The following is a 225,241-nucleotide window of genomic DNA, read 5'->3' as shown; positions in this document are numbered from 1 at the left end:
GATACTTTCGCTTGTTCCGGCAGATCCCGAAGGGCCCGCCGGCGCGTCGCGCATCAAGCGCCCACACTTATCGGCTGTTAATTTTTAAAGATCGAGTACGCATTCACCACCGAACCCGCACCGCCAGTCGTCAACATCACAACCGCCCGGCACCGCTTCGTTCTGCGTCGCTGCATCAGCAGCAGAGAAACGAGATTATGGAGAACGACTGACACGTCGTCAACCCCCTTTTGTGAATTTTCTTTTGACCAGGCGCTGATCGACGCTAGAACACGCTATCCCTATATATAGGGGGAGCGGTGCATTCGTGATCCCGTCGTGTGAGGACAACCGAACTCCTCTATAGTGAGGAGCTTGAAAACAGCGAATGTGCACGCACCTAGATGCATCGGCCCAGCAACCGCTCCAAGCCCGACCGGCGGCCAAAGGACGAACCTGCGACAAACGCGCATGATGAAAAGATGTGCACACGATGAGCGCAAAGTCCTAAGCTCGGATATAATGCGAGCCGCGCGAATTTCGCACATTTCTATCGGCCCGCTTCGAGCGGGCTCATCTTTTTTGCTCCCCAGAGCACAGCCAAACAACCGCGTTGAGTCACTCAGGTGATGTTGAGCCATGCTCGAAACGCCTGACGGTCGCGTCTTGCGTCTCATAGCGAAGCCTCTAGAGGAGAATACGTGAACCCTTTTGATCGCGAAGATTCGCAACACGAAACCGCCGCCTACACCGCCAAAGCGCCCTCGGGCCGCACGGCCAAGGGCAAGGGCGCCGGTAAAGCGATCCCCGTGGCGGCCGAGTTGCCGCCGCAGCAAGCCGAAGAACGTCAGCGCCAGATGCGCGCACTGATCCAGTTGGGCAAGGAGCAAGGCTACCTGACCCACGCGCAGATCAACGACCACCTGCCCGACAACTTCGCGCAGACGGCCGCCATCGACAGCATTGTCAGCGCGTTCAACGACATGGGCGTGCAGGTCTACGAACAGGCGCCGGACGCGGAAACGCTGCTGCTCAACTCGAACGCCCCGGCCGTCGTGTCGGACGATCAGGCGGACGAGGAGACCGAAGTCGCCCTGTCCACCGTCGATTCCGAATTCGGCCGCACGACCGACCCGGTGCGTATGTACATGCGCGAGATGGGCGCGACCGAACTGCTGACGCGCGCCGGCGAAATCGCGATTGCGAAGCGCATCGAAGACGGCCTGCACGAAATGGTGCAGGCAATCGCCGCTTGCCCGCTCGCGATCTCGGCCATCCTGGCGAGCGCCCAGCAGGTTGCCGACGGCGAACTGCGCATCGACGAACTGGTCGACGGTCTGAATGAGGACACCCTCGCCGCCGAAGAAGATAGCACCAGCGCGGACGCATCCGCCGACGTCGACACGGACACGGATAGCGACGACGATGAAGACAGTGACGACGACGTCGGCCCCGCCGACTCCTCGGCAGCGGACGAAGCGCGCCTGAAGCAACTCACGAGCGACTGCCTCGAAATCTTCGCGCAAGTCGGCATGCTGTCCGACCAGATGAACGCATCGCACACGCGCGGCGACGTCACCTCGAAGGCGTACCAGCGCGCACGCGAAGAGATCCAGCAGCACCTCGCGAAGATCCGCTTCACGGCACGCACCATCGACCGCCTGTGCGGCGACGTGCAGCAACAGGTCGCACAAGTTCGCGCGATCGAGCGCAACATTCTGCAAATCGTCGTTTCGAAGAGCGGCATGCCGCGCGAGAAGTTCATCGAGTCGTTCGCCGGCCATGAAGCCGACCTCGGCTGGACGGAACGTGCGGCGCGCGGCGCGTCGTCGTACGGCGCGGCGCTGGAGCGCCATTTGCCGGCAATTCAGTCCGAACAGCAAAAGCTGATCGAAATCGAAGCAACGGTTTCGCTGCCGCTGAAGCATCTGAAAGAGATCAACCGCCAGATGGTCGCGGCCGAATCGAAGATGCGCAAGGCGAAGAGCGAGATGATCGAGGCGAATCTGCGTCTCGTGATTTCGATCGCGAAGAAGTACGTGAACCGCGGCATGCTGTTCCTCGATCTGATCCAGGAAGGCAACATCGGCCTGATGAAGGCGGTGGACAAGTTCGAATACCGTCGCGGCTGGAAGTTCTCCACGTACGCAACGTGGTGGGTTCGCCAGGCTGTGACGCGTTCGCTCGCCGACCAGGCTCGCACGATCCGCGTGCCGGTGCACATGATCGAAACGATCAACAAGCTGAACCGCATTTCGCGCGAAATCCTGCAGCAGACCGGTCAGGAAGCGCATCCGTCGGTGCTCGCGGAACGCATGGAACTCTCTGAAGAGAAGGTGCGCGGGATTCTGAAGATCGCCAAGCAGCCGGTGTCGATGGAAACGCCGGTCGGCGACGACGGCGACGCCACGCTCGGCGACATGATCGAAGATTCGGCAGCGTCCTCGCCGGCCGACGCCGCGATGCAAGCCGACTTGCGCGCCGCCATCGACGACGCGCTCGACTCGCTGTCGCCGCGCGAAGCGAAGGTGCTGCGTATGCGCTACGGCATCAACACGAAGTCGGACCACACGCTCGAAGAAGTCGGCAAGCAGTTCGACGTCACGCGTGAGCGGATTCGTCAGATCGAGAGCAAGGCCATGCGCAAGCTGATGCACCCGAGCCGCGCCGACCGCCTGAAGTCGTTCCTCGACCGCTAAGCCACCGCTAAATCAACCGGTAAGCCGTCAATAGCGCTTGCCGTGCGTCACGCACGGCAAGCGCTTTCTTTTTCCCGCGCGCTTTCACGCAAGCAGCGAAATGATCCCGCCGATCGTGATTCCGGCTGCCAGCCAACGTCCGGCCGTATAGAACGCGTTGTGCGCTTCCTGAGGCTGATCCGGACGCTCGAGTCCGAGCGTGCCGTACGCAAACGATTTGACCGCTGAGACGCCGGATGCCGGCGTGTCCTCACTTGCGGAATCGCTGACTGCGTCACCCTGACCCGTATTGTTATCCTGAGCCGCCGTTGCCGCGCCTTCCGCGGAGATATGGACGGCGTCGTCCTGCGTGGGCGTATCCACGGTCGATGTCTGTACGACAGCGTCGTCTGCTGCGGACGGCCCTTTGGTCGTCGTGCGATCCGGCCCCGGCAGTGTCGACGACAACGCACTGTCGATTTGCATAGCAACCTCCGCTGATTTTATTTCTGCTGCGTCGGCCGGCGTCCCACGCACAGCCGGTTAAAACTCCTATCGACCTCGATTCGCGGAAACTTGAGCACCGGTAAGAAAGGCTAAGGGCTACCTGCTCGATCGCCGCGCCACGCGTTGCCGATCGGGTGGTCGAACTCGCGCGGAGCCGCCGAAAAAACCAGCTCCAGTCCGCGCCCCTTTTTCCGGTAACGCCGCCCACAACTATCGATTGCCCACATGCCCCGTCGTACAGCCACGCGCGCGCAAAAACCCATCACCCGGCCAGCAGCAGCAACCACCCGCTAAGCGCTCCCGCGCCAACCACTCCCCGGCTAACAGGCATAGTCGTTGCGTGCTCCCCACGTACACTTTTTACGAGGAGCACATCATGACTACGCTCGATCCCCAAGTGCCGGCATCCGCCGATACGCAAGGGGCAACTATCGTTGGAGTCGGCGACGGTGACGGTCCCGGACCGGACGTCATGGCGGCAGCCACGCTCGACGGCAACAAGGTGATGTCGTCGGACGGCGAACATGTCGGCAAGATCTCCGACATCATGCTCGACGTGCGCGGCGGCCGGATCGCTTACGCGGTGTTGTCCACCGGCGGCTTTCTGGGTATCGGCGACACGCTTCACGCGATTCCGTGGAGCGCGCTCACGCTCGACACGGACGACAAATGCTTCGTGATCGATGCGAGCGCCGATCGGATCAAGAACGCACCGGGTTTCGATAAGGATCACTGGCCTTCCATGGCGGACATGCAATGGGGCACGGCCGTGCACGACTACTACAACCGTCAGCCGTATTGGTCGGTCATGCGCGATGGAGTGGAAGAGCGTCGATTGGACACCGACCTCTGATCGCCACACGGGTAGAGTCGATCTGCGCAAGCCGGCTTTTCAAAGGCAGGATAGCGCGCGAACTTGTCCACGGCATTTGTCCACAGAAACTGTTCAGAAGCCTGTGGACAACCTGCGCATGACTCACCCAACTCATTGAACGCGTTGGCTTTCACCGCCGCGCTCCGAATGAGTCGCGGGCCTAACGGCTTGCTGCAGACCGACGAGTGTTTCCTGCTTTACGGCAATACAAACGTTTTCACGAGCGTCAATTCACCGGCCTTGCGCATGGGCACGCGGATCGTTTCGCTCTTTTCGTTCGGCGTATTCTCATTCGTGATGATGGTCACTTGCGCGACGGTCATATCGGCGCCGCTGTTGCCGCTGCCGTAGTAATTCACATAGACCAGATACGTACCCTTCAACGGCGCCGCGGACGAATAAATCTCCGGCCCGTATCCCGTCGTCACGTCGACGTCGAGCGCGCCGCCGTTCGGCGCGACGCGCTCGCCGTACCAGGTGTGCGCGCCGTCGGGCGAGACGACGTGCAAATCCAGATCGGTGCCGTCGGTGTCCCACGCAAGCAGCACGCGCAGCTTCGGCTGGGTCTTGCCGCTGTAGGCGTCGTAGAACTGCACGCGCTTGCGACTGCCGTCCGGCGCGCGCAGTTCGACACTGTTGCTGCCAGCGGGAAACGCATAGGGACGCGAAAATTTGCCGTCCTCTTCCACGCGCTGCGGCAGCGGCGTGCCATCGACCACCAGCGTCCCCACCGAGGTGCCCTTCTTCTTCGGCGTGCTGCGGATCTGCCCTTCGATCAGCGCGGACCTGGACTGCCCTTCCGGTGTTGACACCGCCACCGCGGGGTAATGCACGTCCTGCGTATAGCGTTCGCTGTCGCCGCTCGTGTTGCGCCAGCCGTTCAACGGCGCGGCGAAATCGATATCGCTCGCGTGCGCCGCCGACGCTGCCAGCAAGCAGGCCAAACCCGCCGAACAGGCCATTGCGAGCCCGGCGCGGCTCGCCTTCATCCAACCCGTCGTCTCGACCTTCATCGTCACTGCTCCCATCCCGCTGTCAGAGTCGCTCGCTCTTCACGAGCATCAGGTCGCCGATCTTGCGCAGCGGCACGACCATCGTTTCACGCCGTTCGTTCGGCGTGTTTTCGTTGAACACCAGCGTCAACGTCGCCGTAATCACGTCGCGGTCGTGCGCGGCGGCGTCGAAGTTATAGCCGGTCGAATCGAAATTGCCCCAGTAATTCAGAAAGAACAGCCACGTGCCACGCTCGGGCGCCGCCGACGAAAAAATGCCCGGCCCCGCGCCGTCCACCGAATCGACATCGAAGCCGCTGCCGTCTTCGAGTGTCGGGTTGGCGAAGAAGGCATGCAGGCCGCCCGGCGTGATCACATGCAGATCGACCTGCGCGTGCGGATCGTCCCACGTGACCAGCGCACGCAGTTTCGCTTGCGGCTTGCTGCGGTCGGCTTCGTAGAATTGCATGCGCTGATGCTGTTTGCCATCGGCGGAAATCAGCTCGATGCTGTTCGAGCCCGCGCCGAACGCCCACGGCCGCGCAAACGCGCCTTCCTCGTCGGTATAAAGCGGCGTGGGGTTGCCGTTGACGACGAGCGTCGGCGGCTTACGCGCGTGTTTGTCGATGTGCTTCAGGCGCCCTTCGATCAGCGTGCGATAGCGCTGCGCGCCGCGATCGACCGGCGGTCGGGGGTAGGCCGCGACGAAATGCTCGCCCTCGTTGGTCAGTCCGCTGTGACGCCAGCCGCCGAACGCGCCGCTCAGGTCGGCAATCGCGCCGTCCGCGTCAGCGGCTTCGGCGTTCGGCGCACTCGTGCAGAGCGCAAGCGCAGCCACGGCCGCGGCCAACGTCACGACGGCGCGACCACGGAAATCACGCCGTGCAAACGGCCAACGCAACAAGGATATCGGCGAGCGCGAGACGGTATTCATTGGATCGGATTGTCGGTGCGAATCAGCGTGCGCGCGGTGCGTTCGACAAACGTCTCGTCGAGCCCACGCGGATGATGCTGAAACGCGAGGTGAATATATTCATGCGCCAACGCGATACGGTCCTCTTCAGTCTGCAGCCGATACACGTACACGCGATTGCGCTGCGCATCCGCATACGGCCGACCTTCGCGCACGGCGCACACCGCGGGCAGATCGGGCGTTTCGTAGCCCGCCGCGCCGTCCATGCGCCGCGCCCATATCGGCGCGTTGCGCTGCAGCCATGCCTGCGCGCCGGCCACTTCCACGCAATCGCCCGACAGCGGACTCTGAAACGAAGTCAGCGTCGCTTGCGGCCAGGTGCGCGCGAGAATGGCGTCGAACGTCAGGCCGGCCTGCGCCGACGCCTTCGCCGCCAGCCAGTTCATCTGTTCCGGCGCGGCCTTGTCGTGGTGGTACTGAACGGGCACGCCGGTCAGCACGAGCGCGTCGGTGAAATCAGCGGCACGGCGCGCGGCGGCTGTCGGCGCGCGCGGCAGAACGCGCTGCGTCTTGCTGCTGTCGTCGATACGGAAACAGCCGTGGTCGTGGCTGCCCTGCTGCACGACGTAAGTGCGCGCCGCGACCGCCAGCGCCTTCGCCGCTTCCACCTGGCTCGTGTCGCCTTCACGCTCGACCACGCGCGCCACATAGTCGTTCATGCCGAAGCGGCCGACCACTTGCGGCACACCGGCCGCATCGCGATCGAGCCGCAACTCGCCGCGGCTCGTCACCCGCGCCCAATTGCCGTTGACGAAGCCGACGCGGAAATCGCCGCGCAACGGACCCTCGGGCGCGGCGGCCGGTCCCTTGTCGCCGAGCACTTCGCGAATCGGATAGCGGCTGAAGAAATCGACCAGCACGCAAGCGCCGTCGTCCGGCACGGTGACTTGCGTAAGCAGCGGCGCAATGCGCGGCGGGGCGGCCGCCAGCACGCGCGCGCTGCCGCCCGGACCGCCGAGCCACACCGGCGTGCCATCCGCGAGCCAGCCGGCGGCGCCGCCGATCGAAGCGCCCGGACGCGCCGGATCCGGCATCGTCCAGGTCTTGGCGCGCAATACGCTGCCGTAAAGCGACACCGTGCCTTCACCGCGTCCGCTGGTCAGCACCGACACCAGCGTGCTCGCGGCCGCTTCGCGCGGCCGGGCGGGCATCGCCTGCAAAGCGGCGAGCAGTTCGGCCACCGGCACGCGCCGCGTGGGCGTCATGGCGCGCAGATCGCGCAGCCAGGCCGGCGCGTGAGCGGCTGTCCAGTACTTGCGCCAGTCGGCGGAATCGAGCTGCAGGCGCGCGGGCTCGAAAAAAAGTCCGCACGACTGCACCAGCGCATGCTCACGGTCGATATGACCGCCCGTCATGCAGCAATACACTTCTTCGGGATCGCCGCCGTGGCAGGCGTAATCCGGCGTGGCGATATTGCGGTCCACCACGTAGCCGTAGACGAATAGCTTCCAGACGCTGCCGAGCGGCGTCTTTAGCGTCGCGGGCAAGACACCCGCGGCCTGCGGCGAGAAGCCGAGCGCGGCGCCGTTGCCGTCGGCTTGCCAAAGCCTGCTCTGGCCGTCGCGCAACCACGCGAAGCGCAGCATCTGCGATGAAGATCGCGCTGACATTCCAGCGGAGGTTGCGGTGCTCATCCCGGTAGCGGCATCCGTTGCGTTCGCCAATGCGACTGAAGACGAAGCCACGGCATCCGCCGACACGCCCTGTCCAGCGCAACCGAGTCCCACGCCCACGGCGAGCGCGATCCGCAGCCTGGCTGCCAGACGATCGCGTAGAGGCCGAAGCGCGTGCAACATGGCGGTCTTGTCTCGCTTATTGAATGCGCAACGTCGTCACGCGATCGCTCTTGCCGCCTTCGAACGCCTTCGCGTCCGGCTGATACATGCGGAAGTAGCGCGCGGGCGGCAACGCGAACGTGCCCGGCAATGCGAAGCGCACCAGTTGCCGCAGTGTGACCGGTCGGTCGAGCAAGGGCACGGGCTGGTGATACGCCAGCTCGCCCATCTCGTACGACGCCACGCGCTGGAACGGCTGCGGACCGCTGGCGCCGTCCTTCGCGCCCGGCAGGCCGTCGATCGACACGCCCCAGCTCGTCGCCTCGACATCGCCGCCCGGCGGCAGCGGCACGTCGAGCAGGCCGTAGTGGTAGGCGTTCCCCGAGCGCGGCGTGAGCGTGACTTCGTCGACATAGAGCGCATTGCTATCGATCGCGTCGCCCTGCTTCACCACACGCGCGGTAAATGCGGAGCGGCCCAACTGACTCTCGCCGGCGGCGTCCTTTTTCTTCGGATCGACCGCGACTTCGACCGGTTCGAGCTTGTAGAAACGCCGCTCGACGGTGATGTTCAAGCGGCTGTCCTCGCTCGTGTGGCTGCGGAACGAGACAAGCGCGTTGACGTCGGTGCGCGCGGCGCCGGCGTCGAGCGTGGTCGGCTGCGCCGCGCCGGTCCACTTGTAAAGCGGCGTGCCGGTCGGCGTCGTGGCGCGGGTCCAGCCCGTGCCTTGCAGCGACGGCAACGACGCGGTGGTCGGGTCCGCGCCGAGCGACTTGCGCAGCCACAGCAGCGTCAAGGCGCGATCGAGCGTCGGATAGTCGGCGCTGCTTTTTGCCAGCAATGTCGGGGCATCGGCGCTCGCTCCGCCGTCGCCCGTCATTGCGATGAGGCTTTGCACCAACGGCGCGGGATCGTTCACGAGCGTGAGGCGCGCGGCGCTTGCCGCGGCGTCGAAGCCATCCGGCAACTGCGCGCTCGTGCTGCGCGCCATGCTCGCGATCAGCAGCGTCGCCATCTGCTTGCCGCGCGGTGAATCGGCCTGCGCGAACACGATGCTGTCCGACGCGCCGTACGTGCCGCTACGCGCGGGCACTTTAGCGGTGGCGGCCGCATCGCTCGTCAGATCCGCGGCCACGCCCGACACCGGCGTTGCGACCGGCAGGCCCATCTGCTGCATCAGCCACAAAGCCAGCGCGCGATGCAACAGCGGTTCTTTCGCGCCGGCGTCGCGATAGACGTCCATGGCGTGCTGCCAGTTGTCCGCGGGCAGGCTGATGCCGAGGCTGCGGCTCGCGAGCCAGTCCGCGTAATACGCGTAGGCCGTAATAAGCGCGCTGCCGCCGGTCGTATCGCCCCACCAGCCGAACGTGCCGCCGACGCCCGCGAGCATGGCCAACCGCTGCCGCTGATTACGCAATAGCGCTTCGAGTCCTTGCGTCGAGCTCGCATTGTCGCCATGGCCGATCGCATCGTGCGCGAGCGCCAGCGGAATCAGACGGCTCGACGTTTGCTCGGCGCAACCGTACGGGTAGTTGATCAGATCGTCGGCGACGCGCATGAACTGGCTCTGCGCGCTGCCGATGAAACGCACACTGACGTCCTGCGCATCTTGCGGCAGATTGAGCGGCTTGTTCGAGCCGTCGAGCGCCACCGTGTTCTGATGCAGATCGAGCCAGCCGCTCGCATCGAGATGAATCGCCGTCTGCAGACGATCGACGTCTTTACCCGCGCTGCGCAGCGACGCGTTGATCACGCCGTCCTTCAGCGCGCCGCTCGGCAAACGCAGATAGTTCGCGCCGCGCTTGAGCGTGACCTTCTGATTGAGCGACAACCCGCCGCCGTCCACCACCCACTGCGCGTCCATTTCCGCGTCGGTCTGATTGAAGGCGATCATGTCGATGGCAGGCTGATCGTTCACGCGGAAGTGCGACGGGCCGCTCCACTTCAGATACAGCGCCTTGTCCGAGCGCACGTAAGCAGTGCGCTGACCGACCATGCCATCCGGCGCCGCCGCGCGCACCGTAATGCGCCAGCGCGCCAGCGAATCCGGCATCTTGAACGTCATGGTGGCATGGCCGCTCGCGTCGGTCTTGAGGTTGCCTTCCCACGCGGCCGTGTCCTGATCGTCGCGACGCGGCCGTTCGAGCACCTTCACGCCGCGCTCGTTGTAGTTGGCGCGCTGCGGTCCGCCGGGCGCGCCCTTCAGCGGCGAGCGCGCGAGGTCGTAGGTGATGAACGACAGGCTCGACGAAGTCCGCACGTTATTGCGGCGCGGGTGATAGAAGAAGTCGACGATATTCGGCGCGATTTCCGGCTGCAGCACGTAGACCATTTCATCGACCACGCTCACCGTCAGGTTCGCCGCTTCCGGCTTGCCGTTCAACGTGCTGTCGAAATTCAGCGTGACCGTGTCGCCCGGCCCGTACACCGGCTTGTCGCTCTTCACGTTCAGTTCGATCTGCGGCTGCGCGACCACGATGCCCGCGTTCTGGAACACGTATTCGCCGGCGTGCACGTACAGCACCGAGAACGTCATGTTCGGCGCGAAGTCAGCGCCGACCTTGATGCGCGCTTTCCATTGCGACGGCGCCACGCGTTGCAACTGCAACCAGTCGCCGCCCGCCGTAAGCAACGCGCGACGTTCGACGTTATCCCGTTCGAGTGTGAGCAGCGCGTCGTCGACCGGCATCGGGAACGTGATCAACGCTTCAGCGGTATCGCCGATCTTGTACTTGTCGCGATCGAACACGATCTCGACGCTGCCCGGAATCGCCTTGAGGCCGTCGCCCGCGACCCAGTGGCTGGTGGCGGCGAGCAGGTTGCCCAAGTCGTCCTTGACCGACAACATGTACGAACCCGGCTCATCGAACTGCACCGGGAACGACAGCTTGCCGCCCGCGCTCGCGCCCTTCAGCGCGCCTTCGCCATGCGTTTGCGATTCGAGGCGCGTCCATTCGTATTTCGATGGCGCATGCGAAGCCGGATCGATCGCGCCGAGCGCCTGTAAATCGAAGCTGACCGCTTCCTTCGGTTGCGAGAACGACTTGGCCGTGGTCAACCGATACGGCGTCGCGCCGCGCGCGATCAGCACTTCGCGCGTCACGCGCACCTTGTACGCCGCGCCGTCCTGCGCGAACAGCGTCAACGCGTAGCGGCTCGGTTCCTTCGCGGCAGGCAGCGTGAGGCTCGCGTTGCCGTCGCTATCCGTCTTCAGTTCCTGCTGTTCGAGCTTGACCGGAAACAGCCCCGCATAACGCAATTCACCGTCGACGATCGTCACTTTCTGCGCGCGCAACGTGACCGAAATCTTGCTGTCACGCACCGGCTTGCCGTCCGGATAGCGCAACTGGATCTTGCCCTTCAGCGCCTCGCCGGTCGCGTAGTCGGCTTTATCCATCGACAGGTTCACGTCGAAGTGCGGCTTCACATATTCGGCGACGCGAAACGCGCTGCCATACACGTCGCCGTTGTAATCGAAGCGCAGCGTGTAGCCGCCGGCGGTGGCATCGGCGGGCAAGGTAAACGCAGTATCCGCACCGGTGTCGGAGGCGAAATGCACTTTGCTGGTCGCGACCGGCGCGCCGTTCGGATCGAGCACGTCGAGCTTGATATCGGCCTCGGCCGGCGCCGACGATTGCGTCGCGTTCTGGAACGTGCGGCCGATAAACTTCACATGCACCGGATCGCCCGGCCGGTACATCGGCCGGTCGGTCACTGCGTAGATCTTCGTGTTGTAGATCTCGCTGTCGTAATAGAAATTCTCGGAGACGAACACGCCGCCCTGCGGATCGGCGCCGAGCACATAGCTGTGCTCGGGGCTCACGTGTTGCAGCACCAGCGCGCCGTCGCCGCCAGTCGTGCCGCTTTGCAGAACGCCCACGCCGTCGGTCCAGTTCACTTCCGTATTCGCCACCGGCTTGCCGTTATCGCGCCGCGTGGTCCATACCAGCATGCCGCTCGACGCCGCCTTCACGACCGCCACCGTGTCCGACACGAACAGCAGCGTATGCGCGCGATAGTTGCCGATCACCGCCTCGACGATATACAGCCCCGGCGGCAGCTTGCCGACCGGAATCATCACGTTGCCTGAGCTGGCTTCGATAAAGTTACTGCTGCTGCCCGCGAGATTCACGCCCTTGGGCGGCTCGATCACTTTCGCGTCCCAGATCGGATAGCGAAAACGCGCGACCATGTCGTAGCCTTTGAGCGGCGCGAATTGCGAGTTCGGCTCGAACTGCGTCGGCTTGCCGGTCTGCTCGCCGAGCTTGAACTGCGGCGCGGCTTCAGTCGCCTTGCTGCGAGTCGCGAAGGACAACACGCGCTGCCACGCGCGGCGCGCTTCGGTGAACCAGCGGTCCCACAGATACGCGAGCGTATTCGCGAGCCCTTCGCCCTGATAATTCGGTGCGACATTCAGCCGATGCAGATTCTTTTGCGCCTTCAGAAAGTCCAGCGGCCTGGGCACGCGATACACGACGATGTCCGCGCCGCCATAAGCCTGCAACGCGTCCTTGAAATCGCGGCCCGGCGCTTCGAGCCGCACCTGCGCCAGTTGATCGCTGCCGAAGCTCGCGTCCGAAAGCAGGAAGAACGGTTGACCGTCCACTTTCTGCGAGCTGAAGTTGCTAGTGGGCGCCGTCTGCAGCGTCGGATTGCCGGCGATGTTGGCATCGGCGGCGACAGCGGCGCTCGCCGCGTCGTCGTCCGCATAGGCGGCTGGTGCGACGGCGAGCGTCATCACCGCGAACAAGACTGGCAGCAGCGCCGCGAACGTGCATGCTGCGCGACGGTGCGCCCTGCCCAACCAACCGCTCGATCGTGTGACGGAAATCATTCGGGTCATGGTGTCAGAAAGTCCAAACGAAACACGCCGACGAAATTCGGATTGCCGTCGAGCGGCTGCCAGCGGGAATCTTTCCATTGCATCAGGTCGGAAACGGCGACGGCGCGCAGACCGGTATCGGTCGGCGTGACGGTGCCTGTGTGATAAGCGATGTAGCGATCCAGCCAGATCATCAGATGCTGGTCGTCGCCCTGGTCGAAGAACAGGAGATCACCGGGCAGCGCCTGGTTCACGTCCTTCGAAACAAAACGGCTGTTGCGTTGAATCAGCGCGATCGCCGATGCGTACGCGCCGGTGGAACCGTCGAGTTCGGTCCAGCGGTTGGCGATCGTGCGCTGCGACGCCGACAATTGCAGTTCGGGCGGCATGCTGCTCGTATCCGCGAGACCGGTCATGCCGTTGGCGCGCAGCCATCGGGTGTCGTGCGGACGGAGCGTCTCGCCGACCGCGAAGCGCACGAGGCCCGCGCAATCGCGTTGGGTCCAGCGCGGCGTCGGTCCGCGCCGCATCTGCTGATCGACGATGCGCGCGAACCACGCGCGAAATGCCGCGGATTGCTGTGGTGAGAGTGCGTCGGGGTCGGCGGATGCGGTGGTGCTGGTGAGCGCGTGCGCGTAGGGCGCGAATGTCGCGATGGCGAACGCGGCAGCCGTGCTCGCGAGCCACGCTCGGCGCGATGTGAGGGCGGCATGCGCAGGCTGCGCAATGGCCACGCGCCGCGCCACGCGCTCAGGCGCGTGCGCCGCCACTACCGCGTCGGATACGCGAAGGCGGCGCACTCAGTCGCCCTCGGTGCCGGGCTGATCCGCAGACGTATCCGCCGCGCTCGTATTCGAACCCGCATCTGCTTTCGCGCGGTCGAACCACCACTCCACCGGCACCCAGCCCGTCGAGCCCGGCAGATTCTGCGGCAGCGTCAACGAAACTGGCGGGTAGTGAGCGAGCGCGTGCAGCTTCGGCATGAGATGCGTGCGCGACGCATTGCGGAACACCGCTTCCTGATCCGCCGGCAAGGCCGCGCCGGCCTCGCGTTCGATCAGCGCGGCTGCCGACGACGGCGCGAGCGTCAGAATCGTGCGTGGCAGACGTTGCGGCGCGAGCGTATCGGCGAGCGCCGGGTAGCGCTTGTCGAGCACCGCGAGCGTGTCGTCGACGAGGCGGCCGTCCGGCGAGAAAATCAGATAGCCGTGTGCGAGTGCGAGCGTGACCGGGAAATAACGTTCCGCGGACAACTGCGACGCGAACGACGCCTTGCTGCTCACCGCCGTGCCCGACCGCGCGCTCACCGGACGCTGCCACACGGTGACGTCCGCGCCCTGATCGCGCGTGGTGACCGGCAAGCGGCGATAGCCCGAGTCGGCGCCGTCGGCTTTGGCGGCCTTCGCTTCATAAGCGCCGATCACATCGCCGAAAGTCTTGCCGAGCGCAGTCTTCAATGCGGCGATGCCGGCCGCGTCCTGCTGCTTCACGCGCGCGACGAACACCGGCGCGACCAGCGTGGACTTTGCATACCAGCACACCGCTGCGGGGCCGGTGAGCTGATCGCCGATCGCAGCTGCGTTGTCCGCGCCGCCGCCGGCCACTTTGCCCAACAGACCCGAGGCCTCTTTCCAGTCCGCCGGCAAGCTCGTGCAGGCCGCCGCATTGGCCGGCAACGCGCGCCACAGGTCGGCGCCGTTCCACTGCTGCGGCAACTTGCCCGGATCGATCAGCGCCGAGGTCTGCCAGTTCGCCGCGGCGTTGCCGTTGCCGTTCGGGGAGAAGTCGAAACGCAGCGCGTCGATACCGGAGAAGAACGCCTGATAACCGAACGACAGGTAATTCGCCGACACCACCAGCCGATGGCCCTTCGGCGCGTCGCCGGACACATCGAGCCGATACGCATGCGCGGCATCGTCGCGGCCTGACGACAGCATCTCGGACACGGCGTCGGCCCGCTCGGTCAGCAAGCCGCCCTTGCCGTCGAGCAGTACGCCGGGCGTGGACAGCACCACCAGCCGATCGTCTTTAGTGGCGAACAGCAGCGTGCGGCCGACCGCCAGCTTCAATGCGTAGACCGGCACGTCGCCGGAAAGCTTGGCCACCTGGCTCAGTTGCGCGTCGCTCGTGGCGACGTTGCCCACGCCTTGCAGCAGCTTGGCGAGGCCGTTGCGATGCATCGACATCGCCCAGTAGCCGAGGCGGCCGTCGGGCGAGCGCCACAGCAGCACGTGCGCCGGTTCGTCGAAGACGCGGCGGATCAATTCGTCGCGCCAGTCGAGTTGATGTTCGAACGCGAGACGCCGCAGCGCGCCTTCGGCCGACAGGCGCGTATTGCTCGATTCGTAATAGTCGACGAAGTCTTGCGTCAGCACGTCGTGCAGCAGCGGCACGCGCAGGATGTCGCGCGGCAAACGCGACAGCGCTTCGCTGTCGATTACCGCGTCAGGGTGATGAATATCGAGGACGACTTCGCTGTTCTCGGCGACTTTGCGATGACCAAAAGGACGCCACACCGCCTGAATGATCACGCCGGCCACGACCAGAAGACCGGCTACCAGGATTGCAATCTTTTTGCGCGACATCTTCATCTGATTTCTTCTGGTTCGATGCGACGGTATTAACGCGGATGCCCGGTGGATTATGCCAGCGGGATCAATCTCCGAAGGCAGCGATGATAACCGATATTTTTAACCGAAAACCAACGACGCTTCCTATTTAACAGTGGGACTTTGCTTGAGGAGTTTGACAAAAATCGGACACATGCCTGATTAAGGGAATAGGAAACGCTTCCATTGGATGCGGCGATTCGATTCGTTTAAATGGCGCGAGCCAGTGCCGCGCCTATAGGCCGGAACACGCGGGGCGTGGCCTCGACGCTTGGGTACGACGCCCGTCGGCTTGCATGGCATTACTCGTCCGGAGCTATTATGCTAAATCCGCTTGATTTAGCGTGCGCGTAAAAAAACCCGGCTGCACGCAATGTGCGCCGGGTTATTTCAGGCATCGCGATTACTGCTTTGACGCGAGCACCACCTTAGCCGCCGTCAAAAATGCTCAAGCGTCTGCTTCATTCTCCGCACGCCCGTTTCGATATCCGACACACCGGGCGCGGCAAACGACAAACGTAGTGCCGACGAATCGATATTATCTTTATAGAACGCGACACCCGGCACAAACATCACATTGCGCTCGATACAGGCGCGCAGATAATCGGACGCATTCTGACCGGCCTTCAATCGCGCCCATACGAACATGCCGCCAGCAGGACGATGAAATGCGAGCTGCTCCGCCAGTTGCGCGTCGAGCGCATCGCAGAGCGTGCGGCATTTCACAGCGTAGGCGTCGACGATCCGCGGCAAATGCTGCTCCAGCGCACCGCTCGCGAGATACTCCGCGGCGATCGCCTGGGTCCACGGCGAGCTGCACAGATCGACGGTCTGCTTGGCGACCACGCAGCGTCGCAGAATCTCCGCGTGCGCGAGCATCCAGCCCACGCGCAAGCCCGGCGCGACGATCTTCGAGAGACTCGAGAAATGCACGACCCAATCGCGCGACCCCGGCACCTGTTCGCTCAGGGCGAGCAGCGAAGGCAACGCCGCGCCAGTGAAGCGCAGATCGCCGTAGGGATCGTCTTCGACGATCAGAAAGCGGTGACGCGCCGCCAGCTTCAGCAACGCCGTGCGGCGTTCGAGCGACAAGGTCGCTCCAGTGGGATTCGCGAACGTGGGCACCGTGTACAACAGCTTCGGCGGCCGGCGCAGCGTGCCCGAGTCGAGCAGCGCGGCGAGCGCACCGATATCGAGGCCGTTCTGATCACGTCGGCCTCTTGCAGCTTGAGCGCCTGCAAGGTCGCGGGATAAGCGGGCTGCTCGACCAGCACCACATCGCCGGGCGCGACCATCACGCGCAGCAGCAGATCGAAGCCTTGCTGCGAGCCGGTCGTCACCAGCACGTCCTGCGGCGTGCAAGACACGCCGCGGCGCGCCGTCAGGTGCGCGAGTTGTTCTTTGAGGACAGGCAGGCCGTCGGTCGGGCCGTATTGCAGGCAGAGCGTGGTGTGTTGCGAAGCGCGCGACGCAGCGGCATCGAGCCCGTCACGATCGAACAGGTCGCTCGCCGGATAGCCGCCGGCAAACGAGATCATGCCGGGTTGCGCCAGATACTTGAACAGTTCGCGGATCGGCGAACCGGTCGGCGCTTCGAATGCGGGATTGAACGTGAACATGGTGACGGGCCGCTTCTCAGGAAGAAAGATCGTCGCCGATTGTGACCATTGCCGAGGCGGGCGGCAAACGCTATCTACGCACTACGTATTGCGTTTTCCGCATCACCCCGATGCACGCGGCTACACCACGTTCTTCTCCACGATGGGCCGGTTTTCCAGCACACGCGTGAAGCTCAGCGAGCCCAGATCGAGCGTCGTATAGCGGCCGTGCAGAATCAGTTCGCTGATGCCGCGCCCCGTGGCCGGACCTTGCTGCAAACCGTGACCGCTAAAACCGTTGGCGAAAATGCAGTTATCGACATCGGGGTGATAGCCGATGATCGCGTTCTGATCGAGCACGTTGTATTCGTAGTAGCCGGACCAGCAATTCTGCACGCGCAGCGCTTCGAATTGCGGCACGCGATGCGCGAGCGTCGGCCAGATCACGTCGTCGAAGAGTGCGTGATCGACTTCGTCGAGCGGCAGATCGTCGGGGTCGTTATCCGCCGACGGCGACGTGCCGCAGATAAACGATTTTCCTTCGGGACGGAAGTATACGCCGCTCGGATCGATCAGCAACGGACACCGTTCGAGCTGCCCCGGCGAGCTAACGTTGAAAATACTGCGGCGCCGCGCGTAGACCGGAATGTCGATGCCGACCATCTGCGCGACTTTGCGCGACCATGCGCCGGCTGCATTGACCATTACGTCGCAAGCGTAGGTCTCGCCGCTCGCGGTCTGCACTTGCGTGACGCGTTTGCCGTCGCGGTGAATGGCGGTGACATCGGCGGCGATGTAGCGCGCGCCGAGCGACTGCGCCTTCTTGCGTAGCGCCTGCACGAGTCCATAGCCGTCGAACCAGCCCTCGCCGCTTTCACCGTATGCGCCGGCCACGAGGTCTTCTGTGTTGAGCCAGGGAAAGCGCGCTTGCAATGCGTGCTGGTCGAGCAGGCTGATGTCGGCGCCAAGACTCGTTTGCAGCGCGTGATTCTCGCGCAGCGTGGTCTCGCCGGCCGGTGTTGCGAGAAACAGATAACCGCCTTCGTGCAGATCGATCGACGGCTTCGCGCCATCGACCTCGAGCCGTTCGCCGATCGAGCGCAAAAACTCGATGCCGTATAGCGACATCTGAATGGAAAGCGGTGTGGAGAATTGCTGACGGATCGACGCCGCCGATAACGCCGACGACGAGCGCGCATAAGTCGGATCGCGTTCGATCACAGTCACGCCGACTGTCGGATCGGACAGTCGCAAGAAATACGCAATCGAGCTGCCGATCACCCCACCGCCGACGATCACGACTTTGGAACTCACGTCTTACTCCACGAGTAGCGTGGCCGCTCGCAAACGCCGGCGGCGCAAACGGATTGCTGAAGAGGTTCTGTCAATTAGCAACGGCGCAGGAATGCGCCGTTGCTTTGCACCGGTCAAGCGAGCGGTATCAGCCGATATTGAAGTCGATACCCTGCGCGAGCGGCAACGCCGACGAGTAGTTGACCGTATTGGTGGCGCGGCGCATATAGGCCTTCCACGCATCCGAACCCGACTCGCGGCCGCCGCCGGTTTCCTTCTCGCCACCGAACGCGCCGCCGATTTCCGCGCCGCTCGGTCCGATGTTGACGTTCGCGATGCCGCAGTCGCTGCCCGAGTCGGACAGGAAGCGTTCCGCTTCGCGAAGATCGGTAGTGAATACGCACGACGACAGGCCGTGCACCGCCGCGTTGTTCGCCTCGACTGCGTCGGCGAAATCGCTGTAGCGCAACACGTAGAGAATCGGCGCGAAGGTCTCCTTCAATACCACCGACGTTTGCGACGGCATTTCAACGATAGCCGGACGCACGTAATAGCCGTTTTCATAGCCCTTCACGTCGACGCGCTCGCCGCCGAACACCTTGCCACCTTCGGCCGTGGCCTGCTGCAGTGCTTCCTGCATGCGGCCATACGATTGCTTGTCGATCAGCGGACCCATCAGCGTGCCCTTTTGGAGCGGATTGCCGATCGGCACCTTGCTGTACAACTGCTTCAAACGCTCGATGGTTTTGTCATACACGCTCTCGTGCACGAACAAACGGCGCAACGACGTGCAACGCTGACCCGCCGTGCCCACCGCCGAAAACAGAATGCCGCGCATGGCGAGTTCGTGATCTGCCGTTTGCGTGACGATGCCCGCATTGTTGCCGCCGAGTTCGAGCAGCGAGCGGCCGAAGCGCTTCGCCACTTCCACGCCGACCGTGCGGCCCATTTCCGTGCTGCCCGTCGCGCTGACAATCGACGCGCGCGGATCGGCCACGAGCTTCGCGCCCACGTCGCGGCCGCCGTTGATCAAGGCGGTGAGGCCGGCCGGCGCATCGCCGAACTCTTGCCGCGCTTCGCTGAGAATCTGATTGACGGCGAGCGCGGTGAGCGGCGTCTTTTCCGACGGCTTCCAGATCACCGCATTGCCGCAGACCAGCGCGAGTGCCGCATTCCACGACCACACCGCAGCCGGAAAATTGAACGCCGAGATCACGACGCAGGTGCCCATGGGATGCCACGTCTCCGCCATGCGATGCCCCGGACGCTCCGAGGCGATCGTCAGGCCGTACAGCTGGCGCGACAGACCGACCGCGAAATCGCAGATGTCGATCATTTCCTGCACTTCGCCCAAGCCTTCCTGAAGAATCTTGCCGGTCTCGAGCGTGATGATGCTGCCGAGCGCCTGCTTCTTTTCACGCAGACGGTTGCCGAGCAGACGCACCAGTTCGCCGCGCCGCGGCGCCGGCACGTTACGCCAGGCGGTGTACGCCTCTTTCGCCTGGGCAAGGGCCGTGTCGACTTCCGTCACCGTGTTGCTGGCCACACGGCCGATGAGTTCGCCGGTGATAGGCGAATGAACCGCGATGTCGCCGGCTTGCGCCGCGTGGGCGATGCCGAGGTCGGCGAGGATGGTGGAAGCGTCCATGAAAATCCCTTTAATTTCCGATGCGAAACAAGAGTAAGTTCGGAAACTATACACGCGGGCTTTTATGGCGGCAAGGGTATTTGCCCGGAGCGGGCCGGGGCAAAGGCCGCAAAGTCTTGCTGTGTCTATGCAAGTCGGTCCGCCGAATCAATTGTTTCGCGTTTTAGCGGACCGAGGCATCAACTCACGCCCGCACATTGGCCCTGGCCCATTAGTTTCTTATTGGAAATACATGGCGCCACCAGAAAGGGCACCCGGAACGACATCTGGCCCGGCAGCTTGATCGTTACGGATCCATGGCGCGCGACTGAACGCCGGCAACTATCGGCCTTAAACGCCCGCCATCAGCCGGTCGACCAGCACACGCGCGAACGGCGGCAGGTCCTTGAGGCTGCGCACGCAGATCTTGAGCTTGCGCTCGGCCCAAGGATCGTTCAGTCCGACCGTGGCGATCTGCATCGTCTTCCTGTGCCGCAGCGCGACCGATTCCGGCACGATGCCGATGCCCACGCCCGCTTCGATCATCCGGCAAGCGGCTTCGAAGTTGCCGACCTGGATGCGCAGTTTCAGCCGCGCGCCGAGCGCATCGGCGGCACTCGTGATGAACGCGTGGATCGCGCTAGAGGTCGGCAAGCTCACGAAATTGGCCGTGAGCACTTGCGCAAAGTCCACCGACGCCAGACGCGCCATTGGATGATCGCGCGACGTGACCAGCACGAGCCGGTCGTCGCGATACGGCAGCATTTCCAGATGCTCCGCGTGCACGTTGCCCGCGACGATGCCGATATCCGTCGCGCTATCCGCCACACCCTTGACGATTTCACCGCTCAACACTTCGCGCAGGTCGATGTTGACGTCAGGATGATCGCGCAAGAAATGGCTCAGCACGGCCGGCATGAACTCGCTGATTGCCGTGGTATTGGCCCAGATGCGTACGTGTCCCTTGATGCCTTCGCCGTACTCCTGCATGTCGCCGGCCAGATGCTCGACCCGTTCGAGCACGAGCCGCGCGTGATGCACGAAGGCTTCGCCCGCGGGCGTAAGCGTCACGCCCTGGCTGGTGCGATAAAGCAGCTTGAAACCCAGTTGTTCCTCGAGATTCTTGACCCGGTTGCTCGCCGCCGGCGCCGACAGATGCGAACGCTCCGCGGCGCGCGCCAGATTTTGCGTGTCGGCGATATTGATGAGCAGACGCAAGTCCACGAAATCGAAATGCATGATGACGGCCTGGTTGAAGCGCTGCTGGGCGCTCGCAAGACAAAGGCCAATCTTAACCGGGCGTGAAGAAAGTGCCGGACGGTCTCCGCTGAGCCGCCGGTTTCGCCCGCAACTTCGCACATCGCTTTCCTTCATATAGCCAGGCACGGCACTTGCTTAATGTTGCGGCTCGACAGGGCAAGAACATATGGCAGTTCAGGCCGCCTCCCTGTCACGGCTGGCGCCACGGACACCCCCGGCCCGGTCCAACCGAACATTTCAGGCATAAGCATCATGAGTCGCGTATTACTGGTCGACGACCAACCCGAGGCATTGTCCGCGCTACGCGCCGTGCTGGTCGGCCGTGGTTACACGGTCGCCACGGCGGCGGACGGCGCCGAAGCTTTTGAACGACTGCAACGCACGCGCGTCAGCGCGGTGGTGTGCGACTGGCGCATGCCCAACATGGACGGCGCCGAACTGATCGAATCGATGCAGGCCCGCAGTGAACTGGCTTCCGTACCCGTGATTCTGACGAGCGGCAGCGGCGAAGCGCCCGCCTTCCCCGTCAAAGGCTTTCTGAGGAAACCATTCGCGCTGGACAAGCTGCTCTCGTTGCTGGCCGAATGCGAAAGCGATGCGGCGATGCCCGCGGCCTGCTGAGCACTTCGCGGCCCGCTGGCGAGCGCCGTCGATGCACTCGCTCGCGCGCGTCGCGCACAAAAGCGGGGCACGCGGTGAGTTCGCGAGCGCAGCGGTGCGGCGTCGAGGTACGGTTACTTTGAAACGCGCTCGCGTCTGAAAGATCGAATCGACGGACCGCCTCATGCGCTCGATCGGTTACACCGACTTTTCGAACCACTCTCCGCTCGGCGTGAGCTCAGCATCGGGCGAGATGTCTTCTGGCGTCTGCTGACTCGTTTCGATCCGCAGCGCAAGGATCGCCACGCTCAGCAACAGCAGAACGCCGCCGACCATCGTCAGCACGCCGGTCACACCGAAGTGCGTGTACAACAACAGCGCCACATAAGGCGTCGACATGGAAGCGGCGCGTCCGCATGTACCGGCGACGCCCGTCCCCCGCAACCGATGCGCGGTCGGAAACAGTTCCGGGATATAGCCGAACAATCCGAGCGTGCATACCGTATAGATCGCCGTCACCAGTGCGAACCCCACGATGGAAATCGCCGCCGGCGCCCGCATCTGCACGTACACGAACCCGAGCGCGATTGTCACGAGCGAGAACAGCACGATGCCGTTACGCCGGCCGATCCGGTCCGTGACCAGATACCCGACCACCGCGCCGGCCGGTGCGCCGAACGACATCAGCAGCACGAATCCCAACGATTGCACGATCGTCAGCCCTTCCTTGACGAAGAACGTCGGCAACCACGCGACAAATCCATACAGCGACATGTTGATCGCCATGCAGGTAAGCGCCGCCACCAGCGTGCGGCCGATCATGCCGCGCGCGAACAGCGCAGAGAACGGCGCGGCCGGCACCTCGTGGCTCATCACGCGGGACACCGGCGGCAACTTGCCGACCCGCGCTTCGACCTGCCGCTCGATCGCCGACACCGTTGCCTCGGCTTCGTCGAGCCGTCCGACCGTTTCCAGCCAGCGCGGCGATTCCGGCATGCGATGCCGCAGAAACCACACGACGAGCGCACCGATCCCGGCAATCGCAAACATATAGCGCCAGCCGAGATGCGGAATCACCCAATAGCCGATCGCCGTCGCGCCAAGGAGGCCGGAATTGATGATCAACGCGAGCAGCGAAGTCCAGCGTCCGCGCGTGGCCGGCGGCACGAATTCGCACAACGTTCCGGCCGCCACCACCAGTTCTGCCCCAAGCCCCACGCCCATGATGAAACGCAGCAGGATCAGCCAGTAGATATTCGGCGCGAAGCACGCGGCGATCGACGCGAGACCGAAGATCGCGAGATTCGCCTGATACGAATAACGCCGGCCGAAGCGGTCGCCGAGATAACCGGACAGACCCGCGCCGATCATCATGCCCATGAAGGTCGCGGAGATGAAAAACGAGCCGAGCCGCAAATCGGTGAAGCCGCTTTTGACCATCGCGGCTAACGCGCCGTTAGCGAGATAGATATCGAATGCGTCGAGGAAGGCGCCTGCGCCGATCAGGCCGAGAATGTTCCAGTGAAAACGGCTGATGGGCAGGCGATCGAGCCGCGCGCCGGAATTGACGGTTGCCAAATTGTGTCTCCTGATGGGTCCGCGCGCGGTTGGACCGCGCGCGCAAAACAGTGATGCATGGCTGTCTTTTTATGACGACGGCTCTTTGCATGGTGTTGAGTCACGCGGCGCGGATGCGTCCCCCCGCGTGACGTCAAGATTGCGTCACGCCGCGTCTTCAGGGAATTGGCATTATTGGAAGCCGATGTTTTGTCGCGGTTAATGGACGGCTCGCGGCTTCGCGTCGGCGATGCGCTTGCCGCACCCTACGCGCCCGCGAGGATCCTCCGCGCCTTCAGGATCACCGGCATATCGACCATCTTGCCGTCCACCGCTACCGCCGCGCCCTGGCTCGTTTCCACTGCGGCGAGTACGCGTTGCGCCCATGCCTTGTCCGCGTCGCTCCATGCGTACGCGCGATGCACCGCATCGATCTGCTTCGGATGAATGCACAGCTTTCCGCCGAAACCGAAGCGCCGGCCGCGCCGCGCATCGGCTTCGATGGCCTCGGTATCGGTGATGGTGGTCGATACGCCATCCACCGGCGCGCCGATGCCGGCAAGCCGCGAGGCCAGCACGATCTGCGAGCGGAACAGATGCAGTTCCTCGCCGTCGCCGTCGATACCCAGATCGATCTGAAAATCCAGCGTGCCGAACGCAATGCGTTGCACGCGCGGCGCGGCGCACAACACCGCGAGGCTCGCAAACCCACGCGCCGTTTCAACAATCGGCAACACGCTCAATGTGGCATGCGCCGTCGCCAGCACGGCTTCAATCTGGTCGCGCATCTCTGCTTTCGGCAACACGATCCCGGCGATACCCGGCTGTCCGGACAGCGCGCCGACATCCTCGTTGAACCAAGGCGTGTCCGAGCCGTTGATGCGGACCCATGCGCGCCGTGATGCTTCGCCCGATACAGCGGCTAACACCGCCGCGCGCGCCGCCGGTTTTTCATCGGGCTGCACGGCATCTTCGAGATCGAGAATCACCGCGTCCGCGCCGGCCGCATGCGCTTTCTCGAAGCGCTCAGGGCGGTTGCCCGGCACGAACAGATAAGAGCGCGGCAGTGCGCCGCTCATGCGGCCACCGTCGCGTCGGACTCGGCTTCAAAGACGGATCCGACCTGCGTTCGTTTCGCGATTTGCCACGCATCGCCGAGCAATCGCGCGGCCTCGCCTTCGGAGGCCGCGCCCGAAAATGCCGCCAGCCGATGCAGCTTGGTGGCGATTTCATCGCGCGACAGCGTATTGCCCGGGTCGCCTTTCGGTTCGTCGACGCGGCCTTTGAAGGTGCGGCCGTCGGTGGTCGTGACCGTTACCTTGCCGATCCAGCGCGCGGGATAAGCGGCGTCGACTTCGGCGTCGAAAGCCATCTCGACCTTGTCGCGGAAGGCGGCGATCGCATCCGCGCCGAAAGCCTGCTCGAATTCGGTCACGCCCGCATAGCCGTGATGCGCGACGAGCCCCAGCACCGTTCCCATGTTGAACTTTGCCTGATGAACGGTGCGCGGCGTGACGACCGCGCCGAGCACGTCGAGCGCGCCTTGATGGACGTGCGTCACGACCTTCGCGATATCGCGCGGCGCGAGACGGTGTTCCTGTACGACGGCGAGCAACGCGTCGGCGGCGGGATGCGTGTGACGGCAGGCCGCGTGATACTTGAACGACGTCTCCGCCGTCGCCCAGCGGCTGCCCAGGCGGTCGACGAGACGCGCCGGGTCAGCATCGCTCGACATGCCCGCCGCCATGCCTTGCGCGCCTTCGAGAATGTGCGTCGCGCCCTTGAAGCCGTCCGCGGCAAGTTGCGCGGCCATCAGTCCGTTGGCCGCCGCCATGGCCGTATGCAGTTGTTTCGAGTCGGCGGCATCGCGCAGAAACTCCCACAGGCCGCTTGCCTGCGTACCCGCCGAGCCGAACGCGTCGAGCATTTGCGCCGGCGACAAACCGAGCAATCGTCCCGCTGTCGCCGCCGCCGCGACCGTTCCCGCCGTACCCGTGGTGTGAAACACCTTGTAGTGCGAGCGCCCAAGAAACTCGCCGATGCGGATGCCGACTTCATAGCCAGCGACCGCTGCCACGATCAAGTCGCGCCCCGACTTGCGATGCGCTTGCGCCAGCGCGAGCGCCACCGGAAACACGACCGTCGCGGGATGAAACACCGAGCCGTTGTGCACGTCGTCCTGTTCGGCGAAGTGCGACGCCGCGCCGTTGATCATCGCCGCGAAATACGGCGTCGTGCGGCTGCGGTCGATCAACACTTCGCATGCGCCGTCGTTCGACGCGCCGCCGGCCTGGCGGGCGAAGCGGGCGATCGTCTCGACCGGCCGCGCGCCTTTGCCCGCCAGCGCCGAGCCGAGCCAGTCGACGTAAAGGTTGACGGCGCGCTCCACCACGGCGTGTGGAATGCTGTCGAAGTCGAGTTGAGCGGCAAAGGTGGCAAGCGTCAAACTGGGATGGTCGTTCATGATGAGGTCGCTTTGTGTTCGTTCGGGTTGCCGGGCGCGGAGTCGCTTACACGCCGGCACAGGACATATTCAGATCGTGCCGGCGGCTCGCAGCGCGTCGATCCGCGCGCTGTCGTAGCCGAGTTCGCGCAGAATCGCGTCGGTATGCTCGCCGAGCGCGGGAACCGGATCCATACGCGGCTCGATATCCGTCGGCAAACCCGGCGGCAACAAGGCGGGCACCACACCCGCCGGTGTACCGACTTCATGCCAGCGCTCGCGCGCCTTCAATTGAGGATGCGCCCATACGTCGCCGAGCGAGTTCATTTGCGCATTGGCAATACCGGCGCTATCCAGCCGTTCGATCACTTGCGCCGCGCTCAGCGTCGCAAAGGCCGCAACGATCACCTCGCGCAACGCGTCACGCGCCGACGTGCGTTTCGAGTTGGAGTTGAAGCGCTCGTCGGTGGCGAGATCGGGTTGCATCAATACGCGTTCGCAGAAGAGCTTCCATTCGCGCTCGTTCTGCAGACCGAGCATCACCGTCTTGCCGTCGCCGGCCGGGAACGGGCCGTACGGATAGATCGTGGCGTGCGCCGCACCGGAGAGCGCGGGCGGCGCTTGACCGTCGATCGCGTAATAGAGCGGATAACCCATCCACTCGACCATGCTCTCCAGCATCGACACGTCGATGCGGCAACCTCGCCCCGTGCGGCCACGCAATAGCAGCGCGCTGAGAATGTTCGAGTACGCGTACATGCCCGCCGCGATATCCGCAATCGAGCAACCGGCCTTGGCCGGCTCGCCCAGCGAACCGGTGATCGACAGAAAACCGGATTCGCTCTGGATCAGCAGGTCGTAAGCTTTCTTGTCGCGATACGGTCCGTCGGAACCGTAGCCGGAAATATCGCAGACGATCAGCTTCGGACACTTCTTGCTCAGCGTGTCGTAACCGAGACCGAGCCGGTCCGCTGCGCCGGGGGCGAGGTTCTGCACCAGCACGTCCGCGTCGGCGACGAGGGCATCGAGAATCTCCGTCGCGGCAGGCTGCTTCAGATCGAGCGCAAGACTTTCCTTGGAACGATTGGTCCAGACGAAATGCGACGACAGTCCATGCACGCGTTCGTCGTAGCCGCGCGCAAAGTCGCCGACGCCGGGCCGCTCGATCTTGATCACCCGCGCGCCGAGATCCGCGAGTTGACGCGTGCAGAACGGCGCGGCGATCGCGTGTTCGAGCGTGACGACTTTGATACCGTCGAGTGGTCTCATGTTGTTGGCGCCCGAACGTCAGAACGAACGCGGCAGCCCGAGAATATGCTCGGCCACGTACGAAAGAATCAGATTGGTGGAAATCGGCGCGACCTGGTAAAGCCGAGTCTCACGGAATTTGCGCTCGACGTCGTACTCGCAGGCAAAGCCGAAGCCGCCGTGGAATTGCAGACATGCGTTGGCGGCTTCCCACGACGCATCGGCCGCGAGCAGCTTCGCCATGTTTGCCTGGGCGCCGCACGGTTGATGCGCATCGAAACGGCGTGCTGCCTCGAAGCGCATCAGGCTGGCTGCCTCGACATTGATGAACGATCGCGCGATCGGAAACTGCACGCCCTGGTTCTGGCCGATTGGACGGCCGAAAACAATGCGCTCTTTCGCGTACTCGGTGACCTTGTCGACGAACCAGTAGCCGTCGCCGATACATTCGGCGGCGATCAGCGTGCGCTCGGCATTCAGACCGTCGAGGATGTACTTGAAGCCCTGCCCTTCTTCACCGATCAGATTCTCGGCGGGGATTTCGAGGTTGTCGAAGAACAGTTCGTTGGTCTCGTGATTGACCATGTTCAGAATCGGCTGCACGGTCATGCCGTGACCGATCGCTTCGCGCAGATCGACGATAAAGATCGACATGCCCTCAGATTTCTTCTTCACGTCCGCAAGCGGCGTGGTGCGCGCGAGCAGGATCATCAGATCCGAATGCTGCACGCGCGAGATCCACACCTTCTGTCCGTTGATCACATAGCGGTCGCCGCGCCGCTCGGCGGTGGTTTTGATCTTCGTGGTGTCCGTGCCGGTGGACGGCTCAGTCACGCCCATGGATTGCAGACGCAAGTCGCCGCACGCGATCTTCGGCAGATACTTGTGCTTCTGCTCTTCGGAACCGTGGCGCAACAGCGTGCCCATGTTGTACATCTGGCCGTGGCAGGCGCCCGAGTTACCGCCGGCGCGATTGATTTCTTCCATGATGACCGATGCTTCGGTCAGCCCGAGCCCCGAGCCGCCGAAGTCCTGCGGAATCAGCGCGGCCAGCCAGCCGGCTTTGGTGAGCGCGTCGACGAAGGCTTCCGGGTAGCCGCGTGCTTCGTCGATCTTGCGAAAGTACTCGCCGGAAAATTGCTGGCACAGATCGCGAACGGCTTCGCGAATGTCCTGAAAGGAATCCTGCTGCGTGGTTTGCATAAACGAATCTCTTGGGGTTCAGGCGAAGCTCAGGCGATAGCGGCCGTGGCGCGCATAGTCAGATAGCCTTCGTGGTCTTTGGCCCACAACTCGATGATCTTGCCGTCGGCGGAAGGCTTACCGCACACCGTGAAAGCCCGGCCAGCGAAGGTCGGACGCACCGCTTTGAAAGCGAAACTTTGCAGCGTGGCCTGCGGTTGTTCGCGGCGCACAAGGTCGACCAGCAGGGTTGCAATCAACGGACCGTGGACGATCAGGCCTGGATAGCCTTCGACTTCCGTGACGTACGGATAGTCGTAGTGAATGCGGTGACCGTTGAAGGTCAGCGCCGAGTAGCGGAACAGCATGACGGCGTCGGCGTCGATCGCGCGGCGCCAGGTTTCGCCTTCCGGGGCGAGTTGCGGCTGCGGTGGACGCGCGCCTTCCTGCGGCGTGTCGCGATAGACGATGTCGTGTTCTTCTTCGAGCTTCAGTTCGCCGCCGGCTTCGATAGTGTGCTGCACCGTGACGAACACGAGACGGCCGGAGCGGCCGGTCTTGTCTTCGATATTGGCGATGGTCGAAGTGCGCGTGGCGTGGTCGCCCACCTTGAGGGGCGCGTGAAAAGTCAGGCGGCCGCCGGCCCACATGCGGCGCGGCAGCGGCACGGGCGGCAGAAAACCGCCGCGCTTCGGATGGCCGTCCGGGCCGACTTCGGACATCGACGCAACCGGTAGAAAGTACAGCCAGTGCCACAGCGGCGGCACGCTGTCGCTGCTTTCTTCGCGATCGAGCGTGGCGGCCATCGCCTTCAATGGAAAAGCGGTGATGTCGTCTTTGAGCACCTCCTGCTTGTCGAGCCAGTCGTCGAGTTTCTGTGGGGAAGCAGACATGGGCACCGTCTCCGTATACGCGTATTGGGCTTAATAGAGTCTTACTATGAACGAGCCAGCATATGCTGCGAAGTTTGCATTTTCGAAGCGAGTGTTTGGATTTGCTTAAGGCTCGCTGAATCGCCGCGTGGCGGAGCACTGCGGCCGAATCCGTCTGCACATCATGCGCTCGTTGCCGAGACACCGGCTGCGAACAGCGCGGAATTGGAAAGCAAGAGTCGGGGTGTGCGGCATCACGCCCGTGCTTACACTCAATCATGATTACGATCGCGTGATGGAGAAATTATGGACACGGTTGCGAAGGTTAGTGAGTCGCGCACGCTGGATTTGGCGTTGGACCTGACAGCTGGCGCGGGACAGAAGCCGGAGGTGAAAGCCACTGAAACGGAGACGCGCGGCTCGCCTGCGCAGCGTATCGGTGCGGTCGACTGGTTCGATGTCGAAGCAGAATTGAACGCGTACGGCTGCGCGATGCTGCGCAATCTGCTCAGCTCAGAGGAATGCGATTCGCTGACCGCGCTCTATCCGCACGATGCGTTGTTTCGTAGCCGCGTCGTCATGGCGCGCCACGGTTTCGGCCGCGGCGAATACAAGTACTTTGCTTATCCGCTGCCGACGTTGATCGCCGATTTGCGCCGCAAGCTTTATCCGCGTCTCGCACCGGTGGCGAATCGCTGGAATCAGGCGATGGGGATCGACGTCCGGTATCCGGCCGCGCACGCGGCATTTATCGAGCGTTGCCACGCCGCCGGTCAGACGCGCCCCACGCCGCTGATGCTTCAATATGCGACCGACGACTACAACTGTCTGCATCAGGACCTCTATGGCGAACACGTATTCCCGCTGCAGGTCGCGATTCTGCTGTCCGAGCCCGGCGTGGACTTCACCGGCGGCGAATTCGTCATGACGGAGCAGCGGCCGCGCATGCAGTCGCGTACGGAAGTGGTGCCGCTCCGCAAGGGCGATGCGGTGGTGTTCGCGGTCCATCACCGACCGGTTCAGGGGACGCGCGGTGCGTATCGGGTGAATCTGCGGCATGGCGTGAGCCGCTTGCGCTCGGGCCAACGACACACGCTCGGGGTGATTTTCCACGACGCGGCGTGAGGCAGGCCGGGGTTTGGCTTGCCTTGGTTCGACGTGCTCTCCTGTGCCACTGCGCTACTGCGCTGCGGCAAAATTCGACACACGCAATTTTGACCCGGTATCATTCGGGAAAACCCGAACCCGCTGGATGCGCTGCACCACCCTTTGCAGCGCATTCGGCGTGTCCGTTCGAGTGTTATCGCCCGTCGACGGACGGGGTTGTCAGCCGGTGATCCCGGCATGGCAGCCCAGTTCGGCGATACGAAGGTGGCGGGCCCGCGCGCCCGCCCTGCCGCAATCGGCCAAAAGCCGGTGGCGGCCAATCAGCCTGGATATCATCGATCATGATTGCCGCCACGTTATCGCGTGTCGCCGACCGTCTGCTAGCCGCGGACGCGGGACTCGTGCGCCTCCATACCGCGCTGCGCGTCGCGCTCGCCTGCCTGCTCGCCGGCGTGGCCACTATCGCGTGGACCGTTTCCCAAGATCAGCCCATTACGCTTGCCGCGCCCGGCATCCTCTTTGCGATGGTCGCGCCGTTGTTCGTGCGCGATGCGCAGCGAACTGCCTGGTTCGGCACGCTCTTCTATCTCTATCTCTGCGCTTGCGTGTGCTTCGCTACGGCGAGCGTGTTGAGCCACTATCCGCTAGCCGGCGATGCCGGCTTCCTGGTGGTGATGTTCATCGGCATGTTGTGCCAGGCGTGCGGGCCGCGTGCATTGGGCTGCGCGATGCTGGGCGTGGTGTGTTTTTACCTCGGCCTCTATCTGCATCCTACGACGGCGTATCTCGTGCAGTCGCTTCTGCTGTCCGCGTTCGGCCCGTTGATGGTCGCGCTGGTAGGCCGCGTAATTGTGTCGATGCGAGCCGCGGCGAGCTTTCGCCTCGCCGTTCATACGGTGACGCTGCGCGCGTCGCGTGTGCTTCACGCTCCGGTTGCCGCGCATCTCTCCGCGTTGAATGAAGCTGCGCTGTCGCTCGAAGAACAGTTGGCGCTGCTGAATCCGCCGGATGCGGAGACGATCCGTGAACGGATCGTCGAAGTAGAAGTCGCGGCTGGGCAATATGCGTTTGCATCGGGATCCGTTGATGATGGCGTCAAGGCGAGTGCCGGTGTCTTACGCCACGCGATTGCGCGCCTCAAGGAGATTGCGCAAGGCGGCGACGCGCGACGCGTTTCGTCTGCGCGGGCGAGCGCTTCAATTACGCTGACCGCGGCGCAGCGCTTCGCCGACTTGCGCAGCAAGCTCTGCTGGCTCCCCGCCGCGCGCGCCACTACCGCTGCATTGCTCGCGATGCTGATCGGCCATTCGCTTTCGCCGGAACGTTGGTTTTGGGCGGTCATTACGACGTTCGTCGTGTTTCTTGGCACACGGTCGCGCGCGGATACGGTGTATCGCGGTGCGCAGCGTCTCGTGGGGACGCTCGCTGGCGCGCTCGTCAGCGTGTTGCTGGTCGCACCGCTGCATGATTCGCCGGTGTGGCTGGTGATCGCGATGGTCCTGTGCGTATTCGGCTGGGCTTACTACATCTTGAGCGCGTATGCGCCGGGCGTGTTTTTCATCACCGTACTCGTCGGCCTGGTCTACGGCGAACTGGGGTTTGCGATGGGGCCGCTGGTCGAACTGCGGATCGAAGAAGTGCTGGTGGGTTGCCTCGTGTCATTCGCCGTCGCGATGCTAATGATGCCGCTCGCAGCGACGCGGCATGTCGAGGCGAGGCTTGCGGCGGTGCTGGGCGCGCTACGCGACGTCGTGCGGCTCTCTGGGGCAGGCGCGCAGGCGGGTGACGCGGTTGCCGCGATGCGTAAGCTCGATCGCGGCTGGCATGATCTGCGGATCGCGCTGCGGCCGCTGCAGACGCAGCGCGTGGTGGTGTGGAATCCGGATGTCGAGCTGGCGACGGGTTCGTTGTTGTGTTGCCTGCATTGGGCGCGGGTGTTGAGTGGATTTACGCGGAGCGGCGTATTGCAGGAAGCAGTAGCGCTCAATGCGGCGGAGGTAAGCGCGGCGCATGTCGAGTCGATCGTGGAGCGGCTCGATACTTTGATTGCGCGTTATGGCGGCGGCGCGACGGACGCTGCGCGTGGCGGGTCAGATGACCGTAGACCGATGATGCCTGCCTTTGCTTTCGACTTGAACCGGGCATCGGCACTTACACAACTGGATGGCGCCGTTGCGCAGTTGTTCGATCGGTTGACGCAGCCGGTTTCGGATGGGCGGCGCGTTTTCAATTGGGCGTTGAGGGGGAAGAGTGTGTAGAGGGCTTGGGAATGGCGGTAGGTGGAAACTTGTCCACAGAAATTGTTCGCAAGCCTGTGGATAACCACCCCACAACCGCCCCAACTCCTTGACGCATAACCCATCTTGACCACTGCGCGCAAACTGCGGAGAGCGAAGCACGGCGAGCAAACCGCCGAGCGCAACCACCGAAGCGACGCACTCGTCATGCAAATCAAGCCGACTTCACCACCGACCGCCCCGCCACCCGCATCGACGCAATCCGCTCGACCAGCGCGCCAAACAGCAGCCCGATCGTCGCCCACATAATCGCCTGCATTCCGAGCGCCGCGACGCGGAATTTCCACAGCAGCACCGCCGGGAAAGCCTCCGGCACTTCGTTAATCGCGGGCATCGACAACTGCACCGCAGCGATGATCACGATGAACACCGCCGCGCCCACGATCGAGCCGTTCCACGCGCCAAGTTTCATCGCCGCACGGCGCCGCACCTTGAGCGAGAACACCATCGCCGCCAGCGAGATCGCAATCATCAGGAAGAACAACCCCGTGCGCGTCCCGATCGTCTCAGGGTCGCCGACCGAGGGCGGGTTCGCCGGATACTTCAGGTTCGGCACGATCGCGAGCGCAATGAACGCGCCAAGCGCAAGCCATGCGGACAACGCGCGCGGGCTCAACGCGCCCACTCGCCCATAAGCGTAAGCGAAGACCAGCGAGAACAAGCCGCCGAATGCCGCGCCGTAAGTCAGCACGCCAGTCAACAAGCCGATACCCCGCTGCGTATCGCGGCTCACCATCTCAGGCTCGGGCGCCTCGCCTTTCGCGGCGTTGGCCTTTTCTTCGAATGAAATCGCCTGATTGACCTGCGGCTCGCCCACCACCCGGGCGAAGCCGAACGTGAGGAGTCCCGCGGCGATGCCTGCAAGCATCCCGCGTACCAACAACTTACCAACCATGGTCGACTCCGTTAGTGGCAGGGAAAGCCGAGCAGATGGCGGCCGTCGTGCACGAACTCATGCACGTACATGCCTGGCACCAGCGAGGTGGCGCCCTGTTCCGCACCCACGAAGTAAAGCGCGAGCAACAACAGCAACCCGCCGAACACGACCCAAGGCAACAACTCGCGCAGCGGAATCGGCGTGGGTTGGGCAACGGGCTGATTGGCGGGATCGAAAACAGCTTCGGTCATGATGGACATCTCCTGGGGTAACGCGCCCCGATAGTCATTGCAGAGGATTGGTGCGAAGCTCAGGTCTGGCTTTCGGCTTGTGCTGCCGATTACAGTGGCGCGACCGCGCCGGGCTCTCACCGGCTTCCGCGCTTCGCAGTCCCGCTATTCTACGCGCTAAACTTCGGCACCCGGCAACGCAAAACATACGGTTCATGCCGCCGGCGTTGGGCTTCGGGACGTGGCTTGATAGGACATGAACGGAATGGACACAAGGCTGTTACTGGTCAGCCACGCATCGACCGCGGCCCAGCGCGCAGGCCGTTTTCCCGCCGACGATTCACTCGACGCCCGCGGCCTCGCCGAAGCCCAAACCCACGCCGCACGCTTGCGCCTGGCGATCGCGGATGACGCGCCGGCTTTCGTCAGCCCGGCCGCCTGCGCGCGCGAAACGGCGACGGCGCTGGGCCTCGCGGCATCGGTCGACGCCGGCCTGGCGGATCTGAACTACGGCACATGGCAAGGACGGCGGCTCGCCGACCTCGCAGCCGAAGCGCCGCAAGACGTCGCCGCATGGACGCGCGATCCGGACGCCGCGCCTCACGGCGGCGAGTCGTTCAGTCAACTCGTGAAACGGGTAGGAGAATGGCTCGAAGCGTTGTTAGACGGGGAGACGGATCGTGCATCGTCCCATCTTCGCGACGTGATCGCCGTCACCCACGCGCCGGTGCTGCGGGCAGCGATCGTGTATGCGCTCGGAGCATCGCCCGCGGTTTTTCCGCGCATTGAAATCGCACCGCTTTCGATCATTGAGTTGCGGCACTCGTCGCGCGGCTGGACATGGTGGCCGGCGACATACTAGCCGCTCTCGCCGGGCGGCTTATTTACCCGACACCACCAGACGCAGCTTGTTCGACCCGGTCGGCGTCAGTGTGATATCGGTCCGCTTACCCTTCGCGCCCAGATAAAAGTGCTGAAGTCCCGGCGAATTCTGATCGTGCGTCGCGTCCGGCAGACACGATGCGACGTCCGCCGCGACAGCTTGCAGCGCGTCGGCAATCGAGCCGGCGTCGTGATGCGGCGTCCACGTGCATTGATAGGCACCGTGACTCGCCGAACATTGCGCGTCGTCGCCGTAGGGTTGCGCGACGCCCTTGCCGTCGTCCGACGTCAATGAGGCGAGCCCGCCAGGGGCCGCCGCGACGATCCGCTTCAGGGATGTGCAAGGGCTAGGCGCATCGTCGGCATACGCGCTGCCGGTCAGCAAAGCGCCCAGCGACGCAGCGGCGAGCGCGGTGGCAAGCAATCGGGTTCTGTTCATGTCGGCGCGGTCCTTGAAGTCACTCGCAGGTACCAGCGCCGTAGCACGCTTCATGCCCATGATCGCCGACTACTCAAGACCGCGCTTCAGTCGCCGTCGTTACAGTCCAGTACCGAACAAAGCCGCCAGCCCCTGCGCCGACCCAAAAATCCCCTTGGCATCGTGCCCGACACCATCGATCACATACGTCCGATGCCTCGCCAATCCTTCGGGATGCCGCAACGCCATATAACGCGCATAAGCCAGGCCGCGCCCGACCCGGTGTTCACCTTGCGCCAGCGCGGCGCACGAGCGGTCGAGCGCTGGGTGCTGTGGATCGCAATCCGCGCCGCCGAGCAGCACGGTCACGTCACGCTGCGCGTAACGCGCTTCGAGCGTGGCCGCTGAAGCCGCGTCGCGAGAGTAAGCGGGCAAATCCTCGAGCCCATACTTCCAGCGATTGAACGACGGACACCTCGCCCGATCAAACGCCGCAAACTCGCCGGACACAGCGGACGCAACCGACCCAACCGGCCGCATTGCATCGAAGTACACATACGACGAAGGATTCGCGACCACATAGCGCAGCGCGATACCGCGCGCCGCGAGCGACGCCTCGTCTCGCGCTACTACCGCGTAGCGCTGCACGACCTGCGCGCCGCCCGAGTGTCCCGCGATCACCACCTCGGCGAGCGACGCGAACTGCTCGCGCGACGCCAGCGTGTCCACAATCGCGTCGAGTACATCGAACGAACTGATCGGCGCGGGACCTTCGGCGTTCTCACCGGCCATCCAGCTCGTCCAGTCCCAATGCAAAGTGGACGGCGGCAGCTCATGCGCGTCGACATCCGCAGTCGCGAGAAACTGCGGCACGATCAGCAGCGTATCGGCCGCGCTGCCGCCGGCGAGCGAGCACGAACGCTGCGCGAGTTCGAAATACGTGTCGCCGTTGCGCAAGCGGCCATGAATCAGAATCACGGCGCGTTGGACATCGCGCGTCGGCGCGAGCCAGTCGCCGTTGGAAAACACCGGCACGGTGCCGCTGCCGGCTCGCGTCGTGACGCTCAGATGCCGGCTCGCAACGACCGCGACCGGATGTTCATTCGGCGCGCGTTCGTCGTCTGTGATGAAAGACTGGGTCATGCAATAGGCTCGTGGTCGATCAATGAGTGGCGGGTCTCGCCGCCGCGCCGCCCGACATGCGTCCGGCGCGCGTGAAGTACACCATCGCGAGTGACACGAAGCCGGCAAAAATCAGGTAAAACGCGGGCGTGAGGCTGCTGCCGGTCACGCGCGTCAAGCCGGTGATGGTGAGCGGCGCCATGCCGCCGAACAGCGTCACCGCAATGTTGTACGACAGCGCCACGCCCGCCGAACGGCTGCGCACCGGGAACAAGGTCGCGAGCATGCCGGGATGCGCGCCGGACATTGCGGCGAGGAACAGCGTCGCGATCATCTGCGCGATGAACAGGTGCCCCGGCGTCGGATTCGTCACGACGAAGTGATAAAGCGGATACACGCAGACCATCCACGCGATCACGATGGGATAGAACAACCGGTATGCGCCATAACGATCGGCGAGCTTGCCAGACAGCGGAAACAGAAACAGATTCAGCACACCGGACACGAACGCGCCGAGCAACGCGGTGGACAGCGGCAAATGCAATTGCCGTTCGACATACACCGAGAGATAGGAATGCCAAACATAATTAGTCGCCGCCCCGACGATAATCACACCCATCGCGCAGATCGCCGCGTCGCCGTTGTCGCGGAAGAACTGGCGGATCGTGACGCGCGGGGGTTTCTCCTTGTGTTCGAGCAGCCGCTCGAACTCCGGTGACTCGGCCACGCGATGCCGGATATAGAAGCCGAACGGCCCCGCCAGCGCGCCGAACAGAAACGGCAAACGCCAGCCCCACGCCACCAGTTGCTCATGCGCGAGCTGCGTGGTCAGCAGATAGCCGACGCCGGACGACAGCAGCAACGCGAACGCCTGCGCCGACATGTTGAAGCTGCCGTAAAACATCTTCTTGTGCGGCGGCGCGTACTCGACCAGCATCGCGGAAGCCGTCGCGAACTGTCCGCCCACGGATAGCCCTTGCAATAAGCGAGCAAGCACCACCAACAGCGGCGCAGCGATGCCGATGCTCGCATAGCCCGGCGTGAGACCCATCAGCAACGTGCTGGCCGCCATCGAAATGATCAGCAGCGAGAGCGCCTTGCGTCGCCCCGCGCGGTCCGCGTAAATGCCGAGCAGGATGCCGCCGATCGGCCGCACGATAAAACCGACGGCAAATGTCGCAAGCGTCAGCATGATCGACACGAAGCCGCCGCCGCCGGGAAAGAACACTTGCGCGATGATCTTCGCGAAGTAGCCGTAGATCAGAAAGTCGAACCACTCGAGTCCATTGCCGAGCACGGAGGCGAAGATCGCGCGCCGCACCATCGACGGACTCAAGCTGTTCGCTGCATCGGCTCCAGCCGCGACACCGTCGCGCTGATTGAAGGTCGCTTCGCTCATTGCCCGCATCCCGGAGTGTCGAACATTGCTGACAGCGCGCATACCGACGTCAGCATGCGCGCACCGTCGTGCCCCACGCCCGGCACGATATGAAAGTGCTGCTTCAGGCCGTCCGGATGACGCGACTGGATATACCGGTAGTACGCTTCGGCGCGCGCCGCGCGTTGCGGCCCTTGCGCTTCGGCGGCACAGGTTCTGTCGAGCGCGCTCTGCTGCGGATCGTCATCAGCGCCGCCGACGAGGTAGTCGACCCGGCGCGACGCATAGATCGCTTCGAGTTGCGCGGGCGTGCGGTCGTCGAGATACGGCGGCCGGTTGTCCATGCCGTATTTCCATTGATTGAAGTCGGGACATTGCGCGGCATCGAACGGCGCGGCAATGCCCTGCGCGTTAGGCCGTTGCGCATCGAAATACGCATACGTGGACGGGCTCGCGACTACGTAACGCACGTCGATGCCTTCGCCGGTCAACGCGGCGATATTACGCGCCGCGACGGCGTAGCGCTGCACGATCTGGCCGCCGCCCGAATGCCCGGCGAACACCACATGCCGCAGATTGGGGAATAGCTTGCGATCGGCGAGACGCGCGACGATCGCATCGAGCACCTCGTACGAACTGATCGGCAGCGGCGCGCGCGCCGCTTCGCCGCCCATCCAGGCGTCGCCGGTCCAGCGCAGCAAGTCGGCAGGCTCGTCGTGTACGCGCGTGTCGAGCGTGGCGAGGAACTGCGGCGCGATCAGCAGCGTGGCGTCGGGGTCCGCGTGTGCGGTGTCGCGAGCATTCTGAGAGGTGCGAAAGTACACGTCCGCATTGCGCAGCTTGCCGTGAATCACGATAACCGCGCGTGTCACCTGCGGCTGCGCAACGTTCCAATCCTTCGACAGATACAGCGGGAATTGCGCTTGCCCTTGCGGCGTGTCGAGCATGAAGCGCGTGTCGGAGATCGTCGCCACCGGCTTCAGATGCGGCTCGTAAGCATGGACCGCGAACGCGGATTGCGCGAACGTCATCAGCACTGCCGCGCCTGCCGACATACACAACGCCGCAATACGTCGTGAAAGATTCAAAGTCATGCAGCTTCCTCCTGATCACCGTGCACAGTCTTGAACGCGGCGCATGATCAAATCCGTCGTAGGGAAACCGAATACTCGGAACCGGAGGCGAATACCGAGCGTCGCACCGGCTGAGTCGGACGGAATGCGATGGACGAGATCGTAGGAGCGGCCATGGTAAATGTAAAATACCTGTTTCATGCACCATTCATATTTAATATGTATGGCATCGAACCGGCCTTCATGCGCTGGTGAGGAGACGAAACACCATGGAGCTGCGGCATCTGCGTTATTTTCTGGCGGTCGCCGAAGAAGGCCAGTTCACGCGCGCGGCAGAAAGGCTAGCCATGCAACAGCCGCCGCTCTCGCAGCAGATTCGAACGCTGGAAGAAGAGATCGGTTTCGAACTCTTTGTGCGCGTGCCGCGCGGCGTCACCTTGACGCCGGCCGGTCAGGCCTTCGCGGAAGACGCGCAACGCCTGCTGCAAAATCTGCAGCAGTCTGTCGAAAAGGCGAGCCGGATTGCGCGTGGAGAACTCGGCACGATTTCGATCGGACTGACCAGTTCCGCCTCGTTCCATCCATTCACGACCGAGGCGATCCGCGCGTTTCGCGCGGTCTGCCCCGAAGTCGCCGTGGACCTCGCCGAGCTCAACGCGGCGGAGATCATCGAGCGTCTGGCTGCGGGCCAGATTCAGGCGGCGTTTCTACGCAAGCCGGTCGACGCCCGCGAGGGCGTGGCGTTCGAGTTGCTGCTCGACGAACCGATGGTCGTGGTGTTGCCGGTGGGTCATCCGTTGCTCAAGGGCAGGAAGCGGCCGCAAGTGTCGCTGAAAGCGTTGGCGCACGAAGACTTCATTCTGGTCCGTCGTCCGGGCGCGCCCGGCATGTATGCCGACATCCTCGCCGCTTGCCGGCAAGCGGGCTTCGTCCCGCGTATTGCCCGCGAAGTGCCGCGCATGGTGTCGGGCATCAACCTCGTGGCGGCGGGTCTGGGCGTGACCTTGGTGCCCGCTTCCATGCAGCGTTACGATCAGGTGGGCACCGTGTACTGCACGCTCGCGAACCCTTCGAAACTCAGCGCGCCGCTGCACCTTGCCTATCCCGCCGCACTGCACAACAGCGCGGCCACGCGCTTCATTCAACTGGTGAAGGAGCGCGCCGGCGCATGAATCCGTCAACCGGCACGGATTTTGCATTCTCGCCGTACCGGCTGAATAACCAACAGCCATCCATCGACGTCAAATACGCTACGCCATGTCAAACAGACAAGCCGCCGACAAGCCGGCCCGCCTTTCCTCAGGAATCGATGGAATCGACGACATCCTGGGAGGCGGTCTCACGCCCCATCGCATGTACCTTGTGGAAGGTGCGCCCGGTACAGGTAAAACTACCTTGGCCTTGCAATTCTTACTCAAGGGAGTCGAAGAGGGACAGAAAGGTTTGTACATCACGCTGTCCGAGACCCGTGCCGAACTGATCGCTGTAGCTCAAAGCCACGGCTGGGATATCGGCGGCTTCAACATTCTCGAGCTGGTTTCGGACGAAGGTCTCGACCCGCAGTACGAGCAGACCGTGCTGCACCCGGCCGAGGTCGAACTCGGCGAAACGGTGCGCAACGTCATCCAGCAGGTCGAGGAACTCAAACCCTCGCGCATCGTGCTGGACAGCCTCTCCGAATTGCGTCTGCTGTCGCAGAACCCGCTGCGTTACCGGCGGCAGATTCTCGCGCTCAAGCGCTATTTCGCCACCCGAGAATGCACGGTGCTGCTGCTCGACGACAATTCTTCCGAGCCCGGTGACGTTCAACTGCACAGCATCGCGCACGGCGTGGTCAGTCTGGACAATCTGGTGCGCGACTATGGCGGCAACCGGCGGCGCACGCGCATCGCCAAAATGCGCGGCATCAAATTCCGCGAGGGCTACCACGACCTGACGCTCGACACCGGTGGCATCCGCGTGTATCCGCGCCTAGTCGCGGCGGAACACCACGCGCAGTTCGAGACCGAGGCGGTCAGCACCGGCACGCAGGGGCTCGACGCGTTGCTCGGCGGCGGTCTGATCCCCGGCACCAATGCGCTGATGATCGGCCCTTCGGGCGTCGGCAAGACCACCACGGTGGTGTCGTGCCTGATCGCCGCGCTCGAGCGCGGCGAGCGCTGCGTCTACTACGTGTTCGACGAGACGCTCGTCACGTTGACGATCCGCTGCGCGACGCTCGGCATGCATCTGGCGCCGCACGTCGAAAGCGGTCTGCTGACGCTGCGGCAGATCGATCCGGCGGAGATCTCGCCCGGTGAATTCGCCAGCGACGTCCGCCGCTCTGTCGAGCGGGACGGTGCGCGCTTTGTCGCGATAGACAGTCTGAACGCCTATCTGCAGGCAATGCCCGGCGAGCGCTATCTGCTGCTGCAAATGCACGAACTGCTCGGTTATCTGAATCAGCAGGGCGTGATCACGATGCTCGTGCTGGGGCAGCACGGCATCATCGGCGAGGTACAGACCGATATCGACATCAGCTACCTGAGCGACGTGGTGGTGCTGTTCCGCTACTTCGAACACCACGGCGAAGTGCTCACCGCCGTGACGGCTGTAAAGAGCCGCGCCAATGCTCACGAGCGCTCGATCCGCCAGTTCCGGCTCGGCAGCAATGGCGTGGAAGTCGGCGAGGCGTTGCGCGACTTCGAAGGTGTGCTCTCCGGACTGCCGGCTTATCGCGGCAACACTGCACTGCTCGGTGCGACGAACCGCGTCCTTGACACGTCCGGGCAATAGGCCATGGAGCAACGCGTCCTTATTCTTGCGCCGTTTGGCCGCGACGCCGATGTGATTGCCGAAGTGCTGCACAAAGATCAACGCCTCTGCGTGGCATGCCGCGATGCCGACGCGCTCACCGCGGAACTCGACGCCGGTGCGGGCGCCGCGTTGATCGCGGAAGAAGCGCTCACGGGCAACCATGCGGCCCGTTTGTTCGAGTGGCTGGAGCAGCAGCCCGCGTGGTCGGATTTCCCGTTTATTCTGCTCGCCGCCTCACGCGTCGGACATCGCTCGGAACGTGGCCTCGAAGTGCTCGAACGGCTCGGCAACGTTGTCGTGCTCGAACGTCCGCTGAATTCGGAGACGCTGCGGCGCGCGGTGGCGTCGTCGTTGCGGGCACGCGCGCGGCAGTATGAATCGCGCCGCCATCTGGCCGAGCGGATCGAAGCGCAAGAAGCACTGGTGCAGTTGAACGACTCGCTGGAAAGCCGTATCGCCGAACGCACTCAGGAACTCGCCTCCGCCAACAATCGGCTGATGATGGAAATACACGAGCGCGCCAAAGTGCAGGCGGTGCTCGTGCAGTCGCAGAAAATGGAGGCGCTCGGGCAACTCACCGGCGGCATCGCGCACGACTTCAATAATCTGCTGAACGTCATCATGGTGAACGCAGAGCTGATCGCGCGAGTAACCAGCGATGAGCGCCTTCGCAGCATGGCCGCCACCGTCAAACGCGCGACCGAGCGCGGCGCGAAACTGACGGGACAGTTGCTGACTTTCTCGCGCAATAGCAACCTCGATCTGAAAGCCGTGGACGTGGTGGCGCTGCTGCAAGGCATGCGCGACATCATTACGGTGTCGCTCGGATCGAGCATCCGTTATACCAACGAGTTCGAAGGCCAAGAGATGTGGACTCAGGCCGACGCCAATCAGCTCGAACTGGCCATTCTCAATCTCGCCATCAACGCGCGCGACGCCATGCCGGGCGGCGGCCAGCTCGGCATTCGCGTGAAGCAGCGGGAGGCGCCCGATCAGACACTCGCTGAAGGCCGCTACGTAGTGATCGAAGTCGCCGATACCGGCTCGGGTGTGCCGCCCGATGTGGTGTCGCGCGTGTTCGATCCGTTCTTCACCACCAAGCCGATCGGCAAGGGAACCGGACTCGGCTTGAGCCAGGTCTACGGCATTGCGAGGCAGGCCGGCGGCACCGCGCGTCTGTTCAGCGAGGAAGGCGTGGGCACCACCGTTGAGCTCTGGCTGCCGTTGCGCGAGCGCGTGGCGCCGCAGGCCGAAGCGGCGTCGAATGCGGAAGCGAACGTGATCGGCGAAAAACGCGTGCTGGTGGTCGAAGACGACAGCGAGGTGCGCGCCATGCTGGTCGAGTCGCTGAGAATGCTCGGCTACACGGTGACCGAAGCCGCCGACGGACGCGCGGGCCTGAACCGTTTGCAGGACGACAAACCGGACCTGCTGATGGTGGACTTCGCGATGCCCGGCATGAACGGAATCGACGTGATCGCCGAGGCGCGCAAGATGCGCGAGGATTTGCCGGTGATCCTGGCAACGGGCTATGCGGACGTGGACATTTCCGGGCTGGCGGTGAAGCGCTGCACGATTTTGCGCAAGCCTTTCCAGCTGGACGATCTGGCGCGGACGGTCAGGCTCGGGCTCGCGGCCTGAGTCACGCCGACGTAACAAACCTGCGCGCGTGCCGATGCGCGCAGTCGCACCGTATCGTCATAAAAAATTCCAGAATCAATAGTTTGCTAACGAATTTTTTGGAAATACAATACCGGCCATGTCGAATCTCGATGCCTTACGCCGGACAGTCAGCAGCACGCTGGTCGTCGCCGCCCGAAAATGGCGGCGCACGAGCCACGGCGTGCTCGCGGCCTTCAATGTCTCCGAGGCGTGCGCTACGCCACTCCTGACCGCCAGCCGGCTCGGCGCGGCCGTGCGCCAGGTCACGCTCGCCGATCACATCGGTATTGAAGGGCCTTCGCTCGTGCGGCTGCTCGATCAACTGTGCGCCGCGGGCCTGATGCGTCGCGACGAAGACCCCGAAGACCGGCGCGCGAAAACCGTGGTGCTCACCGAAGAAGGCCGCGCCGTCACCGCGAAAATGGAAGAAGAACTGGTCACGCTGCGGGCGCAAGCGTTAAAAGGCGTCTCGCGCAGCGACCTGGAAGCCACTTTGCGCGTGCTGGCCGCGTTCACGGCCGACGCCGGCGAGCGCGCCGATCAGAACAGCGATAACAGCGGCGAGCCGGCGTAACGGTTGATGGTCTACCCTTCCCTTCGCGACTGGCTGTTCTCCGTCAAGACATTTGCCGCGGCGATGATCGCGCTTTACATCGGCCTCGCGCTCGAACTGCCACGGCCTTATTGGGCGATGGCGACCGTCTACATCGTGTCGAATCCGTTTGTCGGCGCCACGCGTTCGAAGGCGCTCTATCGTGCGCTCGGCACCATGCTCGGCGCTTCGGCAGCGGTGCTGCTGGTGCCGCCCTTCGTCGAATCGCCGTATCTGTTCAGCGTGATCGTCGCGCTATGGACCGGCACGATGCTGTATCTGGCGGTGTCCGACCGCACCGCGCGCAGCTACGTGTTCCTGCTGGCCGGCTATACGATGCCGATTATCGCGCTGCCTTCGGTGACCAATCCGGGCGGCGTGTTCGACCTCGCGGTCAGCCGCACCGAGGAGATCACGCTGGGCATCGTCTGCGCGAGCATTGTCGGCAGCGCGCTGTTTCCGAGCCGGCTTGCACCGACGATCATCAATCAGACCGACGCATGGTTTCGCGACGCCGCGTTCTACGCAACCGAAACGCTCTCTGGACGAATTGCCGGTTCGGCCATTTCGGGTGCGCGGCAACGCATCGCGGCCACCATCAATGGCCTTGAATTGCTGCTCAGCCAGTTGGCCTACGATCACACGCGGCCCGACATATTGGCGCGCGCACATGAACTGCGCGGGCGCATGCAGTTGCTGCTGCCGATCATGTCGTCGCTCGCCGATCCGCTGATCGCGCTTTATAACAGCGGCAGGCAGACGTGGCCCGACGGGCTGGAAAGCCTGCTCGCCGATGTCATCAAATGGTTCAACGAGCCGATGCCCATCGTGAGCGAGGGCGATCACCCGGACCCGACGGCCGATGCATTGCGTGCGCGCATCGCGGCGATGCAGCCACCGCCGTCCACGCTCGCGGGCTGGGATGGCGCGCTGCTCTCGAACGCGTTGTGGCGTATGAAACAGGTGATCGATGTCTGGCAGGACTGCCGCTCGCTGCGCATCATCATCACACGGGAAGAAGGCTCGTGGCGTCCACGCTTCCGTCATTGGCGGCTAGGCGGTACAGAGCGCTTCTACGATCGCGGCATCATGCTGTTCTCCACGGGCACGGCCGCGGCGGCCGTGGTTCTCGCGTGCAGTTTGTGGATCGGCTCGGGGTGGAACGACGGAGCGAGCGCTGTCACGCTCGCGGCCGTGGCATGCTGCTTCTTCGCGGCGCTCGACGAGCCCGCGCCGTTCATCTTCCGCTTCTTCGTGGCGACCGCCATCAGCGTGGTGGCGGCGGGCGTCTATCTGTTCGTCGTGCTGCCGCATGTGCATGACTTTCCCTTGCTGGTGATCATGTTCGCCGCGCCGTTCATCTTCGTCGGCACACTGATTCCGCGCCCGCAGTTCAACCTGGCCACGGTGCTGGTCGCCGTGAACACGGCCACTTTCATCAGCATTCAGGACGCCTACGACGCCAATTTTCTGGTGTTCCTGAACAGCAATCTCGCGGGCCTCGCCGGCTTGCTTTATGCGTATCTGTGGACGCGGGCGACGCGCCCGTTCGGCGCCGAACTCACGGCGTCCCGCCTGTTGCGTTCGAGCTGGGCCGACGTGGCGCTCACGGCATCGACACGGCCGATCGAAGATCCGCGCAATCTCGCTGCGCGCATGCTCGACCGCCTGATGCAGTTGATCCCGCGACTCGCCGCGACCGACGACCATCGTCATCCGTCGATCGAAAGCTTTCGTGATCTGCGCATTGGCCTCAACGCGCTCGATCTGCGCCGCCTGACCCCCAATCTGGGCGGCGACGCGCCGGCCGCGATCGATCACGTGCTCGACGACGTGCGTCAGTACTATGAAAGCTGCGTCGACCGCCGCAAGCGCGAGCCGGTGCCGGAGAGCCTGATGTCGTCGATCGACGCCGCCGTGGCGAGTGTCACCGCACAGGGCCTCGCCAACGCCGGGGCACCGAGCCCAAGCGCGCAGACCTCGGCGCGCCGGTTGCGCGAAGCGCTGCACGCGCTAGTCGGCTTGCGTCTTTCGCTGTTTCCGGCCACGCTGACGACACCCACGCCGCCCGAACCGGAGGCCGCCGCCTGATGCACTCATGCCGTTGGCCATTTCCTTTCCTCTTGCCCACCTCCCGCGATGATCGGTGAAATCGATATTTTCGGCGTGTTCGTGCCGGCCGTGCTCGTGCTGATGTTGGTCGCGTATCTGATCAACCTGGTCATTCGCACGGTGCTCGCGCGCGTCGGCTTTTACCGCTTCGTCTGGCATCGCTCCATCTTCGATCTTGGCATCTATGTGCTGGTGCTGGGCCTTATCGTTGTCGTTTCGCACAGACTAATAACGTGAAAAAAACCTGGTTCTCCGTCGGTCAAATTCTGCTGACCCTGATCGTCGTCGTCGCCGCGGCCCTCGTGCTGTGGAAACTGATTGGCTATTACATGTTCGCGCCGTGGACTCGCGACGGACACGTGCGCGCCGACGTGATCCAGGTCGCACCGGACATCTCGGGACTGATTTCGTCGGTCGAGGTGGTGGACAACCAGCAGGTCAAGCAAGGCCAGGTGCTGTTCGTGATCGATCAAGCCCGCTACACGCTTGCGCTGCGCCAGGCGCAGGCGACCGCGCAACAACGCCGCGCCACGCTCGACCAGGCGCGCCGCGAGGACGCGCGCAACCGCAAGCTCGGCAACCTGGTCGCGGCGGAAGTGGCGGAAGAAAGCCGCTCGCGCGTCGAGGCTGGCGAAGCCGCGCTCGCCGACGCGAACGTGGCGATCGACACCGCGAAACTGAATCTGCAACGCGCCACGATCATGAGCCCGGTGGACGGTTATCTGAACGACCGCGCGCCGCGCGTCGGCGAATATGTCGCGGCGGGGCGCGCGGTGGTCTCGGTGGTCGATATGCATTCGTTCCGTGTTGACGGGTATTTTGAGGAAACCAAGCTGGGTGGCATCGACATCGGCCAGCCGGTCGATATCACGGTGATGGGCGAACCGGCGGTGTTGCGCGGACATGTGCAGAGTATCGTCGCCGCGATCGAGGATCGGGACCGCACGCAAGGTTCGAATCTGCTGCCGAACGTGAATCCGGCCTTCAGTTGGGTGCGTCTCGCGCAACGGATTCCAGTGCGTGTGGCGCTCGATGAAGTGCCCGCGGATTTCCGCATGATCGCGGGACGGACGGCGACTGTGTCGGTGCGCGATCTGTCGCCTGTCGGGAAGAAGCATCCGGATGCGGGGGCGTCGGGGGCGGTGGCGGCTTCTTCGTCCGCGTCGGCTACGTCTGCTACGTCTACTACGTCTGCTGTTTCGACTGGCTCGACTGGCTCGGCCGGTTCGGCTGCACAGCCGGCGTCGGCCGCGGTCTCGTCATCGGGCGCCTCGCAATGAAGCTGTCGCGCGCCCTGCCCTTATTGCCGTTGCTGCCGTTGCTGCCATTGGCGGTTGCGCTCAATGGATGCATGAACGTCGGTCCCAACTACGCGTTGCCGCAACAGGCGTTGATCAACGCACCGCTCGCCAACGCGCCGATCGAAGGCGCGGACACCTCGCTGACCACGCGCCAGAACGTGCCACCCGTGTGGTGGAAGCTATACGACGATCCGGTGCTGAATCGACTCGTCGACGAAGCGCTGCAATCGAATACCGACTTGCGCGTCGCGGCGGCCAATCTCGCGCGCTCGCGTGAAGCGTTGGGCGTAGCGCAGGCGCAGGGCGGTTTTTCCGGCAAGAGTTCGGTGGCGATCGAACGCGCGCAGGAATCCGCCGAGCAATACCTGCTCACCGAAAAGCTGCCGGTCGTCAACGAAGGCGACATCGGCATCAGCATCTCGTATGAAATCGATCTGTTCGGCAAGCTGCGGCGCGGCGTGGAAGCGGCGCAAGCGGACACCGAGTCGGTACAAGCCGCGGCCGATCTCGCGCGAATCACCGTGGTGGCGGACGTGGTGCGCTCTTACGTGGAGCAATGTTCGGCCGCTGAGGAACTCAGGATCGCGCAGCAATCGCTGGCGCTGCAGAAACAGCGCGTGGACGTCTCGCGCCGCCTGCGCGACGCAGGCCGCGGCAATCAACCCGACGTGACGCGTGGGCAGACCCAGGTCGATACGTTGTCGGCGGATATTCCGCGTTATACGGCGCGCCGCAAGATCGCGCAGTACCGGCTCGCGGCGTTGCTCGCGCGCGCGCCTTCGGATCTGCCGCCGGCCGTGCTCGCTTGTGACAGGCTGCCGCAACTTCGCCAGCCGATTCCGGTCGGCGACGGCGCTGCGCTGCTTAAACGCCGACCGGATGTGCGCGAGGCCGAGCGTCAATTGGCGGCATCCACGGCGCGGATCGGCGTCGCCACCGGGGCGCTGTATCCGACGGTGAGCATCGGAGCGTCGGCGGGGTTGACCGGCGTTCTGGAAGACCTCGGCACGTCACCCACGGCGCGTTGGGGCTTCGGTCCGCTAATCAGTTGGCAGTTCCCCACGAACGGCGCGCGTGGGCGCGTGCGTGAAGCGCAGGCATCGAGCCAGGTGGCGTTGGCAAAGTTCGATGGTGTGGTGTTGACCGCGTTGCGCGAGACCGAGACAAGTCTCGCGACCTACTCGTCGGATTACGCCCGCGCCGATGCGCTGCGTGCCGCGGTCAAGTCGGCGACCGAGTCGGCGGATGAAACGCATCGGCTGTATCGCGCGGGACGTGAGTCGTTTATTTCGGATCTGGATGCGACGCGCACGCTGACGTCCACGAAGTCTCAGGCCGCGGCTGCGGACGGCCAGGTGGCGATCGATCAGGTGAATCTGTTCCTCGCGCTCGGCGGCGGTTGGGAAGTTGATCCGCAGAACGCTTCCGTTGGTTCCACGCCTGCGGTTGTGGTGCCGGTCAAGGCGACGCCAACGGCTGCAACAAAAGCGAAAGCGCCTTAAGCGGCTTTTTTGATTCTGATTTTGACTGTCCAATGCGGACCGCTCAGCATGCGGCCGCTTTAGACAATCCGCTTTTTGCCGAACGATCTATCGAAGTAACACAACCCCACGCTCACACGTGCGCACGTTCTGCACTTCCGCCTTCAACTCGCGCGCGATCTGCGCGACAGCGTCTTCAGCACGCGCTTTGCCGCACATGAAAATATCGAGCGCGGCGAAGCGATGCTCGGGCCATGTATGAATCGTGACGTGCGACTCCGCGAGCAACACGACACCCGTCACGCCGTGCTCGCCGCCAAAGTGATGAAAGTGCGCGGAGAGTACGTGGGCGCCGGCAGCTTTAGCCGCGTTCACCAGAATTACCTCGAGTGCCGCGGCGTCGCGCAGCGCGTCCACCGCGATACCGCCCAGATCCGCCAACACATGCGTGCCACAGGCATCACGCGGAGCGGGAGCGGGCGCGGACATGGACGTCACCGCGCTCACTTGTGCGACCCGTACGACGAGTAGCCGCTGCGCGCGGACGTCCCGCCATAACCGCCGCCACCACCGTTGCCGGTCATCGACGTGCAACTGAACATGACGATCACAACGAGCGCATAAAGCACATATAAGAATTGCCGCACACTCACCTCGACTCTTCGTGGAACGCGCGCCAGATCCACTCCGGCGCCCACAAAGCCACCATGCCGACGATCACCAGCACCGTCGAGCCGTCGAATTCAAATAACGTGTTGAAGTTGATGAAGACCATTGCAATGGTAGCGATCCACGGCCACGGACCGAAGCCAGCAGTCGCCGATCCTTCTCGCGCCGGCTTCGAGCCGCTGCTGCCGGATCGGGGCGCGCGCCGGCTCGCCGTTTCCGCCGCCAGAGCCGGTACACCGAATCGTTCGGCAACCTTGCTATTGCTCAGCGGCTTGGCGCGCGACCAGACGATTTCGTCGGCCGTCACTTCGCGCGTCATCTTGAAGTCACGCCACGCGAAATCGGTGATCGACGTTTTATCGCCCACTTGTACTCGCCAATTGAATGCGCCGGCGACGTAAGCGACGACCGCGTCGTAACGCTCGCGTTCGCGATAGGTCTTGCCGCCTTCGAGCACCTGACCGTCTTTGCTGATCATCGGCCAGTTGTTCAGCACGTCCACGCGTTCCCAACGGCCTTCGCTATGCACGAGCCACAGGAATCCGCGTTCCAGGTTGTGCAGCAGATATTCTTCCCAGTTCGATTCGCCGTCCGGCGTGCGACAACGCATGAGGCCGAGCGCCATATATTTAACGCCGTCGAAGGTCGCGCTCGCACCGAGTTGCAGCGCGGTTTCGATCGCTTCGACTTCGCGCTTCTTTGAGAACAGCGTCGCCTGCTCGGTGCTGCAGTCGACGCCCGCGTGACACGAGCCGCAAATCACATAGTTCGCCACGCCGACCGGACAATCGAGCGACGCGCCACAACTCGGGCACGTGAATGCGCCCAGTTCGCCGCGATAACGGCCGGCCGATTCGCGAATCTCCGTTTCGTCACGCAGGCCCTGACAGGCGAGCGTGTCCAGTTCCACCGAGGCGCCCGCATAGACCACCGGCTTGCCCGACTGCTGATCGGCGTCGGAGTAATCCAGCGTGATGAATTTGTCTTCGTAGCGGAAGTCTGCAACGCGCGCCTGCCAGCCGTCGCCCACCCGAAACGGCAATTCGCCCTCGCCGCCGACGCATTGGGCCGTGCGGATATCCGACGCGAGATAACGCTTGCCGGCGAAGTCGAGGCCGACGCCGGGGTGCAGTGAATCGAACTGCGGCAAGTCTTCGCCGCTGCCGTTGAGCTGATGTTGGATAGTGACCGCATATTGACCGGAGGCATCGGAAAGCCAGCCGAACGAGCCGTCGTCGAAAGCGGCGTACCACTCGGTCCAGTAGCCCGCGTCGTAACGCAATTGAATGCGGCCGAGCAGCGTGAACGCGCGCGACTCATGACGGCCAGTCGCGCCGAGTTGCAGCGGCGAATAGTCCTCGAATACCGAGGCCATCTCGCCGATCCGCTCGACCGCCTCGCCGCGCTTGAGCAGGGTGCTACGGCACGATCCGCACACGGCCATGACGGCCGCGGCGGAGCGGAATTCGAGCGGCGCGCCGCATTGAGGACACGAAGTACTGAACATCGAGTGCGTTTTTATTGGGTCAGCTTCGCGAGAATTTCGGCTTTCGCCTTCGCATAGTCGTCTTCGGTGACGAGGCCCTTGTCCAGCAGGGTCTTGAGTTGCTGCAGACGCTCGACGTAATCGTTCGAGGCCGAGGCTTGCGCAGGTTGCGTTTGAGCAGACTGATTCAGCGCACCCGTCATGGATTGCGCGATCGCGGCGCCCGCTGCGATACCCGCGCCCACACCGGCTACGCCGCCCGGATTCTGCGCGGCGAGCGGGATCGATTGCGCGGCCTGGTACTGCGCGAACTTGTTCAGATCGCCGCTTACACCCACGCTGATCCGCGCGTCCAGCGCCTTTTGCAGCGCCTCCGGCAACGACACGCTTTGCACGGTGAACGAATCGAGCGCCACGCCGTAACGCGCGAACACCGGCGCGAGCGCCTGGCCGATACGCTGCGAGAGCGCTTCCTGATTCGCCGCCATATCCACGAACGCGACATCCGCTGAACCGAACGCCACGCTCATGGCCGTGACAACGAGATTGCGCAACTGCTGCTCGAGGTCGTCTACGGTATAGACCGCGCGCGTGCCGCTGATCTCGCGATGCAGCGACGGCACGTCCACCACGCGGTACGAATATATGCCGAACGCCCGCACCTGCACGAGGCCGAATTCGCGATCGCGGATCGTAACCGGTTGCGGCGTGCCCCAGCGCCGCCCAAGTTGCAGACGCGTGCTGAAGAAGTACACATCCGACTTGAAGGGCGACTGGAACAGCTTGTCCCAATTGCGCAGACTGGTCAGCACCGGCAGCGTGCGCGTGGTCAACGTGTAGAGGCCGGGGCCGAACACATCGGCAATGCGCCCTTCGTTGATAAACAGCGCCATTTGCGATTCGCGCACCGTCAACTGCGCGCCGTACTGGATTTCCTGGTCTTCCATTGGATAACGCCAGGCCAATACGCCGTCGCCATCTTCCGTCCATTGCAGGACGTCGACAAATTGCTTGCGAATAAACGAACCGAGACTCATCGTGTACTCCTCGCGCGAGGCGCCCGCTTGTCAGGCATTAATGTGGAAATGGGTTAAACGTCAAATCAGGTCAAACAGGCTGCGTTGATAATGCCGACCACCAGTGAAGCTGTGCCCATCAATCCACCCATTGCCGTATTACGCGTTTCAATGGCTTGATTCATGCCGGGCAACAGACGTGTGAGCAATGCGTAAGTGGCAACCTGCACGATCATCGCGCCGACGGCCCAGACCAGCACCAACATCAGCGTGGAATTATGCGCAATGCTCGAGGCAAGCGTCAGGCAAAAGCCGATCAGTGCGCCGGCAAAGGAAAGGAGCGCGGCAACGTTGCCGTCGCGGATCAGGGCCAGTTCGTCGAACGGCGTGACCTTAAGGTAAACTGCCGCGAATCCGAGGATCAGCACAAACGCCGACAGTAAATGAATCCCATAAGAAAAGGCATCACCCATTTATTCCCCCGGATTGTGTATGCCGAGCATGCCGTCGCGCATGCCGATTCTGCCGGCCATGATTATGCGAGAAGCGCGGTTCGAAGGCTCGGCGAAATCGCCGCCAGTATATCCACATCGGAGCGGAGTGCCCAGCGCGATGAATAAGCATAATCGCATGCTGATTCTCTCCGTACTGGTTCTCGCTTCATGCGGATTGGGTTATGAACTGATCAGCAGTACGTTGTCGAGCTATTTGCTCGGCGACTCGGTATTGCAATTCTCGTCGGTGATCGGCTGCTATCTGTTTGCGATGGGCGTCGGCTCGTGGCTCGCCAAATTCATCGACGACGACGACGTGCTCGACCGCTTCGTCGATATCGAACTGCTGGTCGGATTGCTCGGCGGGTTGTCGGCGGCCATGCTGTTCGGCGTGTTCGCGTGGCTGTCCACGCCGTTTCGCGCGGCGCTCTATGCGGTGGTGCTGGTGCTCGGCGCGTTGATCGGCATGGAGATTCCGCTAGTGATGCGCGCCTTTCAGCAGCGCCGCCAGGCGTTTCGCCATACGGTCAGCGATGTCTTGAGTTTCGACTATCTCGGCTCGCTTGCCGTCTCACTGTTGTTTCCGCTCGTGCTTGCACCGCGCCTTGGTCTGCTGCGCACTGGCTTTCTGTTCGGCATTCTGAATGCGCTGGTCGCGTTGTGGACCACGCACACGTTTCGCGCGGAAATCAGCAACGTGCCGGCCAAGCTGGCGCGCGCCGCGCTGGTGATCAGTCTGCTCGGCGCCGGGTTCGCGCTGTCCGAGCGTCTTACGCATTGGGCCGAGCACGGCCTGTATGGCGACGAGACGATCTTTTCCGAAACCACGTCTTATCAGCGCATCGTGCTCACGCAGTGGCACGACGATATGCGTCTGTACCTGAACGGCAATCTGCAATTCTCTTCGCGCGATGAGCATCGTTATCACGAAGCGCTGATTCATCCCACTCTCGAAGCGTTGCCGTGGGCCAAACACGTGCTGGTGCTCGGCGGCGGCGATGGCCTCGCGGTGCGTGAAATCCTCAAGCATCGCAACATCGAAACCGTCACGCTGGTCGATCTCGATCCGGCGATGACGCAACTCTTTTCAAATTCCGCGCCGCTCGTCAAACTCAATCGGGGCTCGCTGAAAGACCCGCGCGTGCACGTGATCAACGACGACGCCGTGCGCTGGCTCGAATCCAACGTCGACGTGTTCGACGCCATCGTGGTGGACTTTCCCGATCCGACCAACTTCGGTTTGGGGCGTCTGTACTCGGTGCCGGTGTATCGCATGCTGGCGCGGCATCTGTCGGAGAACGGCTATGCGGTGATTCAATCGACCTCGCCGTATTTCGCACCGCACGCGTACTGGACGATCGTCGATACGCTGCGCGAAGCGGGCTTCAATACGTGGCCGTATCACTGCTACGTGCCCTCGTTCGGCGACTGGGGTTTCGTGATCGCCGGCAAGCGCCGCGACTATACGATCCCGACGCACTACTCAGAGCCCATGCGCTGGCTCGACGCGCAAACGGCCGTCGAGATGTTTCATTTCCCCGCCGACATGCCCGCGTTGCCGATGGCGCCGAACCAGTTGAACGACCAGCCGCTCGTCCGCCTTTTCGACGAGGACTGGAAACACGTGCTGCGCTGATGGACCGCCGCACATTTCTGCTGGCCGGCGCGGCGGCCACGCTCGCCGGGTGCGGCCGCACCGGCTGGATCGAGACGACGCCGACAGTCGACAGCCCTGGCATGCGCGAAGGCCACGCATTGCGCGACCATCGCAGCTTGCCGCCGCCGTCGGGCACGGTCGAAACCGATATCGCGATTCTCGGCGCGGGCGCGGCGGGTTTGTCGTGTGCGTGGCAACTCGCGCGCGCGGGGCATAAGGATTTCGTCGTACTTGCCGGGCCAGAATTCGGCGGTAATGCGGCCGGCGGTCAGTATGGCGATCTCGGTTATCCGAAGGGTGCGCACTATTTACCCTTGCCGTCGATGGAATCGACGCACTTGCGCGACATGCTCGCCGACCTCGGCGTGATCGAAGCCGATCCATTCACCGCGCGGCCCGTATTCGATGAACGCGTGCTGGTGCATGCACCGGACGAACGCTTGCTGATCGACAGCCGATGGCAGGACGGACTCGTGCCAACGCTCGGCGTGAGTCACGCGGAACTCGCGCAGCAACAGCGCTTTTTTTCTTACACCGACGCGTTGCGCACGGCCGTCGGCAATGACGGGCGCAAGGTGTTCTGCATCCCGCTGACGCAGTCGTCGCAGGATCCGAAATGGCGTGCGCTGGACAAGCGCTCGTTCAAACAGTGGCTCGTGGATGAAGGTTACGACGCGCCCTCGTTGCACTGGTATCTGAACTACGCCTGCCGCGACGATTTCGGCGCGGGTTATGAACGCGTCTCCGCGTGGGCCGGCTTGCATTACTTCTCGTCGCGCGGCGGTCATGCGCGCAACGCCGAAGACGGCGCGGTACTGACCTGGCCCGACGGGCTGCATAGCATGGTGACCAAATTGAGTGCGTCGATCACGCGCCGCGTCGGCAATGAACACACGTGGTCGTTACCGGGCTTTGCCGCGCATGTCGATGAAAAAGCCGGCGGCGTCGAAGTGCTGTGCGTACGCATTGACAACCAGAACGTGCCCACTACGTTCGTTCTGAAAGCGCGTCGCGTGGTCAGCGCGATGCCGCTCTTCGTCGCGCAACACGTGATACCGAATCTGGCCGCTTACGGTTTCGAAGCGCCGCGCGATCTGCCCCCGCGCGCGCCGTGGCTCGTCTCCAATTTCCTGATGGACGGCATGCCGGACGAAGCGCAGGGCGTGCCGCTCGCGTGGGACAACGTCGTGTATCGCGGCGAAGGTCTCGGCTACGTGGTCTCCACGCATCAACTGATCCGTCTGTCGCCGCCGCAGCGTTCGGTGTTTTCGGCCTATCAGGCGCTCGACCTCAAGACGCCCGACGACACACGCCGCTGGCTGGCCGCCGCGCATCCCGACGACCTGCGCACGCAGGCGGCGATCGATCTGCTGCCCGCGTATGGCCGCGAGCTTTGGCGTCATGCGGCCGCACTGGAAATCACCGTGCGCGGTCACGCCATGGCCACGCCGGATGTCGGCTTCCTGAGCCGTCCGGGGTTGCTCGCCTTGCGCGACGTGGACGGCCCGATCCTGTTCGCGCACGCCGATTTGTCGGGCATGTCGCTGTTCGAAGAGGCGTCTTATTGGGGTGTGCTGGCGGCGAACCGCGTCCTGAGATGATCCATGAAGAGCTTACGAATTATTTTTTATTAGCTTTCTTTTGCCTTTCAATTCAGGTTAAATACACGTCACCAACCACTCACTACGGGGACCTGTATGTCGCAATTCATGAAAAGCGCAGCCACGCTCGGCGGCTGCATCGGCATTTTTACGGCGGTCGTCGCCGTGGTGGAATTGCTGGCAGGTTGAGCGTGCGCAGCGGACTCTTTCGTTAGGGGTGAACGCGGAACTCGTCGGCGGCGTCACGCAGGCCGACGCTTTGCCGCTGCCTGGTGAATCGCCGCCCTTACCCGTGGGTACGTGCCGCAACGGCACACGATGTGCGACATTGCCGTGTCGATGTCCGCGTCGGTCGGTTTGGGATTGTGCTTGAGCAGCGCGCAGGCCGCCATCAATTGGGCGCTCTGGCAATAGCCGCACTGCACCACGTCGAGATCGATCCACGCGGCCTTCAACGCTTGTGCTTCCGGACCCTGCAAACCCTCAATGGTCGTGATCTTCTGCGCGTGCAGGCTCGACATGAGCGTCTGACAGGCGAAGTTCGGTTCGCCGTCCACATGGATCGTACACGCGCCGCAAATACCCACGCCACAGCCGAACTTGGTGCCCGTCATGCCGAGTTCGCAACGCAGCACCCACAGAAGCGGCATGTCCGGTTCGCTCTGTACCGCCACCGCCCGGCCGTTGATGTTCAGCGATCCCATGACTGTCTCCCTGTGTTCTTGAATTCGGCCTGCTTCACGCCAGTTTCAACGGCAGCGAGCGCAAGCGCTGGCCCGTCAGCTTGAACACCGCATTAGCCACCGCCGGCGCCACCGGCGGCACGCCCGCTTCACCCACGCCTTGCGGATGCATCTGGCTCGGCACGATGTCCGTGTCGATCACCGGGCAATCGTCCATTCGCACCACCGGGAAATCCAGAAAGTTTTTTTGCTGTACCTGTCCGTCGACGAGTGTGATCTCGTCCTGCAACGCGGTGGATAAACCGAAGACAACCGCGCTCTCCATCTGCTGCCGAATCAGATTCGGATTCACCGGCATGCCGCAATCGATCACGCAGATCACCCGATGCACCCGAATCTTCTTACCCGGCCCGATCGACACCTCCGCGACCTGCGCGACCACACTGCCGAACGCCTCGTGCAACGCGACGCCACGCGCGCGCGGCGCGCCGTCGGCGGCACGCGCTAGCGGATGCTCCCAGTCCGACAGAGCCGCCACGCGCTTTAACACCGCCAGATGCCGCGGATGCTGCTCGAGCAGCGCGGCGCGAAACGCAAGCGGGTCTTTGCCGGTCGCTACCGCAAGTTCGTCGGTAAAGCCCTCGGTGAAGAACGCCTGATGCGAGTGACCCACCGAACGCCAGAACCCGACCGGCACCGGCAATTCGACGATCTTGTGCGCGACGCGCGCAGCGGGCCATTCATAGGGCTGATCGAAGGCGCCTTCGCAGGTGGTCTTGTCGATGGGAAGACGCGGCGCGCCGTAGTAACGCGCGAGCGCTTCCGGCACGATCGCCTGACTTGCCGACGTGGCCTGCCATGCCACCAGTTTGCCGTCGTTGTCGAAACCGGCCTTCAGCCGCGACAGGCACGCCGGACGATAGAAGTCGTGGGTGAAATCCTGCGCTCGCGACCAGAGCGTTTGCACCGGACGGCCCCCGCCCTCGCGCGCGATCGCCGCGGCCTGAGCGATGAAATCCAGCTCCAGACGACGGCCGAACGCGCCGCCGAGCAGAAGCGTTTGCACGTCGACTTTATCCTCGTCGAGTTCCAGTACTTTCGCCACATGGTGCCGCGCGAGGCCGGGCATTTGCGTGGAGACCCAGACCGTGGCTGTACCGTCCGCGACCTGCACGGTGCAGTTGAGCGGTTCGACCGCGCCGTGCGCGAGATACGGCGCACGATATTCCGCGCTGACGGTGCGCGCCGCGCGGGTCATGGCAGCATCGACGTCGCCGAGGCGGTAATAGGCGTGGCCGTCGCTGTCGTCGAGTGCTTGCGCGAGGCGGCGGTCCACGTCCGCGTTCGACAGCTTCGCTGCCGGGCCATCGTGCCAGGTCGCGTCGATGGCGGCGACTGCGTTCATCGCGCGGAACGGGTTGTCGGCGATCACGGCGACGCCGCCGGTCCCGCCGCTGTACGGCGCGACAGCGAACGCCTTGAGGAAGCCCGGCATTTTGCGGGCGGCCGTCGCGTCGAACTTCGCCACCGTGCCGCCGAGCGTTGGACACATTACGACACTCGCGTAGAGCAGGCGGTCCGGCAGCACGTCGATGCCGAAGCGCGCCGTACCGTTGATCTTCGACGCCGCTTCGATACGGCGCAGCGGTTTGCCGATCAGCTTGAAGTCGGCGGGATCTTTTAGCGTCACCTTGCGCGGCAGCGGCTGCTGCGCGGCCATCGACGACAATTCGCCGAAGCTCGCTTTATGCCCTGACGGGTGCAGCACCTGGCCGCCTTCAGCGCGGCACTCGCCGGGCGGCACTTTCCATTGCGCGGCCGCCGCGCCGATCAGCATGGCGCGGGCCGACGCGCCGGCTTCGCGCATGGGCGTCCATAGATCGTTGATGCTCGATGAACCACCTGTCATCATCGTGCCGGCTTCGCGCACCAGCTTGCGGGTCATCCAGACGGTGGCGCGCTTGACGGTACTGTCGTTGTCGGGGCGAAACGGCAAGTCGTCGATGATGCTTTGCACGCTGTTGTAGATCCTGTCGATGGGCGAGTCTTCGACGCGCACCCGCGACCAGTCGGCGTCCAGTTCTTCGGCAAGCAGCATGGCGAGACCGGTATGGATGCCCTGCCCCATTTCCGCCTTGCACATCATGATCGTCACGCTGTTCTCGGCGGCAATCTTGACCCAGCCGTTGAGCGCCACTTGCGTGCCTTGCGCCGGCAGCGGCATGGACGTGGTCAAACGCTGTCCTGGCGGCAGCACCGACCAGCCGACCAGCAACGCGCCGACAGCGCCGGCGCCGCCGAGCAGAAAGGTTCTGCGTTTCAACATGGCATGGTTCGATCAGCTTGCACGATGGCTGGAAAGCTGTGAGAGCGCGGGTCGGCGCCTGGCGTTGTTCCTCGGAATAGTAATAAGACGGGCCACGGATGTGGGACTTAAATGCGTGGGTTCAAGTCAGGGCGGCTTGGGGCGGGGGATGGGGAGGATGGTGGGGATGGGGGGTTGTCGTGGGGTGTTTCATTAAATGGGGGTGAGCAGGACGAAGTGGATTAGCCAGCGCGTCCTATTTGCGACGTTATCGGATTTCTGATCTGACTCAAATGTAGGCTGCGCGGAGCACGCAATGCTGTGAGTTCAGCGCAAAAATAGCAACTTCATCACATTCTGCCGACTACCCTCTCATACAAATTTTTGTATAATCGTAAATGATCGATGCGAAGTCACTCAAGTTCTGCGGTAACTCACTGGACGACTTGCGCGAGTTCCCGCTTTCCGCGCGACGCGACGCCGGCCATCAACTCGATCAGGTCCAGCGCGGTCGTGATCCCGACGACTGGAAACCCATGAATACGATAGGCCCGGGCGCACGGGAAATTCGGATTCGCGACGCAAACGGTGCATTCCGGATCATTTACGTCGCAAAATTTGAAGACGCGATCTACGTGCTGCATTGCTTCCAGAAAAAGACGCAAAAGATCAGCAAAACAGATCTGGATCTCGCCGCCAAGCGCTACCGCGAAATGAAAGAGGTTAAGGCATGAGCAATCGAACATTTTCCAGCGTCTGGGACGCTATCGAAGACACGCCCGAGCAGGCGGAGAACATGAAGCTTCGCTCGGTGTTGATGATGGCGATCAAAGACCATATCGCCCGCACCGGCATGAGCCAGGCGGAAGCGGCCAAGTGCTTCTGCGTCACGCAACCTCGCGTGTCCGACCTCATACGCGGCAAAATCAACCTGTTCGCGCTCGACGCGTTGGTCAACATGGCGGTCGCGGCGGACATGCGTATCGAGATGCGCGTGCTGGACGGCCCAGTGAAACGCAACTCCATGGATAAAACCCCGGCCCGCAAGAGGCCTGTTGCAACAGCAAAGAAACCGGCAGCAGTGAAGAAGCCAAGGACGAAGGGGTCCACACGGCGTAGCAAACCGGGCGCAGCCGTCGCCGCGCAGGTGCGCTGATAGGTAGCTCGCAATTCGCCTCAGCGAAAAGTGATGCGTTGCCGCCCTTCCGCGCCTTCCACCTCACCGCCGGTTCGACCCCGACACGACATCGATCCAAACGGCCAGCACGAGAATGCTGCCCTTCACAATCATCTGCCAATAAGCGTCGACGTCGAGCATCGACATGCCGTTGTCCAGGCTTGCCATCACCAGCGCGCCGATCAGCGCGCCGTAGACCGTGCCGGAACCGCCGCGCATCGACGTCCCGCCGATAAAGCACGCGGCAATCGCATCGAGTTCACCCATCGATCCCGCCGACGGCGAGCCCGCCGCCAACCGCGCCGTGTTCACGATGCCGCCGAACGCGCACATCAGCCCCATCAGCGCGAAGATCGCCAGTTTCACGCGATTGGTGTTGACGCCTGAGAGCCGCGTCGCTTCGAGGTTCGAACCGACCGCGTAGATACGTCGCCCGAACACGGTCTGCGTGGCAATCCACGTAAAGATACCCAGCAACGCGAGCAGCAACAGCACCGGCACCGGAATACCGCCATACCGATCGAGCGTGGCAACGAAACCGGCGAGTATCACACCCGCGCCGACCACCTTGACCACGTCCTGCCAGACCGGCACCACGCGCAACTGATAACGCTCGCGATTGCGGCGCTGCCGTATCGTCAGAAAGGCGAGCAGCAGAAACAGCACCACCGCGAGCGTGTCACCCGCGAGCCGCGGCAAATATCCTTGGCCGACGAACACGAAACCGTCCGACACCGGCGCGATCGTCGATCCACCGGTCACGCCGAGCAGAATGCCGCGATACGCGAGCATGCCGCCGAGCCCGACAATGAACGAAGGCACACGCCGATAGGTGGACCACCATCCGTTGAACATGCCGACCAGCACGCCGAGCAGCATCACCACGGGCAACGTGACGCCGATCGGCCAGTGCCGGTTAACGTCGAGTATCGCCGCCACGCCGCCGAGCAAACCGAGCAGCGATCCGACCGACAGATCGATCTCGCCGGCAATGATCACGAACACCATGCCGCACGCGAGCATGCCGGTAATCGACATCTGCCGCAGCAGGTTCGACAGATTGCGCGGCGTGACGAACGCGCCGTGCGTGAGCATCGAAAAGAAAATCCAGATCGCGGCCACGGCAATCAGCAGCGCGAGAATCTTGTAGCGCGCGAACAATTGCTGAATGCGCTGCGGACCGGCGAATGCGCCTCGCGGCGCGGCTTCGTCGGCGCGTTGGGAAGTAACGTCGGGCGTCATGCGGCACTCGCTGCGGTTGGGTTCGGGGATCGCTGCACGGGACGGATCGCGGCGCTGAGAATGTCCTCTTGCGTGAGGCTGTCGTTGATGAAATCGCCTCGCAACTCGCCTTCACCGATCACCAGCACGCGATCGCTGATGCCGAGCACTTCAGGTAATTCGGAGGACACCATCACGATCGACATGCCGCGCTGCGCCAGTTGAAAGATCAGCTTGTAGATTTCATATTTCGCACCGACGTCGACGCCGCGCGTGGGCTCGTCGAGAATCAGCACCTTCGGATTGGTCAGCAACATGCGTGTCAGCACGGCCTTTTGCTGATTACCGCCCGACAGACTCGCGATCGACAACATGGGATGCGCGGCGCGCACCGAAAGCCGCTTCATCTCCGTATGAATCGTATCGAGTTCGGCTGCGGAGTCGATTCGCCCGCCCGATGCGAAGCGCTGCAACACCGCGAGCGTGATGTTATGGCCGACGCTCAGCCCCGGCACGATGCCGTGGCGTTTGCGATCTTCCGGCACCATGCCGATGCCTGCGCGAATCGCATCGACGGGTGCGCGAATCTTCCGCGGCTTGCCGTCCATCACCACGGTCGCCTCGCTCTCGCCCGGATACGCGCCGAAGATCGCCTGCATCAACTCCGTGCGCCCCGCGCCGACGAGACCGGCCACGCCGAGAATCTCGCCATGCCGCAGCGCGAACGACACGTCGTTCACACGCTTGCGGCGTGGATTGGTCACATCGAAACACGTGACGTGGCGCGCCTCGAAGATCACGTCGCCGATCGGATGCGGCTCGCGTGGAAACAGGTTCTTGATTTCGCGGCCTACCATCAACGAAATGATGCGGTCGGTGGTGAGCGCGCGCATTGGCTCGGTCGCGACATGACGCCCGTCGCGAATCACGCTGATCGTGTCGCACACGGCCGCCACTTCATCGAGCTTGTGCGAGATGTACACGCAGGCCACGCCGCGCCGCTTCAGATCGCGCACAATGTCGAGCAGAATGCGGATCTCGGAAGAAGTCAGCGAAGAAGACGGTTCATCGAGAATCAGCAGCTTGGCGCGCTTGTTCAGCGCCTTCGCAATCTCGATCAACTGTTGATGGCCGCCGCCATAGTTCATCACCGGCTGTGCGGCGTTAATTCCGCTGATGCCAAGTTCGCGCAGCAGTTCGTCGGCGCGCTGGTACATCGCGGCGTAATTCATGCGGCCGCCGGGCAGCGTGATTTCATTGCCGAGAAAGATGTTCTCCGCCACCGACAACTCCGGCACCAGCATCAACTCCTGGTGAATGATGATGATGCCGGCGCGTTCGGTATCGCGCACGCTGGCGGCTTTCAGCGGCTCGCCTTCCCAGATGATTTCGCCGTCCCACGTGCCCCACGGATACACGCCCGAGAGCACTTTCATCAGCGTCGATTTGCCCGCGCCGTTCTCGCCGCACAGGCCCACGCATTCGCCGGGCGCGACCGTGAGGTCGATGCCGTCGAGCGCCTTCACGCCGGAAAACGCCTTGACGATGCCACGCATCGTCATGAGAGCTTGCGTCATTCGCTATGCCTCGCTGCAAGGCGCGCGACGGCGCCGATGCGCATGACACGCATCGAAGTCCGCCGCGCACACGTTACGCTCATTGGCTCGCGAGCTGGGCCTGGCTATAGAAGCCGTCCTTGACGACTACATCGACATTGCTCTTGGTGAGCAACGTGGGTTGCAGGAGCACCGTGTCGACTTTCTTCTTGCCGTTGTCGTATTGCGAGTTAAAGGCGGGTTTTTCGCCCTTTGCAAGCGCCACGGAGAGCTTGGCCGCTTCGCCGGCAATCAGTTTCAGCGGCTTGTAGACGGTCATGGTCTGCGTGCCGGCAATCACACGTTTCACGGCCGCGAGGTCCGCGTCCTGGCCCGATACCGGCACTTTGCCCGCCATGTGCTGCGCGGCGAGCGCCTGGATCGCACCGCCCGCGGTGCCGTCGTTCGAGGCGACGATCGCGTCGATCTTGTTGTTATTCGCCGTCAGCGCATCTTCGACAATGCGCAGCGCCGTGGACGCGCTCCATTCCGGCACCCACTGCTGACCGACTACTTTGATGTCGCCTTTATCGATGGCGGGCTTCAGTATCTTGAGCTGACCTTCGCGCAACATCTTCGCGTTGTTGTCGGTCGGCGCGCCGCCGAGCAGGAAGTAGTTGCCCTTCGGCTGCGCATTGTAGACGCCTTGCGCCTGCAATTCGCCGACCTTCTCGTTATCGAACGAAATATAGGCGTCGACATCGGCGTCGAGAATCAGGCGGTCATATGAAACCACCTTGATGCCCGCTTTCTTTGCTTCGGCGACCACGTTACCGAGCGTCTTCGAATTGAACGGCACGATCACGATGACATCGACGCCGCGCGAGATCAGGTTTTCGATCTGCGAGATCTGCCGCGCTTCGCTCGCATCGGCGGATTGCACCGACACTTTCGCACCGAGTTTTTCCGCTGCGGCGACGAAATAGTCACGATCGCGCGACCAGCGCTCGACGCGCAGATCGTCGATACAGAAGCCAATTTCCGGGTGATCCTTGCTTGCATGCGCGAGCGGCGCGGCAAGCGACAGGCTGGCGAGCACCGCTCCACATACGAGCGAACTCAATACGTTACGACGCGTTGCGAATTTCATCTCTGTCTCCTTCTTCTGATAGCCGGAATACCGGATTGGACGGTTTGCGCTGCGAGCCACAAGACCGGACAAGCGACAACCCAAAGCTTCCTGTTTCGCGCGGTCGACGTGGCCGCGCGATTTTTTTTGGTGTTGCGACTTCTCGATGCACTGCTTCCTGAAACGCTGATCAACGTCCGCTATAAATCGCCTGATTCACGATGTTTTCCATCAACTCCTGATGGCCGCTTGCGTGCTGCGGGTTCAGACCGCGCGCCATTGCGTCCTCGGCCAGCGTGGAGAGCGAATAATCGCCGGAAGAAATCTTGCGGCCGAACTCCGCATCCCAGCCCGCGTAGCGCTGACGTTTGAATTGATCGAGACGATCGTTTTCAATCAGTACCGCCGCGCGTTCGACGGCGAGCGCAAGGTTATCGATCGCACCAATGTGACCGTAGAACAGATCTTCCGGATCGACGCTTTGGCGCCGTACTTTCGAATCGAAATTCATGCCGCCGGTTGTGAATCCGCCGTGTTTGAGAATTTCGTAGAAGGCGAGCGTCAGTTCTTCCACACTATTTGGGAATTGATCCGTATCCCAGCCGTTTTGCGGATCGCCGCGATTCGCGTCGACGCTGCCGAAAATACCCAGCGCGTAGGCCGTGGCGATCTCGTGATGAAACGAGTGGCCCGCGAGCGTCGCATGATTGGCCTCGATGTTCACGCGAATCTCTTTGTCGAGCCCATGCTGCAGCAAAAAGCCATGCACGGTCGCGACGTCGTAATCGTATTGATGCTTGGTCGGTTCCTGCGGCTTGGGTTCGATCAGCAACGAGCCTTTAAAGCCGATCTTGTGCGCATGGTCGACGACCATATGCAGAAAGCGGGCGAGTTGATCGCGTTCACGCACGAGGTCGGTATTCAGCAAGGTATCGTAACCCTCACGGCCACCCCACAGCACATAATTATCGCCGCCGAGTCGTTGCGTCGCATCGAGCGCATGGCGCACTTGTGTCGCCGCAAACGCGAACACCTCCGGATCGGGACTGGTCGCGGCGCCGGCCGCATAACGGGGATGCGAGAACAGATTGGCCGTGCCCCATAGCAGCTTGATGCCCGTGGTTTCCTGCTTGCGCGCCAGATAGTCGGCGATGCGCAAGAAGTTTTCGCTGTATTCCTTCAGGCTCGCCCCCTCAGGCGAGACATCGGTATCGTGAAACGTGTAGTACGGCGTGCCGAGCTTCGAAAAGAACTCGAATGCGGAATCCGCTTTCTGCTGCGCGCGCTCCATCGCGTCGCCCGCTTGCTGCCAGGGACGTCGAAACGTGCCTTGCCCGAAAATATCCACACCCGGCCAGACGAACGTATGCCAGTAACATACGGCAATGCGCAGATGTTCTTCGAGCGTCTTTCCGAGTACCTTTTTGCTTTTATCGTAATGGCGGTACGCAAGCGGGTTATCCGATTGAGGGCCTTCGTAGCGGATCTCGGGAATGTGTTCGAAGTAAGACATCAGCGTCTCCAGTTTATGGTGCACCGCAACCCGTGCGGCGTCGCCGCGCCGGTTGACAAGGTGACGCCATGCTGCCGCTTGCACGATGCGTCGGCAATTGCGAAATTGCGCAGCGTGCTTGATGTTTCTTACCGCCCATGATTTTGTTTCGCACCGGCGCGCGATTCGGGGCCTAGAATAACCAGACGCTTAAAACCGGTGCCATTCAAACTAAGCATCTAACAGGAGACGAAGGCGTGACGGGTCATTGGCCCGCGCGCCGCTCACCGCCATGACCCGTCCGCAAACGCCACAGACGACCCATCGGATCGCGCTGCTGTTCAACGCGAACAAGGTCTACGACCGCGAGATCATTACCGGCATCGGCAACTACCTGCTGTCCACGCGCGTGGCGTGGGACCTGTTCCTCGAAGAAGATTTTCGCTGCCGGCTGACGGGCATCGAACGCTTCGACGGCGACGGCATCATCGCGGATTTCGACGATCCCGCCGTGGGCGAAGCGCTGCGCGATTGTCCGTTGCCGGTGGTCGCCGTGGGTTCGTCGTTCGAAGATCCGGCGCACTATCCTCCGGATTTACCCTATATCGCCACCGACAACAGCAAGCTCGTCTCGCTCGCCTACACGCATTTGATCGGCGCGGGTCTCGAGCACTTCGCGCTGTACAGCTTGCCGCAGGCGCAAGAGAACCGCTGGGCGCAACAGCGCGAACTCGCGTTCGCTCATCTGCGTAGCGCGGACGGACACAGCGCGGAGCAGATCGACGGCGAGATGTATCGCGGACTCTCCACCAGCGCGCCGTCATGGAACCAGGCGACCGAACAGCTCACCGCGTGGCTGCGGGATTTGCCCAAGCCGGTCGGCATCATCGCCGTGACCGATGCGCGCGCGCGGCATCTGCTTCAGGCGTGTTTGATCGCCGGCATTCCGGTGCCCGAAGAAGTCGCGATCATCGGCATCGACAATGATCCGTTGACGCGCACGTTGACGCGTATTCCGCTTTCTTCGGTGATTCAGGGCACCGAGGAAATGGGCCGCACCGCGGCTCACCTTTTGCATCAGATGCTGCATGGCGCGCGCTTTCCCGGGCGGCGCATTCTCGTTCCGCCGGTCGGCATCAACGTACTCGAATCGACGAAGCATCAACCGCTGGCCAGTCCGTATGTGATGCGGGCGCGGCACTTCATTCGACAGTACGCGTGCCAGGGTATTCGCACCGAACAGGTTGCCGACTATGTGGGCGTATCGCGTTCGTCGCTCGAAGAGTACTTTCGGCGCGAACGGCAGTGCACCGTGCATCAGGAAATTTTGCGTCATAAACTCGATGTCGCGAAAGCACTGCTGGCAAAGCGCGATGCGTCGAGCGCGGAAGTGGCGATCCGTTGCGGCTTTACGTCGTTGCAATACATGTACGCGGTATTTCGGCGTGAACTCGGTTGTACGCCGCGTGAATACCAGGAGCAGGCGAATTCGACGTCCGCGCCGGGCTGAGCATGCCTATTCTCTTTTCTTCTCACTGACGACATGATCAGCATCGCACAACTTTCTTCCGAGCCGTGGGGCACATTGCGCGGTGGCGATTCCGTTCGACTCTTCACGTTGCGCAATGCGCACGGTATGAAGGTCGCCATCAGCGATCTGGGCGCGACGCTGGTCTCATGGCATGCGCCGGATCGCGCCGGCGTGCTCGGCGATATCCTGCTCGGCCACGACACGCCCGCCGAATATGTGGCGGCCACCACTTATATGGGCGGACTGATAGGCCGGTGGGCTAACCGCATTGCCGATGCGCGGTTCACGCTCGATGGTATCGAGTACACGCTCGATCGCAATGAAGGCGCGAATCTGCTGCATGGCGGCACTGTGGGTTTTCATCGCGCGCTGTGGGACGTGAGCGAGGACAACGGCGCGTTGCTCATGCGGCTGGAGTCGCCCGAAGGCGACGCCGGTTTTCCCGGCAACGTGACCACGCAGGTGCGCTACTCGCTCGACGACGACGGCACGCTGACCATCGCCTATGAAGCGATCACCGATGCCGCGACGCCGCTCAATCTGACGAGCCATCCGTACTTCAATCTCACAGGCCGGCCGGGGGCCGATATTCGCGGCCACGTGTTGTCGATCGATGCCGACCGCTTCTTTGAAGTCGATGCCGCGATGATTCCGTGCAAGCTCGCGGAAGTGGCAGGCAATGCCTTCGATTTCCGGCAGAGCGCGCCGATCGGCGCGCGGCTCGACTGGCCGCACGCGCAATTGGCGACGGCCGGCGGCTTCGATCATTGCTACGTGCTGCACGATGCACGCGACGCCGGCAAGAACGGCGCCACTCCGCCGGTGCGCCAGGTTGCCTGCGCTTACGATCCCGGCAGCGGACGCGAATTGACCGTCTCGACCGATCAACGCGGCTTACAGTTTTATAGCGGCAACCGGCTAAAAGGCGACACAGGACGCGGCGGCGTTGCGTATCAAGCACATGCCGGTTTGTGTCTCGAAGCGGGCGGCTTTCCGAACCAGGTCAATATGGCTGAGCAGTACGAAGTGATCGTGCGAGCCGGCAGCACATATCGGCAAGTGACTGCGTACCGTGTCGATGTACGCCAAGGCGTGTGACGCGATTGTTCACTTATTACGAACGACATTACATCACACCGACTTACTGTTTGTGGCAACACTGAATTACCGTATCAGGGGTTTCCCCTAGACCTCGCCCTTCCTAGAATCCGTGCGTGGCGCCGAGATTGTTGCGGCGCCCAATAAAATATTCTCGGAGGGAAGCATCATGAAATCGCTTATCAAGGCAGTCGCGCTAGTTGCAGTGTTCGCAGCGCCGGTGGCATCGTTCGCGCAATCCGAGCAGCCGGTCACGCGCGCCGAGGTCAAAGCGCAATTGAAGCAGCTCGAACAGGCCGGCTATAACCCCGCGGTCGCAACCGACTCCACCTACCCCGCTGACATTCAAGCGGCCGAAGCTCGCGTGGCCGCGCAAAACAGTGGAGCGACGGGATATGGTCCTTCCACCACTGGCTCGTCCGAAACCGGCTCCGGCGTTCCTGCTGGAAATCCGAATCTGCAAGGTCAGTAGTACGCAATCTGTTTTCGTCAATTCGATGCGAGCGCATGGTTCAGGCATGCGCTCGCGTTTGTGCGTCGAATGCGTGACCATGACAGCGCGGCGGCTTATAGCGCTCGCTTCGGTGGAATTTAAGGGGTAGGTTTTTGTGGTCGTTCTGAGGGTGCGGGTGAAGGAGGCGCATGCGCTTGTGCATGGCGCCTCCTTCGTTGATGCTTTTGGTTCACCGCTACCCGTTGATCAGTGCCGCACGGCGACCGATTGCTGCGTTTGCGTTTTTACGATCGACGCGGTTTTCGCGGGCGTTCTTTTTCGCTTGGGGACGTTGTCGGTGGATTGCAATCCGCTCGCGAGCTTGGATGCTTCGGCGAGAAGGCGCGTTGCGTGGCTGGCCGTCAGACGCGCTTGAGAGACGCCCTTTGCATCGAGTGCGATCACCTGGAAAAGCTCGCGATCGTTTTCGAGGTCTTGCTGATATTGCTCCGCAGTGTCGACTAGCAGCTCGAGCATGATCTGGCGACGGCGTCTTTCGTCACTCGTAATGGGAGGATTCCTACATATCGAAGACGCGAGTGTAATCAGCGTGTTCAGTTGACTCAATTGCCGATCGCAGAAGTCGAATGCAGATAGGGCGAGTTTTTCGTACTGGAGTGCGTCGACAGGCGGGCGTGAAGCGGGTTGACTCTTGATAGGCTTGGTCATTTTGCGATCTCCCTGATGCTTGCTCAGATCGCCCGACACTCTCTTTGGGAAGGGTGAGCGGGCACGTAGCGGGATTGACAGACCGTGATCGTAACGAAACGGCGAGCCTTGCGGCTCTCCCACTACAGCCCGCCCATTGAAACGTAGACGTGCAGCAATAGACGCACGACCCGCCTGAGCGGGTGTGCGGTTACGATCGCAGGCTGTCAAACCTGGCCGCCGGGTGTTTCCCGACGGCTTGATAATTATAAATCAGGTGGGATTATGAGAGGGTAACTGGGCGGGATAAAGGCTCGGTTTTGGACGATTGCACAGGTTAATGATGTACGTAGGCTTGTGCGTACAGACGCCGGTCGCGTTGCACTAAGCGGACTGGCGCAGTGCGCGCCATACATTTCCCGATGTCTGGTCAGTGCAACCTATACGACGACGGATGATATTCTAAAATCCATCAGTAGTCCCACTGCACCGGCACGAAATGGAAGCGTTCACCCTTCTTTGCAACGTGCCCAATAGACGGGAACGCGACATGCGCTGCGGCCAGCAGAGCGCCCGTTTCAGCGGCTTCGTTGAGCAGCGCGATACGAACATCCGCAGCCACCTCAGGCTCGTGCTCGAAGCCATTTTGCCATCGGGGATTGTCGAAGTTGACTTCGAAAATCGCGTCGCCTACGAACGTCAGCTTCTCGCCGTTTGATGCGATGTCCACGACGCAGTGCCCCGGGGTGTGTCCGCCCGTCACGCGGGCCGACACGCCCGCTGCGACTTCCACGGTCTGATCGAACCGCACGATGTTTTCGCCATAGAGCTCGACGAACTTTGCAGCAGCCTTGCGGAGTGCGGGAGGAACCGTTTCCGGCATCACCGTCTTGCTGAAGTCCGGATTTTTCCAGAACTCCACTTCCGCAGCCGACACGTGAATGCGCACGTCCGGACGCAGCTTGGCCTTGACGCCATCAACGTTCAGCCCGCCGACGTGATCCATATGCATATGCGTAACGACAATGTCGGTGATCGCAGCCAGGTCGATGCCAGCCGATTCCAGGCGCATCACCGACCGACCGGCGCGCGAGAAGTATTCGAAACCGTCACCCACGCCCGAGTCGATCAGGATCAGGCGTTCGCCGCTGCGCACGAGCGCGATATTCAGCGCCCAGTCGAACATGTCACGTTGCAGGAAACGACCATCGAACCATTCGTTGCGGTCCGCTTCGCTCACGTTAGTGGACATGGTGGAGGTCGGCAGCGGCAGAACGCCATCGCTGATCAGCACGACATCGACATCACCCACGCGCACGGCGTAGCGGGAAGGCACGAGTTCGCCTGAACCTTCTTTGCCAAGGTTGGCGGTGACAGGCTGCACATTACGGGTTGTTTCGCTCATGGCAATAGTCCTCTTAAACAATGGGGTAAGCAGCACTGGGCGGCGTGGCGCACTAACACGAGCGTGAATACCGCGCGCTGCGTGTTGCTCGCGTTTAGACACGACCGTGAAACTGATTCTAGTCAGCGGGGGTGAATGCCAGTAGCGTCGCGAATGTGCTCAGCGTGTTGTCCGAACGGCAACAATCGACGAGTTTGAGGAGGCTCCGTGAATGTCAGCACGCGCCCGAGATGAATGCGGAAGCGCGAGAAGTGATGCAACCAGGCGGGCGTGCGTTCGACAAACCATCGATATTTGCGACGGCCGCTGCCATGTGTGGGACGGTGCCTGGCCATCATCGGCTTGATGCCGCAATTACACAATATCCGCCGATGCCGCTTGAGTTGTCGCCGCGATCGGCGTGGATCACGCGCGGGCGTTGCAGTGGATGTCCGCGCAGACGCGCATCGGCGGAATGGCGTCGCCGGTCGGCTGTGAAGGAAGTACGCCGCTGCTTGCTTAGCGGGTGTGATCCACGTGACTAAGCAACGGCCGCATGGACTCGCGGAACCGAACATCTATCGGTTGCGAGCAAATGCAAACTCGGTCTACTGCCTCTCCCGCTCGTCCGGCATATGCCGCCGCATAAAAACATCAATACCATCCACCCGCGACGAAGCAAACGCCCTGACCACTACAACACCCACAATACCCAAAACAACCACCACAGCCGGGATCTCAAACAAGGTCATATCCACGATGAACCTCCTCATAAACCGGGGGCAGCCGCAGCGCCCTACAACATCACCGCGACTACACCTCACACTCCCAGTTTACGAAGACAGACCTCGACCACCAAACGAGCATTTTTCATCGCTATGTGAGAAATACTCGCCGTAGCGCCAAACCGGCGTCACGCTCACTCAATGCCGCTCCGGATAACGCAACCTCGAATGATTCCGGCCATAAGACATGTAAATAGTCATGCCGATCACGAGCCACACAACAAGCCGCACCCACGTAACAAGCGGCAGCCCAGCCATGAGCAGCAGGCAAAACAGAATCCCCAGGATCGGCACGATCGGCACCCCAGGAACCCTGAAAGGACGTGACGCATCCGAGTCGCTGCGCCGCAAATAAATCACCGCGCCGCACACAAGAATGAACGCGAACAAAGTGCCGATACTAACCATCTCTCCCAGTACGCTAATCGGCGTAAGCGCCGCCACGATCGCAACAACCGAGCCAATCAGAATCTGGCTCAAATGAGGCGTCTGAAGACGCGGATGAACTCGCGCGAAAAGAGGCGGCAGCAAACCATCCGTCGACATCGTGAAGAAAATTCGACTCTGCCCGTACAGCAGCACGAGAATCACCGTGGTCAATCCTGTCAGCGCACCGATCTTGATCAGAATGGAGAACCAGTTCATGCCGATGGCATCCACCCCCTTGGCGATCGGATCAGGAACATTCAGTTCAGCGTAAGGCACGAGCCCAGTGAGCACGCCTGCAACGAGTATGTACAAAATTGTGCAAATGATCAGCGACCCGAGGATGCCGATCGGCATGTCCCGCTGCGGTCTTCTCGCCTCCTGCGCCGCGGTGGAAACCGCATCGAAGCCGATAAACGCAAAGAACACCACGGCCGAGCCGCGCAGAATCCCGCTCATGCCGAAGTTGCCGAACTCGCCGGTATTCGCGGGAATAAACGGATGCCAGTTCGCCGGCTTGATGAAAAACAGGCCGAGGGCGATAAAAGCCACCACCACGACCAGCTTGACTGCCACCATGATGTTATTGAGCCGCGCCGATTCCTTCGTACCGAGCACGAGCATGATGGTAAGAATGGCGATGATCACTATCGCGGGCAGATTGACGACGCCTGTCGCGGTGGTGCCATCGGCCAGCTTGATGACGGTGCCGGGTGCAGTGGCGAGAACGGGCGGAATATTGATCCCTACGTTATGCAGCAAGCTCACGATATAACCGGACCATCCGACCGCGACCGTGGCGGCGCCCATTGCGTATTCGAGGATCAAGTCCCAGCCGATGATCCACGCGAATATTTCACCCAGCGTGGCATACGTGTACGTGTAACTGCTGCCGCATACCGGCAACATTGCCGCCAGTTCCGAATAACAGAGGCCGACGAACGCGCATGCAATGCCCCCGAGCACGAACGACAAGACGATGCTCGGGCCGGCGAATTGCGCTGCGGCGGTGCCCGTCAGAACGAAGATGCCGGCGCCGATGATGGCGCCGATACCCATCGCCGTGATACTGGTGGCGCCGAGTGTTTTCGATAGTGAGTGGCCTTCTTCCGCGTCGGCGCTTCCTACAATATCGGCGACGGATTTCCGTGCCATGTAGCTCGTATCAGCCATGATGAGTCGTCCCGTTCGAATGGTGTTGGGCACGCGCCGACCCGGCTTGCTTCGGCTCGCGGATCACGACAAAAACATCTGTTACTGAAAACTAGCGGTAAGGTAAGGGGAATGGAAAATTCAGTGTAGTCCGAATAAAAAGCAAAGTGAATATTTGATTCTGCCTCGCCCACGGTCAAAACTTTGCTCGCGTTCTTAGGTAATCCTCAAATCTCCACCCGTGCCCCCAACTCGATCACTCGATTGGCCGGCAGCTTCAGATAAGCCGCGACGTTACCCACGTTATGCAACATGACCGAGAACAAGCGCTCTCGCCACATCGCCATGCCGCTATCACGAGTCGGCACGAGAGTCGCACGGCTCAGGAAGTAGGAAGTCTCGGCCGGCTCGAATGCCAGCCCGTAAGCCTTGCAAACTTCGAGTGCGCGCGGTAGATCGACTTCATCCATGAAGCCATACGTAATCGTGACCTGGTAGCATTCCGAATCGAGGGAACGCACGCTCACACGCTCGCTGGCAGGCACCCACGGTATCTCCTCGTTGTCGACCGTCACGAAGACGACGCGTTTGTGCAGCACGCGGTTATGCATCAGATTGTTGATCAGCGAATGCGGCACACCATCGGGATCCGGCGAAAGAAAGATCGCCGTGCCACCGCAGCGAATCGGCGATTCCTTCAGCAGCGTCGCCAGATAAGGCTTGAGCGGCGTCGTCCCGGCTCTTACGCGCGCTTCGGCACGCATCATCTCCCAGCCTCGTCCCCAGGTTGCCATGATCGTGTAGATAATCAGCCCGACCAGAAGCGGGAACCAGCCGCCTTCCATGAACTTCAGCAGATTCGCGGAGAAGAATGCCGCGTCGATCACGAAGAAGAAACCGGTCGCGACCACGCACAGCAGCCAGTTGTAATGCCACGCATAGCGAATGACGAAGAACGTCAGAATGGTTGTGATCAGCATCGTGCCGGTCACGGCGATACCGTACGCGGAACCGAGCGCCGTGGATGAACCAAAGCCTAGGACAGCGGCCACGACTGCAGCCAATAATGTCCAGTTGATGCCTGGCACGTAGATTTGCCCCATCTCCCTTTCCGATGTGTAGACAACGTTCATGCGCGGCAGAAAGCCGAGTTGCATCGCTTGCTTGGTCATCGAATACGTGCCCGAGATAACGGCTTGCGACGCGATCACGGTCGCAACCGTCGCGAGCACGATCATCGGATACAGCGCCCATTGCGGAAACAGTTTGTAGAACGGATTTTGCAACGCGCCCGGATCGGCAAGCAGCAACGCGCCCTGCCCCAGATAGTTCAGCGCGAGTGCAGGAAACACGAGGCCGAACCACGTCAGCCGGATCGGCTTCGCGCCGAAATGTCCCATGTCGGCATACAGCGCTTCCGCGCCGGTCAACGACAGAACGACCGCGCCCAAAGCAACGAACGCGAGCCACCGATGATGCAGACAGAACGCCAGCCCCGTGAGCGGATTGAGCGCGAAAAGAATCGCCGGCGCCCGCATCATGTTGACGACGCCCACCACCGCAAGCACGATGAACCAGAGCACCATCACCGGTCCGAACACGATGCCGATACCGGCCGTGCCGCGTTTCTGCATCAGGAACAGCGTGACCAGCGCAACCAGCGTCACGGGTATCACACAGGTCTTGAGGAACGGTGCGGCCACTTCGAGACCTTCGACCGCGCTCAGCACCGAGATCGCGGGCGTAATCACACTGTCACCGTAAAAGAGCGCCGCGCCCATGATGCCGATGCCCAGCAACGCATGGCGCAAGCGCGGCCGCGCGGCGACAGACGACGCGGCCAGCGCCAGCAGCGCCATAATCCCGCCCTCACCGTGATTGTTCGCGCGAAGAATCAACGTGACGTATTTGAGCGAGACGACAATGATCAGCGACCAGACGATCAGCGACACAATGCCCACCACATTCAGCGCGTTGAGCGACAGCCCGCTGGCCGGATCGAACACCGTCTGCAACGTATAAAGCGGACTGGTGCCGATGTCGCCATACACCACACCCAACGCTGCCAGCGCGAGTGCAGGCGTCGCCGGGCGGTGATGCTCGCGCCCGCCGGAATTGCCCGCATCGGCCGCGGTGGATACTGACTGGCTCATGTCTCGCTCCCAGTTTCGTGTTCTCGCAGTGCAACATATGGATTGGGCCGGTGCACGTGCGGAACCGATTCCTGCTTTTATCAGGCCTCGTTTTTTTCGAGGAGTCGCCTGCGTCGCACGCAACAGTCCGCCTCGCGGAAGCAACTTTCGTACGAGAAACACGCGTTGCAATCCCTAACGCCTGACGCGCATTCATAATGTTCTGATGTTTCGCGTATCTGCCTTTTGCTAGCGCGATCTGTCTCTTTTCCTGAACGACGGTGTGCCACTAATTCAACATATACCATCGGCCGTTTGCCACGCTACTGATACGTGAAGTAGTGACAGATTTATTTCTTGGGCAGACATGCGAGGCGCGAGCAGGCGCTGCCCTGCTTTGCCACGCGTATCGCGACGACCATGGCAATGGTCACGATCGGTGCGATGCTCGGCCGTGTGATCGGTCATGTGGCGGGCAGGCCCGCGGATCTCCATTTCTTTAGGTTCACTCCGCGTATGACGCCGCCGACCGCCTGTATGATGGCGGGTCCGCGTCGACCTGAACGTCCGGCCAGAGTCCACGCAAACGCATCCATTCACGACAACCCAGAGGAAGATTGGCATGACGGCAACAACGCAATTCGATCAGGTTTCCATTGTTAAACGAGCCAACGTCTATTTCGACGGCAAGTGCGTCTCGCACACGGTTCTGTTCGCCGACGGCACGCGCAAAACGCTTGGCGTGATCCTGCCGGGCGCGCTCAACTTCGGCACCGACGCGCCGGAACTCATGGAAGTACAGGCCGGTCAATGCCGCATCCGCCTCGAAGGCAGTGACGAGTGGAAGACGTACGGTGCGGGCGAGTCGTTCTCGGTGCCCGGGAAAAGCCGCTTCGATATCGACGTGATCGAAACACTCGACTACGTCTGCAGCTATCTGTAAAACGTGTCGCGTCGCGCGACGTCGACAATCGCCGGTTGGGCACGCGCCACCGCCCAACCGGCGAAGAGACAAGCACGGATTGAAGATTCGGTTGCGATCAACGGCGCTCGTCTCACGTTCGCTCAGCCACGCACCGACGTGTTTCGACATTGTTCAAGAGCGCCTCAAAATCCTCGATAGGAAGCGGGCGGCAGAAATAATAGCCCTGATACGCGTAGCATCCCGCCGCAGCGAGGAAATCCCGCTGAGCCTCGGTTTCGACGCCTTCGGCAATCACACCCAAACCGAGGCTGCGCGCAAGCGCCACGATAGTTCTGGCAATCACGGCGTCGTTCGGATCGACTAGGACGTCGCGCACGAATGAGCGGTCAATTTTCAACTGATCCAAAGGCAGCCGCTTCAGGTAGGACAGCGACGAATAGCCGATGCCAAAATCGTCGAGCGCAAAGACAATGCCTTTCGCTTTCAGCGCGCTCATCTTCTCAATGATGTCCTGCACGTTGTCGACCAGCACACTTTCCGTCAGTTCCAGTTTCAGCCTGTCAGGCCGCGCGCCGGTGCGAGCGATAATCGTCAATACGTTGTCCACGAAATCGGCTTCGCGGAACTGCTGGACGCTGACATTGACCGCGATCGTGAGATGCGCCATGTCGGGCCGCGTTGCCCATTGCGCCAGTTGCGCGCAAGCGGCCTCCAGCACCCAGCTCCCCAGCGCAAGGATTAGTCCGGTCTCTTCCGCGAGCGGAATGAACTCGGCAGGCGGTACGATACTGCGCTGCGGATGCTGCCAGCGCACCAGCGCTTCCGCGCCTGTCACTCGCGTGCCCACAACCTGCGCCTGGTAGTGGAGCAGGAACTGTTTGTCCTCGATGGCGTTGCGCAAGCCCGCTTCCAGCGCGGCTCGCTGCACCACGACGGTCTGCATGTCGGGATCGAAGAAACGCACGGCATTGCGTCCCCGTTCCTTGGACTTGTACATCGCGAGGTCGGCCTGCTTGAGAAGTTCGTCGATCGACGCCTGATGTCCTCTGAACACGGTGGCGCCAATGCTCGCACTCGTGCGGTACTCGATCTCGCCAAGCTGGTACGGACTGCCCAGAACAGCGAGGATTCTTTCGCCCACGGCCTCCGTCTGATTGGCCGCCTCCTGCCGGTTCTTGTGCAGATTGCCGAGCACCACCACGAACTCGTCGCCGCCCACTCGCGCCACGGTGTCGCTTTCGAGCACGCTATCTGCCAGACGCCGCGCCACTTGCTGCAGCAGCAGATCGCCTTTGTCGTGGCCCAAGGTATCGTTCAACGTCTTGAAGTGATCCAGGTCGATGAACAGCAGCGCGCCGCATGCTTCGTTGCGGGCGCTGGCCGTGATCGCCTGCCTCAGGCGGTCCAGCAGTAGCGTGCGATTGGGCAACCGGGTCAGCGCATCGAAGAAAGCCAATTCCTTGATTCTCTCTTCCGCGATCTTGCGCTCGGTAATGTCGTGATGCGTGGCGACATAATGGCTGACGGTGCCGTCGTCGCTCATCACGGCGGAGATCGTGAGCCATTTCGGGTACACCTCGCCGTTCTTGCGGCGGTCCCAGACTTCTCCTTGCCATCCGCCCGCACTGTGAATCGCTTCCCGCATCTCCTCGAAGAATGCGTCGTCGTGGCGGCCGGATCGAAGCACGCGCGGTGTCTGGCCGACGATCTCCTCGGCCGTATAGCCGGTACATTCGGTGAAGGCCGAATTCACGCGCAGAATGGTGGCGTTCGCGTCGGTGATCATCATCGGTTCCATCGAGTCGAATGCGACAGCGGCAATGCGCAGTTCAGCCTCGACCTGTTTGCGCTCGGTAATGTCGCGGCCGCTCATGCGAAAGCCGATGAACTCGCCCTTGGAATCGGTAATGGGAACCCAGGACGCGGACAGCCACATCAGCGAGCCGTCCTTGCGAACACAACGAAACTCAAGGTCATTGCCGCGCAAACCCTGTAGCGCCTTCTGGAATTCAGGCGCCACGCGGGGAATGTCCTCGGGATAAATCACGGTGCCGGCAAAATCCGGTAAGGCCATGCACTCGTCGACCGTATAGCCGATGTACGCCTGCACCGCCGAGTTGATCCAGCGCGGCTTGCCGTCGGGTCCCCACCAGATTTCCCAGTTGACCGTACAGTCGGCGATCGCGCGGAATTTCTCTTCGTTCTCGCGCAATTCCTTTGTCATTGCCGAGGCAAGCCGCATCGCCCGGCCGCGGCCGGTCATCATCAGCCAGGTGAGCAGCGCCAGCAACAGGCTGAGGCCCGTGCCGGTGCTGGCGATAAGGAGCGCGGCGTTGCGGCCGAAGCGGGCCTTGAAGTCGTCGTGGGCGCTCATCGAGAGCGTCCAGTCATGTCCGCCGACAACCAGATATTCATAGGCCGACATGTCCGTAGGCCGACGATGACCGGGCGCCTCGGGCGTCTTGTGCAACAGCGCGGCGGCCGACATTTCGACGCCGTCGTAGATAGCGATGGTGAGACCGGGCGGCTGCTCGCCGTACAGGCTGGCGATGACATCGTGCATGCGGAACGACGCGAACACCCAGCCGACCAGGTGCGCGCGGCGCTGGGCGACGCTGTCTTGCGGCTGGCCTCGTGCATAGATCGGCAGGTACATGACGAATCCGGGGCGAGTATTGCCGCCGGAATCCACCGAGAGGCGGACTTTGCCGGAAAGGGTCGCCATGCCGGAGTCGCGCGCCTGCTCCAGGGCGCGCCGCCGGACCGGGTCCGCCCATGCATCGAAGCCGGGCGCCGCGCGATTGATGCCGATGAACGGCTCGCGCTGGATGATGGGCGCGTAATTCTCGCGCGCGCCTTCGGGCTCGATCGCGTAGTCGGGCACGCCCTGCCGGCGCATGGCCGTTATATGCTCGAGCTTTTGCGTCGCCGGCACCCACGCGACGATGCCGATCGCCTGGATGCCGGAGAAGTTGGCGTCGAGATTGAGCGTGCCGACGTAGTCACGAAACCGGCCGCGGTCGATCTCGCCCGTCGCGGCGACCAGGCTCTGCACGCCGCGTAGCAAGAGCTCGTACGTGCCCATGCGCTGCTCGATGCGGCTGACGGCGTCGCCCAGCGAATAGTTGAACTGGGACAGCAGTTCATGACGCGCGGATTGCCGCTCATGGTCCCATAGCATCCAGGTCACGCTGAGCGCGGCGGACAGGACCAGAAACGGAAGCAGGACGAGGCGTGCCCAGTTCACGGCTGCGTCTTGAAATCGACCATCGAATCGGCAAGGTCGGGTTTAAAGTACTTCTCGAAGATGCGCCGCACGGTGCCGTCCGCGCGCATCTCATTCACCAGCGCGCGCCACTTTTCCCGCTCGGCGGGCGAGAGTGCCTTCTTCGACATGATGAGGCCGTGACGGACGGCGGGGTCGTCGAATTCCACGATGGTGGTGACGTCGCGGATTTTCTTTTCATCGATTGCAGGGTAATCGAAAGGCTCGATGATCATGCCTTGAATGCGCCGCAGAATCAGCGCCTGATACAGCGGATCCAGACCGCCGGCCTGGCTGACACGATTTTCGGCGGAGAGCTTGTCGACCAGCCGGTTTGCCGAGTCGCTATAGCGGAAGCTGCGGATAACGCCGAGCTGAAACTGATCGTTGTGTTCGAAGTCGGCCAGCCGATGAATTCCAGCGTCCTTGCGCACCAGCAGATAGTACTTGTTGCTGAAGTACCAGGCGAAATCCGCGTACTCATTACGCTCGTCGTTGGCAATGCCCGACAGGCTGAAATCCAGAGCGCCGGATTCAATCAGCTTCCAGATCCGGGCTCGCGACATCAGGCTGACTCTGATCTGGCAACCGCTGCGGCGAATCAGTTCGTCGGCGAAGTCCTTGTCAATCCCAGTATCTGTGTCGACGGAATAGAGCAGGCCGTGATCGTGTAAAGCGAGCGTAAACGAACGCGAACATTCCGGACCCGCGGCCATGGCGCTGCCCACGCAGCTTAGCGCCAGCAACAAACCCCCGAGGCAATGTCGAATCACAGTGTCTCCGTCGTACGAAGATGACTTGAGTACCACATTCAGTTTTCCCGACGATGGCCCCGGCGAGATCCTGCTATTGGGTCATTTTGAATGCGGCCAACGAGATGCCATTTTTTTACGGACTGGCCAGCATACACCTGTCCGTAGTGCCAGCGGAACATCCAACCGAAAGCACTCTTCACGCAATATCGGCAACGGGCTGCAGTTCTTGAGACGGCGGTTGTTATTTTTTTGCGCGGAAGCGGATTCTGTCCATTTGGAGAACTTCCACGATCAGACGCCTTCTTTGATCGAGTAAGCACAATTCATCAACCAATGGCACTATTCTTCCCACCCTGCTAGATTTTTACTCAGCCGAATCATTGATCGGGAGAGATCGATGGCCGACAGACCGACTTCCAATGCCTCCGCCGTCCGTTCGCTGGTGCTGATTGCCGTGGTCGTGGCCGCGCTGGTCGCGGCCTTCGCCTATACGGCCGGCTGGCTCTCGCCAGGGCGTCTCACGCCGGCAAAGATCGTCAACGGTCTCGCGCCGCCGGGCGGCGCGGCACTCGGCTTCCGGCGCAATCATGCCAAGGGCGTCTGCTTTACGGGCACTTTCGAATCGAACGGCGGAGCCACGGCCCTCTCCAAGGCGCCGATGTTCGCGCCTGGATCGTATCCGGTCACAGGACGTTTCAACCTCGCTACGGCCGACCCCAAAGCGCCGGATGCCACGGTCAGGGTGCGAGGCCTCAGCCTGCGCATCGTCGGACCGGATGGAAGCGAATGGCGCACGGCGATGATCGACGCGCCCTTCTTCCCGGTCGCCACGCCGCAAGCGTTCTACGCCCTACTTCAGGCGTCGGCCAACACGAGCGATCCGGACGCGATGAAGAATTTTGTCGCCGCGCACCCGGAGTTCGGCACGTTCGTCGGCTGGGCCGGCAGCGCGCCGTGGACGGCCTCGTACGCGCAAGACCGCTACAACAGCCTCAATAGCTTCATCTTCACGAATGCCCAGGGACAGGAGCAGCCCGTGCGCTGGTCCTTCGTACCGGCAGCACAGCCCGAGGCTGTGTCCGCCGACCAGTTGAAGGCGAAAGGCGCCGACTTCCTCGCCGCGGATATTACGCAGCGGGTGCAGAGCGCTCCGCAACGCTGGACGCTGGTCATCACCGCCGCCAACCCGGGCGACCCGACCGCCGACCCCAGCAAAGCCTGGCCGGAAGACCGACGCAAGGTGGAGGCAGGCACGCTGGTGGTCAACGCGATCGAGCCCGAGGCCGACGGTCCGTGTCGCGATCTCAACTTCGATCCCACGGTCCTGCCGTCCGGCATGCACGTCTCGGACGACCCGTTTCCGGCCGCGCGCTCAGCCGCCTATTCTGTCTCGTTCAACCGGCGGACCGCCGAGGATAAGGACTATCCGCGCCATCCGGCGGGAGGAGCCACGCCATGACGACCCCGATCCACACCCGCTTCACACCGCTGCAACGCGCGCTTCACTGGCTCATGGCGATCTGCATTCTGGCAATGCTGTTCATCGGCGTCGGGATGGTGTCCACCGTCCGCCCGGATTATCTTTCGCTGGTGTCGATTCACAAGCCGCTGGGTATCGTGATTCTCGTGCTGGCGCTGATTCGCCTGGTAGTAAGGTTGACGCGCGGCGCGCCGCCGCTGCCGGCGTCGATGCCGGAACCGATGAAACTCGCCGCCCGCCTGTCGCATCTCGCGTTCTATCTATTGATGATCGGGCTGCCGCTAATCGGCTGGGGCATGCTGTCGGCGGCGGACTATCCTGTCGTGGTGTTCGGAATACATTTGCCGTCCATCCTGCCGCATAGCAACGGTTTGCACACGCTGCTGTGGAACGCGCATAGAACACTCGCGCTATGTTTCTTCGCGCTGATCGTGCTTCACCTGGCGGCGGCGCTGCTGCACGCGCTAGTGAGACGTGACGGTGTGTTCGAGGCGATGGCGTCCTGGTCGAGGCGGTGAGGCATGCGCCTCCCGCGATTGAAGCAAAGCGGGCGACCTGCACAGGCCGCCCGCGTCAAACTCTACTGAGTTACCGCATCGCCACGCTTACCGCACCTTCCCCTGCTTCCACGCAGTCAGCAACTGGTCGTACTTGACCGTTTCGCCTTTCGGCTTCTCGTTCGCCAGCTTCTTCCACGGTGCGTGCTGATCCGACAACCATTTGTCCGGTGCGCTTTCCGGATTCAATTCCGGCGCGCAGACCTTCATCCCCGCGCGCTGCAACCGCCCGAGTACCTGGTCCATTTCTTTCGCCAGATTGTCCATCGCGGCTTGCGGCGTCTTCTCACCGGCGACGGCTGTCGCGACGTTCTTCCACCACAGTTGCGCCATCTTCGGATAATCGGGTACGTTGTTGCCAGTCGGCGTCCACGCGACACGAGCCGGGCTTCGATAGAACTCGATCAACCCGCCATACTTGTCCGCGTTTTTCGTGAAGTAATCGCTATGAATATCCGAATCGCGAATGAACGTGAGACCGGTAATCGACTTCTTCAGCGAGACGGTCTTGGACGTGACGAACTGCGCGTATAACCACGCGGCAGCGCGTTGATTCGGCGGCGTCGACTTGAAGAAGGTCCACGAACCGACGTCCTGATAGCCGTTCTGCATGCCGTCCTTCCAGTACGGACCGTGCGGCGATGGCGCCATCCGCCACTTCGGCGTGCCGTCCGCGTTGGTCACGTTGCCGGGTTTCAGCATCGATGCAGTGAACGCGCTGTACCAGAAGATCTGCTGGGCGATCTTGCCTTGCGCCGGCACCGGCCCCGCTTCGTTGAAGGTCATGCCCGAGGCTTCGGGCGGTGCGAACTTCTTCAGCCAGTCGATGTATTTGGTGGTCGCGAACACCGCGGCCGGACTATTCGTGCCGCCGCCGCGCGAGACCGACGCACCCACCGCATGGCAACCGTCCGGCGTGACGCGCACGCCCCATTCGTCGACCGGCATGCCGTTCGGAATGCCCTTGTCGGCTTCGCCCGCCATCGAAAGCCATGCATCGGTAAAGCGCCATCCCAACGACGGGTCTTTCTTGCCGTAGTCCATGTGCCCATAGACCTTTTCACCGTCGATATTCTTGACGTCGTTCGTGAAAAATTCGGCGATGTCCTCATACGCGGACCAGTTCACCGGCACGCCCAGCTCGTAGCCGTATTTCGCCTTGAACTTGTCCTGCAGATCCTTGCGCGCAAACCAGTCGGCGCGGAACCAGTAAAGATTCGCGAACTGCTGGTCGGGCAACTGATAGAGCTTCTTGTCCGGCGCGGTCGTGAAACTCGTGCCGATAAAGTCTTTGATGTCGAGACCAGGGTTCGTATATTTCTTGCCTTCGCCGGTCATATAGTCGGATAGCGGCATGATCACGCCATAGCGATAATGCGTGCCGATCAGGTCGGAGTCGGAAATCCAGCCGTCGTATATGCTCTGGCCGGATTGCATCGAGGTCTGCAGTTTCTCGACGACGTCGCCTTCCTGGATGATGTCGTGCTTGACTGAAATGCCCGTGATTTCGGTGAACGCCTTGGCGAGCGTTTTCGATTCGTACATGTGCGTGTCGAGTGTTTCGGACACCACGTGCACTTCTTTGACGCCTGCCGATTTCAGCGTCGCAGCGGTATCGATGAACCACTTCATCTCGTCCATCTGCTGCTGCTTCGATAGCGTGCTGGGCTGGAACTCGCTATCGACCCACTTCTGCGCTTCGGGCGTGCCGGCAATCGACGCGTGGCTCGTGAAGCCAGTCGCGATGACGCCTGCCACGGCGAGCGTGACGATTCGTCTCCTCTGTTGCATGGCTTTCTCCTGTGTCTCCGCACCCCTTGGATCAACTGCCGAGGTCCGCCCGGGGGCATCAACGGAACCGGTCTGTCCAGATACGCAAACCTTCAGGACGCAATGCTGTTCATCCTTTCCACATGACGATCAGCAGCACGAGCATCGACGCCGCAAAACCGGGCCATGCGCTCGCGCGTTCCGCGCTGATGCCGACCCACGCAAGATTGATGTACGCCGCAATCAGCAGGCCGATAAAAAGCCGGTCGCCACGCGTGGTGCCGATCGGCAGGAAGCCTTTGCGTTCGGCGGTGGGCGAGCGAATTTCCCACACGGTCATGCCCGCCAGCATCACCACGATGCAGCCGAAGAAGATCGCCACTTCCGGTGTCCAATACATCCACGTGAGCATCAGACTCTCCCCATCGCAAAGCCCTTTGCGATGTAGTTCCGCACGAAATAGATGACGAGCGCGCCGGGCACGATGGTCAGCACGCCCGCCGCCGACAGCACGCCCCAATCCATCCCCGCCGCCGATACCGTGCGCGTCATCACGGCGGCAATCGGCTTGGCGTTGACGGTGGTGAGCGTACGCGCGAGCAGCAGTTCGACCCAGCTGAACATGAAGCAGAAGAACGCGGTCACGCCTACGCCCGACTTGATCAGCGGCAGGAAAATCTTGATGAAGAATGCCGGGAACGTATAACCGTCGATATAGGCGGTTTCGTCGATTTCACGCGGCACGCCCGACATAAAGCCTTCGAGAATCCACACCGCCAGCGGCACGTTGAACAGCATGTGCGCGAGCGCGACCGCGATATACGTGTCCATCAAGCCCACGCTCGAATACAGCTGGAAGAACGGCAGCAGGAACACGGCGGGCGGCGTCATCCGGTTGGTGAGCAGCCAGAAGAACATGTGCTTGTCGCCGAGAAAGCGATAGCGCGAGAACGCGTACGCGGCAGGCAGCGCAACCAGCACGGACATCACCGTATTCATCAGCACGTAGATGATCGAATTGATATAGCCCCAGTACCAGGACGGGTCGGTGAAGATGACCTTGTAGTTGTCGAAGGTCACGTGATGCGGCCAGATCGCGAACGCGGACATCGTCTCCTCGTTCGTGCGCAGCGAGATCGACAGCATCCAGTAGAGCGGAATCAACGCGAACAGGATGTACAACGTCAGCACGACCACGCGCATCCAGCGGTTATTGCGCATGGTCGTCTCCCAGCGTTGCAGGGCCGCCTTTGCCCACGCGCTCCATCCAGTTGTACAGAATGAAACACAGCAACAGGATGATCAGGAAGTAGATCAGCGAAAACGCCGCTGCCGGGCCGAGGTCGAATTGGCCGACCGCTTTCTGCGTCAGGTACTGCGACAGGAACGTGGTCGAATCGCCGGGGCCGCCGCCTGTCAGCACGAACGGCTCGGTGTAGATCATGAAGCTGTCCATGAAGCGCAGCAGCACGGCGATCATCAACACGCCGCGCATCTTCGGCAGCTCGATATAACGGAACACGGCGAAGCGGCTGGCGCCGTCGATTTCTGCGGCCTGATAGAACGCGTCGGGAATCGCGCGCAAGCCGGCATAGCAGAGCAGCGCGACGAGCGGTGTCCAATGCCAGATGTCCATCACAAGCACCGTGATCCACGCGGCGGCGGGACTGGCCGTGTAGTTGTATTCGACGCCCGCGTGATTAAGTGCATAACCGAGCAGACCGATATCCGGACGCCCGAAAATCTGCCAGATCGTACCGACCACATTCCATGGAATCAGCAGCGGCATAGCCAGCACCACCAGCGAAGCCGACGCACGCCAGCCGGACGCGGGCATTGCGAGTGCAAGACCGACGCCGAGCGGAATCTCGAACAGCAGCACGCAGGCGGAGAAGATGATCTGCCGTCCGAGCGCGCCGCGCAGGTCGGCGTCGTTGATGATGGCGCGAAACCACTCGGTGCCGACGAACACATGTTGCGTCGGGCTGATAATGTCCTGCACCGAGTAATTGACCACCGTCATGAGCGGCAAGATGGCGGAAAACGCGACGCAGATGAACACCGGCACGACCAGCAGCCACGCCTTCTGATTGACGGGCTTGCTCATCGCGTGATCCTTTCGTCGTTGCTGAAGAATACGGTTTCCGCCGTGGCGAGCTTCAACCACACCGCCCCTTCATCGACACGCAGATGCGGTTCGACCTTCGCCCTGAAGACGTGGCCATCGCACTGCGCCGTAACCAGTTGGTAGTTGCCGAGTTGCTGCACACGCAGCAGGTGCGCTTTCACCGCGCCGGCTTCACTGTCGCTCGCGAGGCGCACGAACTCTGGGCGAATGCCGAGCGTCAACCTGCCGTTGGCGTGCCTCAGCGTATCGAGCGTAGGCGGGTCGAGTTGCAAGTGTTGCGTGCCGATCCTGATGCCGTCGGCGTTCAGTTCGATCGGACAGAGATTCATCCCCGGACTGCCGATGAAATAGCCGACAAACGCATGATCGGGCCGCAAAAACAGCGCGCCCGGATCGCCTTTCTGCACGACGCGGCCGTTCGTCATCACGACGACTTCATCCGCGAAAGTCAGCGCCTCGACCTGATCGTGCGTCACGTAGATCAACGTCAGCTTCAGTTGCTGATGAATCTTTTTCAACTGACGACGCAGGATCCACTTCATATGCGGATCGATAACGGTTAAGGGTTCATCGAACAGGATCGCGGCAACGTCCTTGCGCACGAGGCCGCGCCCAAGCGAGATTTTCTGCTTCGCATCCGCCGACAGATTGTTCGCCTTGCGCGGCAATTCACGCGTCATGTCGAGAATTTCCGCGACTTCGTGAACACGCTGTTTCACGTCATATGCCGACATTTTCCGGTTGCGCAGCGGGAACGCGAGGTTGTCGAACACGCTCATCGTGTCGTAGATCACCGGGAACTGGAACACTTGCGCAATGTTGCGCTCGCGCGGGCTCTGCGCCGTGATGTCGCTGCCGTCGAACAACACCTTGCCCTCCGAGGGCGTCACCAGACCGGACACAATGTTGAGCAGCGTGGACTTGCCGCAACCGGACGGCCCGAGCAACGCATATGCGCCGCCGTCTTCCCAGACCATGCTCATTGGTTGCAACGCGTAGTCGTCGAGCGTGGCCGGGTTGGGTGCATACGCATGCGCGAGATTCTGGAACTCAATGCGCGCCATGAGCGGCCTCCGGGCCAGACACCAGCGTCGTGTCCGCGCCGAACACGAACAGTTCGTCGGGGTCGATGTATACGTCGAGTTCAGTACCCAGATCGATCTGATGCACGCCTTGCAGTTGCGCCACCAGATCGATGCCGCCTTGCCGCGTATGCAGATGCAAGTAGGTTTCAGAGCCGCTCAGTTCGGCCAGTTCGAGCCGGCACGGCACGGCAACGGAGCGCGGCGTTCGCGGCGCGAGTCGCAGATGGCCGGGACGGACGCCGATGCGGACCGTTTCGTTTGCGCTGACAGCCCGCACGCTGGCCCGCCCGAGCGGCACGTCGATACCGATTGGCAGGCGCGCGCTGCCGTCGGCGGTGAGATTGCTGGCGAGCATGTTCATCGGCGGGTCGTTGAAGACGGCCGCGACGTCGATGTTGGCCGGCGCGTTGTACACATCGAGCGTAGGTCCGTGCTGCAGCACGCGCCCCTTGTCGACGATCGCCGTATAGCCGCCGAGCAGCAGCGCTTCAAGCGGTTCGGTCGTCGCGTAGACGACGGTGGTTTTGCCGTCCGCGAACAGCGTCGCCAGTTCCACGCGCAATTCCTCGCGCAGCTTGTAGTCGAGATTGACGAGCGGTTCGTCCAGCAGTACCAGCGACGAGCGCTTGACCAGCGCCCGCGCCAGCGCGCAACGCTGCTGCTGGCCGCCGGACAGTTCGCCCGGACGCCGTTGCAGCAGGTGATCGATATGGAGTTTGGCGGCGACTTCGTGGACGCGCCGCTTGACTTCGTCGGCGGGCGTCTTTTGCAGCTGCAGCGGCGACGCAATGTTGTCGAACACCGTCATGGCGGGATAGTTGATGAACTGCTGGTAGACCATCGCGAGGTTGCGTTGCCTCACGCTGACGCCGGTCACGTCGTTGCCGTCGGCCAGCACCCGGCCGGAAGCCGGGCGGTCGAGTCCGGCCATCACGCGCATCAGGGTGGTCTTGCCGGCTTGCGTCGGTCCGAGCAGCACGTTGATCGCGCCGGGGACAAGCCGCAGATCGACGCCGTACAGGTCCGTGTGGGCGCCCGAAACGACCGTCACCCGCTCCAGTTCCAAGACCAAATCGCTCTCCTTTGTTCTAGTGCGTCTCCGGTACCGCGGGTGCCTTCTGGTCCAACTTGGGGCGGACGGCGAGCGCACCCCTTTTTTCTGAAAGGAAATCAAAACAACGGGTTCGATGTTCCTTTTTGTTCGTTTACGTTTAAATTGGTGTTAACCATACAATCGGTCGACAACGAAGTTCATTGACGCTTACCACATTGATAACGATTGCTTTCGTTGAGGGTTTTACTTTGCGTCAATCGTAATCTGGTTGTCAGCGTAACAGAATGGCAATCCGACCGACGAATAGCCTGCTCGCGCCGCGCGGATAGGACGCAGGTTTGACGCACGTGGTCAAATGGGGCTTTTGAGGAGGACCGCATGAGTGCTGTCAACGATAAAGAAGCCGCTGACCGGACCGTCAAGCTCTACTCGGTACGCGACTTTTTCCGCAGGCCCGAAAAACACCAGTTCACGATCTCGCCGGATGGCCGGCATCTCTCGTTCTTGACCCGGCACGCGGGCCGCCAGAATATCTTCGTTCAGGAAGTCGGCCCCGACGGCTCACCGTCAGGGGACGCGCGGGCTTTGACCAACGAAACCGAACGCGACGTGCCGGGCCATACCTGGAAAGGAAACGACCGCATACTGTTCGTCAAGGACTTTGGCGGCGACGAAAACTATCACGTGTTGTCCGTGCCGATCCATGGCGGCGAACCGGTCGACCTGACGCCGTTCGACGGCGTCAAGGCGAGCATCGTCGACGATCTCAGAGACGACGACCGCCATATCCTGATTCAGATGAACCGGCGCGACCCGCAGGTGTTCGACGTGTTTCGCGTCGACGTCGTCACGGGCGCCTTCACTCCGATCGCTGAAAACCCCGGCAACATCCTGGGCTGGATGACCGATCACGCTGGGAACCTGCGCGTCGCGACGGCCTCGGACGGCGTCAACACGACCTTGCTCTACCGCGATACCGAAACCGAACCGTTCCGCCCGATTCTCACGGCCGACTTTCGCGAAACGGTGTCGCCGCTGTTCTTTACCTTCGACGATCAGCGCTTGTACGTGCTCTCCAATCGAGGCCGGGACAAGACGGCCATCTTCGAGTTCGACCCGCAAACCGCGCAGGAGGGCGAGCTGCTGTTCGAAACCGAACATGTGGACGTGGGCGGCATGACCTTTTCGCAACATCGGCGCGTATTGACCGCCGCGTGGTATGTGGATGACCGTTTGCATCGGCACTTCTTCGACGAGTGGGCGCGTTCGATCCACGAAGATCTGGCTCGTCAGTTGCCCGGCCAGGAGATCGCGATCACGAGCATCACGCGCGACGAGTCGCGCGCGATCGTCCACGCTTCGAGCGACCTGTCGCCGGGCTCGATCTGGACATACGATATCGCCAGCCGTCATCTGTCCCGGCTATGTGATCTGATGCCCTGGCTCGACGCCGCGGACATGGCGCGAATGGAACCGATCAGCTTCGTCGCGCGCGACGGGTTGCGGATCAACGGCTATCTGACGTTGCCTGCGAGCGTCGCACTCGGGCAAAAGCCGGAGCGCCCGCTCCCGTTGATCGTCAATCCGCACGGCGGACCTTGGGCGCGCGATTCGTGGGGATTTAACCCCGAAGTGCAACTGCTCGCCAATCGCGGGTACGCCGTCTTGCAGTTGAACTTCCGCGGATCGACGGGCTATGGACGCGCGTTCTGGGAGGCGAGCTTCGGTCAGTGGGGCAAGTCGATGCAGGACGACATCGACGATGGTATCGACTGGCTCGTCGCGCAAGGTCTGGCCGACCCAGCGCGCGTGGGCATCTACGGCGCGAGCTACGGAGGCTACGCGGTGCTCGCCGGTGTCGCATTCACTCCCACGCGCTATGCGGCAGCGGTCGACTATGTCGGTGTTTCGAATCTGTTCACGTTGCTCGAATCGCTGCCGCCGTATTGGAAGCCGATGCTCGACATGATGTACGAGATGATCGGCAACCCGCAAACCGAAACGGGCAAGCAGGCGCTGCACGATGCGTCGCCGCTATTCTTCGTGGATCGAATCGTGACGCCGTTATTCGTCGCGCAAGGCGCCAACGATCCGCGAGTCAAGCAAGCCGAAAGCGACCAGATCGTGAACGCCCTGCGTGAACGTGGGATCGACGTCAAGTACATGCTCAAAGACAACGAAGGACACGGCTTCCACAACGAAGAAAACCAGTTCGAATTCTACGAGGCGATGGAGGTCTTTCTCGCGCAACATCTAGGCGGCCGTTCAGCGGCGTAGCGGGCCGACAGATTCCGCATGGGACGGCGGTCGGCGCATACCCGCGTCGGCCCGCCGTGCCAATTTACAGTCCTCTCAGGAACGCCACTAGCAAGTCGCTTACTTCGGTCGAGCGTTCGCGCTGAATCCAATGACCCGCGCCGTCGAGAATATGGCAGCCACGCAATCCGGGTAGCACGCGTGCCAGATTCTCGATACGCGCCCGCGAGCCCGGAAATTTGAGAACGTCGTCTCTCGCGCCGGCCACGAACATCGAAGGCTGCCGGATCACGGCCCCTCGCCACGCGGCCATGAGTTCCGACGAGCGTCGAATACCGCGATACCAGTTGAGTCCGCCTCTGAAACCCGTGCGCGCGAACTCGCCCGCCACATAGGCGATCTCTTCGCTGGTGAGCCAGGCTGGCAGCGTCTCGGGGTCGAGCGTGCTGTCGAGAAAACCTGCGCCGGGTGCCAATATTCCGGCGACGACGCGTTCGGGCCCATCGCCCGACATGCTGAAGGTGATGCGCCGGATCGCGGCTTCGGGGTCGGCCTCGAACTCGCGCTCGGCTACACCGGGCGTCTGAAAGTACTGCATATAGAATGTTCGTATTCCTTGCCGATCCAGTGCAGTAAGCAAATCCTCCCGTGCAGGCGGATGAAACGGCACGCTCATGCCGACAACGGCACGGAACAGATCGGGCCGCAACATCGCCGAGTTCCAGGCAACCGGCGCGCCCCAATCGTGGCCGACGATCACAGCCTCGCTTTCACCGAGCACGTTGACGAGTTCGACCATATCGCCGACGAGATGCAGCATCGTGTACGAGTCCGCGTCGGGCGGTGCATCGGTGCCGCCATAGCCGCGCATATCGGGTGCGACGGCGCGAAAGCCCGCGGCGGCGAGCGCCGCCAAGTGATGTCGCCAGGAGTACCAGGACTCCGGAAAGCCATGACATAGCAGCACGAGCGGGCCGCTGCCCTGGGTGGCCACACGCATGCGCAATGCGCCGACTTGAAGCGTCTCGAGGCGAAGTTCGTGCAAGGTCGGCTCCATGAGATTCAGTTTAGCGTGACGAGCAACGCCCGGCTCCGGTGAATCAGGTAACCCTGATGGATCATTTTGCCGAGTTGCCTATTCGCTCGCCTCAAGGGGATAAGCGTGCGCGCGCCTCGATGTTAACCCGCTCATGAATGGCCTCGCAATGGCGAACCAGCGCCGGACGCGAGAGCACGTACTGCTTCAACGGCGTGTCGATCCGGTAGAAATAGATGTTGGCGACAAAGCCGTAGATCGCCGCGTCGACGGTTGTCGGCTCGGGCCCGAAAACAAATCCGTTATTGCCGAGCAGATCCGCCACGACACGCAAATCGTCGATACCTCTCGCATAGACCTGCTCCGGCTCATAGCGGCCAATGCCTTGGTAGTGATAGCGCAACCGGTTGTATTCGCGCGCGGCTTCGAGGTCGCTGGCGCTCACGTCTGCGTGTGCGGCGAGAATGGCGTCGCGGAAAGACGGCCAGAAGCGGTCGTCGCGCCAGCGTGAAAAGCTCATCGGCCAGTACAGGTCGTCGAGCGTCCTTCGGACCAGGAAGTCGAGATTCAATTGTCCCGGCGAAAGCGCGTGGTCAATGCGTAGGTCGTACCGACGCTTCAAATGGGCGATGATCCCGTCGCTATCGCCGATCGTTTCTTCTCCATCGACCAGATATGGCAACTGTCCGCGCGGCGCGAGGCTCGTATCGAGGATGTGCCGATGCTCGAAGTCCATCCCGCAGAGACGCATGAACGCGAATACCTTGAGACCGAAAGGATTGTTGTCGGCGACGCCAAACAGGTCGGGATAGGAATAAAGCGTCAGCATGAGGCGCTCCTCGCCAGGGGCCGTCACTCTGCGAAGAGTCGCTACTGCGGAGTGCGGAAGTGAGCGGATGCGATGCGCTCAAGCTTACTCGACTCCCGGTCGACCGTCATGTGATTGGCGTGCGATGACGGTACATCGGCATAAACGGTTTTTCCCCACGCGCTGTACGCAGTCTCTCAGTGCCCCAGACCGCTCCTGGCGATTTGCTGCTCGACGAACTGGGCAAACAGTGAATGCAGACGCGTGGTCGGATGAAGGTCGTCGGCAAACATGTACGTCTGGTCCGCGTTACTGGTCACGTAGGTTGGCGGCGAGCACAGCAGGGCCGTGTTATCGGGCGTCTTCTTGGGGTCGCAGGCCTGGCCGGTGTTCGACACGGCAAAGCCATTGGCCTGAAAGTTGGTGATGATTCCGTTCAGCCACGTATAGGCATCGACCTGAATGACTTTTGCCTGCACACCTGCGGTCTGCAACGCGGTGTTCAGCGTATCGTTAAACAATTGCGATAGCTGGCTCAGGTTAGCCCCGCCATCGGATGAGGCAAGGCCGGTCGGCGAGAGCCCGACGTTTGGAAGATTGACCACCACGACGTGCGCGCCGCCGTTCTGGACGATCTGCCCGATGACCTGAGCCAGGGTATTCGCCGCCGTCTGCACGGTCGGCGCCGCGGCCGGCAACTGCCCGGCGCGAAGCACGTCGTTCGCGCCGGCCCAGACGAGCACCAGTTGATTGGCGTTGAAACTGCCATGTGCCGAGAGATAGCTGGACACCTGCTGATTGACCGGCATCTCGACGTTGCCGATCACCGCGGTCAGAAAATTGGACTGATTGGCCGGGGTCGCTACGGTGGCACCGCCTTCCGCATAGCCGAGGCCGCCTTGCGCACTCAGTTTATGCGTGACGTCGATCGTATAGGCAGCCTTTAGCGTGTCGCCGTAATACTGCGCGACATCCTGCGTCCACACCTGCCCGGGATTCGTCGTGAAACGGCCGCCGCCAACCGCGCTTGCAAGCGGCGCGTAGGTTCCGACGTCGGAAAGGCTGTCGCCGAACGAGACGATTTGCAGATTAATGCCGCCGGCCGGTGTGGCGGGGCTACCGCTGTTATTTGAGTCGCCACCGTGGCCGCCGCACGCGGTAAGTAGTGACAGCGCTACTGCAAAAATTGCAGCGCGTACCGTGTCATTTATTCCTCGCATCGCAACGTCTCCCTGGCTGGCCCGAGAGCCGTTGCGACATTGCGGCTTTATCGCCGGTCGCGCTCTCCCGATAAGCACACTCTTCAAGCAATAAGCGTGCGCTATCGCGGATGACGCTGCTGTGACGTCATGCGCACTGTCGAGAATGGCGAGCGACGCGAGGCATTGCAGCGCATATGGCCGCCGTCAATCGAAGGATTCCGTATCAATCCGGCGGCCAGTTGCGGCACGCCCCTCATAGCGTGTCGGGCGCATTTCGCCTGCGTAGAATCACGCATTCACTTCGAAACACGCGCTCTTACTACACGCAAAACGGATCCGAAATAGAAATCAAGTGGATCGAGGACTTCATCGCACTTTCCCAGTATCAAAGCTTCTCGCGCGCGGCGGAGTCTCGGAACGGGAGTTGCCGCTTCTGTTGCCGACGAAGAGCTTCGTAGGCACGACCGTCGTGCGCGTCAGTCTGGTCGATCCGACCGACGTCCTTGCACGGCAATGCGTGGCGCTGGAGACGGCGTCCGCGCCACCCGCTCCAGTCGTTAGCGAGCCCGGTCGATTGCGCTGACGGCCAACTCCCGCGCAAGATCCGCGTAGAGTTCGGCCCACTTGCCTGTCAAACTGGGATCATCGGTCAGGAAAAGCGGGTGTTCGGCCCAGGCACTGACATCCGCACCTTTCCAGGCCATTTCGAATATCCGCAGTTCCTCGTCCTCGCTGACACCGACGTCGACCAGTTCGCCGAACGAGGCCAGGTTGGAGAGAGACACATTGTCGGCCGCAGTGCCGTGGATAGCGGCCAGCGCGCCGGCCGCCCGCTTGCGCGCATCGTCACGGCTGCCGGCAAGCAAGAACACGATGCTTTCGCCGTGCGCGTTGTTGACCACCGCCCGATACAGCGAAGTTTTGCAGCGCTGGCTCAGTTGCGTGCCCATGGTTGCCCCCGGTTCCGAAAACTGTTCGTCGTTCTGCTCCGCCGCCTGCGTTGCACCGATTTGCGTCTCCAGGCGCTGCTGCCGGTGGCGGTATCTGTCGCTGCTCCAGTACAGGTAAATACCGCACACGAGCAGGCAGGCCAGCGCGAGAATCCCGACGCCTCCAAGTATCGCCAGATCCGCATGCGCCATTTCGGGCCTCCTCAGTCTCGCGCGTGCCATGCCCGCCATTTGCGGGACTTGCGGGCACGCCATCTATCAGAATACGGCGGCCCCGCTCGACTTTTTAAACCGTCCCACGCATGAACCGCACGCGGAGGCGAAGAAGCCGTCTGCTCGCATCGCCAGCGTGGCCATGATCTTGCGAGCGCAGGGACGTTGCTTCGAGTATCTGATGGGAATGGCTAATGATCAACAGAGCACACCTCTCTATTGACCAATCGATCGCGCTATAGGACGCTATCAGGCTTATGCCAATGCGCCGGACGACTGTCACGCCGCCGGCGCCATCTTCCGAAACTACTGCGCCGCATCTATACCCCGGCCAGCGCCGGCAGTTCCAACTCGTGCAAAACGCGTTCGCGCCAGTTGCTCATCTCTGGCTGATAACCCACGCGACTCTGACGCGGCGCGCTTTCCACACGCCTCGGCAGCGGCGCCGGGTAACGCGCACGCTTCTTCTCAAGAATGGCCTGACTCAAGAACTCCGCGCTATACGCTTTCAACAAGTGCGCATGATGTGCTTCGATATACGCGGCGATCTGCGCCTGTTCGCCGTCGATCATGGCCAGCAACGCCAGCGTCTGCGTATCCCAACGAAAGCGCAGGCCGAGTTCATCGAAAGCGGCGTTATAGGCGCACAGTTGCGCCTGGATTTCAGCATGGTGCGCGCTGTCGCCAGCGTCGAATTGCGAGGGGTTCATGGTCGTCTCCGTCAGGCAGGTGGGATGAACGAAGAGTAGAAGAGCGCATAAATAAACAATAGTTAAAGTTTTTTCGAAAAACGATAGTGCTTTGTTTATATATTGGTTTACCCCAAGTGGTCACAGCATCGAGATGCGCGCACCTTGGACAGCCAGCCATCGCCGGCAATCGAGCCATGGGCAAGGGCGACAGCGCATCCATTAGGAATGCCGAATGCAAACCATAAAATGTTTTAACTTTTCCTTATTGCTGTTCTCGCGCAGCATCCACTCAGACGCGCTGCACGACTCATCGCCTCTCACTCGCCGGTTTTTCGCTCCACGGGTAAGGGTTTTCGTTAGTGCAGCTCCCTCTGGCCGACCATTGGCGCCTCGCTGCCGCAAATAAAACGGCGATGAAGCGGTTCGATCACGTAAGTCCAACGCGCCATTTGAGCGCGACGGAATATACAGGAGACGGAGACATGGGACATTCCAGCGCATCGGAAAGAGGCCGCACTGCATTCACGCATCACCGCTGGGTGCAACTCGCGATCGGCATTGTGTGCATGGGACTCGTCGCGAATCTGCAATACGCGTGGACGCTGTTCGTCGTACCAATGGACAACGCCCACCACTGGGGACAAGCGGCGATCCAGACAGCGTTCACGATCTTCATCGTCACCGAAACCTGGCTGGTGCCGGTCGAAGGCTGGCTCGTCGACAAGTTCGGGCCGCGTCCCGTTGTCATTGGCGGCTCGCTGTGCGCGGCGCTCGGCTGGATCATCGACGCCCATGCAAGCAGTCTCGCCGAGCTGTACGCCGCGGCAGTCATTGCCGGGATCGGCGCGGGCTGCGTGTACGGCACCTGTGTGGGCACGGCGCTCAAATGGTTTCCGGATAAGCGCGGTCTCGCGGCGGGTTTGACCGCGGCGGGTTTCGGCGCCGGTGCGGCCGTCACCGTGATCCCGATTGCCGACATGATCCAACGCTCGGGCTACCAGCACACATTCATGTTCTTCGGCATTTTCCAGGGCGTCTGCATTCTGCTGCTCGCCACCATGCTGATTCGGCCGAAGCCGCCCGCCAACGCTGTCGCCGCCAAACGCATCGTTGCCAGCAAGATCGACTATACGCCGGGCGAGATGATCCGTTCGCCGCTCTTCTGGGTGCTGTATCTGATGTTCGTGTTCGTCGCAGCCGGCGGCATCATCGCGACCGCGCAGCTCGGGCCGATTGCGAAGGAATACGGCTTTGCCAAGCTGCCCGTGAATCTGATGGGCATCACGCTGCCGCTCCTTACGATGACACTGTCTATCGACAACCTGTGCAACGGTTTCACCCGTCCCTTGTGCGGCTTTCTGTCGGATCGCATCGGCCGGGAAAACACGATGTTCATGATCTTTCTCGGCGAAGGCGTCGCGCTGCTGGGACTCATGCAGTTCGGCCACAACCCGTACGCCTTCATGTTCTTCGCGGCTGCCGTGTTCCTGTGCTGGGGCGAAATCTTCTCGATCTTCCCGGCGACCTGCGCGGACACCTTCGGCAGCAAATACGCCGCCGCCAACGCGGGAACGCTGTACACCGCGAAGGGCACCGCGTCGATGCTGGTGCCGCTGGCATCGGTGCTGTCGGCGAACGGCGGATGGAGCACGGTGTTCATCTGCGCCGCCGTGGTGTCGATCGCGGCAGCCGTGTCCGCGAAGTTCATCCTCGCCCCCATGAGAAAGCGCTGGATCGAAAACTCAGGCGCGCCGGCCAGCGTCGTTATCGCCGAAGCACGGCTGCAGCCGTCGTCCGGCGGCTCGCCTGATTGACTGACCACGTGAGCGCCCCGCTCACGAAACACCACACTACGCCCCGCCAACAAGGAGAGATGTCATGGCAGAAGCCGACCAGCCCACAACAGACAACACGTCGACACAACAGGCGACCGAGACGACCGACGGATTCCATCTCGTCATCGACGCGCTGAAACTGAACGACATCGACACCATCTTTGGCCTGGTCGGCATCCCGATCACCGACCTGGCGCGTCTTGCCCAGGCGGAAGGCATGCGGTTCATCGGCTTTCGCCATGAACAGCATGCGGGCAATGCGGCGGCCGTTTCCGGTTACATGACGAAGAAGCCGGGCATCTGCCTGACGGTGTCGGCGCCGGGCTTTCTGAACGGACTGACCGCACTCGCCAACGCGACCACCAACTGCTTCCCGATGATCCTCATCAGCGGCTCGAGCGAGCGCGAAATCGTCGATCTGCAGCAAGGCGATTACGAAGAGATGGATCAGTTGAATGCAGCCAAGCCGTACGCGAAGGCCGCTTATCGCGTGCTGCATGCGGAAGATATCGGCATCGGCGTGGCGCGCGCGATCCGCGCCGCGGTGTCGGGCCGCCCTGGCGGCGTCTATCTGGACCTGCCCGCGAAACTGCTCGCGCAAACCCTGGACGCCGTCAAAGCGCAGCAATCGCTGGTGCGCGTGATCGACGCAGCGCCTCGTCAATTGCCCGCGCCGGAATCGGTCAAGCGCGCCATTGATGTGCTGAAGAGCGCGAAGCGTCCGCTGATCCTGCTCGGCAAAGGCGCGGCGTACGCGCAGGCCGACGCGGAGATTCGCGGCTTCGTCGAACAAAGCGGCATTCCGTATCTGCCGATGTCGATGGCCAAGGGCCTGCTGCCCGATACACACGAGCAATCGGCGTCGGCGGCGCGTTCGTTCGTGCTGCAGGAAGCCGACGTCGTCGTGCTGATCGGTGCGCGTCTGAACTGGCTGCTCTCGCACGGCAAGGGCAAGACGTGGGGCGCGGAGCCGAAGAAGTTCGTCCAGGTCGACATCTCGCCGACGGAAATCGACAGTAACGTCGCGATCGCCGCGCCGGTGATCGGCGATATCGGTTCGTGCGTGGCGGCGCTGCGTGAAGGCCTCGATGCGAGCTACAAAAAGCCGGGCAGCGAGTGGACCGGCGCGATCGCGGAGCGCAAGAACAAGAATCTCGCCAAGATGGCCGCGACGCTCGACAAGAACCCGTCGCCGATGAATTTCCACAGCGCGTTGCGCGCGATCCGCGACGTGCTGAAAACACGTCCGGACATCAACGTCGTCAACGAAGGCGCGAACACGCTCGACTACGCGCGCAGCATCATCGACATGTACGAGCCGCGCAAACGCTTCGACTCGGGCACGTGGGGAATCATGGGCATCGGCATGGGCTTCGCGATCGGCGCGGCGGTGACGAGCGGCAAACCGGTCGTCGCGATTGAAGGTGACAGCGCGTTCGGCTTCAGCGGCATGGAACTCGAAACCATCTGCCGTTATGACTTGCCGGTTTGCACTATCGTCTTCAACAACAACGGCGTGTACCGTGGCACAGACGTAAACCCGACCGGCGGCAAGGATGTCGCGCCGACCGTGTTCGTGAAGAACGCGCGCTACGACAAGATGATCGAGGCGTTCGGCGGCATTGGCTATCACGCGACCACGCCGGAAGAACTGACGAAGGCGCTGCTCGAATCGATCGCCTCAGGCAAACCGAGTCTGATCAACGCCGTCATCGACGAAGCGGCCGGCACCGAAAGCGGCCGCTTGACCAATCTGAATCCGCAAAGCGCGGCAATGAAAAAGTAGTCTGGGTAACCACGGAGATTCAACATGACCAAACCTCTCGAAGGCATCAGGATCATCGACTTCACCCATGTTCAAGCGGGCCCCGCTTGCACACAGTTGCTCGCCTGGTTCGGCGCGGACGTCATCAAGGTCGAGCGGCCGGGTTCCGGCGACGTGACGCGCAACCAGTTACGCGATATCCCTGATGCTGACGCGCTGTACTTCACGATGCTCAACAGCAACAAGAAGTCGCTCACGCTGGACACGAAGAAACCCGAAGGCAAGGAGGTGCTCGAAAAGCTGATCCGCGAATCGGACGTGCTGGTCGAGAATTTCGGCCCGGGCGCGTTGGACCGGATGGGTTTTTCGTGGGAACGCCTGAACGAACTCAACCCGAAGATGATCGTCGCTTCGGTGAAGGGGTTCAGTGACGGCCACCACTACGACGATCTGAAGGTCTACGAAAACGTCGCGCAATGCGCGGGCGGCGCGGCCTCCACCACCGGCTTCTGGGACGGCCCGCCGACCATCAGCGCGGCCGCCCTCGGCGACAGCAACACCGGCATGCATCTGGCCATCGGCATTCTGACCGCCCTGCTGGGACGCGACAAAACCGGCAAGGGCCAGAAGGTCGCGGTGTCGATGCAGGACAGCGTGCTGAACCTGTGCCGCGTGAAACTGCGCGATCAACAACGGCTGGAACGTGTCGGCTACCTGGAAGAATATCCGCAGTATCCGCACGGCGAATTCAGCGATGTCGTGCCGCGCGGCGGTAATGCGGGCGGCGGCGGTCAGCCGGGTTGGGTGCTCAAGTGCAAGGGCTGGGAAACGGATCCGAACGCGTACATCTATTTCACGATCCAGGGCCATGCGTGGGAGCCGATCTGCAAGGCGCTCGGCAAACCGGAGTGGATTGACGACCCGGCCTACAAGACCGCGGAAGCACGTCAACCGCATATCTTCGACATCTTCAACACGATCGAAGGCTGGCTCGCCGACAAGACCAAGTTCGAAGCGGTCGACATCTTGCGCAAGTTCGACATTCCGTGCGCGCCGGTGCTGACCATGAAGGAACTCGCCAACGACCCGTCGTTGCGCGCGAGCGGCACGATCGTCGAAGTGCCGCACAAGAAACGCGGTTCGTATCTGACCGTCGGCAGCCCGATCAAGTTTTCGGATCTGAAGCCGGAAGTCACCGCCTCGCCGCTGCTGGGCGAACATACCGAGGAAGTGCTCGCGAGCCTCGGCTACAGCAAGCAGGACATCTTCAACCTGCGCGAAGTGAAAGCGGTTTAATGGTGCTACGCAAGGCCGGGTATCAGCCCGGCCTTGCCGATGCGGCGTCCTGGCGGCGCCGTATTCTATTAAGCATTCGTGTTTTTCAGATCGAGGGGAAGCGCCATGCAAAACGCCATCGACTTCCAGCAACTTGCCAACGCAATCGGCGACGCGATCATCATTTCCGACGCCCACGGCAGCATCACATTCTGGAACCCCGCGGCTGAACGCATGTTCGGCTTCACGCAAGGCGAGGCGCTCGGCAATTCGTTAGACCTGATCATCCCGGAGCGTCTGCGCGGCCGGCATTGGGACGGCTATCACAAGACCATGGCGACCGGCGAAACCCGCTATGGCAATGACGTGCTGCGCGTCCCCGCCGTGCACAAGGACGGACGCTCGCTGTCGATCGCCTTTACGGTCGCGTTGCTGCATTCGCCGCAAAACGAACTCACCGGCATCGTCGCCGTGATTCGCGACGAGACCAGCCGCTTCCAGGAGGACCGCCTGCTGCGCAAGCGGCTTGCGGAGCTGGAGGCATCCGCCGGCGCGTAAGCGCCCTTGCTCCTCGCTCTTTCGGTCCATCGCTGTAGACTCTGCCAGATCGCGTTTTCAATCACACCGGATCAGGCAACATGGACCGCATCGATGCAATGAAGGTGTTCGTCGCCACGCTCGACGAAGGCAGCCTGGCGGGCGCGAGCCGTCGACTCGGCCGCTCGCCCGCCGCGGTTAGCCGCGCTATTGCGTTCCTCGAAGAGCATGTCGGCACGGCCTTGTTGCATCGCACGACGCGCACCATCAAACTGAGCGAAGCCGGCGAACGATATGCCGCCGCCTGCCGCCGCATTCTCACCGATCTCGAAGAGGCCGACCTGCTGATCGCCGGCGAGCGCTCCGCGCCGCGCGGGCTGCTCACGATCACCGCGCCGGTGGCCGCCGGCCAGGACATGCTGCAGCCGATCATCGACGACTTCGTCGACCGCTATCCGGCTGTGTCGGTCCGCCTGAATATGCTCGACCGCCCGGTGAGCCTCATCGACGAAGGGATGGATCTGGCGTTGCGCATCGCTCACCTGCCCGATTCGACGCTGGTGGCAATTCCCGTCGGCGAAGTGCGGCGGGTGGTTGCCGCGTCGCCTCGCTACCTGGCGAAACACCCTCCCATTACCGAACCTTCCGATCTGGCCCAGCATCAGATCATCTCCATGACTCACTTCGGCTTGGACTCGTGGAGCTTTCCGCCGCCGAACGGTTCGACGATTCCGCGCGTGGTGCAGTTCACGCCTCGCTTTATCGTCAACAGTATTCAGGCGGCCGTGGCCTCGGCGGTCGCGGGGCACGGCGTCACCCGCATGTTTTCCTATCACGTCGCCGAACAGGTCAAGGAAGGCACGCTGAAGATCGTCCTGAGCGACAATGAACCCGCCCCGCTGCCGGTCCACTTGCTGACGCCGCACGGACGCCTTGCCGTCCCAAAGGTGCGCGCGTTCGTTGATTTCGCGACGCCGCGTCTGCGCAAGCATTTCACGCAGTCCGAGCGGATTACCACCCGAAATTGAACCGTTTCGCGGAAGAATGTCTGCCGTGCCGTGTGGATTCTCTCTTCAATCGGTTCAATCTAGACTTACCTCCATCGAGATCACCTGGCGCAAGCCGTCGGCCATTCCGGTAATTCACTGATACGACCGACGCCACGCTCGACTCGGCAATCTTCGTCACGGACACACATCCGCACATGGACGGCGGCCCCGGCGTGGGCGCTCCAGGCATTGTTTGTCGCATTGCGAGGCATTGCGGTGCAGTTCGCGATCCTCATGAGAGGCGTTGCGAGCAGTGACCTTCGTACCTTTCGTGTCGAACCGGCCAGCAAGACGAGTCGGCGCGCAACCGAACCGTGGAGGCAGTGATGCAACGTGCAGTCGTCAACGAACCGATCCCGCCGGCATTCAACGTGTGGCGCGGCGCGCTGGCAGGCGCCAGCGCGAGCCTCGTCGGTATCGGCCTCGCGCGCTTCGCCTACACCCCGTTGTTGCCGGCCATTGTCAGCGCGCACTGGTTTCCGGCGTCGACCGCCGCGTATCTCGGCGCGGCCAATCTCGGCGGCTATCTGGCGGGCGCGCTCGCGGGCGGCTGGCTGGCGCGGCGCTTCGACGCGACCACCGTGTTACGCGCGATGATGCTGCTCGCGACCGTCGCGTTCGTCGCCTGCGCCTTTCCGGTTTCGTTTCTCTGGTTCTTCGTCTGGCGCTTCGCATCGGGCCTCGCGGGCGGCGCGCTGATGGTGCTGGCCGCGCCGACTGTTCTCGCGCACGTGACTCCATCGCGCAGGGGCTTTGCGAGCGGTGCGATCTTCAGCGGTATCGGTCTCGGCATTGTGGCATCCGGGACGATCGTGCCGATCCTGCTGCGCCAAGGCCTGATGCAAACGTGGTTGGGACTCGCGGCGATCTCCCTCGCGTTGACGGCCGTCGCATGGAACGGCTGGCCTGGACGAGGCGAATCCGTCGCACAGCACGCCTCGCAACACACACGGCATAGCCAGACCTATCCGGCTGCGTCGCTGCGCGCGCTCTACGCCGAGTATGCGTTGAACGCCGTGGGCCTCGTCCCGCACATGATCTTTCTCGTCGATTTCGTGGCGCGCGGCCTTGGCAAGGGCCTCGACGCCGGCGCGCAATACTGGGTACTGTTCGGACTCGGGGCGATTGTGGGCCCGCTGCTGACAGGTCATCTGGCTGACCGCGCCGGCTTCGGTCCGGCATTGCGTGTCGCCTATGTCCTGCAGATCGTCGCGGTCGCGTTGCCGGCTGTCGTGCGTGGCCCAGCGGCGTTGATCGTGTCGAGCGTCGTCGTCGGCGCATTCGTGCCGGGCATCGTGGCGCTTGTGCTCGGCAGGATCAATGAATTGCTCACTCATCATCCGGCCGCCCAGAAAGGCGCGTGGAGCGCGGCGACCACCAGTTTCGCCGTCTTGCAGGCCGTCGCGGCGTACGGTTTGTCGTTTCTGTTCGCGCACGACGGCGGCAACTACACGACGCTGTTCGTGATCGGTGCGGCGTCTTTGGCGCTTGCTCTCGCGGTGGACCTGTTCGGCGCGCTTCGGTTCGGTCCGAAGCAAGCCTAGCCACTCCGCTGCAGGCGACTCTACCCACTACTCGAACTGTGAGAACCCCATGACCTCGAATGCCCGTTTTATGCAAGCACTCGGCATGCAGCATCCCATCATTCAGGCGCCGATGGCGGGCATCTCGACGCCCGCCATCGCCGCCGCTGTTTCCAATGCCGGCGCGCTCGGCTCGATCGCCGTGGGTGCGAGTACCGCGCAGCAGGCGCGCGAGTTGATCGTCGCGACACGCGCGCTCACCAGCAAGCCGTTCAACGTCAACGTGTTCTGCCATCGGCCGGCTTACAGCGATCCGCTTCGCGAAGCCACGTGGCTGGCGCATCTGCAACCGCTGTTCGCTGAGTTCGGCGCCAGAACGCCGGTCGCGCTCAAGGAGATTTACGCGAGCTTCGTGGTCGACGAGGCAATGCTGCAAGTGTTGATCGAAGAACGTCCCGCTGTTGTCAGTTTCCATTTTGGGCTGCCATCGCGCGAATGGATCGACGCACTGCATCGCGCCGGCATTCTACTGTTCGGATGCGCGACCACTCCGCACGAAGCCTTGCAGATCGAGCAGGCGGGACTCGATGCGATCGTCGCGCAAGGCGCGGAAGCAGGCGGTCACCGTGGCGCCTTCAATCCGGACGACGACACGATGATCGGCACCCTCGCGCTGGTCCGGCTGATCGCCAAACAGTCCACGCTGCCGGTCATCGCCGCGGGCGGCATCATGGACGGTCAAAGCATTGCCGGCGCATTGCTTCTCGGCGCTAGCGCCGTGCAGATGGGCACCGCGTTCGTGCTGTGTCCGGAATCGGGCGCGGATGCCGCCTACCGGCACGCACTGACCAGCCAACGCGCGTACCGGACGGCCGTGACGGCCGCGATCTCCGGCCGCCCTGCACGCGGTTTGAGCAACCGGCTGTATATCGACGTAGACTCGCCGGACGCGCCGCCGCTGCCCGACTATCCGATTGCATACGACGCCGCCAAAGCGCTGAACGCCGCGGCCCGCGCCAAGGGCAATTCCGATTTTGCCGTCCAGTGGGCCGGCCAGGGCGCGCCGCTCGCGAGAGCGTTGCCCGCTGCGCAATTAGTTGCCACATTGATGAGCGAACTTGCCGAAGCGGAGGGTCAGTCACGCTCGCATTCGTTTGCCGGGAAGACGATATGAATACCCCCTCGCAAGTTTCCGTGCCGTCCGGTCAGCCAATGCGCGGCCTCGACTACGCCGCGCGACATGAACGTTACTGGCGCCGCAATCTGGCCGTGTGCGTATTCGGCTCGTTCACCACGCTCGTCAGCCTGAGCATGCTGCTGCCGTTCTTGCCCATCTACGTCCAGCAACTCGGGGTGCAGTCGCAGTCCGCCGTCATCCAGTGGTCGGGCATCGCGTTCGGCGCCACGTTTCTGGGCACTGCTGTCACCGCGCCCGTGTGGGGGCGCCTTGCCGATCGTTATGGCCGCAAGCCGATGCTGGTGCGCGCGGCCGTCGGCATGGCCGTGGTGATGTCGTTGATCGGCATTGCGCACAACGTGCATCAACTCGTCGCCCTGCGTTTGCTCGCGGGTCTCGTGGGCGGCTACTCGTCGGCGTCGACGGTGATGGTCGGCACCCAGGCGCCGAAGGAGCGCGCGGGCTGGGCGCTGGGCGTGCTGTCGACGGGCGCGCTGGCCGGCAACCTGATCGGGCCGCTCGTCGGCGGTTTTTTGCCGGGCTGGCTCGGCATTCGCGGCACGTTCTTCGCCGGCGGCGCCATGATCGCGGTCGCCGCGTTGCTCACGATCTTCGTCGTCAAGGAAGATTTCGACCCGGCCGCTCATTCCGCGCAGCGTTCCGCCGAGCATGCGCCGGCGAGCACGCATCGCAACAACTATCCGGTGATCGCCGCCTTGCTCGTCACCGCGATGATGGTGCTGCTCGCCAACATGTCGATCGAACCGGTCATTACCGTCTATGTGGGCAGTCTCGGCGTGCCGTCACTTCATCTCGCGCGCGTGGCGGGCATCGTGATGGCGTGTTCGGCTTTCGGCAGCATGCTGACGGCCGCGCGCCTCGGCGCATTGGCCGATCGGGTCGGCAGTTGGAACGTGATCGTCGCTTGCCTGGTGTTGACGGGTCTGGTGATGATTCCGCAAGCGTTCGTTCACGCGTGGTGGCAACTGGCGGGATTACGCGCGCTGATGGGCATGACGCTGGCCGGTCTTCTGCCCGCGATTGCCAAACTGGCCCGGCATGCCGTGGAAGAGCACAAGACCGGTCAGATGCTCGGCTATTTGCAGTCGGCGCAATTCAGCGGACAGGTTGTCGGTCCGATTATCGGCGGCGTGATCGCGGTCCATCTCGGGCTGCACTCCGTGTTCTTCGTCACCGGGTCGCTGCTGGTGGCGTGCGCCGCACTTGCACAGTGGGCGCGCACTCGCCAGAGTCTCGCTGCCTGAGCGGCGAGACTGCCGCCGTCATTCGCCCGCGACTGTTTTGCCCGACGGATTCTTCACCCGCGCGTGCAACTGCGTGCGAATCTCGCTCGCGACCGACGGCGGCAGCGGAATATAGTCCAGGTCCTCCGCGGCCTGGCTGCCGTTCGTCAGCGCCCAGTCGAGGAATCTCAGCGTTTCCTCGCCGCGCTCCGGTTTGTCCTGCGTGCTGTGCAGCAAGACATACGTCGCGCCGACAACGGGCCATGCGTTCGCGCCCGCCTCGTTGGTCAGGATCGGAAAGAGCGATCTGGACCAGTCGGCGCTCGCGGCGGCGGCCTTGAAAGTTTCGGGTCCTGGCTGAACCACGGCACCCGACGCATTTTCCATGGCCGCGTACGCCATATGATTCTGCTTCGTGAAGTCCCATGCAACGTAGCCGATCGCGCCCGGCAAATGTTGTACGAAGGTGGCGACTCCTTCGTTGCCTCGCCCGCCTATTCCGCGCGGCCAGCGCACTGAAGTCCCTTCGCCGACCTTGCTCTTCCACTCGGGGCTCACCTGCGCGAGAAAGTGCGTCCAGATCAGCGTGGTGCCTGAACCGTCGAGCCGACGAACCACGGCGATAGGCGTGTCGGGCAGCTTGATCGTGGGATTGATGGCGGCGATGGCCGGAGCATTCCAGCTGACGATTTTGCCCAGGTAGATATCTCCAAGCACACGCCCCGAGAGAATCAACTCGCCTGGCTTGATCCCCGGCAGATTGACGACCGGCACGACGCCGCCGATCACGGTTGGAAACTGAATCAGCCCGTTCTTCATCAACTCGTCGTCGCTCAGCGGTGCGTCCGAGCCGGCGAAATCGACCTGGCTGACCATGATCTCCTTCAAGCCTTCCGTCGACCCGACAGCGCGATAGCTGACCGTGCCGCCACCCGCACGCTGGTATGCGGTGGCCCATTTCGTATAAATAGGCGCGGCAAAGGTGCTGCCGGCGCCAGTGATGTCAGCGCTGTGCGCCGCGACCGCCAGAAAAGCGCCGGCCACACCGGCCAACAATGTTTGTGTATAGCTCACCAAAGACCTCACTCGGAATTGTTGTTGACGCTCATGAAGTGAAGCTCGCCGGGTAACGACGCGTGGCGTGGAGAAACTATTGTCTGGCGGACTTTCTTACGCTTTCAATTTCCACCGGTTGTTCGTCGCGCTGCGGTGTGCCGATCTGAAAGAGGGTTCGCGCAGCGCGGTAATGACAGCTTTTCTTATTACAGGTCGGTGAAGAGCGGGAAGCAAATTGAATCGCTCTATCAACACGGCACGGAAACGACACACCATTCGATTCGCCATACTGAACAGCGTGGCGTCTTCCTCCGAGCGAAGGTAGGTTGAATCGTCGCGTGAATTCTGTTTTGTCCACAGTGCCGGCATGCCCCTCGGGATTTTTACGTTGTAGGATGGATATCGCAGTTGCTAAGCTACCCGACACGCGTCACCTTACGTTCACCTCACTTCCGTCCGCTTCAGGGACTCATGCAACTCGAGCCGATGAACTCCACACCTGACACGCGTGATCCCGCATCTGCAACCGCATCCACACAGGAGCGGGTCGCAGACAATCCCAACAAACGAGGCGGCACGATTGCGCCCGACATGTCGCCGGCAGTGGCCTTTTCGACGCTGGCCACGCCAATGGCCGCGCAAGTGGCGCTACGCATCGGCAGCTTGTGCGTGAGCGCGGATGCGGAAAGTCCGCACAAACTGCGTGTCGTGCTGCGGCGCTTGCGTTCGCTGTGGTGGGCTTACGATCCGCTTATCGACAGATCGCGGGCAAGATGGCAGCGGCGCGAATTCAAGGCGCTCGCCGATTCCGCCGGTCAAACGCGTGACTGGGATATCCTGAAACACTTACTGGCGGAAGACGTGTCGACACCGCATGCTTTCGCGGCGCTCATCGAACGTCTCGATCTATTGCGTGGCAATGCACTGTTGCGCAGTCGCGCAACGATTGCAGACGCGAACGCCGAAGCCATGCTGACACAGCGAATCGCGAGCGTGATTCAGCAACTCGACGCATGCTCGTTCGACGAACCGCTCACGGCATTCGCCGCGAACCGTGTTGCAACGGCGAAGCAAACGCTGCGAAAACGTTTGAAGCGTGTGCTGGAAAATCCGGACGCCGGTTACGCCGAACTTCACGACGTCCGCGTCGCGGGAAAGAAAGTTCGCTATCTGCTGGAGTTTTTCGCGCCGCTACTCGATAGCGGCAACGAGATCAGCGTCGCGGAACTGACTCAATTGCAGGACCAACTGGGCAAGCTGAACGATATTGTTTCGAGCGAAGCGCTGCTTCTGGCGCATGCGGATCGGCTGGGTGAGCCCGGCATGGTAGGCGACGCAATCGCGTATCTCAGGAGTCGCAAAGGCCAGCACATGCAGCGTGCGAATGCAGAGTTACGCGCACTCAACGACCGGCTTGCCGTCGAGCGTCCCGGCGCCGGTGTGAACGGACGCTGACGATATCGCGCTACACGGTCACTGCCGCCGAAGCCGGATGCAACTTCCTTTATCGTTCCTTGCGGCGGCGAAACGCCCACCATCCCGCGAGCCCGGTAAAGCCGGCGACGAGTAACACCATCACCCAGAAGCCGTGCCGGTTTTCAGCGAGCGGAATACCGCCCACATTCATGCCGAAAAAGCCCGCGACGATATTGATCGGCATCGCCAAAACCGTCACCAGCGTGAGCGTAAACAGCGTGCGGTTGTTCTGCTCTTCGAGGCGGGAGATGATCTCCTCCTGCAGCAGCCTGACCCGTTCGATCAGCCCGGCCACATCGGAGAGAACCACGGAAAACTCTTCCGTCGACTCGCGCAGATCCTGCACGTCCTCCGCATGAAGCCAGCGCGGTGGCCTTGCCAGCAGACGGAAGATCGCGCCGGGTTCAGGCGCCAGCATGCGCTGCAAGCGCGTCAGCATACGACGCATCGCGCCCAGGTCGATCCGGTTCTGTGTGGGCCGCTGCGACAGGAACCGGTCCTCGATCCGGTCGACGTCGGCGCTGGTCCGCCGGACGATCTGCACCAACAGGTCAGCCTGGTCATGCATCAGATGAACCAGCAATTCCGCCGGCGACCTGAATACTTCTCCCTCCCGAACCGACGCACGCAGTCGGTCCACCGAGCGCAGCGGCTTGAGACGCGCGGTCACGATGATTCGCTGATTCGCGTAAATCCACAGCGTCGCAATCTCGGAGGGAGTGAACTCGAGATTGAACATGACGTCGTTCACGACCGCGCGTAGTGCGCCGTCCGCGTGTTCGATGCGCGTGGAGTGCGAGCCTTCGCGCAATGCGTCGAAAAACGTCTCGGGCAATTCGAGCTGGGCTCTCATCCAACGCTCACTGGCGCTATGTGCGAGATTGAAGTGAAGCCAGAGAAACTCGCTGCCTTCCTTCGCGGGGCCGTGGGCGTCGTGGGCCTGGAGCCATTCGGCGACTTCGTCGGCGTCGATCGAGCGGCCGGCGCGATTCGAAGAAAAGAGAAAGCCGCAGACCATGCCGGACGAGTCCGCGCCGTAGGTTTGCAGTAGCAGATCAGATTTCATAGGTCATTCAGCGTTTGCTTCCCATGCGGGATTGGCCTATCCGGCAATCTGGCGGCCAAAATCAGAACCGTGGCGGTCACCACCCGATTCCAACTTCCGGCGCCGCGCAGATTGAACCGGAATCAAAGGTCCGAGCATATCGCGGCCGATCAAAAGAAGGTTAACCCACCAGTTTTCATGACGTCGACTTAGCGAATGCTTAAGCTTAGCCAAGCGGATCATTTAATTTGAGTAGTCACAAGAACGTCATATTTCGCCCTTAAGTTGCAGCCCATCGAAGGCGATTGCGTCGCCGTGAGGAGTCTCACCATGAATCTCAAGCAACTTACGCTGGTTGTGTGTGCGCTGTGTGCCAGCGCCGCACACGCCGCCGACATCACGGGTGCCGGCAGCACCTTCGCCGCGCCGATCTATACGAAATGGGCCGACGCCTATCAAAAGGGCGGCGGCGGCAAGGTCAACTATCAGGGCATCGGTTCGTCGGGCGGCATCAAACAGATCATTGCGAAGACCGTGGATTTCGCCGGCTCGGACGCTCCGCTCAAAGACGACGAACTGGCCAAGGACGGCTTGTTCCAGTTCCCGACCGTTGTCGGCGGCGTGGTGCCGGCAATCAACGTGCCGGGTGTGAAGGCCGGCGAACTGGTGCTGTCGGGCGAAGTGCTCGGCGATATCTATCTCGGCAAGATCAAGAAGTGGAACGATCCCGCGATCGTCGCGCTGAACCCGAAGGTCAAGCTGCCGGATACCGATATCGCCGTGGTTCGCCGTGCCGACGGTTCGGGCACCAGCTTCATCTGGACGAACTATCTGTCGAAGGTCAACGCAGACTGGAAGTCGAAGGTCGGTGAAGGTTCCACGGTCAACTGGCCGACGGGCACGGGCGGCAAGGGCAACGACGGCGTCGCAGCCTTCGTGCAGCGTCTGCCGGGCGCGATCGGCTACGTCGAGTGGGCGTACGCGAAGCAGAACCACATGACCTATGCGTCGCTGAAAAATGCAGCGGGTACCGTGGTCGCACCGGCGACCGACACCTTCAAGGCAGCGGCCGCGGGCGCGGACTGGTCAAAGTCGTTCTACCAGATTCTGACGAACGAGCCGGGCAAGAACGCATGGCCGATCGTCGGCGCGACGTTCGTGCTGTTGCACACGGCGCAGGACAAGCCGGCGCAGGGTGCCGAAACGCTGAAGTTTTTCGACTGGGCGTTCAAGAATGGCGGCAAGGCAGCGGATGATCTCGACTACATTTCGCTGCCGGAATCCGTGACAGCCGAAATCCGCACGCAGTGGAAACAGAAAGTGAAGGACGCGTCGGGCAAGCCGGTCGCGCCGTAAGCGTCGGATTCATGGGGCGCGCGTCGCATGCGCGCGCCTTTCTCCATTGCGCGTGTGACCGTGGCTAGCGTCAGGTCGCGACTTTCGACATCACCGCCGTGGTCGGATCGTAACGGTAGCCCTTCTGCGCAAGCTGGTGCGTCATCGTCGCGGCAATCAGTTTTTGCTGCGTCTCCCGCGAGACCAATTCGTGATCCGGTTTGAGCCGCTCCAGTTCGGATGAAAGCCGCCTGACAAGCGCCACCTCGCCGGTGCTGCGTGCGTCGATGAACAGGATCTTCTCGCTTGCCAGACCGAGCCGCTGCTTGAGGTCTTTTGCATGCGCGACCCACTGCTCGGCTGTCGTGCGAAGCTCGCTCATGGCCTTTGCATGGGCTTTGGCTTGCGTCGACATCTGCCGCTGCAAAGCGGCGACCTCCTCCGTATTGTCGTTCTGCTCGGCACGGGCTGCTAGCTGCTGGGCGCGTTGAGCGTGTTGCGCTATGGCCGCGGTTTGCGCCGCGACGCGCTGCTCCAACTCCGCGACATGGCGTTCGGCGGCCTCCGCGCGCTCTCTCACGGCGGAGGCATCCTGCGATAGCCGAGCGAGGTTTGCACTCACGAGTGTCTTCGCCTCGGTCACGGCGCTGATCTGCTCGCGCGCCTCGTCCAGTTCATGCGTGACGCGCTGCAACTCGCTGAGTTGAGCTGACGCTTCCTCGGCCCGCACCCGGGCCGCCTCGCGCTCCGCGATCAGCACAGCACGCGCTTGTTTCAATTCAGCTTCCACTGCCACGAACTGCGCGTGGTTCTCGCTTGCCTGCGCTTCAACAGCCTGTACCTGCGACGAAGCCGCGTTCAACTCTGTCAGCAAGCGTGCTGACTCTTCTTCCTTGGCCTGATAGGCGCTGTTCAACGCTTCGATCTGCTGCCGGGCTTGATCGCGTTCCTCAGTGGCTCGCGCTATTTCATCGTGTCTGGCTGAAAGCTCTGCGGCCAACTCCGCTCGTGCCTTGCGTTCTTCTTCTAGCGAAGCCGTCGCGGCTTGCTGTTCGGCAACTTGCGACGCTGCGCGCCGCGCGAGTTCTTCTACCCGCGCTTCGGCTGCCTGCGCGCGCGATGTTGCCGCGCTCAACTCCTCAGACAATCGCGTCGCTTCTTCCGACTTCGCCTGATGGGCCTCGCGCAAAGCGGCGAACTGCTGTCGCGTTTGATCGTGTTCCTGCGTGACTCGCGTTACATCGTCGTTCCTGGCCGAGACAACCGCCGTCAACTCTTCGCGCGCTTTGCGTTCTTCGTCCAGCAACGCGTTCGTCGCTGTCAGACTGGCACGGTCCGCCGATGCACGCTGTTCGAGTTCTTCTACACGTGTCTCTGCTGCTTGAGCGCGTGACGTCGCGGTGCTCGCTTCCTGCGACCAACGCGTCGCTTCTTGCGAGCTCGCGTGATATGCGGCTTCCAGCGTCGCGACTTGCTGCAGCGCCTGGTCGCGCTCCTGAGTGAGCCGCGTTATTTCGTCGGTCTTGCTGGAGACGTCTGAAGCCAGCTCTTGACGTGCCTTGCGCTCCTCTTCCAGCGACGCCTCATAGGCGCTACGCAGCGACGTGATTTCCTCCAGCGCAAGATCGCGCTCCTGGGTGACGCGCGTCATCTCATCGTTCGTGACGGAGACGATCGAAGCTAATTCCTCGCGTGCCCTGCGTTCCTGTTCGATCGATACCTTCGCAGATTCCAACTCCTCGTCTTGCAACGACACACGCCGCGCCAGTTCTTCCGCGCGCGCCTCCGCGGCTTGTGCACGCGACGAAGCCGCGCTCGCCTCCTGCGACCATTGCGCCGCTTCTTGCGACTTCGCCTCATGGGCGTCGCGCAACGCGGCGATTTGCTGCTGAGCGTGATCGCGCTCCTGCGTGACTCGCGTTACCTCATCGTTCTTGCTCGTCACAACCGCGGCCAACGCTTCGCGCGCCTGGCGTTCTTCTTCAAGCAACGCGCTCGCGGCTTCCAGTTTGGTCTGGTCCTCGGACGCGCGCTGCACGAATTCCTCGATGCGTGCCTCCGCCGCTTCAGCGCGCGAAGTAGCTGCGCTTGCCTCTTGCGCGAATCGCGTCGCCTCCTCTGTCTTCGCCTGACAGGCATCGCTCAATGTTGCGGCCTCGTGCCGCGCCTGATCACGCTCCTGAATGACCTGCGCAACTTCATCGGTTTTGCCGGTCAGCGCCGTGGCCAACTCTTCACGTGCGAGGCGTTCCTCGTCGAGCGAGGCCTTTATGCCTTCCAGTTCGGCGTCGTGTGCGGACGTACGCTGCTCCAGTTCGGCGACGTGAGTTTCGGCCGCTTCGGCGCGACCGGCGGCGCTCGCGCGTTCCGCTTCGAGGCGTAGGGCAGCGCTTTCCGACGCGCTCAGCGCGTCCGTCAGCGCGCTGAGACGGTTGCGCCCCGTTTCCATTTCGTCGATGCTCTTTTGATACTCGGCAAGCGCTTCGTCCCGTTCCGCGAGGGCTGCTTCCAGGTCCTGATTCACCGCGGCGAGACGTTGATTGAACGCCTTTTCCGCATCGTGCTGGGACGCCGTCCAGATCCGATCCGCGGCGCTGATGACCGTTTCGGCGAGGCCCTCCGGCAATCCGGGCTGGACCTGTGCTTGCGGTGTGTCGGCCTGCCGCGCCTCGCGCCAGCGTTGCAAGGCCGCGACTATCGCCACCAGCGAACCGCCGCGAACCTCTTTCCAGATTGTCACTGGCGAAACTCTTTTGCCCTCTTCGACCATGTGATCGGCGATTGCAGCGATCTGTTCGTCGGTGATTGGGTCTGTGTCCGTGGACATATGCGCCTCAAGAATCAATGTAGCGGGGCGAAAGGTTAAATTTTCAATACGTTACTACGTCTGCGGACGTCCGGCGACGTTCGGGATCCAAGCTAAATGACAGCTAATGGCACGCGGACCGATGATATTAGGGCTCGACGGTCTTCTCGAATGCGTGGAATAGCGGACCATAAGGCCGCTATATCGTCGCGGATCGTTCGCGCAAGAGAGGTATCGGCGATACCGGTAGAGGCGCTTGCCTTGTTAGCCCGCACCGACGTTGCAACAATGCAGCGGCACCGAGTGCGGCGCCGTCGGCGTGGAAATGCGACGCGGCGTCGACATGACACACCTGATACCGAGGCACACGGCAATGCGTATTTCGTTTCTGCATACGATGGATGGGAACCGCCAGGTGTTTGAGCAGGCAGCAAAAACGCTTGGATTGCGGGCCGAAGATCTTCACCATGAGGTGAGGGCGGACCTTCGCGAGGCCGTGGATCAAACGGGGGCGTTTTCCGACGAGTTGCGCGCCCGCACAAGGCAGCGTCTTCTCGCGCTGGCAGCCGATTCCGAGGCTGTCATTCTCACTTGCGGCACGCTCGGGCCCGCGGTGGCCGATATCGCGAGTCCGCCTGTGCCCATCGTCCGGGCGGATGTCGCTTTGGCTGCCGCAGCAGCAGAAGTGGGTGGGAGCATCGTCGTGTTGTGTGCGGCTGAATCGGCTATCGAGTCGACGAGGAAGCTTTTTACGGAGCATGCGAGCAAAAGCGCTGCGTCGGTGGAAGTCGTTCACGTCGGCCACGTTTGGGCGCTGTTCAAAGCGGGCGAGATTCAAGCATGCCTCGCGGCGACGGCGTCATCAGCCGACGCCGCGTATGAGGCAGGCGCGAGCGTTGTCGCATTCGCTCATCCATGGATGGCGGCCGCCGCCGGCTTGGTTCAGAAGGGTAGACGGCCGCTCGATAGTCCGAGCGCGGCGCTGCACGCCGCAACCCAGCGATTTAGCGAACGCTCGGGAGACGCCTCGTGGTGCCCGCCTCCACGATAACCGCCTGCGACGACCCACACTTCGAAGCCGTCACGCTTCGAATCCGCTTACCACGGCGATCGTTTATCGCTCTGACCGAAGCGCACCACGCGTAACTCAGCTTCGTCCACAGCGAACACCGGCGCTGTTTGCAGCTGCTGCTCGTGCAAATCGAGAAGCCTTGTGATCGGCCCGCAATCCGCTGCCGCGATCCGCCAGATTTCCCGGGTCGCGCTACGAGCGGCGGCATCCAGAATACGTTCGGCTTCGAGATAAAGATCACGCCCCAGCGCGCCGAACCCGGCCTGCTGAAGATACCAGGCCAGGTAAAGCGTCTTCACCAGCTTTGCCAGTAATTCGCCGTTGCCCTTGCCCGCCTGGAATGCGGCCAAAGCGAGATGCCAGCGCAACGACTGTTCGCGCACGTATGTCGCGGTATGCGGCAAAAGTTTGGCTTTACCCAGCGGCTTTCTGCGCACCTGATTCCCCGTTGGTCGTTTTTTACGATTCTGAGACATGGATCGATTATCTTGTCGATGCTGCTTTTAATTTCAGCATCGTAATGCATACGACAACGGAAAATCCATTACCGAGACGATTTAACAGAATTTATTAATATTCCGATTGCATAACGGACTTGTGATTAATCGCAAGCGAGGCCATAGGCATCTGGCAAGCCTATGTTTTACCTATCTTTTATTAATCGCGGTCACCGGGTTTCGGCGCCGGCATGGCGAGGCTGTTATCAAGGCTTATGGATCGCGAGAGACAACAAAGCGCGCTGCGCAGTATCTGAACTAATGCCTTCCCCGCAAAGGCAACAGGATTATCAAACCGCGATATCGAACGCGACCGGCGACCCGGATTAATATTGGACGTTACAACGACGCCATCGGCCCTTGCTCGCCCGCGATGATTCAAAGTTTCCGATGAGAAAAGTACGCGAATGTCGCGCTCGCTTCGATCGCGCCAATCCAATCGACCGCTCAGGCCATACCCACGGCTCAAAGTGCGCGCGACGATCCCACTGACAGCGCCTGAAACTCGCCTGCGGACTTGCGGCCCGCCTCAAATGTTATTATCGGAAACAACATTGCCCCTCCAAGCGCGCATTCAGAGCATCAAGCCCCATGGACACCCATCTCGCCAAATCCGCCGATCCGTCCATCACCGACCTCGGCCGCCGCGTCCGCGCCGCCCGCCAGGCGCAGGACCTGACGCTGGAAACCGCCAGCCGCCTGTGCGGCGTGTCCCGCTCGACGCTCTCGAAGGTCGAAAACGGCCTGATGTCCCCCACTTTCGATGTGCTGCAGAAAATCGTCCTCGGACTGAAGATCGAAATCGGCGAGCTGTTCGGCTCCACGCCAAAAGTCAGCGCGAGCGGCCGCCGCGCGCTGACCCGCAAAAACGAAGGCCAGCGCCACGCCTATCGCGGCTATCAGATGGAACTGCTCGCCACCGACCTCGCGCACAAGGCGATGCTGCCGTTTCGTATCCGCATCTCCGCGCACACGCTCGACGCCTTCGACGATTGGGGCCGTCACGAAGGCGAGGAGTTTCTGTATGTGATCAGCGGCAGCGTGTGTCTCTATTCGGAGTTGTATGCGCCGACGCATCTGAATGCCGGCGACAGCCTCTACTTCGACAGCCGCACCGGTCACGCAGCGGTCTCCACGAGCGAAGAAGACGCCGAAGTGTTGTGGATGGCGACCAGCGCCGATATTCCTCAAGCGCCGGCCACCATCGAATCGACGAAGAAGTAAATGCAAGCGCGCTTAGCGCGCCGCCAACGCCCGCTGCGCCAGTTGCGCGATATGCATTGCGTGACGTCCGGTTCCCTGCTCGATCTGTTCACGGCAACTGAAGCCGTTGGTCAATACGATCGTCTCCGCAGCCGCCGCACGCACCGCCGGAAACAGCGTGTCTTCGCCAATCTTCGTGGAGAGTGCGTGATGCTCCGCGTTGAAGCCGAACGATCCCGCCATGCCGCAGCATCCTGTATCGAGCAGTTTCCATTTAACGCCGAGCTTGTTCAGCAGCGCGGTATCGCCCTGCATGCCGAACAGCGCCTTCTGATGGCAATGTCCGTGCACGATCACGTCCGCGGCGAGCGTCGGCCAATCGAACGGCTGACGCGCGACGAAATCGGAGAACAGGAACGTTTGCGCCGACAGCTTCTTCGCCAATGCATGATCGGGCAATTGCTTCAGCAGTTCGTCCTTGAACACCGACAAGCAGCCCGGTTCGAGACCGACTAGCGGCACGCCCGCGGCGATATCGTCCGCGAGGTCGTCGAGAATGTGCGTGAGAAGTTCGCGTGCGCGTTCGAGCAGGCCGAAGTCATACAGCGGACGCCCACAGCACAACCGGTTCTTCGGCAACACGACATGCCAGCCTAATTGCTTTAAGACATCGGCGGCGGCCTGCGCGATCTCGGGCGTGAAGTGATCGTTGAATGTATCGACCCACAGAATCACTTTCTTCACGTCGCCGTGGGCATCACGCGCCGATTGCGGCGAACGTCGCGCGATCTGCCTGTATGTGGCATTCGCGAAACGAGGCAGTTCGCGCGTTTGCGCCACGCCGGCCAGCCACTTGCCGATCGAAGACAAACCCGGCGCCGACGTCATGAAGTTCGTCAGACGTGGAAAACGCGCCGCCCACGGCGCCCATTCGCCGATGCGTCCCATGAACAGCGCCTGCCGTGGCCGACGCTTCGTCTCGTAGTAATGCGAAAGAAATTCCGCCTTGTAGGAAGCCATGTCCGTATGCGTCGGGCAATCGGATTTGCAGCCCTTGCATGCGAGGCACGTATCGAGCGCTTCCTTCACCTCGCGGCTTTGCCAGCCGTCGGCGATCACGTCGCCTTGCAGCATTTCCCAGAACAGATGCGCGCGGCCCCGCGTCGAGTACTTCTCTTCACGTGTCGCGCGATAACTCGGGCACATCGTGCCGCCTTCGAGCGAGCGGCATTTTCCCATGCCGATGCATCGCTCGATCTCGCGCTGAAAACCGTCACCTTGCTGGCTCGCAAACGTCAGCCTGGTTTGCAACGTGACCGGCTTGTAGGCGGGGCCCATGCGCAGGTTTTCGTCGGCGCGATAGGCGTGCACGACTTTGCCCGGATTCAGACGATTGGCCGGATCCCAGATCGCCTTGAACTGCTCCATCGCCTGCATCAATTCGGGGCCGTACATGATGGGCAGAAACTCGGCCTTGGCCTGGCCATCGCCGTGTTCGCCCGACAGTGATCCACCGAATTCGACGACCAGTTCAGCCGCTTCGCGCAGAAACTTGCGCCACGTCGCGATGCCTTCCGCACTGCGCAGATCGAAGGTAATGCGCGCGTGCACGCAGCCATCGCCGAAATGGCCGTAGAGACTCGTCTCGTAACCGTAGCGATCCACCAGCGCCTGGAACGCGCGCAGATAATCGCCGAGACGCAGCGGATCGACCGCGGCATCTTCCCAGCCGACAATCGGGTCCGGCGTGCCGGTATCGACCGACAACGCCACCGCCGACGCGCCCGTCTCACGGATCGACCAGACCTTGGCCTGCAACGCCCGGTCTTCGACAAGCATCGCCGACACATTCGGCCCTGCTTCCCCCGAGGCAAAGTAAGCGGCGGCGGCTCGCGCTTTAAGCATCACGTCGGCTTGCGTGTCCGCGCCGAATTCGAGCACGACCCATGCATCGCCTTCAGGCAGCAACGCGATCTCGTCCTGCTTCAAGCCGCGCGTCTGCAAACCGCGAATGATCGCGCGGTCCAGTCCTTCGATGGCGATCGGCCCGCAGCGCATGAAATGCGGCACGGCATCCGCTGCCGTGTAGATATCCGTGAAGCCGACCACGACGATCACGCGCATCGCCGGACTTTTCACGAGGCGCACTTTCGCCTGCAAGGTGAGCGCACACGTTCCTTCGGTGCCGACCAGTGCGCGCGCGACGTTAAAGCCGTTTTCCGGCAGCAGCTGGTCGAGATTGAAGCCGGACACGCGCCGCTTGATCCGCGGGAATTTCGCGCGAATCTTCTCGGCGTAGGTATCGCGCAACTGCTTCAGCGCGGCGTAGATTTCACCCTGACGGCCGCCCTCGGCGATGATGCGTTCGAGCTCCCGATCGGAGGTTGGACCGACCCAGAAACGCGCGCCGTCGAAGGTCGCGACTTCCAGCGCCTCGACGTTTTCGACCGTTTTGCCGGCCATCACCGAATGCGCGCCGCACGAGTTGTTGGCGATCATGCCGCCGAGCGTGCAGCGGCTGTGCGTCGCCGGATCGGGTGCGAAGGTGAGGCCGTGCTGTTCGGCGGCATCGCGCAAGGTATCGCAGACCACGCCGGGTTCGACGATCGCGACGCGCGCTAGTGGATCGACGGACACGACACGGTTCACATACTTGCTCGCGTCCGCGACCACCGCGACGTTGACGCATTGCCCGTTCTGCGACGTGCCGCCGCCACGCGCGAGAAACGGCACGTCGTTGCGGCGGCAGGCGGCGAGCGTGGCCAACAGGTCGTCGACATCCGCGGGCACGACGACGGCGAGCGGCACTTGCCGATAATTCGACGCATCCGCCGCATACAGCGCTTTTGAACCCTGATCGAAGCGCACTTCGCCGCGCACATGGCTGCGCAAATCCGCGTCGAGCGCCTGCAGAACAGCCGCGGTGCCGGTGAAAGGTGTGGCCACGTGCGGCGCCCGCTTCAGTGCGCTAATGCCGTTTTCGTGCAGTTCGTCGACGCCCGCGCCCTGTTCCTCATCAAATGACGTTCCCACTGCGCTCCCCGTCTTTCGTGCCTGTGCGCCGCCGCTTCGCGCTCAGGCAGCCTGGCTCGCGGTCATCTTGAAGATGCCCTGTGCGTTGCCCGCGTCGAAACGCAGGTCCGTTTCCCAACGACGCGCGTCCTGATCGAAAGTCCGCTTGCGCGTGATGAACTCGTAGAACGAGCCCGGCACTTCGCGCGTCACGACGCTGCCGTCAGCCGCGCGAAACTCGCGCTGCACGCGGTCGGCACGATACGCCGTCTGAAACACGCGTCCCGAACGCGAGCGCTCCACTTCCGGTTTCATCGGACGACCTTTGGCCTTCTCGTCGTCGGACAATTGAAAGACATCCGCGACGCGATCCGTGGCATGGTTGAACGCGTTGCCTTCCGTGGCGATCCACGCCATCTCCGCCGATTCGTTCAACAATACTTCGTAATCGGCTTCGCGTGGCGTGTCGTGCTGGCGCGCAAACGCGCCGGCGATCACCGGCAGCAATTCGTGCGCCGCGTCGACCGGCAGCACGCCGTCGCGCTCGAGCTCCCACAACTGGCCGATGGCGCGCGGCGTCAACGGATCGCGCGACGCGCCGATTACGTTGGTCACGGCCTGTTGAAACTCGGGCGAGAACCGCTCGGGATGCAATTCGCTGACGAAGAACTGCGCGATTTCATCGGGCGCGTCGTCATGCGCCCACGCGCGGCCGGTCATGCCGAGTCGGTCGAGCGGATAGCGGCCCTTGATGCTGAAGCCGAGCGGACGAAGAATGCGCGCGAACGCGGCTTCGCCCGTCGGCAGCGCGCCGCTGTGCGGCCAGCGCACCGTGCGCAACGCGCCATGATCGAAGTACACGCTGCCGCCCGCCGCGATCGTCTCCTCAGTGTACTGGCGGCCGTTCGCCGAGCGCGCCAGCAGATCCTCGAACAGCACCATGTTCATCGCCTGCGCAAGCTCGGCGCGCGTGACGATGCCGTCCTCCCATTCGTCCAGAATGCGCGGATGATTCAGCGTCGCGAAGAGCCGTGCGGTTTTTTCGGCGTCGAGCAATTTCAGCAGCAGTTGTTCGACATTCGCATTCCTGGTGTCTCGCATAGCGGTTCTCTACGTAGCTCTGATGGGCGCTGATTCACATGTTTGACCCGACCTGCCGAGCCGGACGCAAGGCGCCGGACAGCACAATCGAAGACGTGATTATTCAAATCGCCGGGCTTGCCGTAAAGCGAGATAAAATCGCCACTTAATGCGTTTTTGGAATCAACGTGCGAAAGTTCAAGATCCCCAACATGGGCGCGCTGCTCGCTTTCGAAGCCGCCGCGCGGCATGAGAGCTTCACGCACGCGGCGCGCGAACTCTTTCTCACCGAGAGCGCGGTGTCGCGACAGATCAATACGCTGGAGAGCAATCTTGGCGTGCGGCTGTTCGTACGCGTCAAACAGCGGGTCGTGCTGACGAAGGCGGGCAAGGTGTATAGCGCGCAGGTGCGGCGCTCGCTGGAGCAACTCGATCGCGACACGCTGTCCATCATCGCGCACGGCAGCGGCGGCGGTTATCTGGAACTGGCGGTTCTGCCGACTTTCGCATCGCAATGGCTGATTCCGCGGCTCGCGGCATTCAACGCGCAGTATCCCGACGTGCGCGTGAACATGGGCGTTCGAACCGGCACGTTCCCGTTCGCCGAGACCCATTTCGAGGCCGCGATTCACTACGGCAAGCCTACATGGCCGGGCACGTCGGCGGATTTCCTGTTCAGCGAAGAAGTCGTGCCGGTGTGCGCGGCGAGTCTGCTGAAGCGGCCCGTTCAAAGCGCCGCCGATCTGTTGGACTATCCGCTGCTGCATTCCACCACCCGGCCGGACGGCTGGGCGTCATGGCTCGCGAGCGTGGGCGTCGACGACAACCGGGCCATGCAGGGCGTGCGCTACGAACTCCACACCATGCTGATCAGCGCGGCCGCGGCCGGTCTCGGGATTGCGCTGGTGCCGCGCTTTTTCGTCGATGCGCAACTCGATCAGCTCGGGCTCGTGATTCCGCTCGATGCGCCCGCCCTCGCCGACTCCGCGTACTACCTCGTCTATCCGACCGAGTTGAGTCACGGCAAGCCGCTGGCGAGTTTTCGCGAGTGGCTGTTGCACGAGGCCGCGGCCTACAGCGCGGTGAATCCCCTGGTGGGCGGCCCTCCCGATTCCGCTTGAGCCCGCGTCACTCCAAGCCTTAAGCGCCGGCTTGTTCCCGCGCTTTGGCCAGTGCGCTTAGATTGCCCTCGCCAAAGCCGTGATGACCTTGGCGCTGCACGATCTCGAAGAATATTTCGCCGGCACGGCGCCGCACGAAAGTCTGGAAAAACAGCAGCGGCACACCGTCCGCGCCGATTTCGCCGTCCACCAGCACGTGGGTGCGCTTGAGCCGTGCGACATCGAGCCCATGACCCGGCAGACGCGCGTCGAGCTGATCGTAGTACCGCGGCGGCGGCTCGACGAATTCGACACCGTTCGCAAGCAACTGCTCGACGCAGGCGAAAATATCGTCGGTGGCGAGGGCGATATGCTGCACGCCTTCGCCCGGATGGTCCGGCAAATACTCGTGCATCAGGTTGGTCCGGCTCGTGCCTTCCTCGTACAAGGGCACGCGAATCGCGCCGCACGGCGACACCATCACGCGCGATTCCGCCGATACATGCCAGTTGGCGTGCAACTCGTGAATCTCGCGGAAGTTGAGCAGGTCGCGATAGAAGTCGAGCCACTCCTGCATCCGGCCTTCACCGACCGTTTGCGTCAGGTGATCCACGGCGACGAGGCCGTGGCCCGCATGACTCAAGTCGGCATGCGCCGTGTCGATTTCGATGGGCCGAAAGTCGATGTCGAAGATCGAAATGTCGCCGAGTCCGCCACGCTGGCCGCCGCGCCCGCGCCAACGGTCGACGAAATAGATATGCGAGTCGCCGATGCCCTGAATGGCCGGAATCAGCAACTCGCCCGTGCCGATCTTCTCACCTTCGAACGCCCATGCGCCGAGTTCGATCGCGCGGTCGAAGGCGCGCTGCGCGTCCGCCACGCGAATGCCGATCGCACAGATGCCCGCGCCGTACTCCTCGGCATAACGCGCGGCGAACGAGTCCGGCTCGGCGTTGATCAGGAACTGCATCTCGCCCTGACGATAGAGCGTGACGTCTTTGCTGATATGCCGCGCAATCGCTTTGAAGCCGAGCTTGGTGAAGGTTTCACCGAGCGCCTGCGGATCACGCGCGGCGAATTCCACGAATTCGAGGCCGGCAGTGCCGAGCGGGTTATGCTCAGGCGCCGCGACGGCGCGCAGCGCGGCGTCTGGAGTGGGCAAGTCGCTGGGCATGGCAATCTCCTTTACAGTCTTTCGACGCGGTTCGCACTGTTTCTGGTGTCGGTGCAGCCGCCGCCACATCCGCAGTGAGACACTGCATGCGTGGTGTGCCGCGGCATCGCGGCCCGCGACGGCTTTCGCACCGTGTTTGTACACCGGGTAGCAGGGCGTTCGCAACCTTCATTTTGTACCGGATGGTTCACACGACGGCGCCGCCGCACGCGTCGCGCTACCCGACCTTCACGATCGAGTGTGAAGCGCCCTATTTGCGGCTCCGCTTCTGCGCCCTCTTTCCTGTTGCCTTGTCCGCACTCGACGCCATGCGCTGTTGCGCGACCTCACGCACCGCCTCGATAAACGCCCGTCCTACCGGCGACGGCTGCGTGTCCGAGCGCCGGATCAATCCGACCGGCTCGCCGGTGCCGGCGAAGGGCAATGGCAAACGTACCAGTATGCCGTGCGCCAGTTCGTATTCGACCGCGCTCAGGGGAACGAACCACACCGCGCCGTTCTCCAGCGTCAACGCGCGGCCCGTCGAAACCGACAATACCTCGATGAACGCCGACAACGGCGGCACGCCCCACGCGCTCAATAGACTGTCCGCCGATTGCCGGATCAATGTGCCGAACGGCGGCAACACAACCGGAAAGTCCTCGAGCGACGTGGCCGGCAACCCCGCGCCCGCTGCCAACGGATGCCCGGCGCGGACCACCGCGATCAACGGCTCGCTGAACAACTGCTCGAAACTGAGCCCGACCATGCGCTCGGGATCGGCCAGCCGCCCGATCGCAAATTCGATCGTGCCCGCTTTCAGGCGCTCGAGCAATTCGGGGTTGGCGCCGGTCGCAAGGCGCACGATCACGCGCGGCCACAGCGTGGCGAACTGCTTCAGCACCGGCGGCATCAACGCCGCCGCGACGGTCGGCAGAATGCCGATTTCCAGCGTGGCCGCGGCCGCGCCTTCCGCACGCGCCAGCAAATCCACACCTTGGCGCAGCGCGCTAACGCAGGCGCTCGCGTGCGGCATGAAAAGCTGCCCCTCGCGGGTCGGCACGGCACCGTGGCGCCCGCGCTCGAACAGCTTCACGCCGAGAATCGCCTCGAGCTCGGCAACGGTCTTGGAGACCGCGGGCTGGGTGATCGAGAGGCTGTCGGCCGCCCGCTGGACGCTGCCGAACTGCGCAACGGCCAGAAAGCATTGGAGGTGACGGAATTTGACGCGGCTGTCCGCGAGACTGCGTTGCATAACGACAGGTTATACGAAACGAGCGAAAACGTCATTTTGCATAACCTCTTAGGTTAGATAAAGTCTTTCCATAACGCCGTATCTCACAATTCCTCGAAGGAGACACTGATGGACGATTCCTTTCTCAGCGCGCGTGACTTTACGTCGCATCCCGCTTACGTCTACCCCGGCTATGGTTCGTCGGTCAAACGCGGCCCGACGCGTCCGCTGATTCCGCTGAAGGAAAAGCTGCGCGACCAGCGCGTGCCGGTCTACGGCAGCGACGACCTCGGCGCGCTCGATCACGACCTGACGCGTAACGCCGTGCGCAACGGCGAACCGCTTGGCGAACGCATCATCGTGACGGGCCGTGTGCTCGACGAAGGCAACCGCCCGGTGCGCAATACGCTGGTCGAAATCTGGCAAGCCAACGCCGCCGGCCGCTATGTCCACAAGGCCGATCAGCACGACGCGCCGCTCGACCCGAATTTCCTCGGCGCGGGCCGCTGCATCACGGACAACGAAGGCCGCTACCGTTTCCTGACGATCAAGCCGGGCGCGTATCCGTGGGGCAACCATCCGAACGCGTGGCGTCCGAACCATATCCACTTCTCGCTCTTCGGCGACCATTTCGGCTCGCGCCTCGTCACGCAGATGTACTTTCCCGGCGATCCGCTGCTGGCGTTCGACCCGATCTTCCAGGGCACGCCGGAGCACGCCCGTGACCGCCTGATCGCCGATTTCTCGCTGGACACCACGCAAGAGGCCTATGCGCTCGGCTACGACTTCGACATCGTGCTGCGCGGCCGTAACGAAACTCCGATGGAGCGCTAAGCCATGACCACTCTCAAGCAAACGCCTTCGCAAACGGTTGGGCCTTACTTCGCGTACGGTCTATGTCCGCAGCAATACGATTTCGACTTCAAGAGCCTGTTCACGCCGGTTCTGGCTGATCGCGAAGCGGCCGGCGAACACATCACGATCGTCGGTCAGGTGTTCGATGGCGACGGCAAGATCATTGGCGACGCCATGCTCGAAGCCTCCCAGGTGGACGCGAATGGGCACTTCCCGGAGTCGCGTGAGGAAATCCTGAAGACCGGCTTTCGCGGTTTCGCCCGCGTGGGCACCGGAACGGATCCGCACAATCGCTTCATCGTGGAAACGGTGAAACCGGGCCGCGCCAGTCCGGATGAAGCGCCGCACCTGAACGTGATCCTCACCATGCGCGGCATGTTGTTGCACACGTTCACCCGCATCTATTTCGAGGACGAAGCGGCGGCAAACGAGAAAGACCCCGTGCTGGCAGCGGTTCCAGCGGACCGGCGCGATACGCTGATCGCGCGCCGCGAGCCGAATGTGGCGAACGTTTACCGTTTCGACATCCACATGCAAGGCGCTAAGGAAACCGTATTTTTCGATCTTTGATCGCGTTTTTTCTACACTTTCATATAGCTTTCACATACACTGATCACGATCCTTCTAGCGACTGGATCGCGAAACTCCGAGTAGTTGAGCCCGCCTTGCGCGGGCTTTTTTTTGGTTTTTTCGATTTTCTGGTCTGATGAATGCCACTCACTGTAACGAGCAGCGCAGCCAGCGGCTGATTCTCACCACGTCGGCGATGTGATCGTGCGCGCCCGGCGCACCCAGCACGACGATGTCCACCGGCCTGCCGCGCACCTTCATTCGCACCACGACGCAGTGTCCGGCCTCGTTGATGAAACCGGTTTTCTGCAGCACGATCGACCGGTCGCCGCCTCGCACCAGCGCATTCGAGTTGTGATAACTCAGGCTCGCCCGCCCGCCGCCGGGTAAAACTACCTGATCGCGATCGGTGGAATAAGCGCGAATCAACGGATACCGGCTGGCCGCGGCAACCAGCAACGACAAATCCCGCGCGGTCGAAACGTTCTGCGGCGACAAGCCGGTGCCATTCACGAACGCTGTATGCCGCATGCCGAGCGAGCGCGCCTTCGCATTCATCGCAGCAACGAAGCCGGGGCGGCCGCCCGTGTAATCGCGGCTAAGCGCGGCCGCAGCGCGGTTCTCCGACGACATCAGGGCAATATGCAGCATGTCGTGGCGCGACAACGTCGCACCGACACTCAAACGTGAGCCGGTGAACTTGTCGAAATCCTGGTCCTGAACGGTAACGTTAAGCGGCGCGTTCAACGCATGCTTTGCGTCGAGCGACACGATCGCGGTCATCAGTTTGGATACCGAAGCGATTGGCATGACCCGGTCAGCCGGCTTTTCGGTAAGCACGGTTTGCGTTCGTTCGTCGACGACGTAGACGGATCTGCCGCGAAGCAGCGCGCGCGATTTGGGTGTGTAGCCGCAGCGCGCCAACAGACGAGGGCCCTTATGCGGCATCGACGCACGCGAGGCTGACGCGTGTTGCGTATCGCCCTTTGCCGCCAGGACCGCCGGGCGTCTCACGGCGCGTGGATCCCGCGCATTGCGCGCGGCTTGCCGGCGATATTTGGGTGTGACTTTGCTGACATGCATCGTCCGTTCGGGGTTCGTCACGTGCTTGCGCTTGTGCGCGACACGACGCCGAGTCTTGCCGGCGGCCGGCTGCCTCGCTTTGTTCGAGTGTTTGGCTTTCGCTTTCGCCGTGTGTTTCGTGGACGGCTCGACATGCCGATTAGCACGCGCGGACGGCTGCCGTGAGGCCGCGTGCTCCGCGCCAAACGACCCGCCGATATTCAGCCACAACAGGCCGAATACCGCGAGACAACGCAGCCATGCAGGAAAACGAAAAACCGGAAATTCAGATGAAGGAGTTCGACGACCGTACGGCATGCAGCTTCCAGTTCTGTGCCGCATGCGCCCGCATGAATGGGCACGGAATCGGCAACGACCCGCCGATCTTAAGGCAGATCGTACATGCGATCAACGGCAAAGGACCGCGCCAACTCGCTATGCGACAACCGTACGCAAGCAGAAGACGCCACCCTTAGCAACGGAAATGATCGATGTTCTGTCCAGCGTAAATTGCACGCGCGAGCCAGTCCGGTTTATCACCGTGACCGTCCCACGTATTGCCGTATGCGTCGCGATACATGACGGCCCGGGTTGCGGCCGCATCGGTTTCGATCGCTTCGGCGAGCGCTTCTATCGTAATGCCGTATTCGTCCATGCGCCGGCGAATCCATGCGACCAGGCGCTCACGTGCATTCCCGTCGAAGTCGAGCTGCCGTTGTTCCCCAAGCTCTTTCATAACGTACCAGTGTCGCGGCTAATAATGCTCGCGTTAGAAAAACAAAAGGCTTCGCTAAAACAACGCGAAGCCTATGCGTGATTCAGATGGCTCGAGTGCGAATCGAACTCGCGATGCCTCTCCCAATGCGGGAAAACTCGCACCTGGAAATCATGCCCATTAAATCCTGGATTATTGGGAATTCGTCGGCAACCGGATCGAATTGCGCTCGTGTCTCGCCCCGTGATTCGGGGCTGCTTCAGCGTATGGAAAGCGATTCTAGCATCCAATTTCTTTTGCTTGCAGCAACGAATTGTTAGTCCGCGATGCACGGCTTTCAATACGCTCGGGTATCCGGACTGCAAGCAGAACCGGTAATACCCATTGACAGGAAATGAGTGCACAGCAAGGGCAAAAAAGCAGAGCCGCTTCTCTCATGTTATGTTCACTGACTAGCACGCTCGCGCACAGGAGACATTCGATCATGACCGCTTCAACCGCCATCATCACCATCCTCGCCGCACTGTTGTTAGGCGCCATGAGTCCGGGACCGAGCTTCGTCATTGTCGCTCGCAATGCGATCGGACTGTCGCGCGGCGACGGTCTCGCTACCGCCCTCGGCATGGGTGTGGGCGGCGTGTTCTTTAGCGGCATTGCGTTACTCGGTCTCTATACCTTGCTGGCAAGTGTCGAATGGCTCTACGTCGGCCTGAAAGTGGCGGGCGGGCTGTATCTGATCTACCTCGCGTCGAAAATCTGGCGCGGCGCCGCCAAACCGCTTGCCTTCGACGCCACGCAAGCGGTCTCGGGCAATGCTCGCAAATCGTTCTGGATCGGCTTGAGCACACAACTCAGCAATCCGAAGACAGCCGTCTACTACGGCAGTATTTTCGCAGCGCTGCTGCCGCAACATCCGCCGTTGTGGTGCTACTTTGCGTTGCCGCCCGCGATCTTCGCTATCGAAGCCGGCTGGTACACTGTCGTCGCACTGTGTTTTTCGAGCAAGCGGCCGCGCGAAATCTACCTGCAATGGAAAGCCTGGGTCGATCGCGTCGCGGCGAGCGCAGTCGCCGCGCTGGGATTGCGCCTGATTCTGACGGCACACAAAGTCGGCATCTGAAAACACGTAACGCTCGAACGGTTTGCCGTGCTGCGCCGCACGGCAAGCCGGGAGCCAGGGCCTTATGGGCAAGCGCTCAACACGCGCCGCGCCCCGCGCCCGGCAAAACAGTTACAAGATAAGTGTTGACGCTGATACACCCCGGCGGTTAATGTGGCACCCGAAGTTCAAGAAGTTCGATTGCTGTTCATCAATGTCTCGCTCCCTCAGCGGTATTCGTTGTCCTCTCCCTCCTTGACGCTTCACAGGCTCTCGCACAGAGCACATCTTTCTATTTTTTACCTCAAGGATTCTTCATGGATACCGGTACCGTTAAGTGGTTCAACGACAGCAAAGGCTTTGGCTTCATCACTCCGGACAAGGGCGGCGACGACCTGTTCGCGCACTTCTCCGAAATCACCGGCGACGGCTTCAAGACGCTGGCTGAGAATCAGAAAGTGAGCTTCGAAACGAAGCAAGGCCCGAAGGGTCTGCAAGCGGCTAACATCAAGCCGCTGTAAGTTTGAAGGGCTCGGTGTCCGGCAACGGACATCGGGCTGCAGCGACATCCTCGCGGAGCTTTGTCTCCCACAGTTGGCGCGTATCGCTTTGAGCTGCATGTCATTCCAAGCAGCTTGCCTGAGCGCCAAACGCCTCGTTGCACCTCATTCTCCCCTCCGGCTTCAACGCCCATTTTCCGCTTTCCGACTGCATCAGGATTCGGCTCGCAATGGCTTGAATCAGCTCGTCCGCGCGACTCGTACAACGGTCCGCAAGGCAGGCGCGCACTCGAACATCATTAAAATATAAAATGCAAAACAAACATATTCAGCACTACAACGGCTATGCCGTCAAACCCTCGGCGCACCGTTTGCCCGATGGCACTTTTTCATCCAATCTGTTGCTCGAACGCGCTGACAGCGCGCGCACCGAAGGGCGCTACCAGTTCTATTCGCTCGATTACTTCACGAACGAAGAACAGGCCTTGCAGCACTCGGCGCGTTGGGCACGTCATTGGGTCGACACGCGCGGCTAAGCCCGCGACCGGCGTGGCATTCGCCACGCCACATCATCACGCGCGCGACCTTCACGGCTTTTCTTCGGCCTTGATACGCGCGCGCAATTCGAACTTCTGAATTTTCCCCGTCGATGTCTTCGGCAATTCGCCGAAGCGCACCGCTTTCGGCAACTTGTATCCCGCAAGAAAGAGCCGGCAGTGCGCAATGATCTCTTCCGCGCTCACCTGAGCCCCCTCCTTGAGTTCGACGAAGGCGCACGGCACCTCGCCCCACTTCGGATCCGCCATCGCCACCACGGCCGCTACAGACACCGCAGGGTGACGGTACAGCGTGTCTTCGACCTCGATGCTCGAAATGTTCTCGCCGCCGGAAATGATGATGTCCTTGCTGCGATCGCGAATGCGAATATAGCCGTCGGGCATTCGCACGCCGAGATCGCCGGTATGGAACCAGCCGCCCTGGAAGGTGGCTTCCGTCGCGCGCTCGTTCTTCAGATAGCCCTTCATGCAGATGTTGCCGCGGAACATGATCTCGCCGATCGTCTCGCCATCGTCGGGCACGGGTGTCAGCGTGTCCGGGTCGAGCACGGTCACCGCGGCCTGCAAGTGATAGCGCACGCCTTGCCGCGCGTTCAGTTCGGCGCGCTCGCTGTCGTCGAGCGCCACCCACTCCTCCTGTTTCGCGCAGACCGCGGCCGGCCCGTAGGTTTCGGTGAGTCCATACACATGCGTGAGATCGAAGCCGATCTCCTTCATCTTCGCGATCACCGCGGGCGCGGGCGCGGCGCCCGCCACCATCGTCGACACGCGATGCTCGATGCCCTCGCGCCATTCGGCCGGCGCATTCGCGAGCGCGCTCTGCACGATCGGCGCGCCGCAATAGTGCGTGATGCGTTCGCGGCGAATCAGATCGAACACTGTCTTCGCATCGAATTTGCGCAGACAGACATTGACGCCGGCGCGCGCGGCCACCGTCCACGGAAAACACCAGCCGTTGCAGTGAAATAGCGGCAAGGTCCACAGGTAGACGGCGTGCTTTGGCATATCCCATTCGAGGATATTGCTCAGCGCGTTCAGATAGGCGCCGCGATGGTGATAGACCACGCCCTTCGGATCGCCGGTCGTGCCCGAGGTGTAGTTCAGCGCGATGGCGTCCCATTCGTCGGCCGGCAGGACCCACGCGAATTCGGGGTCGCCGGATTGCAGGAACGCTTCGTAATCCGTGGCGCGGATGAATTGAGCCGGGTCGGCCGGCAGTGCGTCCGCCACACTGATCACGCGCAGGTCCGGGAATTCCAGCGCGGCGCGATGCGCGAACTCGCCGTACTCGGTATCGACGATCAACGCCTTCGCCTCGCCGTGACGCAGCATGAACAACAGCGACGATACGTCGAGCCGCGTATTCAGCGTATTGAGCACGGCGCCGGCCATGGGCACGCCGAAGTGCGCTTCTATCATCGGAGGAATATTGGGCAGCAGGGCCGCGACTGTGTCGCCACGCTGGATGCCGGCCCGCTGCAGCGCGCTGGCCAGACGCCGGGCGCGCTCGTAGGTCTCGCGCCAGTTGCGGCGAATCTCCCCATGGACGACCGCCGGCCGCTCACCGTAGACTTCCGCCGCGCGCACGATGAAATCGATCGGCGTTAGCGGGACATAGTTGGCTTCACGGCGCTCGAGGCCTGCTTCGAACATGTGTTTCATCGCATCGTCTCCTGTCGACCAGAGTTAGCGCTTTAGCGCTTACTCTGGTCCCATGCAACATGGTTGCTAAGGCGCTGAGCGCGCCGTCGATTATTCTGATTGATGAACTAGGCTAACAATGGTTATGGTGAACTGTCTGTCATTCAAATGACAGAGTGGCGCGCCCTGGCGCTTCCGCACTCACCTCCGCCCAAAAACCGCCAGCCGCCATGAACGACGCTCCGCTCACCGCCCCCGCCGATGCCCGCCCACGCAGGCCGGAACGGGTCGCGCGCGCCGATCTGCCGGGCCTGTTCGCTACTTGCGCGTGGTTCCGGGCGCTCGCCGCGGAGCATCAGTCCATGGTGCTCGCCAGCGCGCACGCGGAGCATCTGGAAGGCGGCGCATGGATCGCGCGCCGCCAGGAACCGTCGGACTACTGGATCGGCGTGCATTCCGGCCTCATCAAACTTGCAATCTATAGCCCGTCGGGACGCAGCTGCACGCTGTCCGGCGTGCCGCCCGGCGGCTGGTTTGGCGAAGGCAGCGTGATCAAGCGTGAATTGCGCAAGTACGACGTGGCGGCAATTCAGCCTTCACTAGTCATGTTCGTGCCGTCGGAGACGTTTCACACGCTACTGGGATCCAGCTTGCCGTTCAATGCGTTCGTGATTCGCCAACTGAACAACCGCATGGGCGAATTCATCGCGTCGATCCAGAATAGCCGCTTACTCGATGTCGATGCGCGCGTCGCGCAGTCGCTCGCGCAACTGTTCAATCCGGATCTCTATCCCGACACCGGCCGCACGCTTGCCATTTCGCAGGAAGAAGTCGGCCTGTTGGCGGGCGTTTCCCGTCAGCGGATCAATCAGGCGCTGCAAAACCTCGAGCGGCTGCAGATTTTGCGCCTCGCGTATAACCAGATCGACGTGCTCGACCTCGAACGCCTGGGTGCGTTCGGCCGGGAACAGCTCTAGCACCCAACGCCCCGCCTGCCGTTTTTGCTCCGCATGTTTCGGCGCCCGCCTGCGCGCGCCCGTCCGACTGTATTTTGAGCACCCGGATAAAGAAAGCGCCGCACGCGCCGTTATGCGAGCTATGCAGCGCAGATTGCAGCGCGTCCCTATTCCAAGCTCAACGTATTGTCGAATCCGATAATGAACCGTCTGACACTGAAACAGAAGTTGTGGGTGCCGTTGCTGCTGTGCTGGGCCGCGCTCCTGATCGTGACCGTTGTGAACGCGTACGAAGCGCGTAACGGTCAAATGGACGCCCGGCGTGCCGATCTGGCCGACGTGACCGACATGGCGGTATCGATCGTCGCAGACTATGCGAAGCAAGCCGACGCCGGCAAGCTCTCCGTCGACGACGCGAAGCAACAAGCGATTGCCCGCGTCAATGCGCAACGTTACGGCGCCTCCGGCTATGTGACGATCGTGCGCAGCGATTCGGTCATGATCGACCACCCGATGAGCCCGAAGCTGAACGGCAAGGATATGGGCGGCTTCCGCGACGCCAAAGGCAACGCGCTGTATCACGACATCGCACAGGCCGGCGGCTCGGCGGCCGGCGCCGGCTACCTGCGCTACTGGTGGCCGAAACCCGGCGAAACGACGCCGAGCGAGAAGATCGGGTACGTGAAGCGCTTCGGCCCGTGGGGCTGGGACTTCATCGCGGGCGCTTACATGGACGACATTCAGGCGCAGTTCTACACGACGCTCGCACGCTCGGCCGGCATGCTGGCGGTACTCGGCGTGATCGTGTCGTTCGTGGCGTCGCGCGTGGTGCGCAGCGTCTCGCGCTCGATTGGCGGCGAGCCGTCCGCCGCGGCCTCGATCGCGATGCAGATCGCGCGCGGCGACCTGGCCACTCGCATCGACCTGCGCCGCGACGACACGTCGAGCCTGCTGTTCTCGTTGCGTGAGATGCGCAATCAACTCGCGTCCACCGTCGCGCGGATCAAGAACTCGGCGGAGACGATCACCGTGGCATCGAAGGAAATCGCCGCGGGCAATCTGGATCTGTCGAGCCGCACCGAGGAACAGGCCGCGTCGTTGCAGCAGACCGCCGCCAGCATGGACGAACTCACCAAGACCGTCACGCAGAACGCCGACAATGCGGCCACCGCGTCCGAACTGGCGAGCGACGCGTCGAGCATCGCCGCACGCGGCGGTCAGGTGGTCAACGACGTGGTCGAGAAAATGGCGGGCATCACCGATAGTTCGCGCAAGATCGGCGAGATCATCAGCGTGATCGAAGGCATTGCGTTCCAGACCAACATCCTGGCGCTGAACGCCGCGGTGGAAGCCGCGCGCGCCGGCGAAGAAGGCCGCGGCTTCGCGGTGGTGGCGGGCGAGGTGCGCAATCTCGCGCAACGCAGCGCGACGGCGGCCAAGGAGATCAAGGTGTTGATCGATCAATCGGTCGCGCAAGTCGGCGAAGGCTCGACGCTCGCCGGCAGGGCGGGCAGCACGATCGGCGAGGTGGTCGAGGCGGTGCGCCGCGTGACGGCCATCATGAATGAAATCTCGGCGGCTTCGAAGGAGCAGAGTTCAGGTATCGGCGAAGTCAATCTCGCGATCCGTCAGATGGACGATGTGACGCAGCGCAATGCCGCACTCGTCGAGCAGGCGGCCGCCGCGGCCGGTTCGCTCGATGAACAGACCGAACACCTGCGACATGCCGTCGCCGTGTTCAAGGTCGAGCAAACTGTGTGATCGGGTCATACGGGCCAGGGTCCACCTGACCGATCGGCGATCAGCGGTCAGCGGTCAGCGATCAGCGGTCAGCGGTCAGCGGTCAGCGGTCAGCGGTCAGATAAGGCTGTCGCCGGAATCCGGTGACAGCCTTTTTCATTTGCCATTGCGAAGCTGCGATTTACCGAGCACGCGCATGCCGCTCCTTCGCGTGACAGGCCGCTCAAGGATCGCATCGGTCTCGAACAGCGCGAACACGATGTCGGCCAGCACGCCCGACTTCTTCCAGCGCAGGTAGTAACGATGCGCCGTTTGATACGGCGCGTAGTGCTCCGGCATCGCGCTCCATGGCGCGCGCGCATGCAGCACCCAGAGCATGCTATTCACCACCCAGCGGATATCGATGCTGGGACGCCCACGGCGAGGTCCAGGAGCCTTCATCTCAGGTAGCAGCGGGACGATGCGATGCCATTGCTCGTCAGTGAGATCGTAAGTGGTCGGCAAATGAGGCTGCGGCTCGCGAGTGGAATTATTCATGCGGTAAAAACGCGCGGCTGCTGCATAAGCTGGCGTCGCCGTGAAATAGCGTCTATCAATCAATGGATTTCAGACTAACCGAAGCACGCTCGCGCGAAGGTTAACTCTTGTCAGCCAGCACGGGACTATGGTTAGAAACTGCAATAAGTTATTGCGCCAGGGACTTTTGGCGCGACGAGGGTGCGGGTCTATCATCGGCGCGCCGGCGCACGGCCAGCGCGCGCGGCGGACTCGAACGCATAATCCATAACCGCACAGCAGATATTCCAATGAGACAAATTAAGCTCCTGAAGACCGCAGCCATCGTGAGTGGCACCGCCCTTGCGATGACCTCCGAGCACACCTTGGCACAGAGCTCGATTACGTTGTACGGCGTCGCCGACGTGAGCGTGCGCTATCTGACCAACTCCAACGCCAGAAACGACGGCCGTCTGTTCATGACGAACGGCGCGATCACCAATAGCCGCTGGGGTCTGCGCGGCTCGGAGGATCTGGGCGGCGGCATGAAGGCGATCTTCGATCTGGAAAGCGGCATCAATCTGCAGGACGGTTCCGCCTCCGACAGCCAGCGGCTCTTCAATCGCAATGCGTACGTGGGCCTGAGCAGCCAATACGGCACGCTGACGCTGGGGCGTCAGAAGACACCGTTGTTCGACCTGCTCGGCGACACCTACGACCCGCTCACGGTCGGCAACTACTTCGAGAACTCATGGTTGCCGGGAGCGCTCGGCGCGGGCCTCTACGCGGACAACGCAGTCAAATACACCGGCAGGTACAAAGGCCTGACCATGGCCGCGATGTACTCGTTCGGCACCAACTCGGAATCGAGCGGCGCGGGCGGTTTCTCCGGCCAGGTGCCGGGCCATCTCGGCGCCGGCACGATGTACGGCTTCACGTTGTCGTATGCGGCCGGCCCGTTGAGCGTCGCCGGCGGTGTGCAGCAGAACAGCGACAACAGCAATCACAAGCAGACCATCTTCAATGCGAACGCGGTGTATGCGTTCAGCACGACGAAGGTGTACGTCGGCTATCTGCACTCGAAAGACGACACGGGTTTCGTCGACACCGCGCTGGCACAGCAGACGCTCGTGCCGGGCGTCGATATCCTGAAGGGCTCGGGCCGCGTCGACAACGGTCCATTCGCCGGCGTCACATGGCAGGCAACACCCGCGCTCACGTTGACCGGCGCGGCGTACTACGACCACATGTCCAACGCGGCGATCGGCAACGGACAACTCGGCAGCGGCAACCGCTATACGTTGGTGGCGTTGGCTGAGTACGCCTTGTCCAAGCGCACCGAGGTGTACGGGACGGTCGATTTCGACAAGGTATCGGGTGCTGCTTCGGTCGAATTGCCGGGCAAGAACAACCAGACCGGCGTTGCACTCGGTCTGCGCACGATTTTCTGAACCAGACAGGGCCGCGTGTGCCCTGCACGGCGCGCGGTATCCGGCACCCGGCATTTTCGCCAGACGCGACCATCGAATCGCGCGTGCATAAAAAAAGGTGCCGCGAACGGCACCTTTTCGTACAACAACCAGCTTCTGCTGAAGCTTAGAAGCGGTGACGCAGACCGACCGTAGCAGCCGTCTGGTTCTTCGACGACGACGGCAGTTGCGTGTTGTCGCCGCTGTAGATCGAAGCGACACCGCCGTCGCCCATTGCGTGCTGGTACACGGCTTGAGCGTAGACGTCCGTACGACGCGACAGCGAGTAGTCAGCCTGCACGCCGATCTGATGGTAGCGCACGGATTCCGAACCACCGTTCGCGCCAACGCCGTAGCCCTTGCCGTCCGTGAACGTGTAAGCAACGCCCAGGCCGAGAGCCGGGGTCAGGTTGTACTTGCCGTTGACTTCGTAGTTGTTAGCGCGCAGCGATTGCTGACCGCCCACGAAGTTGTCCGAACGCGATTGCGTCCATGCCAGACCGACGGTTGCCGGGCCGAATGCGTACGAACCAGCAACGCCGAATTCACGTTGACGGAAGTTGCCGACGTTGCCTGCCAGCGTGTTGACGTACGAACCGTCCGAAGCGCCCGTGTTACCTGCGCCCGGGTTGTTTTGCTGTGCGTAAGCAGCGCCCAGGTGCAGACCTTGCCACTGGTATGCAGCACCCACGCTGTATTCGCGGTTGTTTGCGAATGCGCCAGCCTGGTTCGAGAAGCCGTACGTGCCGCCGAACGAGAAGCCAGCGTAGTTAGCGCTCGAGTACTTGATCGAGTTGTTGACTGCGTAGCCGCCGTTCGTGTTCAGGTTGTCGTTGTTGAACGGGTGCGCGAAGTACGTACCGCCCCAGCTGCCCGTTGCGGTCAGCGGTGCCAGGTAGTCTTGAGCTGCGTCATATTGACGACCCAGCGTGACCGTACCGAATTGCGCGCTCGACAGACCGACGAACGCTTGACGGTTGAACATGCCGTTGTTGTTAGCGAACTTGCCGTTGTTGATGTTGAAGCCGCTTTCCAACGTGAAGATTGCCTTCAGACCGCCGCCCAGATCTTCCGCACCGCGCAGACCGAACATGCTTTGGTTGATGCCGCCGCTGCCGGCTGCCCACTTTGCGTTGTGGTTGACGTTGCTGGTGTACGTCAGGCCCGCGTCCAGCAGACCATACAGAGTCACGCTGCTTTGTGCGTGAGCGACGGATGCGAACGATGCGGCAACCGCAACGACGATGAGACTCTTTTTCATGCGTGGGACTCCTGTTCGATAAATTTACGCGGGGAGCGGGACCTGCCTCGGCAGCATGTGCATCGCACCTGCTGCCGCCCTTTGACCGGCCCGTTTTCGGACCGTCGGGCACCCTTGAAACGAAGCGTGAGTGTAGGGGGACGCCCTGGTAGCGCGGTCTGCAATTCACGCAACAGGATTTTTCGTAATCAGCAACAATGCAACTGCCTCGTGCATTAAGTCGTTGTTTTCCCAACGTTTACCGCAAAATCGGCTTGTTGTCGCACCTGCTATGGCGATAAGCAATTTGCAACTTCTCAATATTGTCAGTTGTATGTATGCAACAGCGTTTTAATAATCGTGACGTAATCGGGTCGGAGCAATTAGGAAATGAGAGATGTCTGATTGCTCGACAAGGAGGCAATTAGCCGCATGCACGCGGGCGCAGTAAATTTATTTTGGAAAACCTGGAACTTAATTGAATTAATACTGTCGTCGATTACCGCCAAATCGAATAGCTGGTATTAACTGGTTTTGACCATGATTTCTTTTGCGAGGGCAATTGATTTTGATGGCGCGATGTTATCCCGGCGCTGTGCGGGGGTGCGGTTCGATAGCGTTGAAGCTCCAGGCGTGCGGCGGAAGTGCTTGCCCCTGTATGGATGGAGCAAGCAATGGGGCACGGCGTACGGCTCCGGCAAGTGCACATAACGCCCGCCAGTGTCATGTAGTGTGAACGACGCCCGTTTTACAAAGCCTAGAGCCGGCAGGGGAAGCCTTCAGCACGGGCGTTGCCCGGAGGTGAAATGCGGCGCCGACCGCCGCGTGACAAAAACCCGTGCTGAAAGCGGATGGCAAACATCGAACAGCCTTCCGCCTTCATTAAACGGCACGAGCGTGCCATTCTTTTACGCGGAGTTTCCCTGGTTCCTCGTAACCACGGCCTTATGGCTTGTCTCGCGACCGCCGGGCCGCCTCCTGGTCCTCGGGCGAAGCGCCCGGAGCGAGCGGATCGATTTCGGGTGGCACACCGGGCAGTGGACGCGGCTGCTCGCCGGGTTCGTCCAGCGGCTGATTGGCAGGATCGGCGACGGGGTCAATGGTGGGGTCGGTTTGCATGTTGAGCGTCCTGAGGATGGGAATGTCTCCCAACGCTTACCGCGCAACGTCTATTCCCGAGGTTCCAGCGCTGCGGCCAATCTGTCGCGACTTCGCGGGACGGTTTCGATCGGCTGATGTCCGGCTGTAGAAAGTGCCTCAACGCGCGGCGAAACTTTCAACGCCCAACCGCGCGACTTCGCGCGCCGCGCCGTGTCACCAACTATTGACGATCGAGCCGCGAGCGTGGCGTTTCGCCAGCCGAGCCGGTCAGGAACGGCTCCAGCCCGAACAGCCACGCAAAACAGAAAGTGACACGCGACAACGCGCTGGTCTGCCGCCGAGGCACGCTTCCGCGATCGCTTTCCAGCGGCGTGTGCAACAAGGGTTGAATCTGGGCAAACTCAGCAGCGGTGTGGTCGCGTCGCATGATCATTCTCATTATTGATATGGTGTGGAAGCCGTGCTTACGCAAACGACGTGCCACTCTCACGGAGCAGACTTCGAACCGACTGAATTTCAGATTAGCGCTGCTATCGCGACGGAGTCTGTGCGCCAGAGCGCCAACGGAAAACCAGCGAATGACGAGACGAATCCCGGAAGTGAAAGATTAAATCTGACGAAGATTGCACCAACGAGCGCAAAAGGAATAACGAGATTTCCGCAGCGCGAAACGTGTTGTTTAACGTGCGCGCCTGGGTTGCGCATCGATCAATCTCAAGCGCTTCTGAATGCTGCCTTTATGGCGACGACACTTTTTATCCAACTGAATGGAAATCCACGGCGCGCGATTTAATAGCGGAACGGAAGTGACATATTGACGCGCACACTACCGCCTTCACCCCATACAAACAAAAAGGGTTCCGAAATTATCGGAACCCTTTCTTTGCATCGATGGTGGGCCGGGTCGGAGTCGAACCGACGGTGTCCTTTCGGAGGCGGATTATGAGTCCGCTGCCTGCAACCAGCACGGCGTCCGGCCCAAGAAAAAAGACCCGGTCGTGAAGGCCGGGCCTATTCGTTGATTGGCCGACATACTACACGAAAAAGGGACCTTCGCAACCGCTTCGCTACGGCGAAACAACCGCGAGGCCCCTTCAAACCGCTACATCATCTGCAACCAACGCCGGCTTCGATCAATTCCCTTCAAGGAACGACTTCAGCTTGTCCGAACGGCTCGGGTGACGCAGCTTGCGCAGCGCCTTCGCCTCGATCTGACGGATCCGCTCACGCGTCACGTCGAACTGCTTGCCGACTTCTTCGAGCGTGTGATCGGTGCTCATCTCGATACCGAAACGCATGCGCAGCACCTTCGCTTCGCGCGGCGTCAGCGAGTCGAGCACGTCTTTCACGACATCGCGCATGCTGGCATGCAAAGCCGCGTCGGCCGGCGCAACCGTGTTGTTGTCTTCGATGAAGTCGCCCAGATGCGAATCGTCGTCGTCACCGATCGGCGTTTCCATCGAGATCGGCTCCTTCGCGATCTTCATGATCTTGCGGATCTTGTCTTCCGGCATTTCCATCTTCTCGGCCAGCGTCGCGGGATCCGGTTCGAGACCGGTTTCCTGCAGAATCTGACGCGAGATGCGGTTCATCTTGTTGATCGTTTCGATCATGTGAACCGGAATCCGGATCGTGCGCGCCTGGTCGGCGATCGAACGCGTAATGGCCTGACGGATCCACCACGTTGCGTACGTGGAGAACTTGTAGCCACGACGGTATTCGAACTTGTCCACCGCCTTCATCAGACCGATGTTGCCCTCCTGAATCAGGTCGAGGAACTGCAGACCACGGTTCGTGTACTTCTTCGCGATCGAGATCACGAGACGCAAGTTCGCCTCGGTCATTTCGCGCTTCGCCTGACGCGCCTTCAATTCACCCGCAGCCATCTGACGGTTGGTTTCCTTCAGGTCCTTCAGCGGCAGGACGACACGCGCCTGCAGATCCAGCAGACGTTGCTGCTGCTCGCGAATGGCCGGAATGTTCCGCGTGAGGATCGCGCTATACGCATGACCTTCACCGACGATCTTGTCGGCCCACTCGAGATCCGTTTCGCTGCCCGGGAAACGCGCGATGAATTCCGCACGCGGCATGCCGCATTTGTCGACCACCGTGTGCAGGATCTGACGCTCGACCTGACGCACTTCGTCCACCTGCGCCCGCAGCGTGTCGCACAGACGCTCGACGGTACGCGCGGTGAAGCGGATCGTCATGAGCTCGTTCTGGATCGTTTCCTGTGCCTTCAGATAGGACTTGGACTTGTAGCCTTCCTTCTCGAACGCGCGACGCATCTTGTCGAACCATTCGCTGATCATCGCGAATTTTTCGAGCGAAGCACGCTTGAGCGCTTCCATCTGCGCTGCGTTGGCCGTGGCTTGCGCCGTGCCGTCGTCTTCTTCCTCGTCTTCTTCCGAGTCTTCTTCGACTTCCTCGTCTTCGCTCTCGATCGCTTCCGCTTCCTGCGCGGAGAAACCGTCCGCGTCTTCCGCGTTGGCGTCGATCAGGCCGTCGACCAGTTCGTCGATGCGAATTTCCTCATTCGCGACGCGCTCGGCCATTGCCAGGATGTCGGCGATCGTGGTCGGGCAGGCGGAGATGGCCATCACCATGTGCTTCAGGCCGTCTTCGATCCGCTTGGCGATTTCGATTTCGCCTTCGCGCGTGAGCAGTTCGACCGTGCCCATTTCACGCATGTACATGCGGACCGGGTCCGTAGTGCGGCCGAATTCCGAGTCGACGGTGGACAGCGCGACTTCCGCTTCTTCTTCCACTTCGTCGTCCGACGAAGCCGCCGGCGCGTTGTCGTTCAGCAGCAGGGTTTCAGCGTCAGGGGCCTGTTCGTACACCGCCACGCCCATGTCGTTGAACGTGCTGATGATGCCTTCGATCGCCTCGGTCTCGGTGAAGTTGTCCGGCAGGTGGTCGTTGATCTCAGCGTACGTGAGGAAACCGCGCTCCTTGCCGAGCTTGATCAGCGCGCGCAGTTTCGAGCGGCGCTCCTCGAGCTCCTCGACCGTGCCCGGCTGTGACGACGCGAAAGCGTCTTTCAGCAGCGCTTTTTCCTTTGCACGACGGTCGCGAGCCTTGGCCTTTTCAACCTTGGCCGGAGCAGCAGCCGTGGGGTTTTCTTCGCTTTGGGTTGCGTCGTCATCGACGGGTACTTCGTTCAGCTTTTTCGTCATGGAGTTCGCCGTACCGGCTGTAGTCTCGACTCGCGGCTGGTGGACGCCAGCCGGTTGAACCGTGGATACTGGAACCTCGCGCACTGCCGCATCGTCCTGCGCGGCAGCCGCTTCCCTTGCGCTTCTGACACCCGACCCCTTCGTGGCCGGCACTGCTACAGCTTTCGCCGCCCTGACCGGCTCCGCTCGCGCAGCCGAAGTGGTCGAGGACTTCTTCCCGGCAACCGGTGCAACACTGACCGCAGACGCTTTTTTGGCAGAAGAAACTAACCTGGCTTCGGTGACCTTTCTGGTCGGCTCCTTGGAGCTCGTGCCTGTCGTTTTCCGTCCGCCCGTTGTTCCGTCCGCAGTCTTTGCCATCGCATCGCCTTTTCGCCTTTGCTAGGAAAACCCTTGAAAAACAATCCGCTGGAAACCTTTTATTATAGCACCGAGGGTCTCCGCGCTCCGCCTACAGCCCGAGCTGGCGCTTCATGTCAGCCCGCTTCCGATTGAGCTCCGACAGCTCCGCAAACTCCTCCGGCGTGTGCCGGGATTGCCGCGAAAGCTGCTCGAGACGATCGCAGTAAGCGTCGTACCGCATCTTCAGGATCGCCGCCTTCAGCTCCTCTCCGACGATCCGCTCCTGCTCGCGCCGCTCCTCGATGACGGTCGCATCTTCCGGGTCCTTCAGCAGCAAATCCCGGACGTTTTCATCATAGTCTAGAATTTTGCGAAAGATTTCCTCGAAAGTTGGGGCGTTCGCACCGTTTCGCAATAGGTCGGACAACAACTGAAACTCCGCCGAATCGCCCAGCGCACGTGCGTGCGTCGTCACTTCCTCGAACAGTTCACCGTGCCGCGTAACCGCGAGCAGCGCCTGTTCAGCCTCTTCGTCCAGCACGCCGACGGTGCGCGGATACATCACCAGATTGCGCAGCGTTTTTTCCTCGATCCCCGTCACACTGCGCCGGTCTTTGCGGGCCGGTGCGGCACGGGCCGCCGCCGCGATCCGGGAATCGACCTCGCACAGCGCGGCGACTTCGTCGAACGGCACATCGAGCCGGTCGGCGAACATATGCATGATCTGCGCGCGCAGGGCATTGGCCGGCAGCGCCTGCAGCAGCGGTTTGGCGTCGAACAGCGCGCGGGCACGGCCTTCCGGCTGATCCAGCTCCTTGCCGGTCAACACTTCGTTCAGCATGAACTGCGACAGCGGCATGGCCCGCTCGACCTGCTCGGCAAAGGCCTCGGTGCCGTATTCACGCACATAGCTGTCCGGATCGTGCTCGGACGGCAAAAACAGGAACCGGATGGTCCGGTTGTCCGCCGCGTGCGGCAGACACGCATCCAGCGCGCGGCGAGCGGCGCGCCGGCCGGCCGAATCGCCGTCGAAACTGAAGATGACCGTGTCGGTCTGGCGCATCAGTTTCTGCACATGAATCGGCGTGCAGGCCGTGCCGAGCGTGGCGACCGCGTTCTGGAACCCTAATTGGGCCAGCGCAACCACGTCCATGTAACCTTCCACGACCAGCACGTAGTGTTGTTCCCGGATCGCCAGACGCGCCTCGAACAGCCCATACAGCTCGCTGCCCTTGTTAAATAATGGCGTTTCGGGCGAATTCAAATATTTGGGCTCGCCGCTGTCCAGCACGCGGCCGCCGAAGCCGATCACCTGCCCCTTCACATTGCGAATCGGGAACATGATCCGCTCGCGAAAGCGGTCGTACCGGCGGTTCTGGCCCTGAGCGTCGGACTTTTCGCTGACGATCACCAAACCCGATTCGACCAGCGCATCGTCGCGATAGTTCGGAAAGGCCGGTTCGAGGTTCTGCCAGCCGTCCGGGGCGTAGCCGAGTCCGAAACGGGCCGCGATCTCACCGGTCAAGCCGCGCTTCTTCAGATACTGGATCGCGGCCGGCGCGCCGCGCAGTTGCTTGCGATAGAAGTCGCAGGCGGTCTGCATGACATCGGACAGCGCCGTGGTAACCGCTTTGGATGCTGCCGGCGCATAGCCGCCGCCGGACCCGCCGCCATAGCCGGGCGACGGCTCGTTCGGCACGGTCAACCCGACGGACTGCGCCAACTCATTGACCGCCTCGGGAAACGAGGACCCGACGTGTTCCATCAGGAAACCAATGGCCGTACCGTGCGCGCCGCAGCCGAAGCAGTGATAGAACTGCTTAGTCGGACTAACCGTAAACGATGGGCTTTTCTCGTTGTGGAACGGGCACAGCCCCATGAAGTTCGCGCCGCCCTTTTTTAACTGCACATACCGGCCGACCACGTCGACGATATCGACGCGGTTGAGCAGGTCCTGCAGGAATGACGGAGGAATCACAGTAAATGACGCTGCCTTAAAAAACTCAACGCCGTGCATGCTGTCGAAAAACAGCTTGCACGACGCGACAAATACGGAAATTTACTTCGCGAGCGCGGCTTTGACTTGCGCCGAAACAGCGGTCATGTCGGCGCGGCCGGCCAGCTTCGGCTTGAGGACGCCCATCACCTTGCCCATGTCTTGCGGTCCGGCTGCGCCGGTTTGCGCCACCGCTGCCTGGACTTCGGCAACGATCTCCGCCTCGGACATCTGCTCCGGCATATAAGCAGACAAGATCGCCAGTTCGGCCTTTTCCTTGTCCGCCAGATCGGTGCGGCCGGCGGCTTCGAACTGGCTGATCGAGTCCTTGCGCTGTTTGATCATCTTGTCGATGACAGCGGTGATCGCGGTGTCGTCGAGCGTGATGCGCTCGTCGACTTCGCGCTGCTTGATCGCGGCGAGCAGCAGGCGGACCGTGCCGAGGCGCTCGGTCTCACGTGCCCGCATGGCGGCCTTCATATCGTCGTTGATCCGGTCCTTGAGACTCATCACTCACCTGAATACGTTGAAATTGGAAAAACCGGCCAGACTAACCACTCAACACGCGCATCAACACGAATACCCGCTTGGGACTGCTTCCTCAAGCGGGTTGGCACACTGTGCGTGGTGGTAGCGACCCTGCCGGCTGGCCCGAAGGGCCGTGTTTTCCGTGATGGCGCCTGTCGCGCCCTCACCGGTTGGATGTCGCCGCTCCGTCAGACGGGAACCGCGGCAACGCCAGAATCAGTAGAACTTCTTTGGCAGCATCTGGCTACGCAGACGCTTGAAATGACGCTTCACCGCGGACGCCTTCTTACGCTTGCGCTCAGCCGTAGGCTTTTCGTAAAACTCGCGAGCGCGAAGTTCCGTCAACAAGCCGCTTTTCTCCATGGTGCGCTTGAACCGGCGCATGGCAACTTCAAACGGCTCGTTGTCTTTTACGCGGATGGTCGTCATTTTTCAATAACGGAACTTTGTCAAGGTTCAGGAGTATAGCAGAGCTTTCTCACAAAGCCAGAGCGCCGTCAAGCCCCTCTGGCATACTCCGCGGCCGCCTCGCCGGCCGCCACACCCGACGCCCACGCCCACTGAAAATTGTAGCCGCCCAGCCAGCCGGTTACGTCGACGGCTTCGCCGATGAAGTACAAGCCCGGCGCACGCGCGCTCATCATCGTCGATGACGAAAGGTCGCGCGTGTCGATGCCGCCGCGCGTCACTTCGGCTTTGCGATAACCTTCCGTGCCGTTGGGCGTGAGCGTCCAGCGCGACAGCGCCTCGCCGACGCGACGCAGGGTTTTGTCCGGCAGATCGGCCACGCGCGCTTCGGCGGGAATCTGATGGGTTTCCAGCCAGACATGGGCGAGCCGCTGCGGGACCCATTCCGACAACAGATTGGCGATCTGCCGCTTCGTGCCGGTCTTCGCTTCCAGCAAGGCGGTCGCAGCGTCCTGCTCCGGCAGCAAGTTGATGTGAATCGGCTCGCCGGGCTGCCAGTAGCTCGATATCTGCAGCACACCCGGGCCGGAAAGACCGCGGTGAGTGAGCAGCAGGTCTTCGTTGAATTCGGCGCCGGTCTTCTTGTTGCCGGTCGCGAGTTGCACTTGCAGCGAGACGCCGGAAAGCGCCGCGAACGGCTCCCAGTCGGCAGCGGCGAAGGTCAGCGGGACCAGCGCGGGGCGCGTGTCGATCAGCTTGTGACCGAACTGCTTGGCAAGGCGATAGGCGAAATCCGTGGCGCCGATCTTGGGAATCGACAGCCCGCCGGTCGCGATCACAAGCGCGCGCGCCGTAATCGGCCCCGAGTGCGTATCCAGCGTGAAGCGCCCTTCCGGATCCTGCCGCACCTGCTCGACCGACAAAGGCGTGCGCCATGCCACGCGGCCCGCGTCGCACTCGCTCTTCAGCACATTGATGACCGCGTCGCTCGACTGATCGCAGAAAAGCTGGCCTTTGTGCTTCTCGTGCCACGTCACATGGTGGCGCTTGAGAAGCGCCATGAAGTCGCGCGGTGTATAGCGCGCGAGTGCCGAGCGGCAAAAATGCGGATTGGCCGACAAATAATTGGCCGGGCCGGCATACAGATTCGTGAAGTTGCAACGGCCGCCACCGGAGATGCGGATCTTCTCCGCGAGACGCTGCGAGTGGTCGATCAGCACCACGCGGCGGCCGAGTTGCCCGGCCACCGCCGCGCACATCATGCCGGCCGCACCGGCGCCGATCACTGCGATATCGAAGGATTCCATGGGGCCGCATTGTACCCGCGCGTCGGCGGCGCCTTGCCCGCACTGCTATACTTTGAGGCTTGCCTCCTCACTTTCGGGCGCCGGAGTTTTGCCACTTCTGCGTCCGCTCAAGCCCACCATCATGCTCGTTCTCGGCATCGAAAGCTCCTGCGACGAAACCGGTCTCGCGCTCTACGACACGGAGCGCGGCCTGCTCGCGCACGCGCTGCATTCGCAAATTGCGATGCATCGGGAGTACGGCGGCGTGGTGCCGGAACTGGCGTCGCGCGACCACATCCGGCGTGCGCTGCCGCTGCTTGAGGAGGTGATGGAACGCGCGGGCGCGGCCCGCAGCGACATCGACGCAATCGCCTACACGCAAGGCCCCGGTCTCGCGGGCGCGCTGCTCGTTGGCGCGAGCGTCGCCAATTCGCTGGCCATGGCGTGGGACAAGCCGACCATCGGCATTCATCATCTGGAAGGGCATTTGCTGTCGCCGCTGCTGGTGGATGAGCCGCCGCCCTTCCCGTTCGTCGCGCTGCTGGTTTCGGGCGGTCATACGCAGTTGATGCGCGTGACCGACGTGGGTGTCTACGAGACGCTCGGCGAAACGCTAGACGACGCCGCCGGCGAAGCCTTCGACAAAACCGCCAAGCTGCTCGGCCTTGGTTATCCGGGCGGCCCGGAAATCTCGCGCATGGCTGAATTCGGCACGCCCGGCGCGGTGGTCCTGCCGCGTCCCATGCTGCATTCCGGCGACCTGGATTTCAGTTTCAGCGGCTTGAAAACCGCTGTTCTCACGCACGCCAAGAAGCTCGGCGGCGCGAATATTTGCGAGCAGGCGAAAGCCGATCTGGCGCGCGGTTTCGTCGACGCGGCAGTCGACGTGCTAGCGGCGAAGTCGCTGGCCGCGCTGAAGAAGACGAAGCTCAACCGGTTAGTCGTTGCAGGCGGTGTCGGCGCGAACCGGCAGTTGCGCGAAGCGCTGTCCGCTGCCGCGAAGAAGCGCAATTTCTACGTGCACTATCCGGACCTGTCGCTGTGCACGGACAACGGCGCGATGATCGCGCTGGCGGGCGCCTTGCGACTGCAGCGCTGGCCCGATCAGTCGGGCAAGGACTACGCGTTCACGGTGAAGCCGCGCTGGGATCTGACGTCCCTCGCACGCTAAGCCCGTAATGTTCTAGTCGTAAAAAAGCCGCTCTCAAACGAAGCGGCTTTTTTCATGCATCGGCAAACGCGCGTATCAAGCAACGCGCTTATCCCGTTCGATCACCGCGTACGCGCTGTGATTGTGAATCGACTCGAAGTTCTCGGCTTCCAGCACATAGGCGACGATCCGCTCGTCCGCGTTCAGACGCTGCGCGACATCGCGCACGAGGTCTTCGACGAACTTAGGATTTTCATAAGCGCGCTCGGTCACGAACTTCTCGTCCGGGCGCTTGAGCAAGCCCCACAGTTCGCATGAGGCTTCTTCTTCGGCGATACGGATCAGTTCTTCCACGGCCACATCGCCCGCCAGTTCGGCGTTGATCGTGACGTGCGAGCGCTGGTTATGCGCGCCGTACTGCGAGATCTTCTTGGAACACGGGCACAGGCTCGTCACCGGCACCAGCACCTGCAGGAACAGGCGCGTCGCACCGTTGCGCGTCTCACCCGTCAGCGTGACTTCGTAGTCGAGCAGGCTTTGCACGCCCGATACCGGCGCGGTCTTGTTCACGAAGTACGGGAACGACACCTCGATGCGGCCAGCCTCGGCCTCGAGCTTTTCGAGCATGGCGGCGAGCATGGTGCGGAACGTGGCTGGCTCCAGCGGCGCCTTGTTCTCTTCGAGCAACGCGACGAAACGCGACATGTGCGTGCCCTTCTGGTCAGCCGGCAGATGCACGTCGAGATTCCACGTGCCGACCGTCGGTTGCACCTCGCCGCCTTGCGTGCGCACCGTCAGCGGATGGCGCACGGCCTTCACGCCGACCCGTTGAATCGGGATCTGACGGGTGTCGGGCGTGCTTTGCACGTCGGGCATCACAAAGGCGGGATTCATCTGATTCATTTTCTTGTCCTTTCAGGAAACGCCGAACCGCCCCGAGTCTTCGCCCCGAAAGAAGTCCCCGTTGGGGACTCCCCTCGCGAGGGCCGGCGCGAAGCGACAGGTTCGGCGGCTTCCAGCGGCCGCGCGGATCAAGGCGCGCAACGGCGAACGCCGGCCCCTGCCGGCGTTGGATGATGGGCCCGAAGGCCCACCGATTCAAGTTGGAGATTGCTTATGGCCGCCATGGCGCGGCGGCCGCACCGCGAGCGACGACGCTTTACGCGACGCGCTTCACCGACGACTGGCCGCCGACCGCGCCGCTCGACAGGAAGCGCTCGCGGATCGACCTGGTGATACCCGCGGCGTCGAGACCACACGCGGCGAGCAGCTTGGCCGGGTCCCCATGATCGATGAACCGATCGGGAAGGCCCAATTGTAGTACGGGTCGCATAACCCCACTTTCAAGCAGGGCTTCGACGCAAGCCGAACCCGCGCCACCCATCACGCAGCCTTCTTCGACGGTCACGATAGCGTCGTGCGTTTCGGCCAGCTGACGGACCAGCGCGGCGTCCAGCGGCTTCACGAAGCGCATGTTCGCGACGGTGGCGTCCAGTTGCTCGGCGGCTGCCAGCGACGGCGCCACCATCGTGCCGAACGCCAGAATCGCAATGCGTTTGCCGGCCGGCTGCGACGTTTCGCGACGAATCTCGCCCTTGCCGAGCGGCAGCGCCGCCATCTGCTTGACAGTGGCGACGCCCGTGCCGGCGCCGCGCGGATAGCGCACCGCCGTCGGGTTCGGCTGCTGCAACGCCGTGTACAGCATCTGGCGGCATTCGTTTTCGTCCGACGCGGCCATCACCGTCATGTTCGGGATGCAGCGCAGGAACGCCAGGTCGTAAGCGCCCGCGTGCGTGGCGCCGTCCGCCCCGACCAGACCCGCGCGGTCGATGGCGAACACCACCGGCAGGTTCTGCAGCGCGACGTCGTGAATCAGTTGGTCGTAAGCGCGTTGCAGGAAGGTCGAGTAGATCGCGACCACCGGCTTCATGCCTTCCGCGGCCAGACCGCCGGCGAACGTCACCGCGTGTTGCTCGGCGATGCCGACGTCGAAGTAACGATCCGGGAAGCGCTTCTCGAACTCCACCATGCCCGAGCCTTCGCGCATGGCCGGCGTGATGCCGACTACACGTGCGTCCAGCTCGGCCGCGTCGCACAGCCATTCGCCGAACACCTGCGTGTAGGTCTTCTTCGACGGCGTGGTGGCCGGCTTGATGCCTTCAGCCGGATTGAACTTGCCCGGCCCGTGATACAACACCGGATCGGCTTCGGCGAGCTTGTAGCCTTGGCCTTTCTTCGTCACGACGTGCAGGAATTGCGGACCGCGCAATTCCTTGATGTTCTGCAGCGTCGGGATCAGCGAATCGAGGTCGTGTCCGTCGATCGGGCCGATGTAGTTGAAGCCGAACTCTTCAAACAGCGTGGCCGGCACGATCATGCCCTTGGCGTGCTCTTCGAGCTTGCGGGCGAGATCGAGCATGGGCGGCGCGACGCGCAGCACGCGTTCGACACCGGCACGCGCGGCGGCGTAGAAGCGGCCCGACATCAGGCGCGCCAGATGGCGATTCAGCGCGCCGACCGGCGGCGAAATCGACATGTCGTTGTCGTTCAGGATGACCAGCAGGGGCACGTCGTCTTCGACGCCGGCGTTGTTCATCGCCTCGAACGCCATGCCGGCGGTCATTGCGCCGTCGCCGATCACAGCGATGCCCGTGCGGTTGTCGCCTTGCAGCTTGCTCGCGATCGCCATGCCGAGCGCGGCGGAGATCGACGTGCTGGAGTGCGCGGTGCCAAAGGTGTCGTATTCAGACTCGTCACGCTTCGGGAAGCCCGAGATGCCGCCCAGTTGACGCAGCGTGTGCATCTGGTCGCGGCGGCCCGTCAGAATCTTGTGCGGATAGGTTTGATGGCCGACGTCCCAGACGATCCGGTCGCGCGGCGTATCGAACACGTAGTGCAGAGCAATGGTCAACTCGACCGTGCCGAGGTTGGACGAAAGATGGCCGCCCGTCTGCGATACGCTGTCGAGCACGAAGGCACGCAACTCGTCGGCAAGCGGTTGCAGTTGGCGGCGATCGAGGCGGCGCAAGGCTGCCGGGTCGTCAATGGTTTTCAGCAAGTCGTACATCGTCGTTCCATTGTAGGAAAACTTACGCGCCCGCACTTCATACATGCGCCTCATAACGGAGACGCGCGGCGGCGGGCTTTCGCGTTCAGCTAACCCGGTTCACCACCAGGTCGGCCAATTCGGCAAGACGCTGCGCGCGTGCGCCGAACGGCGCCATCGCGGCGTGAGCGTCGCTGCGCAACTGCGCCGCGAGCGCGCGCGATGCGTCGAGCCCAATAATCGACACGTAGGTCGGCTTGCCGTCCTTCGCGTCTTTACCTGCCGTTTTGCCGAGCGTCGCGGAATCGGTCGTGACGTCGAGAATATCGTCCACGACCTGAAACGCGAGGCCGACAGCGGCCGAATACGCATCCAGCGAACGCATGGCGTCCGCGTCCGGCGTTTCGCCCGCCAGTGCGCCCATGCGCACCGCGGCGCGCAGCAACGCGCCGGTTTTCATGCGATGCATGGTTTCGAGTTGCGTGCGCGTCAGCGTGTGGCCGACGCTCGCCAGGTCGATGGCCTGCCCGCCGCACATGCCGATCGAACCGCTCGCCAGCGCCAGTTCGCGCACCAGCGCGGCCTGCTGCGCCGGGGCGAGAACGTCCGACGTCAGCGAAACGAACGCTTGGGATTGCAACGCGTCGCCGACCAGCAATGCCGTTGCTTCGTCATATTTGACGTGTACGGTAGGCTTGCCGCGACGCAGCGCGTCGTCGTCCATGCACGGCATGTCGTCGTGGACGAGCGAGTACACGTGGATCATTTCCAGCGCCGCCGCCGCAGCGTCGAGGCACTCGGCGCGCGCGCCGGTCAGTTCGCCGGCCGCGTGGCACAGCAGCGGGCGAACCCGCTTGCCGCCGCCCAGCACGGCGTAGCGCATGGCTTCATGCAGCGTGGCGGGCGCGGTTGCCTCGGTGGGCAGGTAATGTTCTAGCGCCGTTTCGACGCGCTCCAGTACCGAGCGCATCCATTGTTCGAATGTCATAGGTCGTCCCCGCTTTCAGTAGCGGCTGTGCCTGCGGTATTCATGGGCAGCGGCTTGAGCGTCTCGCCGTCGAGCACGCGCACCTGCTGCTCGACCTTTTCGAGCTGCTGCTGGCAAAACGCCACGAGGGCGGCGCCGCGCCGGTAGGCGGTGAGCGACTCCTCGAGGCTGAGGTTGCCGCTTTCCATGCGTGCAACCAGCCCTTCCAACTCTGACTGGGCGGCCTCGTAATTCTCGGGCAGCGGCGTGGTGTCGACGCCTTCGGCTGGCGTGGCAGCAGTATCTTTCGACGCGGTCTTCGCCATGAATAGTCGCAAAATTAAAACAAGTCGGACATTCTACGGCAAAAGCGATATTTCCGAGCCGCCGCCGCCCTACGCCTCGCCTTCCCTCTGAGCGCCGTCCCAGCAGTCTCGCAGAAAAAAAACGATCGGTCTGCGGCGAAAACGTCGAACTTTCCTGAGAATTTTGACCCAAATCAGGCACTTAACGGCCCCAAAGAAGGGGAAACAGGTATAATTGCGGGCTCCCTAAATCGAAACCTTCGATGGTTGGGTTGTTCACTGCTTTCACGTCTTCACGGGAGTGGGAATGTCCAATCTGAGCAATGCATTGCAGTTGCGGTCTGTCCACAGCCAGCTGCCAGTCACGGCTTACTTTGACGAAGCGCTTTTAACGCGCGAAATCGAAACCCTTTTCAAGAAAGGTCCTCGTTACATCGGCCACGATCTCATGGTGCCCGAAGCGGGGAATTATTTTGCTTTGCCCAGCGAGAGCGAAGGGCGTGTGCTCGTCCGTAACCAGCAGTCGCAAGTCGAACTGCTGTCGAACGTGTGCCGCCACCGGCAAGCCATCATGCTCAACGGCCGCGGCCAGACGGAGAACATCGTCTGCCCCCTGCATCGCTGGACGTACGATCTGCACGGCGAACTCCTCGGTGCACCCCATTTCGCTGACAACCCCTGCCTGAATCTCGGCGCCACGTCGTTGCAGAACTGGCAAGGTCTGCTGTTCGAAGCGCAGGGACGTGACGTCGCGCGCGATCTGGCGCGGCTCGGCACGAAGGACCACTTCGATTTTTCGGGCTTCATGTTCGATCACGTCGAAGTGCACGAGTGCAACTACAACTGGAAGACCTTTATCGAGGTCTATCTGGAGGATTACCACGTCGCGCCGTTCCATCCGGGCCTCGGCAGTTTCGTCAATTGCGACGATCTGACGTGGGAGTTCGGCGAGTGGTACAGCGTGCAGACGGTCGGCGTGCACAAGGATCTGGAGCAGCCGGGCAGCCCCACGTACCGCAAGTGGCACGACGAGGTGCTGCGCTTCCGTGGAGGGAACCCGCCCGAATTCGGCGCGATCTGGATGGTCTACTACCCGGGCATCATGATCGAGTGGTATCCGCACGTGTTGGTGGTCTCATGGCTGATTCCGCGCGGCCCGCAGAAAACTACGAACGTGGTGGAGTTCTATTACCCTGAGGAAATCGCACTGTTCGAGCGCGAGTTCGTCGAAGCCGAGCGCGCCGCCTACATGGAAACGGCCCGCGAAGACGACGAGATCGCCGAACGCATGGACGCCGGCCGCCGCGCGCTGATGAATCGCGGCGAATCGCAGGTCGGCCCGTATCAGAGCCCGATGGAAGACGGTATGCAGCACTTCCACGAATTCTTGCGGCGTGAACTCGGTACGATCTGATCGGCTGAGTCAGCACCAGATTCTTCTGGCTGCAATAACGCATGGAAAGACGGGCTTCGGTCCGTCTTTTTTTGTTTAGACTAACGACATAAGCCGGCCATCCGCTGGTGGCAGAAAGTCGCCGCCAGCGGAGCCGCCATTGCCCGCATCGAGCTTTGCATGGGACGCGAGTAAACGCTAAAGCGATAGATCGGGTCCACAGGAGACGTCATGCCGCACACTCACTACACCACTCTGATTTCCGCCACCAATCTCGCGGAACGGCTTGCCGCCGCGCCGGGCAGCGTGTTCGTCATCGATTGCCGGTTCGATCTGGCCGATACGGAAGCGGGCGAAAAAGCCTATCTGGCCGGGCATCTGCCGGGCGCGCATTACCTGCATCTGGATCGCGACCTGTCGGGGCCGAAGAACGGTCACAATGGCCGCCATCCGTTGCCGGATCGCGCGCGGCTGGTGGAGACGCTGGAATCGCGCGGCCTGAAGCAGGGCCAGCAGGTCGTCGCGTATGACGCGCAAGGCGGCATGTACGCCGCCCGTGCGTGGTGGCTGCTGCGCTGGCTCGGTCACGACGCTGTCGCGCTGCTCGACGGCGGCCTCCAGGCATGGGAAATCGGCGGTTATCCGCTGACGCAGGACGCACCGGCTCAGAACACGGGCGACTTCAAAGCAGGCGCTCCGCTGTCCGTTACGGTCGATGCGCAAACGGTCGAACGCAATCTGGGTTCGAAGGAACGCGTGGTGGTCGACGCGCGCGCGGCCGACCGTTATCGCGGCGAGAACGAGACGCTGGACCGTGTCGGCGGCCACATTCCGGGCGCGCTCAATCGCTTCTTTAAAGACAACCTCACCGCCGACGGCCGCTTCAAGCCGGCTCACACGTTGCGCGAGGAATACCACGCGCTGCTCGCCGACACGCCGCCGGAGCACGTGGTCCTGCAATGCGGCTCGGGCGTGACGGCATGCGTGAATGCCCTGGCGATGGAAGTCGCCGGCCTGCACGGCGCGGCGTTGTACGCGGGCTCGTGGAGCGAGTGGAGTTCGGACCCGAAGCGGCCCATTGCGACAGGCGCAAATCCTTGAGCGCCGCAGCGAACACCACAGCACGCCATTAGCAAAAGGCCGTTGCCGCCCGAAAGCGGCAACGGCCTTTTTTATCGCAAGCGAGGAAGCGCGGGCCTGCTGGCCGCCTTAAATCGCAATCGCAGCCACCCCATGCTGTTTGAACCACGCCAGCGCACGGCGCCAGCCGTCTTCCGCGTCGGCCTTCCTGTAGCTCGGCCGGTAGTCCGCGAAAAACGCGTGACCCGCATCGTTATACACAACGAACTGCGAACCGCGTCCCGCTTGCGGACCTTGCGCGATAGCCTGCTTCATCTGTTCGAGCGTCCCCTGCGGGATGCTCTGATCCTGCAATCCGTAAAGCCCCAGCACCGGCGCGCGAAGCTGCGCGACCTGATCCAGCGGATTCTCCGGCATCATCGCGTTTTTTGCGCCCGTTACCCGCCCATACCAGGCAACCCCGGCCTTTAGCCCCGGGTTATGTTCGGCGTACAACCACGCCATCCGCCCGCCCCAGCAGAACCCGTTCACCCCCAGCCGGTTCAGATCGCCGCCATGTTCGCCAGCCCAGGCAGCGGTCGCGTCGAGATCGCGCATCACCTGATCGTCCGGCACTTTGCTGACCAATTGCTCGTTCAGTTGCTGCATGCTCGTATAAACCGTCGGATCGCCCTGCCGTTCATACAGATTCGGCGCGATCGCGAGATAACCCTGTTTGGCGAAGCGCCGGCACACGTCGGCGATATGTTCGTGCACGCCGAAAATCTCGTGCACGACAATGATCACCGGCAGGTGCGTCTTGCCCTTCGGCTGCGCGCGATAGGCCGGCACCAGCGTGTCGCCGGAGCGCACCGCCACTTCGCCGGCTTCGAGGCCGTCGCTATCGGTATGAATGGTTTGCGCCGAGACCGGCAGCACGGCGGCGGCGAAGCCAGTGCCGAGCGCAGCCTTGATGAAGGTACGCCGGTTGAAGGGGACGTGCGGGACCAGGCTGTCGATGTCGGGTTGCAGCATGCGGCGCTCCTCGGTTGAACGTTGGAGGCAACAGGATACGCCTGACACGCATCCTGTTGCAGATGCAACGTTCCCGAGCAACGGCCGGGCGAATTAGCGCACGTCAGCGCGCCTCAGTGCAGCTTGACCCGCGGCAGCGTGGTACGGCGCAACCAGTGAGCAAACGTATCGAGCACCATTCGCGCGTAGCCATGCAGCGCGGCGATATGCAGCCGGTACAGCGACATGTACATGAAGCGGGCGAACAGCCCTTCGATCAGCATATTGCCGCCGATCACCCCACCCATCAGATTCCCGACCGCGCTGAAATGCCCAAGCGACACCAGCGACCCGAAGTCTCGATAGGTGAACTCCGGCAGCGGTTTGTTTTCGAGCCGTGCCGCCAGCGCCTTCATCAGGAAGCTCGCCTGCTGGTGCGCCGCCTGCGCGCGCGGCGGCACGTTGCGCTCGTTGCCCGGCCACGGACAAGCGGCACAATCGCCGAGCGCGAAGACGTTGTCGTCGGTTTCTGTTTGCAGCGTACGGCGCACGATGAGCTGCCCCAGCCGGTTGACCGGCAAGCCGTCGAGCTCGCTCAAAATCGCCGGCGCCTTGATGCCGGCCGCCCACACCGTCAAGTCGGCGCGCACGGTTTTGCCGCTCGCGGTGCGGATCATGCCGGGCGCGACTTCGGCCACGGTCTCGCCGATCATCAACTTCACGCCGAGCTTGGTGAGCAGCTCGGCCGTGGCCGTCGAAACGCGCTCCTGCAAAGCCGGCAGAATGCGCGGCCCCGCTTCGATCAACACAATGCCAACATCATGCCGCGGATCGAGCTTGTGCAGACCGTAGGCGGATAGCACCTGCGCCGTGTTGCGCAATTCCGCCGACAGTTCCACGCCCGTCGCGCCGCCGCCGACAATCGCCACCTGAATGCGCGGCTCGCTGGGCGCGCCGGCGTCCGGCGCTGCTTCGACGGGTTCATGCACCTGATGCTCGGCGCGCATGCAGGCCGCGATCAGACGTTTGCGAAAACGCTCGGCCTGACTAACCGTGTCGAGTGCGAGGGAAAATTCAGGCGCGCCTTTCACACCGAAGAATGCGGTCGTGCTGCCGATCGCGACGATCAGCGTGTCGTATTCGAGCTCGCGTTCGGGCAGCAGCTCGGCGCCGTCATCGTCGAGCACGGTGCCGAGCGTGAGGCGCCTGTTCGCGCGGTCCAGCCCGGTCAGGTCGCCCTGCTGAAATTCGAAGCCGTGCCAACGCGCTTGCGCCGCATACTCCAGCTCCTGCGTGAACGGGTCCATGCTGCCCGCCGCCACTTCATGCAGGAGCGGCTTCCAGATATGTGTGGGGTTGCGGTCGACGAGCGTGACCTGCGCCTGCACACCACCTTTGTTCTTATGGGGTGCATAGCGATCGCCCAAACGCGTCGCCAGCTCCAATCCCCCCGCGCCTCCGCCAACGACGATAAAACGATGCATGGAACTCTCCGTATTTGCCGATGGGTTATGCGTCGTGCGGCGCACACGAGAATCACATGGGCGCCGTCTTTCAGCGATTGTCCGCGAGCAGCACGGGTTGTCACAAGCCATCAATACGCATGTGTGACATGCGCACGACGATATCGCGTCCCGTCACACGCACGTCAATGCGCTTCTTCCCAGTTCAGGCCGGCGCCCACTTCGGCGACCAGCGGCACTTTCAGGTCGGCGACACCGCACATCAACTCGGGCAGGCGCTTGCGAACATCGGACAATTCCGCGTCCGGTACTTCGAGAATCAATTCATCGTGCACCTGCATGATCATGCGCGTGCCGATGTTCGACGCTTCGAGCCAATTCTGCACCGCGATCATCGAGAGCTTGATCAGATCGGCGGCCGTGCCTTGCATGGGCGCGTTGATCGCGGCGCGCTCGGCCGCCTGACGGCGCGGACCATTGCCGCCGTTGATCTCCGGCAGCCACAGGCGGCGGCCGAACACCGTCTCGACATAACCCTTGGCCTTCGCGCTCACGCGCGTTTCGTCCATATACCGCGCCACGCCGGGATAACGCGCGAAATAGCGGTCGATATAAAGCTTGGCTGCGTCGCGCGTGATGCCGAGGTTCGCGGCGAGACCGAACGAACTCATGCCGTAGATCAGGCCAAAATTAATGACCTTGGCCACGCGACGCTGATCGTTCGACACTTCGAGCGGCGTCACGCTGAAAATCTCCGCGGCCGTGGCGCGGTGAATGTCTTCGCCCTGCGAGAACGCGCGCAGCAGCGATTCGTCGCCGGAAATGTGCGCCATGATGCGCAATTCGATCTGCGAATAATCCGCCGAGACCAGCTTGTGTCCGGGCGGTGCGATAAACGCTTCGCGAATACGGCGGCCTTCGCCGGTGCGCACGGGAATGTTCTGCAGGTTCGGATCGTTCGATGCGAGGCGCCCCGTGACCGCCACGGCCTGCGCATAGTTCGTATGCACGCGGCCCGTGGTGGCGTTGACCATGCGCGGCAGCTTGTCGGTGTAGGTGGACTTCAGCTTCGACAAGCCGCGGTGTTCGAGCAGAATCTTCGGCAGCGGATAGTCTTCGGCGAGCTTCTGCAGCACTTCTTCGTCCGTGGAAGGCGCACCGCTCGGCGTCTTCTTGACCACCGGCAACTCCAGCTTCTCGAAGAATATCTGCCCGATCTGCTTCGGCGAACCCAGGTTGAATTCGCCGCCGGCCAGCACATACGCTTCGCTTTCCAACTGGATCAGACGCGTGGCAATTTCGCTGCTTTGCTGGCGCAGTTTCTCCGCGTCGATCAGCACGCCAGTGCGCTCCATCTTGCGCAGCACACGCGAGGTCGGCAGTTCGATCGCGCGATACACGTACTCAAGGGTCTTCTCGGCAGTCACTTGCGGATACAGCGCCTGGTGCAGCCGCAAGGTGATGTCGGCGTCTTCCGCCGCGTATTCGGCGGCCTTGTCCAACGCGACTTCGTCAAAGCCGATCTGCCCGGCGCCCTTGCCCGCGACCTCTTCGTACTTGATCGTCTTCACGCCGAGATGGCGCAGCGCGAGGCTGTCCATATCATGCGTGCGATGCGATTCGACCACGTACGATTGCAGTAGCGTGTCGTGTTCGACACCGCGCATTTCAATGCCGTAGTTCGCCAGCACCTGCTCGTCGTACTTGAGATGCTGACCGACCTTCTTGTGCTCGGCGCTTTCGAGCCACCGCTTGAGCCTGGCGAGGACTTCGTCGCGCGGCAATTGCACGGGCGCGTCCGGGCCGCGATGCGCGAGCGGCACATACGCCGCGCGGCCGGCTTCGACCGACAACGACAGCCCCACGATCTGAGCAGTCATGGGATCGAGCGAGGTGGTTTCCGTATCGAACGAGGTCAACTCGGCCGCATTGATCTTCTCGAGCCACGCGTCGAATTGTTCCCACGTCTGCACGGTGTCGTAGTGCCGCTCGTGATCCACGGACAAAGCCGGCGGCACATCCGTTTCCGGGCCTTCCACGGCATCCGCGATTTCCACTTCGCGCAACCACGTCTTGAAGCCGTGGCGCGTGAACACCTCGCGCAGTTCCTCGCGCGATTCCGGCCGGCTTTGCAGGCTTTCCTCGATCGACACGATATGGTCGGTCATGTCGCAGTTGCGCTCCACGGTGACGAGTTTCCTCGCCATTGGCAGAAAATCGAGCGCTCTGCGCAGATTGTCTCCTACCGCACCTTTTATTTCGTCAGCATGTGCGACGATGCCATCTAGCGAATCGAATTGCGTCAGCCATTTGATCGCTGTTTTCGGCCCGCATTTCTCGACGCCGGGCACGTTGTCGACGGTATCGCCGATCAACGACAGGTAGTCGACAATGCGCTCCGGCGGCACGCCGAACTTGGCGAGCACGCCGGCGCGGTCGAGCGTTTCGTTAGTCATCGTATTGATGAGGGTGACATGATCCGACACAAGCTGCGCCAGATCCTTGTCACCCGTCGACACGATCACATTCATGCCACGCTTTTCCGCTTCCGTGCTGAGGGTGCCGATGACGTCGTCGGCCTCGACGCCGTCTATCATCAGCAAAGGCCAGCCGAGCGCGCGCACGGCCACATGAATCGGCTCGATCTGGCGCGACAGGTCGTCCGGCATCGACGGACGGTTCGCCTTATAGTCGGGATACCAGTCGTCGCGAAACGTTTTGCCCTTGGCGTCGAACACGCACGCGCTATACTCTGCTGTGACTTCCTTGCGCATGCGCCGCAGCATGTTGATCATCCCGTAGAGCGCTCCCGTCGGATTACCGTCGGGGCTGCGCAGATCCGGCATCGCATGGTAGGCCCGGTACAGATAACTCGAACCGTCGACCAATAGCAGGGTCTTACCTTCAAGGCTTCGTTCTTCAGGCATTATGACTAAGAGAAAAGTGATTCCGAGTCTGCGATCACTCGCAGATCAAGAGCGCGCAACGGCCAAAAAGGCCCGCGCATCGTGGCAGATGTTCACGATTATGGCAGAGTTTATCGAGGCGACCGAGTACCTCTCGGAGATTCGTCCGGCTGTCAGCATCTATGGTTCAGCGCGCCTGAAACCGAACTCACCCTACTACAAACTGGCCACGCAAATCGCGCGCAAGCTTTCGGATGCCGGCTTCGCCGTGATCTCGGGCGGCGGCCCGGGCATCATGGAAGCGGCCAACAAGGGCGCGCATGCGGGCAAGGCGCCTTCGGTCGGTCTGAACATCGAATTGCCGCACGAGCAGTCGGGCAATCAGTGGCAAGACATCTCGTTGCGCTTCCGCCATTTCTTCACGCGCAAAGTCACGTTCGTGAAGAACTCGGACGCGGTGATCGTCATGCCCGGCGGCTTCGGCACGCTGGACGAACTCGCCGAAGTGCTCACGCTGATCCAGACCAAGAAGTCGCGCCATGTGCCGATCATCCTGGTGGGTGCCGAGTTCTGGGAAGGCCTGCTCGCGTGGTTCAAGAACTCGCTCACACCCATGGGCCTGATCAATCCGACCGACATGGACCTCATGCAGGTCATCGACGATCCGGACCAGGTGCTCGAAGCGGTGCTGAAGTTCTATGAAGACCGCGAAGAAACCGAGCCGCAGCCGACCAAGTCGGACGAAGACCGGATGTTCTATCTGTGAGGCTGCGCGCTTCGCGCCATGGCGCGAAATGATGCACGCAGCGGTGTGGATATGCAGATCCTAACGGGCAGCCTCAAGGCTGCCCGTTTCCATTTGATCGAACTGATCGCCTTGCGCTTGCAGCCATTCGCAGAACTGGCTCACGAGCGGCGCCTCCGCGGCCTCGCGCCTCGCCACCCACCAGTAGCCGCGCGCATCGATACGCGGAGCCGCCAGCGGCATCACGAGCCGTCCCGAAGTTAGCTCATCCGCCAGCATAGGCACTGGGCCCAGCGCCACGCCGAGGCCGTCCACCGCAGCCTGCAAGGCCAGATAGAAGTGATCGAACGACTGTTTTTTGCGGCATTTCGCCGTCACGCCAGCCGCTGCTAACCAGTTGCGCCAGGCATCGGGCCGTGTGTCGGAGTGCAGCAGCACGTGCCGCGCGAGATCGTCGGCAACCTTGATCGGCGAGCGCTGCAGCAACGCGGGGCTGCACACCGGGATCTCGGTCTCGCCGAGAAAATGGCTGCTCACGCAATTGGGCCAATGCGCGGGACCACGCCGCACGGCAACGTCGAAAGCGTCCAGCGTCTCGACGGGTGCATTCGAGGTTGCCAGTCGCAACTCCACGTTCGGCACCTTGCGCTGGAACTGATGCAGCCGCGGCAGCAGCCATTTCATCGCGAAGGTAGGCAACGCATTTACGCGCAGCACATGGACGACACCGGTGTCGCGCAATTGATCCGTGGCGTGCGCGATGCTGTCGAATGCAGCCTGGACGGTGGACAGGTAGCGGCGTCCGTCGTCGGTCAAACGCACGCGTTTGCCGCGACGCTGAAACACCTGCACGCCGAGCCATGTTTCGAAAGCCGCGACTTGCCGGCTGATTGCACCGTGCGTCACATGCAATTCGTTCGCTGCCGCGGTGAAGCTCTCATGCCGCGCCGCAGCTTCGAATGCGCGCAACGCGGGAAACGGAGGAAGATTACGGGCCATGCTTGTGATTCTAGATCACAAAGCGGTGCTCAAAAATCGTTTTGCTTGAGGCCGGTTCGGCGCTAACCTCCTGAGCTTGAACTGGAAGCTAACCGATATGGACCACGATCTGACCTCGTCCGAGCCCGCGCTTGCGCCTACGCCCACCTTGCGGGAAATCTTCGGCGGCTTTCTCGGCCTCGGGCTGATCTCCTTTGGCGGCGCACTGCCGCTGGCGCGTCGGGCGCTGGTCGAGCAACGCCGCTGGCTCAGCGCCGACGAATTCGCCGACTTGCTGGGCCTCTGCCAGTTTTTGCCGGGCGGCAATGTGATCAACCTTTCGGTGGCAATGGGCATGCGCTTTCGCGGCGTGCCGGGCGCGCTGGCCGGTCTGCTTGGACTGATCGCGGGACCGTCGCTGGTGGTGATCGGCCTCGGCGTGCTGTACGAACACACGCAAAACGACCCGCACGTTCGTCATCTGTTTGCCGGTCTGGCGGCCGCCGCGGCTGGCCTGTTGATCTCGATGGCCCTGAAAATCGTGCTGCCGCTGCGGCGTAGCCCAATGGCCGCGCTCATCGCGGCACTCGGCTTCATTGCAATTGCGATCATGCGGCTGCCGCTTCTGCCCACCATGCTGGTGCTGACGCCGCTCAGCATCTACATCGCATCGAGAAGCGCACGATGAACGACACGCTCATTTCCCTCGCCGTTATTTTCAGTCAGCTTTCGCTGCTCGCGTTCGGCGGCGGCAATACGATTCTTCCGGAGATGCAGCGGCAGGTGGTGGATGTGCATCATTGGATGCCGGCCAGCGAATTCAGCGCGCTGTTCGCGCTCGCGCAGGCCGCGCCGGGGCCGAATCTGATGATCGTCACGCTGATCGGTTGGCATGTGGCCGGTTGGGCCGGCATGCTGGTAACGTCGGTGGCGAAGTTCGGGCCGTCGTCGCTGGTGACGATCCTCGCGATGCATGCGTGGGAGCGCTTCAAGGACCGCCCGTGGCGGCGCTATGCGCAGCTGGGACTGGTGCCGGTGACCGCCGGCATCATCGCGGCGAGCGCTGCGCTGATTGCCGAAGCGTCGAATCCAACCGCCATTGCCTGGGCGATTACGGCGTTCACCGCTGTCATGGCGATGACCACGCGCATCCATCCGCTGTGGCTTCTCGCAGCCGGCAGTCTGATCGGCTTAACCGGCTTCGGGCAGTTTTGACTTTGATCGGGCAAGAGCGAGCCGATGTGGCGCTCGCCCTTGCTCGCAAAAAACACGCTCACTGAAACGCGACTTCCGCAAAGCTGCGCAACTTGCGGCTATGCAAACGATGCAGGCCGTTCATCCGCAATAGCTCCATCGCCTTCACGCCGATCTGCAGATGCTGATCGACCTGTGCGCGATAGAACTGATCGGCCATGCCGGGCAGCTTCAATTCGCCATGCAAGGGCTTATCCGACACGCACAGCAAGGTGCCGTAAGGCACACGGAAACGGAAACCGTTCGCGGCAATCGTCGCGCTCTCCATATCGAGCGCAACCGCCCGGCTTTGCGAGAGCCGCTGCACCGGCTCGCGATGATCGCGCAACTCCCAGTTGCGGTTGTCCACACTCGCCACCGTGCCCGTGCGCATCACGCGCTTCAGTTCGACGCCGTCCAGCTGCGTGACCTGCGCGACCGCGCGCTCCAGCGCCACCTGCACTTCGGCGAGCGCCGGAATCGGCACCCACAGCGGCAAGTCGTCGTCGAGCACGTGGTCCTCGCGCACATAGCCGTGCGCCAGCACATAGTCGCCGAGACGCTGCGTGTTGCGCAGTCCCGCGCAGTGGCCGAGCATGATCCACGCATGCGGACGCAGCACGGCGATGTGATCGGTGATGGTCTTCGCGTTCGACGGTCCAACGCCGATGTTGATCATCGTGATGCCGCTGCCGTCGGCGCGCTTCAGGTGATACGCGGGCATCTGCGGTAGACGCGGCGGCGCCGTGCCTTCCTGTTCCTGCTCGCCGAGATTCGCGTTGTACGTGACCACGTCGCCCGGCTCGACAAACGACGTGTATTCGCTGCGATAGGCGCGCAGTTCTTCGTCGTCGGTATGGGCCATCATCGTGCGGCCGAGTTTGACGAACTCGTCGATATAGAACTGGTAGTTCGTGTACAGCACGTAGTTCTGGCAGTGAGTGGGCGAGGTCGCCGTGTAGTGCTTCAGCCGATGCAGCGAGAAATCGACCCGCGCCGCCGTGAACAGCGCAAGCGGATGCGGCTCGCCCGGCAGCGGTTCATACGTACCGTTGACGATGCGGTCGTCGAGCAGCGCCAGGTCCGGCGTGTCGAACACGTCGCGCATCAGGAACAGGCGCTCGCGATCCAGATCGCCTTCGAGGTGGATGCCCTCGGCGAAAGCGAAATGAATTGGAATCGGCTGGTCCGACACGCCGACTTCGATCTGCACGTGATGGTTTTTGGCCAGCAGGCGCAATTGCTCGCGATAGTAGTTGCCGAACAGATCGGGCCGCGTGACGGTCGTCTCGAACACGCCCGGACCCGCGACGAAACCATATGAACGGCGCGAGTCGATATGCGTGTTGACCTCGGTGCACACCCGCACGAACGGATAGCAGGCGCGTACCCGGCGTTCGAACAACTCGTTGCGGCGATAGCGCGCGAAGGCGTCGCGCAGAAACGAAGTGTTCGCTTCGTAGATCGCCGAGAGACGGGTGACGGCCTCGGTCGCGTCGTCGAAGGATTCGGTTGGGAAGCTGTTGGCGGGAGTCTGCACCGCGCGTTGATTGGTATCGTTGTTCATCTTCATTCGCCTCTAATGATGAGGCCACATTACCACGGAACCGTTGCTCGCCAAATCACCTGACGGTGTTGCAACACACGTTGCGGCAGCGCCCGCAAGTTTGCGCGCACGCCGCGCGAAAGCGGCGCAAAATAAGGCGGTCGCGCCCGAGGAGCAGGTGGGATTTGCTAGAATCGGGGCACCATATTGGAGAATCACCATGAAGCCGCTCCTTCCCGTCGCCGTTGCACTGGCCTTCGCCTTTGGCAACGCCGCGATGGCTGCCCAGCCTGTCGACGATACACCGGCTCCCGGCGTGCCTCAGTCCGCCAACGAACGGGCCGGTCTGCCCGACCTGGAGAAGATCAATCGTCCGGCTGCCGAGGTCAGTTCGAAGGTCGAAATCAACGTCCCGCGCACGCCGAGCTTCTACGAACGCAGCGCAAACGGCACCGAAATCACCGAGTATCGCGACAAAGGCAAGCCTGTCGAAATCAACGTGCATTCGAACCTCGGCACGCGCTATCAAATGAGCGCGCCGCTCGACACGTCGCCCTCCGTGCGCGACAACGGCCGCGCAAGCACGCGTTTGCCGTCGGTGCACCTGACCTATTGACGCATGCCGGGGCGGCGCCCCGGTGTGGGCCGCCGCCCGGATCCGCGCGCCGGCAAGACGCCGTCTCGAGCCTCAGACTGCCCGGTCGGCCACCTTGGCGGTCAGGCATTGAAAATACCGCCGCGCTTCACGGCGCCGCAAGAACGCTTTCCCGATACCGCATTTGCCGCACATCGCACTGGCCGAATCGCGCCAGCCCGACCAACCTGATCCGACGTTTCCCGCATGGCTGTCTTCACCGCTGTCACCGAACCCCAACTTGCAGAATGGATGAGCCATTACGATCTCGGCGACGTCGTCGAATTTCGCGGCATTTCCTCCGGTATTGAGAACAGCAACTTCTTCCTGACGACGACGCGCGGCGAATACGTCCTCACGATTTTCGAAAAGCTGACGGCCGAACAGCTGCCGTTCTATCTCGACCTCATGCGGCATCTGGCCGCGCACCGCGTACCGGTGCCGGACCCCATGCCGCGCGAAGACGGCGCGCTGTTCGGCACCTTGCATGGCAAGCCCGCGGCCATCGTGACCAAGCTCGAAGGCACGCCGGAACTGGCGCCGGGTGTCGAGCACTGCATCGAAGTCGGGCAAATGCTGGCGCGCATGCACCTGGCGGGACGCGACTACACGGGGTATCAGCCGAATCTGCGCAGCCTGCCGTGGTGGCAGGAAACCGTGCCGACCATCCTGCCGTTTCTGGAAGGCGAGCAACGCGATCTGCTGTCCTCCGAACTGGCGCATCAGGAAGCTTTCTTCGCCTCCGCCGACTACGCCGCGCTGCCCGAAGGCCCGTGCCACGCCGATCTGTTCCGCGACAACGCCATGTTCGCGCACGCCGCGCCGGAGACAGGCCACGAAGTGCGCCTCGGCGGATTCTTCGACTTCTATTTCGCCGGCTGCGACAAATGGCTGTTCGACGTGGCGGTGACGGTCAACGACTGGTGCGTCGACCTCGCCACCGGTAAGCTCGACGACGCGCGCACCGAAGCCATGCTGCGCGCCTACCAGACCGTGCGCCCCTTCACCGCCGAAGAAAACCGCCATTGGGGCGACATGCTGCGAGCGGGCGCGTACCGTTTCTGGGTCTCGCGCCTGTATGATTTTTATTTGCCGCGCGCGGCCGAATTGCTCAAACCGCACGACCCCGGCCATTTCGAGCGCATTCTGCGCGAACGCCTGACCGGCGTTGCACTTCCAGGCATTCATACCTCATGCAACTGATCGAAGTCCCCGCGAAAGCCGGCTATGTGTGGTTCCGGCAGGGTATCTGGCTGTTCCGCAAGAACCCGCTCGCGTTCCTGACGCTGTTCTTCACCTATCTGCTGGTGATGACGCTCGTGGCGCAGATTCCGGTGGTCGGCGGTGTGTTGCCGCTGGCCTTCATTCCGGGCGTCGCGGTCGGCTTCATGGCGGCGTGCCGCAACACGATCGCCGGCAAACCGGTGTTCCCTACCATTCTGGTGGACGGTTTTCACTCGTACGGCCCGGTGGTCGCCAAGCGGCTGCTGGTGCTCGGCGTGCTCTACGTCGTCGCGATGGCATTGGTGCTGGCCGCCTCAGCGCTCGCGGACGGCGGCATGCTGCTGAAGGTCATGCTCGGCGCCGCCACGATGGATCAGGACGCGATCGCCAACAGCAATATCCCGCTGGCGGTGATTACGGCTTTCGTGGTCTACATTCCAATGGCGATGATTTTCTGGTTCTCGCCCATTCTCGCCGCGTGGCATGACGTGCCGCCCGTCAAGGCGATGTTCTTCAGTCTCGTCAGTTGCTGGCGCAACCGCGGCGCGTTCATCGTGTTCGGCGCGCTGTGGTTCGCGGTGGCGATGACGGTGTCGCTCGGCTTGTCCGCGCTGATGCAGGCGCTCGGCGCGGGCGACTTCGCGTTCGCCATCCTGATGCCCGCCACGATGATCGTCACGACCATGCTTTACTGCTCGTTCTACGCGACCTATCGCGGCTGCTTCGGCGTGCAAACGCCCGAAGCACCGGACTTGCCGACCACGCCGGCGGCCTGATTCCGTTCTGACGCGGGCGCTGCTCCGGCGCCCGCGCCGCGCTCGCGGCGGCGCCTGCCCTCGCCGTTCCCTGCATCTTCAAACTGCACTCGTCAACCTGCGTCGATTTGCGGCACAATGGTTTGCGCGCAATCCATTTGCACGCTCTTTTTATACGAGATGCATCATGACCCAGCGCCCCGCTTTGCCCTTTACGCTCGACGAGCAACTCTGTTTCGCCCTCTACTCGACCTCACTTGCCATGACCAAGGCATACAAGCCGCTGTTGGACAAGCTGGGCCTCACGTATCCGCAATATCTCGCCATGCTGGTGCTGTGGGAGAGCGACGACGTCACGGTCAAGGACATGGCCGCGCGTCTGAACCTCGATTCGGCGACGGTCACGCCGCTGCTTAAACGCCTCGAAACTCAAGGACTGCTGGAGCGGGTACGCGGTGTCGAGGATGAGCGTCTCGTGTACATCCGGCTCACCAAAGCCGGCTCGGCACTCAAGCGCCAGGCGCGCGAAGTGCCCGCGGAAATCTTCTGCGCGACCCAGCAGACGCCCGAATTTCTGCTGCGTTTGCGCGACGACCTGACTCGCCTGCGCGCCACCCTCAACGATTACATGGACCACTAGCCGGTTCGCTGCAAAACGCGCGCTATCGCTGCGATGCGAAAATTCATTTGCACACAAATGATTTGTGTACTATCTTACTCACATGCCGCTGCGACAGCGCTCCGCCAGAACGGCGGGCTCAGCAAAGAGCGGCAAATTGGCAGATCCTGACAACCCAGACAAAGGAGCAGCACCATGAACATCCTCTACAAAGCAAGCGCAACGAGCACCGGTGGCCGCGACGGCCGTGCAGTGTCGTCGGACAATGCATTGGACGTGAAGCTGGCGGCACCGCGTGAATTGGGCGGCACGGGCGCAGCGGGCACGAATCCGGAACAGCTCTTTGCTGCAGGCTACTCGGCGTGTTTCCTGAGCGCCATGAAGTTCGTCGCCGGACAGAAGAAGCAGACCCTGCCGGCTGACACGCAAGTCACGGCGGAAGTCGGCATCGGCCCGAACGACAAGGGCGGCTTCGCACTCGACATCGACCTGCGCGTCTCGCTGCCGGGTCTGGACGCCGGCGCGGCGAAGGAACTGGTCGACGCGGCGCATCAGGTCTGCCCGTACTCGAACGCCACTCGCAACAACGTCGACGTCCGCTTGCAAATCGCCTGAGCGACGGATTCGATGCATCGTTAGAGAATCGCTCGAGCGGCGCGGAAAACTGCGCAGCTCGTCACGAACAGCGCCCGCACCCTGCACAATAGGGGCGGGCGCTGTGTCGTTCGCGGACGCGGCATGCAATGTGCAATGCAGGTCCACAGCGCAGCCGGCAAGAGCGCCGCCCTCCACATTGTTTTCACTATCCACGTTCCAGATGACACGCGTCCGACGCTTGAACGACTCTTTCGACACCGGGCTGGTGTGGTTTCGCCGCGACCTGCGCAGCACGGACAACGCCGCGCTCTACTACGCCCTCAAACATTGCCAGCGCGTGTGGTGCGTATTCGTGTTCGATACGACGATCCTGCAGCCGCTGATCGACGCCTGGCAGGCTCGTCATCCGGACACGCAGCCCCAGGATCGCCGCGTCGAGTCGATTCTCGCGGCGGTGGGTGAACTGGACGAAGCATTACGTGCCAACGGCGGCGGCCTGATCGTGCTGCACGGCGACCCTACGCACCTCGTGCCGAAGCTCGCCGACGAACTTCGCGTGGACGCGGTTTTCGCGAATCACGATTACGAACCGGTCGCGATTGCGCGCGACGAGACGGTCCGCGAGACGCTTACCGGAGCAAGACGCCAATGGCTGAGTTTCAAGGATCAGGTGATTTTCGAGCGCGACGAGGTACTCACTGGGCAGAACAAGCCGTTCACGGTGTTCACGCCCTACAAGAACGCGTGGCTCAAGCAGCTGACAGCTTTCGATCTGAAGCCGTATCCGGTGGAAACGTACGAGAAACATCTGGCGGCAGTGCCTTCAAAGCTCAATCGCCGTTTGCCGACGCTAGACCAGCTCGGCTTTGCGCCGAGCAACCTCGCTGAACTGGATCTGCCCACTGGCATGAGCGGCGCGCAGCGCCTGCTCGACGATTTCGCGACGCGCATCGACAGCTACAAGGACCGGCGCGATTTTCCCGCTGTCAAAGGCCCGAGCTATCTGTCGATGCATCTGCGCTTTGGCACGGTCTCGATCCGCACGCTCGCGCGCCTCGCCCACGAGATGTCGCTGCAACCCGACGGGGAAGGTTCGGCGACGTGGCTGTCGGAACTGATCTGGCGAGACTTCTACTTCATGATCCTGGCGCATCATCCGCGGCTCGCGAGCGGCGCGTCGTTCAAGGAAGAGTACGACCGGCTGCGCTGGGAGCAAGGCCCGGAAGCCGACGAGGCGTTCGCCGCATGGTGCGACGGCCGCACCGGCTACCCGCTCGTCGACGCGGCGATGCTGCAGCTGAACCGCACCGGCTATATGCACAACCGCCTGAGGATGGTGACAGCGAGTTTTCTGGTCAAGGATCTCGGCGTGGACTGGCGGCTTGGCGAGCGGTACTTCGCCGAACAGTTGAACGACTTCGATTTCTCGGCAAATAACGGCGGCTGGCAATGGGCGGCGTCGACAGGATGCGACGCACAGCCTTACTTCCGCATCTTCAATCCGATCACGCAGTCCGAAAAATTCGACGCCGAAGGACGCTTTATTAAGCGGTATCTGCCCCAGCTCGCGAAGCTGCCGTCGAAGTGGATTCATGCGCCGTGGCTGGCGGGCGGCGAAAAGCTCGCGGAGTTCGGCGTGACATTGGGCAAGGACTATCCGGCACCGATCGTCGACCATGCCGAGGCGCGGGCGCGCACGCTGGCGCGTTTCGGCAAGTGAGCACACGCTTACGTCGACGGCCTGAGCATAGCGATCGTTTTATGGCTGGTGCAGTTGCTGTTCAACGCAGCTTGGATGTGGCCATTCTTCGGCCTGCATCGACCGGACGTGGCGCTGACCGATATTCTGATGGTGCGGATATTGATTGTCGCGCTGACATTTGCATTCTGGCGACGAGACCGCTGGGCAGGCGGACTATTGATGCCTTACGTGGCTTGGGTGTGGCTTGGGTGGCGTTCGCCGCGGTGTTGAATCACGCGTTGTGGCAATTGAATCCGGCTGTCTGAGCGCTTGCAACGATTTGCGACAGCTTGGGCGCCTCACCCCCGAACACCGGCGTTGCATCCACGCCGATGCTTTAACTAACGCAGCTTAGTGCTGGGTCATCCACGACGGTTGGCGAACGTTCGCCTCACGGTCCAGCTTACGCATACGGAATTCCAGATCATACAGATCCGTTGCTTCAGCGAGGAAAGCGTCAGCGCGTTCTTTCGCGAGTTGATCGGGCGATTTGGTCAGAAACAGAAACAGGCGGCTAAGCAGGTACATGGTCAACCTCGACAATGAGTTTAGGCGTTAACGCCTAAGGGATAACCCTCATTATAGGGAAAACCCTAGGAACATGCCAGCACTCATTTCGAAGTGTTGCAACGAGATCACCGCGCCGCCGCCGAGGCCGCTGCGGCATCGGCTTCCGCGATACGGCCGACGCCCGTGCGGCGCTGGTGCTTGAAGAATTCCCACACCATCGCGCTTGCGTCGGGACCTTTGGCGGAATGAAACGGCACGGCGTCGTCGCCGCCGCTCCAGGCATGGGCAAGCCCTTGCACGCGGCACAGCCGGACCACACGCCGTCCGCCGCGAAGATAATCGCGCATGACCACGCCACCCTTGCGGTCTTCGCGGACTTCGCCGGATTTGCGCGCGCCGTTCTGGTCGACGATGCGGTTCAGGCGGAGAAACTGCACCGCCAGTTGGTCGGCATTGACCGGCGAGACCACATGGTCGGCGTCGCCGTGGATGATGATGGCCGGCATGCCGGGGTAACGCGCCACGTCGGCGGTTTCGTCGACCAGTTCGGCCGGCTCGCGACGCGCGCCCCGCCGCATGACGTCCATCGCCGTAATGCCGGAACGCGCCTCGCCAAAAGCAGGGCCGGAATGCAGCGCGACCGCCGCGAAATGCTCCGGATGATTGAGGGCGAGCAGCGCCGTCAGGCCGGCGCCAGCGGAGATTCCGGCGACATACACGCGCTCGCCGTCGAACCCGTGCTGGGCGACCAGCGCGTCCACCAGCGAGACCACCGCGCGTGCTTCGGCGCCGCCGGCGCTTTCGCCCGCGTCGTACCAATGCCAGCAGCGGTGCGAGTGCACGTGCTTCGACTGTTCCGGATAGACCACGGCAAAGCCGAAGCGGTCGGCCAGCACGTTCATCCGCGTGCCTTCGGCGAATTCTTCGATCGACTGCGTGCAGCCGTGCAACATCACCACTAGCGGCATGGCCTCGAGTGCGTGGCCCGTCGGGACATACAAGCCGTACTGAAGGTGATTGACGAGCCGGCCGGGCGCGGCAGGCGCCGAGTGGAACGAGCGCGTCCACGACCCGCTCGCCCATGCCGAGGCGCGCGGACGCACCCGCGATTCACGAGCCATGGCGCGCGGCGCCTCGCGTTTGGCGGGCGCGCGCACGACCGCGGCCGGCTTGATCGGGCGAACTTTGGTGGACGGCTTACTAGTGGCGGGTCGCGCCGGTCGCGTCGTGGTGCGCTTGGTAGTCTTGCGGGCGTGCTCAGTCTGGATCGCGAGCAGGCGCTTGAGACCGCGCAGCCAGATTTTCGATAGACTTTTTGCCATTGGCAGAAAAACCTCGCAAAAAGGGACAGGGTCCGTCCGGTGGAACGGTACTTTGTTGTGCAATGCACAATAACACCAATCCCCATGCAATGCTGGAACCTCGGAGTACTATCCGGGACCCCAATTTCCGCTCGGCGAACCTTGTGGCGAGGCCAGCGTCAAAGCTCGGCGAAGGCTCGTTCGCTGCCCGGCCGCCGCCCGCTTGTCGCATTGTTTGCCACTTGTCAGCCGAATGTTTGCCGCCTGTTCGCCAGCGAACTCCCTGCGACAGAAAAGTCTCACGCGCAGCGCAACCGCCCTGCAGCACCCGTCTATACTGGCGGTTGATTTTGCGGCACGGACTTTGCCGCGCCGGCCGCGTCGGCGATTTGCGCCGTTCGTGCGTTAACTCATCACCAATCCGATTCTACGCGGCCTTGGTCGCCCTTTTGCCATGCCCGATTTAGCTCCCCACCTTTGGTATTCGATCACCAGCCTCGGCAGCGCCGGCATGACGCTGCCGCTCGCGTTCGCCATCGCGTTATGGCTGGCGGTCGGCTACACGTGGCGCATGGCGGCCGGTTGGCTGCTGCTGCTCGGCGCGGCCATCGGCATCGTGACGGTGACGAAGCTGGCGTTTCTCGGCTGGGGTGTCGGCGTGCGCGAACTGGATTTCACCGGCGTAAGCGGTCACGCCATGCTGTCCACTGCCGTTTATCCGGTCGTTCTGTTCCTTATGCTCTTGCCGACTCGGCCGGTCATCCGGCTGGCCGGCGTGCTGCTCGGCCTTGCGGCGGGGATCGCGGTGGGTTTGTCGCGCGTGGTGCTGAGCGCCCACTCGCCATCTGAAGCCATTACCGGCTGTCTGACCGGTGCCGTAACGGCGCTGGTGTTCGTCCGACTCGCCTGGCATGCAGAGCCGGGCCGGCTGTCGGCGCTGCCCGTCGCCGTCAGCATGATGGTCCTCGCGGTGCTGGCGCACGGCGTGCACGTGCCGACGCAGCGCTGGGTCACGCACATCGCGCTGAAAGTGTCCGGTCATGACCGGCCGTTCATTCGCGCAAAGTGGAAGGCTGTGCGCGACGTCCGTCCCGCCATGGCGCCGCTGTCGCAAACGCTCAACACGCTGGCGCCGCCGCATTCGTCCGACATCTGAATCGTCTCCCGTTGTTTGACATACCGCTTCATGCGCGGGGCTGAATAATTGTCATAGGTCACCGTTATAACCTTGCATATATTACGATAGCGTTTTAACCCCGCCGATCCGGTTCACGCCGGACTTCCAAGTCTTCATGACACTCTCCCGCCGGCTTCTAAAGCAAGCGTTGTTCATCGCCAGCGCCGTCTCCGTCGCCATTAGCGCCAATGCGCGCGCCGACGAACTGGTGGTCTCAGCCGCCGCCAGCCTGACCAACGCCTTCAAGGCGGTCAGCGAAGTGTTCGAGCAGCAGCATCCGGGCACCAAGGTGCTGTTGAACTTCGGCGCCTCCGACGTGCTGATGCAACAGATCGTCAAGGGAGCGCCCGCCGACGTGTTCGCGTCCGCGGATCAAAAAGCCATGGACAAGGCCGCCGCCGAAAAAGTGATCGTGCCGGGCACGCGTAAGGACTTCGCCGCCAATTCACTGGTGCTGATCGTGCCGACCAACAGCCATTTCGCGCCGACCAGGCTCGACGATCTGACGTCGGCGAATGTGAAGCGCGTGGCGTACGGCGATCCGGAGTCCGTGCCGGTCGGCCGCTACACGCAGGGCGCGCTGCAGGCTGCCGGCGTGTGGGATGCCGTGAGCGCGAAGGCCGTGCTGGCGTCGAACGTCCGTCAAAGCCTCGACTACGTATCGCGCGGCGAAGTCGACGCCGGCTTCGTGTTCAGCACCGACGCTGCCGTCATGCCGGACAAGGTTAAGGTCGCGCTGAACGTGCCGACGCAAACGCCGATCACCTATCCGATCGCGCAAGTGGAAGGCAGCCGCCATGCCGCGGACGCGCAAGCGTTCATGAACTTCGTGCTGTCGCCCGGCGGTCAGGCCGTGCTCGCCAAGCACGGTTTCAAACCCGCGCACTAACTTCACCAGACGGCGCACGCTCATGCAACAGGCCTGGATTCCGCTCCTGCTGTCGTTGAAAGTGGCGGGCTGGGCCACCGCGCTCAATCTGATATTCGGTGTCGCCGCGGGCTTCGGTTTATCGCGCTGGCGCTCCGGCGCGCGCGACGTGATCGATTCGCTGCTGATGCTGCCGCTCGTCATGCCGCCCACCGTGCTCGGCTACTACCTGCTCGTCCTGCTCGGACGGCGCGGTGTGATCGGCGGCTGGCTCGAGCGTTTCGATATTCGGTTGGTGTTCACATGGCAGGGTGCGGTGATCGCGTCGACGGTCGTGGCGTTTCCGCTTGTGCTGAAATCGGCGCGCGCCGCGTTCGAGGCCGTCGATCCGCAACTCGAACGGGCCGCGCGCACGCTCGGCGTCAGCGAAGCGGCCGTGTTCTTTCGCGTGACGCTGCCGCTCGCCGCGCGCGGCATTCTCGCCGGCGGCCTGCTGGCGTTCGCGCGAGCGCTCGGCGAATTCGGCGCGACGCTGATGATCGCGGGCAATCTGCCGGGCCGCACGCAAACTTTGTCCGTGGCGGTTTACTCGGCCGTGCAAGCCGGCGACGACAGCACCGCGAATTTCCTCGTGCTCGTGACCTCGGTGACGTGCGTCGTGATCCTGTTGCTCGCGGGGCGCCTCGTTCCGCAGCACACACTGTTGAAGTCGGGTTGATATGCTGCTCGCCGTCGACATCCGCAAGACCTTCCAGACCGCCGAGCGCCGCTTCACGCTCGACGTCGCCTTCAAGGCCACCTCGCAACGCGTGGTACTGTTCGGACCATCGGGTGCGGGCAAGAGCCTGACGTTGCAGGCTATCGCCGGCCTGCTGCGTCCCGACGAAGGCTCGATCACGCTGCATGGCAACGCGCTGTTCGACAGCGCGCGCGGCGTCGATCTGAAACCGCAAGCGCGCAAGCTCGCCTATCTGTTTCAGGACTACGCGCTATTTCCGCATCTGAACGTGCGGCAGAACATCGGCTTCGGCTTGCAGCAGGGCTGGCTCAATCCGCGCAGGCGCATCACGCATCCGCAGATCGATTACTGGCTCGACGCGCTGGAATTGAAGAACGTGGCGGGTAATCATCCAGCGCAGCTTTCCGGTGGACAAAAGCAGCGCGTGGCGCTGGCGCGAGCGCTCGTCGCGCAACCTCAGGTGCTGTTGCTGGACGAACCGTTTTCGGCACTCGACAGCGCTTTGCGTCAGCGCATGCGCCGCGAGTTATCGGATCTGCAGGCGCGGCTCGATATTCCGATGGTGTTGATCACGCACGATCCCGACGATGTCGCCGCCTTCGGCGATCAGGTCGTGCAGGTCAGCGACGGCCGCGTGCGCGAGGATCATCCGTTCGCCGGCTATGCACGCAGCGAGCCTTGACGGGCAACAGCAAGCGCTTCCCGCGCTCAGTCCTTCACGCCAAGTATCACGCTCGACGCCTTGAACGCCGCAACAGCGCTGTGGCCTTCCACGAGGCCGAGCGTGTCGACGCTTTCATTGGTGACCACTGCGGTGATCACCGTCCCGCCCTCCAGCACCAGCGATACCTCGGCATTGACCGCGCCGCGCTTCACGCTCTGCACGGTGCCGCGCAGCTGATTGCGCGCCGAGAGTTTGAGCGGCGCGCCGCTCGCGTTGTCGACGAGCAGCACGACCCACGACGCCTTGATCAACGCGAACGCCGCCACGCCCTCGACAAGCCCCAGCGTCTCGGTGCTCTCATGCGTAATGACGGAAACGATCGCGTGGCCGCCGGGCAGCGCCAGCGTGATTTCATCGTTGACGGTGCCGCGCGTGATCGTCGACACCGTGCCATATAGTTGATTGCGCGCGCTCGTCTTCACGCCGATGCGGCCGATCAGATCCCAGTCCGTCGCGAATCCTTCGATGGCCGCGCCCGCGCGTTCGAGGAAGCGTTGATGCTCACGCTCCACCGCGCGAAACGTCTCGATCAGTTTGAGGGCGCGCGGCGTCAGCGTGGTGCCGCCACCGCCTTTGCCGCCGGTCAGACGCACGACGAGCGGCTCGCCCGCGAGATTGTTCATCGTATCGACGGCGTCCCACGCGCCTTTGTAGCTGATGCCGACAGCTTTCGCCGCGCTGGTGATCGAGCCGGTCTCGCCGATCGCCGCAAGCAGCGCGATCCGCGACGCGCCGCCGAGCGTCTGCGCGCCCGCCTGAAACCAGACGGAGCCGCCGAGTTCAAGCGTTTCGCGGGAAGGATCGGTGCGGTCGGATGTCATGGCAAAGAGCGGTCGATGACCGAGGAGAGGACGACGAATCATTATAGCGACGCGAGCCTGCGCCACCGGCCGCTAACCTGGCGGACCTCGAAAACGGATAGATGGGATACTTCGAGTTCGACGCTTCGAACACTAGGCCCTTTGCATTTTCGGCGCGGCTGGCCACGGCCGGCGCGCTGCAACTTCAACAAGGAGCAAGACAGTGAACATCGATTTATCGGGCAAGACGGCTATCGTCAGTGCATCCACGGCGGGCATCGGCCTTGCCATCGCCACCGGCATTGCCGCATCAGGCGCGCATACCATCATCAACGGACGCAAGCAGGAGGCGGTGGACCGCGCGATCGACACGATCCGCAAGAGCACGCCGCAAGCGAAATTGCAGGGCTTCGCGGGCGACCTCGGCACGCTGGAGGGTTGCGAGGCGTTGACGAAAGCCGTGCCGCAGGCGGATATCCTGGTGAATAACCTCGGTATCTTCGGACCCGGCGACATCTTCACCACCGAAGACGATGACTGGGAGCGCTACTTCCAGGTCAACGTGATGTCGGGCGTGCGGCTCACGCGCCACTACCTCAAAGGGATGATGGAGCGCAAATGGGGCCGCGTGGTGTTGATCTCGTCCGAGTCGGCGTTGAATATTCCGCCGGATATGCTCGCTTATGGTTTCTCGAAGACGGCGCAACTGAGCATCGCGCGCGGCATCGCCAAACAGGCGGCCGGCAGCGGCGTGACGGTGAATGCCGTCCTGCCCGGACCGACCTTGTCCGACGGCTTCCGTTCGATGGTCGAAGACACGGCCAAAGAGCAAGGCAAAACCGTCGAGCAGGTCGCCACGGAGTTCGTCCGCGAGCATCGAAGCAGTTCGATCATTCAGCGCGCGGCCACCACCGAGGAAGTGGCGAACATGGTCGTGTACGTCTGCTCGCCGCAGGCCTCGGCGACGACCGGCGCGGCGCTGCGCGTCGACGGCGGCGTGATCGATACGATTGCGTGACGTTGCTGCTTTTTTCAACGAACGGCGGGCGGCATGGCCGCCCGTTTTCACGTCACATGACGGCCGCAACCATCACAATGCGTACTGCGCAATCCCATTGCCGAACGACCAGTTCTCCTTCAACACTTCGACGAGGTTGATGAACACGTCCTCTCGTCGCAGTCCGGGCGATTCCGCCAGTTCGTCCGCCATCCGCTTGTACAGCGCCTTTTTCATCTCAAGGGTGCGGGTGTTGTTCAGCGTGATCTGAATAATCACGAGATCGTCGCTCCGCTCGACGTTTAGATACTGGTTGTCGTACACGAAATTGCCGGCCTCATGCTCGGTGATCAGCATGAAGATGTCGTCCTTCGGCACGTTGAAGGTGTCCACCAGCGCGCGCTGGATGCTCCGCGTCACCGCCTTCCGGTACTCGACGGGCTTGCCTGCGCGCAATGCGATTCGTGTGAGCGGCATGATGAAATCTCCTTGGCTGCGTTGATTGGGTAAACACAGCTTAGGCGCGCTCAGTCATAATGAACAGACATCATTACTGATTTCATCTATATTCATCAGAAATGAAAGTTCTCGATCTCGATGCGGTCCGGGCCTTCGTTCTGATCGCCGATCTGCACAGCTTCACGCGTGCCGCGGACGCGCTGGACACGACCCAATCGGCCGTCAGTCTTAAGCTCAAGCGGCTGGAAGCGCATCTGGGTAAGCAATTGCTGGAGCGCACGCCGCGCGTGGTGCGTCTTTCCGCCGGCGGCAACGCGTTTCTTAGCGCCGCGCGCGATCTGCTGAACGCGCATGAACGCGCGCTCGGGTCGCTCTCGGTCGAGCGACGGCGGCTCGCGCTGGGACTCAGCGAGCATGTCGCGGGACCAGACTTGCCGCACCTGCTCGGCAAGCTCAATGCGCACGACCCGGGTCTGGTGATCGAATTGCATCTGGGCACGTCGGCCGCGCTGCTCGCGCAATTCGACGAACGCCGCCTCGACGCGGTGATTGTCCGCTATGGCGCCGACGAACCGCCGCGCGACGAGGCCCAGGTGCTGTTCAGCGAACCGCTCGGCTGGCTCGCCACGCCGGCGTGGTTGCCGCGAGTCGGCGAGCCACTAGCGCTCGCGCTGTTGAGCCCGCCGTGCAACGTGCGCGACGTGGCGCTCCGCGCGCTCGCGCAGGCGGGCGTCGGCTGGCAGGAGGTGTTCGTCGGTGGCGGCGTGGCGGCCGTCGGCGCGGCCGTGGCGGCAGGACTGGCGGTGTCGCCGCTGGCGCGCCGCGTGGCGCCGCGTGGGCTGATCGACGTCGGCCCCCGGCTGGGTTTGCCAACGCTGCCGGAATCGCGCGTGACGCTGCATTCGCGGGTGAGAGACCAGCGGTCGGTGGAGACGTTGCGGCTGGTGACGAATGGGTTGGCGAGCGTTTGAGTTACTGATGGCGTCCGTTCAGATGAAAACCCAAGCGGCTACGGTATATAATCGTGGCTATGCTCATCATTGCCCGGATCGACGGGCTGCTCGTGGTGATTTACCCTCACGATCACGCTCCGCCACATGTTCATGTACTCGGTCCGGATGGTGAGATTATCTTTATCTTGAATTGTCCCGACGGCCCGGTATCCATCCGCGATGGCTCGAGGGTATTCAGAACGCGAAGCGCGCCGGCTGGCTGAATGCCTTAGTGAAATGGTGCCGTTCCTGTGCTCCGCCTGGAAAGGAATCCACTCATGAACAGCAGCGAAGAATGGCGGCTTGCTCAGGAACGCGGCGCCGAAACCGCCAAGCGCCCCGCCGCGCGCAGCGCAAGCTACAAACCACGCACTAAACGGCTCGATATCGCGCTGACAAACGGCATCTCGTTGTTGGTGCCGATCGCTTTTATCGAGGGTTTGCACAACGCGGCGCCTACGGATCTCCGCGAGATCCAGATCTTCGGTCTCGGGTCGGCGCTCGTTTTTCCGGCGCTCGACGTCGTGGTGTCGGTTCACGGCCTGATCGACGGCGTTTTCGGATCGAAGGCGTGGATGCGCGATATCGGCCGCAGCGGCGGCAGCGTCAAATCCGACGCGAAATCGGCTGCGGCGCGGGAGAACGGCAAGAAAGGCGGGCGTCCGCGCAAAGCCGCCTAGCTGCGTAAATCCGCATCGCGGGGCGTGAGGCGCTTGCCGGCAGCGCAGCCTCGCGTACTGCATGGCGCCTGAACTGGCATTCGGCGATGCCGTCGAGCGGGGCGAAACTGATCGACCTGGCGCCGAAGCAGCCCACTGACGTCGAGTCGTACCGGCACGCGTGAAAGGTCCAGTCGCCGCGCCTGGAAAAGCCATCGGTGCGCATCCTCGAACTTGGACGCGTAACGTTAGGTCTGCCGCGCAGCAAACCGAAACGCAAACGCCCAGCTTGATTGCGGATTAATGAAGGATTGGCGGCAGCGAACCGCTGCTGGCTGTAGCGGGATTGCTCGTTGCGTTCGCCGGATTGGCGCTAACGTTTGCGGATGAGGCCGGCACATTCACGTGAGATGCAGCCGGTTTCGCCGCGCCGGTCTTTGCCACGACCTTGGCCGTTTGCGGACGAGCCTGACGAGCCGGAACCACCAGATTCGCGCGCACGACCTTGCCCTGCCCCGCATTCGTCTGGACCAGTTGCGCGTGCGGCTTTTTACTCTGCGCGACCACGGCCGCTTTCGATCCGGTTTTGCCTGTGTGCGTGGAGTTGGTCCCGCTCTTCGCGGCGCCCTTGGCGGCCACCTTGTTCACGCCGGCATGCGCCGCGCGCTGATCGCCGTGCGCTTCAGCCGCTACAACGCGCTTCGAAACGGCCTTTGAAGTGGCCTTCGGCGCCGTCTTCGAACCGGCATTAGACTTGACTTTGGCCGCCCCCGGCTTCTTTGCCTGGCTTCCGACATGCCCGCTCGCCTCGGGCGGATTCCACACTTCGGCGTAACCGGCGGCCGTCGCCGCGCTCGACATACACCACACGGCAAGCGCCGCTCCTGCTGCTACTGCTCGAACGCCCATCTCCTGCTTCTCCTGATCTTCGATTTATGACAAGCCAGGATTATATTCTCTTGCAAAAATCCACATTTAGACTAATATCACTTTCAAGTACAAATTAGGACTTATCCGCTCATGGCTCACGCTGCCCGCGCCACCCCATCCGAAGCGCCGATTCCTCGGCCGGTTTCGGAACCCACGCTAACGGAAATGTCCGCGGCGGGTCTACGTGCGTTCTTCAACATTGCGCGTGACTGGGACCTGAGCGCGGAAGAACAGATCGTGCTGCTCGGTTCGCCGGGCCGCTCCACCTATTTCAAATGGAAGGCCACGCCTGAAACGGCGCGCCTCGGGCGCGACACGCTCGAACGCCTATCGCTGCTGCTCGGCATCTACAAGGCACTGCAAATCCTGCTGCCGCAAGCCAGTGCCGCCGACACCTGGATCAAACGCCCCAACAGCGCGCCGCCGTTCGGCGGCCGCCGCGCGCTGGACCGCATGCTGGCAGGCAACATCAGCGACCTCGTGGCCGTGCGCCAGTATCTCGACGCAATGCGAGGCGGCTGGGCGTGACACAACCGCATTGGCAGGACCGCTGGCGCACGGCGCCGCTCGATTGGTCGCCCGCGTATCGCGTGATTCCGACGCGCTTTCCGGCCGTCAATCTGTTCGACCGGGTTGCCTCGCCGGAAGATTTCGACGCGCTGTACGCGCTCGAAGCAATGACCAACGACCGCCTGCGCACCGAAGTCGGCGAACTCGAACTGGTGCCGCGCGAAGAGCGCCGCTTCGGGCCGGGCTACGGGCCGATCATGGCCGCGTTGACGCATCTCAATCCGCTCGGCAGCCGTTTCTCGGACGGCACGTACGGCGTGTTCTATTGCGCCCGCTCACGCGCCACCGCCATCGCCGAAACGCGTTTTCACACGGGGAAATTTCTGGAAGCGACGGCCGAGCCGCCCATGCGCCAGCAAATGCGTCTCTACACCGTCGTCGCGCAAGGCAACGTGGTGGACATTCGCGACGACACGTCGGTGGATCTCGCGGTGCTGTCCCCGGACGACTACCTGGCCGGACAGTCGCTCGGCCGAGCCGTCCGCGAGGCGGGTGCGCCGGGTATCGTGTATCCGTCGGTGCGCGATGACGGCGGCGAATGCCTCGCCGCGTTCAAGACCACGCTGCTACGCGACTGCCATCACGCGGCGTATCTGGAATACAACTGGAATGGCACGAGCGTGGATATGGTGTTCGAACTCAGCCAGGTCGGCTGATCGCGCGGCGTGAATGGTCGATGCGTGGCCCATTCGTGGCTGATGCGCGACCGGAGCGCGGCCGGCGTATGGCCCATGTGCGGCCAATACGTGGCCAACGTGTCGGCCGACGCGCGCCGCCCGCCGTCAAGGCAGCGCCAGCGCCGCCGCGCCTTCCGCGCGCGCTTCTTCGGTCGAGATCGACCAGCGCCGCAACGCGAGCGGCTCCACGATCGTGAGCTTGCCGCCCGGTCCGAACGCACCGGTGTCGATGAACAACTGCGAGCCGACCTGCTTGATGTCGCGCATCGGCGTGTGGCCGCAATAAGTCAGCGAGAGTCCGCGCTGCCGCTGCGGATCGCCATTGCCCAACGCCAGGTCGCGGCCCCACAGCAATCGCTGGCGGGTTTCTTCGGAGAAATTGCCCGCGTCGAGCTCCGCGTCCGAGCCGAAAAATTCGGCATGCAGAACATTAAAGCGCTCCTTGCCGCTGCCGACCACGCGCACAAGCGGCAACCCGCGCAAGATCTCAGCGTAATGCTGCAAGCGTTCGTTGGACAATTGCGCCGCCCAGATGCCGCCAATTCCATACCACCATTGACGCCGCAAGCGTCCGTCGGCCACGGCGCACAGGGTGTCTTCGTGATTGCCGAGCACAGCGAAAAACCAGGGCTTGTCGAGCAGCGCCAAAGCCAGTTCGGAATGCTCGCCGCGGTCCACCAGATCGCCGACCGAAAATAACCGGTCCCGCGCCGGATCGAATGTGATCACGCGCAGCAGATAGCGCAATGCATCGACGCAACCATGCAGATCGCCTACCACGAAGTCGCGGCCGCTCTGGTTCGCGGCGTGATGCTGGACGGAATTGACGAGTACGGAAGCCATGGTTTCATGATAATGCGGCATCCGCGATACGTATGCGCGCTGGCCATCGTTTCCTGGCGCCGCAGCGGCCTGAAATGACGCAAATTAACGCCAAAGCGACGTGTTTCCGGCAGGCTTTACCGGAAACAGCCGTTCGCGTGGTCACTATTGGTGAGTTCGCAATTTGCCGACTTGATCGGCCGTCACGGTGGACTGCGGATTGCCGAAGTGTTTGGTCACATAGTTGGTGATGGCGGCCACCTGTTCATCATTGAGTTGATTGGCGAATGCGGGCATCAGCACGTCGGCCTGTTTCGTCGTACGCGTGACGCCGTGCAGAATCACCATCGCCAGATTGTTGGAATCGCTCGCGCCCACAGCCGAGTTGTGAATCAACGACGGATACGCCCCCGGCGCGCTCGCGCCAACGCCTTGGCCGGTCCAGCCATGGCAGCTCGCGCAATTGGCGACGAACAGTTGCGCACCGTTCACGGCGTGGACAGCGGTGCCGCGCAGCGCCGTCACGTCGTCGGCGGGATTGCCCCACTGGTCGCGCGGCCGCGATTCGCCGCCGCTGATCGGCGGCACCGCGCGCAGATACGCGACGATCGAGCCGAGGTCTTCACGCGTCAGATATTGCGTGCTGTCGGTGACCACTTCGGCCATCGGACCGGCTGCATTGGCGCGGCCCGGCGCCGCACCGGTCGACAGATACGACATCAGTTCGTCGTCGCTCCAGTTGCCCACACCGCTGTTCTTGTCGGACGTGATGTTGTACGCGTGCCAGCCGGCCTGCACCGCGCCGGCGAAACGCGCGCTCGACTTCAAACCCTGAGTGAAATTGCGCGGCGTATGGCATTCCTCGCAATGCGCAAGCCCTTGCACCAGATACGCGCCGCGATTCCATTCGGCGCTTTGCCGGGGATCGGGCACGAAACGGCCCTCGGTGAAATTGAACAGGTTCCAGAACACCATCAGCCAGCGTTGATTGAACGGGAAATTCAGGCTATTGCCGGGCGGCGTGTAGTGGATCGGCGTGAGGGTGTTCAGATACGCGCGAATAGCCAGCACGTCCTGCTCGGTGACCTTGGTGTACTCCGCATATGGGAAGGCCGGATAGAGGCGCTCGCCGCCTTTGCCGATGCCCTCATGCATGGCGCGCAGAAAATCGGCGTCGGTCCATTGACCGATGCCTGTGTCCGGATCGGGCGTGATATTCGGCGTCACGATAGTGCCGAACGGCGTGCTGATCGGCAGGCCGCCCGCGAAAGGCCGCGCTTTGTCCGCGGTATGGCACGCCATGCAATCGCCGGCGCGCGCGAGGTATTCGCCGCGCTTGACCAGGTCGCTGCCGGCCGCCGTCACCGGCAAGGCCGCGCCGCTGACCGCTTGCGCGGCGTCGTCGGCGCGGGCCTGGGTGATCGGCAATTCATCGTTGCGCTGTGTGCCGGGGCCGTGTGCCTCATACCAGGCGACATACAGCGCGAACAGCGAAAAAATCGCGGCCAGCGTCGCGACCCGGAGATGGCGGCGGTGGGCCTTCTGCGCCAGCGCCTCGAGCCGCTGCGCGCGGGAGGTGTTCTTCGTCATTGTGGCTCTCCGTTCACGCTCAGATTTCATGCTTGAGCTTGTCGGCCAGCTTCAGCGACAAAGCCGCGATCGTCAGCGTGCAATTCACCGACGCCGCGGTCGGCATCACACCGCTGCTGGCGATGAACAGATTGGAGTGGTCGTGCGTGCGGCAGTCCGCATCGACGACCGAATCCGCCGGATCGCTACCCATGATCGTGGTGCCCATGATGTGATTGTTCGGCGCGAAGGTGTCGTCGAAAGTGACCTCGGCGCCGCCGAACAGCGCGGCGATCTGCGCATACAGTTCGTGCGTGTTGGCCGCGCTTTTCTTCACGTAGTCGTTGATCGAGTAATAGATTTCCGGCTGCGGAATGCCGAGCGAATCCTTGTGATCCGCCGACGGCACCACGCGGTTCTGCGGCTCGGCCAGATGCTCGTGGAAGCTGTTGATATTCAGCGTGCGCGCCGCGCGGTCGCGTATCTGCCGGTCGAGTTCGGCGCCGGTCAGACCTTGCTTGAGCAGCGCGGCGGCCACGCTCATCGTGGGCACGCCGTTCGAGAGATGCAGCTTCTTCGCGGCGTAGTCCGAGCGAAACGCGCCATCGCGAAAGTTGACGATCGAGGTCATCTCCATCGGTCCGCGTCCGGGCCACAACGGTTCATTGGCGAGGAACGTGACACCCGTGCCCGGATGGTCCATCAGGTTGCGGCCCACGTGGTCGGAACTGTTGCCGACGCCGTGCGGGAATTTATCGGATGTCGACATCAGCATCAGCTTCGGCGTTTCGATGCCGTTCGCGGCAAGCACGAACAGTTTGCCGGTCACGCGCGTGCTGTTGCCGTTCGGGTCCTTGTAGTGGACGGCCGTAATCAGACCTTTGTTGTCCGCTTCGACGCGATACACCACCGCTTCCGGAATCAGTTTCGCGCCGGCCTGTTCGGCTTTCTCCGCATGCACGACGCCGTTGTACATCGCGGCGATCGGGCAGATCGGCATGCAGTTGTTATTGCCGCAGCAGGTAGGCCGCGCATCGTACGGACGGCTGTTGCGCGCCACCGGCTCGGGCACGACCTTGAAGCCTTGCGCATTGAGCACGTCGCTGAAACGCTGATCCATGTACGAGAGCGGAAGCGGGTTCATCGGATACGGCTTCGAGCGCGGCGAACCGAGATCGATCGAACTGCCCGGGCCGGACACGCCGAGTTGCACTTCTGCCGCCGAATACCACGGCTCCAGCGTTTCATACGGATACGGCCAGTCGCGTCCCACGCCATACAGCTTGTGCAACTGGAAGTCCGAGGGCAACAGCCGCCAGGCGGCCGCGGCCCAATGCCAGGTCGTGCCGCCGACCAGCCGCAGATACTGCGAGCTATATGGATAGTCACCTTTCTGGATCAGATAATTGTTGGCGGGCGCGTACTCGGGATGCGGCGCGTAAGGTGTGGATGGATACGGTGTCGCGAAGTCCGACTTGACCGGCGAGTTGCGGAAGTTCTCGACGATCTGCCAACGCGGAATGCGTGGCCCGGCTTCGAGCAGAATCACCGACGCGCCGGCGAGCGCCATCTGATGCGCGACCAGTCCGCCAGCCACGCCCGAACCGACCACGACGATGTCGGCGGAATTTGAGTTTGCCATTGTTGCCCTCTTGCAGGCTTGCTGTGCTGCCTGTTGTGCTGCCTGTTTGTGCTTGCTGTATTCGCGTACCGGCGCTGCGTCGAATGATTCAATCAAGCGATGCGGCACGCGCGAGAGGAATGTCTTTATGCGCTCAGCGGTTTCTTCGTCCAGTAGAACGGCACGTCCCGGCAATAGGACGGAATCGTGAGCACGTCCTTGACGGGCTCGAACATCAACGCTTTTTCGTAAGCGACCACGTCCACATGCGGCATGTCGCCGACGAGGCCGAGATACCACGCGCGCATGATCGCGCTCACGGTTTTGGCGAGCGCCGGCTGGTCGACTTGCAAAGCCTGCGTCACGGTATCGGACGGTACGCCGCCATGGCCCTGCAGCCATGTGTTGAGCGCGCCGACGTTCTGCGTGAACTGACTGTCGGATTTGACGAGGGCATCGTAGACGCGTTTGCCGAGCGAGGCATCGAAGCCCGTACGGCCGGTGAGGCGCTGCGAGAGTGCGAGGAAAGCGTCGAGGCCGCCGCCTGCGGGCGTGTCCGCAAACGCCGGGGCGATCCACGAAAGCGAGCGGCCGGCGCCGGCGAACGCGAGCGTAGCGGCCGCCGCGCATGCGCCGAGCACCCATGCTCTGCGCGAGGCGGAAACCGATGCTGACGGCGACAACTCTGCTGGATGCGTCGCTTCGTGGCGCGCATCATTGTTCTTGGGTACATCTGTCATGGAGACTCCAGATGGTGAGTGATTCTCAACGTGCCTCGCGACCGTGGCGTGATGCCATTCGCGCGTGGCGTCGATCTCTACCCCAAACCTGGTCTAAGCGCCGCTTGAGCGGTCTTTTATGAGCAAGCGCGTACCCGGTGCGAACTGAGCGACGCGGTGCTGATGACATCCGTATGAAACCGCATGCACGGCATGGCATGCGTGGCAAAAAAAGACGGGCCGCCTGCCAATCGCCTTTCAACTGAAAGCGGCGCGCAAGGGCGTTGCGAAAGACTATAGCCTGTGACCCGTCCATTCGACAAATGATGGACCCGGCGCGGGTAGAATCCGCGACACTGAGAGCCCGACACCCCTACATTCCATGCTCACCAAATACTACCCACAGGTTCTTCGTAATCGACCGCGCATGCTGGTCGGCCTTGCGCTCGGCATCATCGCCGCGGTGCTCGTGCCCGCGCATACACGTCCGATGGTCCGCGTGCTGGCCGGCTGGGACGCAGCCGTCTGGAGTTATCTGGCGATGATCTGGGTGCACATGGCCGTCGCCGACGAAGGCCGCGTGCGCGAATTCGCCCGTCGCGACGACGAGAACGCCGGCGTGGTGCTGATCGTGATCTGTATGGCGACCATCGCGAGTATTGCCGCCATCGTGATGGAACTGGCCTCGGTCAAGGGGACGGCAGGCGCTTCCACCGTTTGGCACTACGTGCTGACCGGGCTCACGCTGTTCGGCGCATGGTTCCTGATCCCGACCATCTTCACGCTGCACTATGCGCGGCTTTACTACGATCTCGAAGCAAAGGAAACGCCGCTACTGTTTCCCGACAAGGCGCTCCAGCCGGACTATTGGGATTTTCTGTATTTTTCGTTCACTATCGCCGTCGCCTCGCAAACGTCGGACGTGGCGTTGCGCTCGCGTTCGTTCCGCCGCGCGGCGCTCGCGCAATCCGTCCTCTCGTTCTACTTCAACGTGGCTGTGCTGGGTTTGTGCGTGAACATCGCGGCGGGTTTGCTCGGCTCGTAATACTGCCGACACAACGCGAACTGGCGAACACCCCTCCTCTATGAAGCTCCGCCTTTTGCGGTCATCGCCCCGCCTCTGACGCGTCACGTGTAAATCCCGGACCGCGGTCGCCCGTTTTACACGCGGCGGCCGTCCATTCGATGTCTGGTGGCGCCTCGCGCCTTTTTTGCGCCTCCTTCGGAAGCTTACTGCGAGGCGTACGCTCCCCTCTCCGTCGCTCCCGTTCGAGCCGTACTGGCACAGCGTTTGCTGCGTCTCCCGAAGCGATCTGGCCGGCCCGCGCAATCGACGCCTGGCGTCAAAGCACCCTTTACTGGCCAGCGGCGTGACGATCTTTGCACTACATTGACCAGTACGCGCCTTCGCTTTATGCATCGCGCGGTATCCGGCTCTGGAAGCCCAATGAGCGCTGTGATCGCATGCCAACTGCATCCACACCGCAGCAGGACGAATCTGGAAACCACCGATGGAACCTCGAAACGGGTACGCGCCGCGGATTTACTTTTTTCATTCACTTCTGGTCGGGCCGCTCGATGCGTGGCCAGCGCAGTTCGCGCACGCAGCCGCGCTGGGCTTCGATCACGCGCTGATCGGCAGCCTCTTCGAGCCTGGACAGGCCGGCCACGGACAGGTGGTCGGCAACCACGCCCGCCTGCATCCGGTATTCGAAACCCAACAGCAGTCGGCCACCGAGGCGATTCGCACGCTTGCGAACGCGGCGAAGCAGAACGGCCTGACCTTGCTGGCCGATCTGGTGATCGACCGGATGGCCGCGGACGGCGCGCTGTACGCCGAACATGCCGACTGGTTCCATCCCTTCGAATCTGAGGAGGCGCGGCTCGATCCGCGCCATGTGCATCGCGAGGACAACGTCGCGTATGCGAACTTCAACGAGGCCGGTAGCAGTGCCGCGCTGGTCGGCTGGTGGACGCAGCAATTGCTGGCGCTCGCCGAGGCCGGCGTGGGCGGGTTCCGCTTCGATTCGCCGCATCGCGTGCCGGCCGCCGTCTGGCGGCAGTTGGGCGACGCGGTCCGCGCGCAGCATCCTGAGGTGCGTTTTCTCGCCGCCACGCCTGGCCTGGCGCGTGACGATCTGCTCGGCCTGCAAGGCGCCGGCTTCGACAGCGTGTTCTCGTCGGTGCGCTGGTGGGACTTCCGCGCAAGCTGGATGGTCGAGGAGCATGCCGCGCTCGCGCGCATCGCCGCGCCGATCGGCTTTCCTGAAGCGCCGTACGGCACTCGTCTCGCCGCCGAACTGACCGATGTGCACGACGCCGCCATCGTCGAGCGGGCTTACCGGCGCGCGCTGTTTACCTCGGCTTCGATCGGCACGGGCTGGATGATGCCGATGGGTTTCGAGTACGGTATCGCCGAGCCCATGTCGCAAACACGCGGCGACGCTGCGCAGTTCGCCCGCGCCGCCCAGGCGAAAAAGTTCGATCTCACTGAAGCCATCACGCATGTGAACCTGGTGGCGAGTAAATCGAAAACGCTGCACGCCAACGGTGAGTTGCGCCCGCTCAGCGGACCCGGCGCACCGGCCGCGATATTGCTGCGCGCCGATCAGCCCGACTTGCGCCACGCCGACGAAGCCATCCTGATCGCGATCAATCCCGAACTCGGCGCACCGGTACGCGTCGATCCCGCGCGCTTCCTCGCGGGCGTGCCCGGCAACTTCACGCGCTTCGTGCCGCTCGACGCGCCCGCCAGCGCCTCACCCGCCACGCTCACGCCATTCACACTCGCACCTGGCGCGGTCCGTCTGTTTCGCGCGGTCACGGAGAAGCCGATCCGCCTCGCGCCGCCCATCGACAAACCGAACAGCAAGCGCAGCGGCCGCAAGACCGTAGTCGAGGCGTTGAGCGCGCCGCGCGTGGCCATTGAGAGCGTGACGCCCTCGGTCGACAACGGCCGCTTCGCGGCCAAGCGTAGCGTGGGCGAACGCGCGGAAATCACCGCCGCGATCTTCGCCGAAGGTCACGACAAGATCGCCGCCGCCGTGATCTGGCGCGCCGCCGACGAAACCGCCTGGCACGAAGTGCTGATGGAACCGGCCCAACCCGCCGGCCTCGATATCTGGAAAGCGCGCATCCCGCTCGACCGCATGGGCCGTCACGAATTCACCGTGATCGCATGGCGCGACGACTTCGCTTCGCTGGTCGAGCACGTGCAGAAGAAGCTGAAGGCGGGACAAACCGTCGAACTCGAACTCGACGAAGCGTCGCATCTGTTCGCGCTCGTACTCGCCGAGGTCGAAACCTCGGAAGGGACGCTCATTGAACCGCTCGAACATATCGTCAAGCTCTTCACCAAGGCCGACGCGGAGACGAAGCTCGCGCTGCTGCTCTCGCCGACCACGGCGAAGGCGATGACCGCCGCGCGCCACCGGCCGTTCCTGAGCCGCGATCCGGTCATCTACAAGATCGACGCCGATCGCACCGCCGCGTGCTTCGCTAGCTGGTACGAAATCTTCCCGCGCTCGATGAGTGACGACGAATCGCGCCACGGCACTTTCGCCGACGTCACAGCCAAACTGCCGCGCATTCGCGACATGGGTTTCGACGTGCTGTATTTCCCGCCGATTCACCCGATCGGCGTGGCGAATCGCAAAGGCCGTAACAATACGCTGACGGCGCAGCCGGGCGACGTCGGCAGCCCGTATGCTATCGGCGGCGTCGAAGGCGGCCATACGGCCGTGCATCCGCAACTCGGCACGCTCGACGACTTCAAGGCGATGCTCGCCGCCGCGCACGCGCACGGCCTGGAAATCGCGCTCGACTTCGCGGTGCAATGTTCGCCGGATCATCCGTGGCTGAAGGAGCATCCGACGTGGTTCGCGTGGCGCCCCGACGGCACGCTGCGTTACGCGGAGAATCCGCCGAAGAAGTATCAGGACATCGTCAATCCCGACTTCTATGCGCACGACGCCAAGCCCGATTTGTGGCTCGCGCTGCGCGACGTCTTCCTGTTCTGGATCGAAGCGGGCGTGCACATTTTCCGCATCGACAATCCGCACACCAAGCCGCTACCGTTCTGGGAGTGGGTAATCGCCGATGTACGGGCACGCTATCCCGACACGATCTTCCTCGCCGAAGCCTTCACGCGCCCGCGCATGATGAACCGGCTCGGCAAGATCGGTTTCTCGCAGTCGTACACGTACTTCACGTGGCGGGAATCCAAGCGCGATTTCATCGAGTACATGACCGAGCTCACGCAAACAGGCGCGCGTGATTCGTACCGGCCGAACTTCTTCGTCAATACGCCGGATATCAACCCGCGGCATTTGCAATCGCAGGGACGCACGGGCTTTCTGATTCGCGCCGCGCTCGCTTCGACACTGGCCGGTTTGTGGGGCGTGTATAGTGGTTTCGAGCTATGCGAGGCCGCCGCCCTGCCGAACAGCGAGGAATATCTCGACTCCGAGAAGTACCAGTTGCGCGCGTGGGACTGGAACCGGCCCGGCAACATCGTCCCCGAGATTACGGCGCTGAACCGGATTCGCCGCGCGAACCCGGCGCTGCAAACGCATCTCGGCCTGACATTCCTGCCCGCGCATAACGATCACATCCTGTTCTTCGAAAAGGCGACCGAAGCGCGCGACAACGTGATCCTCGTCGCAATCAATCTCGACCCGTTCAACGAACAGGGCGCGGATATCGAATTGTCGTGGGAGACTTTCCAGAAATGGAATCTGCACGATCATGGCCCGCTGGAAGTCACCGACCAGATGACCGGCGCCCGCTTCGAATGGCACGGCCGCTGGCAGCACGTTCAGCTCGGGTCGGGCCAGCCGTTCTCGATCTGGCGCATCGCGCCGCTCGGCGGCCTGCCCGCCGAACGGCCCGATGAAGCCGACAGCGACTATCACGCAGACGCTGGCAACCCAACCTCAACGGAAGGTGCGATATGAAGCGTGACGACCCAGCTCAAACCACCACACAGTCACCGGTGGGCAATGCTCCCGGCAACACGGCCAGGCCGCGCACCAATCGGCGCGGCAAGCCCGCAGCGTTGAGCGACGATCCGCTCTGGTACAAAGACGCGATCATCTATCAGGTGCACATCAAGTCGTTCTTCGACGCGAATAACGACGGCGTGGGCGATTTTCCCGGCCTGATCGCGAAGCTCGACTACATCGCCGAACTCGGTGTGAACGCGATCTGGCTGCTGCCGTTCTATCCGTCGCCGCGACGCGACGACGGCTACGACATCGCCGATTATCGCAGCGTGCACCCCGACTACGGTCAGATCGCCGACGTGAAACGCTTCATTCAGGAAGCGCACGCACGCGGTATTCGCGTGATTACCGAACTGGTCATCAACCATACGTCGGATCAGCATCCGTGGTTTCAGCGCGCGCGCCGCGCGAAGCCGGGCTCGAACCACCGCAACTACTACGTGTGGTCCGACACGGATCAGAAGTACCAGGAAACGCGGATCATCTTTATCGACTCCGAGCCGTCCAACTGGACGCACGATCCGGTGGCGGGCGCGTACTACTGGCATCGTTTTTACTCGCATCAGCCCGATCTGAATTTCGACAATCCGGCCGTGCTGAAAGAAGTGCTGCAGGTCATGCGCTTCTGGCTCGATATGGGCATCGACGGGCTGCGGCTCGACGCGGTGCCGTATCTCGTGGAGCGTGAAGGCACGAACAACGAGAACCTGCCGGAAACCCACGCGATCCTGAAGAAGATCCGCGCCACCATCGACGCCGAGTATCCGAACCGGATGCTGCTAGCCGAAGCGAACCAGTGGCCGGAAGACGTGAAGGAATATTTCGGCGACGAAGACGAATGCCACATGGCGTTCCACTTCCCGCTGATGCCGCGCATCTACATGTCGATTGCGAGCGAAGACCGTTTCCCGATCACCGACATCATGCGGCAAACGCCGGACCTCGCAGCAACGAACCAGTGGGCGATTTTCCTGCGCAATCACGACGAGCTGACGCTGGAAATGGTCACGGATTCCGAGCGCGACTATTTGTGGAACACCTACGCGAGCGACCGCCGCGCCCGTTTGAATCTCGGCATTCGCCGCCGCCTCGCGCCGTTGATGGAGCGCGACCGCCGCCGTATCGAACTGATCAATTCGCTGCTGCTTTCCATGCCCGGCACACCCGTGATCTATTACGGCGACGAACTCGGCATGGGCGACAACATCCACCTGGGCGACCGCGACGGCGTGCGTACGCCGATGCAGTGGTCATCCGATCGCAACGGCGGATTCTCACGCGCCGACCCTGAGCAACTGGTGCTGCCGCCGGTCATGGGCTCGTTATACGGTTTCGACGCGGTGAACGTGGAGGCGCAGAGCCGCGACCCGCATTCGCTGCTGAACTGGACCCGCCGCATGCTCGCCACGCGCCGCGCGAAGCAGACTTTCGGGCGCGGCACGATCCGCTTCCTGAAGCCGGAAAACCGCAAGATTCTCGCGTATCTGCGTGAAATGCCCGGCGAGCCGCCGATCCTGTGCGTGGCGAATCTGTCGCGCGCGCCGCAAGCGGTGGAGCTCGATCTGTCCGAGTTCAACGGTTCGGTGCCGATCGAAATGACCGCGGACTCCGTGTTCCCGGCCATCGGCCAACTGACTTATCTGCTGACATTCCCGCCGTACGGCTTCCTGTGGTTCATGCTATGTCCGGGCGGGCAACGTCCGACATGGGCACAGGCCCATTCGGAATCGCTGCCGGAATTCGTCACGATCGTGATCCGCGAAGGCCAGGTCGGTCCGACGCCGGAAAACGTACGTCTGCTCGAATCGGAAGTGCTGCCTTCGTGGCTGAGCCGGCGCCGCTGGTTTGCGTCGAAGGATCAGAAGCTCAATGCAGTGCGGCTCGCGGCATTGACCACGATTCCGCACGGCGGCTTCGCCTTCACCGAAATCGAAGCGGACGTGGGCGGTCACACCGAGCGCTACGTGGTGCCGATCGCCATCACGTGGGGCGGCGAAACCACTTTCCCGCTGTTCAAGCAACTGGCCTTCGCGCGCGTGCGGCGCGGCCGCAACGTGGGGCATCTGACGGATGCTTTCGCCTTGCCGATCTTCGCGCACGGCGTGATGCGCAAATTGCGCGAACGCGCCGTCGTGCCCACCGTGCAGAAGAGCGAAATCAAGTTCCTGCCGACCGAGCGTTTCGCCGAACTCGAAGGACTCGGCGAACGGCCGGAGATCCGCTGGCTCGCCGCTGAGCAGAGCAACAGTTCGCTGATCATCGCCGACGCAGTCGTGCTGAAGCTGGTGCGTCGTCTCGTGAGCGGCATTCATCCGGAAGCCGAAATCAGCCGCTACCTCACGCAATTGGGTTATGCGAATACCGCGCCGCTGTATGGCGAAGTGGTGCGCGTCGATCCCGAAGGCGTGCCGCACACGCTTTGTATCCTGCAAGGTTATATCGAGAATCAGGGCGACGCGTGGAACTGGTCGCTCGATTATCTGCGCCGCTCGGTGGACGAACTCGCCATCGCTGTCGATACCGAAGCGCAATCGGCGCCGGACCGCACCAACGAATCAATTTTGCTGGAAGGCTACAGCGCGTTGGCCGGCACGATCGGCAGACGGCTGGGCGAACTGCACGTGGCGCTCGCCTCGCCGACGGACGACCCGGCGTTCGCGCCGGAAGCGGCCGGCGCGGAGCAGGTGAAGGCATGGGTGGACGGCACGCAGGCCATGCTCGCCAGCGCGCTCGATTTGCTCGCGCCGCGCATCGAGCAGATGAGCGATCCGGAAACCAAGGCGCTGGCGCAAAGTTTGATTGACCGGCGCAAGGAACTGGTAGCCGCCGTCGACAAGCTGGTTTCCGCCGACGCGGGCGCACTGCGCATCCGCATTCATGGCGACTTCCACCTCGGCCAGGTACTGGTCGCGCAGGGCGACGCATTCCTGATCGACTTCGAGGGCGAGCCCGCACGCACGCTTGAAGAACGTCGTCAGAAATCGAGCCCGCTGCGTGACGTGGCCGGCTTGATGCGTTCGCTGTCGTATGCGAGCGCGGCGGCGCAGTCCACCACGGAGGCCGCGCCGCAACAGACCGCCGATCGCAAGCGCGCGCTGTTCGACCGTTTCCGCGTGCATGCCACCGAAACGTTCCTCAGCGAGTATCGCGCGGCTGCCGCGCAAGCGTCGACGCCGCTCGTCGCGCCCGAAGCCGAACAGGCCTTGCTCGATCTGTTCCTGATCGAAAAAGCCGCCTACGAAATCCGTTACGAAGCGGCCAACCGTCCGACGTGGCTCAGTTTGCCGGTACGCGGCCTTGCCGCGCTCACCAGCCGATTGCTCGGCGACACCGGTGCGCCCAGCCACCATTCATCAACCCAGGCGCCAGGCGCCGCCACACCGCCTAATCCGGCCGAGGGCGACTATGAGTGAGCATGATCCGGCCGTAGGCCTCCAACCGCTCGAGATCGACGCGCTCGTCGAAGCGCGCCACCCCGATCCTTTCTCGCAACTCGGGATGCATCAGACGGACGCCGGCCCCGTGGTACGCGCGCTGTTGCCGAACGCCGCGCATGTCAGCGTGATTGCGCGTGCCGACGGTGCGCTGCTCGGCGAACTCGAGCAAGTGCGGCCGGGGCTGTTTGCCGGCCGCGTCACGACTGCGGCGCCGTACCGTTTGCGGATCGACTGGCATGGCGTGGTGCAGGAAATCGAGGACACGTATTCGTTCGGTCCGGTTCTCGGCGACGAGCCGCTTGGCCGGCTCGCCGGCGGCGATCCCTATGCGGTGCTTGAATGTCTCGGCGCTCGCCCGATGGAATTCGACGGCGTGCCGGGCGTGCGCTTCGCCGTGTGGGCGCCGAACGCACGGCGCGTTTCGGTGGTGGGCGACTTCAATGCATGGGACGGCCGGCGTCATCCGATGCGGCTGCGGCATCAGGCCGGCGTGTGGGAATTATTCGTGCCGCGTGTCGGGCCGGGTACGCGCTACAAATACGAGCTGCTCTCGCGCGATGGTCATCCGTTACCTCTGAAGGCCGATCCTTGCGCGATGCAAACGGAGAAGCCGCCGGGCACCGCGTCCATCGTCGCGCATGTCGACGAGATCGAGCAGTTTCCGTGGACCGATCACGAATGGATCCAGTCGCGCGCCGGCAAGCAGACGCCGCGCTCGCCAATCTCGATCTACGAAGCGCATGCCGAGTCCTGGCTGCGCGTCGCGGAACAAGGTCAGCGCGGGCTTGATTGGGATGAACTCGCGGAACGCATGATTCCGTACGTGAAAAGCATGGGCTTCACGCACGTGGAGTTCATGCCGATTGCCGAGCACCCGTTCGGCGGTTCGTGGGGTTATCAGCCGCTCGGGCAGTTCGCGCCGTCGGCGCGCTTCGGCAAGCCCGAACAGTTCGCGAGATTCGTCGACAAGGCGCATGAAGCGGGACTCGGCGTGATTCTCGACTGGGTGCCGGCGCACTTTCCGAACGACGCTCATGGTCTGATCGACTTCGACGGTACGCCGCTCTACGAGCACGCGGACCCACGCGAAGGCTATCACCAGGACTGGAACACGATGATCTACAACCTCGGCCGCAACGAGGTGAGCGCGTTCCTGGTTGCTTCGGGGCTGGCGTGGCTGAAGCGCTATCACGTTGACGGTCTGCGCGTGGACGCGGTCGCGTCGATGTTGTATCGCGACTATTCGCGCGCCGCCGACGAGTGGGTGCCGAATATTTACGGCGGCCGCGAAAACCTCGAATCGATTGCGTTCCTCAAGCGCCTGAATCACGAAGTCGGTTATGTGCCAGGCGTGCCAGGCGCGATCACGATCGCCGAGGAATCGACCGCATGGCCGGGCGTGACGGCGCGCGTCGAAGACGGTGGTCTCGGCTTCCAGTTCAAGTGGAACATGGGCTGGATGCACGATACGCTGCACTACATGGAGGAAGATCCGGTCTACCGCCAATACCATCACCACATGCTGACGTTCGGGATGGTGTACGCGTACTCGGAGCGCTTCGTGCTGCCGCTCTCGCACGACGAAGTGGTGCACGGCAAGGGCTCGCTGCTCGGCAAGATGCCCGGCGACAGGTGGCAGAAGTTCGCCAACCTGCGCGCGTATTTCGGCTTCATGTGGACGCATCCCGGCAAGAAGCTGCTATTCATGGGCGGCGAATTCGGCCAGTTGGCGGAGTTCGACCACGATACGTCGCCGCATTGGCATCTGCTCGACGATCCGAACCACCATGGCGTGCAAAAGCTGGTGCGCGACCTGAACCGGCTGTATAGCGAAGAGCCCGCGCTGTATCTGCTCGATTGCGAGCCGGGCGGCTTCGAGTGGCTGATCGGCGACGACAGCGGCAACAGCGTGTTCGCCTATCGCCGCACCGATGGCGCCGGCCGCGAACTGGTCGTAGTCTGCAATATGACACCGGTGCCGCGGGTCGGTTACCGGATCGGCATGCCGCGCGGCGGACGCTGGTCGGAAGTGCTCAATACGGACGCCGGCGTGTATGGCGGGTCGAACATGGGCAACGGTGGCCTGATCCATACCGACGAACAATCGAGTCACGGCTGGCCGCATTCCGCTTCGCTAACGCTGCCGCCGCTTGCAACGATCGTATTGCGCGCGGACTAGAGAAGGACGGGCGGTGAAGCGAGCGCGCGGCATGCGAATTCTTCGCGCCGCGCGCTCGTTGCATGAAGACCCACGATCGCGTTCAACAATCAGAACAAGGAAGGGGAATCATGTCGCATGCAATGCCCGACCGGCTTCTGCCCGGTTCGCCCTATCCGCTCGGCGCTAGCTGGGATGGCCTCGGCGTCAACTTTGCGGTGTTCTCGGCGAACGCGCAAAAAATCGAGCTTTGCCTGTTCGACCCCACGGGCCGCAAGGAAATCCGCCGCTACACGCTGCCCGAATGCACCGACGAAGTCTGGCACGGCTATCTGCCCAACGCGCATCCGGGCACCGCCTATGGGTTTCGCGCGCATGGGCCGTATCAGCCGCAGCATGGGCATCGCTTCAACCCGCACAAGCTGTTGCTCGATCCATACGCGCGCAAACTGGTCGGCCAGTTTCGCTGGTCGGACGCGCTGTTCGGTTATCGCGTGCATTCGAATCGCGCGGACCTTTCCATCGACCGGCGCGATTCGGCGCCGGCCATGCCGAAGTGCGTGGTGATCGACGAAGCGTTCGACTGGTCGCACGACAAACGCCCGAACGTACCTTGGGGCGAAACCATCGTCTACGAGACGCATGTGCGCGGCGCCTCGATGTTGCGCGCCGATTTGCGTCAGCATGAACGCGGCACGTTCGCGGCACTGGCTTCGCCGGAGTTCATCGAACATATGGTGAAGCTCGGCGTGACCGCGATCGAACTGCTGCCCGTGCATGCGTTTCTTAACGACCGCTTCCTGGTGGAGCGCGGCCTGCGCAACTACTGGGGTTACAACACGGCGGCTTTTTTCGCGCCGGAGCCGTCGTATCTGAGTACGCACCGGCTCGACGAAATGCGCATCGCCGTGCGTCAGTTGCACGCGGCCGGCATCGAAGTGATTCTCGACGTGGTCTACAACCACACCTGCGAAGGCAACGAGATGGGGCCGACGGTGTCATGGCGCGGCCTCGACAACGCCAGCTATTACCGCTTGATTCCCGGCGACGAACGTCACCATATCAACGACACAGGCTGTGGCAATACCGTGAATCTGCCGCACCCGCGCGTGCTGCAAATGGTGATGGATTCGCTGCGCTACTGGTCGACGGCGTTCAATATCGACGGCTTCCGTTTCGATCTCGGCGTCACGCTCGGCCGTGAGCAGCACGGGTTCGATCCCGGCTCCGGTTTCTTCGACGCGTTGCGTCAGGACCCGATCCTGTCGCAACGCAAACTGATTTCCGAGCCGTGGGACATCGGACCTGGCGGTTATCAGCTGGGCAATCATCCGCCAGGCTTCAGCGAATGGAACGACCGTTTCCGCGACACCGTGCGGCGCTTCTGGCGCGGCGACGCCGGTTTGCGGCCCGACCTCGCCGCGCGCTTGACAGGTTCGGCGGACCTCTTCAACCGGCGGGCGAGGAAGCCGTGGGCATCGGTCAATTTTGTCACGTCGCATGACGGTTTTACGTTGGCCGACGTCACCTCTTACGAGCAGAAGCACAACGACGCCAATCGCGAAGGCAACAACGACGGCCACAATGAAAATTGCAGCCGCAACTGGGGCGTTGAAGGACCGACCGACGACCCCGCGATTCTCGCCACTCGCAAACGTGTGGCGCGCTCGCTGATCACCACGCTGCTGATGGCGCTCGGCACGCCGATGGTGCTGGCCGGCGACGAATCGCTGCGCACGCAGAACGGCAACAACAACGCGTATTGCCAGGACAACGAAATCTCCTGGATCGACTGGGAACGCGCGGATTCGCCGGACGGGCGGCAGATGACCGCGTTCGTCGCGCGCGTGATCGCGCTGCGCAAGCAACATCCGCTGCTGCGCGAAACGCGTTTTCTGTTCGGCGATCGTGAAGTGTTACCGGGCCTGTTCGATGTCGGCTGGTTCGACGAACACGGCGACCCGCTCACCATCGAAGCCTGGCAAGACCCCGAAGGCCGCGCGTTCACGCTGCGCCGCGCGGGTCCAGGCTTAAACGGCGAAACAGAAGTATTGTTGATGATGCTTAACGCGAACGAGGAAACCCTCCGTTTTACACCGCCCGCACCGCACCTGGAATGGCACGTGCTGTTAGACACGGCGGAGCCGGAGAGCGCGCCGCATCGGCTGGCGGCGGCGGAGGTCGAAGTGGCCGCGCACAGCCTCGTGATGCTGGCCGCGCAGCCAGTGGGCGACGCCGATTGGCAAGCGGGCTGGAAGGCCGGTGCGCAGCATGGGCCAAGGCTTCTGACTGCGCTGCCGCCCGATCCGGGTGCGCATCCGCCCAGTAGCGATACGTCGCCGACCACTTAGGCGGCGGCGCCGCGACCCGACAGCATGCGGGCTGCGTTATTACGCGTTGTCGTCGTACGTGTTGCGTGTGTCTCTGGCAGCGCCGGCGCAAGCGACGTGTAACACGCGGCTCGAAAGCAAAAACTGAATGGTGACGAATCATGTCCGAAAGTCCGATTGATCCTCATGCGCATCATCACGCGCATTGTTTGCCGTTCGGCGCGCAGCTGCTAGGCGCGACGGGCGCGAAGCCGCGCACGCGATTTCGCTTCTGGGCGCCTTCCTGTCAACGCGTTCAGGTGGAAATCGAAAACGGCCCCGCGCAAGGCGCGCACGATATGACGCCCGCCGGCAACGGCTGGTTCGAAGCGAGCGTCGACAGCGGCGCGGGCACCCTCTACCGCTTCCGGCTGGATGGCGAGCACGCGGTGCCCGATCCGGCGTCGCGTTTTCAGCCGCAAGACGTGCATGGGCCGAGCGAAGTCATCGATCCGCGTGCGTATCGTTGGGAACATACGAACTGGCACGGCCGGCCTTGGGAAGAAACGGTGTTGTACGAGTTGCACGTCGGCGCAATGGGCGGTTATGCAGGCGTGCAAAAGCGGCTGCCGGAACTCGCCGCGCTCGGCGTCACCGCCGTCGAATTGATGCCGTTGAACGACTTTCCCGGCAAACACAATTGGGGCTATGACGGCGTGTTGCCGTATGCGCCCGATTCCGCTTACGGCCGCCCCGAAGAGTTGAAAGCGTTGATCGACACCGCGCATGGCCTCGGCCTGATGGTGTTTCTCGACGTGGTCTACAACCACTTCGGCCCGGACGGCAATTATCTGCATGAATACGCCCGCTCTTTTTTCCGCGAAGGCACGCATACACCGTGGGGCCCGGCGATCGATTTCGAGCGCAACGAAGTGAGCGACTTCTTCACGGATAATGCCGTCTACTGGATCAACGAATATCGGCTCGACGGGCTGCGTTTCGACGCGGTGCACGCCATCGACAACCACGCGTGGCTGCGCGAATTATCCGACCATATCCGCGCCAAAGTGCAGCATGGCCGGCACGTGCATCTGGTGCTGGAAAACGAGCACAACAGCGCGAGCCTGCTGGAAACGCATTTCGACGCGCAATGGAACGACGACGCGCACAATACCCTGCACGTGCTGCTGACCGGCGAAACTGAAGGCTATTACCACGCGTACGAAGACCAGCCGATCCGGCGCCTTGCGCGCGTGCTGTCGGAAGGCTTTGCGTATCAAGGCGACCCGTCGCCGATTCACGACGGCAAGCCGCGTGGCGAAGCAAGCGGTCATTTGCCGCCCACGTCGTTCGTGATGTTCCTGCAGAACCACGATCAGATCGGCAACCGCGCGTTCGGCGAGCGTCTGCGCAAGCTGACCTCGGACGATGCCTTGCGCGCCGCCACCGGCCTGCTGCTGCTGTCGCCGCAAATCCCGCTGCTTTTCATGGACGAGGAATACGGCTCGACGCAACCGTTCCTGTTTTTCACCGACTACAGCGGCGATCTCGCCGACGCGGTCCGCGAAGGACGCCGCCGCGAATTCGCGCGCTTTTCTTCGTTCAGCGACGAGAAACGCCGCGCCCAGATTCCCGATCCAAATGACGTCAAGACGTTCGAGGCCTCATCGCCGCCGATGTCGCACGATGCGGCGAAGCAGGACAGCGATGAAGCGAAAGACCGGCTCGAGTGGATGCACTTCTACAAGTCCGCGCTTGCCGTGCGCGCCAAGCTGATCACGCCGCGCCTGCAACACAGCAAGTCGTGCTGCGCGACCGTGCTGACCGCGGCGAATGGCGGCGACGCCAATGCGCTGATCGCGCGCTGGAAACTCTGCGACGGAGAGACGTTATCGGTCGCGCTGAACCTCTCGAAAGAGAGCGTGGCGTGCATTGAGATTCCCGCCGGCAAGGTGATTTTCGAAACGCCGCCGCGCGCCCGCGAGCAGGTCGAAGTCAACGTGTTGCCGCCGCATGCGTTCGTCGCATGGTTGACGGGCGACGTCTGCGGCTACGCCATCGGCCACGACGCTCGCGTCGCGGGACAACAGGAGCGCCACGCGTGACTACCCGACGCCCTCACGACACGATCGTCACTCTCGCCTCGCGCGCCGGCTTCGAGGTGGAATGGCAGGATGCGCACCATACGACGCAGCGAGTGCCCGAAAGCACACTTACCGTACTGCTCGAACGGATGGGATTGCCGTGCGGCAACGCAACGGAAATCCGCCACAGCGCCGCCGCACTGGAAGCCGAATTGTCGGGCCGTAAACTGCCGCCGCTGATGACCGCGGAAGTCGGGCGCGGCATCGCCTTGCCCATTGCGGCGATCAAATCCGGCAGCCACTATCGGATCGAACTGGAAAGCGGCTCGATCATCGACGGCCGGTTCACAGCGCCCAAAGGCGAAGAAGCCTTACTCGCACCGATCGACGAAGCGGGCTATCACACGCTCGTGATCCACGAACAACGCATCACGCTGGCTGTGGCGCCGCCGCGCTGCTACACGGTCGCCGACGCCTGGCGCACGCTGCACGACGACGCGGGCGGCGATAACACGCCCGCGCCGCCGCTTTGGGGCATCGCCGCGCAGTTGTACGGCTTGCGCCGCGCCGGCGACGGCGGCATCGGCGACTATTCGGCGCTCTCTCAAATCGCCGTGGAAAGCGCGAAGCGTGGCGCGCACGCGCTCGCCGTCAGTCCGACGCATGCGATGTTCAGCGCGGAGCCGGAGCGCTTCAGCCCGTATTCGCCGTCGTCGCGTTTGTGGCTGAACGTCACGCATATCGATCCCGCCGCTGTGTTCGGCGCGGACGCGGCCCACGCCGCGCTCGAAGCCGCCCAGGCTGGCGAGGCGTGGTCGAAACTCGAACGCTTGCCGCTGATCGACTGGCCGAACGCGGTCGTGCTGAAGCTGAAGGTCTTGCGCGCGCTGTATGAGCAATTCTGCGAACACGAACGCGCGCAAAACACGCCGCGCGCGCTGGAGTTTCACGGCTTCTGCGAACGCGCCGGGCGCGCGCTCGAAGACCACGCGCGCTTCGAAGCGTTGCAGGCGGCGCAACTCTCGCAAGAGGGCGGCAATGGACATTGGCGCAACTGGCCCGAGGCATTGCGTGATCCGCGCAGCCCGGAAGTCGAAGCTTTCGCCGAGAGCAACCGTCACGAGGTCGATTTCCATCTGTTCCTGCAATGGCTGGCCGCCAAGGGTTTGTCGCACGCGCAACATGCGGCGCGCGATGCCGGCATGGCCGTCGGCCTGATCGCCGATCTCGCGGTGGGCTGCGATAGCGCCGGCAGTCATGCATGGTCGTATCGCGACGACATGCTGCAAGGCGTATCGGTCGGCGCGCCGCCGGATCTGTTCAACCAGGCCGGTCAGGCATGGGGACTCACCACGTTCTCGCCGCGCGCCATGCGCACGCAGGGCTTCTCCGCGTTCATCGACATGTTGCGCGCGGCGTTCGCGCACGCCGGCGGCATCCGCATCGATCACATTCTCGGCTTGCGGCGGCTGTGGCTTGTGCCGGAAGGCGAAAGCGCGCGTAACGGCGCGTACCTGCGCTACCCGCTCGAAGACCTGCTGCGGCTGATCGCGCTCGAATCGTGGCGGCATCGCGCGATCGTGATCGGCGAAGATCTCGGCACGGTGCCGCCGGGTTTTCGCGAGCGGCTCGAGGAGCACGGCATCGCCGGCATTCGCGTGCTGTGGTTTGAGGGCGCGCACGACGGCAAAGGATTCAAGCCGCCCTCGGCTTGGGACCGCAATGCGGTCGGCACCACGACCACGCACGATCTGCCGACAGTCGCCGGTTGGTGGCGCGGCAGCGACATCACATGGCGCAACAAGATCGGCCAGACGATGGCGCGCGCCGACGGCCGCGATCCTGAAGAAGCCGCTCAGGAAGAGCGCGCGAAAGATCGCGCCGAGTTGTGGCGAGCTTTCCAACTGGCGGGCGTGGCCGCGCCTGATGTGCCCGCGCCGCCGCCCGACCGCGCGCCCGTGGACGAAGCGCTCGCCTTCGTTGCCGCGACGCCCGGCCCGCTGGTGACGTTTCCGCTCGAGGATTTGCTCGCGCAAGTCGAGCAGCCGAATCTGCCCGGCTCGATCGACGAACATCCGAACTGGCGCCGCCGCGTGAGCGTGCCGATCGACGAACTATTCGAAGACGACGCGTTCTGCGACCGGCTGCTCGCGGTCGATCGCGCGCGCCGCGCCGCGACCGCGCCAGTTCCTTCTTCCAATGCTTCTTCGGAGCCTGATACGCCATGACCGTCCCGCGCTCCACGCTTCGCCTCCAGTTTCATCGAGGCTTTACCTTCGACGATGCCGCAAAGCACGTCGACTACTTCGCCGCGCTCGGCATCAGCCACGTGTACGCGTCGCCCATCACGACGGCCGAGCCGGGCTCGATGCACGGCTACGACACCGTCGACTACACGCAGGTCAGCGCCGAATGCGGCGGCGAGGCGGGTTTGAAACGCCTCGTCGACAAACTGCGCGCGCACAACATGGGGCTGATCATCGACACGGTGCCCAACCATATGGGCGTCGGCGGATCGAGCAACGCGTGGTGGCTCGATATTCTCGAATGGGGCCGCCATAGCGCCTATGCGCGCCATTTCGACGTGGACTGGCATTCGCCCGATCCCGCTTTGCGCGGCAAGGTGCTGCTGCCCACGCTCGGCGCGGCGTACGGCGAGGAACTCGCGGCGGGCCGCATCGCGCTGCATTTCGCGGCCGACATTGGGCGCTTTTACATCGGCTACGGCCCGCACGTGTTTCCGGTCTGCCCGACCGATTACGCGTCGATCCTGCAAAGCGCCGACCGCTCCGATCTCAACGCGCTCGCCGAGCGCTTCCATGGGCTCACGACGCAGCCCAACGATCATGCGCGCGCTGCCGAAGGTCGCGACATGCTGCGCGAATTCGTCGCGCAAAACGGTGACTCGGCGATCGAGATCGCGCTGCAGGCGTATTCTCCGGACGACCCGGTGACGCGTGACCGTCTGCATCGGCTGATCGAGCGCCAACACTTTCGCCTGGCGTGGTGGCGCACCGCGTCCGACGAGGTGAACTGGCGGCGCTTCTTCGACATCTCGACGCTCGCCGGTGTGCGCGTGGAACGGCCCGAAGTGTTCGAGGCCGTGCATGCGCTGCCCTTCCGTCTGTACCAGGAAGGCGTGGTGGACGGCCTGCGTATCGATCACGTCGACGGCCTCGCGGAGCCGCGTGAATACTGCCAGCGTTTGCGGCAGCGTCTAACGGAACTGCGTGACACCACGCCGTATGTGGTGGTCGAGAAGATTCTCGGACGCGGCGAACCGTTGCGTGACGATTGGCCGGTGGACGGCACGACCGGCTACGATTTCATGAGCGACGTGGGCGCGCTGCTGCACGATCCCGCCGGCGCCGAACCGCTCGCGCAAACGTGGACCGAACTGACCGGCCGCAGCCCGCGTTTTGCCGACGAAGCGCTGGTCGCGCGCCGCAAGATTCTCGCGGAAAATCTCTCGGCGGAACTCGACCGCGCGGCCCGCGCGCTGCATCGCATTGCACGCGATTCGCTGGCCACGCGCGACTTTACTTTCACGACGCTGCGGCGAGTGCTGACCGAACTCGTCGTGCATTTCCCGGTGTATCGAATCTATCCGCAGAACGGTCTGCGCAGCGCGACGGATAACGTCTATTTCGACCAGGCTTTGGAGGGCGCGCGACAAACACTTTCGCGCGCGGACCTCGTCGCGCTCGAGCGTGTGAACGCGTGGCTCGGCGGCAGCGCCGAAGAGCCGCCGTCCGGCCGCGGGGGTACGCTACCGCAAGGCCAGAATGGTGCGCCGCCGAGCCATGCCGGTTCCGCGCGACGCACCGCGCAGACGTTGTTTTCGCAGTTGACCGCGCCCGTCGCCGCGAAGGCGGTCGAGGATACGGCGTGCTATCGCTATGGCCGGCTGTTGTCGCGCAACGAGGTCGGCTCGGACCCGGGCGAGTTCGCGTTGTCGGTCGAAGCGTTTCATGCGGCAAATCTGGAGCGCTCGCAGCGCTTCCCTCACGCCATGCTCGCGACCGCCACGCACGATCACAAACGTGGCGAAGACGTGCGCGCACGGCTTGCCGTCTTGAGCGAGATTGCGCGCGACTGGAGCGCGACGTTGCGCGCGTGGTCCACATTGAATGCGCCGCAGCGGCGCGCGCTCGACGGCAATTCCGTCAGCAGCGTCGGCCAGGACACGAGCTACGACTGGGCGCCCGGCCCCGCCGCCGAAGCGATGCTCTATCAAACGCTGGTGGGCTGCTGGCCCCCGGATCTGCGACCCGACGACGAAGCCGGCGTAAAGGAGCTGGCCGAGCGCGTCGCGCAATGGCAGTTGAAGGCGCTGCGCGAAGCCAAGCTGCAAACCAACTGGCTCGCACCCGACGAAGCGTACGAGGCCGCCTGTCGCGATTTCCTGTTCGACATCCTCGCGCCGCAACGGCGCGACGGTTTCTTGAAGGAGTTGTCCGCGTTCGTTGCGCGAATCGGGCGTGCCGGTGCGCTCAACAGTTTGCAGCAGACGGTTCTGCGGCTGGCATCGCCTGGGATTCCCGATCTTTATCAGGGCACCGAGTTGTGGGATTTCAGTCTGGTCGATCCGGACAATCGCCGGCCCGTCGATTTCGCCAAACGCGAGGCGTGGCTCGTGCAAACGCCGCCGTCGGAATTCTTGCCGAGCTGGCGCGATGGACGAGTGAAGCTCGCGGTGGTGCAGCGCGTGCTCGCGTTGCGAGCGCATTTGCCGGAATTGCTGAGTCAGAGCGAGTATCTGCCGCTTGCGGTGCGCGGCAAGCACGCGTCGAGCGTGATCGCGTTTGCGCGGCGGCATGGCAATGCGTGGGCCGTGGTGGTGGCGAGCCGGCTCGCGGCTGGATTGCTCGGCGAGGACAGTGACCTGCCGATGGTCGAGCCGGCGAAATGGGAAGACACCGCGCTGGAGATGCCGTCGGATTTGTCCGCGAGAGCGCTATTCGACTGGTTGAGTCCCGCTGCGCCGAAGGTCGATGAAAACGGTCTGCTGTATCTGCGCGATGCGCTGGGTGCAATGCCGGTTGCGGTGTTGGTGGAGGATGGCGTGCCGCGCGGGTGATCTTACGGCTTTTGTTGGTGAAGGCGGTTGGAGCGTATGTGCTTCAGCCGCCTTTTTGTTTCAGGCGTCCGTCGGCCAGGTGGCCGCACGGCTTGAGCGAGACTACCGCCCCGCCGCCCAAAGTAGCGCTGTCACCGCTCAACCACCTTCGTCGTCGAAGGTTTTCGGATAAACCCGCACGAGCACGATACGCGGCCCTTTCATTTTCTTGACCACGACGTCGAAGCGGTCGAACTCGACTCTCTGCCCTTCGCTAGGCAAATCGTTGAGCGCCTGAATCACGAGGCCGCCGACCGATTCGGCCTTGCCTTCGTCGATGTCGATCCCCAACGCGCGTTCCAGCGACACCACCGGCAAGCTGCCCTTGCCCATCAAGGTGCCGTCGTCCATGCGCGTCCAGTCGGCGTCGCCTTGACGGAACTCGTCGTGGATCTGGCCCACCAGCGCGCCGAGCAGATTGTCGAGCGTCAGGAAACCGATCGGCTTCTCCCGCTTATGGCCGACCAGCGCGAAGTGCGGCGCGCCCTTGCGGAAGCGGCGAAACAGTTCGAGCGCGGGCATTTCCGGCGTGACGTATTGCACGGGCCGTGCGTATTTGGAGAGATCCTCAAGCGTGCTGCCCGCATGACGGGCCAACAGCAAGTCCTTCAAGTGGATCATGCCGGCCACGCGTTCGCCGGATGCATCTTCAAACAGCGGATAACGGCTAAAGCGATGCCGCGCCACTACCTGCATGTTTTCGCGCAACGGCAAATCGCGGCGCAAGCCGATCATTTCGTAGGCCGGACGCATGAGGTCCGACACGGTCATGCGCGAAAAATCGAGCGAGTGCGCGATCGTGTTCCACTCGTCCTGACTGTAGGCGCCGTCCGTCGAACCCAGTTCCGTGGCGACGTTGGCGCGGCGGCCGCGCAGGATCAGCTTGAGTTCGTCGGTGGAGTAGTGCGAGTCGTGGCCGTGATCGGCGTCGAGGCCGGCCAGTTTGAGCACGGCATTGGCGCTCGAATTGAGCACCCAGATTGCCGGATACATGGCCCAGTAAAAGCCGTAGAGCGGCGTGGCGGCCCAGAGCGAAACCTTTTCGGCCTCGCGGATCGCCAGCGACTTCGGCGCCAGTTCGCCCACCACGATGTGCAGGAACGAAATGCACGAGAACGCGAAGAACAGCGAAATTCCGTGGATCAGCTTCTCCGACTCCACGCCGAGCAGGCTGAAGACCGGAGTGAGCAACTCCGCGAACGCGGGCTCGCCGATCCAGCCGAGCCCGAGCGATGCCAGCGTGATGCCGAGTTGGCAGGCCGACAGATAGGCGTCGAGGCGCCCGTGCACTTTGGCCAGCAGACGCCCGCGCATGCCATGTTTGGCAGCGAGGCTTTGAACGCGTGTCTGCCGCAGTTTGACCAGACCGAATTCAGCGGCAACAAAGAAGCCGTTGAGGGCAACGAGAAACAACGCACCGATAAGGGCGACAACCTGGATCAAAGCGAAAGGCTCCGGCAACAAAAGTTGTCAGTATAGAGGGTGAAAGCTCGGTGAAATCTGAATCGTGCGAACGAAGTGGCTGAGCCAACCGTTCACTTTGCGGCGGTTGCGCTCAGTGGGATGCGTAGCGCGAGCGTGGCGGTATTGCTGCCGGCTGCGTCGCCGCCGGCTGGTTCGCCTTGCTCGAAACTGCCGCCGTGCGCTTCCGCGACGCGCTTGCACAACGCCAGCACCCACGCGATCCGTTTCGCTTCGCGCGGCTCGCGCGCCTGCTTGCGGGCAAACGCTTCGAGCACATGAGGCAAAGCGGGATCCAGCAATGCGGCGCTGTTCGTGTCGTACGCGAGGCTGGCGTGCCACGTGCCACTGTCTGCTTTCGTGGACAGGACGACCGTGGCGCCTTCCGGGCTCGCTTCGACCGCGAACGTCAGCATCAGCCATAGCGCGGCAGCGAGGCGCTCGCGGTCGCCGTTGAGCTGTTCGGTAGCGAGTTGCGAGTCGAGCGTCACTTCCACGCCGCGCGTGCGAGCCAGGCCCGAGCGGACTTCTTCCACCGTTTCATCGAGCAACGGATGCAGCGGGAATGACGCATGGTTCAGCGCCAGCGATTTGGTTTCGGCGCGCGTAGCGTCGACGATCGTCTCGAGCAACTTGACCTGCTGGTCTACACCATTGCGAATGCCGGTGACGGCGCGCTGAGAGTTGGGGTCGTTCGCGTCGAGCTTGCGCTCCAGCACATACGCCCAGCTATGAATGGCATTCAACGGACCACGCAGATCATGCGACACCAGCGACAGCACATGGTCACGCATGAACAGGGCGGTTTCCGCGCGCAGATGCGCGGTGCGTTCGGATACGGCGAAGCCGGAAGGGACCGGCTTTTCGCCGGCAGTTCCGGTTGAAGACGTTGTCACGATCGAGCCTCTCAGGCAGTTCATGATGGTTGAAAGAAGCCCCATTATAGGCATGCCGTCCGGCGCGACCAGCCTGGCCGGACGGCCAACTGGCACGCAATCCGTGTGCCACGCGGCAATCCTCGGCATGCGGCGCCAACACGCCTACAATGTCGGTTTTTACGTTTTGACCTGAGGAGCGACATATGTCGACTGTGACTACCGAATCCGGCTTGAAGTACGAAGACATCGTTGAAGGCACCGGCGCCGAAGCCGTGGCCGGCAAGACCGTCAGCGTGCATTACACCGGCTGGCTGACCGATGGCCAGAAGTTCGACTCGAGCAAGGACCGCAATGACCCGTTCGCATTCGTGCTGGGCGGCGGCATGGTCATCAAGGGCTGGGACGAAGGCGTGCAAGGCATGAAGGTCGGCGGCACGCGCAAACTGACCATCCCGCCGCAACTCGGCTACGGCGTGCGCGGCGCGGGCGGCGTGATTCCGCCGAACGCAACGCTCGTGTTCGAAGTCGAATTGCTGGGCGTCTAAGTTTTCGCTGTCCTGTGACTGCGCACCGTCGATGAGCCACGCCGCCGTTACCGCTCCTAGCGTTTCGCTGCGCCGCTACGGCGCGATCGAAGCGTCGGACGTGCACGACTTTCACCAGGTCGTGCTCGGGCTCGACGGCGCGATGGTGATGGCGGTGGACGGCATCGCGCAACGGCTGGATGCCGGCTCCGGCTGGCTCATCCCGGCGAGCGCGCGGCACGATTACGTGGGCGTCGGCGAAAACCGGCAGTTAGTGCTGGATTTGCCGGCCACATCGCTGGCCGTACCGGAACGCCTGTTCGACCGCGCGCGGGCCGTCCATGTGGATGGCTCGCTTGCGCAACTCGTGCAACGCATCGCGGCGCGCGCGACCGGCGACGCTCTCGGCGACGAGCTCGATTCTCGGCGTTTTCATTGGGACGCGGCCGCGCGCCTCGGCGCGGCGTTGGTGGCCGACGCTGGCGCGGCGGTTGGCGCACCGGCAGCCGGCGCGGGGCTCGACTTTACGCGTATCGACCGCTGGTTGCGCGCGCATTTGTCGGAGCCTTTGCGGATCGCCGACCTCGCCGCGCATTGCGGCTTCGGCATGCGGCGCTTTCATCAACTTTTTATCGAGGCCTTCGGTGAGACGCCGCATCGCTATTTGCAGCGGCTGCGGCTCGATACGTCGCTCGCGCTGCTCGCCGATCCGCGCCGTACGCTGACGGACATCGCGTTGGATATCGGCTTCGGCGATCAGAGCGCGTACACACACGCGTTCACGCGGCGTTTCGGACTGGCGCCCGGTCAGTGGCGCACGTTGCGTCACTGAGTTTTCGCGGCACCAGATTGCATTCGACTGAGTGTCGCCGCGTTGGCTCTATTGCACTGACGGACAGCAATGAAGCTCGTTGCGCGAGCCGCCTGAACGGAGCGGCCCGCTACCTGCTTCACGCTGTCATTCGAGCCTTTGTCGCTCGAACCTTCTTCACTCAACCCGCCAGACCGCGCTCCAGATCGCCGCGGATATCGCCGGCGTTTTCCAGACCGACGGCAAGACGGATCAAGCCTTCGCTAATGCCCGCCGCCGCGCGCGCTTCCGGCGTCACGCGACCATGCGTGGTCGTAGCCGGATGCGTGATGGTGGTACGCGTATCGCCGAGGTTGCCGGTAATCGAGCAGATCTTCGTGTTGTCGATCACACGCCATGCATTCGCGCGCATCTGTTCCGGCGTATCGCCTTTCAATTCGAACGAGAGAATCGCGCCGCCCGCCTTCTGCTGACGCATGGCCAGCGCGTGCTGCGGATGCGATTCAAGCCCCGGATAAAACACGCGATTCACGGCCGGATGCGCTTCCAGCCAGCGCGCGATCTCGAGCGCATTCGCCGACTGCTTTTCGACGCGCAGCGACAGCGTTTCCATACCCTTGAGCAACACCCATGCGTTGAACGCGGACAACGTCGGCCCGGCGCTGCGTACGAACGGAAACACCTTTTCCATGATGAACTGCTTCGAGCCGACCAGCGCGCCGCCGAGAACGCGGCCCTGACCGTCGAGGAACTTGGTGGCCGAATGCATCACGACGTCCGCGCCGAGCTTCAGCGGCTGCTGCAAGGCCGGACTGCAGAAACAGTTGTCGACCACGAACAGCGCGTTCGATGCCTTGGCGATCTTGCCGATTGCTTCGATGTCGGCGACTTCGGTCAGCGGATTCGACGGCGTTTCGAGGAAGAACATCTTCGTCTCCGGACGCACGGCGTTTTTCCACGCGTCCAGATCGGTCGGATCGACGAACGTGGTCGTGATGCCGAACTTGCTGAAAATCTGCGAGAACATGCCGAGCGTCGAGCCGAACAGCGCCTGCGAGCTGACCAGGTGGTCGCCGGCCTGCAACGCCGACATCACCACCGACATGATCGCGGCCATGCCCGACGCCGTCGCCATGCAGGCTTCGCCGCCTTCGAGCGCAGCCAGACGATCCTGGAACATCGAAACGGTCGGGTTCGTGAAGCGGGAATAGGTGTAGTTGTCTTCGGAATTCTTGAATTTTTCCGCGGCGTCGGCGGCGCTCTCGAACACGAAGCTCGAGGTCAGGAAAATCGCTTCCGAATGCTCGTTGAAGTCGCTGCGCACCGTGCCCGAGCGGACTGCCAGCGTGTCGAAGTTCAGGGAGTCGTCCATGTTGGTTCTGGTTTCCAATGTTTCATGGCTGCGGTTGGTGTCTGCGGCTCACATGCTCACATGAAGTGAGCTGAGCGCATCAAGCCGAATCGCAGCAACAAAAAAGCCCGCTTTTGCGTCGGCATAAGCGGGCTTCATGTGCGGGGAAAGCTGGAGCGGAGGTAGATGAATGCGGCTTTTCCACCATTCGCTTTAGCTGTTTCGGGTTGCCCCGCGTCCGCAAGCTGAGTTCAAATCGACGCAAGCCGTCATGCTAACACGCTCCCGGCACGGCGTGCAGCGTGCCATGCTGGGAGCGTGTAACTCGAATCGCGCTCAACCCACTGACAGTTGCAAATGCAATTGCGAACGGGCCGGCGCACCGCCGTCGATCGCTTCGCTCGCAGCGTCGCGGTCCGATTGCGAGGACGGTGCGAGACGCGCGGTTTCGATGCGGTCGAGGTACTCGGTGGTCACGTCGCCGGTCACGTAGTTGCCGTCGAAACACGACGCTTCGAATTCCTTCAGCGCCGGGTTGATATCGCGCACCGCCTGTTTCAACGCGTCGACATCCTGATAAACGAGGTGGTCCGCGCCGATCATGCGCGCGACTTCGTCGTCCGTACGGCCGTGGGCGACGAGTTCACCGCGCGTCGGCATGTCGATACCGTAGACGTTCGGGAATTTCACCGGCGGCGCCGCCGAAGCGAAGATCACCTTGTTCGCGCCCGCATCGCGCGCCATCTGCACGATTTCGTGCGACGTGGTGCCGCGCACGATCGAGTCGTCGACGATCAGCACGTTCTTGCCCTTGAACTCGATGCCCATGGCGTTCAGCTTCTGGCGCACCGACTTCTTGCGCACGGCCTGGCCCGGCATGATGAAGGTACGGCCGACGTAACGATTCTTGAAGAAGCCTTCGCGATATTCCACGCCCAGTTTCTTCGCAACCTGCATCGCGGCCGGACGGGACGAATCGGGAATCGGCATCACGACGTCGATCGGCACGTCGGGCAGCTCGCGCTTGATCTTCTCGGCGAGGTAGTCGCCCATGCGCAGACGCACGTTGTAGACCGGCACGCCGTCGAGCACCGAATCCGGACGCGCCAGATACACGAGTTCGAAAATGCAGGGATTCAGGCTCGGGTTGGTGGCGCATTGCTGCGAGTGGAGATTGCCTTCGATGTCGATGAAAATCGCTTCGCCCGGCGCCACGTCGCGCACGAATTCGAAGCCGATACCTTCAATCGCCACCGACTCCGACGCCAGGATCCACTCGACGCCTTCCGCCGTTTCCTGCTTCCCGAGGCACAGCGGACGAATACCGAACGGGTCACGGAAGCCCAGCAGGCCGTAGCCGGCGATCAGCGACACGATCGCATACGACCCGCGCACCCGGCGATGCACGCCCGACACCGCCTTGAACAGCGCAGCCGGATCGAGCTGCAGGCCCGAGCTGGAAAGCTGCAATTCGTGCGCGAGCACGTTGAGCATGACTTCCGTGTCGGAATTGGTATTGATGTGGCGGCGATCGATGCGGAACATCTCATCTTTCAGCTGCTGCCAGTTGGTCAAGTTGCCGTTGTGGGCGAGGATGATGCCGAACGGCGCGTTCACGTAGAACGGCTGGGCTTCTTCTTCGCTCGACGCGGAACCGGCGGTCGGGTAACGGACCTGGCCGATACCGGTGGTGCCGGGCAGGCTGCGCATGTTGCGCGTGCGGAACACGTCGCGCACCATGCCGTTGGCCTTGTGCATGTGGAAGTTGCTGCCGTTCGCTGTCGCGATGCCGGCGGCGTCCTGACCGCGGTGCTGCAGGAGCAGCAGGCTGTCATAGATCAGCTGATTGACCGGGGAGTGGGAAACTACGCCTACGATGCCGCACATGGCATGTCCTTCAAAGGTACGAAATTCGTCATGGCGGCCGCTGCCTGCGATCGTGTCCCAAGGGACTTCCTTCGAGACGTTAGCGAAGCTAAGCGACCGAACGTAAAGGCAGCCGGTTTGCGCCGGTGTCCTGCTGCGTCTCCCTCGCCGCTCGCCTGATCGTCACACTCGGACGTAAGCAGCCAGCGGCTCGGGAAGCAGCGGTTTCATTACGTGCACGCCCTCGACCGCATAGGGCCGAAGCAAGGCGTTGCGCCAGAATTCCTGTTGGGGCAGTTCGGTCAAGCCAGCCAGGGCGACCAGAATCAGCACCAGAATGACCCCGCGCACGAGGCCGAACATCAAACCGAGCGAACGGTCCACGCCGCTCAAGCCGGTTGCCTGCACGATGCGGCTCAAAAGGGCGTTCAGCACGCTCGCCACCAGCACCACACCGACCACCACCAGCGCAAAGGCCAGCAGCCATTGGGTCAACGCGCCGCCCGGCCAGGTGGACGGGATATACGGGACAACGTAACCAACAAAGCGGCAAGCAATAAAAAACGCCGCGATCCAGCCGATCAGCCCGAATATCTCCGACAAAAACCCGCGCCATGTGCCGCGCATCGCTGACAGACCGATCACCGCCATTACAGCGTAGTCGAAGGCAGTGAACATCGCTCGCTTACTGTGCGGTGCCGCTGTTCGCGCCCGACGTCAAGCCGACCTCGCGAACCTTTGCAATGGCCGCGCTCGCTGCTGCGCGGTCGGCGAACGGGCCGGCTCGCAGCAACGTGAGCGTGGAGCCGTCAGCCTGCTTGCGATGTTCGGTATATGCGGGCACACCCGCCGCTTTCAACTTGGCCGCCCAATTGCGTGCGTTGGCGTCGTTCGCGAAGGCGCCGAGTTGGACGGCGAAACGGCTGCCCGCCGGCGACGCCGGCGTGCCGGAATTCGCGTCCGCGCTGGCGGCCGTGTTCGAATTGTCGGAGCTTGGAGCTTGAGCAGCCGGCGCGGTCGCGGCGTTATGCGTGACCGGCGGTTTGGCCGCTGGTTTGGCAGGCGTTGCGGGCGCCGCCGGCGTAGTGTTCGCCGCCACGGACGGTGCTTGCGGCTTCGCTGCCGGCTTGGTTGCGGACGCCGCTGCGTTCGTCTCCGTGCTCGCTTGCTTCGTGGTGCCGGACTGGCCTTGCCTTGCTGCCGTTGCCGGCGCAAGACCGGAGGCGGCGAGTGCCGCGTCTGGCGTTGCGGGATTATCCGGCGCTACGCCGGCCTGCGTGTCTTCCTGAGCTTTAGCGAGCTTCGGCGCGGGACGGCTGGGAATGTCGATGGAGATGTCGTCTGTGACGGGCTTGGGGTGCGAGTCCAGCACCATGGGCAGGATGACGACCGCCGCCACGACCATCGCGATCGCGCCGACGAGCCGGCGACGCGCACGCTGCTTTTCCGGCAGCGTAGGGTCGAGCAGCATCGCATCGGCGTCGACGGTGCGCTCCGTGCGGCGGGTTCGCCGCTCCACGCGCTCGCCACGGGCGGCCCGGGGGGAACTGGTGTTTGTGCCGCGCCGGGTGGGCGCGTCGTCTTTCTTGCCGAACGAGAAAATTCCCATGAATCGCTTGGTTCGAGCCTGGCGCCCGTTCAGTGTTGCTGCGATTTACGGTAGGCCATCACGCCTGCTACCGTATAGAAACTGCCGAAAACCACGATTCTATCATTCTCTGACGCTCGTTTTAGCGCGTCTTGGAAAGCCTCTGCCGGCGTGGCGTAACGCGTCACGCTGCTGTCGACTCCCTCTTCCACGCCCTGCTCGCGCAAGGCCGCTTCGAGTTCTTCCGCTGACGCCGCCCGCGGTGTCGGCAAATCGGTGACGCACCAGTGATCGATTTCGCCTTTCAGGTGCGCCAGCACGCCGGCAATGTCCTTGTCGCGCATCGCGCCGAACACCGCGTAGGTGTACGGGAAAAAACCCATGTTGCCGAGATTTTGCGTCAACACCGCGGCCGCGTGCGGATTGTGGCCGACATCCAGAACGACAGCCGGCTTGCCCGGCAGCACCTGGAAACGTCCCGGCAGTTCCACGTTGGCAAGGCCGAGGCGGATGTCTTGTGCCGAAACCGGCAGACGATCACGCAGCGCTTCGAGCCCGGCCAGCGCCGCCGACGTGTTGATCAACTGGTTCGCGCCGCGCAGTGCCGGGTAAGCCAACGCCGAGCGCCGCATGGTCGGGCCGACGTAGCTCCATTGCTGGCGCTCGCTGCCGGCCTGGCCTTCATAGCGAAAATCGCGGCCGAATAGCCACAATTCGGCGCCGATTTTTTCCGCGTGATCGATCAGCGATTGCGGCGGCACCGGGTCCGCGCAGATCGCCGGCTTGCCCGGACGGAAAATACCGGCTTTTTCGAAGCCGATTTTCTCGCGCGTGTCGCCGAGATATTCCGTGTGATCGATATCGACGCTGGTGATGATCGCGCAATCCGTGTCGAGGATATTGACCGCATCGAGGCGACCGCCCAGGCCGACTTCGAAAATCACCGCGTCCAGTCCGCGCGATGCGAACAGACTCATGATCGCCAGCGTCGTGAATTCGAAGTAGGTCAGCGTGACCGGTTCGGCGAGGCTCAGGCGCGCGGCTTCGACGGCTTCGAAGTGCGGCAGCAGATCGGCGTCGCTCGCCATTTCGCCGTTCACCCGCGCGCGCTCGTTGAACGTGAGCAAATGCGGCGAGGTGTGACAGCCGACCGTGAATCCCGCGCGCAGCAGAATCGATTCGAGGATCGCGCACGTGGAACCCTTGCCGTTCGTGCCGCCGACGGTGATGACGGGACACGCGAACGACAATTGCATCGCGTCGCGCACCTGGCTGATGCGGGCCAGCCCCATGTCGATGCCGACCGGATGCGCGGATTCAAGGTGCGTGAGCCACGCGTCGAGGGTGGGGAATGTGGTCATCAGCGAATCGCGAGTAAATCGAGTAAGCAGTGTTGCGAATGGGCGCGGAGCGAAGCGGGCGGCTGCGGCTGCGGCTGCGGCTGCGGTCAGCAGTCTAGTCCGGGCGGGCGCCACTTTATGCGCGCAAACCACGCACACCTGCGCCGGGGGCACCGTCAGCAACCCTCGCCGCGTTGCGAGACCGTGATTATCCCGGAAATGACAGCGCGCCGCTTGATCACTCACGCGGCGCGCTATTTTTTACTGCTTTTCTGACGGCCGCCGCACTCGAGAAAGCGCGACGACGGTTCACGGCGGAGCCTGCTTACGCGACTGCGTCAGCCGGTTGATGACTCAGCAGCGCCATCAGTTGAGCAAGCTCTTCACGCAGCTTGCGACGGTCGACGATCATGTCGATCGCGCCCTTGGTCAGCAGGAACTCGGCGCGCTGGAAGCCTTCCGGCAGCTTCTCACGCACGGTTTGTTCGATCACGCGCGGACCGGCAAAGCCGATCAACGCCTTCGGCTCCGCGATCACCACGTCGCCGAGGAACGCGAAACTGGCCGACACGCCGCCCATGGTCGGGTCGGTCAGCACGGAGATGAACGGCAGCTTGGCTTCGGCCAGCTTGGTCAGCATGGCCGTGGTCTTGGCCATCTGCATCAGCGACAGCAGGCTTTCCTGCATGCGCGCGCCGCCCGAAGCGGTAAAGCAGATGAACGGCACTTTCTGTTCGAGTGCGTTCTGCGCGCCGCGCGCGAAGCGCTCGCCGACCACCGAGCCCATCGAGCCGCCCATGAACGAGAACTCGAAGCAGGCCACCACCACCGGCAGCGTATGGATCGCACCGCCCATGACGACCATCGCGTCGGTCTCGTCAGTGTCGTCCATCGCCTCTTTCAGGCGGTCCGGATACTTGCGGCTGTCTTTGAACTTGAGCGCGTCGACCGGAACGATTTCCTGGCCGATCTCATAACGACCTTCCGGATCGAGCAGGCCGTCGAGCCGCTCACGCGCGCCAATGCGCATGTGATGGTCGCACTTCGGGCAAACATGCAGATTGGCCTCGACGTCGTTGCGGTAAAGCACGGCTTCACACGACGGGCACTTGATCCACAGCCCTTCCGGAATCCCCTTGCGGTTCTTCGGGTCGGTTTGTTTGATTTTCGGCGGCAGCAGTTTGTCGAGCCAGCTCATAGTGAATCCTTCTCGGGTCTACGATCGCGCAAACGGCGGGACAAGCCCGCCGCTCACACTACAGAAGACAAAAATAACTGTTATCGGGCAGTCGCGACGCTATCCAGCGCCTCGCGCACTTCGGCGACGAAGCGCGTCAACGTCTCGGCAGCGGCTTCGGGCGCGGCCTGTTCGAGCAATTGCACGATGCGGCTGCCGATCACAACGGCATCGGACACTTCGGCCACCGAACGCGCAGTTTGCGCGTCGCGGATGCCGAAACCGACGCCCACCGGCAGGGGAACGCGCGACTTGATGGCCGGGATTTTACTCGCGATGCTGGAAACGTCCAGATTTGCCGCTCCGGTCACGCCTGTTAACGACACATAATAGACGTAGCCGCTGGCAATCTTGCCGACTTCCGCGATACGCTCGTCGGTCGACGTCGGCGCCAGCAGGAAAATCGGATCGATGCCGGCAGATCGCATCTGTTCAGCGAACTTAGCACACTCTTCCGGCGGATAATCGACAACCAGCACGCCGTCTACGCCGGCTTCCTTCGCCGTCTTTGCGAAGGTTTCGGTGCCCATCCGTTCGATCGGATTGGCGTAGCCCATCAGCACGACGGGCGTGGTGTCGTTGGTCTCGCGGAAGCGTTTCACGTCGGCGATCACGGTGCGCAGCGACACACCCTGGGCCAACGCCCGTTCCGACGACTGCTGAATCACCGGACCGTCGGCCATTGGGTCGGAAAACGGCACACCGAGCTCGATCACATCCGCGCCGCCGGCGGCGAGGGCATGCATGAATTCGACGGTGCGAGCGGGATCCGGGTCGCCGGCCGTCATGAACGGAATCAGGCCTTTCTTGCCCTGGGCGGACAGCGCAGCAAACGTGTTCTTGATACGGGACATGGAATATTCTCGGATTTGGGCTACCGCGCGGCGTGCTGATGGCGCGTCGCTCATTGCACTTCGGTCTGCCGTTGAGTTTTGGCTTTGACCCGACGCGCTACAGGCGGATTAGCAGCCGCGCTGACGCGTTCGCGCGCAATCGCGCAGTAACTCTCATTGATTTCATAGCCGACGAATTCGCGCTGCTGACGGGCGCAAGCGACTGCGGTGGTGCCGCTGCCCATGAAAGGATCGAGCACGCGCCCGCCCTTCGGACAACTTGCCAGTACCATCCGCTCGACAATTTCCAGAGGCTTCTGGGTGGGGTGCGCGACGCGCTCGGCGTGTTGCCGATGCAGCCGCGAAACCGACCAGACATCTTTTGGATTATAGCCAACCTCGAGCCACTTGCTGCCCTCGAACAATTTACGCGAACGCGCCTTCTTCGTGGCGGCATCGTACGGGATGCGGACGGGATCGAGATCGAAGAAGTAATCCTTCGACACCGCGAAAAAGCCGATGTTGTCGTGCACCGAAGTGAACCGGCGCACCGTTCCGCCCATGCTCGGCACACGCCGGTCCCAGATGATTTCGTTGATCATCGTGAGTTTTGTCTTCAGGAAGCTGAAGATTTCCGGCGCGTACTGCCAGGTGCAGAAAATGTAGAGCGAACCCGACGGTTTGAGCTTCGGAATAGCCAATTCGAGCCAGCCACGCGTCCAGGCGAGAAAATCTTCGCCCGTGCGCATGTCGGAGTCGTTGCCATAGTCCTTGCCGAGCCCGTAGGGCGGATCACATACGATCAGATCGATCGATCCGTCGGGAATGTTCGCAACATCGGTCAGAAAATCGCGGTTCAACAGCTGGATGCCGGCAGGCACCTGCGGCAACAGCAATGCAGGCGCCTCGGCCGCCGGACTATCGGCGGCCGGCGTTTCCGTGGTTTCAATCGCCGGCTGCGGCTCGTCGAACTCGTCACGCATCGTCGCGGCGCTCAGAACTGAATGCCCGATCGCTCAGCGACCGTATGCATGTCCTTGTCGCCGCGGCCCGACAGATTGACCAGAAGGTATTTGTCCTTCGGCAGCGTCGGCGCGAGTTTCGCGGCATAGGCCAGCGCGTGACTGGATTCCAATGCCGGAATGATGCCTTCGATCCGGCAGCAATCGTGGAACGCCTTGAGCGCTTCTTCGTCGGTGATGCCGACATATTCAGCGCGTTTGCTGTCTTTTAGCCACGCGTGCTCAGGGCCCACACCCGGATAGTCCAAGCCCGCCGACACCGAATGCGTCTCGATGATCTGGCCGTTCTCGTCCTGAAGCAGATAGGTGCGGTTGCCATGCAGTACGCCAGGGCTTCCGCCGATCAGCGACGCAGCGTGGCGTCCGGATTCGATGCCGTCGCCCGCTGCTTCGACGCCAATCAGTTTCACCGAAGTGTCGTCAATGTACGGGTAAAAGATGCCCATGGCGTTCGAACCGCCGCCAACGCACGCAATCACCGCGTCCGGCTGACGACCGACCAGCTCGGGCATCTGCACCTTGCATTCGTCACCGATCACGCGCTGGAAGTCGCGCACCATCATCGGATAAGGATGCGGTCCCGCCACCGTGCCGATGATGTAAAACGTGTTTTCGACGTTGGTGACCCAGTCGCGCATGGCTTCGTTCAACGCGTCCTTCAAGGTCCGCGAGCCGGATTCAACCGGCACGACGGTCGCGCCGAGCAGCTTCATGCGGTACACGTTGGCCGCCTGGCGGCGCACGTCCTCGGCGCCCATATAGACCACACATTCCATGCCGAAACGCGCGGCGATGGTTGCCGTGGCCACGCCATGCTGACCGGCGCCGGTTTCCGCGATCACGCGCGGTTTGCCCATGCGCTTGGCGAGCAGCGCCTGGCCGATCACATTGTTGACCTTGTGCGCGCCGGTGTGATTCAGGTCTTCGCGCTTGAGGAAAATCTGCGCGCCGCCGAGCATTTCGCTCCAGCGCTGGGCGTGATAAATCGGCGACGGACGGCCGACGAAATGCTTCAATTCGCGCTCGTATTCGGCAACGAATTCCGGGTCTTGCTTATATTTGTCGTATGCCGCACGCAGCTCGTCGAGCGCGTGGACCAGCGTTTCAGCGACGAACACGCCGCCAAATTGGCCGAAATGGCCTCTTTCGTCAGGCAAGTTATACATGGTGATCACTTTCTCAGTGTGGCGCGCGGCTCTCATGCGAGAGAACCGCCGCGCCGGAATCATTCGGCGTCCGCCGCGCGCACCGCGCGCACGAATGCCGCCATCCGGGCGTGATCTTTCACGCCCTTGGCGCCCGGCGTTTCGATGCCGCTCGAGACATCGACCGCGTACGGGCGCACGCGATGGATCGCTTCACTGACGTTTTGCGCGTTCAACCCACCACTCAAAACGGCCCGACGCGCGAGCTCTGCTGGAATAAGTGACCAATCGAAGACCTTCCCGCCGCCGCCGTATCCTTCGACATGGGTGTCGAACAGAAGGCTGCTGGCTGCTGAATAGCTAAGAGCCGATTTTACCAAATCGGCCGGCTGAGTATCCGCCGCAACGCGCAACGCGCGCAACCAAGGCAAACCCGCAACGCCGGCGAGCGATTCGCACTGCTCGGGCGTCTCATCGCCATGAAACTGCAACAGCGTAAGTCCGACATTGCTCACGACCTCGCGGATCCAGTCCGGGGTGGCGTTGACGAACAAGCCGACCACCGAGACGAACGGCGGCACATCGTGCACCAGCTCGACCGCCTGCGCGACGCTGACCGACCGCGGGCTCGGCGGGTAGAACACGAGGCCGATTGCATCGGCGCCGAGGTCGATCGCGTGGAACACGTCTCCGGGCTTTGACAGGCCGCACAGCTTGATACGCGTGCGATGCGGCGCGGCCTGCTGCGGGGCGCCTTCGTGGGATTCGTTTGCGAGGTTTTCGGTTGAGTTCATGTTTGCGCTTGCTCGGTCCATACGGTACTCCACGGCACGCTGCCCGTGTGCGGCGCGGGCACGGCGAATTGCGCAGGATAGCCCACCTGCGCCAGATACAAACCGTCCGGCATGAAGGTCGGCGCGGCGAAATCGCGATCGCGGCTCGCGAGCACCTCGGCCATCCATTCGACCGGACGACGGCCACCGCCGATGTAGACGAGGCAGCCCATCAGGTTGCGCACCATGTGGTGCAGGAACGCGTTCGCCCGAAAACGGAAATGGACGAAGTCTCCCTCTTGCTTCACGTCGATCTGATACAGGTGCTTGACCGGCGTTTTCGCCTGGCATTGCGACGAACGGAATGCCGAAAAGTCGTGTTCGCCGAGCAGATGAGCGGCGGCCTTCTGCATCGCGTCGACGTCGAGCGGCGTATGCACCCAGCCGGCCCGTGTCGCCAGCATCGGCGAGCGCACTGGATGGACATACAGCACGTAGTAATAGGTCCGCTCGAACGCGGAAAAACGCGCGTGGAACTCATCGGGCATCGGCTTGGCCCACTGCACCGAGATCGTCTTCGGCAGGAACGAATTGGTACCGCGAACCCAGGAAACGTCGGCACGATCCAGTTCGGTATCGAAGTGCACGACCTGCCCAAGGCCATGCACGCCCGTATCCGTGCGACCTGCGACGACGGTTTGCACCGGTGTCTGCGCAAACTCGCGCAGTGCCCGCTCAAGCTCGTCCTGCACGGTGTTACGGTGCGGTTGCGACTGCCAGCCACAGAATGCCGAACCGTCGTACTGCACGCCTAGAGCAATACGCTTCACGACAACGGAGCGAGCGTCGAGAGTAACGCGCGGGCCTCGGTGCGTGTACCCGGATCGTTCGCCTCGATCACTTCGTTGATGAGCGCGCGCGCGCCGGACAGATCGCCGAGTTCGATGTATTCGGCCACCAGTTCGAGCTTGTTGCGGGCGATGCGGCTCAGATCGTTCTGCGTAAACGCCGGCAACGGCTGGGCCGGGCTCGGCGGTAACTCGAGGTCGAAATCGAGCTTCAACGCGCCGAAGCCGGCCGCACCCAGACCGCTGCCAAAACCCGCGCCCAAGCCCGCGACGGCCGCGTGGCCTGCGGTGCCGGCAGTGATTTCGTCGGCGATATGCGGCGTGTCGTCGTCCGGGTGGAGCAATGGCACGGCTTGTTGTGCCGTGGTTTCCGGCGACGCCACCGGCTGGCTCGACAGTGAGGCGGGCGCTTGCAAGCCATCGGCGGACGACTCGACGCGCGGGGGCAATGGCATGTCGAGGCTGCCGAACGCATCGACGGCGTCGCGCGGGAATTCGGTCGGCACGGCTGCGGGCGCGGATTGCGGTTGCGCTCGCGGTTCTGGCTCGATCGACGGTTCCAGCCGCGCAGCCGGCGCGTCATCCCATTGCAGGCGGTGGGAGGGTTCCACGTGCAAGAAGGCGTCGTCGACGGGCTCCAGCGGAGCCAGGGGCAAGGCCTCTGCGCCTAGTTCCGCTGCGGCGGCAAGGCTCGCGGCCGTGGTCGCGCTGTCGAAGTCGTCGTGGCGGGACGCTGGGAGGGGTTCGGGAATGGAACCGCTCTGAGCGGACGGAGCAATGGCTGGATTCAATTGCTCAGGTTCGACGGATGCGGGTGTTGCGGCGCGCTCTTGTGAGATGTGGTCGGGCGCGCTGAGGTCGGGTGAAGGGAAAGCCGTGTGGGCTGCGGGACGGTCTTGTGCTGCGTGGTCTGCGGCTGCGTGCTCGGCATCCACTTGCTCGGCCGCCGTGTGTTCGGCGGCGGTATGTTGGGCCTCGGCGTACTCGGCGGCCGTGCGCTCTGCCGCAGCCTGCTCCGCTGCCGTGCGCTCTGCCGCTGCATGTGCTGTCGCGGCCTGTTCTGCCGCAGCGCGCTCCGCTGCCACGCGCTCCGCCGCTGCATGTTCTGCCGCTGCATGTTCTGCCGCTGCATGTTCTGCCGCTGCATGTTCTGCCGCTGCGCGTTCTGCCGCTGCCTGCTCCGCCGCTGCATGTTCCGCTGCCGTGCGTTCCGCCGCGGCACGCTCTGCCGCAGCTTGTTCTTCCGCTACACGTTCCGCCGCCGCTTTCTCCGTCGCCTCCCGCGCGGCAGCCTGACGAATCTCCGCGTCGCGCTCTGCCGCGACCCGTTCCGCCATTTCACGCGCCGCCGCGTTGCCTTCCGCAGCTTCACGCTCCGCAGCCGCCTGTGCCGCCGCATTTCCAACGACCGCATCAGCGCCGACGTCGGGCGCTCCGCCCGCCGGAGTCTGCTCGCGCGTCGAAGCGGCGTCCAGCGAGTCTATTGCCCGCGCGGACACTCCCACATCGCCGCCCGCCGACGCAGCCTCCGCCGCCGCCCGTTCGCGCTTCCGCCGCCCCATACGCAGCGCCGTCAGCAGCGCGACCAGCGCCGCGCCTATCGCCGCCGCCACGCTCAACTCCGTCTGCGACATGCCGGCTTCATTCGACGTCGATGCCACCGGCGTAGCGCCATGACTCGGCACAGCCGCCGCTGACGACGCGCCAACCGGCGGCTGCGCGACCCCGGACGACGCAGCGCTCGTAGCGGGAGGCGTCCCACCGATGCCGTGCTTCTGCAACTCCATCAGCACGCGATTTTTCAGCGCGAGCAATTGCTGCAAGCTCGACACCTGCGCGCGCGGTTGCGATGCCGGCTGCGCGGCGGTCATCGCCGGAGTCGTTCCGGTGCCCGCCGTTGATGCGCCCTCAGCCTCGCTAGCCGAGGGCTGAATCGAACCGGCCCACTCATGGGTGCCGCTGGCCGGCAATGCCGCCGCCTGCGATCCCGCGACCGGCGCGGATGCAGCCGTGCCACCCGGCGTCGCCGAGCTTGCTTCGGTAGCCGCACTGGCCATCGCCGAAACAGCGGGAGCGGCCGGCGTCGCCGCGCGCGCCGCCGCACTTGCTGCGCTTGCCGCCGCCGCATTGACCTGCGCCACGGCACTCGCCGCGTCGGCCGCCGGTGCCGCGTTGGTTGTCGCGTTAGGTGCCGCATTCGATGCCGAACCAGGCGCCGCCGCAACACCCGCCGCCGACGCCGCCAGCGCACCCGACGCATCCAGCACCGGCACCGTCAACACCGCGCCCAGCCGCAACCGGCTCGGGTCGTGGCTCATGAAGGCATTCGGGTTCGCATCGAATAACGCCCGCGAGGCGCGCGCGAGCGTCGCCTTGTCATGCGACTGCGTGACGGCAATCGCCACGTCGTTCAGCGACTGCCCGGGCCGCACCGTCACCTGGCCGCCGTTCGCGTACGAAACGGAGGCGGCGTCCGGCGCGCTGGCGGCGTCGCCCGGCGCGGCGACCGCGCTGCCCACGCCAGCGCACGCAAGCGCGGCGGACAAAGCGGCGGCGGCCGTCAATCGGCTCGCACCCTGGAGATTGAACATAGCCCGAAGGGATGAGAGTCGAAGGTTCATCGGGACTCCTGGCGCGTCAGCGCGCAGCCCTTTTTTGCGGTTGGAAAGAGACAAGATAATCGGAGCACACAATGAAAAAAGCGCCGCGCAAGCGCGACGCTTCTTGAGTTTTCTACGCGTCGTGAGCGCGTAGTTTACTTTACTTGTCGAGCACAATGCGAAGCATACGACGCAGCGGTTCCGCGGCGCCCCACAACAGCTGATCGCCGACCGTGAAAGCCGACAGATATTCGCCGCCCATGGCCAGTTTGCGCACGCGGCCGACCGGCACCGTCAGCGTACCCGTCACCACCGCCGGGGACAGATCGCGCATCGACGCTTCGCGCTCGTTCGGTACGACCTTGACCCAGTCGTTGCCCGACGCGAGGATGCTGTTCACTTCGTCCAGCGGCACGTCCTTATTCAGCTTGATGGTCAATGCCTGCGAGTGGCAGCGCATGGCGCCGATGCGCACGCACAGGCCGTCCACGGGAATCGAACCCGGCGTGCCCATGGCCGGCTTGCCGAGAATCTTGTTGGTTTCCGCGCCGCCCTTCCACTCTTCCTTCGACATGCCATTGCCGAGATCCTTGTCGATCCACGGAATCAGCGAGCCGGCGAGCGGCACGCCAAAGTTGTCGGTCGGCATGCGGTCGCTGTTCATCGCGGCGAGCACGCGACGGTCGATGTCGAGAATCGCCGACGACGGATCCGCCAGGTCTTCCTTGGCCGCGCCGTACAGCGTGCCCATTTGCTGCAGCAGTTCGCGCATGTTTTGCGCGCCCGCGCCCGAAGCGGCCTGATACGTCATGGCCGTCATCCAGTCGACGAGGTTTTCGCGGAACAGGCCGCCGAGCGCCATCAGCATCAGGCTAACCGTGCAGTTGCCGCCGATGAAATTCTTCTGGCCCTTGACCAGCGCGTTCTTGATCACGTCGAGGTTGACCGGATCGAGAATGATGACGGCGTCGTCCTTCATGCGCAGCGACGAGGCCGCGTCGATCCAGTAGCCGTTCCAACCCGCAGCGCGCAGCTTTGGGAACACTTCGTTCGTGTAGTCGCCGCCCTGGCACGAGATGATCGCTTGGCACTTCTTCAGGTCGTCGATGCTTGTTGCATCTTTGAGCTTGGTCTCGTTCTTGGCGAACGACGGCGCGTTGCCGCCCGCGTTGCTGGTGCTGAAAAACACCGGTTCGATAAGATCGAAATCGCCTTCCTGCTGCATGCGTTGCATCAGGACGCTGCCGACCATGCCGCGCCAACCTACGAGACCTACGTTCATGACTTCATACCCTTCGAATGGAAACTTCCCCGCATCTTTGCCCGCAGTGACCGCGCGGGGAAGATGAGCGGGCACGACGGACGATCAGCGTTTCGTGATCGTTTTCGGGGTAATCGTTTTGGTGGTGGTAATGGCGAGCTCAACCGCACGGGCCGTTTTGCCGTGCAGTGTCGAAATCGAGGAGATTTGAGCTGTATGCGCCATCGCCACAATATACACGAAAACCGGAATCCGGCGACGTCAATGTCCGCCGTTGCCGTCCGTCGCTGTTGTCTGAATTACGCGCGAATCGGCCTGTTTCGAGGCAGATTCGCGCTTTAACGGCCGTATGTGAATCTGACGACCGCTTATCTTGCCTGCTCGCTTACAGCGCGGCGACAACCGCGTCGCCCATCTCGACAGTGCCGACCTGCTTGCAACCCGGCGTGAGAATATCGCCGGTACGATAGCCCTGCTCGAGCACCTTTTTCACCGCGTTTTCGATGCGATCCGCCTGCTCCGCCTTGTTGAGCGAATAGCGCAGCATCATGGCCGCCGACAGAATCGTGGCGAGCGGGTTCGCGACGCCCTTGCCGGCGATGTCCGGCGCCGAACCGTGCGACGGCTCGTACAAGCCCTTGTTGTCCTTGTCGAGCGAGGCCGACGGCAGCATGCCGATCGAACCCGTCAACATGGCCGCTTCGTCGGAGAGAATGTCGCCGAACATGTTGCCGGTGACAACCACGTCGAACGCCTTCGGCGCCTTCACCAGCTGCATGGCGGCGTTGTCGACGTACATGTGCGACAGTTCGACGTCCGCATATTCCTTCGACACGTCGATCATCACGTCGCGCCAGAACTGCGAGGTTTCGAGCACATTGGCCTTGTCCACGCTCGTCAGCTTCTTCTGGCGCTTTTGCGCCGCCTGAAACGCGACGTGCGCGATGCGGCGCACTTCAGGTTCCGAATAACGCATCGTGTCGAAGCCTTCCCTCGCGCCTTCGAACAGGCCGTCCGGCGACGAACGCACGCCGCGCGGCGCGCCGAAATAGATGTCGCCGTTCAGTTCGCGCACGATCAGGATGTCGAGGCCTGAAACGATCTCTTCCTTCAACGACGACGCGCCCGTGAGCTGCGGATAGCAGATCGCCGGACGGAAGTTCGCGAACAGTTGCAGGTGCTTGCGCAAACCCAGAATGGCCTGCTCCGGACGCAGCGCGCGTTCGAGCGAGTCGTACTTCCAGTCGCCGACCGCGCCGAACAGGATCGCGTCGGCCTCTTTCGCCAGCGCCAGTGTCGAATCGGGCAGCGGGTGGCCCTTCGCTTCGTAGCCCGCGCCGCCAACCGGCGCCTCTTCGAGTTCG

At 62.7% G+C, this 225,241-nt stretch carries 184 protein-coding genes, 1 tRNA gene, 3 pseudogenes and 1 riboswitch (1 of these 189 running past the window's edge); of the genes and pseudogenes, 78 read left to right on the top strand and 110 right to left on the bottom strand.

Going from position 1 to position 225,241, the window contains the following annotated elements; genetic code table 11:
- A partial coding sequence (locus B0G73_RS40925; RefSeq protein WP_219907278.1) for a hypothetical protein occupies window positions 1-212 on the top strand: 212 nt, incomplete at its 5' end.
- Window positions 213-680: 468 nt separating this feature from the next.
- Window positions 681-2,678, top strand: coding sequence for an RNA polymerase sigma factor RpoD (gene rpoD, locus B0G73_RS18585; protein WP_106282769.1), 1,998 nt, complete (start codon window positions 681-683; stop codon window positions 2,676-2,678).
- Window positions 2,679-2,762: 84 nt separating this feature from the next.
- On the opposite strand, the gene B0G73_RS18580 is transcribed toward rpoD (B0G73_RS18585), so the two are convergent.
- On the bottom strand, window positions 2,763-3,143 hold the full coding sequence (locus tag B0G73_RS18580) for a hypothetical protein (RefSeq protein ID WP_106282768.1): 381 nt from the start codon (window positions 3,141-3,143) through the stop codon (window positions 2,763-2,765).
- A gap of 397 nt (window positions 3,144-3,540) precedes the next feature.
- Between B0G73_RS18580 and B0G73_RS18575 the strand changes: the two genes are divergently transcribed.
- The gene (locus B0G73_RS18575) at window positions 3,541-4,017 is read left to right on the top strand and encodes a PRC-barrel domain-containing protein (protein WP_106282767.1); all 477 of its coding nucleotides are present in this window, start codon (window positions 3,541-3,543) and stop codon (window positions 4,015-4,017) included.
- A 218-nt stretch (window positions 4,018-4,235) separates the two neighbouring features.
- Here the strand turns inward: B0G73_RS18575 and B0G73_RS18570 are convergent, their stop codons facing one another.
- From B0G73_RS18570 to B0G73_RS18525, 10 genes and pseudogenes are all read right to left on the bottom strand, one after another.
- Window positions 4,236-5,051 (bottom strand): YfaP family protein, encoded by an 816-nt coding sequence (locus B0G73_RS18570; protein WP_106282766.1) that lies wholly within the window; start codon window positions 5,049-5,051, stop codon window positions 4,236-4,238.
- Window positions 5,052-5,073: 22 nt separating this feature from the next.
- Window positions 5,074-5,880, bottom strand: coding sequence for a YfaP family protein (locus tag B0G73_RS18565; RefSeq protein ID WP_374957017.1), 807 nt, complete (start codon window positions 5,878-5,880; stop codon window positions 5,074-5,076).
- 80 nt (window positions 5,881-5,960) lie between these two features.
- Window positions 5,961-7,637, bottom strand: a complete 1,677-nt coding sequence (locus tag B0G73_RS18560; RefSeq protein WP_374957016.1) for a DUF2300 domain-containing protein — start codon at window positions 7,635-7,637, stop codon at window positions 5,961-5,963.
- Between the two features lie 178 nt (window positions 7,638-7,815).
- A complete protein-coding gene (locus tag B0G73_RS18555; protein WP_106282764.1) occupies window positions 7,816-12,621 on the bottom strand; it encodes an alpha-2-macroglobulin in 4,806 nt (1,601 codons plus the stop codon).
- Window positions 12,618-13,346, bottom strand: coding sequence for a DUF1175 domain-containing protein (locus B0G73_RS18550; protein WP_374957015.1), 729 nt, complete (start codon window positions 13,344-13,346; stop codon window positions 12,618-12,620). Before B0G73_RS18550 ends, B0G73_RS18555 begins: the two co-directional genes overlap by 4 nt.
- Before the next feature lie 54 nt (window positions 13,347-13,400).
- Window positions 13,401-15,191, bottom strand: a complete 1,791-nt coding sequence (locus tag B0G73_RS18545) for a DUF2138 domain-containing protein (protein ID WP_106282763.1) — start codon at window positions 15,189-15,191, stop codon at window positions 13,401-13,403.
- Window positions 15,192-15,647: 456 nt separating this feature from the next.
- Window positions 15,648-16,828 (bottom strand): annotated as a pseudogene (locus B0G73_RS18540) (PLP-dependent aminotransferase family protein).
- A gap of 120 nt (window positions 16,829-16,948) precedes the next feature.
- Window positions 16,949-18,121 carry an FAD-binding oxidoreductase gene (locus B0G73_RS18535; protein ID WP_106282762.1) on the bottom strand — a complete coding sequence of 391 codons (1,173 nt, stop codon included), beginning with the start codon at window positions 18,119-18,121 and terminating at the stop codon, window positions 16,949-16,951.
- 127 nt (window positions 18,122-18,248) lie between these two features.
- Window positions 18,249-19,748: an aldehyde dehydrogenase family protein gene (locus B0G73_RS18530; RefSeq protein ID WP_106282761.1), complete on the bottom strand. Its 1,500-nt coding sequence runs from the start codon at window positions 19,746-19,748 to the stop codon at window positions 18,249-18,251.
- A gap of 330 nt (window positions 19,749-20,078) precedes the next feature.
- On the bottom strand, window positions 20,079-20,966 hold the full coding sequence (locus B0G73_RS18525; protein ID WP_106282760.1) for a LysR family transcriptional regulator: 888 nt from the start codon (window positions 20,964-20,966) through the stop codon (window positions 20,079-20,081).
- 273 nt (window positions 20,967-21,239) lie between these two features.
- Here B0G73_RS18525 and B0G73_RS18520 point away from each other — a divergent pair, with 273 nt between their 5' ends.
- Window positions 21,240-21,608 carry a response regulator gene (locus B0G73_RS18520; protein WP_106282759.1) on the top strand — a complete coding sequence of 123 codons (369 nt, stop codon included), beginning with the start codon at window positions 21,240-21,242 and terminating at the stop codon, window positions 21,606-21,608.
- Between the two features lie 177 nt (window positions 21,609-21,785).
- Here B0G73_RS18520 and B0G73_RS18515 read toward each other — a convergent pair whose 3' ends face one another.
- From B0G73_RS18515 to B0G73_RS18490, 6 genes are all read right to left on the bottom strand, one after another.
- A complete protein-coding gene (locus B0G73_RS18515; protein WP_106282758.1) occupies window positions 21,786-23,165 on the bottom strand; it encodes an MFS transporter in 1,380 nt (459 codons plus the stop codon).
- Window positions 23,166-23,410: 245 nt separating this feature from the next.
- Window positions 23,411-24,223, bottom strand: coding sequence for a CoA ester lyase (locus tag B0G73_RS18510; RefSeq protein ID WP_106282757.1), 813 nt, complete (start codon window positions 24,221-24,223; stop codon window positions 23,411-23,413).
- A complete protein-coding gene (locus B0G73_RS18505; RefSeq protein WP_106282756.1) occupies window positions 24,220-25,608 on the bottom strand; it encodes an MmgE/PrpD family protein in 1,389 nt (462 codons plus the stop codon). The genes B0G73_RS18510 and B0G73_RS18505 overlap by 4 nt, the downstream gene beginning before the upstream one ends.
- A gap of 69 nt (window positions 25,609-25,677) precedes the next feature.
- Window positions 25,678-26,856, bottom strand: a complete 1,179-nt coding sequence (locus B0G73_RS18500; protein ID WP_106282755.1) for a CaiB/BaiF CoA-transferase family protein — start codon at window positions 26,854-26,856, stop codon at window positions 25,678-25,680.
- An 18-nt stretch (window positions 26,857-26,874) separates the two neighbouring features.
- Window positions 26,875-28,038 (bottom strand): acyl-CoA dehydrogenase family protein, encoded by a 1,164-nt coding sequence (locus B0G73_RS18495; protein ID WP_106282754.1) that lies wholly within the window; start codon window positions 28,036-28,038, stop codon window positions 26,875-26,877.
- Between the two features lie 29 nt (window positions 28,039-28,067).
- Window positions 28,068-28,910, bottom strand: coding sequence for a MaoC family dehydratase N-terminal domain-containing protein (locus B0G73_RS18490; protein ID WP_106282753.1), 843 nt, complete (start codon window positions 28,908-28,910; stop codon window positions 28,068-28,070).
- 285 nt (window positions 28,911-29,195) lie between these two features.
- Between B0G73_RS18490 and B0G73_RS18485 the strand changes: the two genes are divergently transcribed.
- Together B0G73_RS18485 and B0G73_RS18480 are read left to right on the top strand one after the other, a co-directional pair.
- Window positions 29,196-30,014 (top strand): 2OG-Fe(II) oxygenase, encoded by an 819-nt coding sequence (locus tag B0G73_RS18485; protein WP_106282752.1) that lies wholly within the window; start codon window positions 29,196-29,198, stop codon window positions 30,012-30,014.
- A 323-nt stretch (window positions 30,015-30,337) separates the two neighbouring features.
- Window positions 30,338-32,254 carry an FUSC family protein gene (locus tag B0G73_RS18480; protein ID WP_106282751.1) on the top strand — a complete coding sequence of 639 codons (1,917 nt, stop codon included), beginning with the start codon at window positions 30,338-30,340 and terminating at the stop codon, window positions 32,252-32,254.
- Between the two features lie 193 nt (window positions 32,255-32,447).
- Here the strand turns inward: B0G73_RS18480 and B0G73_RS18475 are convergent, their stop codons facing one another.
- Complete coding sequence (locus B0G73_RS18475) at window positions 32,448-33,188, bottom strand: CbtA family protein (protein WP_106282750.1); 741 nt, start codon at window positions 33,186-33,188, stop codon at window positions 32,448-32,450.
- A gap of 11 nt (window positions 33,189-33,199) precedes the next feature.
- Entirely contained in the window at window positions 33,200-33,421 is a 222-nt protein-coding gene (locus B0G73_RS18470) for a CbtB-domain containing protein (protein WP_012428410.1), read from the bottom strand.
- A 38-nt stretch (window positions 33,422-33,459) separates the two neighbouring features.
- Window positions 33,460-33,602: riboswitch (cobalamin riboswitch) on the bottom strand.
- A gap of 63 nt (window positions 33,603-33,665) precedes the next feature.
- Between B0G73_RS18470 and B0G73_RS18465 the strand changes: the two genes are divergently transcribed.
- A complete protein-coding gene (locus B0G73_RS18465) occupies window positions 33,666-34,262 on the top strand; it encodes a histidine phosphatase family protein (protein WP_106282749.1) in 597 nt (198 codons plus the stop codon).
- An 18-nt stretch (window positions 34,263-34,280) separates the two neighbouring features.
- Here B0G73_RS18465 and B0G73_RS18460 read toward each other — a convergent pair whose 3' ends face one another.
- The 4 genes from B0G73_RS18460 to B0G73_RS18445 form a co-directional block, all read right to left on the bottom strand.
- Window positions 34,281-34,721, bottom strand: a complete 441-nt coding sequence (locus B0G73_RS18460) for a hypothetical protein (RefSeq protein WP_106282781.1) — start codon at window positions 34,719-34,721, stop codon at window positions 34,281-34,283.
- A 99-nt stretch (window positions 34,722-34,820) separates the two neighbouring features.
- On the bottom strand, window positions 34,821-35,843 hold the full coding sequence (locus B0G73_RS18455; RefSeq protein ID WP_106282748.1) for a hypothetical protein: 1,023 nt from the start codon (window positions 35,841-35,843) through the stop codon (window positions 34,821-34,823).
- 19 nt (window positions 35,844-35,862) lie between these two features.
- Window positions 35,863-37,221: an MFS transporter gene (locus B0G73_RS18450; RefSeq protein ID WP_106282747.1), complete on the bottom strand. Its 1,359-nt coding sequence runs from the start codon at window positions 37,219-37,221 to the stop codon at window positions 35,863-35,865.
- The gene (locus B0G73_RS18445) at window positions 37,218-38,294 is read right to left on the bottom strand and encodes an alpha/beta hydrolase (protein ID WP_106282746.1); all 1,077 of its coding nucleotides are present in this window, start codon (window positions 38,292-38,294) and stop codon (window positions 37,218-37,220) included. The genes B0G73_RS18450 and B0G73_RS18445 overlap by 4 nt, the downstream gene beginning before the upstream one ends.
- 248 nt (window positions 38,295-38,542) lie before the next feature.
- On the opposite strand from B0G73_RS18445, the gene B0G73_RS18440 reads away from it, so the two are divergent.
- The 8 genes from B0G73_RS18440 to B0G73_RS18405 all read left to right on the top strand — a co-directional run bounded on the left by B0G73_RS18440 (window position 38,543) and on the right by B0G73_RS18405 (window position 48,238).
- Window positions 38,543-39,445 carry a LysR family transcriptional regulator gene (locus B0G73_RS18440; protein ID WP_106282745.1) on the top strand — a complete coding sequence of 301 codons (903 nt, stop codon included), beginning with the start codon at window positions 38,543-38,545 and terminating at the stop codon, window positions 39,443-39,445.
- An 85-nt stretch (window positions 39,446-39,530) separates the two neighbouring features.
- Window positions 39,531-41,048: an ATPase domain-containing protein gene (locus B0G73_RS18435; protein WP_106282744.1), complete on the top strand. Its 1,518-nt coding sequence runs from the start codon at window positions 39,531-39,533 to the stop codon at window positions 41,046-41,048.
- A 3-nt stretch (window positions 41,049-41,051) separates the two neighbouring features.
- Window positions 41,052-42,710, top strand: a complete 1,659-nt coding sequence (locus tag B0G73_RS18430; protein ID WP_106282743.1) for an ATP-binding protein — start codon at window positions 41,052-41,054, stop codon at window positions 42,708-42,710.
- 118 nt (window positions 42,711-42,828) lie between these two features.
- Window positions 42,829-43,305: a MarR family winged helix-turn-helix transcriptional regulator gene (locus B0G73_RS18425; protein ID WP_106282742.1), complete on the top strand. Its 477-nt coding sequence runs from the start codon at window positions 42,829-42,831 to the stop codon at window positions 43,303-43,305.
- A 6-nt stretch (window positions 43,306-43,311) separates the two neighbouring features.
- Window positions 43,312-45,414 (top strand): FUSC family protein, encoded by a 2,103-nt coding sequence (locus B0G73_RS18420; RefSeq protein ID WP_106282741.1) that lies wholly within the window; start codon window positions 43,312-43,314, stop codon window positions 45,412-45,414.
- 48 nt (window positions 45,415-45,462) lie between these two features.
- Window positions 45,463-45,672 carry a DUF1656 domain-containing protein gene (locus tag B0G73_RS18415; protein WP_106282740.1) on the top strand — a complete coding sequence of 70 codons (210 nt, stop codon included), beginning with the start codon at window positions 45,463-45,465 and terminating at the stop codon, window positions 45,670-45,672.
- A complete protein-coding gene (locus tag B0G73_RS18410; protein ID WP_106282739.1) occupies window positions 45,669-46,715 on the top strand; it encodes an HlyD family secretion protein in 1,047 nt (348 codons plus the stop codon). Before B0G73_RS18415 ends, B0G73_RS18410 begins: the two co-directional genes overlap by 4 nt.
- The gene (locus B0G73_RS18405) at window positions 46,712-48,238 is read left to right on the top strand and encodes an efflux transporter outer membrane subunit (protein WP_106282738.1); all 1,527 of its coding nucleotides are present in this window, start codon (window positions 46,712-46,714) and stop codon (window positions 48,236-48,238) included. The genes B0G73_RS18410 and B0G73_RS18405 overlap by 4 nt, the downstream gene beginning before the upstream one ends.
- A gap of 87 nt (window positions 48,239-48,325) precedes the next feature.
- On the opposite strand, the gene speD is transcribed toward B0G73_RS18405, so the two are convergent.
- The 5 genes from speD to B0G73_RS18385 form a co-directional block, all read right to left on the bottom strand.
- A complete protein-coding gene (gene speD / locus B0G73_RS18400) occupies window positions 48,326-48,706 on the bottom strand; it encodes an adenosylmethionine decarboxylase (protein WP_106282780.1) in 381 nt (126 codons plus the stop codon).
- A gap of 14 nt (window positions 48,707-48,720) precedes the next feature.
- Window positions 48,721-48,864, bottom strand: coding sequence for a hypothetical protein (locus tag B0G73_RS40535; RefSeq protein ID WP_181196580.1), 144 nt, complete (start codon window positions 48,862-48,864; stop codon window positions 48,721-48,723).
- A gap of 2 nt (window positions 48,865-48,866) precedes the next feature.
- Window positions 48,867-50,393, bottom strand: a complete 1,527-nt coding sequence (locus tag B0G73_RS18395) for a DUF4178 domain-containing protein (RefSeq protein ID WP_106282737.1) — start codon at window positions 50,391-50,393, stop codon at window positions 48,867-48,869.
- A gap of 11 nt (window positions 50,394-50,404) precedes the next feature.
- Window positions 50,405-51,409: an SPFH domain-containing protein gene (locus tag B0G73_RS18390; protein ID WP_106282736.1), complete on the bottom strand. Its 1,005-nt coding sequence runs from the start codon at window positions 51,407-51,409 to the stop codon at window positions 50,405-50,407.
- A 65-nt stretch (window positions 51,410-51,474) separates the two neighbouring features.
- Window positions 51,475-51,861 (bottom strand): DUF350 domain-containing protein, encoded by a 387-nt coding sequence (locus tag B0G73_RS18385; RefSeq protein WP_106282735.1) that lies wholly within the window; start codon window positions 51,859-51,861, stop codon window positions 51,475-51,477.
- A 139-nt stretch (window positions 51,862-52,000) separates the two neighbouring features.
- Between B0G73_RS18385 and B0G73_RS18380 the strand changes: the two genes are divergently transcribed.
- Together B0G73_RS18380 and B0G73_RS18375 are read left to right on the top strand one after the other, a co-directional pair.
- A complete protein-coding gene (locus tag B0G73_RS18380) occupies window positions 52,001-53,518 on the top strand; it encodes a polyamine aminopropyltransferase (protein WP_106282779.1) in 1,518 nt (505 codons plus the stop codon).
- Entirely contained in the window at window positions 53,518-55,140 is a 1,623-nt protein-coding gene (locus B0G73_RS18375; protein ID WP_106282734.1) for an FAD-dependent oxidoreductase, read from the top strand. The genes B0G73_RS18380 and B0G73_RS18375 overlap by 1 nt, the downstream gene beginning before the upstream one ends.
- A gap of 242 nt (window positions 55,141-55,382) precedes the next feature.
- On the opposite strand, the gene B0G73_RS18370 is transcribed toward B0G73_RS18375, so the two are convergent.
- Both B0G73_RS18370 and B0G73_RS18365 read right to left on the bottom strand, forming a co-directional pair.
- A complete protein-coding gene (locus B0G73_RS18370; protein WP_106282733.1) occupies window positions 55,383-55,844 on the bottom strand; it encodes a (2Fe-2S)-binding protein in 462 nt (153 codons plus the stop codon).
- 34 nt (window positions 55,845-55,878) lie between these two features.
- The gene (locus tag B0G73_RS18365; protein ID WP_106282732.1) at window positions 55,879-58,149 is read right to left on the bottom strand and encodes a xanthine dehydrogenase family protein molybdopterin-binding subunit; all 2,271 of its coding nucleotides are present in this window, start codon (window positions 58,147-58,149) and stop codon (window positions 55,879-55,881) included.
- Between the two features lie 377 nt (window positions 58,150-58,526).
- Between B0G73_RS18365 and B0G73_RS18360 the strand changes: the two genes are divergently transcribed.
- Together B0G73_RS18360 and B0G73_RS41255 are read left to right on the top strand one after the other, a co-directional pair.
- Window positions 58,527-58,862: a type II toxin-antitoxin system RelE/ParE family toxin gene (locus tag B0G73_RS18360; RefSeq protein WP_106282731.1), complete on the top strand. Its 336-nt coding sequence runs from the start codon at window positions 58,527-58,529 to the stop codon at window positions 58,860-58,862.
- Window positions 58,859-59,131: pseudogene (locus B0G73_RS41255) on the top strand (helix-turn-helix domain-containing protein); the annotation flags it as partial. The gene B0G73_RS18360 and the pseudogene B0G73_RS41255, both read left to right, overlap by 4 nt.
- 216 nt (window positions 59,132-59,347) lie before the next feature.
- Here B0G73_RS41255 and B0G73_RS18350 read toward each other — a convergent pair.
- The 4 genes from B0G73_RS18350 to xylA all read right to left on the bottom strand — a co-directional run bounded on the left by B0G73_RS18350 (window position 59,348) and on the right by xylA (window position 64,703).
- On the bottom strand, window positions 59,348-60,547 hold the full coding sequence (locus B0G73_RS18350; protein ID WP_106282729.1) for a sugar ABC transporter permease: 1,200 nt from the start codon (window positions 60,545-60,547) through the stop codon (window positions 59,348-59,350).
- Window positions 60,544-62,103, bottom strand: coding sequence for a D-xylose ABC transporter ATP-binding protein (gene xylG / locus B0G73_RS18345; RefSeq protein WP_106282728.1), 1,560 nt, complete (start codon window positions 62,101-62,103; stop codon window positions 60,544-60,546). The genes B0G73_RS18350 and xylG overlap by 4 nt, the downstream gene beginning before the upstream one ends.
- 79 nt (window positions 62,104-62,182) lie before the next feature.
- On the bottom strand, window positions 62,183-63,211 hold the full coding sequence (gene xylF, locus B0G73_RS18340) for a D-xylose ABC transporter substrate-binding protein (RefSeq protein WP_106282727.1): 1,029 nt from the start codon (window positions 63,209-63,211) through the stop codon (window positions 62,183-62,185).
- Between the two features lie 169 nt (window positions 63,212-63,380).
- Window positions 63,381-64,703, bottom strand: coding sequence for a xylose isomerase (gene xylA, locus B0G73_RS18335; protein ID WP_106282726.1), 1,323 nt, complete (start codon window positions 64,701-64,703; stop codon window positions 63,381-63,383).
- Between the two features lie 271 nt (window positions 64,704-64,974).
- Between xylA and B0G73_RS18330 the strand changes: the two genes are divergently transcribed.
- The 3 genes from B0G73_RS18330 (at window position 64,975) to B0G73_RS18320 (ending at window position 67,783) form a co-directional block, all read left to right on the top strand.
- Window positions 64,975-66,192, top strand: coding sequence for a DNA-binding transcriptional regulator (locus tag B0G73_RS18330; RefSeq protein WP_106282778.1), 1,218 nt, complete (start codon window positions 64,975-64,977; stop codon window positions 66,190-66,192).
- A gap of 33 nt (window positions 66,193-66,225) precedes the next feature.
- Window positions 66,226-67,311 carry an aldose epimerase family protein gene (locus B0G73_RS18325; RefSeq protein ID WP_106282725.1) on the top strand — a complete coding sequence of 362 codons (1,086 nt, stop codon included), beginning with the start codon at window positions 66,226-66,228 and terminating at the stop codon, window positions 67,309-67,311.
- 169 nt (window positions 67,312-67,480) lie between these two features.
- A complete protein-coding gene (locus B0G73_RS18320) occupies window positions 67,481-67,783 on the top strand; it encodes a DUF4148 domain-containing protein (protein WP_106282724.1) in 303 nt (100 codons plus the stop codon).
- A 228-nt stretch (window positions 67,784-68,011) separates the two neighbouring features.
- On the opposite strand, the gene B0G73_RS18315 is transcribed toward B0G73_RS18320, so the two are convergent.
- From B0G73_RS18315 to B0G73_RS18300, 6 genes and pseudogenes are all read right to left on the bottom strand, one after another.
- Window positions 68,012-68,473 (bottom strand): hypothetical protein, encoded by a 462-nt coding sequence (locus tag B0G73_RS18315; protein ID WP_106282777.1) that lies wholly within the window; start codon window positions 68,471-68,473, stop codon window positions 68,012-68,014.
- A 451-nt stretch (window positions 68,474-68,924) separates the two neighbouring features.
- A complete protein-coding gene (locus B0G73_RS18310; RefSeq protein WP_106282723.1) occupies window positions 68,925-69,857 on the bottom strand; it encodes an MBL fold metallo-hydrolase in 933 nt (310 codons plus the stop codon).
- Between the two features lie 201 nt (window positions 69,858-70,058).
- Window positions 70,059-70,328 (bottom strand): annotated as a pseudogene (locus tag B0G73_RS41250) (IS5/IS1182 family transposase); the annotation flags it as partial.
- Window positions 70,329-70,444: 116 nt separating this feature from the next.
- Window positions 70,445-70,594 (bottom strand): hypothetical protein, encoded by a 150-nt coding sequence (locus B0G73_RS40530; protein WP_181196579.1) that lies wholly within the window; start codon window positions 70,592-70,594, stop codon window positions 70,445-70,447.
- Window positions 70,595-70,759: 165 nt separating this feature from the next.
- On the bottom strand, window positions 70,760-72,220 hold the full coding sequence (locus B0G73_RS18305) for an amino acid permease (protein WP_106282722.1): 1,461 nt from the start codon (window positions 72,218-72,220) through the stop codon (window positions 70,760-70,762).
- Window positions 72,221-72,426: 206 nt separating this feature from the next.
- Window positions 72,427-74,352, bottom strand: coding sequence for a potassium transporter Kup (locus B0G73_RS18300; RefSeq protein ID WP_106282721.1), 1,926 nt, complete (start codon window positions 74,350-74,352; stop codon window positions 72,427-72,429).
- 601 nt (window positions 74,353-74,953) lie between these two features.
- Between B0G73_RS18300 and B0G73_RS18290 the strand changes: the two genes are divergently transcribed.
- Window positions 74,954-75,274 (top strand): pyrimidine/purine nucleoside phosphorylase, encoded by a 321-nt coding sequence (locus B0G73_RS18290; protein ID WP_106282719.1) that lies wholly within the window; start codon window positions 74,954-74,956, stop codon window positions 75,272-75,274.
- A gap of 112 nt (window positions 75,275-75,386) precedes the next feature.
- Here the strand turns inward: B0G73_RS18290 and B0G73_RS18285 are convergent, their stop codons facing one another.
- Together B0G73_RS18285 and B0G73_RS18280 are read right to left on the bottom strand one after the other, a co-directional pair.
- The gene (locus B0G73_RS18285) at window positions 75,387-78,503 is read right to left on the bottom strand and encodes an EAL domain-containing protein (RefSeq protein WP_106282718.1); all 3,117 of its coding nucleotides are present in this window, start codon (window positions 78,501-78,503) and stop codon (window positions 75,387-75,389) included.
- On the bottom strand, window positions 78,500-79,294 hold the full coding sequence (locus B0G73_RS18280) for an ABC transporter substrate-binding protein (protein WP_106282717.1): 795 nt from the start codon (window positions 79,292-79,294) through the stop codon (window positions 78,500-78,502). The genes B0G73_RS18285 and B0G73_RS18280 overlap by 4 nt, the downstream gene beginning before the upstream one ends.
- A 379-nt stretch (window positions 79,295-79,673) precedes the next feature.
- Here B0G73_RS18280 and B0G73_RS18275 point away from each other — a divergent pair, with 379 nt between their 5' ends.
- Together B0G73_RS18275 and B0G73_RS18270 are read left to right on the top strand one after the other, a co-directional pair.
- Complete coding sequence (locus B0G73_RS18275) at window positions 79,674-80,735, top strand: catalase family peroxidase (RefSeq protein WP_106282716.1); 1,062 nt, start codon at window positions 79,674-79,676, stop codon at window positions 80,733-80,735.
- Complete coding sequence (locus B0G73_RS18270; protein ID WP_106282715.1) at window positions 80,732-81,274, top strand: cytochrome b; 543 nt, start codon at window positions 80,732-80,734, stop codon at window positions 81,272-81,274. The genes B0G73_RS18275 and B0G73_RS18270 overlap by 4 nt, the downstream gene beginning before the upstream one ends.
- A gap of 87 nt (window positions 81,275-81,361) precedes the next feature.
- On the opposite strand, the gene B0G73_RS18265 is transcribed toward B0G73_RS18270, so the two are convergent.
- From B0G73_RS18265 to B0G73_RS18240, 6 genes are all read right to left on the bottom strand, one after another.
- Window positions 81,362-83,104 carry an ABC transporter substrate-binding protein gene (locus B0G73_RS18265; RefSeq protein WP_106282714.1) on the bottom strand — a complete coding sequence of 581 codons (1,743 nt, stop codon included), beginning with the start codon at window positions 83,102-83,104 and terminating at the stop codon, window positions 81,362-81,364.
- Between the two features lie 109 nt (window positions 83,105-83,213).
- A complete protein-coding gene (locus B0G73_RS18260) occupies window positions 83,214-83,495 on the bottom strand; it encodes a DUF2160 domain-containing protein (RefSeq protein ID WP_106282713.1) in 282 nt (93 codons plus the stop codon).
- Complete coding sequence (locus B0G73_RS18255) at window positions 83,495-84,304, bottom strand: carbohydrate ABC transporter permease (RefSeq protein ID WP_106282712.1); 810 nt, start codon at window positions 84,302-84,304, stop codon at window positions 83,495-83,497. Before B0G73_RS18255 ends, B0G73_RS18260 begins: the two co-directional genes overlap by 1 nt.
- Window positions 84,294-85,190 (bottom strand): carbohydrate ABC transporter permease, encoded by an 897-nt coding sequence (locus B0G73_RS18250; protein ID WP_106282711.1) that lies wholly within the window; start codon window positions 85,188-85,190, stop codon window positions 84,294-84,296. The genes B0G73_RS18255 and B0G73_RS18250 overlap by 11 nt, the downstream gene beginning before the upstream one ends.
- Window positions 85,187-86,275, bottom strand: a complete 1,089-nt coding sequence (locus B0G73_RS18245) for an ABC transporter ATP-binding protein (protein WP_106282710.1) — start codon at window positions 86,273-86,275, stop codon at window positions 85,187-85,189. Before B0G73_RS18245 ends, B0G73_RS18250 begins: the two co-directional genes overlap by 4 nt.
- Window positions 86,262-87,368, bottom strand: coding sequence for an ABC transporter ATP-binding protein (locus tag B0G73_RS18240; RefSeq protein WP_106282709.1), 1,107 nt, complete (start codon window positions 87,366-87,368; stop codon window positions 86,262-86,264). Before B0G73_RS18240 ends, B0G73_RS18245 begins: the two co-directional genes overlap by 14 nt.
- A gap of 360 nt (window positions 87,369-87,728) precedes the next feature.
- Between B0G73_RS18240 and B0G73_RS18235 the strand changes: the two genes are divergently transcribed.
- Window positions 87,729-89,627 (top strand): S9 family peptidase, encoded by a 1,899-nt coding sequence (locus tag B0G73_RS18235; RefSeq protein WP_106282708.1) that lies wholly within the window; start codon window positions 87,729-87,731, stop codon window positions 89,625-89,627.
- Window positions 89,628-89,691: 64 nt separating this feature from the next.
- On the opposite strand, the gene B0G73_RS18230 is transcribed toward B0G73_RS18235, so the two are convergent.
- The 5 genes from B0G73_RS18230 to B0G73_RS18195 form a co-directional block, all read right to left on the bottom strand.
- A complete protein-coding gene (locus B0G73_RS18230; protein ID WP_258193355.1) occupies window positions 89,692-90,651 on the bottom strand; it encodes an alpha/beta fold hydrolase in 960 nt (319 codons plus the stop codon).
- 103 nt (window positions 90,652-90,754) lie between these two features.
- A complete protein-coding gene (locus B0G73_RS18225; protein WP_106282707.1) occupies window positions 90,755-91,471 on the bottom strand; it encodes a glutathione S-transferase C-terminal domain-containing protein in 717 nt (238 codons plus the stop codon).
- A 176-nt stretch (window positions 91,472-91,647) separates the two neighbouring features.
- Window positions 91,648-92,670 (bottom strand): SGNH/GDSL hydrolase family protein, encoded by a 1,023-nt coding sequence (locus tag B0G73_RS18220; RefSeq protein ID WP_106282706.1) that lies wholly within the window; start codon window positions 92,668-92,670, stop codon window positions 91,648-91,650.
- 539 nt (window positions 92,671-93,209) lie between these two features.
- Window positions 93,210-93,794 carry a hypothetical protein gene (locus B0G73_RS18205; RefSeq protein ID WP_106282704.1) on the bottom strand — a complete coding sequence of 195 codons (585 nt, stop codon included), beginning with the start codon at window positions 93,792-93,794 and terminating at the stop codon, window positions 93,210-93,212.
- Between the two features lie 341 nt (window positions 93,795-94,135).
- Entirely contained in the window at window positions 94,136-94,525 is a 390-nt protein-coding gene (locus B0G73_RS18195) for a hypothetical protein (RefSeq protein WP_106282702.1), read from the bottom strand.
- Window positions 94,526-94,989: 464 nt separating this feature from the next.
- Between B0G73_RS18195 and oxlT the strand changes: the two genes are divergently transcribed.
- The 8 genes from oxlT to B0G73_RS18155 all read left to right on the top strand — a co-directional run bounded on the left by oxlT (window position 94,990) and on the right by B0G73_RS18155 (window position 104,933).
- Window positions 94,990-96,321 carry an oxalate/formate MFS antiporter gene (gene oxlT, locus B0G73_RS18190; protein ID WP_106282701.1) on the top strand — a complete coding sequence of 444 codons (1,332 nt, stop codon included), beginning with the start codon at window positions 94,990-94,992 and terminating at the stop codon, window positions 96,319-96,321.
- A gap of 64 nt (window positions 96,322-96,385) precedes the next feature.
- Complete coding sequence (oxc, locus tag B0G73_RS18185; protein WP_106282700.1) at window positions 96,386-98,128, top strand: oxalyl-CoA decarboxylase; 1,743 nt, start codon at window positions 96,386-96,388, stop codon at window positions 98,126-98,128.
- A gap of 24 nt (window positions 98,129-98,152) precedes the next feature.
- Entirely contained in the window at window positions 98,153-99,403 is a 1,251-nt protein-coding gene (gene frc, locus B0G73_RS18180) for a formyl-CoA transferase (RefSeq protein ID WP_106282699.1), read from the top strand.
- A 105-nt stretch (window positions 99,404-99,508) separates the two neighbouring features.
- Window positions 99,509-99,940, top strand: coding sequence for a PAS domain-containing protein (locus tag B0G73_RS18175; RefSeq protein WP_106282698.1), 432 nt, complete (start codon window positions 99,509-99,511; stop codon window positions 99,938-99,940).
- A gap of 80 nt (window positions 99,941-100,020) precedes the next feature.
- A complete protein-coding gene (locus tag B0G73_RS18170; protein WP_106282697.1) occupies window positions 100,021-100,947 on the top strand; it encodes a LysR family transcriptional regulator in 927 nt (308 codons plus the stop codon).
- 347 nt (window positions 100,948-101,294) lie between these two features.
- Window positions 101,295-102,512: a YbfB/YjiJ family MFS transporter gene (locus B0G73_RS18165; RefSeq protein ID WP_106282696.1), complete on the top strand. Its 1,218-nt coding sequence runs from the start codon at window positions 101,295-101,297 to the stop codon at window positions 102,510-102,512.
- A 49-nt stretch (window positions 102,513-102,561) separates the two neighbouring features.
- Window positions 102,562-103,665, top strand: coding sequence for a nitronate monooxygenase family protein (locus tag B0G73_RS18160; RefSeq protein WP_106282695.1), 1,104 nt, complete (start codon window positions 102,562-102,564; stop codon window positions 103,663-103,665).
- A complete protein-coding gene (locus B0G73_RS18155; RefSeq protein WP_106282694.1) occupies window positions 103,662-104,933 on the top strand; it encodes an MFS transporter in 1,272 nt (423 codons plus the stop codon). Before B0G73_RS18160 ends, B0G73_RS18155 begins: the two co-directional genes overlap by 4 nt.
- An 18-nt stretch (window positions 104,934-104,951) precedes the next feature.
- Here the strand turns inward: B0G73_RS18155 and pstS (B0G73_RS18150) are convergent, their stop codons facing one another.
- Window positions 104,952-105,986: a phosphate ABC transporter substrate-binding protein PstS gene (gene pstS / locus B0G73_RS18150; protein ID WP_106282775.1), complete on the bottom strand. Its 1,035-nt coding sequence runs from the start codon at window positions 105,984-105,986 to the stop codon at window positions 104,952-104,954.
- A 468-nt stretch (window positions 105,987-106,454) separates the two neighbouring features.
- On the opposite strand from pstS (B0G73_RS18150), the gene B0G73_RS18145 reads away from it, so the two are divergent.
- A complete protein-coding gene (locus B0G73_RS18145) occupies window positions 106,455-107,423 on the top strand; it encodes a CHAD domain-containing protein (protein WP_258193354.1) in 969 nt (322 codons plus the stop codon).
- 49 nt (window positions 107,424-107,472) lie between these two features.
- Here the strand turns inward: B0G73_RS18145 and B0G73_RS18140 are convergent, their stop codons facing one another.
- Window positions 107,473-108,510, bottom strand: coding sequence for a transporter (locus B0G73_RS18140; RefSeq protein WP_106282692.1), 1,038 nt, complete (start codon window positions 108,508-108,510; stop codon window positions 107,473-107,475).
- A 309-nt stretch (window positions 108,511-108,819) separates the two neighbouring features.
- On the opposite strand from B0G73_RS18140, the gene pstS (B0G73_RS18135) reads away from it, so the two are divergent.
- Window positions 108,820-109,845 (top strand): phosphate ABC transporter substrate-binding protein PstS, encoded by a 1,026-nt coding sequence (pstS, locus tag B0G73_RS18135; RefSeq protein ID WP_106282691.1) that lies wholly within the window; start codon window positions 108,820-108,822, stop codon window positions 109,843-109,845.
- A gap of 70 nt (window positions 109,846-109,915) precedes the next feature.
- Here the strand turns inward: pstS (B0G73_RS18135) and B0G73_RS18130 are convergent, their stop codons facing one another.
- The 3 genes from B0G73_RS18130 to B0G73_RS18120 all read right to left on the bottom strand — a co-directional run bounded on the left by B0G73_RS18130 (window position 109,916) and on the right by B0G73_RS18120 (window position 114,178).
- Complete coding sequence (locus tag B0G73_RS18130; protein WP_106282690.1) at window positions 109,916-112,651, bottom strand: DNA-binding protein; 2,736 nt, start codon at window positions 112,649-112,651, stop codon at window positions 109,916-109,918.
- 178 nt (window positions 112,652-112,829) lie between these two features.
- Window positions 112,830-113,468, bottom strand: a complete 639-nt coding sequence (locus tag B0G73_RS40525; protein ID WP_181196577.1) for a hypothetical protein — start codon at window positions 113,466-113,468, stop codon at window positions 112,830-112,832.
- A 260-nt stretch (window positions 113,469-113,728) separates the two neighbouring features.
- Window positions 113,729-114,178, bottom strand: a complete 450-nt coding sequence (locus B0G73_RS18120; protein WP_106282689.1) for a hypothetical protein — start codon at window positions 114,176-114,178, stop codon at window positions 113,729-113,731.
- A 612-nt stretch (window positions 114,179-114,790) separates the two neighbouring features.
- Between B0G73_RS18120 and B0G73_RS18115 the strand changes: the two genes are divergently transcribed.
- The gene (locus B0G73_RS18115; protein WP_106282688.1) at window positions 114,791-115,423 is read left to right on the top strand and encodes a helix-turn-helix domain-containing protein; all 633 of its coding nucleotides are present in this window, start codon (window positions 114,791-114,793) and stop codon (window positions 115,421-115,423) included.
- Window positions 115,424-115,435: 12 nt separating this feature from the next.
- Here B0G73_RS18115 and B0G73_RS18110 read toward each other — a convergent pair whose 3' ends face one another.
- Entirely contained in the window at window positions 115,436-118,435 is a 3,000-nt protein-coding gene (locus B0G73_RS18110; RefSeq protein WP_106282687.1) for an FAD-binding and (Fe-S)-binding domain-containing protein, read from the bottom strand.
- Between the two features lie 42 nt (window positions 118,436-118,477).
- A complete protein-coding gene (locus tag B0G73_RS18105) occupies window positions 118,478-119,515 on the bottom strand; it encodes a DUF1338 domain-containing protein (RefSeq protein WP_106282686.1) in 1,038 nt (345 codons plus the stop codon).
- 167 nt (window positions 119,516-119,682) lie between these two features.
- Here B0G73_RS18105 and B0G73_RS18100 point away from each other — a divergent pair, with 167 nt between their 5' ends.
- Window positions 119,683-120,615 carry a LysR substrate-binding domain-containing protein gene (locus B0G73_RS18100; protein ID WP_181196576.1) on the top strand — a complete coding sequence of 311 codons (933 nt, stop codon included), beginning with the start codon at window positions 119,683-119,685 and terminating at the stop codon, window positions 120,613-120,615.
- Window positions 120,616-120,634: 19 nt separating this feature from the next.
- On the opposite strand, the gene B0G73_RS18095 is transcribed toward B0G73_RS18100, so the two are convergent.
- On the bottom strand, window positions 120,635-121,768 hold the full coding sequence (locus tag B0G73_RS18095) for a 4-hydroxyphenylpyruvate dioxygenase family protein (RefSeq protein ID WP_106282684.1): 1,134 nt from the start codon (window positions 121,766-121,768) through the stop codon (window positions 120,635-120,637).
- Between the two features lie 250 nt (window positions 121,769-122,018).
- Window positions 122,019-123,002 (bottom strand): pca operon transcription factor PcaQ, encoded by a 984-nt coding sequence (gene pcaQ / locus B0G73_RS18090; RefSeq protein ID WP_106282683.1) that lies wholly within the window; start codon window positions 123,000-123,002, stop codon window positions 122,019-122,021.
- A gap of 108 nt (window positions 123,003-123,110) precedes the next feature.
- On the opposite strand from pcaQ, the gene pcaH reads away from it, so the two are divergent.
- Window positions 123,111-123,815: a protocatechuate 3,4-dioxygenase subunit beta gene (gene pcaH, locus B0G73_RS18085; protein WP_106282682.1), complete on the top strand. Its 705-nt coding sequence runs from the start codon at window positions 123,111-123,113 to the stop codon at window positions 123,813-123,815.
- Between the two features lie 3 nt (window positions 123,816-123,818).
- Window positions 123,819-124,406: a protocatechuate 3,4-dioxygenase subunit alpha gene (gene pcaG / locus B0G73_RS18080; RefSeq protein ID WP_106282681.1), complete on the top strand. Its 588-nt coding sequence runs from the start codon at window positions 123,819-123,821 to the stop codon at window positions 124,404-124,406.
- A gap of 147 nt (window positions 124,407-124,553) precedes the next feature.
- On the opposite strand, the gene B0G73_RS18075 is transcribed toward pcaG, so the two are convergent.
- Window positions 124,554-125,786 (bottom strand): serine hydrolase, encoded by a 1,233-nt coding sequence (locus tag B0G73_RS18075; RefSeq protein WP_106282680.1) that lies wholly within the window; start codon window positions 125,784-125,786, stop codon window positions 124,554-124,556.
- Window positions 125,787-125,940: 154 nt separating this feature from the next.
- Window positions 125,941-126,204, bottom strand: coding sequence for an H-NS family nucleoid-associated regulatory protein (locus B0G73_RS18070; RefSeq protein WP_106282679.1), 264 nt, complete (start codon window positions 126,202-126,204; stop codon window positions 125,941-125,943).
- 463 nt (window positions 126,205-126,667) lie between these two features.
- On the opposite strand from B0G73_RS18070, the gene B0G73_RS18065 reads away from it, so the two are divergent.
- From B0G73_RS18065 to B0G73_RS18055, 3 genes are all read left to right on the top strand, one after another.
- A complete protein-coding gene (locus B0G73_RS18065; RefSeq protein ID WP_106282678.1) occupies window positions 126,668-127,303 on the top strand; it encodes a LysE family translocator in 636 nt (211 codons plus the stop codon).
- Window positions 127,304-127,599: 296 nt separating this feature from the next.
- Window positions 127,600-127,803 (top strand): cold-shock protein, encoded by a 204-nt coding sequence (locus tag B0G73_RS18060; protein WP_106282677.1) that lies wholly within the window; start codon window positions 127,600-127,602, stop codon window positions 127,801-127,803.
- 290 nt (window positions 127,804-128,093) lie between these two features.
- Window positions 128,094-128,318 (top strand): hypothetical protein, encoded by a 225-nt coding sequence (locus B0G73_RS18055; protein ID WP_106282676.1) that lies wholly within the window; start codon window positions 128,094-128,096, stop codon window positions 128,316-128,318.
- Window positions 128,319-128,369: 51 nt separating this feature from the next.
- On the opposite strand, the gene B0G73_RS18050 is transcribed toward B0G73_RS18055, so the two are convergent.
- Window positions 128,370-130,001 carry an acyl-CoA synthetase gene (locus B0G73_RS18050; protein WP_106282675.1) on the bottom strand — a complete coding sequence of 544 codons (1,632 nt, stop codon included), beginning with the start codon at window positions 129,999-130,001 and terminating at the stop codon, window positions 128,370-128,372.
- Window positions 130,002-130,210: 209 nt separating this feature from the next.
- On the opposite strand from B0G73_RS18050, the gene B0G73_RS18045 reads away from it, so the two are divergent.
- Window positions 130,211-130,957: a Crp/Fnr family transcriptional regulator gene (locus tag B0G73_RS18045; RefSeq protein WP_106282674.1), complete on the top strand. Its 747-nt coding sequence runs from the start codon at window positions 130,211-130,213 to the stop codon at window positions 130,955-130,957.
- A gap of 180 nt (window positions 130,958-131,137) precedes the next feature.
- Window positions 131,138-132,697: a methyl-accepting chemotaxis protein gene (locus tag B0G73_RS18040; RefSeq protein WP_106282673.1), complete on the top strand. Its 1,560-nt coding sequence runs from the start codon at window positions 131,138-131,140 to the stop codon at window positions 132,695-132,697.
- A 135-nt stretch (window positions 132,698-132,832) separates the two neighbouring features.
- On the opposite strand, the gene B0G73_RS18035 is transcribed toward B0G73_RS18040, so the two are convergent.
- Window positions 132,833-133,213 carry a transposase gene (locus B0G73_RS18035; protein WP_146144196.1) on the bottom strand — a complete coding sequence of 127 codons (381 nt, stop codon included), beginning with the start codon at window positions 133,211-133,213 and terminating at the stop codon, window positions 132,833-132,835.
- 326 nt (window positions 133,214-133,539) lie between these two features.
- On the opposite strand from B0G73_RS18035, the gene B0G73_RS18030 reads away from it, so the two are divergent.
- A complete protein-coding gene (locus B0G73_RS18030) occupies window positions 133,540-134,622 on the top strand; it encodes a porin (protein WP_258193357.1) in 1,083 nt (360 codons plus the stop codon).
- A gap of 145 nt (window positions 134,623-134,767) precedes the next feature.
- Here B0G73_RS18030 and B0G73_RS18025 read toward each other — a convergent pair whose 3' ends face one another.
- The 9 genes from B0G73_RS18025 to B0G73_RS17990 all read right to left on the bottom strand — a co-directional run bounded on the left by B0G73_RS18025 (window position 134,768) and on the right by B0G73_RS17990 (window position 144,741).
- The gene (locus tag B0G73_RS18025; RefSeq protein ID WP_106282670.1) at window positions 134,768-135,901 is read right to left on the bottom strand and encodes a porin; all 1,134 of its coding nucleotides are present in this window, start codon (window positions 135,899-135,901) and stop codon (window positions 134,768-134,770) included.
- A 924-nt stretch (window positions 135,902-136,825) separates the two neighbouring features.
- A complete protein-coding gene (locus B0G73_RS40520) occupies window positions 136,826-136,999 on the bottom strand; it encodes a hypothetical protein (protein WP_181196575.1) in 174 nt (57 codons plus the stop codon).
- A 202-nt stretch (window positions 137,000-137,201) separates the two neighbouring features.
- A complete protein-coding gene (locus tag B0G73_RS18020; RefSeq protein ID WP_181196574.1) occupies window positions 137,202-137,408 on the bottom strand; it encodes a hypothetical protein in 207 nt (68 codons plus the stop codon).
- A gap of 465 nt (window positions 137,409-137,873) precedes the next feature.
- Window positions 137,874-137,961 (bottom strand) — tRNA-Ile (locus B0G73_RS18015).
- A 153-nt stretch (window positions 137,962-138,114) separates the two neighbouring features.
- Window positions 138,115-140,520, bottom strand: coding sequence for an RNA polymerase sigma factor RpoD (gene rpoD / locus B0G73_RS18010; RefSeq protein ID WP_106282668.1), 2,406 nt, complete (start codon window positions 140,518-140,520; stop codon window positions 138,115-138,117).
- 91 nt (window positions 140,521-140,611) lie between these two features.
- A complete protein-coding gene (dnaG, locus tag B0G73_RS18005; protein WP_106282667.1) occupies window positions 140,612-142,480 on the bottom strand; it encodes a DNA primase in 1,869 nt (622 codons plus the stop codon).
- Window positions 142,481-142,561: 81 nt separating this feature from the next.
- Entirely contained in the window at window positions 142,562-143,008 is a 447-nt protein-coding gene (locus B0G73_RS18000; protein WP_011490548.1) for a GatB/YqeY domain-containing protein, read from the bottom strand.
- A 234-nt stretch (window positions 143,009-143,242) separates the two neighbouring features.
- Window positions 143,243-143,455, bottom strand: a complete 213-nt coding sequence (gene rpsU, locus B0G73_RS17995) for a 30S ribosomal protein S21 (protein ID WP_106282666.1) — start codon at window positions 143,453-143,455, stop codon at window positions 143,243-143,245.
- Between the two features lie 68 nt (window positions 143,456-143,523).
- A complete protein-coding gene (locus B0G73_RS17990) occupies window positions 143,524-144,741 on the bottom strand; it encodes an NAD(P)/FAD-dependent oxidoreductase (RefSeq protein WP_106282665.1) in 1,218 nt (405 codons plus the stop codon).
- 121 nt (window positions 144,742-144,862) lie between these two features.
- Here B0G73_RS17990 and tsaD point away from each other — a divergent pair, with 121 nt between their 5' ends.
- Entirely contained in the window at window positions 144,863-145,891 is a 1,029-nt protein-coding gene (gene tsaD, locus B0G73_RS17985; protein WP_106282773.1) for a tRNA (adenosine(37)-N6)-threonylcarbamoyltransferase complex transferase subunit TsaD, read from the top strand.
- A 75-nt stretch (window positions 145,892-145,966) separates the two neighbouring features.
- On the opposite strand, the gene folE2 is transcribed toward tsaD, so the two are convergent.
- The 4 genes from folE2 to B0G73_RS17965 all read right to left on the bottom strand — a co-directional run bounded on the left by folE2 (window position 145,967) and on the right by B0G73_RS17965 (window position 150,209).
- On the bottom strand, window positions 145,967-146,773 hold the full coding sequence (gene folE2 / locus B0G73_RS17980) for a GTP cyclohydrolase FolE2 (protein ID WP_106282664.1): 807 nt from the start codon (window positions 146,771-146,773) through the stop codon (window positions 145,967-145,969).
- Between the two features lie 256 nt (window positions 146,774-147,029).
- Window positions 147,030-148,937 carry a 1-deoxy-D-xylulose-5-phosphate synthase gene (dxs, locus tag B0G73_RS17975; RefSeq protein WP_106282663.1) on the bottom strand — a complete coding sequence of 636 codons (1,908 nt, stop codon included), beginning with the start codon at window positions 148,935-148,937 and terminating at the stop codon, window positions 147,030-147,032.
- A gap of 85 nt (window positions 148,938-149,022) precedes the next feature.
- Window positions 149,023-149,904, bottom strand: coding sequence for a polyprenyl synthetase family protein (locus B0G73_RS17970; RefSeq protein ID WP_106282662.1), 882 nt, complete (start codon window positions 149,902-149,904; stop codon window positions 149,023-149,025).
- Window positions 149,901-150,209: an exodeoxyribonuclease VII small subunit gene (locus B0G73_RS17965; RefSeq protein ID WP_106282661.1), complete on the bottom strand. Its 309-nt coding sequence runs from the start codon at window positions 150,207-150,209 to the stop codon at window positions 149,901-149,903. Before B0G73_RS17965 ends, B0G73_RS17970 begins: the two co-directional genes overlap by 4 nt.
- 286 nt (window positions 150,210-150,495) lie before the next feature.
- Here B0G73_RS17965 and B0G73_RS17960 point away from each other — a divergent pair, with 286 nt between their 5' ends.
- Window positions 150,496-151,602 carry an aromatic ring-hydroxylating dioxygenase subunit alpha gene (locus B0G73_RS17960; RefSeq protein WP_106282660.1) on the top strand — a complete coding sequence of 369 codons (1,107 nt, stop codon included), beginning with the start codon at window positions 150,496-150,498 and terminating at the stop codon, window positions 151,600-151,602.
- 210 nt (window positions 151,603-151,812) lie between these two features.
- On the top strand, window positions 151,813-152,682 hold the full coding sequence (locus tag B0G73_RS17955) for a sulfurtransferase (protein ID WP_106282659.1): 870 nt from the start codon (window positions 151,813-151,815) through the stop codon (window positions 152,680-152,682).
- Between the two features lie 108 nt (window positions 152,683-152,790).
- Here B0G73_RS17955 and B0G73_RS17950 read toward each other — a convergent pair whose 3' ends face one another.
- From B0G73_RS17950 to polA, 3 genes are all read right to left on the bottom strand, one after another.
- On the bottom strand, window positions 152,791-153,675 hold the full coding sequence (locus tag B0G73_RS17950) for a dienelactone hydrolase family protein (RefSeq protein WP_106282658.1): 885 nt from the start codon (window positions 153,673-153,675) through the stop codon (window positions 152,791-152,793).
- Window positions 153,676-153,788: 113 nt separating this feature from the next.
- Window positions 153,789-155,138 (bottom strand): NAD(P)/FAD-dependent oxidoreductase, encoded by a 1,350-nt coding sequence (locus tag B0G73_RS17945; protein WP_106282657.1) that lies wholly within the window; start codon window positions 155,136-155,138, stop codon window positions 153,789-153,791.
- Window positions 155,139-155,302: 164 nt separating this feature from the next.
- Entirely contained in the window at window positions 155,303-158,044 is a 2,742-nt protein-coding gene (gene polA, locus B0G73_RS17940; protein WP_106282656.1) for a DNA polymerase I, read from the bottom strand.
- A gap of 1 nt (window position 158,045) precedes the next feature.
- On the opposite strand from polA, the gene B0G73_RS17935 reads away from it, so the two are divergent.
- A complete protein-coding gene (locus tag B0G73_RS17935; protein WP_106282655.1) occupies window positions 158,046-158,789 on the top strand; it encodes a TIGR00730 family Rossman fold protein in 744 nt (247 codons plus the stop codon).
- Between the two features lie 60 nt (window positions 158,790-158,849).
- Here the strand turns inward: B0G73_RS17935 and B0G73_RS17930 are convergent, their stop codons facing one another.
- The gene (locus B0G73_RS17930) at window positions 158,850-159,767 is read right to left on the bottom strand and encodes a transcriptional regulator GcvA (protein ID WP_106282654.1); all 918 of its coding nucleotides are present in this window, start codon (window positions 159,765-159,767) and stop codon (window positions 158,850-158,852) included.
- Window positions 159,768-159,864: 97 nt separating this feature from the next.
- On the opposite strand from B0G73_RS17930, the gene B0G73_RS17925 reads away from it, so the two are divergent.
- Together B0G73_RS17925 and B0G73_RS17920 are read left to right on the top strand one after the other, a co-directional pair.
- Entirely contained in the window at window positions 159,865-160,434 is a 570-nt protein-coding gene (locus B0G73_RS17925; RefSeq protein ID WP_106282653.1) for a chromate transporter, read from the top strand.
- A complete protein-coding gene (locus B0G73_RS17920; RefSeq protein WP_106282652.1) occupies window positions 160,431-160,961 on the top strand; it encodes a chromate transporter in 531 nt (176 codons plus the stop codon). The genes B0G73_RS17925 and B0G73_RS17920 overlap by 4 nt, the downstream gene beginning before the upstream one ends.
- A 58-nt stretch (window positions 160,962-161,019) precedes the next feature.
- On the opposite strand, the gene B0G73_RS17915 is transcribed toward B0G73_RS17920, so the two are convergent.
- Window positions 161,020-162,546, bottom strand: coding sequence for an AMP nucleosidase (locus tag B0G73_RS17915; RefSeq protein ID WP_012428586.1), 1,527 nt, complete (start codon window positions 162,544-162,546; stop codon window positions 161,020-161,022).
- A 199-nt stretch (window positions 162,547-162,745) separates the two neighbouring features.
- Here B0G73_RS17915 and B0G73_RS17910 point away from each other — a divergent pair, with 199 nt between their 5' ends.
- On the top strand, window positions 162,746-163,141 hold the full coding sequence (locus B0G73_RS17910; RefSeq protein ID WP_012428587.1) for a hypothetical protein: 396 nt from the start codon (window positions 162,746-162,748) through the stop codon (window positions 163,139-163,141).
- Window positions 163,142-163,213: 72 nt separating this feature from the next.
- Here B0G73_RS17910 and B0G73_RS40515 read toward each other — a convergent pair whose 3' ends face one another.
- On the bottom strand, window positions 163,214-163,420 hold the full coding sequence (locus tag B0G73_RS40515; RefSeq protein WP_181196581.1) for a hypothetical protein: 207 nt from the start codon (window positions 163,418-163,420) through the stop codon (window positions 163,214-163,216).
- Between B0G73_RS40515 and B0G73_RS17905 the strand changes: the two genes are divergently transcribed.
- The 6 genes from B0G73_RS17905 to B0G73_RS17880 all read left to right on the top strand — a co-directional run bounded on the left by B0G73_RS17905 (window position 163,367) and on the right by B0G73_RS17880 (window position 168,326).
- On the top strand, window positions 163,367-164,362 hold the full coding sequence (locus tag B0G73_RS17905; RefSeq protein ID WP_106282651.1) for a homoserine kinase: 996 nt from the start codon (window positions 163,367-163,369) through the stop codon (window positions 164,360-164,362). The two genes, B0G73_RS40515 and B0G73_RS17905, sit on opposite strands and share 54 nt — an antisense overlap.
- Window positions 164,353-165,159 (top strand): BPSS1780 family membrane protein, encoded by an 807-nt coding sequence (locus B0G73_RS17900; protein WP_106282650.1) that lies wholly within the window; start codon window positions 164,353-164,355, stop codon window positions 165,157-165,159. Before B0G73_RS17905 ends, B0G73_RS17900 begins: the two co-directional genes overlap by 10 nt.
- A 166-nt stretch (window positions 165,160-165,325) precedes the next feature.
- Window positions 165,326-165,778 (top strand): MarR family winged helix-turn-helix transcriptional regulator, encoded by a 453-nt coding sequence (locus B0G73_RS17895; RefSeq protein WP_012428590.1) that lies wholly within the window; start codon window positions 165,326-165,328, stop codon window positions 165,776-165,778.
- 174 nt (window positions 165,779-165,952) lie between these two features.
- The gene (locus B0G73_RS17890) at window positions 165,953-166,372 is read left to right on the top strand and encodes an organic hydroperoxide resistance protein (RefSeq protein ID WP_106282649.1); all 420 of its coding nucleotides are present in this window, start codon (window positions 165,953-165,955) and stop codon (window positions 166,370-166,372) included.
- Between the two features lie 202 nt (window positions 166,373-166,574).
- Window positions 166,575-168,074 carry a deoxyribodipyrimidine photo-lyase gene (locus B0G73_RS17885; protein WP_106282648.1) on the top strand — a complete coding sequence of 500 codons (1,500 nt, stop codon included), beginning with the start codon at window positions 166,575-166,577 and terminating at the stop codon, window positions 168,072-168,074.
- Window positions 168,075-168,149: 75 nt separating this feature from the next.
- On the top strand, window positions 168,150-168,326 hold the full coding sequence (locus tag B0G73_RS17880) for a tryptophan-rich sensory protein (RefSeq protein WP_258193351.1): 177 nt from the start codon (window positions 168,150-168,152) through the stop codon (window positions 168,324-168,326).
- Window positions 168,327-168,446: 120 nt separating this feature from the next.
- Here the strand turns inward: B0G73_RS17880 and B0G73_RS17875 are convergent, their stop codons facing one another.
- Both B0G73_RS17875 and B0G73_RS17870 read right to left on the bottom strand, forming a co-directional pair.
- Window positions 168,447-168,623 carry a DUF3563 family protein gene (locus B0G73_RS17875; RefSeq protein ID WP_095422103.1) on the bottom strand — a complete coding sequence of 59 codons (177 nt, stop codon included), beginning with the start codon at window positions 168,621-168,623 and terminating at the stop codon, window positions 168,447-168,449.
- Window positions 168,624-168,730: 107 nt separating this feature from the next.
- Window positions 168,731-169,927, bottom strand: coding sequence for a PHB depolymerase family esterase (locus B0G73_RS17870; protein ID WP_106282647.1), 1,197 nt, complete (start codon window positions 169,925-169,927; stop codon window positions 168,731-168,733).
- Between the two features lie 433 nt (window positions 169,928-170,360).
- Between B0G73_RS17870 and B0G73_RS17865 the strand changes: the two genes are divergently transcribed.
- The 4 genes from B0G73_RS17865 to B0G73_RS17850 all read left to right on the top strand — a co-directional run bounded on the left by B0G73_RS17865 (window position 170,361) and on the right by B0G73_RS17850 (window position 173,372).
- Complete coding sequence (locus B0G73_RS17865; RefSeq protein ID WP_106282646.1) at window positions 170,361-171,062, top strand: phosphatase PAP2 family protein; 702 nt, start codon at window positions 170,361-170,363, stop codon at window positions 171,060-171,062.
- A gap of 136 nt (window positions 171,063-171,198) precedes the next feature.
- On the top strand, window positions 171,199-171,972 hold the full coding sequence (gene modA, locus B0G73_RS17860) for a molybdate ABC transporter substrate-binding protein (RefSeq protein ID WP_106282645.1): 774 nt from the start codon (window positions 171,199-171,201) through the stop codon (window positions 171,970-171,972).
- A gap of 22 nt (window positions 171,973-171,994) precedes the next feature.
- Complete coding sequence (gene modB / locus B0G73_RS17855; protein WP_106282644.1) at window positions 171,995-172,669, top strand: molybdate ABC transporter permease subunit; 675 nt, start codon at window positions 171,995-171,997, stop codon at window positions 172,667-172,669.
- A gap of 1 nt (window position 172,670) precedes the next feature.
- Window positions 172,671-173,372 (top strand): sulfate/molybdate ABC transporter ATP-binding protein, encoded by a 702-nt coding sequence (locus B0G73_RS17850; RefSeq protein ID WP_106282643.1) that lies wholly within the window; start codon window positions 172,671-172,673, stop codon window positions 173,370-173,372.
- A 26-nt stretch (window positions 173,373-173,398) separates the two neighbouring features.
- Here the strand turns inward: B0G73_RS17850 and B0G73_RS17845 are convergent, their stop codons facing one another.
- Entirely contained in the window at window positions 173,399-174,235 is an 837-nt protein-coding gene (locus tag B0G73_RS17845; protein WP_106282642.1) for a TOBE domain-containing protein, read from the bottom strand.
- A 202-nt stretch (window positions 174,236-174,437) separates the two neighbouring features.
- Here B0G73_RS17845 and B0G73_RS17840 point away from each other — a divergent pair, with 202 nt between their 5' ends.
- A complete protein-coding gene (locus B0G73_RS17840; protein ID WP_106282641.1) occupies window positions 174,438-175,232 on the top strand; it encodes an SDR family NAD(P)-dependent oxidoreductase in 795 nt (264 codons plus the stop codon).
- 72 nt (window positions 175,233-175,304) lie between these two features.
- Here the strand turns inward: B0G73_RS17840 and B0G73_RS17835 are convergent, their stop codons facing one another.
- Window positions 175,305-175,688 (bottom strand): tautomerase family protein, encoded by a 384-nt coding sequence (locus tag B0G73_RS17835; protein ID WP_106282640.1) that lies wholly within the window; start codon window positions 175,686-175,688, stop codon window positions 175,305-175,307.
- 101 nt (window positions 175,689-175,789) lie between these two features.
- Here B0G73_RS17835 and B0G73_RS17830 point away from each other — a divergent pair, with 101 nt between their 5' ends.
- Together B0G73_RS17830 and B0G73_RS17820 are read left to right on the top strand one after the other, a co-directional pair.
- Window positions 175,790-176,641: a LysR family transcriptional regulator gene (locus B0G73_RS17830; protein ID WP_106282639.1), complete on the top strand. Its 852-nt coding sequence runs from the start codon at window positions 175,790-175,792 to the stop codon at window positions 176,639-176,641.
- A 299-nt stretch (window positions 176,642-176,940) separates the two neighbouring features.
- Window positions 176,941-177,342: a DUF2442 domain-containing protein gene (locus B0G73_RS17820; RefSeq protein ID WP_106282638.1), complete on the top strand. Its 402-nt coding sequence runs from the start codon at window positions 176,941-176,943 to the stop codon at window positions 177,340-177,342.
- 279 nt (window positions 177,343-177,621) lie between these two features.
- Here the strand turns inward: B0G73_RS17820 and B0G73_RS17815 are convergent, their stop codons facing one another.
- Entirely contained in the window at window positions 177,622-178,230 is a 609-nt protein-coding gene (locus B0G73_RS17815; RefSeq protein WP_106282637.1) for a hypothetical protein, read from the bottom strand.
- 111 nt (window positions 178,231-178,341) lie between these two features.
- Between B0G73_RS17815 and B0G73_RS17810 the strand changes: the two genes are divergently transcribed.
- Window positions 178,342-178,779, top strand: coding sequence for an MbcA/ParS/Xre antitoxin family protein (locus B0G73_RS17810; RefSeq protein ID WP_106282636.1), 438 nt, complete (start codon window positions 178,342-178,344; stop codon window positions 178,777-178,779).
- Entirely contained in the window at window positions 178,776-179,477 is a 702-nt protein-coding gene (locus tag B0G73_RS17805) for an RES family NAD+ phosphorylase (protein ID WP_106282635.1), read from the top strand. Before B0G73_RS17810 ends, B0G73_RS17805 begins: the two co-directional genes overlap by 4 nt.
- A gap of 126 nt (window positions 179,478-179,603) precedes the next feature.
- On the opposite strand, the gene B0G73_RS17800 is transcribed toward B0G73_RS17805, so the two are convergent.
- The 4 genes from B0G73_RS17800 to B0G73_RS17785 all read right to left on the bottom strand — a co-directional run bounded on the left by B0G73_RS17800 (window position 179,604) and on the right by B0G73_RS17785 (window position 184,250).
- On the bottom strand, window positions 179,604-180,341 hold the full coding sequence (locus tag B0G73_RS17800) for a metallophosphoesterase (protein WP_181196573.1): 738 nt from the start codon (window positions 180,339-180,341) through the stop codon (window positions 179,604-179,606).
- A gap of 144 nt (window positions 180,342-180,485) precedes the next feature.
- Window positions 180,486-181,910, bottom strand: coding sequence for a cytochrome c (locus tag B0G73_RS17795; protein WP_106282633.1), 1,425 nt, complete (start codon window positions 181,908-181,910; stop codon window positions 180,486-180,488).
- 19 nt (window positions 181,911-181,929) lie between these two features.
- Complete coding sequence (locus B0G73_RS17790) at window positions 181,930-183,531, bottom strand: GMC family oxidoreductase (RefSeq protein ID WP_106282632.1); 1,602 nt, start codon at window positions 183,529-183,531, stop codon at window positions 181,930-181,932.
- Between the two features lie 125 nt (window positions 183,532-183,656).
- Window positions 183,657-184,250, bottom strand: a complete 594-nt coding sequence (locus B0G73_RS17785) for a sugar dehydrogenase complex small subunit (protein WP_181196572.1) — start codon at window positions 184,248-184,250, stop codon at window positions 183,657-183,659.
- 361 nt (window positions 184,251-184,611) lie between these two features.
- Between B0G73_RS17785 and B0G73_RS17780 the strand changes: the two genes are divergently transcribed.
- The 8 genes from B0G73_RS17780 to treY all read left to right on the top strand — a co-directional run bounded on the left by B0G73_RS17780 (window position 184,612) and on the right by treY (window position 204,300).
- On the top strand, window positions 184,612-185,274 hold the full coding sequence (locus B0G73_RS17780; RefSeq protein ID WP_106282631.1) for a DUF1345 domain-containing protein: 663 nt from the start codon (window positions 184,612-184,614) through the stop codon (window positions 185,272-185,274).
- Window positions 185,275-185,740: 466 nt separating this feature from the next.
- Window positions 185,741-189,184, top strand: coding sequence for an alpha-1,4-glucan--maltose-1-phosphate maltosyltransferase (locus B0G73_RS17775; protein ID WP_106282630.1), 3,444 nt, complete (start codon window positions 185,741-185,743; stop codon window positions 189,182-189,184).
- Window positions 189,181-192,645, top strand: a complete 3,465-nt coding sequence (gene treS / locus B0G73_RS17770; RefSeq protein ID WP_106282629.1) for a maltose alpha-D-glucosyltransferase — start codon at window positions 189,181-189,183, stop codon at window positions 192,643-192,645. The genes B0G73_RS17775 and treS overlap by 4 nt, the downstream gene beginning before the upstream one ends.
- A complete protein-coding gene (gene glgB, locus B0G73_RS17765; RefSeq protein ID WP_106282628.1) occupies window positions 192,638-194,848 on the top strand; it encodes a 1,4-alpha-glucan branching protein GlgB in 2,211 nt (736 codons plus the stop codon). Before treS ends, glgB begins: the two co-directional genes overlap by 8 nt.
- Window positions 194,849-194,958: 110 nt before the next feature.
- Window positions 194,959-197,178 (top strand): glycogen debranching protein GlgX, encoded by a 2,220-nt coding sequence (glgX, locus tag B0G73_RS17760; RefSeq protein WP_106282627.1) that lies wholly within the window; start codon window positions 194,959-194,961, stop codon window positions 197,176-197,178.
- A 140-nt stretch (window positions 197,179-197,318) separates the two neighbouring features.
- Window positions 197,319-199,241, top strand: coding sequence for a malto-oligosyltrehalose trehalohydrolase (treZ, locus tag B0G73_RS17755; RefSeq protein WP_106282626.1), 1,923 nt, complete (start codon window positions 197,319-197,321; stop codon window positions 199,239-199,241).
- Window positions 199,238-201,448 carry a 4-alpha-glucanotransferase gene (gene malQ, locus B0G73_RS17750; RefSeq protein WP_106282625.1) on the top strand — a complete coding sequence of 737 codons (2,211 nt, stop codon included), beginning with the start codon at window positions 199,238-199,240 and terminating at the stop codon, window positions 201,446-201,448. Before treZ ends, malQ begins: the two co-directional genes overlap by 4 nt.
- Entirely contained in the window at window positions 201,445-204,300 is a 2,856-nt protein-coding gene (gene treY, locus B0G73_RS17745) for a malto-oligosyltrehalose synthase (RefSeq protein WP_106282624.1), read from the top strand. The genes malQ and treY overlap by 4 nt, the downstream gene beginning before the upstream one ends.
- A gap of 138 nt (window positions 204,301-204,438) precedes the next feature.
- Here the strand turns inward: treY and B0G73_RS17740 are convergent, their stop codons facing one another.
- Window positions 204,439-205,782, bottom strand: a complete 1,344-nt coding sequence (locus tag B0G73_RS17740) for a hemolysin family protein (protein ID WP_106282771.1) — start codon at window positions 205,780-205,782, stop codon at window positions 204,439-204,441.
- Window positions 205,783-205,874: 92 nt separating this feature from the next.
- Window positions 205,875-206,696, bottom strand: a complete 822-nt coding sequence (locus tag B0G73_RS17735) for a sensor histidine kinase KdpD (RefSeq protein ID WP_106282770.1) — start codon at window positions 206,694-206,696, stop codon at window positions 205,875-205,877.
- Window positions 206,697-206,881: 185 nt separating this feature from the next.
- Here B0G73_RS17735 and B0G73_RS17730 point away from each other — a divergent pair, with 185 nt between their 5' ends.
- Window positions 206,882-207,223, top strand: coding sequence for an FKBP-type peptidyl-prolyl cis-trans isomerase (locus tag B0G73_RS17730; protein WP_027803023.1), 342 nt, complete (start codon window positions 206,882-206,884; stop codon window positions 207,221-207,223).
- Window positions 207,224-207,254: 31 nt separating this feature from the next.
- Window positions 207,255-208,034, top strand: a complete 780-nt coding sequence (locus tag B0G73_RS17725) for an AraC family transcriptional regulator (protein ID WP_106282623.1) — start codon at window positions 207,255-207,257, stop codon at window positions 208,032-208,034.
- A gap of 160 nt (window positions 208,035-208,194) precedes the next feature.
- On the opposite strand, the gene B0G73_RS17720 is transcribed toward B0G73_RS17725, so the two are convergent.
- The 14 genes from B0G73_RS17720 to leuB all read right to left on the bottom strand — a co-directional run.
- Window positions 208,195-209,385: an O-succinylhomoserine sulfhydrylase gene (locus tag B0G73_RS17720; protein ID WP_106282622.1), complete on the bottom strand. Its 1,191-nt coding sequence runs from the start codon at window positions 209,383-209,385 to the stop codon at window positions 208,195-208,197.
- A gap of 315 nt (window positions 209,386-209,700) precedes the next feature.
- A complete protein-coding gene (purF, locus tag B0G73_RS17715) occupies window positions 209,701-211,251 on the bottom strand; it encodes an amidophosphoribosyltransferase (protein WP_106282621.1) in 1,551 nt (516 codons plus the stop codon).
- A 162-nt stretch (window positions 211,252-211,413) separates the two neighbouring features.
- Window positions 211,414-211,908: a CvpA family protein gene (locus B0G73_RS17710; RefSeq protein ID WP_106282620.1), complete on the bottom strand. Its 495-nt coding sequence runs from the start codon at window positions 211,906-211,908 to the stop codon at window positions 211,414-211,416.
- A 7-nt stretch (window positions 211,909-211,915) separates the two neighbouring features.
- Window positions 211,916-212,839, bottom strand: a complete 924-nt coding sequence (locus tag B0G73_RS17705) for an SPOR domain-containing protein (protein WP_106282619.1) — start codon at window positions 212,837-212,839, stop codon at window positions 211,916-211,918.
- Between the two features lie 29 nt (window positions 212,840-212,868).
- Window positions 212,869-214,179, bottom strand: coding sequence for a bifunctional tetrahydrofolate synthase/dihydrofolate synthase (folC, locus tag B0G73_RS17700; protein WP_106282618.1), 1,311 nt, complete (start codon window positions 214,177-214,179; stop codon window positions 212,869-212,871).
- Between the two features lie 304 nt (window positions 214,180-214,483).
- Complete coding sequence (gene accD, locus B0G73_RS17695; protein ID WP_012428630.1) at window positions 214,484-215,356, bottom strand: acetyl-CoA carboxylase, carboxyltransferase subunit beta; 873 nt, start codon at window positions 215,354-215,356, stop codon at window positions 214,484-214,486.
- Window positions 215,357-215,436: 80 nt separating this feature from the next.
- The gene (gene trpA, locus B0G73_RS17690) at window positions 215,437-216,249 is read right to left on the bottom strand and encodes a tryptophan synthase subunit alpha (RefSeq protein WP_106282617.1); all 813 of its coding nucleotides are present in this window, start codon (window positions 216,247-216,249) and stop codon (window positions 215,437-215,439) included.
- A gap of 50 nt (window positions 216,250-216,299) precedes the next feature.
- Window positions 216,300-217,211, bottom strand: a complete 912-nt coding sequence (locus B0G73_RS17685; RefSeq protein ID WP_106282616.1) for a site-specific DNA-methyltransferase — start codon at window positions 217,209-217,211, stop codon at window positions 216,300-216,302.
- 11 nt (window positions 217,212-217,222) lie between these two features.
- A complete protein-coding gene (gene trpB / locus B0G73_RS17680) occupies window positions 217,223-218,416 on the bottom strand; it encodes a tryptophan synthase subunit beta (RefSeq protein WP_106282615.1) in 1,194 nt (397 codons plus the stop codon).
- A 59-nt stretch (window positions 218,417-218,475) separates the two neighbouring features.
- Window positions 218,476-219,189, bottom strand: coding sequence for a phosphoribosylanthranilate isomerase (locus B0G73_RS17675; RefSeq protein WP_106282614.1), 714 nt, complete (start codon window positions 219,187-219,189; stop codon window positions 218,476-218,478).
- Window positions 219,186-219,998 (bottom strand): tRNA pseudouridine(38-40) synthase TruA, encoded by an 813-nt coding sequence (gene truA / locus B0G73_RS17670; protein ID WP_106282613.1) that lies wholly within the window; start codon window positions 219,996-219,998, stop codon window positions 219,186-219,188. Before truA ends, B0G73_RS17675 begins: the two co-directional genes overlap by 4 nt.
- Window positions 219,995-222,637: a FimV/HubP family polar landmark protein gene (locus B0G73_RS17665; RefSeq protein WP_106282612.1), complete on the bottom strand. Its 2,643-nt coding sequence runs from the start codon at window positions 222,635-222,637 to the stop codon at window positions 219,995-219,997. Before B0G73_RS17665 ends, truA begins: the two co-directional genes overlap by 4 nt.
- A 139-nt stretch (window positions 222,638-222,776) precedes the next feature.
- Entirely contained in the window at window positions 222,777-223,898 is a 1,122-nt protein-coding gene (asd, locus tag B0G73_RS17660) for an aspartate-semialdehyde dehydrogenase (protein ID WP_106282611.1), read from the bottom strand.
- 364 nt (window positions 223,899-224,262) lie between these two features.
- On the bottom strand, window positions 224,263-225,241 hold the 3' portion of the coding sequence (leuB, locus tag B0G73_RS17655; protein ID WP_106282610.1) for a 3-isopropylmalate dehydrogenase. 89 nt of this gene lie beyond the right edge of the window; only the last 979 of its 1,068 coding nucleotides appear in the window; the start codon falls outside the window, past its right edge — the gene reads right to left on this strand; the stop codon is at window positions 224,263-224,265.

The sequence above is a fragment of the Paraburkholderia sp. BL25I1N1 genome, from assembly GCF_003002025.1.
In the GTDB taxonomy this organism is placed as follows: domain Bacteria; phylum Pseudomonadota; class Gammaproteobacteria; order Burkholderiales; family Burkholderiaceae; genus Paraburkholderia.
Note: the sequence above shows the minus strand (reverse complement) of the source record. Positions and strands in the feature narration are given on the sequence as shown.

Coding starts and splice junctions, on each gene's coding strand:
- B0G73_RS17870 (WP_106282647.1), bottom strand. CDS start 169,927: ATGGCAAAAAGTCTATCGAAAATCTGGCTGCGCGGTCTCAAGCGCCTG.
- asd (WP_106282611.1), bottom strand. CDS start 223,898: ATGAACGTAGGTCTCGTAGGTTGGCGCGGCATGGTCGGCAGCGTCCTG.
- B0G73_RS18365 (WP_106282732.1), bottom strand. CDS start 58,149: ATGTTGAAACGCAGAACCTTTCTGCTCGGCGGCGCCGGCGCTGTCGGC.
- B0G73_RS18350 (WP_106282729.1), bottom strand. CDS start 60,547: ATGACGCCCGACGTTACTTCCCAACGCGCCGACGAAGCCGCGCCGCGA.
- B0G73_RS18160 (WP_106282695.1), top strand. CDS start 102,562: ATGACCTCGAATGCCCGTTTTATGCAAGCACTCGGCATGCAGCATCCC.
- B0G73_RS17920 (WP_106282652.1), top strand. CDS start 160,431: ATGAACGACACGCTCATTTCCCTCGCCGTTATTTTCAGTCAGCTTTCG.
- B0G73_RS17905 (WP_106282651.1), top strand. CDS start 163,367: ATGGCTGTCTTCACCGCTGTCACCGAACCCCAACTTGCAGAATGGATG.
- B0G73_RS18415 (WP_106282740.1), top strand. CDS start 45,463: ATGATCGGTGAAATCGATATTTTCGGCGTGTTCGTGCCGGCCGTGCTC.
- B0G73_RS18405 (WP_106282738.1), top strand. CDS start 46,712: ATGAAGCTGTCGCGCGCCCTGCCCTTATTGCCGTTGCTGCCGTTGCTG.
- B0G73_RS18395 (WP_106282737.1), bottom strand. CDS start 50,393: ATGTTCAGTACTTCGTGTCCTCAATGCGGCGCGCCGCTCGAATTCCGC.
- B0G73_RS18495 (WP_106282754.1), bottom strand. CDS start 28,038: ATGCAAACCACGCAGCAGGATTCCTTTCAGGACATTCGCGAAGCCGTT.
- B0G73_RS18460 (WP_106282781.1), bottom strand. CDS start 34,721: ATGAACAGAACCCGATTGCTTGCCACCGCGCTCGCCGCTGCGTCGCTG.
- dxs (WP_106282663.1), bottom strand. CDS start 148,937: ATGTACGACTTGCTGAAAACCATTGACGACCCGGCAGCCTTGCGCCGC.
- B0G73_RS17705 (WP_106282619.1), bottom strand. CDS start 212,839: ATGGGAATTTTCTCGTTCGGCAAGAAAGACGACGCGCCCACCCGGCGC.
- xylG (WP_106282728.1), bottom strand. CDS start 62,103: ATGACGCAAGCTCTCATGACGATGCGTGGCATCGTCAAGGCGTTTTCC.
- B0G73_RS17895 (WP_012428590.1), top strand. CDS start 165,326: ATGACCCAGCGCCCCGCTTTGCCCTTTACGCTCGACGAGCAACTCTGT.
- B0G73_RS18245 (WP_106282710.1), bottom strand. CDS start 86,275: ATGGCGCGCATTGAGTTCCAGAATCTCGCGCATGCGTATGCACCCAAC.
- B0G73_RS18500 (WP_106282755.1), bottom strand. CDS start 26,856: ATGAGACCACTCGACGGTATCAAAGTCGTCACGCTCGAACACGCGATC.
- B0G73_RS18130 (WP_106282690.1), bottom strand. CDS start 112,651: ATGTCCACGGACACAGACCCAATCACCGACGAACAGATCGCTGCAATC.
- B0G73_RS18075 (WP_106282680.1), bottom strand. CDS start 125,786: ATGCCGTACGGTCGTCGAACTCCTTCATCTGAATTTCCGGTTTTTCGT.
- B0G73_RS18370 (WP_106282733.1), bottom strand. CDS start 55,844: ATGGGATCGCTGAACATCAACGGCCGGGCGGTGGCGGTACAGAGCGAA.
- B0G73_RS17815 (WP_106282637.1), bottom strand. CDS start 178,230: ATGGGCGTTCGAGCAGTAGCAGCAGGAGCGGCGCTTGCCGTGTGGTGT.
- B0G73_RS18325 (WP_106282725.1), top strand. CDS start 66,226: ATGATCAGCATCGCACAACTTTCTTCCGAGCCGTGGGGCACATTGCGC.
- B0G73_RS18175 (WP_106282698.1), top strand. CDS start 99,509: ATGCAAAACGCCATCGACTTCCAGCAACTTGCCAACGCAATCGGCGAC.
- B0G73_RS17900 (WP_106282650.1), top strand. CDS start 164,353: ATGCAACTGATCGAAGTCCCCGCGAAAGCCGGCTATGTGTGGTTCCGG.
- B0G73_RS18445 (WP_106282746.1), bottom strand. CDS start 38,294: ATGACTTTGAATCTTTCACGACGTATTGCGGCGTTGTGTATGTCGGCA.
- B0G73_RS18440 (WP_106282745.1), top strand. CDS start 38,543: ATGGAGCTGCGGCATCTGCGTTATTTTCTGGCGGTCGCCGAAGAAGGC.
- oxc (WP_106282700.1), top strand. CDS start 96,386: ATGGCAGAAGCCGACCAGCCCACAACAGACAACACGTCGACACAACAG.
- B0G73_RS17950 (WP_106282658.1), bottom strand. CDS start 153,675: ATGCTGCAACCCGACATCGACAGCCTGGTCCCGCACGTCCCCTTCAAC.
- B0G73_RS18165 (WP_106282696.1), top strand. CDS start 101,295: ATGCAACGTGCAGTCGTCAACGAACCGATCCCGCCGGCATTCAACGTG.
- B0G73_RS18450 (WP_106282747.1), bottom strand. CDS start 37,221: ATGAGCGAAGCGACCTTCAATCAGCGCGACGGTGTCGCGGCTGGAGCC.
- B0G73_RS18260 (WP_106282713.1), bottom strand. CDS start 83,495: ATGCTCACGTGGATGTATTGGACACCGGAAGTGGCGATCTTCTTCGGC.
- B0G73_RS17845 (WP_106282642.1), bottom strand. CDS start 174,235: ATGACATCCGACCGCACCGATCCTTCCCGCGAAACGCTTGAACTCGGC.
- pcaH (WP_106282682.1), top strand. CDS start 123,111: ATGGACGATTCCTTTCTCAGCGCGCGTGACTTTACGTCGCATCCCGCT.
- B0G73_RS17955 (WP_106282659.1), top strand. CDS start 151,813: ATGCCGCACACTCACTACACCACTCTGATTTCCGCCACCAATCTCGCG.
- B0G73_RS18220 (WP_106282706.1), bottom strand. CDS start 92,670: ATGCGAGGAATAAATGACACGGTACGCGCTGCAATTTTTGCAGTAGCG.
- trpA (WP_106282617.1), bottom strand. CDS start 216,249: ATGTCCCGTATCAAGAACACGTTTGCTGCGCTGTCCGCCCAGGGCAAG.
- B0G73_RS17960 (WP_106282660.1), top strand. CDS start 150,496: ATGTCCAATCTGAGCAATGCATTGCAGTTGCGGTCTGTCCACAGCCAG.
- B0G73_RS40520 (WP_181196575.1), bottom strand. CDS start 136,999: ATGCAAACCGACCCCACCATTGACCCCGTCGCCGATCCTGCCAATCAG.
- pstS (WP_106282691.1), top strand. CDS start 108,820: ATGAATCTCAAGCAACTTACGCTGGTTGTGTGTGCGCTGTGTGCCAGC.
- B0G73_RS17820 (WP_106282638.1), top strand. CDS start 176,941: ATGAACAGCAGCGAAGAATGGCGGCTTGCTCAGGAACGCGGCGCCGAA.
- B0G73_RS18525 (WP_106282760.1), bottom strand. CDS start 20,966: ATGCATTTCGATTTCGTGGACTTGCGTCTGCTCATCAATATCGCCGAC.
- B0G73_RS17970 (WP_106282662.1), bottom strand. CDS start 149,904: ATGACATTCGAACAATGGATGCGCTCGGTACTGGAGCGCGTCGAAACG.
- B0G73_RS17915 (WP_012428586.1), bottom strand. CDS start 162,546: ATGAACAACGATACCAATCAACGCGCGGTGCAGACTCCCGCCAACAGC.
- B0G73_RS18055 (WP_106282676.1), top strand. CDS start 128,094: ATGCAAAACAAACATATTCAGCACTACAACGGCTATGCCGTCAAACCC.
- folC (WP_106282618.1), bottom strand. CDS start 214,179: ATGACCACATTCCCCACCCTCGACGCGTGGCTCACGCACCTTGAATCC.
- B0G73_RS18390 (WP_106282736.1), bottom strand. CDS start 51,409: ATGAGTCTCGGTTCGTTTATTCGCAAGCAATTTGTCGACGTCCTGCAA.
- glgX (WP_106282627.1), top strand. CDS start 194,959: ATGTCGCATGCAATGCCCGACCGGCTTCTGCCCGGTTCGCCCTATCCG.
- B0G73_RS17800 (WP_181196573.1), bottom strand. CDS start 180,341: ATGGCTTCCGTACTCGTCAATTCCGTCCAGCATCACGCCGCGAACCAG.
- B0G73_RS17890 (WP_106282649.1), top strand. CDS start 165,953: ATGAACATCCTCTACAAAGCAAGCGCAACGAGCACCGGTGGCCGCGAC.
- B0G73_RS17835 (WP_106282640.1), bottom strand. CDS start 175,688: ATGCCGCTCACACGAATCGCATTGCGCGCAGGCAAGCCCGTCGAGTAC.
- B0G73_RS18155 (WP_106282694.1), top strand. CDS start 103,662: ATGAATACCCCCTCGCAAGTTTCCGTGCCGTCCGGTCAGCCAATGCGC.
- B0G73_RS18490 (WP_106282753.1), bottom strand. CDS start 28,910: ATGTCTGCTTCCCCACAGAAACTCGACGACTGGCTCGACAAGCAGGAG.
- B0G73_RS18580 (WP_106282768.1), bottom strand. CDS start 3,143: ATGCAAATCGACAGTGCGTTGTCGTCGACACTGCCGGGGCCGGATCGC.
- B0G73_RS18430 (WP_106282743.1), top strand. CDS start 41,052: ATGGAGCAACGCGTCCTTATTCTTGCGCCGTTTGGCCGCGACGCCGAT.
- modA (WP_106282645.1), top strand. CDS start 171,199: ATGACACTCTCCCGCCGGCTTCTAAAGCAAGCGTTGTTCATCGCCAGC.
- B0G73_RS17720 (WP_106282622.1), bottom strand. CDS start 209,385: ATGGACGACTCCCTGAACTTCGACACGCTGGCAGTCCGCTCGGGCACG.
- B0G73_RS18475 (WP_106282750.1), bottom strand. CDS start 33,188: ATGGTTGGTAAGTTGTTGGTACGCGGGATGCTTGCAGGCATCGCCGCG.
- B0G73_RS18520 (WP_106282759.1), top strand. CDS start 21,240: ATGAGTCGCGTATTACTGGTCGACGACCAACCCGAGGCATTGTCCGCG.
- B0G73_RS17885 (WP_106282648.1), top strand. CDS start 166,575: ATGACACGCGTCCGACGCTTGAACGACTCTTTCGACACCGGGCTGGTG.
- frc (WP_106282699.1), top strand. CDS start 98,153: ATGACCAAACCTCTCGAAGGCATCAGGATCATCGACTTCACCCATGTT.
- B0G73_RS18030 (WP_258193357.1), top strand. CDS start 133,540: ATGACCTCCGAGCACACCTTGGCACAGAGCTCGATTACGTTGTACGGC.
- purF (WP_106282621.1), bottom strand. CDS start 211,251: ATGTGCGGCATCGTAGGCGTAGTTTCCCACTCCCCGGTCAATCAGCTG.
- B0G73_RS18035 (WP_146144196.1), bottom strand. CDS start 133,213: ATGAATAATTCCACTCGCGAGCCGCAGCCTCATTTGCCGACCACTTAC.
- B0G73_RS18095 (WP_106282684.1), bottom strand. CDS start 121,768: ATGCCCAGCGACTTGCCCACTCCAGACGCCGCGCTGCGCGCCGTCGCG.
- B0G73_RS18235 (WP_106282708.1), top strand. CDS start 87,729: ATGAGTGCTGTCAACGATAAAGAAGCCGCTGACCGGACCGTCAAGCTC.
- B0G73_RS17795 (WP_106282633.1), bottom strand. CDS start 181,910: ATGACGAAGAACACCTCCCGCGCGCAGCGGCTCGAGGCGCTGGCGCAG.
- B0G73_RS17710 (WP_106282620.1), bottom strand. CDS start 211,908: ATGTTCACTGCCTTCGACTACGCTGTAATGGCGGTGATCGGTCTGTCA.
- B0G73_RS18330 (WP_106282778.1), top strand. CDS start 64,975: ATGACCCGTCCGCAAACGCCACAGACGACCCATCGGATCGCGCTGCTG.
- B0G73_RS18315 (WP_106282777.1), bottom strand. CDS start 68,473: ATGACCAAGCCTATCAAGAGTCAACCCGCTTCACGCCCGCCTGTCGAC.
- B0G73_RS17875 (WP_095422103.1), bottom strand. CDS start 168,623: ATGTACCTGCTTAGCCGCCTGTTTCTGTTTCTGACCAAATCGCCCGAT.
- B0G73_RS17730 (WP_027803023.1), top strand. CDS start 206,882: ATGTCGACTGTGACTACCGAATCCGGCTTGAAGTACGAAGACATCGTT.
- B0G73_RS17830 (WP_106282639.1), top strand. CDS start 175,790: ATGAAAGTTCTCGATCTCGATGCGGTCCGGGCCTTCGTTCTGATCGCC.
- B0G73_RS18170 (WP_106282697.1), top strand. CDS start 100,021: ATGGACCGCATCGATGCAATGAAGGTGTTCGTCGCCACGCTCGACGAA.
- B0G73_RS18420 (WP_106282741.1), top strand. CDS start 43,312: ATGGTCTACCCTTCCCTTCGCGACTGGCTGTTCTCCGTCAAGACATTT.
- rpoD (WP_106282668.1), bottom strand. CDS start 140,520: ATGGCAAAGACTGCGGACGGAACAACGGGCGGACGGAAAACGACAGGC.
- B0G73_RS18465 (WP_106282749.1), top strand. CDS start 33,666: ATGGACACAAGGCTGTTACTGGTCAGCCACGCATCGACCGCGGCCCAG.
- B0G73_RS17675 (WP_106282614.1), bottom strand. CDS start 219,189: ATGAACTCAACCGAAAACCTCGCAAACGAATCCCACGAAGGCGCCCCG.
- xylA (WP_106282726.1), bottom strand. CDS start 64,703: ATGTCTTACTTCGAACACATTCCCGAGATCCGCTACGAAGGCCCTCAA.
- rpsU (WP_106282666.1), bottom strand. CDS start 143,455: ATGACGACCATCCGCGTAAAAGACAACGAGCCGTTTGAAGTTGCCATG.
- B0G73_RS18560 (WP_374957016.1), bottom strand. CDS start 7,637: ATGAGCACCGCAACCTCCGCTGGAATGTCAGCGCGATCTTCATCGCAG.
- B0G73_RS17930 (WP_106282654.1), bottom strand. CDS start 159,767: ATGGCCCGTAATCTTCCTCCGTTTCCCGCGTTGCGCGCATTCGAAGCT.
- accD (WP_012428630.1), bottom strand. CDS start 215,356: ATGAGCTGGCTCGACAAACTGCTGCCGCCGAAAATCAAACAAACCGAC.
- B0G73_RS40515 (WP_181196581.1), bottom strand. CDS start 163,420: ATGGCTCATCCATTCTGCAAGTTGGGGTTCGGTGACAGCGGTGAAGAC.
- pcaQ (WP_106282683.1), bottom strand. CDS start 123,002: ATGCAACGCAGTCTCGCGGACAGCCGCGTCAAATTCCGTCACCTCCAA.
- B0G73_RS18000 (WP_011490548.1), bottom strand. CDS start 143,008: ATGAGTCTCAAGGACCGGATCAACGACGATATGAAGGCCGCCATGCGG.
- B0G73_RS18105 (WP_106282686.1), bottom strand. CDS start 119,515: ATGCGAGACACCAGGAATGCGAATGTCGAACAACTGCTGCTGAAATTG.
- tsaD (WP_106282773.1), top strand. CDS start 144,863: ATGCTCGTTCTCGGCATCGAAAGCTCCTGCGACGAAACCGGTCTCGCG.
- B0G73_RS18575 (WP_106282767.1), top strand. CDS start 3,541: ATGACTACGCTCGATCCCCAAGTGCCGGCATCCGCCGATACGCAAGGG.
- B0G73_RS18290 (WP_106282719.1), top strand. CDS start 74,954: ATGACGGCAACAACGCAATTCGATCAGGTTTCCATTGTTAAACGAGCC.
- B0G73_RS17775 (WP_106282630.1), top strand. CDS start 185,741: ATGGAACCTCGAAACGGGTACGCGCCGCGGATTTACTTTTTTCATTCA.
- xylF (WP_106282727.1), bottom strand. CDS start 63,211: ATGAAATTCGCAACGCGTCGTAACGTATTGAGTTCGCTCGTATGTGGA.
- B0G73_RS18140 (WP_106282692.1), bottom strand. CDS start 108,510: ATGAAATCTGATCTGCTACTGCAAACCTACGGCGCGGACTCGTCCGGC.
- B0G73_RS18270 (WP_106282715.1), top strand. CDS start 80,732: ATGACGACCCCGATCCACACCCGCTTCACACCGCTGCAACGCGCGCTT.
- B0G73_RS18040 (WP_106282673.1), top strand. CDS start 131,138: ATGAACCGTCTGACACTGAAACAGAAGTTGTGGGTGCCGTTGCTGCTG.
- B0G73_RS18485 (WP_106282752.1), top strand. CDS start 29,196: ATGGACACGGTTGCGAAGGTTAGTGAGTCGCGCACGCTGGATTTGGCG.
- B0G73_RS17910 (WP_012428587.1), top strand. CDS start 162,746: ATGAAGCCGCTCCTTCCCGTCGCCGTTGCACTGGCCTTCGCCTTTGGC.
- treS (WP_106282629.1), top strand. CDS start 189,181: ATGAAGCGTGACGACCCAGCTCAAACCACCACACAGTCACCGGTGGGC.
- B0G73_RS18145 (WP_258193354.1), top strand. CDS start 106,455: ATGAACTCCACACCTGACACGCGTGATCCCGCATCTGCAACCGCATCC.
- B0G73_RS18020 (WP_181196574.1), bottom strand. CDS start 137,408: ATGCGACGCGACCACACCGCTGCTGAGTTTGCCCAGATTCAACCCTTG.
- B0G73_RS17785 (WP_181196572.1), bottom strand. CDS start 184,250: ATGACAGATGTACCCAAGAACAATGATGCGCGCCACGAAGCGACGCAT.
- B0G73_RS17850 (WP_106282643.1), top strand. CDS start 172,671: ATGCTGCTCGCCGTCGACATCCGCAAGACCTTCCAGACCGCCGAGCGC.
- B0G73_RS18480 (WP_106282751.1), top strand. CDS start 30,338: ATGATTGCCGCCACGTTATCGCGTGTCGCCGACCGTCTGCTAGCCGCG.
- B0G73_RS18060 (WP_106282677.1), top strand. CDS start 127,600: ATGGATACCGGTACCGTTAAGTGGTTCAACGACAGCAAAGGCTTTGGC.
- B0G73_RS18530 (WP_106282761.1), bottom strand. CDS start 19,748: ATGGACGCTTCCACCATCCTCGCCGACCTCGGCATCGCCCACGCGGCG.
- B0G73_RS18435 (WP_106282744.1), top strand. CDS start 39,531: ATGTCAAACAGACAAGCCGCCGACAAGCCGGCCCGCCTTTCCTCAGGA.
- B0G73_RS18320 (WP_106282724.1), top strand. CDS start 67,481: ATGAAATCGCTTATCAAGGCAGTCGCGCTAGTTGCAGTGTTCGCAGCG.
- B0G73_RS17990 (WP_106282665.1), bottom strand. CDS start 144,741: ATGGAATCCTTCGATATCGCAGTGATCGGCGCCGGTGCGGCCGGCATG.
- B0G73_RS17865 (WP_106282646.1), top strand. CDS start 170,361: ATGCCCGATTTAGCTCCCCACCTTTGGTATTCGATCACCAGCCTCGGC.
- B0G73_RS18205 (WP_106282704.1), bottom strand. CDS start 93,794: ATGGCGCATGCGGATCTGGCGATACTTGGAGGCGTCGGGATTCTCGCG.
- B0G73_RS18255 (WP_106282712.1), bottom strand. CDS start 84,304: ATGCGCAATAACCGCTGGATGCGCGTGGTCGTGCTGACGTTGTACATC.
- treY (WP_106282624.1), top strand. CDS start 201,445: ATGACCGTCCCGCGCTCCACGCTTCGCCTCCAGTTTCATCGAGGCTTT.
- trpB (WP_106282615.1), bottom strand. CDS start 218,416: ATGTATAACTTGCCTGACGAAAGAGGCCATTTCGGCCAATTTGGCGGC.
- B0G73_RS17810 (WP_106282636.1), top strand. CDS start 178,342: ATGGCTCACGCTGCCCGCGCCACCCCATCCGAAGCGCCGATTCCTCGG.
- B0G73_RS17880 (WP_258193351.1), top strand. CDS start 168,150: ATGTGGCCATTCTTCGGCCTGCATCGACCGGACGTGGCGCTGACCGAT.
- B0G73_RS18375 (WP_106282734.1), top strand. CDS start 53,518: ATGGACCGCCGCACATTTCTGCTGGCCGGCGCGGCGGCCACGCTCGCC.
- B0G73_RS17925 (WP_106282653.1), top strand. CDS start 159,865: ATGGACCACGATCTGACCTCGTCCGAGCCCGCGCTTGCGCCTACGCCC.
- B0G73_RS18195 (WP_106282702.1), bottom strand. CDS start 94,525: ATGAACCCCTCGCAATTCGACGCTGGCGACAGCGCGCACCATGCTGAA.
- B0G73_RS18380 (WP_106282779.1), top strand. CDS start 52,001: ATGAATAAGCATAATCGCATGCTGATTCTCTCCGTACTGGTTCTCGCT.
- B0G73_RS18510 (WP_106282757.1), bottom strand. CDS start 24,223: ATGAGCGGCGCACTGCCGCGCTCTTATCTGTTCGTGCCGGGCAACCGC.
- B0G73_RS18115 (WP_106282688.1), top strand. CDS start 114,791: ATGGACACCCATCTCGCCAAATCCGCCGATCCGTCCATCACCGACCTC.
- B0G73_RS18505 (WP_106282756.1), bottom strand. CDS start 25,608: ATGAACGACCATCCCAGTTTGACGCTTGCCACCTTTGCCGCTCAACTC.
- B0G73_RS18070 (WP_106282679.1), bottom strand. CDS start 126,204: ATGAAAGAGCTTGGGGAACAACGGCAGCTCGACTTCGACGGGAATGCA.
- B0G73_RS18050 (WP_106282675.1), bottom strand. CDS start 130,001: ATGAAACACATGTTCGAAGCAGGCCTCGAGCGCCGTGAAGCCAACTAT.
- B0G73_RS18045 (WP_106282674.1), top strand. CDS start 130,211: ATGAACGACGCTCCGCTCACCGCCCCCGCCGATGCCCGCCCACGCAGG.
- B0G73_RS18275 (WP_106282716.1), top strand. CDS start 79,674: ATGGCCGACAGACCGACTTCCAATGCCTCCGCCGTCCGTTCGCTGGTG.
- pcaG (WP_106282681.1), top strand. CDS start 123,819: ATGACCACTCTCAAGCAAACGCCTTCGCAAACGGTTGGGCCTTACTTC.
- folE2 (WP_106282664.1), bottom strand. CDS start 146,773: ATGAATCAGATGAATCCCGCCTTTGTGATGCCCGACGTGCAAAGCACG.
- B0G73_RS18120 (WP_106282689.1), bottom strand. CDS start 114,178: ATGTCTCAGAATCGTAAAAAACGACCAACGGGGAATCAGGTGCGCAGA.
- B0G73_RS18570 (WP_106282766.1), bottom strand. CDS start 5,051: ATGAAGGTCGAGACGACGGGTTGGATGAAGGCGAGCCGCGCCGGGCTC.
- B0G73_RS17965 (WP_106282661.1), bottom strand. CDS start 150,209: ATGGCGAAGACCGCGTCGAAAGATACTGCTGCCACGCCAGCCGAAGGC.
- B0G73_RS17945 (WP_106282657.1), bottom strand. CDS start 155,138: ATGCATCGTTTTATCGTCGTTGGCGGAGGCGCGGGGGGATTGGAGCTG.
- B0G73_RS18385 (WP_106282735.1), bottom strand. CDS start 51,861: ATGGGTGATGCCTTTTCTTATGGGATTCATTTACTGTCGGCGTTTGTG.
- B0G73_RS17665 (WP_106282612.1), bottom strand. CDS start 222,637: ATGAACCTTCGACTCTCATCCCTTCGGGCTATGTTCAATCTCCAGGGT.
- B0G73_RS18545 (WP_106282763.1), bottom strand. CDS start 15,191: ATGAAGATGTCGCGCAAAAAGATTGCAATCCTGGTAGCCGGTCTTCTG.
- B0G73_RS18455 (WP_106282748.1), bottom strand. CDS start 35,843: ATGACCCAGTCTTTCATCACAGACGACGAACGCGCGCCGAATGAACAT.
- B0G73_RS17790 (WP_106282632.1), bottom strand. CDS start 183,531: ATGGCAAACTCAAATTCCGCCGACATCGTCGTGGTCGGTTCGGGCGTG.
- B0G73_RS18425 (WP_106282742.1), top strand. CDS start 42,829: ATGTCGAATCTCGATGCCTTACGCCGGACAGTCAGCAGCACGCTGGTC.
- B0G73_RS18250 (WP_106282711.1), bottom strand. CDS start 85,190: ATGAGCAAGCCCGTCAATCAGAAGGCGTGGCTGCTGGTCGTGCCGGTG.
- B0G73_RS18305 (WP_106282722.1), bottom strand. CDS start 72,220: ATGGCTGATACGAGCTACATGGCACGGAAATCCGTCGCCGATATTGTA.
- B0G73_RS18360 (WP_106282731.1), top strand. CDS start 58,527: ATGATCGATGCGAAGTCACTCAAGTTCTGCGGTAACTCACTGGACGAC.
- B0G73_RS18470 (WP_012428410.1), bottom strand. CDS start 33,421: ATGACCGAAGCTGTTTTCGATCCCGCCAATCAGCCCGTTGCCCAACCC.
- modB (WP_106282644.1), top strand. CDS start 171,995: ATGCAACAGGCCTGGATTCCGCTCCTGCTGTCGTTGAAAGTGGCGGGC.
- B0G73_RS17685 (WP_106282616.1), bottom strand. CDS start 217,211: ATGCGTGACGAGTTCGACGAGCCGCAGCCGGCGATTGAAACCACGGAA.
- B0G73_RS18555 (WP_106282764.1), bottom strand. CDS start 12,621: ATGACCCGAATGATTTCCGTCACACGATCGAGCGGTTGGTTGGGCAGG.
- B0G73_RS17725 (WP_106282623.1), top strand. CDS start 207,255: ATGAGCCACGCCGCCGTTACCGCTCCTAGCGTTTCGCTGCGCCGCTAC.
- polA (WP_106282656.1), bottom strand. CDS start 158,044: ATGCCTGAAGAACGAAGCCTTGAAGGTAAGACCCTGCTATTGGTCGAC.
- B0G73_RS18310 (WP_106282723.1), bottom strand. CDS start 69,857: ATGAGCGAAACAACCCGTAATGTGCAGCCTGTCACCGCCAACCTTGGC.
- treZ (WP_106282626.1), top strand. CDS start 197,319: ATGTCCGAAAGTCCGATTGATCCTCATGCGCATCATCACGCGCATTGT.
- B0G73_RS17780 (WP_106282631.1), top strand. CDS start 184,612: ATGCTCACCAAATACTACCCACAGGTTCTTCGTAATCGACCGCGCATG.
- glgB (WP_106282628.1), top strand. CDS start 192,638: ATGAGTGAGCATGATCCGGCCGTAGGCCTCCAACCGCTCGAGATCGAC.
- oxlT (WP_106282701.1), top strand. CDS start 94,990: ATGGGACATTCCAGCGCATCGGAAAGAGGCCGCACTGCATTCACGCAT.
- B0G73_RS18300 (WP_106282721.1), bottom strand. CDS start 74,352: ATGAGCCAGTCAGTATCCACCGCGGCCGATGCGGGCAATTCCGGCGGG.
- speD (WP_106282780.1), bottom strand. CDS start 48,706: ATGTCCGCGCCCGCTCCCGCTCCGCGTGATGCCTGTGGCACGCATGTG.
- B0G73_RS18065 (WP_106282678.1), top strand. CDS start 126,668: ATGACCGCTTCAACCGCCATCATCACCATCCTCGCCGCACTGTTGTTA.
- B0G73_RS18265 (WP_106282714.1), bottom strand. CDS start 83,104: ATGCAACAGAGGAGACGAATCGTCACGCTCGCCGTGGCAGGCGTCATC.
- B0G73_RS18025 (WP_106282670.1), bottom strand. CDS start 135,901: ATGAAAAAGAGTCTCATCGTCGTTGCGGTTGCCGCATCGTTCGCATCC.
- B0G73_RS17935 (WP_106282655.1), top strand. CDS start 158,046: ATGACTAAGAGAAAAGTGATTCCGAGTCTGCGATCACTCGCAGATCAA.
- B0G73_RS18225 (WP_106282707.1), bottom strand. CDS start 91,471: ATGCTGACGCTTTATTCCTATCCCGACCTGTTTGGCGTCGCCGACAAC.